Below are 165,901 nucleotides of genomic sequence, written 5' to 3' on the forward strand. Positions count from 1 at the left end.
GGGTCCAGCGTGTAGCGCTTGTTGGCAAGCAGGCACTTGATGACGCGGTGAACCAGCAGGTCCGGGTAGCGGCGGATCGGGCTCGTGAAGTGGGTGTAGGCCGGATAGGCCAGGCCGAAGTGGCCGGAGTTGATGCCGGTGTAAATGGCCTGCTGCATGGAGCGCAACAGCATGGTGTGGATCTGCTGCGCGTCGGGGCGGTCCTTGGTCGCCTGGGCGATCTGCTGGAACTCGCGCGGCGTCGGGTCGTCGGAGATGCCGAAGCCGATGCCCAGCGAGCGCAGGTAGTTCTGCAGCGTCGTGCGCTTCTCGGGCGTGGGGCCTTCATGCACACGGAACAGCGCGTGGTGCTTGGACGACTGGATGAAGTCCGCCGAGCAGGTGTTGGCGGCCAGCATGGCCTCCTCGATCAGCCGGTGCGCGTCATTGCGCGTGCGCGGGATGATCTTCTCGATGCGGCCGTTGTCGTCGCAGACGATCTGCGTCTCGGTGGTCTCGAAGTCGATGGCGCCGCGGCGGCCGCGCTCGGCCAGCAAGGCGCGATAGACCTCGTGCAGATGCAGCAGATGGGGAACAAGCTCGCGGCGCTTGGCGGCCTCGGGGCCGTGGGTGTTGGCCAGGATGGCCGCGACCTCGGTGTAGGTGAAGCGCGCGTGCGAGCTGATGACGGCCGGGTAGAACTGGTAAGCGCTGACGGTGCCGTCGCTGGACACGAGCATGTCGCAGACCATGCTGAGCCGGTCTTCATACGGGTTCAGCGAGCACAGGCCGTTGGAGAGCTTCTCCGGCAGCATCGGGATGACGCGGCGCGGGAAGTAGACCGAGGTGGCGCGCTCGTAGGCGTCACCGTCCAGCGCCTCGCCGGGCTTGACGTAGTGCGACACATCGGCGATGGCCACCAGCAGGCGCCAGCCCTCGACGGCCTTCTTGCCACGGCCCTGCTTGAAGGGCTCGCAGTAGACGGCATCGTCGAAGTCGCGCGCGTCCTCGCCGTCGATGGTGACCAGGGGCACGTCGCGCAGGTCGATGCGGCCCTTCAGGTCGGCGGCGCGCATCTTCTCCGGCAGCTTGGCGGACTGCGCCAGCGTCTCCGGGCTGAAGCGGTGCGGCACGTCGTACTTGCGCACGGCGATCTCGATCTCCATGCCGGGGTCGTCGATCTCGCCCAGCACCTCGACGACGCGGCCGACCGGCTTGGAGTACAGCGACGGCGGCTCGGTCAGCTCGACGGCGACGACCTGGCCGGCGGTTGCGTTAGCGATGCCGTTCTTGGGGATGAGGATGTCCTGGCCCATGCGCCGGTCCTCGGGCGCGACCAGCCAGATGCCCGATTCCAGCAGCAGGCGGCCAATGAGAGGCCGCTTCTTGCGCTCAAGGATCTCCAGCACCTTGCCCTCGGGGCGGCCACGCTTGTCGAAGCGAATCACCTTCACGCGCAGGCGGTCACCGTGCATGACGGTGTGGGTCTCCTGAGACGACAGATAGACGTCGGCCGAGCCGTCGTCGGGGATCAGGAAGCCATGGCCGTCACGATGGCCTTGCAGCGTGCCTTCGACCTCGGCAAGCAAGCCGGCGCCATCGCCCGTAGGCGAAGGGTTAGAGTTCTTCAAGTATTTGATGATATGATCCTTGCTTTCCTGAAACGGCCCAGGTCTTCGACAAGAAGTCTTGAGCACCTTGCCCAGGTGGCGGAATTGGTAGACGCACTAGTTTCAGGTACTAGCGGGTAACTCCGTGGAGGTTCGAGTCCTCTCCTGGGCACCAAATCAAAGAAAAAGGCCAGCACGCAAGTGCTGGCCTTTTTCTTTGGTGCCCAGGAGAGGACTCGACCACTTTGGAGCGCGCTCCAAAGTGGGACGCGGAACGCGGCAAAGGCGTGTGGCTGCCGGGGTCGCCGGAGGTGACCGAGTCCCCGCCGATGGCCCCTCGACGGGGCCTTCGGCGAGTGGCGGCACAAACCGAGCTTTTTCGCATCGTGCCACTCAACGGAACCCTCAAACGACGAACTTCTTCGCCAGCTGCTCCGGACCCATGCCGTCGTATTCCTCAAACGGCTGGTGGATCCACGGCGAGGTTTCAAGCATCTCGACGAAGTAATCCGGCGTGTAGGCCGAGACCTTCTTCGTCCAGATGACGGCCGAGCGCAGTTCGGTGATGGCGGGCATGCCGCGCAGGCGCTCGACCACGGCCTGCAGGGTGACCCCCGAATCGGCCAGATCGTCCACCAGCAGCACACGACCGGCGACCTCGCCCTTGGGCATGGTGATGTACTTGGCGACGTCCAGCCGGCCCTGGATGGTGCCGGCTTCGGCGCGGTAGGAGCTGGTGGACATGATGCCCAGCGGCTTGTCGAAGACGCGCGACAGCACGTCGCCCGGGCGCATGCCGCCGCGCGCCAGGCACAGGATCTGGTCGAACTGCCAGCCCGAGGCGTGCACCCTGAGGGCGAGGCGCTCGGTCAGCAGGTGGTACTCGTCCCAGGACACGTAGAGATGTTTACCGTCGTCGGTCAGCATGGTGATCGCTTCTCCGTGGTGTGAAGGGGTTCAGGCGGAATAAGGATGGCGCAGCACGATGGTGTGCTCGCGGTCGGGACCCGTGGACACCATGTGGATGGGTGTGCCGATGACTTCTTCGACGCGCTTCAGATAGCTGCGCGCATTGGCCGGCAGCGCGTCCCAGGATGTGGCGCCGAAGGTGATCTCGGTCCAGCCGGGGAAGGTCTCGAACACCGGCGTGCAAGCATCAATCTCGTCCGCATCCAGCGGCAGGATGTCGAGCTGACGGCCGTTGAGCTCATAGCCCACGCACATCTTGATCTCGCTCAGGCCGTCCAGCACGTCGAGCTTGGTCAGGCACAGGCCGCTGATGCCGTTGATGATCATCGAGCGCTTCAGCGCGGCGGCGTCCAGCCAGCCGCAGCGACGGGCACGGCCGGTGACGGTGCCACGCTCCTGGCCGACGGTGGACAGGTGGTAGCCGACGGTGCCCGGCACTTCCCAGTCCAGCTCGGTCGGGAAGGGGCCGGAACCGACGCGGGTCGTGTAGGCCTTGGTGATGCCCAGCATGTACTGCAGCAGCTGCGGGCCGACACCGGCACCGGCAGCGGCATTGCCGGCCACGCAGTTGCTGGACGTGACGTAGGGGTAGGTGCCGTGGTCGATGTCTAGCAGCGTGCCCTGGGCGCCTTCGAAGAGGATGTTGGCGCCGGCCTGGTGGGCCTTGTGGATCAGGTAGCCGACGTCGGCCAGCATGGGCTTGATCTGCTCGGCCATCTTCATGGCCTGCTCGAAGATGGGCTCGAAGGCCAGCGCCTCCGCCTTCAGGTAGCCGGTGAGCGCGAAGTTGTGCAGCTCAAGCAGCTCGCGCAGCTTCTTGGCGAAGCGCTCGGGATGCTTCAGGTCCTGGGCGCGCAGTGCGCGGCGGGCGACCTTGTCTTCATAGGCCGGGCCGATGCCCTTGCCGGTGGTGCCGATCTTGCCGCTGCCGCTGCTCTCGCGCAGCAGCTCGCGCGCCTTGTCCACGGCGACGTGGAAGGGCAGGATCAGCGGGCAGGACTCGCTGATGAAGAGGCGCGAACGCACCTCGACGCCGGCAGCTTCCAGGCGCTCGATCTCGCTCAGCAGGTGGGTGGGGTCGACCACGACGCCGTTGCCGATGTAGCAGGCCACGCCGTCGCGCATGATGCCGCTGGGGATGAGCTGCAGCGCCGTCTTCACACCCTTGATGACGAGCGTGTGGCCCGCGTTGTGGCCGCCCTGGAAGCGCACCACACCCTGGGCGTGATCCGTCATCCAGTCCACGACCTTGCCCTTGCCCTCGTCACCCCACTGGGTGCCGACGACGACCACATTGCGTCCACGCGCGGTTTGGCTTTGCATCTTCTTTGCCTGCTGAAACTTAGGATTGGTTTGGGCCGCCGCGCTCAGAGCGCCCGGACGACCCAGTCGGCGTGCTCGCGAACCAGTTCGCGGTCACAGTCGAATTCATCGGCCTCGTGCTCATGCCCGGGCAGCACGCAGACCACGGTCTCGCCCTGCTCGCGCAGCGTGCGCACGGCCTGGCGCAGCGAGGCGTCCTCGCCCCAGGGCGCGCGCACAGCGGCACGCAGCGGTGTGGCGGGCGCCAGCGTCACCAGCGTCTTCAGGTCCAGGCTGAAGCCCACGGCCGGGCGACGGCGGCCGAAGGCGGCGCCGACTTCGTCGTAGCGGCCGCCGCGCAGCACGGCATCTGAGCACCCCGACGCATAGGCCGCGAAGCGGATGCCGGTGTAGTAGGCATAGCCTTGCAGGTCCGCCAGGTCGAAGCCCAGGCCGACCTCTGGATGAACGACGGCGAGATGACCAGCCAGCCAGTCCAGATCGGCCAGCGCCGCCTTGACGAGCGGATGGTCGGGCAGGCGGCGCGCTGCCTGGTCCAGAACCTCGCGGCCACCAAAGAGACTGGGCAGGGCCAGCAGCGCGTCGCGCGTGATGGCGGGCATGTCAGCGCTTAGCGCGGACAGCGCGGAAAGATCCTTGGCAGCCAATGCAGCGGTCAGCGCCTCCAGCACTTCCGGAGCCAGCTTGACGCCGTCGAGCACGCCTTGCAGCAGCCGAGCGTCGCCCAGGTCCAGCATCACGTCGCGTAGGCCGGCGCGGCGCAGCGCGTCCAGGGCCAGCTCATGCACTTCGAGGTCGGCTTCCAGGCCGGCGTGGCCGTAGATCTCGACACCGAACTGCAGCGGCTCGCGGCTGGTGTTGAGGCCGTCGGGCCGCGTGTGCGCCACCGGGCCGCAATAGCAAAGGCGGGTCACGCCCTGGCGGTTCAGCAGATGGGCATCGATGCGGGCGACTTGCGGCGTCGTGTCGGCGCGCACGCCGAGCGAGCGGCCAGAGAGCTGGTCGACCAGCTTGAAGAGCTTGATGTCGGAGCCGCTTCCGGTGCCGGACAGCAGGGAGTCGAGGTGCTCCAGCAACGGCGGGATGACCAGCTCGCAGCCGTAGCTGCGGGCCATGTCGAGCAGCTCTCTACGCAGCTCTTCGATGCGGCGCGCCTGCGAAGGCAGGACATCGGCGATGTGCTCGGGCAGCAGCCAAGCAGAGGACATGGGCGAAGGCAGGCGGTTAAAAACGGCATTCTACCGGTGCCTCCCGGGACCCAGCCTTCAGATCAGCGCAACCAGAGCAGTCCCAACAGACCGAGCAGGATGCTGGCCAGGCCGATGAAGCGGATCTGGCCGTCGCTCATCGCCAGCACGCGGCTGAAGACCTCACGCCAGCGCGTCGGGCTGATCAGGGGCGTCAGCCCCTCGATGACCAGCACCAGCGCCAGCGCGGCCAGCAGTTCGGTCACTTGCGCGCTGGGGCGGCGGCAGGTGCGGCGCCGGAGCCCCGCATGGCTTTGAAGAAATCGCTGCCCGGGTCGACAACCATCACGTCGCTCTTCTTCGCGAAGCTGGCACGGTAGGCCTCCAGCGAGCGATAGAACTGCGCGAACTGCGGGTCGCGGCCGAAGGCTTCGGCGTACAGGGCCGAGGCCTTGGCATCGCCTTCACCCTTGATCTTCTGCGCGTCCCGATAAGCCTCGGCAACAATGATTTCGCGCTGGCGATCGGCATCGGCCTTGATCTTCTCGCCATCGGCCGTGCCCGTGGAGCGGGCCTCGGCGGCCACACGCTGGCGTTCGGACTGCATGCGGCGATAGACCGAGTCGGTGATGCCGGAGGCGAAGTCCACACGCTTGATGCGCACGTCGACGATCTCGATGCCGAACTGCTTGGCCTCGTCGGCCAGGCGCTTGCGCACATCGTTCATGACCTTCTCGCGCTCGGTGGCCAGCACGGCGATGACCGTGCGCTTGGTCACCTCTTCATTGAACGCTGCCTGCACGACAGGCGAGAGGCGGTTCTCGATGTTGCGGATATCAGCGCCGTTGTTGCGGATGAACTGGCGCGGCTCGGTGATGCGCCACTTGATGAGCCAGTCGATGACCAGGCTCTTCTTCTCGGCCGTGAAGATGGGGCGCGATTCGGCGCTGTCCAGTGTCTGCACGCGGCGGTCCAGCAGCACGACGTTCTGGAACGGCGGCGGCAGCTTGAACTTCAGGCCCGGCTCGGTGATGACTTCCTTGATCTCACCCAGCGCATAGACCGCGGCGAACTGACGCTGGTCGACGATGAAGAGCATGGACGACAGCAGCATCAGCACGACGAGGGCGCCGGCGACGATGGCGGCAATTCGGTTCATGGAAGGCATCCTCGATCAGCGGCCGTCACGGCTGCGCTGGTTGTCACGGCTGCGCAGGTCGTTGGCACTGGGCACGGTCTGCGGGTCGGGTAGCGTGGTGGGCTGGGGAGCGGACACCGTCACGCTGCCACTGCTGCCCTGCTGCAAGAGCTTGTCCAGCGGCAGGTAAAGCATGTTGGAGCCGCTCTTGCTGTCCACCATGACCTTGCTGACGTTGCTGTAGACCTGCTGCATCGCGTCGATGTAGAGGCGGTCGCGCGTCACCTGCGGCGCCTTCTGGTATTCGGTCAACACGCTCTTGAAGCGCTGCGCATCGCCCTCGGCCGTGGCAATGACACGGGCCTTGTAGCCCTCGGACTGCTCGCGCAGCTTGGCCGACTCACCCTGGGCGCGCGGGATGACTTCGTTGGCGTAGGCCTGCGCCTCGTTCTTGGTCTGTTCCTTGTTCTGCCCGGCCTTGAAGGCGTCTTCAAAGGCAGCCTGCACCTGCTCGGGCGGTTGCACGCTCAGCACGTTGACGTTCTTGACCTGGATGCCGGCCTTCAGACGGTCCAGTTGAAGCTGGACGGATTTGGCCAGATCGGTCGCGATGGCGTCGCGCTGCTCGTACAGCACCGAGTCCATCGTGCTCTTGCCGACGATCTCGCGCACCGCCGACTCGGCAGCGAGCGTGACCGCCTCGCGAGGCTCGCGGTTCTCGTAAAGGAACTCTTGTGCGTTCTTGATCGTGAACTGCACCGTGAAGCGGATGTCGACGATGTTCTCGTCCTGGGTCAGCATGGACGAGTCGCGCAGGCCGGTCGCGGCCACGACCGTGTTGCGGCCCACCTCGACCTGCTGCAGCTGCGTGACCGACACAATCTCGTGCTGCTGCAACGGGTAGGGCAGCCGCCACTGGAAGCCGGCCTCGACCGTCTTGCTGTACTTGCCGAACCACGTCACAACGCCCTGCTGGCCCTCTTGCACGATGAAGAAGCCGCTGGACAGCCAGCCCAGCACGACGACGACGGCAATCAGGCCCGCGCCTATGCCGGCACCCTTCATGTCGGGCGTGCCCCCCGAACCGCCAGGACTGGCAGGCCCGCCGGACTTGCCGCCGAACATGCCGGAGAGCTTGCGGTTGAAGTCGCGCCAGAGCTCGTCGAGGTCGGGCGGGCCGTCGTTGCGGCCGTTGTTCAGCAGCCGGCCCGCGGCTCTGGCGATGGGCGTCATCAGACGCTGCGCCCAAGGGCTGCGGGGCGGTGTGTGGGAGGTGCTGCTCATGCCTGCGAAGAGTCTGAGGAAGAGGGCTCGGGGTCGTCCGACGGATCAGAGTCGAAACGTGGGTCCCGCTCGTCGGGAATCAAGGGCTGGGCCTGCATGGCCGTTGCAATCAGCTGGCGTAGTTCGGACAGCCCGCTGCCGTCCAGCGAACTGACAAAGACGCGCGGCGTGGGCCGGGTGCCCCCTGCGGCGCGCAGCACGGCGTCAACGACCTCGCGCGGGCGTTGGTCGTCGGCCAGCAGGTCCTGCTTGTTGTAGACCAGGATCTGCGGCACATCGGCCGCGCCGATCTCGGCCAGCACGCGCTCGACCTCGGTGATCTGCTCGTCCAGCGCGGGGCTGGAAGCATCGACGACATGCAGCAGCAGGTCGGCATCAGCCGCCTCCTGCAGCGTCGCGCGGAAGGCCTCGACGAGCTTGTGCGGCAGGTCACGGATGAAGCCGACCGTATCCGACAGCGAGACGCTGGCGCCGGCCTGCTCCAGGTAGAGCGAGCGCGTCGTCGTGTCCAGCGTCGCGAACAGCTGGTTGGCGGCATAGGCGCGCGCCTTGGTCAGCGCGTTGAACAGCGTGCTCTTGCCCGCGTTCGTGTAGCCAACCAGCGAGACCTTGAAGACGCCATTGCGCGCACGCGCTTTGCGCTGCGTGCTGCGCTGGCGCTGCACCTGCTTCAGGCGTTCCTTGGTCTTCTTGATGCGGTCCTCGATCATGCGCCGGTCCAGCTCGATCTGGGCCTCGCCGGGGCCGCCGCGCATGCCGATGCCGCCGCTCTGGCGCTCCAGGTGGCTCCAACGGCGCACAAGGCGCGTGGACAGGTATTGCAGCCGTGCGAGCTCGACCTGCAGCTTGCCCTCGTGGCTTTGCGCGCGGGCGGCAAAGATTTCGAGGATCAGCGCCGTGCGGTCGGCGACGGGCACGCCGAGCACCTTCTCGAGGTTGCGCTGCTGGGCGGGCGAGATGGCCTGGTCGAATAGCACCGTGTGGGCCTGGTGCGCCTGCACGAGCAGCTTGATCTCGTCGGCCTTGCCGGAGCCGACGAACAGCGCCGCGTCGGGCGCCTGGCGGCGGGCGATGACCTTGGCGACAGGGGTGTCGCCGGCGGACTCGGCCAGCAGGGCCAGCTCGTCAAGGCTTTCATCGAAGCCCTGCTTCGCGGACTGCCGACCGAAATCGACACCCACAAGAATGGCGCGCGCTGCCTCAGGGTTTGAGAGTGAATCTGACATGTCCGAGCGGGGCGTCAAAACGGTCCCAATCTAGGCGCAAAGCACAGCCGCAGCAGGTGCTGCGGCGCGCATTTGCAACGACGAGTGGGGGCGTTTTGGCGTCACGAGCGGGCTTGGCAGATTTGCTTTCAAGCCCTCACGGGCGGCGTCGCGGCGTTGTCGAAGGTCGAGGACAAGGGCGGTGGGATCAGGCGTCTGCGGGAGCGTCGCCAGCGTGGAAGTTGACTGCACGGCCCGGCACGACGGTGGAGATCGCGTGCTTGTAGACCATCTGGGTCACGGTGTTGCGCAGCAGCACGACGTATTGGTCAAACGATTCGATGTGGCCTTGCAGCTTGATGCCGTTGACCAGATAGATCGAGACCGGCACATGCTCTTTGCGCAGCAGGTTCAAAAAAGGGTCCTGCAAAAGTTGGCCTTTGTTGCTCATCGGTATGCTCCGAGTTTTCGGGGGGAAGAAGGGGGAATCGGGGAATGCGGGTTGGACCTTAACACAGGGTTTTGCCGCATCCGGCCGTCACCCTAGGTCTTTTCGTCGAAGGGATTCTTCGAAGAACGTAGCTCTATCTTCAGCGGCGTTCCGACCAATTTGTAGTGCGCGCGGATGCGGCCTTCCAGGTAGCGCTTGTAGACCTCGGTCACACCATCCAGTGCGTTGCCGTGGATGACGACGATGGGCGGGTTCTGGCCGCCCTGGTGGGCGTAGCGCATCTTGGGGCGGGACACGCCTGAGCGCTTGGGCTGCTGGTGCTCCACGGCCTCGTGGATGAGGCGGGTCAGCACCGGCGTCGTCATCTTGCGGTAGGCCGAGGCATAGGCGTCGGCCAGCGAGTTCCAGACCGCCGACAAACCCTGGCGCTTCAACGCCGAGATGTTGTGCATGGGCGCGAACTTCAGGAAGGTCAGGCGCTGCTCGATCTGGCGCTGCAAGGTCTCGCGCTGGTAGCTGTCGACGGCGTCCCACTTGTTGAGGGCCAGCACCACCGCGCGGCCGCTGTCGAGGATGTAGCCGGCGATGTGGGCGTCCTGGTCGGTCACGCCCTGCGTGGCGTCCAGCAGCAGCAGCACGACGTGCGCGTCGGCAATGGCTTGCAGCGTCTTGACGACCGAGAACTTCTCGATGGCCTCGAAGACCTTGCCCTTGCGGCGCAGGCCGGCCGTGTCGATGAGCTTGAACTTCTGGCCGTTGCGCTCGAAGTCGACCGAGATCGCGTCGCGCGTGGTGCCCGGCATGTCGAAGGCGACGAGGCGCTCCTCGCCGAGCCAGGTGTTGATCAGCGTGCTCTTGCCGACGTTGGGGCGGCCCGCCACGGCCAGGCGGATGACACCGTCTTCCTGCGGGCCGGCGCCGAACTCCTCGGTCGCATCTTCAAACGGCTCCAGCACCGCATCCAGCAGGCTGCGGATGCCCTGGCCGTGGGCCGACGAAATCGGGTGCGGCTCGCCCATGCCGAGTTCATGGAACTCGTTCATCAGCGGCGACTCGCTCATGCCCTCGGCCTTGTTGACGGCCAGGTGCACGCGCTTGTTGACGCTGCGCAGATAGCGGGCGATGTCGCTGTCATGCGCCGAAAGCCCTAAGCGGATGTCGACGACGAAGATGACAGCGTCGGCCTCGGCGACGGCCTGCTTGGTCTGCTTGGCCATCTCCTTGACGATGCCGGTGCTGCTGTCGGGCTCGAAGCCGCCGGTGTCAATGCAGATGAACTCGCGGTCGCCCATGCGGCCGTCACCGTAGTGGCGGTCGCGTGTCAGGCCGGCGAAGTCGGCCACGATGGCGTCGCGCGACTTCGTCAGGCGGTTGAACAGCGTCGACTTGCCCACATTGGGGCGACCGACGAGGGCGATGACTGGTTTCATTCGGCCTTCACGGCGAACAGGCCGCCGTTCTTGGTCACGACCAGGGCCGTGTCACCCAGCAGGGTGATGGTGGCGATGGGCGAGCCGTCGGTGGCGATGCGCGAGCGGGTCTTGCCGGTGTCGCGGTCCAGCAGGTGGAGCTGGCCTTCGGAGTCGCCCACCAGCACCTGCTTGTTCAGCAGCACGGGCGCGGAGAGCTTGCGCAGCTGGAACTGGTCGGCCGACCAGGCCAGGTCGCCGTTGGCCAGCTTCCAGGCCGACAGGCGGTCCGAGGCGTCAGCGGCGACGACGACCTGGTCGTCCGCGCCGATGCCGTTGGTGCCGCCGACGACGCGGTTCCACAGCGCGCTGCCGCGCTCGGCGTTGACGCAGCCCACCGAGGACTGGAAGGCGCGTGCGCAGATCACTTCGCCCTGGCGCACGGCCGGGCCGACGAGGTCAGCCAGGCGCTCGACCTCGTTGGTGCCGCGCGGCGTGGCCACGCTGGCCTCCCAGCGCAGCTGGCCCTTGAGTGGGTCGACGCCGGCCAGGCGTGCGCCCTGGCCGACGATGAGCGTGTCCTTGTAGGCCAGCAGCACGCCGGCCTTGGCCAGCGTCAGCGGCTCGCCGGGGCGGCGCAGCTCCCAGATCTTGCGGCCGTCGAGGGCGTCGAAGGCCAGCACCTGGCGGTCCAGCGTCAGCGCGAAGACGCGCTCGCCGGCCACCAACGGCGCGGCGATGACGGGCGTGGGCAAGGCCTTCTTCCAGACCACGCGGCCGGCGTCCAGCACGACGAGTTCGTTGTCGCGGTTGACCACCGCCGCAAAGCGGCCGTCGCTACCGACGCCTGCAGCCAGCTTGGCGCCGGCCGTGCCGCGCCACAGCTCGCGGCCGTCGACGGCGGCCAGTGCGCGCACCGTGCCATCGGTGCTGGCGACGACGAAGCTGTCGCCGGGCGTTGCGATGCTGAGCGGGAAGGTGACGTCATCGCCCTTGCTGCTCCACAGCACGCGGCCCGTGGCCGGGCCGGAGAGCGTCTCCAGCACGGCGGGCTTGGTCTTGGCGTCACCGAACCAGTTGTTCCACGTCGACGAGATCGTCGAGCAGGCCGACAGCGAAGCCGCCGCCAGCGAAATCAGCGTGATCTGAACGAGGCGCTTCATTGCGCGGCTCCGGTGGTTTCGACGGCAGTGGGCACGCCCAGCGTGGCCAGCTTGGCCTCGACGATGCGGCGGTAGTCCTGCGTCTTCTCCAGGCCGGCCAGGGCCTTCTGGTACTCGGCCTTGGCAGCATCGCGCTTGTCCTGCAGCAGCAGGGCGTCGCCGCGGCGGTCGGCCACGAGGGCGGCAAATTCAGGGGACTTGATCGCGTCCAGCGTCTTGGTCGCTTCGTCGAACGCCTTGGCGTCGAGCTGCAGGCCGGCCAGGCGCAGGCGGGCGAGGTCGCGGTAGGCGACTTCGGAGCCATGCTCTGCCACCCAAGCAAGGCTTTGCTTGGCCTCGTCGGCCTTGCCCTTGTCGAGCTGCAGCTTGGCGACCTGCAGGCCGGCCTGAGCCGCATAGCCGGTGCTGGCATAGCGCGTCTTCAGGTCGCCAGCGGCTGCGGCGGCCTTGTCGGCGTCCTGGGCCGTGAGGGCGCGGTCGAACTCCTCGTACATCGCTGCGGCCTTGGCGGCCTGCTCGCGCTGGTACCAGTTCCAGCCCTGCCAGGCGGCAAAGGCAGCGAGCGCGGCGGTCAGCACCCAGGTGATGAGATTGCCCCAGCGCTTCCAGAAGGCCTTGAGCTGGTCGAGTTGTTCTTGTTCTTCGAGGTCGAGATGCGATGCCATGAGAGGAATACAGCGTGGTGCGGGCAGGGCCCGGGATTATGCGGTGCGCAACTCGGCCGCCCAGGCGGCCACGTCGGCGAGGGGCCGGGCGACTTGTTCGGCGCCGTCGCGAAGGGGTTTCACGGCCACCTCGCCGCGCGCCAGCTCGTCGCCGCCGAAGACCAGCGCGAAGCGCGCGCCCGAGGCGTCGGCCTTCTTGAACTGCGACTTGAACGAGCCGCCGCCGGCATGCATCTGCACCTTGACGCCGGCCGCGCGCAGCGCCTCCAGCGCGGGCAGGATGCGCGGCAGCTCGGCCGGGTCGGGCACGACGGCGTAGACATCCGGCGCAGGCGCAGGCGACTGCAGGCCCAGCGTCTCGAGCAGCAGCAGCAGGCGCTCCAGGCCCAGGCCGAAGCCGACCGCCGGCGTGGGCTTGCCGCCGAGCTGCTCGACGAGGCCGTCGTAGCGGCCACCGGCGCAGACCGTGCCCTGGGCGCCGAGCTTGTCGGTCACCCATTCGAAGACGGTGAGGTTGTAGTAGTCCAGCCCGCGCACCAGGCGGGGGTTGATGCGGTAGGCCAGGCCAACCGAGGCCAGCAGCGCTTTCACGCCGTTGAAGTGGGCCTGGGATTCGCCGCCGAGGTAGTCCAGCAGCTGCGGCGCGCCCTCGGCCATGGCCTGCATGGCGGGGTTCTTGGTGTCCAGCACGCGCAGCGGGTTGGCGTACATGCGGCGCTTGGCTTCCTCGTCCAGCACGTCCTGGTGCTGCTCGAGATAGGCGATGAGGGCCTCGCGGTGCGCGCGGCGCTCCTCGGGCTGACCCAGGCAGTTGATCTCCAGCGTGACGTCCACGCCCTCCTTCAACCCCAGCTCGCGCCACAGCGTCCGCGCCAGCAGGATGACCTCGGCGTCCACGTCCGGCCCGGCAAAGCCCAGCGCCTCGATACCCATCTGGTGGAACTGGCGGTAGCGGCCCTTCTGCGGCTTCTCGCGGCGGAACATGGGGCCGACGTAGTACAGCCGGCGCGGGCTGTCGCGCAGGTAGCTGTGCTCGATCATGGCGCGCACGACGCCAGCCGTGCCCTCGGGGCGCAGCGCCAGGTGCTCGGCCTGGCCGTGCTTGTCGGCGCGGTCCTCGAAGGCGTACATCTCCTTCTCGACGATGTCGGTCACCTCGCCGATGCCGCGCACGAACAGCGCCGTGGGCTCGACGATGGGCACGCGCACGTTGCTGTAGCCGTAGCGCTGCAACACGCTGCGCATCGTGGCTTCAAGCTGCTCCCAGCGCGCCGATTCCGGCGGCAGGATGTCGTTCATGCCCTTCACCGCTTGCAGCGGCGGGACCTTCTTGCTTTCACTCATGCGGTAGCGGTCGCGCCGAAGCGCTTCTCGATGTAGTTCTCGACCAGCGCGTGGAACTCGTTGGCGATGTTGTCGCCACGCAGCGTCAACGCCTTCACGCCGTCGATGAAGACGGGCGCGGCCGGGGCCTCGCCGGTGCCGGGCAGGCTGATGCCGATGTCGGCATGCTTGCTCTCGCCGGGGCCGTTGACGATGCAGCCCATGACGGCCACCTTCATCTCCTCGACGCCCGGGTATTTGTTGCGCCAGACCGGCATCTGCAGGCGCAGGAAGTCGTCGATCTGCTTGGCCAGTTCCTGGAAGGTCGTGCTGGTGGTGCGGCCGCAGCCGGGGCAGGCGGTGACGCTGGGGTTGAAGTGGCGCAGGCCCAGCGCCTGCAGGATCTCCAGCGCGACGACCACTTCCTGCGTGCGCGACTCGCCCGGCTGGGGCGTGAGACTGACGCGGATGGTGTCGCCTATGCCCTCTTGCGCCAGGATGCCCAGCGCGACCGAGGAGGCCACCGTGCCCTTGGTGCCCATGCCGGCCTCGGTCAGACCCAGGTGCAGCGCGTAGTCGCAGCGGCGGGCCAGTTCGCGGTAGACCGAGATCAGGTCCTGCACGCCGCTGACCTTGCAGCTGATGATGATGTTGTCGCGGTTCAGGCCCAGCTCGGCGGCGTAGTCGGCCGAGGTCAGCGCGGACTCGATGAGCGCCTGGTACATGACCGGCTTGGCGTCCCAGGGCTCGGCGCGGCGGGCGTTCTCGTCCATGAACTGCGCAAGCAGCTCCTGGTCCAGGCTGCCCCAGTTGACGCCGATGCGCACGACCTTGTCGTACTTGGCGGCGGCCTCGACCATCATCGCGAACTGGCGGTCCTTCTTGTCGCCCTTGCCGACGTTGCCGGGGTTGATGCGGTACTTGGACAGCGCCTGCGCCATCGCCGGGTACTCGGTCAGCAGACGGTGGCCGTTGTAGTGGAAGTCGCCCACCAGCGGCACGTCGATGCCCATGCGGTCGAGCTGCTCGCGGATGTAGGGAACCTGCTCGGCGGCCTCGGGCGTGTTGACGGTGATGCGCACCATCTCCGAGCCGGCAATCGCCAGCTCCTTGACCTGGATGGCCGTGCCGATGGCATCCACCGTGTCGGTGTTGGTCATGGACTGCACGCGCACCGGCGCGTCGCCGCCGACGGTGACGACACGATTACCCCAGACCACGCGGGCCTGGCGGCTCTTGCGCGGCGCTGGCGCCGCCTCCGGAATGATGTATTCGCTCATCAGTTCAACTCCACTCGAGCGACGTTGTTGCTGGCGCGCGCTTTCAGGTCGTAGGCGCTGCCGCGCCATTCGATCTTCGTGCCATTGACGTTGCCGACGCGCACCTTGTAGGGTGCTGCGCCGCTGAAATCCTGTTGCTCGCCCTGGAGCAGCACACGCGACAACAGCGTCTGGCCCTTGGCGTCGACGACCTCGATCCAGCTGTCGGCGGTGGCCGTCACGCGCAGTGCCGGACCGGCTTGACTGGTTGGGCTGGTCGAGCTGGCCAGAGGCGCCGGCGCGGAGGCGACCACGGCGGGTGCCGAGGCGGCCACAACCGGCGGCGGCATCGACAGCACCGGCTCCGAGGCCGCCACCGGCTCGGGCGCGGGAATGAACTCGACGACGGGCGCACTGGCCGCGCCCGTCACGACACCGGAGGCCGGCAGCGAAGCGGGCGGGAAGGCGGGCGTCGGCTCGCGCTCAGGCAGCCAGCCGGCCGGCACCCAGTAGATGGCCGCAGCGACGATCAGCAGCAGCCCGAAGCCCCAGACGACGGGCCGCTTCAACAGGGACAGCACGCCGCCGTCGATGGGGCCGGCGCCGCGCTCGCGAAATGGCTGGTTCAGCCCCGGGCGCACGTCGAAACCCAGCTCGCTGGTGCGCGGCAGCAGGGCTAGCACAGGCGCCGCGTCCACCTTGAGCACGCGGCACACGGCCGTGGCCAGCGCACGCGCAAAGGTCGCGTCGGGCAGTTCGGTGAAGCGGTCGCCCTCCAGCGCCTCCAGCTTGGCCTGAGGCACCTTGAGCATGACGGCCAGGGCCGCGATGTGCAGGCCGCGCTGCTGGCGGGCGGCCCTGAGCCAGGCGCCGGCGGTGGTCGGCTCTTGGGCTCGTCCCTCGGAAATGGGTTCCATCGTCTTGTTCTTCTTAGTCTTCGTAACGGCCGGCGTCCAGCGCCTGCGTCTCGGGGGCCTGCGGGAACCTGCGGCGCAGCATCTGAGCCAAGTCGTCAACGACGTTGGTATGGCTCAGCTTGCGCTCGATACGCAGTTGCAGCCACAGGCTCTGCGCATTGAGCTGCTCGGGCTGGTCGTTGACGCGCTTCACATAGAAGCGCGCCCGCTCCAGCTCACGGTTGCGGAACAGCACCTCGGACAGATTGACGGCAATGACCGGGCTGCTCGGGTCCAGCTCGAAGGCGCGCGACAGCGTCTTTTCGGCCACCAGCAGGCGGCCGGCACGGGCCTCGCAGACGCCCTTGGCCAGCAGCGTGCGGGCCGGCGCGCGGTAGGTGGACTGGGCCAGTGCCTGGTCGAACAGCGAGTCGGCCGTGGGCCAGCGCTGTTGCTGGCACATGAACCAGCCGTAGTTGTGCAGGGTGTCGGGGTCGTTGGGGTAGACGGTCAGCGCGCGGCGAAAGGTTTCCTCGGCCAGCGGGAAATCGCCCATGGAGGCGTAGATGAGGCCACGCAGGTTGACGGCCTCGCGCATGTCGGGCTTGGCCTGCAGCGCCAGCTTGAGCTCGTCCAACGCCGTGTTGAACTGCCCGCGCGAGAAATAGCCCTGGGCCAGCTCCAGGCGAATGCCTGCTCGACGGTCGGCGTCGGTCTGGTCCGAATCGGTCTTGATCTCGCGCTCGGCGGTAGGGGCGGTGCCGGTGGTCGCACAGGCGGCGAGCAGGGTGGCGGTCAGGACGGTCAGCAGTCGCTTCATCAAATCCTCTGGGTTGGACACCGATCGTGTCACGGCGCGGATTTGGCCACCGTCACAGGCGCCCTGACCATGCGGATATGCGCGCGGGTGCGGTCCTGCACCTCGCCCGCCAACTGGCCGCAGGCCGCGTCGATGTCGTCGCCGCGCGTCTTGCGCACCGTCGTCACGATACCGGCCTGGATCAGCACCTCGGCAAAGGCTTTCACGCGCGCATCCGTGCTGCGCGTGAGACCCGAGGCCGGGAAGGGGTTGAACGGGATCAGGTTGATCTTGCAGTTGACCTTGTGCTTCACCAGCTTGACCAGCTCGCGGGCCTGTTCGGGCGAATCGTTCACCTCCTGCAACATGCAGTACTCGAAGGTGATGAAGTCGCGCGGCGCCTTGTCCAGGTAGCGGTTGCAGGCGTCCAGCAGCTCGGCGATGGGGTACTTCTTGTTCAGCGGCACGAGTTGGTCGCGCAGCGGGTCGGTCGGCGCATGCAGGCTGACGGCCATGGCCACGGGGCAGTCCTCGCGCAGCCGGTCGATCATGGGCACGACGCCGGAGGTCGACACCGTGACGCGACGGCGGCTCATGCCGTAGCCGTGGTCGTCCAGCATGGTCTTGAGCGACGGCACGAGCTGGTCGTAGTTCTGCAGCGGCTCGCCCATGCCCATCATGACGACGTTGGAGATCACCCGTTCGTCGGTGTTCAGGCGCTTGCGCAGGTTGTGCTCGGCGAACCAGAGCTGGGCCGTGATCTCGGCCGTCGTCAGGTTGCGGCTGAAGCCCTGGTGCCCGGTCGAGCAGAAGCGGCAGCCCACGGCGCAACCGGCCTGGCTGGAGATGCACAACGTGCCGCGATCGTCTTCAGGGATGAACACGGCTTCAACCGCATCGCCATTGCCGACATCGAACAGCCACTTGATCGTGCCGTCCGTCGAGACATGCTCGGAGATGACCGGCAAGGCGCTGATGTGGGCGCGCCCCTTGAGCTTGTCGCGCAGAGACTTGGCGAGGTCGGACATCTGCTCGAAGTCCGACGCGCCTTTCTGGTGGACCCAGCGGAACAGCTGGGTCGCACGGAACTTCTTTTCGCCCAGTTGCTCGCAGTAGGCGGCCAGCCCTTGCAGATCGAATCCGAGCAGGTTGACCGCATCCATTGCGAGCTCCCGGGCCGGGGTCACCGACCCCGTTGGGGGTTTACTTGGCAGCGTAGACGTTCATGCCCGGGAAGAAGAACGCCACTTCGACGGCGGCCGTTTCGGCAGCGTCGGAGCCGTGCACGGCATTGGCGTCGATGCTGTCGGCGAAATCGGCACGGATGGTGCCCTTCTCGGCCTTCTTGGGATCGGTCGCGCCCATCAAGTCACGGTTCTTCAGGATGGCGCCTTCGCCTTGCAGCGCCTGGATCATCACCGGGCCGGAGATCATGAAGCTGACCAGGTCGTTGAAGAACGGGCGGGCCTTGTGCACGGCGTAGAAAGCCTCGGCATCGGCACGCGACAGCTGGACCAGCTTGGCCGCGACGACCTTCAGGCCGGCGCCTTCGAAACGGGCATAGATCTGGCCGATGACGTTCTTCGCCACGGCATCGGGCTTGATGATGGACAGGGTGGTTTCGATCGCCATGGAGTTCTCCTGAAGGGCTGTATTGGACAAAGCCTGCGATTGTAGCGGGCAGGGATGACCCTAGTAAGGGTCACCCGCGCCAGCCATCAGCGGCGCCCGCCGTAGCCGCCGCCGGAGCGGCCACCGCCGCCCCCACCGCCACCGCCCTTGCCACCACGGCCGCCGCCACCGCCGCCGCCACGGCGCAGGAAGGCGTCGCCGCCGATGTAGCCCACCGCCGTCTGCAGGGGATCGGGTTCACGCGGGCCGTTGGCTTTGTTGCCACCACCCTTGCCGCCCCGGTCGGTCTGCTGGCTGCCGCCAGCGCCAAAGCCCTGGGGAATGCCGCGCTTGCCGCTCGTCGCGTGACGGCGGTCAAAGGTCTGCTCCAACGGGTTGATGTGATGCGGAATGAAGCCGTCATCCTCGTCGTCATCCCGGCGCGGGGCGCGCTCCTCGCGCGGCGGGCGCACCTGCTGCGGCTGGGGCGCCTCGGGCGGGCGGCTCGGGCGCGGGCCGCCGCTGCCACTGTGCCGCTCGTCGTTGCGGCGCTTGTTGCGGTCGTTCTTGTTGCCCTGCTGCTGCGGCTGCGGCTGCTGGGGCCTCCCTTGCTGGCCACCTTGGCCGGGGTTGAATCCCTGCCCCTGCTGGCCCTGACCTTGGCCAGCGTTGGACGTGTGACCCGCCAGGCGGCGGATGACGCGCACGTCGTCGTCGCCCAGTTCGACCCAGACGCCACGCTTCAGGCCGCGCGGCAGCACGACGGTGCCGTAGCGGATGCGGATCAGGCGGCTGACGACCATGCCGACGGCCTCGAAGAGCTTGCGCACCTCGCGGTTGCGGCCTTCGGTGATGACGACGCGGTACCAGCGGTTGGCGCCTTCGCCGCCGCCGTCCTCGATGCTCTTGAAAGCAGCCGTCTGGCCTTCGACGTTGACGCCCTCCAGCAGTTTGGCGCGTTGCTCGTCGCTCAGCGCACCCAGCACGCGGGCCGCGTACTCACGCTCGACGCCGAAGCGCGGGTGCATCAACTGGTTGGCCAGCTCACCCGAGTTGGTGAACAGGAGCAGGCCTTCGGTGTTGATGTCCAGGCGGCCGACGGACTGCCACTTCTGGCCCTGCACGCGCGGCAGCGAGCGGAACACGGTCGGGCGGCCTTCGGGGTCGTTGAAGGTCGAGACCTCGCCGGTGGGCTTGTGATAGGCCAGGATGCGCGGGTTGGGCGGCGAGATGCGCACACGCACATCCTTGCCGTTGACGCGCACGCGGTCGCCGAAGGAGATGCGCTGGCCGACATGGGCGACCTGGCCATTCACGTCGATCTTGCCCTCGGCGATCCACTCCTCGATGTCGCGGCGCGAGCCGATGCCGGACTGGGCCAGCACCTTCTGCAGCTTGGGCGCGTCGGCATCGGGCGCCAGCACGCGCTTGGCCTCACCCTCGACGGCACCTTCCACCTCGTCACCCGACGACTCGGGCCGCAGCTGAGGCGGCTCCCCGACCGGACCTTCGGATTCGACGTCCAGATTGCCCGACAGCACATCGGCAAAGCGCGCCCCCGCGGCCTCGACGAGTTCCTGCGACAGAGCCGGCCCCGGCAAATCACCGGTGCTGCCGCTGCCCGCGCTACCCGCAGTACCGGCCACCTCGGTATCTGCCGGCCGTTCGGCGCGCTCCTTGCGGTTGCGGCGGCGGTTGCGGCCACGGCCACCACGCTCACCGTCTTCACCGTCGGTGTCGTCCTCCGAACCCTCTTCGTCCGCATCGCCACCCACTGGCGCCGCCACGGCCGGCGCCTCGTCGGCCAGCGTGAAGATCGGCACCTGCACAGGTACCGGCGCTGCGACGACAGCGGCAGGCGCCGCCTCATCCACCGTGGCGACCGCCGTCTTGCGGGGCGCGCGCTTGCGTGCTGGCGCCGGCGCGTCCTCTGCGGGCGCGGCCTCAGGCACCGGCGCCGCTTCTTCCGCGACCGCTTCGGCCTTGCGGCGCGTGCGCTTCACGGGCACGGGGGCCTCGGCTTCGACGACCTCGGCAACCACAGGCGCAGCGTCGGCCGCAGCCTTGGCCGTCGTGCGGCGGCGCTTGGGCGTGGCGGGCGCTTCGGCGTCAGCGGCGGGAGGCAGGGACTTGTCTTGATCGGCAGCGTCGTTCATGCGGGTCAGTGCTGGGGTTGCGGGGGCGTGGGGGTGGGGTCGGAGGGGTCGGAGGGATCGGGATCAGGCAATGCGGGCGTGCCGTCGTCGCCAAAGAGGCTGCGCGACAACGCGGGCGCCTCTGGCGTTTCAACAGGCGCTGCTTCAAGCGCTTCAGGCACTTCAGGCACTTCAGGCACTTCAGGCGCTTCTTCAGGCATCACTGCCGGCGCGTCATCGGCATCGCTCAGCAACTGGCCTTGCAGCGCCTCGAAGGCCGGCGGCTCGCCACCGGCTTCCAGGGTCGGCAGTTGCTCCAGGCTGGCCAGGCCCAGGTCGTCGAGAAAGGACTTGGTCGTTGCGTACAGCGCCGGGCGACCGGGCGTTTCGCGGTGACCGATGGCCTCGATCCAGCCGCGGTCTTCGAGCTGCTTGACGATCTGGGTCGCGACGACGACACCGCGGATGTCCTCGATGTCGCCGCGCGTGACCGGCTGGCGGTAGGCAATGATGGCCAGCGTCTCCAGCACGGCACGCGAGTAGCGCGGCGGCTTCTCAGGGTGCAGCCGGTCCAGGTATTCGCGCAGCTCGGGGCGGCTCTGGAAGCGCCAGCCCGAGGCCAGCGCCACCAGTTCGACGCCCTTGCCTTCCCAGTCACGGGAAAGATCGTCGAGCAAGCTGCGCACGCTGTCGGCACCCAGCTCGTCGGCGAACAGACTGCGCATCTCGCGCACCGTCAGCGGTTGCGAGGCGCAGATCAGCGCGGTTTCGAGGACGCGCTTGGCATCCTGTGTATTCATGAACTCAACTTCGCACCCTCAATGGGTAGAGCTCTGTCGGTGGGCCCCGGGGTCTGGACGCTTTAAATCAAGCGTTCGTCAGGCGGCTGGGGCGGTCTTGCTTGCATCGGGCGCTGCCCTGGCCTTCAAGGGCCGGGAGCGCCAGCGAGGTGGTTGGCGGCTTCGGGTGGACTGCGATCCCGCTACGGGCTGCATCCAAATCGGGCAGCGCTCAGGCACGACAACCGGAGTGCATTGTAGCCACGTCATGGCGCCCGGCCGCCCGAAGCCGATGACGCCCCCCTCGGGGGGGGCAGCGAGCAGCGCGAGCGTGGGGGCACTTCACTCGTCGGGCAGGCCGGCGGCGCCGATTTCGGCCCACGCGGCGGCCAGGTCGGCAGGGGGCAGCGCGCTCAGCACCAGCGTCTCGCCGGTGGCCGGATGCGTGAACGACAGCCGCGCCGCATGCAGGGCCTGGCGCGCGAGGCCCAGCGCCGCCAAGCCGCCGTACAGCGTGTCCGCCACCAACGGGTGGCCACTGTGCATGAGATGGACGCGGATCTGGTGCGTGCGCCCCGAGTGCAGCACGCAGTGCACGGCGCTGACCGGCCGGCTCTGCACGCCGACCTCGACCTCACCCACGCCCAGCGGGTAGACGTCGGTGCGCGCCGGCTTGCCCATGTTCGGCGGCGCCACGGCCATCTTCACGCGCGAAATCGGGTCGCGGCGCAGCGGCTTGTCGACGACGAAGGCCTCATCGGCACGGCCCCAGGCCAGGGCCAGGTACTCGCGGTGCACCTCGCGGGCGGCGATCTGCCGGCTCAGTGCCGTGACGGCCTCCAGCGTCTTGCCGACGATCATCAGGCCACTGGTGTCCTTGTCCAGCCGGTGCACGATGCCGGCGCGCGGCAGCGTGGCAGCGGCCGGGTGGTGGGCCAGCAGGCCGTTCATCAGCGTGCCCGACCAGTTGCCCGCCGCCGGGTGCACGACCAGGCCCGCGGGCTTGTTGACGACCAGCAGGTGCTCGTCCTCGAAGACGAAGTCCAGCGCCATCGCCTCGGCGCGGAAGGCGCGGCTCTCGTCGGTGGGCTGCAGCTCGATCTCGACGCGCTGACCGGCGCGCAGCTTGTGGGCCGGCTTAGTGATCGGCTTGCCGTCCGCCGTGACGCAGCCGCGCTCGATGAGGACCTGCAGGTGGTTGCGCGAGAACTCCGGCGCCTGTGTCGTCAGCCAGCGGTCCAGGCGCTCGCCATGGCCGGCGGCGTCAACGTCGGCCACGCGCCTTTCCGCGTCGCCGACTTCCTCTGCGTCCTGCTCGAAATCGTCTTGACCCCCCACCCTATACTCCGCGTCCATTGTTCAGTGTGACCGGCCGGCAGCTAAGCCCCGACTTCAGACATGTTTGTTGAGAAATTCAAGGCCGGCCGCATCGTCGCCGGCGCCGTCCTGATGGCGCTCGCGCTCGGCATGAGCGGCTGCGGCTCCATGGGCAAGGACGACCCGAACTCCCAGGCCGCCCTCGACAAATTGTATTCAGACGCGAAAGACGATCTGAATGCCGGCAGTTACGACCGGGCGATCAAGACGCTGGAGAAGATCGAAGGCCGCGCCGCGGGCACGCCCATGGGCCAGCAGGCCACGCTCGATCTGGCCTGGGCATACTACAAGACCGCCGAGCGCGCCCAGGCCGTGACGACGCTGGACCGCTTCATCAAGCTCAACCCGTCCAGCCCGGCGATGGACTACGCCCTCTACATGAAGGGCCTGGTCAACTTCAACGAAGACCTGGGCCTGTTTGGCCGCCTGGCCGGCCAGGACGTCTCCGAGCGCGACCAGCAGGCCTCGCGCGAGGCGCTGCTGGCCTTCCGCCAGCTTGCCGAGCAATACCCCGAGTCGCGCTACACACCCGACGCGACGGCGCGCGCCAATTTCATCTCCAACACGCTGGCGGCCTACGAAGTGCACGTCGCCCGCTACTACTTCAACCGCAAGGCCTATGTCGCTGCGGCCAACCGCGCCCAGACGGCCGTGGCCGAGTTCCAGTACGCGCCCGGCATCGAGGAAGCCCTGTTCATCATGGGCGAGAGCTACGACAAGCTCGGCCTGACCCAGCTGCGCGACGACGCCCGCCGCGTGCTGGACAAGAACTTCCCCGACAGCGCCTACGCCACTGGCGGCGCCAAGAACAAGAAGCCCTGGTGGAAGATCTGGTGAGCAGCGCGAAGCGCCGCTGAACTGAATTGAACGGGCCGTCAGGCCCGTTCTGCATTGAGGAGCTGCAACCAGGCCAGCGCCTCGGCCTCATTGGCCACTGCGGTCATCGGCGGCAGCGCAGCGCGCAGGCGACGGCCGTAGTTCATGCCCGCCATGCGCGGGTCGCACACCACCAGCAGGCCGCGGTCGGTCTCGGTACGGATCAGGCGCCCGGCGCCCTGCTTCAATGCAATCGCTGCCTCGGCGACGAAATACTCCGAGAAGGCATTGCGCCCCTGCGCCTCCAGGCGCTGCACGCGCGCTTCCACGAGCGGGTCGTTGGGTGGCGGGAAGGGTAGCTTGTCGATGACGACGCATTGCAGCGCGTCGCCCGGCACGTCGATGCCTTCCCAGAAGCTGGCCGAGCCCACCAGCACGGACGCCGGGTTGTCGATGAAGCGCTGCAGCAGCACGCGCTTCGGGAGGGCGCCCTGCTGCAGCACGGCGATGGCGGCACCCGCCTCTTCGAAGCGCTCGCGCAACGCATCGGCCACGGTTTGCAGGTTGCGCAGCGTCGTCGTCAGCACGAAGGTGCGCCCACCCAGGGCCTGGGCCAGGCGCGAGGCCAGCAGCGCGACGCTGGCGGGGTGCGTGGGTTCGCTGGGTTTCGGGAAGCCACGCGGCACGTAGAGGCGCGCGTTGGCCGGGTAGTCGAAGGGACTACCCACACGCAGCACCTCCGCGCCCGTCAGGCCGGCAGGCTCGGTGAACCAGGTCAGGCCGTCGTCATCGCCCAGCGTGGCCGACGTGAACACCCACGCCTTGGGCTGGCCTTCCAGCTGCGCCTGCATCGCCTCGCGGATGTCCAGCGGCGACTCGACGAGCCGGGCCGCATGCGGGCTGACGTCGATCCAGCGCACATCGCCGGGATCGGGGTCGGCGGCGAAGCGCTTGGCGAGGTCGCGCAACTCCTGGGCGCGCTCGCACAGGCGGGCGAAATCGGGGGCGGCTTCGCGCACGGCCGTCAGCGCTTCCAGCACCTGGGCGCAGGCCGTCTCGACGCCAACCAGGGCCGCGCCGAAGGCCGGCTGGCTGGCGCGCTCCTTCCAGCCCAGCTTGAGCGTGCCACGCAGCTCGCGGCCGGCCGTGGCCAGCGGCCCGGCGGCGGCCAGGCGCAGCTCGCGCGCCGCCTTCTCGACGGCGGCATGCAAGGCCTGCCAGTCGTGCACGCCGCGCGCATGGGCCAGGCCCTGGGCCAGCGTGTCGCGAGCAAAGTCGATCAGCGCGGCCGTGCCCAGCAGCGTGCCGAGGAACTGCACGCCGGCCTCGGCGAGCTGATGGGCCTCGTCGAAGACGGCGATCTCGACGCTGGGCAGCAGCTCGGCCACGCCGGTGTCGCGCAGCGTCATGTCGGCAAAGAACAGGTGGTGATTGACGACGACGACGTCCGCGTCCATCGCTTCGCGCCGCGCCTTGACGACATAGCAGGCCTTCCAGTCGGGGCATTCCTGGCCCAGGCAGTTCTCGCGGCTGCTGCTGACGATGGGGATGATGGGCGAGCGTTCGTCCAGGCCGTCGATCTCGGCGAAGTCGCCGCTCGTCGTGCCCAGCGCCCAGCGTTCGATGCGAGCCAGCGACAGCGCCGTGCGGCGGTCCGGGAACTCGCCGGACACGCGCGCCTCCTTCATGCGGTGCAGGCACAGGTAACTGCTGCGCCCTTTCAGCAGGGCCAGGCGCACGGGCATATTCAGCGCCTTGGTCAGCCGTGGCAGGTCACGCAGGAAGAGCTGGTCCTGCAGACTCTTGGTGGCGGTGCTGATGAGGGCGCGGCTGCCGGCCAGCAGCGTGGGCACGAGGTAGGCAAAGGTCTTGCCGACGCCGGTGCCGGCCTCGACGACCAGCGCATGGCGGCGCGCCAGCGCGCGGGCGACGGCCCGGCTCATCTGCAGCTGCTGTTCGCGCGGCTTGTAGCCTTTGTCCAGCCGCGCCAGCGGGCCGTCCATGTCGAAGGCGGCCAGCACGGCCTGTTCGAGTTCGTCGGCGGCGGGTGGGGCGGCAGGGGTGGCCTGATCGAGGGCGTCGAGCCAGTCGTCGAGGTCAGGCGAGGTCATCAGGCTCCGTTGCGGCCTCCAGCCGGGCAATCATGTCGCGCAGCGCCAGGCGGCGCTTCTTCAGCCGCTGCAGGGCCAATTCATCCAGCGGCGGCTGTTCGACCAGTCGGTCGATCATCGCGTTGAGGTCGGCATGCTCCATACGCAATTCGATCAACCGCCGCGTCAACGAGTGAAGTTGTTCATCCATTCCGGGGGTATGCAAGGGAAGGTCGCGACGGGCCAAAGCGAACGGGCCAGTATAGTTTTCGGCATGGCCTCCTCCTCCGCCGTCGGATTCCGACTCAACGCCGCCACCGGCACCCATCGCGGGGATCGCGCCTATCAGCAGGACCAGGTAGCCGTCGTTGCCCACCCTCGCATCGAGGGCTGCGTGATGGGCATCGTGGCTGACGGCATGGGTGGCAAGAGCGGCGGCCGCAAGGCGGCCGACCAGGTCATCCTGACCGCGCGCCAGCTGTTCGAGCGCTACTCGCCCGACGACGAATCGCCTGCCGAGTTGCTGGGCCAGATCACGTCCGAGGCGCATCTGATGATCAAGCTGACGGCCATCTCCGCCGAGGAGGAGCCGCACAGCACCATCGCCGGTTTCGTCGTCAGCAGCGACCGCTGCGTGCACTGGATCCACTCCGGCGACTCGCGCATCTACTGGTTCCGCGGCGCCCGCCTGGTGAAGCGCTCCATGGACCATTCCTACGTGCAGCGCCTCGTGGACGAAGGCCAGCTGACGGAGGCCGAGGCCAGCTCGCATCCGCAGAGCAATCTGCTGACGGCCTGTCTGGGCACGGTGCAGGACCCGACCTCGACGTCGGAGCGCTTCGAAGGCCTGGAAGTGGGCGACACGCTGATGTGCTGCAGCGACGGCCTGTGGCACTACTTCACCGCCCAGGAGCTGGGCAGCGTGCTTTACAGCCTGCCGCCGCGCGAGGCGGCGGAGTTGCTGGTCAGCAAGGCGCGCCAACGCGCCCGGGGCGGCGGCGACAACCTGTCGGTCGCCATCGTCAAGCTCGAGAACCTCGACTGATCACTTGGGCGCGGACGCGCCCGATGCAGGCAGGGGCAGAGGCGCGGCCGGCTTCCCACGCGACTTCTGCTTCGCCTCGTTGTCGGCGATGCGTTGCTGCATGCGAAGCTCCCGTTGCTGCGCCCGTTCACGGCGTTGGGCCGCCTCGGCTTCGGCCTTGCTGACGGCCTGGCGTTGCTCGCGTTCGGCCACCTCGGGACTGCGGCCCCTGGCCGGGTGGGAGGCGCGCATTGCCGGCGGCGATGGCGGTGGTGCAGCCACCAGCCGCTCGCGGCGCTGACCCTCGTCCTGTGCAGCCGCCAGCTCGCGCTCCTTCACGCGCTGCGTCTGGGCGGCGGCGCGGGCGCGGCGCTCTTCGGCAGCGAGCTGCTGCTCATGGCGGACCAGCGGCGCCAACGCGTCCTGGCGGCGCTTGCGCAGGTCCTCCAGGCAGGGGCTGACGGCAAAGCGCTGCTCGCACTCGAGCTTCTCGCGCGCAAAGCGCTGCTCGACGGCCACGCGCTGGGCAGCGACCTCGGCACGCGTGGCTGGCTGGGGGGCCGAGGCGGCAGCGGCGGCGGCAGCAGCGGCAATAACGATCAGCAGGGGGCTCATCAGGTCAGGGAGGTGTCGACTTCGCGGCGGGCCAGCGCAAGGTACTCCGCCGAGCGCATTTCCTGCAAGCGCGACACGGTGCGCGGGAACTCGTGGGCCAGCGGCCCTTCGGTGTAGAGCTGGTCGGCCGGCACCGCCGCCGAGATGATGAGCTTGACGCGGCGGTCGTAGAGCACGTCGACCAGCCAGGTGAAGCGGCGCGCCTCGCTGGCCAGGCGCACCGGCATCTCGGGCACGTCGGACAGGATGACGGTGTGGAACTGGCTGGCCAGCTCCAGGTAGTCGTTTTGCGAGCGCGGGCCGCCGCACAGGGTCTGGAAGTCGAACCACACCACGCCGCCGGCTCGCCGCCGTGCGTAGAGGGCGCGGTGCTCGATCATCAGCTTGTTGTCTTCGTCCTGCGCCTCAGCGAGGGACTCGAAGGCCTGGGTCAGCGCCGCCTCGTTCACGTCGTTGATCGGCGTCAGGTAGAGGTTCATGTCCTCCAGCGTGCGGCGGCGGTAGTCGGTGCCGGCGTCGACGTTGATGACCTCGAGGTTGGCCTTCAGCAGCGCGATGGCCGGCAGGATGCGGTCGCGGTGCAGGCCGTTGGGATAGAGCTCGTCCGGGTGGAAATTGGACGTCGTGATGATGGACACGCGGTTGCGGAACAGCGCGTCCAGCAGCCGGTGCAGGATCATCGCGTCGGTCACGTCGGAGACGTGGAACTCGTCGAAGCAGATCAGGCGAAAGCGCCGCGCGATGCGCTTGCCCAGCTCGTCCAGCGGGTCGGCGATGCCCTTGAGCTCCTGCAGCTCGCGGTGCACCTCGCGCATGAACTCGTGGAAGTGCAGGCGCGTCTTGCGCTGCAGCGGCACGGCCTGGAAGAAGCAGTCCATCAGGAAGCTCTTGCCCCGCCCCACGCCACCGTACATGTAGACGCCCCGCGGGATGGGCGGGCGCACCAGCAGCTTGGTTACCGCGTTGGCGCGGCGGGCCTTGTAGCTGGCCCATTCGTCCTGGCAGCGCTGCAGGGCTTCGACGGCGCGCAGCTGCGCCGCGTCGGCGCTGTAGCCACGCTCGGCGAGGGTCTGCTGGTAGAGATCAGTGACTGAGGTCATCGCAAAAAAAAGGGGCGACTGTCTGGCCGCCCCTTTCGATTCGCTGCTTGCGATCAGAAGTTCAGCGTGCGCTTGTCGATGGCCAGCGCCGCTTCCTTGGTCGCCTCGCTCAGCGACGGATGCGCGTGGCAGATGCGCGCGATGTCTTCGGCCGAGGCCTTGAACTCCATCGCGACCACCGCCTCGGAGATCAGCTCCGACGCGAACGGGCCAATGATGTGCACGCCCAGGATCTCGTCGGTCTTGGCATCGGCCAGGAACTTGACGAAGCCGGTCGTGTCGCCCAGCGCGCGGGCGCGGCCGTTGGCCAGGAAGGGGAACTGGCCGGCCTTGTAGGCCACGCCGTCTGCCTTCAGCTGCTGCTCGGTCTTGCCGACCCAGGCGATCTCGGGGCTGGTGTAGATGACCCAGGGCACGGTGTTGAAGTTGACGTGCCCATGCTGGCCGGCGATGCGCTCGGCCACGGCCACGCCCTCTTCCTCGGCCTTGTGCGCCAGCATGGGGCCGCGCACGACGTCGCCGATGGCCCAGACGCCGGCCAAGTTGGTCTTGCAGTCGTCGTCGACGACGATGGCACCACGCTCGTCGAGCTTCAGGCCGACGGCGTCGGCGCCCAGGCCGACGGTGTTGGGCACACGGCCGATGGAGACGATGAGCTTGTCGACCTCAAGCGTCTTGGCTTCGCCCTTGGCGTCGGTGTAGGCCACGCTGACACCCTTCTTGCCCGTCTTGACCTCGCCGACCTTCACGCCGAGCTGGATGTCCAGGCCCTGCTTCTTGAAGACCTTGGCGGCCTCCTTGGCGACGCTCTCGTCTACCGCGCCGAGGAAAGCCGGCAGGCCTTCCAGCACGGTCACTTCGGCGCCCAGGCGGCGCCAGACCGAGCCCATCTCCAGGCCGATGACGCCGGCGCCGATCAGGCCCAGCTTCTTGGGCGTGGCGCCGACGCGCAGTGCGCCGTCGTTGGACAGGATGTTCTCTTCGTCGAACGGCACGCCGGGCAGCGCGCGGGCGTTGGAGCCGGTGGCGATGATGACCTGCTTGGCGGCGATGGTTTCCTCGCCGGCCTTGAGTTCATAACCGCCATCCTTGGCGGCCACGAAGGAGCCACGGCCGTGGAAGAACGTGACCTTGTTCTTCTTGAACAAATAGACGATGCCGTCGTTGTTCTGCTTCACGACCTGGTCCTTGCGGGCCAGCATCTTGGCGACATCCATCTTGACGTTGTCGGCCGTGATGCCGTGGTCGGCGAAGTGGTGGTTCAGCTGCTCGTAGTGCTCGCTGGACTGCAGCAGCGCCTTGGACGGAATGCAGCCGACATTGGTGCAGGTGCCGCCAAGAGCGGGGCCGCCCTTGTCGTTCTTCCACTCGTCGATGCAGGCCACGTTCATGCCCAGCTGGGCCGCGCGGATGGCGGCGATGTAGCCGCCGGGGCCGCCGCCGATGACGACGACGTCGAATTGCTTGGTGCTCATGAGGATCGTTCCTTGTTCTTCTTAGATGTCGAACAGGAGTCGTGCCGGGTCTTCCAGCGCTTCCTTCATCGTCACCAGGCCCAGCACTGCTTCGCGGCCGTCGATGATGCGGTGGTCATACGACATGGCGAGGTAGTTGATCGGCCGCACGACGACCTGGCCGTTCTCCACCACCGCGCGGTCCTTGGTGGCATGCACGCCCAGGATGGCTGACTGCGGCGGGTTGATGATGGGCGTGGACAGCATGGAGCCGAAGGTGCCGCCGTTCGAGATGGAGAAGGTGCCGCCGGTCAGGTCGTCGATGGACAGCTTGCCGTCCTTGGCCTTCTGGCCGAACTCGGCGATCTTCTTCTCGATGTCGGCAAAGCTCATCTGGTCGTCGTTGCGGAGCACCGGCACGACGAGGCCGCGCGGCGAGCCCACCGCAATGCCGATGTCGAAGTAGCCGTGGTAGACGATGTCGTTGCCATCGACCGACGCGTTGATGATGGGGTACTTCTTCAGCGCCGCGACGGCCGCCTTGACGAAGAAGCTCATGAAGCCGAGCTTGACGCCATGTTCCTTCTCGAACTTCTCCTGGAACTTCTTGCGCATCTCCATGACCGGGGCCATGTTGACTTCGTTGAAGGTGGTCAGGATGGCGTTGGTGGACTGCGACTGCACCAGGCGCTCGGCGATGCGGGCGCGCAGGCGGGTCATGGGCACGCGCTGCTCGGGGCGGTCGCCGAGGTTCTGCTGAGCGGGCGCGGCCACGGCCGGCAGCGGCTTGGCCACGGCGGGCGAGGCGGGCACGACCAGCGGCGCAGCCACGGCGGCGGGCTTGGCGGAGGCGCCGAGGGCGTCGCCCTTGGTCACTCGGCCGTCCTTGCCGGAGCCAGGCACGTCGGTAGCGGCCAGGCCCTTCTCGGCCAGGATCTTGGCAGCGGCGGGCATGGCCACGTCGCCCTTGTTGGCAGCGGCCGGTGCAGCGGCAGGCGCAGCAGCAGCCGGAGCGGCGGCGGCAGGTGCGGGTGCAGCGGCGCCAGACTTGCCTTCGGTGTCGATCTTGGCGAGCAGTTGCTGGCTGACGACGGTGCTGCCGTCAGCCACCAGAACTTCGCCCAGCACGCCCGAGGCGGGTGCAGGCACTTCGAGCACGACCTTGTCGGTCTCGATCTCGACGAGGGTTTCGTCGATGGTGACGGCTTCGCCGGGCTTCTTCTTCCAGGTCAGCAGCGTGCCCTCCGAAACGGATTCGGAAAACTGGGGGACTTGGACGTCAACGATGGCCATGATGGGAGGCTCCGTGTCTTCTATTGGGTGTGATGCGCGCAGGCGCGAACGAGCGCAGCGCCAGGAAACCTGCGCCGCGCTGAACAGTCTTATTTGGTGAGGATGAAGCCCTTGAGCTTGGCGAAGGCCTGATCGAGCAGCGCCTTCTGCTGCTCCTGGTGCAGGTGGGCGTAGCCGCAGGCGGGGCTGGCGCTGGCCGGGCGGCCGGCGTAGCCCAGCCTCTGGCCTTCGCTCATGTTCTCGTGCACATAGTGCTGCACGAAGAACCAGGCGCCCTGGTTCTGCGGTTCGTCCTGGCACCAGACCATGTCGGTCGCGTTCGGGTACTTCTTGAGCTCGGCGGCGAAGGCCTTGTGCGGGAAGGGGTAGAGCTGCTCGACGCGCACGATGGCCACGTCGGCAGACTTCTTCTCGGCACGCGCACGCACCAGGTCGTAATAGACCTTGCCCGAGCAGACGATGACGCGCTTGACCTTCTCGGCGTTCACGGTCGCGTCCTGCTCGCCAATGATGGTCTTGAACTCGCCCTTGGTGAATTCGACCAGCGGCGAGGTTGCGTCCTTGGCACGCAGCAGGCTCTTGGGCGTCATGATGACCAGCGGCTTGCGGAACATGCGCAGCATCTGGCGGCGCAGCACATGGAAGATCTGCGCGGCATTGGTGGGCTGCACGATCTGCATGTTGTTGTCGGCGGCCAGTTGCATGAAGCGCTCCAGGCGTGCCGAGCTGTGCTCGGGGCCCTGGCCTTCGTAACCGTGCGGCAGCAGCATGGTCAGGCCGTTGGAGCGGCCCCACTTCACTTCGCCGGAGGCGATGAACTGGTCGATGACGACCTGGGCGCCGTTGACGAAGTCGCCGAACTGCGCTTCCCAGATGGTCAGCGTGTTGGGTTCAGCAGCGGCATAGCCGTACTCGAAGCCCAGCACCGCTTCTTCGGAGAGGATGGAGTCGATGACGTTGAACGGGGCCTGGCCGTCGGCCACGTTCTGCAGCGGGATGTAGGTGCCGTCGTCCCAGTTCGCGCGGTTCTGGTCGTGCATGACCGCGTGGCGGTGGGTGAAGGTGCCGCGGCCGCTGTCCTCGCCGGACAGGCGCACCGGATAGCCGCTGGCCACCAGCGAGGCGTAGGCCATGCTCTCGCCCATGCCCCAGTCGATGTTGGTCTCGCCCCGGCCCATCGCGGCGCGGTCGCCGTAGAGCTTCTGCACCAGGTTGTGGGCGGCGAAATCCTTGGGGATGGTCGTCAGCTTCTCGGCCAGGCGCTTCCACTCGGCCACGGGGATGGCGGTGTCGCAGTTGTCCGTCCACTTCTTGCCGAGGAAGGGCGACCAGTCGGTGGCGAACTTGCTCTTGAAGTTGGTCAGCACGGGGTCGACCGTGTGGCGGCCCTCGTCCATCGCGGCGCGGTAGGCCTTGACCATGTCGTCCGGGCCTTCGGCCGGCAGCACGTTCTGGGCGACCAGCTTGTCGCCATAGACCTTGCGCGTGCCGGGGTGGGCAGCGATCTTCTTGTACATCATCGGCTGGGTCAGAGCCGGCGTGTCCTGCTCGTTGTGGCCCAGCTTGCGGAAGCAGACGATGTCCAGGACGACGTCCTTCTTGAAGTCGGCGCGGTAGTCCATGCACAGCTGCGTGGCCCAGACGACGGCTTCGGGGTCGTCTCCGTTCACGTGCAGCACGGGGGCTTCGATCATCTTGACGACGTCGGAGCAGTACCAGGTCGAGCGCAGGTCGCGCGGGTCGCTGGTGGTGAAGCCGATCTGGTTGTTGATGACGATGTGCACCGTGCCGCCCGTGCGGTAGCCACGGGTCTGGGCCATCGCCAGCGTTTCCTGCACAACACCCTGGCCACCGAAGGCCGCGTCACCGTGCACCAGCACCGGCAGCACCTGGGCGCCGACCGTGTCGCCACGGCGGTCCTGGCGGGCGCGCACGCTGCCTTCGACGACCGGGTTGACGATCTCCAAATGGGACGGGTTGAACGCGAGGGACAAGTGCACCGGGCCGCCAGGCGTGGACACGTCGGAGCTGAAGCCCTGGTGGTATTTCACGTCCCCTGCCGGCAGGTCCTCAGCAGCCTTGTGCTCGAACTCGGCAAACAGGTCCGCAGGCATCTTGCCCAGCGTGTTGACCAGCACGTTCAGGCGGCCGCGGTGGGCCATGCCGATGACGATTTCCTGCACGCCGCGCTCGCCGCCGCGCTGGATCACCTCGTCCATCGCGGCGATGAAGCTCTCGCCGCCTTCCAGCGAGAAGCGCTTCTGGCCGACGTACTTGGTGTGGAGGAAGCGCTCCAGGCCTTCGGCCGCGGTGAGGCGGTCGAGGATGTGCTTCTTCTCGTCGGCGCTGAAGCTGGGCTTGCCGCGCGCCTTCTCCAGGCGCTCCTGCCACCAGCGCTTCTCGGCCGGGTCGGAGCCGTGCATGAACTCGGAGCCGATGGAGCCGCAGTAGGTCTCGCGCAGGGCCTGCACGATCTGGCGCAGCGTCATCGTCTCGCCGCCGAAGTAGCTGTTCACGGCGCTGAACGAGATGTCCATGTCGGACTCGGTCAGGTCGTAGAACGCGGGGTCGAGTTCGGGAATCTTGGGGCGCTCGGCGCGCTTGAGGGGGTCCAGCTCGGCCCAGCGGTTGCCGAGGAAGCGGTAGGCCGCGATCAGCGACTGGACGTGGACCTGCTTGCGGGCGACGGCCAGGTCGGCACTGCTGGCCTTGTTGGCGAAGGCATTGGCCTTGGCACGCTGGGCAAAGGATTCGACCACCGGGGCATGGGCCACATCGCGGGCCTCGCTGCCATCGACCGCCGGGACATGCTGCAACGCGTCGAAATAGGCGCGCCAGTTGTCGGGGACGGAACCGGGGTTGTCGAGGTAGGCCTCGTACATCTCCTCGACGTACGGGGCATTGCCGCCGAACAGATAGGAGTTCGACTGGTATTGCTGCATCATCTTTCGCTCACCTCATGCCCCGGCTTCCAGGGAGTTGGCTGGTTGAAGAACCTTCCGCGACACGGCTCGACCGGTTGGCGGATTGCGACCCACCTTCGCTGCTGCCAGCAAAAGGGACGGGAAGGAATAAAACTTTCAGGGGACGGACTCTAGCACCGCGGGTTTGCCCGAGCCGTTGTTGGGGGTGCGACAAAGTTCACGCGGCGGGACGCGGAAAAGTTGACTGGCTCGTAAACTTGCGCCCGCTCCGGCCCCAAGATTGAATGGTCGAGCCCAGGGACATTCAGGAGATCCCACATGCAAGTCCAGGTCGTCGATTACCGCGCGCCCGACGCGGCCGAGAAGTTCACCCGCTCCCTGCACGAAACCGGCTTCGGCGTGCTGACCAACCACCCGATCCGCCAGGCGCTGGTCGAGAAGATCTACGCCGACTGGCTGGCCTTCTTCAACAGCGACGCCAAGGACGGCTTCGCTTTCTCGAAGGAGACGCAGGACGGCTACTTCTCGACCGCGATCTCGGAAACCGCCAAGGGTTCCAAGCAGAAGGACATCAAGGAGTATTTCCACGTCTACCCCTGGGGCCGCATCCCGGAGCCGTTGAAGGAAGACGCCCTCACCTATTACCGGGAAGCCAACGCGCTGGCGGAGGAACTGCTGGGCTGGGTGGAGCGCTACACACCGCCGGAGATCGCCGCGCGTTACCGCGAACCGCTGTCGAACATGATCAAGGGCAGCAGCAAGACGCTGCTGCGCGTGCTGCGCTATCCGCCGCTGACGGGTGACGAGCCGGTGGGTTCCATCCGCGCCGCGGCACATGGCGACATCAACCTGCTGACCATCCTGCCCGCCGCCAACGAGCCGGGCCTGCAGGTGCTGGGCACCGACAACGCCTGGCACGACGTGCCCTGCGACTTCGGCACGCTGACCATCAACATCGGCGACATGCTGCAGGAAGCCTCCGAGGGCTACTACCCGTCCACGCAGCACCGCGTCGTCAACCCGACCGGTGAGGGCGCGAAGAAGAGCCGCGTGTCGCTGCCGCTGTTCCTGCATCCGCGCGATGACGTGGTGCTGAGCGACCGCTACACGGCAGAGAGCTATCTCAACGAGCGCCTGCGCGAGCTGGGCGTGAAGACCTGACCCAGCGGGTCATCGCAATCCACCCCGACGCGCCGCTCAAGCCGGCGCTCGGGGCCACCTGCAACGGCTGCGGCGTCTGCTGCCTGGCCGAGCCCTGCCCTCTGGGCGTGCTGCTGAGCCGGCGCCTCAAAGGTGCGTGCGTCGCCCTGCGTTGGGACGATGCACGCTATGTGTGCGGCGCGCTGACGGCGCAACCGAGCGGGCTGCGTGGCTGGCTGGTGAAGCGCTGGATCGCGTCTGGAAAAGGTTGCGATTGCTCCCTAGAAGTAGCGGGCAAGCCCTAGCCGAACAGCCCTCGGTCGCGGCTAGTATTTTTGGCTTCTGACTCCCACAAGGAAGCCGCATGAAATCCGCTCTCAGATTCCTGCCCCTGGCGCTCGCCCTTACCCTGGGCTCCGCCACCGCAGCGCCGTTGCGCTGGGCTGCGCAGAACGACATCCTGACGCTGGACCCGCACTCGCAGGACCACAACACCTCGAACGCCATCGGCACCCACATCTACGAGGGCCTGACGCGGCTGAGCAAGGAGTACCGACCCGAGCCCTCGCTGGCGACCAAGTGGACCTATCTGACCCAGACCCAGGTGCGCTTCGACCTGCGCAAGGGCGTCAAGTTCCACGACGGCTCACCCTTCACGGCCGACGACGTGGTCTTCAGCTTCGGCCGCATCACGCAGCCGCAGGGCACCAAGCAGACCTATGTGTCGGGCATCAAGGAAATCAAGAAGATCGACGACCACACCGTCGACCTGCTGCTGGAGGCGCCCACGCCGATGCTGCTGCAGAACATCATCAGCTTCCCCATCATGAGCAAGGCCTGGTCGACCAAGAACAACACGACCAACACGCAGGACTACAAGGCCAAGGAAGAGAACTACGCCTCGCGCAACGCCAATGGCACCGGGCCCTACAAGCTGGTGATCTGGCAGCCCGACCAGGCCGTCAAGATGGTGGCCAACAAGGACTGGTGGGACAAGAACCCGGGCAATGTGACGGAGCTGAGCTATCTGCCGATCAAGTCGCCGCCCACGCGCGTGGCGGCGCTGCTGTCGGGCGACGTGGACATCGTCACCGACGTGCCGCCGCAGGACTTCTTCAAGCTCAAGGAAGACGGCAAGGTCAAGCTGCTGGAGGGCGCCGAGATCCGCACCATCTTCTTCGTCATGGACGAGGGCAGTGACGAGTTGCGCGACTCGAACGTGAAAGGCAAGAACCCGTTCAAGGATAGAAAAGTTCGCGAGGCCATGAACCTGGCGCTGGACCGCGAGGCGATCAAGCGCAGCATCATGCGTGGCCTGTCGGTGCCGGGCGCGCTGATGGTGCCGCCGGGTGTCAACGGCTATGACGCGGCGCTGGATACGCCCGTCAAGCCCGACCTCGACAAGGCCCGCAAGCTGCTGGCCGAGGCCGGCTACCCGCAAGGCTTCGAAGTGCCGCTGCACTGCCCCAACAACCGCTACGTCAACGACGAGCAGGTCTGCCAGGCGGCCGTGTCGATGTGGGCCAAGATCGGCGTCAAGACCCGCCTCGTCGCGGCACCGTTTGCCACGCACAGCCAGACCTTCCAGCGCGGCGAGTCGCCCTTCTACATGCTGGGCTGGGGTGTCTCCACCTACGACGCCCTCTACGCCATGCAGGCCTGGGGCCACACGCGCACCCAGGGCGCGGATGGCAATTTCAACTTCGGCAAGGTCAGCGACGCGACGCTCGACGGTCTGATCCAGAAGATCAAGTTCGAACCCGACGTGCCCAAGCGCAATGCGCTCATCAAGGAGGCGCTGCTGCGCATCCGCGACGAGGCCCTCTTCATTCCCATCCATCACCAGATCCGGCCCTGGGCGATGAAGCCGGGCGTGGACACCATCCACCGCTCCAACGACTACTTTGAAGCTCGCTACACGACCGTCAAGTGAACAGTGAAGTCCAGGTTTGAAACCGCCCGTCGTCAACTTCTCGACGATCCAGTCCGTCGTCGAGATCACCGCCACCCTCGCCTTCGCGCTGTCCGGCCTGCTGGCCGGTGCGCGCAAGCAGCTCGATGCCGTCGGGCTATGCATCATTGCGGGGCTGTCCGCTTTCGGTGGCGGCACGCTGCGGGATGTGCTGCTGGACCGCCGGCCCTTCTTCTGGGTCGAACATGCCGACTGGCTGTGGGCGCTGATGGGCCTGTCCTTTGCCGCCATGCTCTTCCTGCGCCGTCGCCATCTGGCGCTGACGGAGAAGGCCATCCAGTGGCCCGACGCGCTGGGCCTGGGCCTGTTCACGGCCAACGGCACGCTGATCGCGCTGGACCTGGGCCAGCCAGCCATCGTCGCCGTGCTGATGGGTGTCGTCACGGCCACCTTTGGCGGCGTGCTGCGCGACATCGTCTGCAACGAGATCCCGGCGGCCTTCCACGACCACCGGCCCTACGCGCTGTGCAGCTTTGTCGGCGCCTGGGTGCTGGTGGCGGCGGTGCAGGTGGACGCGCCGCAATGGGCTGCCATCACCGCTGCCGCGGCAACGGCCGTGCTGTTGCGCGCGCTGGCGCTCTGGACCGGCTGGACGCTGCCGGCCTGGCGCATCCACAAACACTGAGATCGGCAGGCATGACAAACAGCCAGCTTCACCCGCAGGGGTGGATATCACTGCTTGTGGGCCCCGAACATGAGGAGCGGGCGAGACAGCTCCGGGCCGAGCGCGACCGCCAATACGGGAACATCTACGCCGAGGCCGAGACCGACGAGCGATGGGTGGGCGATCTGGGTGAGAAGGTCTTCAATTCATGGCTGAAGCATGAAGGTATCCACGGCTTCACCTGGGTCCTCGACGACGCTGCCGGTGAACCGGATTTCGTGACTGCAGGGGGCGTCCGGATCGGGGTCAAGACCGTCAAGCGCAAAGTGCCGCCGCGCATCGACTACACAGCCCAGATCACGGCCCGCCACGCGGCGGAGCCCATTGATCACTACTTCTTCATGACCTACGAAATCGCCGAGCGGCGGATGTGGCTGCTGGGCGGCATCGAACGTGAGCGCTTCCTGCACGGGGCGCGCTACTACGCTGGCGGTGAATGGGTGCACGCGAACTACCAAGTCCGCCCCGGCCATGAGATCTACAACATCGAGCTTGGCAAATTGACACCGCCTATGGACTGGCTTCCCGCCGTGGCCCAAGGCGGTTGATCAGTTCAGCGCCAGACGTTCCCGCGCCGCCCGGTATTCGCGCCCGAGCCGCGCCACCAATTGCGCCGTCGGCAGCACCTCGCGCACCGCGCCAATGCCCTGGCCGCTGCCCCAGATCTCCTTCCAGGCCTTGGCCGCGCTGCCGCCAAAGTTCATCGCGCTCGGGTCGCTCTCGGGCAGCTTGTCCGGGTCCATGCCCGCTGCGACGATGGAGCCGCGCAAGTAGTTGCCGTGCACGCCGGTGAAGAGGTTGCTGTAGACGATGTCGTCGCTGTTGCTGGCAACGATCATCTGCTTGTAGGCGTCGCTGGCGCGCGCCTCATCGGTGGCGATGAAGGCGGAGCCGATGTAGGCCAGGTCGGCACCCATGGCCTGCGCGGCCAGCACCGCGTCGCCGCTGGCGATGGCGCCCGACAGCGCCACCGGGCCGTCGAACCACTCGCGGATCTCCTGGATCAACGCGAACGGGCTCTTCACGCCCGCGTGGCCTCCAGCCCCCGCCGCCACGGCGATGAGGCCGTCAGCGCCCTTCTCGATGGCCTTGCGGGCGAACTTGTTGTTGATGATGTCGTGCAGCACGATGCCGCCCCATGCGTGGACGGCTGCGTTCACATCCTCGCGCGCACCCAGGCTCGTGATGACGATGGGCACCTTGTACTTGGCGCAGACCTGCATGTCGTGCTCCAGGCGCTCATTGCTCTTGTGCACGATCTGGTTGATGGCAAAAGGCGCGGCCGGCTTGTCCGGGTTGGCGCGGTTGTAGGCGGCCAGCTCGGTCGTGATCTCGTTGAGCCATTCGTCCAGCAGTTCGGCCGGGCGGGCGTTCAGCGCCGGCATGGAGCCGACGATGCCGGCCTTGCACTGCTCGATGACGAGCTTGGGGTTGCTGATGATGAAGAGGGGCGAGCCGATGATGGGCAGCGGCAGGTTCTTGAGGATGGAAGGCAAGGTCATCAGAAGGCTTCGAGATTGAGAGCGGTGACGCTGTCGGCGCCGTCGACGATGGCCGAGCGCAGCGACGCAGTGCGCGGCAGGATGTGCTCGGCGTAGAAGCGCGCGGTCACGATCTTTGCGGTCATGAAGGCCGCGTCGGTCGCCAACGCGTCTTCAGCAGCCAGCAGCGCGCGGGCGAGCTGCCAGCCGGCCACGAGGTTGCCCGCCAGCATCAGATAGGGCACCGAGCCGGCATAGGCCGCGTTCGGGTTGGCCTTGGCCGAGCCGGCAATGAAGTCGACGACGGCGAGGTAGTCCTCGCGTGATGCACGCAGTGCTTTCAGCACGGCACGCGCGGCGACGCTGTCGCGCTTGGCCAGCGCTGCTTCGGTCACTTCGATCTGGCCGGCTAAGGCACGCGCAAGTTGGCCGCCGTCGCGCGCCGTCTTGCGGCCGACCAGGTCATTGGCCTGGATGGCCGTCGTGCCTTCGTAGATGGTCAGGATCTTGGCGTCGCGGTAGTACTGCGCCGCGCCGGTCTCCTCGATGAAGCCCATGCCGCCATGCACCTGCACGCCCAGGCTCGTGACCTCCAGGCTCATCTCAGTGCTGTAGCCCTTCACCAGCGGCACCATGAACTCGTAGAAGGCCTGGTTCTGCTTGCGCGCGTCGGCGTCGGGGTGGTGGTGGGCCGCGTCGAACGCCGCAGCCGCCGTGCTCGCCATCGCGCGGCAGCCCTCGGTCAGCGAGCGCATCGTCATCAGCATGCGGCGCACGTCGGGGTGATGAATGATGGCAGCGCTGCCGGCCACCGAGCCATCCACGGGGCGGGATTGCACGCGGTCCTTCGCGTAGCCCACGGCCTTTTGATAGGCACGGTCGGCAATCGCGATGCCCTGCAGGCCCACACCGTAGCGGGCCGCGTTCATCATGATGAACATGTACTCCAGGCCGCGGTTCTCCTGGCCGATCAGCGTGCCCACGGCGCCGCCGTGATCGCCGAACTGCAGCGCGGCCGTCGGGCTGGCCTTGATGCCCATCTTGTGTTCGATGGACACGCAATGTGCGTCGTTGCGTTCGCCTAACGTCCCATCCGCGTTGACCAGGAACTTGGGCACCAGGAACAGGCTGATGCCCTTGACGCCCTCGGGCGCGCCGACGACCCGGGCCAGCACGAGATGGGCGATGTTCTCGGCCATGTCGTGCTCACCATAGGTGATGAAGATCTTGGTGCCGAAGACCTTGTAGGTGCCGTCGCCCTGCGGCTCGGCGCGCGTGCGCACCAGCGCCAGGTCGGAGCCGGCCTGCGGCTCGGTGAGGCACATGGTGCCGGTCCACGAGCCATCCAGCAGCTTGGGGATGTAGACGGCGCGCTGCTCGTCGGTACCGGCCGTCAGCAGCGCCTCGACGGCGCCGTCGGTCAGCAGCGGGCAGAGCGCGAAGCTCATGTTGGCCGCCTGCAGCATCTCGTTGCAGGCCGCCGCAATCGTCTTGGGCGCGCCCTGGCCGCCGAACTCGGGCGGGTGCACCAGGCCCTGCCAGCCGCCCTCGGCGTAAGCGCGGAAGGCCTGCTTGAAGCCGGGCGTCGTCGTGACCACGCCGTCCTTCCAGCTCGACGGGTTCTTGTCACCCTCGAAGTTCAGCGGCGCGATGACGTCCTGCGTCAGCTTGGCGCATTCCTCCAGCACGGCGGCGGCGGTGTCCAGACCGAAATCGGCGAAGGTGGGGACTTGTTCCGCTAGCGTCTCCAGACCGGCGAGGTGCTGGATGTTGAAGAGCATGTCCTTGACGGGAGCTTGGTAACTCATTTGTTCCTCCTGGCGGAAACAAAAAGGGCGCCGCGACGACGGTCGGGGCGCCCGGCAGTGATTAGCGTGGGTTTACAGCGCGGCGACGAGTTCAGGCACGGCCACGAACAGGTCGGCTTCGAGGCCGTAGTCGGCCACCGAGAAGATCGGCGCTTCCGGGTCCTTGTTGATCGCGACGATGACCTTGGAGTCCTTCATGCCGGCCAGATGCTGGATGGCACCCGAGATGCCGGCGGCGATGTAGAGCTGGGGCGCGACGATCTTGCCGGTCTGGCCGACCTGCCAGTCGTTGGGCGCATAGCCCGCATCGACGGCGGCGCGCGAAGCACCCAGCGCCGCGCCCAGCTTGTCGGCCAGCGGCGTCAGCACTTCCATGAACTTCTCGTTGGAGCCCAGCGCGCGGCCACCCGACACGATGATCTTGGCGGCAGTCAGCTCGGGGCGATCGCTCTTCGTCACCTCACGGCCAACGAAGCTGCTCTTGCCGCTGTCGGCAGAGGCGGCCACGGTCTCGACGGCGGCCGAGCCACCGGTGGCAGCCGCCGGGTCGAAGCCCGTCGTGCGCACGGTCAGCACCTTGGTCGCATCGCTGCTCTGCACCGTTGCAATCGCGTTGCCGGCGTAGATGGGACGCTCGAAGGTGTCGGCGCTGATGACCTTGGTCACATCGCTCAACTGGGCCACGTCCAGCAGCGCAGCGACGCGCGGCGCGACGTTCTTGCCTGAGGCGGTCGAAGGGAACAGCAGATGGCTGTAGCCCGAGGCCAAGGCGATCACCTGGGCGGCGACGTTCTCGGCCAGACCTTCTGCCAAAGCGGGCGAGTCGGCGTGCAGCACCTTGGTGACGCCAGCGATCTGAGCAGCCGCAGCGGCAGCCGCAGCAGCGTTGTGGCCAGCGACCAGCACATGCACTTCGCCACCGGCAGCCACGGCAGCCGTGACGGTGTTCAGAGTCGCGCCCTTGATCGAGGCGTTGTCGTGTTCGGCAATTACCAGGGCAGTCATCAGATCACCTTCGCTTCGTTCTTCAGTTTGTTCACCAGGGCGGCCACGTCGGCCACCTTCACGCCAGCGCCGCGCTTGGGCGGCTCGCTGACCTTCAGCGTCTTGATGCGCGGCGTCACGTCCACGCCCAGGTCGGCGGGCTTGAGGACCTCCAGCGGCTTCTTCTTCGCCTTCATGATGTTGGGCAGCGTCACATAGCGCGGCTCGTTCAGGCGCAGGTCGGTCGTGATGACGGCCGGCAGGCTCAGCGACACCGTCTCCAGGCCACCGTCGACCTCACGGGTCACGTTGACCTTGTCGCCGCTCACTTCAACCTTGCTCGCAAACGTGCCCTGGGGCATGCCGGTCAGCGCGGCCAGCATCTGGCCGGTCTGGTTGCAATCGTCATCGATGGCCTGCTTGCCGAGGATGACCAGGCTCGGGCCCTCCTTGTCCACCAGCGCCTTCAGCAGCTTGGCCACGGCCAGCGGTTGCAGCTCTTCCGTCGTCTCGACGAGGATGGCCCGGTCGGCGCCGATGGCCATGGCCGTGCGCAGCGTTTCCTGGCACTGCGTGACGCCGCAGGACACGGCGATCACCTCGGTGACGACGCCCTTCTCCTTCAGCCGCACGGCCTCTTCGACGGCGATCTCGTCGAAGGGGTTCATCGACATCTTCACATTGGCGATGTCGACACCGGTGCCATCGCTCTTCACGCGCACCTTGACGTTGTAGTCGACGACGCGCTTTACCGGGACCAAGACTTTCATCGAAAACTCCAGCTCGAATTGACGTAAACGTTAAGTGGATTCTACGAGGCACTCCGTGTGGAGCTGCGCGCAAAAAAGCACGATCGTTCTATTCTAGCCAGAGGTCTGCCAACGCCGGGGAAAGTCTTTTTGGGGAGCCCTCTCGAATCGAGAAGCTAGACTGCTTTCGCCCATGCAGAAAGCCTCCTTAACGAGCCGCAAGATCGGCGCAAACATCGGCGTCTTTGACTCCGGCGTCGGTGGCTTCACCGTGCTGCGCGAACTGCGCGCGCTGCTGCCCACCGCCCGCCTGCGCTACCTTGCCGACACGGCCTACGCGCCCTACGGCAACCGCAGCCCCGAGGACATCCGCGCGCGCAGCCTTGCCATCAGCGAGCATTTGATCGCGCAGGGCGCGGAGCTGATCGTGGTCGCTTGCAACACAGCCACGGCGCATGCCATCGAGGCGCTGCGCGCCCGCTGGCCTGAGCTGCCCTTCGTCGGCACCGAGCCGGGCATCAAGCCGGCCGTCAGCGCGACTCGCAACGGCCGCATCGGCCTGCTGGCCACGCCCGCGACCGCTGCGAGTGCGCGGCTGCGCGCGCTGATCGAGCGACATGCGGGAGGCCACGAGGTGGTGGTGCAGGGTTGCGCTGGCGTGGTCGATCGCATCGAAGCGGGCGATCTCGCGAGCGCCGATTTGCATGCGCTGGTCGAACGCTATTGCGAGCCGCTGCGTGCCCGTGGTGTCGATACGGCCCTGCTGGGCTGCACACACTACCCACTGATCGAGGCGCTGTGGCAGGCGGCGCTTGGGCCGGACGTGAAGTTGCTGCGCATCGAGACCGCCGTGGCGCGGCGCGCGGTCGACCTCTGGACGCCAGCGCCAGACGATCAACCCGCCCTCGACATCGAAACCAGCGGCAACCCTGTCGCACTGCGCGGCTGGATCGCGCAGGTGCTCGGCTGGCACGACATGAGTGTCTACGCCTGGCAACCCGAAAACAGGAACGGCCAGCAGGCGCTGGCCGTTTGAGAGCTGTCGACAGTTGGTGCGCGGGACGGGACTTGAACCCGTACGCCTGTTGAGGGCGGCGGATTTTAAGTCCGCTGCGTTTACCGATTTCGCCACCCGCGCGGCAGCCGGATTATCCAGCTCGCACAAATGAAAACGGGAGATCCGAACATCGAATCTCCCGTAAGGAGTGGAGCGGGATAAGAGACTCGAACTCTCGACCTATACCTTGGCAAGGTATCGCTCTACCAACTGAGCTAATCCCGCATCGCCGACCTGCCTTGCGGCACATCGTGGCGTCAAACACTGGAGCGGGATAAGAGACTCGAACTCTCGACCTATACCTTGGCAAGGTATCGCTCTACCAACTGAGCTAATCCCGCAGTGTCTTGTTCTGGAGGCGCGATCCGGAGTCGAACCGGACTAACCGGATTTGCAATCCGGGGCATAACCGCTTTGCTATCGCGCCGCCGTAAACCCAATCAAGGCCGTTTGGCGCGGCCCTGACAAAAAAGGGAAGCCTGGGCTTCCCTTTCGGAAAATCTTGGAGCGGGATAAGAGACTCGAACTCTCGACCTATACCTTGGCAAGGTATCGCTCTACCAACTGAGCTAATCCCGCATTTGTTGAACAGTTGCCTGTTCAGCGAAGCCGGCATTGTAACCCGATTTTTAGTCGGATGACAAGCCAGCGACGCTCAGTGAGGCACGACCGTGCTCTTGGCCGCAGCCTCTTCCGGCTTGGCCGCCGCGACGGCGACTTCCTCGTCCGGCAGCGGCTGCGGCATGGTTTCCAGAGCGACCTCAAGGACGCGCTCAATCCAGCGGACCGGAACGATCTCGAGATGGTTCTTCACGTTCTCAGGAATGTCCTGCAAGTCCTTGACGTTGTCTTCCGGAATCATCACGGTCTTGATGCCGCCACGATGGGCCGCAAGCAGCTTCTCCTTCAGGCCACCAATCGCAGTGACTTCGCCGCGCAGCGTGATCTCGCCGGTCATGGCGACGTCCGCGCGCACCGGGATGCCGGTCAGTGCAGACACGAAGGCAGTGGTCATCGCCGCACCCGCGCTCGGGCCGTCCTTGGGCGTCGCACCATCGGGCACGTGGACGTGCACGTCGCGCTTCTCGAACACCTCGTCCTTGATGCCTAGGCGGCGCGCGCGTGAACGCACCACCGTGCGCGCGGCCTCGACGGACTCCTTCATCACGTCGCCCAGCGAGCCGGTGCGGATGATGTTGCCCTTGCCCGGCATCGCGGTGGCTTCGATGGTCAGCAGATCGCCGCCCACCTCGGTCCACGCGAGGCCGACGACCTGGCCGACCTGGTTCTTCTTCTCGGCGCGGCCGAAGTCGTACTTGCGCACGCCGAGGAAGTCGTTGAGGTTGTCCTCGGTGACGGTGACCTTGCCTTCGTAGGTCTTGAGCTGAATGCCCTTGACCACCTTGCGGCAGACCTTGGACATCTCGCGCTCGAGCGAACGCACGCCGGCTTCACGGGTGTAGTAGCGGATGACGCCACGTATCGCGGATTCCGTGACCTCCAGCTCTTCGTCCAGTACGCCGTTGTTCTTCCGTTGCTTGGGCAGCAGATAGGTCTGCGCGATGTTGACCTTCTCGTCCTCGGTGTAGCCCGACAGGCGGATCACTTCCATGCGGTCCAGCAGGGCCGGCGGGATGTTCATCGAGTTGGATGTGGCCACGAACATCACGTCGGACAGGTCGAAGTCGACCTCGACGTAGTGGTCGCCGAAGGTGTGGTTCTGCTCGGGGTCGAGCACTTCCAGCAACGCCGAAGACGGGTCGCCGCGGAAGTCCATGCCGAGCTTGTCGATCTCGTCTAGCAGGAACAGCGGGTTGCGCGTGCCGACCTTGGACAGGCTCTGCAGCACCTTGCCCGGCATGGAGCCGATGTAGGTGCGGCGGTGGCCGCGGATCTCGGCCTCGTCGCGCACGCCTCCCAAGGCCATGCGGACGAACTTGCGGCCGGTGGCGCGCGCCACACTCTGGCCCAGGGACGTCTTGCCGACGCCCGGGGGGCCCACGAGGCACAGGATGGGTGCCTTGAGCTTGTCGACGCGTTGCTGCACCGCCAGATATTCAAGGATGCGGTCCTTGACCTTCTCGAGGCCGTAATGGTCTTCGTTCAGCACGTCCTCGGCGTTCTTGAGGTCGTGCTTGATCTTGGTCTTCTTGCTCCAGGGCAGGTTGACCAGGGTGTCGATGTAGTTGCGCACCACCGTCGCTTCGGCGGACATGGGCGACATGAGCTTGAGCTTCTTCAGTTCGGCGTCGGCCTTCTTGCGTGCCTCCTTAGGCATCTTGGCAGCGACGATCTTCTTCTCGAGTTCCTCCATGTCGGCGCCTTCTTCGCCGTCACCGAGTTCCTTCTGGATGGCCTTGACCTGCTCGTTCAGGTAGTACTCGCGCTGGCTCTTCTCCATCTGGCGCTTGACGCGGCCACGGATGCGCTTTTCGACCTGAAGGATGTCGACCTCGTGCTCAAGCAGGTCGAGCAGCTTTTCCAGGCGCTTGGCGACTTCGGCCAGGTCCAGCACAGCCTGCTTGGCGTCGAGCTTGAGCGGCAGGTGGGCGGCGATGGTGTCGGCCAGGCGGCCTGGGTCGTCGATGCCGCCGATGGACGTGAGGATCTCGGGCGGGATCTTCTTGTTGAGCTTGACGTACTGGTCGAACTGCTGCGTGACGGCGCGGCGCAGCGCTTCGACTTCGGGCGCGTGCTCGGTCTCGGGCGGGATGGGCGTGACTTCGGCAACGAAGTGCTCCCCCGGCTCGGTGATGGACAGCGTCGTGGCGCGCTGCAGGCCTTCGACCAGCACCTTCACGGTGCCGTCGGGCAGCTTCAGCATCTGCAGGATGCTGGAGACGCAGCCGACCTCGAACATGTCTTCGGGCTTGGGCTCGTCCTTGCCGGCAGCCTTCTGGGCCACCAGCATGATCTGGCGGCCGGCTTCCATCGCGGCTTCCAAGGCCTTGATGGATTTGGGGCGCCCGACGAACAGCGGGATGACCATGTGCGGGAAGACAACGACGTCGCGCAGCGGCAGCAGCGGCAGCGTGATCGGGTCGGCGGGGAGGATGGGATGTCCGGACATGAAGACCTCTCTTTCTCAAGCCGATGTGCGGCCTGAGGGGGCGATTGCAAGTTGAGGGCTTAGTGGGGGCTCAGGCGCTGGCCTTTTGCTCGCGATAGACGAGCAAGGGGCGTGCCGAGGTGTCCTCGATGTTGTGCTCGTCCAGCACGACCTTCTCCACGCCATCGAGCGCGGGCAGGTCGAACATGGTGTCGATCAGCGACTGCTCCATGATGGAGCGCAGGCCACGGGCGCCGGTCTTGCGCGCCAGTGCCTTGCGGGCGATGGCCACGAGCGCCGGCTTGCGGATTTCAAGCTCGACGCCGTCCATCTCGAACAGCTGCTGGTATTGCTTGAGCAGCGCATTCTTGGGCTCGGTCAGGATCTGCACCAGCGCGTCTTCGGTCAACTCGCCAAGTGTGGCGACGACGGGCAGGCGACCGACCAGTTCGGGGATGAGGCCGAACTTGATGATGTCCTCGGGCTCGCACTCGCGGAAGACCTCGCCGACGCGCTTGTCGGACTTGCTCTTCACGGTCGCGCCGAAGCCGATGCCGGATTTCTCGCTGCGGTTCTGGATGACCTTTTCCAGGCCGTCGAAAGCGCCGCCGCAGATGAACAGGATGTTGGTCGTGTCGATCTGCAGGAAGTCCTGGTTGGGGTGCTTGCGGCCGCCCTGCGGGGGCACCGAAGCCATCGTGCCTTCGACGAGCTTGAGCAGCGCCTGCTGCACGCCTTCGCCGGACACGTCCCGCGTGATGGAGGGGTTATCGGCCTTGCGCGAAATCTTGTCGATCTCGTCGATGTAGACGATGCCGCGCTGGGCACGCTCGACGTCGTAATTGCAGTTCTGCAGCAGCTTCTGGATGATGTTCTCGACATCCTCGCCGACGTAGCCGGCTTCGGTCAGCGTCGTCGCATCGGCGATCACGAAGGGCACGTTCAGCAGGCGCGCCAGCGTCTGCGCCAACAGCGTCTTGCCGGAGCCGGTCGGGCCGATCAGCAGGATGTTGCTCTTGGACAGCTCGACCGAGTCCTTGCTCGTCGCCATGTGGCGCAGGCGCTTGTAGTGGTTGTAGACCGCCACTGCAAGGGTGCGCTTGGCGACGTCCTGACCGATGACGTATTGGTCAAGGCTGGACTTGATCTCGCTGGGCACGGGCAGGTCGGACTTGCCGGCACGCGCGGCGGGCGCGGGCGCAGGGATCTCATCGCGGACGATGTCGTTGCAGAGCTCGATGCACTCGTCACAGATGAAGACGGACGGGCCGGCGATCAGCTTCTTGACCTCGTGCTGGCTCTTGCCGCAGAACGAGCAGTACAGAACTTTTTCGCTGGAGGTGCCTTTTTTGTCGGCCATGGGTCTGCTCGGGGATGCCAGTGATCAGGCGGGTGCCTGAATGATGATAGTCCAAACGATCTCGGGGCCCTTGTGGGGATAAGGGCCCCGATTTCGCTGCGAATCCGGGGGCCGGTTACAGCCCCTCACGACTCGATGTCGCGTCAGGGGCGGTGTTCCAGCACCTGGTCGATCAGGCCGTAGCCCTGGGCCTCCGCCGCAGACATGAAATAGTCGCGCTCGGTGTCCGCCTGGATTTTCTCCAGGGTCTGGCCGGTGCGCTCGGCCAGGATGCGATTAAGGGCGTCGCGAGTCTTCAGGATTTCACGCGCATGGATCTCGATGTCAGTAGCCTGGCCCTGGGCGCCGCCCAGCGGCTGGTGGATCATGACCTTGGCGTTGGGCAGCGAGAAGCGCTTGCCCTTGGCGCCAGCCGCCAGCAGGAAGGCGCCCATGCTGGCCGCCATGCCCATGCACAGCGTCGAGACCTCGGGCTTGATGAAGTTCATCGTGTCGAAGATGGACATGCCGGCCGACACGCTGCCGCCGGGGCTGTTGATGTAGAGCGAGATCTCCTTGTCGGGGTTCTCGCTCTCCAGGAACAGCAGCTGGGCGACGACGAGGTTGGCTACGCCATCGTTGACCGGGCCGACCAGGAAGATGATGCGTTCGCGCAGCAGGCGCGAGTAGATGTCATAGGCACGCTCGCCACGGCCGGACTGTTCAATGACCATGGGCACAAGGCCCAGGTTGCTGGTGTCGAGAGCGCTCATTCAGATCCTTGAAAACAAAGCAGTAGCAGCTGTTATGGGGGCGGATTATGGCCACGCAAGTAAAAAGGCGCCGGGCCTTGCGGCGCGGCGCCTTTGTCAGGCCAAGGGCTCTCAGTTGCCGGTGGCCATCAGCTCGTCGAAAGGCAGGGCCTTGTCGCTGACCTTGGCATTCGAGAGCACGAATTCCGTGACATTGTTCTCGACGACGACGGCCTCGACCTCGGCCATGCGCTCGCGGTCGCTCAGGTACCAGCGCATGACTTCGGCGGGCTTCTCGTAGCTCTGCGACAGCTCTTCGATGTGAGCCTGCAGCTGGGCCGGCTTGGCCTGCAGGTTGTTGGAGCGGACCAGTTCGGCAACGACCAGGCCCAGGCGCACGCGGCGCTCGGCTTGCGGCTTGAAGATGTCGGCGGGGATCTCGGCCTTGTCGGCATCCTTGACGCCGCGCTTCTTCAGGTCCTCGCGGGCCTGGCCGACCATGCGCTCGGCTTCACCCTGCACCAGGGCGTTAGGCACGTCCAGCTCGGAGGCGGCCACCAGCGCGTCCATGACGGCGCCCTTGTTGCGGGCCAGCACGCGGAACTTCACTTCGCGCTCGAGGTTCTTCTTGATGTCGGCGCGCAAGGCTTCGACGGAAGCATCTTTGATGCCCAGGGCCTTGGCGAACGCCTCGTTCACTTCGGGCAGGTGCTGGGCTTCGATCTTCTTGACCGTAACGAGGAAGTCGGCTTCCTTGCCAGCCACGTCCTTGCCGTGATAGTCCTCGGGGAACTGCAGCGGGAAGGTCTTGGACTCGCCAGCCTTCATGCCACGCACGGCGGCGTCGAAAGCTTCCAGCATCTGGCCTTCGCCGATCAGGAACTGGAAGGCCTCGGCCTTGCCACCCTGGAAGGGCTCGCCATCGATCTTGCCTTCGAAGTCGATGGTGACGCGGTCACCGGCTTCGGCGACGTCGGCAGCGGGGCGCTGCGCGAAGCTGCGGCGCTGCTTGCGCAGGATCTCGACGGTCTTGTCGATGGCTTCCTCGGTCACGTCGCTGGTGACGCGCTCGACGTCGGCCGCAGCCAGGTCGCCGATCTTGACTTCGGGGTAAATCTCGAAGGTGGCGTCGAAGGCCATCTGGCCCTCAGGGGCCTGGTCCTTCTGCTCGATGCGCGGCGCACCTGCAACGCGGAGTTGCGCTTCGTTGGCGGCGGTGTTGAAGGCGGCGCCGAGCTTGTCATTGACGACCTCGTATTGCACCGAGTAGCCATAGCGCTGGGCGACAACGCTCATCGGCACCTTGCCGGGGCGGAAGCCGTCGGCCTTGACGGTGCGCGCCAGCTTCTTCAGGCGAGCTTCGACTTCGCTGTTGATGTCAGTGGCCGCCACGTGCAGGGTGATGCGGCGTTCCAGCTTTTCGAGGGTTTCGACGGTGACGGCCATGATGGACTCGGGAACAGTTGAAGGACAGTGGTGGTGCGCGGGGCCGGACTCGAACCGGCACGCCCGTGAAGGCGTCAGGACCTAAACCTGGTGCGTCTACCAATTTCGCCACCCGCGCGATTCTTGGGTTGGGCTGCCCCTGCACCGTTAGATGACCTGGCAACCCCGTAGGCGATTCGGCAAACCGGCGATTGTAGCGATGCTGCGCCGGCTGCCCGCCGCCCCGGTCCACGGGGCGGCAAAACCCTGACGGTCGCTAGAAGGCCTCGCCGGGCTCGGTGGGCAACTGGCTGTGCATGCGGCTGTGCTCTTCCTCCTGCGGCCGCACGACCCGGAACCAGGCCGCGTACATGGCCGGCAGGGCCAGCAGCGTCAGTACCGTGGCGACGATGAGGCCGCCCATGATGGCCACGGCCATCGGCCCCCAGAACACGCTGCGCGACAGCGGAATCATGGCCAGCACTGCCGCCGCCGCCGTCAACACGATGGGGCGGAAGCGCCGCACGGCAGACTCAACGATGGCCGACCAGTCCGGCACGCCGCGGGCGCGGTCCTGCTCGATCTGGTCGATGAGGATGACCGAGTTGCGCATGATCATGCCCATCAACGCGATGACGCCGAGCAGCGCGACGAAGCCGAACGGCCGGTTCAGCAGCAGCAGCGCGGCCGCGACACCGGCGATGCCCAGTGGCCCGGTCAGGAAGACCAGCATCGCCCGGCTGAAGCTGTGCAGCTGCAGCATCAACAGCGTGAAGGTGATGAACAGCATGATGGGCACGCCGGCCGCAATCGAGCCCTGGCCCTTGCTGCTCTCCTCCACAGCGCCAGCGATCTGGATGCTGTAGCCGGTGGGCATCTGCTTCTGCAGTTCGTCGAGCTTGGGCCAGACCTCCTTGGTCACCGTCGCGCCCTGCAGGCCTTCGGCGACGTCGCCCTGCACCGTGACGGCATAGAGCCGCCCCTCACGCCACATCACACCGGGCTCCCAGGCGAACTCGATCTGGGCGATCTGGGCCAACGGGATCGCACGACCGGTGGTCGTCGGCACGTAGGCGTTGGCGATGTCGGTGATGACGGCACGCTCCTCGATCGGCTGGCGCAGCACGATATCGATGAGCTTGTCGGCCTCGCGGTACTGGCCGATGACGCTGCCAGACAGCAGCGTGCGCGCTGACTGCGCCAGGCTCTGGCTGGTGACGCCCAGGGCCCGCGCCTTGTCCTGGTCGATGTTGAGCTTCAGCGTCTTGACGTTCTCGTTCCAGTTGTCATTGACGCCGCGCATGTTGGCGTTGCCGCGCAGGATTTCCTTGGCCTTGTCGGCCCAGTCACGCACGACCTTGGGGTCGGCGCCGGTGACGCGGAACTGCACCGGGTAGGGCACGGGCGGGCCGTTGGGCAGCAGCTTCACGCGGCTGCGGGCCTCGGGGAACTCCTCGGCCAGCAGGGCGGGCAGGCGCTTGCGCAGCTCTTCGCGCTCGGTGAGGCCCTTCGGAACGAGGATGGACTGCGTGACGTTGGCCTGCGGAAATATCTGGTCCAGCGGCAGGTAGAAGCGCGGCACGCCGGAGCCAATCCAACTGGTCACTGTCGAGATCGACGGTTCCTTCAGCATGCGGGCCTCGAAGCGCTTCGCAAGGGCCTCGGTCTCCTGGATGGTCGAACCCTCGGGCAGCCACAGGTCGACGAGCACCTCGGGGCGACTGGAGTCCGGGAAGAACTGCTGCTGCACCCGGCCCATGCCGACGATGCCGAGCGCGAACACGAGCAGCGTGATGCCAATGGTCTTCCAGCGGTTCTCGACGCACCAACGCACCACACCACGGAAGCGGTTGTAGAACGGCGTGTCGAACAGCTCGTGGACCTCGCCGTCGGCCGCCGGCTTGGACTTGAGCAGCAGCGCGCCGAGGTAGGGCACGAAGTAGACCGACACCCCCCAGGAGATGACCAGCGACGCGGCCGTCACGGCAAAGATGGCAAAGGTGTATTCGCCCACCGTCGACTTGGCCAGGCCTATGGGCAGGAAGCCCACCGCCGTGATCAGCGTGCCGGTCAGCATGGGCATGGCCGTCACGTCGTAGGCATAGGTGGCGGCGTGCATCTTGTCGTAGCCCTCTTCGAGCTTGCGCACCATCATCTCGACGGCAATGATGGCGTCGTCCACCAGCAGGCCTAACGCAATGATCAGCGACCCCAGCGAGATCTTGTGCAGGCCAACGCCCCAATAGAACATCGCCGTGAAGGTGATGGCCAGCACCAGCGGGATGGTGATGCCCACGACCAGGCCAGGCCAGATGTCCAGGCGCAGTGGTCGCGTGTGCAGGCCCAGCGCAATGAAGCTGACGGCCAGCACGATGACGACCGCCTCGATGAGCACATGCACGAACTCGCCGACCGAAGTAGTGACCGCCTTGGGCTGATCCTGAATCTGCTCCAGCAGCACGCCGGCCGGCAGGTCGCGCTCGATGGTCTTGAGCGCCGCGTTCAGCGCCTTGCCCATCGCGATGATGTCGCCGCCCTTGGCCATCGAGATGCCCACCGCCAGCACTTCCTTGCCCTGGTGGCGCACCTTGGCGGCCGGCGGGTCGACATAGGCGCGCTTGATCTCGGCGATGTCGCCCAGGCGCATCTGGCTGGCCACGCCAGTCTGCGGGTTGACCGCGCGGATGGGCACCTCAGCCAGCGCCTGCGCCGACGTGAACTGACCCTGCACCCGCACCTGGAAGTTGGCGCTGCCGGCATTCAGCACGCCCGCGCCTTCGACGGCGTTTTGCGCGCCGATCTGGTTGATGACCTGGGTGAAGTCCAGGCCCAGTTGCGCCAGGCGCTTCTGCGAGACCTCGATGAAGAGCTTCTCGGGCTGCACGCCGAAGATCTCGACCTTGGCCACATCCTTGACCTGCAGCAGCGTGTGGCGCACGCGGTCGGCGTGCTCACGCAGTTCCTCGCGACTGAAGCCGTCGGCGGACAACGCGTAGATGGAGCCGTAGACGTCACCGAACTCGTCGTTGAGCAGCGGCCCGAGCACACCTTGCGGGAGCGTCGCGCGCATGTCGCCGATCTTCTTGCGCACTTGATAGAAGACGTCGGGCACGTCCTTGGGCGGCGCGTTGTCCTTCAGCTGGAACAGGGTCAGCGACTCGCCGGGCTTGGTGTACGAGCGGATCTTGTCCGCGTGGTTCACCTCCTGCAGCGTCTTCTCGATCTTGTCGGTGACCTGGTCCGCCATCTGCTGCGCCGTTGCGCCAGGCCAGAAGGCCTGGACGACCATGATGCGGAAGGTGAACGGCGGGTCTTCGTCCTGGCCAAGTTGAAAATAGGCAACGAAGCCCATCAGCATCAGCACCACCATCAGGTAGCGCGTCAGCGCGGGGTGTTCCAGCGCCCAGCGCGAGACGTTGAAGCCTTCGCCCAGCGCGGCCTTGTTCGGGGGAATGTTCATGCGCGGCCTCGGCTCAGCGTGAGGCCGCAGGGGCCGCCGGTGCGGCGGCGGTCGGGGCCGTCGCTCGAGGCGGCACGTAGCGCTTGACCTTCTGCCCCGGCGCCAGCACATGCACACCGGCAACCACCACCTCCTGGCCGGCGCTCAGCCCACCGGCGATGACGACGTCGTTGCCCTCGGCGCCGCCCACCTGCACGGGCAACGGCTTGACGGTCATGGACGTGCCGTCCAGCACCCAGACCGAGGTCTTGCCTGCCTGCTGAAGCACGGCCGACAGCGGCAGCTTGATGACGCCGGCCGTCTGCGGCAGATCCAGCACGACGGTGGCAGACTGGCCGAGCTTCACGTCCAGCTTGCCGGAGTCGGCCTTGATGAGGAAGGTGCGCGTGACCGGGTCGGCGGCGGCAGACACCTCGCGCAGCGTCAGCGGATAGGTCTTGTCGGTGCCCCACAGGCGCACCTTCAGCGCGCCGGCACGGCCGGCTGCGGCCTTGACGCGACCGATCTGGTCTTCGGGCACCGAGAAGACGATGTCACGTGGGCCGTCCATCGCCAGGCGCACGACCGGCGTGCCGGCGGCCAGCACCTGGCCAGGTTCCGCATCAACGCCGGTGACGACACCGCCGCCATCGGCCACCAGCTGCGCGTAGCCGGATTGATTGCCCTGCACGTCGGCCTGGGCCTTGGCTTGGTCGAGCTGCGCCTGCGCGGCCTTGAAAGCCGAGTCGCGTCGCTCCAGTTCGGCCGTGCTGATGAAGCCCTGACGCTGCAGGTCGACAAAGCGCTTGTAGTCGGCACCCATCTGGTCGCGGTTGGTGCGTGCAGCCGCCACGCCGGCCGTGGCGGCCGCCTCGGCCAGCTTCAGGTCCTGCCCGTCGATGCGGGCCAGCACCTGGCCGGCCTTGACCGTGTCGCCCAGGTTCACTGACCGGCTCAGCAGCTTGCCGTTGACGCGGAAGGACAGGCGCGACTCGGTGCGCGGCTTCACCTCGCCCGCATACTCATGGCTGGTGTTCGCGTTGCCAGCGCTGACGAGCTGGGTGCGCACGGCGCGCTCCGGCTCGGGGGCGGCGGCCTGCTTGCTGCATCCCGTCATCAGGGCCGTGAGCAGTGCCAGCCCCAACAGGGGCGGCGCGAGACGCGACAGACGCGGCAGATGGGACATGCAGACCTCGGCAGAATGGAACCGCCGGCACAAAACTTTAATGACCGGCGGGTCAGTAATGTATGCAGGCCCGGTGGCAGCTGTCAAACCTCGCGGAATTTCGCTTGAATATCGCGGCTTTGCAAGCGGAACTTGAGAAATAGCTTGAGCGTCGATCACTACGAAAACTTTCCCGTCGCCTCGCTGCTGTGCCCCCCCGCGCTGCGGCCGGCCGTGGTGGCCATCTATCACTTCGCACGGACGGCGGACGACCTGGCCGACGAAGGCAATGCGACCACCGCCGAACGCGCGCAGGCGCTGCGCGACTACCGCGCCGACCTGGCCGCCGTCGTCGCCGGCCAGGCGCCCTCTTCCCGCTGGCTGCGCGTCTACACGCCACTGGCGCGCGAGATGCATCGCCTGCAGCCCGCCCTGCTGCACGACCTGCTCGACGCCTTCGAGCAGGACCTGACCCCGCCGCGCTACCCCGACCGCGCCCACCTGCTGGACTACTGCCGGCGCTCCGCCAACCCGGTCGGGCGGCTGCTGCTGGGCCTGTATGGCGTGAATGACGCGACCTCGCTGCGCCGCTCGGACGCCATCTGTTCGGCGCTGCAGCTGATCAACTTCTGGCAGGACTTCACCCGCGACGGCCCCAACGCCCGGCTCTACGTGCCGCAGGCCGACCTGGATCACCACGGCGTGTCCGCCGAGGAGGTGCTGGCCTGCCAAGACAGCCCGGCCGCACGCGCGCTGATCCGCGATCTCTGCGGCTGGGCGCGCGCGCTGATGCTGGAGGGTGCGCCGCTGGCCGTGACGCTACGCGGTCGGGCGGGATGGGAGCTGCGCCTGGTCGTGCAGGGCGGCCTGCTCATCCTCGACAAGATTGCCGCTGGCGGCTACGACAGCCTGCTGCGCCGCCCTGCGGTCACGGCATGGGATGTGCCGCGACTGGCCTGGCGTGCGCTGACAATGCGCGCCACATCATGAGTCCAGAGCCGTGACGCCCGAACAGTACGTCCAGGAAAAAGCCGCCGCCAGCGGCTCCAGCTTCTACTACGCCTTCCTCTTCCTGCCGCCGCCCCGGCGCGCCGCCATCACGGCTTTCTATGCCTTCTGCCGCGAGGTGGATGACGTCGTCGATGAGACGCAGGACGCGGGCGTCGCCGCGACCAAGCTGGCCTGGTGGCGCAAGGAAGCCGCCAGCGCCTTTGCCGGCCAGCCCAGCCACCCGGCCATGAAGGCGTTGATGCCGCATGTGCAGGCCTACGACATCCGGCTGGAGCACCTGCTCGCCGTCATCGAAGGCTGCGAGATGGACCTGCAGCAGACGCGCTACCTCGACTTCCCCGGCCTGCAGCGCTATTGCCACCTGGTGGCCGGCGTCGTCGGTGAAGTGGCCAGCGGGATCTTCGGCCGCACCCAGCCGCAGACTGTGCAGTACGCCCACAAGCTGGGCCTGGCCATGCAGCTGACCAACATCATCCGCGACGTCGGCGACGACGCGCGGCGCGGGCGCATCTACCTGCCAGTGAACGAGTTGCAGCAGTTCAGCGTCAAGGCGAGCGACATCCTGCTGCGCAGCAAGCCCTGGGGCTATTCGGAGCACTTCACGGCACTGATGAAGTTCCAGGCCGAGCGCGCGCACCGCCTTTACGACGAGGCCGCAGCGCTGCTGCCCGACGTGGACCGCGCTGCGCAGAAACCCGGGCTGATGATGGCCAACATCTATCGCGCGCTGCTCGTCGAGATCGAGCGCGAGGACTTCCAGGTGCTGCATCAGCGGATCGCGTTGACGCCGCTGCGCAAGCTCTGGATCGCGATGAAGACGAACTGGCGCGGCAGGTGAAGGTCGCCGTCATTGGCGCCGGCTGGGCCGGCATCGCGGCAGCGGTGTCGCTCGCTGATGCAGGCCATGACATCGCCGTCTTCGAGATGGCGCCGCAGCTGGGCGGCCGGGCGCGCAGCGTTGCCGGTGAGCCCCCCTACGACAACGGCCAGCACATCCTCATCGGCGCCTACCGCGACAGCCTCGCGCTGATGCGCCGCCTGGGCGTCGACCCCGAGGTCGTGCTCAAGCGCCTGCCGCTCGCCCTGCCCTACCCCGGCGAGCCCGGACTGCGCCTGCCGCCCGGGCCGCCGCTGGTCGCCTTCATGCGCGGCGTGCTGGCCAACAGCGGCTGGCCGTTGAGCGCGCGGCTGGGGCTGCTGATGGCAGCTGGCGGCTGGCTCGTGCGCGGCTTTGGTTGCAACGCGCGCTTGAGCGTCGCCGAGCTGTGCGCCGGCCTGCCTGCGGTCGTGAAGCGCGACCTCGTCGAGCCGCTGTGCGTCGCCGCGCTGAACACGCCCGCCCCGCAGGCCAGCGCCCGCGTCTTTCTGCGCGTGCTGAAGGATGCCCTCTTCAGCGGTGCCGGCAGCGCCGACCTGCTGCTGCCGCGCCGGCCGCTGTCGGAGCTGCTGGCCGGGCCTGCGACCGCGTGGTTAGGAGATCGCCTTCGCCTGGGCCGCCGCGTGCAGACCATCGAACCCGGCTGGCGCGTCGACGGCGAGGCCTTCGACGCCGTCGTGCTCGCCTGCACCAGCGTCGAGGCTGCGCGGCTGACAGCCGACCTCGCCACCGGCTGGTCGGCGACCGCGCAGGGCCTGGGCTTCGAGCCCATCATCACCGTCTACCTGCACAGTCCCGGCAGCGCCCTGCCCTCGCCCATGCTGGCGCTGCGCGAAGGGCCGGACGCGCCGGCCCAGTTCGTCTTCGACCACGGCCAACTCGGCGGTGCGCCGGGCCGCTTTGCCTTCGTCGTCAGCGGCGCTGCGGCGTGGGTCGAGCGCGGCGGCTGTGCCGAGGCCGTGCTGGCGCAGGCGACCCGCGAACTGCGCTGGGCCACGCCGCCCGTCATCGCCAAGGTGCTGACCGAGAAGCGCGCCACCTTCGCCTGCACGCCCGGCCTCGCCCGCCCGCCGTCCTTCGTCGCGCCGGGCCTGTGGGCGGCCGGTGACTACATCGACGGCCCCTACCCTGCCACGCTGGAAGGCGCCGTGCGCTCGGGCCTGGCCGCCTCTCAGGGTGTCGTCGGCAGCGGCGCAAAGGGCGCCGCCAAGGGCTCGCCCACAAAAACGCCCTGACCCGGCCAGGCCACGCTGTGCCAATAGGCCTCCAGCGCGCTGACGCCCTGGGCATAGGCCTGGATCAGCACCTGCGGGTGCGGAAATTTCTGCACATGGTTGCAGGGCTCGCTGACCGTGCCGTAGCTGGCCGTCGCGCCGGCGTCTATCCAGTCAAGAATGTTCATCTGCCCGTCGCCGACGGGCCTGTCGAGCTGGCCGCCGAATGACGTCAGGTGATCGGCCAGCGCGCCGGGCAGCCATTCGCTGCCCAAGGGCGCAGGCACCCGGGCCAGGCCGGTTTCATAGATCAGCGTGCGGCGCATGGCCGGCAAGGCGTCACTGCGCACGCGCGCCACCTCCAAGCCGGCCACACCAGGCACCGGCCCGGCCGGCGGGAACAGCCGCTCGCGCACATTGCGATTCGCATCGGGCGTCGCAGTCAAGTAGGCGATGGCCGGCTCGGGCGCACCGGCAGCCAGCGTGTGGTCGGACGCGATGCCGCGCTCGATCATGGCCAGCGCCGCCGGCACCGAGCGCGCCGCCAGTTGCATCGCCGGGCGCAGGCCGAGCACGATCCAGGGCTTGGCGCCGAAATAACTCGCGTAAGGGCTGACGCGCGTTGCCGCGCAGCTGTTGGCGCAGACATCGGGCTGCAGGCCCATGCCCAGCGCGCTGGTCAGCGAGTTGCAGTCCACCGCATAGGGCTGTACCCAGGCCAGCGCCAGGCCGTTGACGTGCTCGGGCATCTGGCTGCGGATGGCTTGGTCCAGCGCGCTGAACTCCTCACGCGTCAGGCTGGCGCGATGGGGCAGCTGCACGCGCAGGATCTGCGCCTCCGGGATGCCCCGGCGCCGGGCGTAGTGCTCGCCGACGGTGACGGAATAGGGGTCGGCCGTGTTGATGACCAGGCCGAGCTCGTTGGCCGTGATGCGGCCGTAGAGCTTGGGCATGCGACTCCAGCGCGCCGCCGTCGGCGGTTCCGCCGCCTGGGCAGCCACGGCGCCAAGGCACAGCAATATTCCTAGAGCTTGCCACCTGCTGAACACCGCTCTCGCCATACAAAACACAGGCAATTTCCCCCACAATGAAGCCATGAAATCCAAAGAGGCGCAGCAGACCCCGGCCATCCAGGTGCTGGAGCGCATGTTCTCGCTGCTGGACGTGCTCGCCAGCCACCAGGACCCGGTCTCGCTGAAGGCCTTGTCCGAAGCCACTGGCCTGCACCCCTCCACGGCCCACCGCATTCTCAATGACCTGACGCTGGGCCGTTACGTGGACCGGCCCGAAGCAGGCAGCTACCGCCTGGGCATGCGCATGCTGGAGATGGGCAACCTCGTCAAGGCGCGACTGGACGTGCGCGACGCCGCCCTGCCCGCCATGCGCGAACTGCACAAGTTCACCCACCAGCCGGTCAACCTCTCCGTGCGCCAGGGCGACGAGATCGTCTACATCGAGCGCACCTACTCCGAGCGCTCGGGCATGCAGGTCGTACGCGCCGTTGGCGGTCGCGCGCCACTGCACCTGACGTCGGTCGGCAAGCTCTTCCTGGCCAGCGACGACAGCCCCCGCGTGCGGGCCTACGCGGCGCGCACCGGACTGGCCGGCCACACGCGCAACAGCCTCACCGAGGTGGGCGCCCTGGAGCGCGAACTGGCCACCGTGCGCCAGCGCGGCATTGCGCGCGACGACGAGGAGCTGGAACTGGGCGTGCGCTGCATGGCCGCCGGCATCTACGACGACCAGGCCAAGCTGGTGGCCGGCCTGTCCATCTCGGCCCCCGCCGACCGGCTGGAGGAGAGCTGGGTGGTGCGGCTGAAGGAGACGGCGGCGCAGATCTCGTCGTCGCTGGGCCATCGGGCCTAGCCACCAAGCAAACGCGGCGCCAAGGCGCCGCGTTTTCATTCGGGTCCCGCGCGCGTCAGAGCTTGGTCGACACCGCAGCAGTTTCGCCGGGCTGCGTCGCCAGCCACTTGCGCATGCGCTCGGCGTCGGCAATCCGCGAGGCCTTGCCGCTGGAGTCCAGGAACACCATGATGAGCTTGCGGCCGGCCATGCTGGCCTGCATCACCAGGCATTTGCCGGCCTCGTTGATGAAACCGGTCTTCTGCAAGCCGATGTCCCACAGCGGGTTGGACAGCAGGCCGTTGGTGGAGCGGAACTGCACCAGGCGCTTGCCCAGAGCGACGCGGGCTTCGCGGGACGTGGACAGGTCGCGCAGCAGCGGCACCTGGCTGGTCACGTTGACGAGCTTGGCCAGGTCGGCGGCACTGCTCTGGTTGCGGCTGGACAGGCCGGTGGGCTCGACGTAATGCGTGTCGGCCATGCCCAGGCTCATGGCCTTGGCGTTCATGGCCGTGACGAAGGCGTCCAGGCCACCCGGATAGTTGCGGCCCAGCGCATGGGCGGCGCGGTTCTCGCTGGACATCAGGGCCAGGTGCAGCATCTCGCCGCGCGTCAGCGTCGTGCCGAAGGCCAGGCGCGAGCCGGTGCCCTTCTCGGTGTCCTTGTCTTCGTCGGTCACCGTCAGCTTCTCGTCCATCGACAGACCGGACTCGACAACGACTAGCGCCGTCATCAGCTTGGTGATGGAAGCGATGGGCAACACTGCTTGCGGGTTCTTGGAGAACAGCACCTCGTTGGTGTCCTGGTCCAGCACATAGGCGACGCTGGACCGCAAGGCCAGCGGGTCTTCCGCCGAGTGCAGGCCGGCGGCCATGCCGAAGGTGGCGACGGCCGGCACGAAGGCGACGGGCTTGCGCAGCACGACGGACCTGGTCTTGCGGACCTGGGTCACGGCGGGCTTGGCCTTGCTGGCCTTGGTGGGTTTGCTGACGGCGGCAGCCTCGGCAGTGCCCATGAAGGACAACAGGCTGAGGCTCAGGAGTGCGATGGTGAATGAAGTCTTCAACGGGTTCCCCAACGGCAGGACGGCAGTGTACGTGACGTCAAAATCACTGACAAGATAAGAACTTAGGCTTGATACCTCAAGTGAGGTCTCGCCTCCGCTCCGTTTTGTTGCAGCCGCTCCAACGCATGCAAGTAGGCCTGGGCTGACAAGCTAGGGGTATTGGGATCTGCCCCAGAACCACTTGCCGGCCGGTTCCGCACGCTGCCTGCGGTGACCTTGGGCTTGATTCTGAGGGTGGCGGGGGCCGTCTGAACCCAGAGCACCGGGGCGTTTCCGCGCCAGATTCCACGCGGCGTGGTAACGATTGCGCCCGGCGTGACACGGGTCACGCCGGTTACACAGCCTAAAACCCTGTCAGCCCTGAGCGGCGACCCGCTCGACCTTGCTCTGCAGCTTGTTCAGTGCGGAGAGATACGCCTTGGCCGAGGCGACGACGATGTCGGGGTCGGCGCCGACGCCGTTGACGATACGGCCGGCATGTTGCAGCCGCACTGTCACCTCGCCCTGCGACTCCGTGCTGCCGCTGGTGATGGCGTTCACCGAGTACAGCAGCATCTCCGCGCCCGACTCGACGATGGACTCGATGGCGCGCAGCGTCGCGTCCACCGGGCCGTTGCCGTCGCTCTCGGCGCGGTGCTCCTGGCCGCCGACCGAGAAGACGATGGACGCGTGCGGGCGCTCGCCGGTCTCGCTGCGCTGGGACAGCGACAGCAGCCGGTAGTGCTCCTGATCGGCGATGACGGACTCGTCCATGACGAGGGCCAGGATATCCTCGTCGAAGATCTCGTTCTTGCGGTCGGCTAGGTCCTTGAAGCGCACGAAGGCCGCGTTGACCTCGGTCTCGCTCTCCAGCTGGATGCCCAGCTCCTGCAGGCGCGCCTTGAAGGCGTTGCGGCCCGACAGCTTGCCCAGCACGATCTTGTTGGCGGCCCAGCCCACGTCCTCGGCACGCATGATTTCGTAGGTGTCGCGCGCCTTGAGCACGCCGTCCTGGTGGATGCCGCTGGCGTGAGCAAACGCATTCGCGCCGACGACGGCCTTGTTGGGCTGCACGACGAAGCCTGTCGTCTGCGACACCAGCCTGGAGGCCGGCACGATCTGCGTCGCGTCTATGCCCACGTCCAGGCCGAAATAGTCGCGCCGCGTCTTGACGGCCATGACGACTTCCTCAAGCGAACAGTTGCCGGCCCGCTCGCCCAGACCGTTGATCGTGCACTCGATCTGGCGCGCGCCGCCGATCTTCACGCCGGCCAGCGAGTTGGCGACCGCCATGCCCAGGTCGTTGTGGCAGTGCACGCTCCAGATCACCTGGTCGGAGTTGGGCACCTTCTCGCGCAGGCGGCGGATGAAGTCGCCGTAGAGCTCGGGGATGCCGTAGCCGACCGTGTCCGGGATGTTGATGGTGCCGGCGCCTTCCTTGATGACGGACTCGCAGACACGTGCCAGGAAATCGATGTCCGAGCGGTAGCCGTCCTCGGGCGAGAACTCGATGTCACCGCAGAGGTTGCGGGCAAAGCGCACGGCCAGCGTGGCCTGGTCCAGCACCTGCTCGCGCGTCATGCGCAGCTTCTTCTCCATGTGGAGTTCGCTGGTGGCGATGAAGGTGTGGATGCGTGCGCGGTTGGCGCCGGCCAGCGCCTCGGCAGCGCGCGAGATGTCGCGGTCGTTGGCACGCGCCAGCGAACAGATGGTGCTGTCCCTGACCGCTGAGGCGATGGCCTTCACCGCCTCGAAGTCACCATTGCTCGACGCTGCAAAGCCGGCCTCGATGATGTCGACCTTCATGCGCTCCAACTGGCGGGCGATGCGAAGTTTTTCCTCGCGCGTCATCGACGCGCCCGGCGATTGCTCGCCGTCACGCAGCGTGGTGTCGAAGATGATGAGCTTGTCGGTCATCGCACGTTCTCCCCTTGGTTTTGCGGCACGGTCAGCTGAGCGCGCGACAGGCCGGACAGGATGGCCTGCATGGACGCACGCACGATGCTGCCATCAATGCCCACGCCATGGCGGGTCACGTTGCCGACGCGCAGCTCCAGGTAGGCCACGGCGCGGGCGTCGGCGCCGCTGCCGATGGAATGCTCGTGGTAGTCCAGCACCCGCACCTCCTGGCCCAGGCGCGTGGACAGCGCGTTGACGAAGGCGTCGATGGGGCCGTTGCCCTCGCCCTGCACATGGCCCATCCAGCCGCCCAGCACCACCTCGGCCGACAGGCGCACGGCACCGCCCGCCACCTCGGTCATCTGCGGCTGCACGACGGCAGCCACGGCGTCGCCGATGCCGTACTCGCGCTCGAAGATGGCGTGCAGGTCAGCGGCGGTCAGCTCCTTGCCGGCGTCGTCCATGACGCGCTGCACGACCTGGCTGAACTCGATCTGCAGGCGTCGCGGCAGTTCCAGGCCGTACTCGGCTTCGAGCAGGTAGGCAATGCCGCCCTTGCCTGATTGGCTGTTCACGCGGATCACGGCGTCGTAGCTGCGGCCCAGGTCCTTGGGGTCGATGGGCAGATAGGGCATGTCCCAGATGTCGCCGGCCTTGCGCGCCGAGAAGGCCTTCTTGATCGCGTCCTGGTGGGAGCCGGAGAAGGACGTGTAGACCAGATCGCCGACATACGGGTGGCGGGGGTGCACGGGGATCTGCGTGCAGTGCTCGACGCAGCGACGCACCTCGTCGATGTCGGAGAAATCCAGCTGCGGGTCGACGCCCTGCGTGTACAGGTTCAACGCGATGTTGACAAGGTCGACGTTGCCGGTGCGTTCGCCGTTGCCGAACAGGCAGCCCTCGACGCGGTCAGCGCCGGCCATCAGCGCGAACTCGCCGGCTGCCGTGCCGGTGCCGCGGTCGTTGTGCGGGTGGACGGACAGCACGATCGAATCACGCCGTTCGAGATGACGGTGCATCCACTCGATCATGTCCGCGAAGATGTTGGGCGTGCTGTGCTCGACGGTGGCCGGCAGGTTGATGATGCACTTGCGCTCCGGCGTCGGTACCCACACGGCGGTGACCGCATCGACGACGCGCTTGCTGAAGGCCAACTCGGTGCCGGAGAACATCTCGGGCGAGTACTCGAAGCGCCAGTCCACGCCGGGCCGTGCAGCGGCCAGCTCCTTGATCTGGCGGGCATGCGAACTGGCCAGTTCGACGATGCCGTCTTCATCCTGCCCCAGCACAACGCGGCGCATGACGGGCGCGACGGCGTTGTAGACGTGGACGATGACGCGCTGGGCGCCATCCAGCGACTCGAAGGTGCGCTCGATCAGGTGCGAGCGCGCCTGCGTCAGCACCTGGATGGTCACGTCATCCGGGATGTGGCCGCCGTCGATGAGCAGGCGGATGAAGTCGAACTCGGTCTGCGATGCCGACGGGAAGCCGACCTCGATCTCCTTGAAGCCGATCTTCACGAGCTGCTGGAACATGCGCAGCTTGCGCGGGATGTCCATGGGCTCGATGAGCGCCTGGTTGCCGTCGCGCAGGTCGGTGCTCAGCCAGATCGGTGCGCGGGTCAGCACGGCGTCGGGCCAGGTGCGGTTCGGCAGAGTAACGGGGGCGAAAGAGCGGTACTTGAGCTGCGGTTGCTTCAACATGGTTTCCATCCGTGGGTGGGGTGGGGCAACCGGCAGCCTTTGAAAACACGAACGGCCCGCTGCGGTTGCATACGGGCCGTTGGGGTCAGAAGTGCGAAGGCGTGACTGACTAGCGAACCCGTGGTTCCTCTAGGGCTAGTAGCAGCAGGCCGATCGCGAAATTCATAGGGCCGGAATCTAGCATGAAAGTCTATTGATGCAAGCCGCGTTCATCGGGCTCGTCGGTGCTCGTGGAGATCACGCTGACCTGTTTGCCCTTGGCCTTGCGCCAGCCGTAGATGACGTAGCCGGACAGCCCGTACACGCAGAAGATCACGAACAACACCGTGGGCGGGTCCAGCGCGATGAGGCCGATTGCCAGCATGATGGCCACCAGCACGATGAAGGGCACGCTGCGCCGGCGGTCGAAGACTTTGAAGCTGTAGAAGGGCGCATTCGTGACCATCGAAAGCCCGGCGAACAAGGTCACGCCAAAAGCCGTCCAGCGCAGCCAGGCCATGTTGCCCACGCCGTTGTACCAAGGCGCGTCCACTGCGCACCAGATCAGCCCCATGACGATGGCCGCCGCTGCCGGGCTGGGCAGGCCCTGGAAGTAGCGCTTGTCGACGACGCCGATGTTGACGTTGAAGCGTGCCAGGCGCAGGGCAGCGCCGGCGATGTAGACGAAGGCCGGGATCCAGCCCGGCTTGCCCATGTCCTTGAGCGCCCACATATAGACGATGAGGGCCGGCGCGGCGCCGAAGGCGACCATGTCGGACAGGCTATCCATCTGCTCGCCGAAGGCCGACTGCGTGTTGGTCATGCGCGCGACGCGACCGTCCAGGCTGTCGAGGATGGCGGCGGCGAAGATGGCGACGCAGGCGACCTCGAAACGGCCGTTCATGGCCATGATGATGGCGTAGAACGCGCTGAACAGCGCCGCCAGCGTGATGGCGTTGGGCAGGGCATAGATGCCCTTGCGGCGGGGTCGGACGGCGACGCTGGGTTCGTCGTCCTCGGTGGGGTCAGGGGTCATGACCGGCAGGATAGCGCAGGGGGCTCTACTGACAAGTCCGGACTGCGGCCAAAACTAGCATGCGGCGACCCAACGAAAGGCTCCCATGCTGCAAGACCTCGACCCCAAGGCGCCCGCCGACTTCGACTTCATCATCGGCGACTGGCGCGTGCTGCACGAGCGGCTGAATTCGCGCCTCAACGGCTGCACGGAATTGACGCGCTTCGAGGGCCTCACGTCGACGCGCAAGCTGCTCGGCGGCTGGGGCAATATCGAGGACAACCTGATGCACCTGCCCGGCGGCGCCTATCGAGCGGCGGCGATGCGTTCCTTTGACCGCGCGACCGGCCTCTGGGCCATCTGGTGGCTGGACGGCCGCTCACCCCATGCGCTGGACGTGCCGGTGCGCGGTGCCTTCGAGAACGGCGTGGGCCAGTTCTACGCGGACGACCAGCTCGACGGCCGGCCCATCCGCGTGCGCTTCACCTGGTCCATCCAGGCAAACGGCCATCCGCGCTGGGAGCAGGCCTTCTCGCCCGACGCTGGCGCGACCTGGGAGACCAACTGGCGCATGGAGTTCATCCGCACCGGCGCCTGAAAGCAAAAAAGGCCGGCGCCTCGCGGCACCGGCCTTTCAGATCACGCTGAAAGCGCAGATCAGTTCTTGGCTTTGTCGACCAGCTTGTTGGCCTTGATCCAGGGCATCATTTCGCGCAGCTTTTCGCCAACGATCTCGATGGGGTGCTCGGCGTTCAGGCGACGACGGCTCAGCAGCGTCGGCGCGCCGGCCTTGTTTTCCAGGATGAAGCTCTTCGCGTAGTCGCCGGTCTGGATGTCCTTCAGGCACTGGCGCATCGCTTCCTTGGTGGCAGAGGTGACGACCTTGGGGCCGGTCACGTACTCACCGTACTCGGCGTTGTTCGAGATCGAGTAGTTCATGTTGGCGATGCCGCCTTCATAGATCAGGTCGACGATGAGCTTGAGCTCATGCAGGCACTCGAAGTAGGCCATCTCGGGCGCGTAACCGGCTTCGGTCAGCGTCTCGAAACCTGCCTTGATCAGCTCGACAGCGCCGCCGCACAGAACCGCTTGCTCGCCGAACAGGTCGGTCTCGGTTTCTTCACGGAAGTTGGTCTCGATGATGCCGGCCTTGCCGCCGCCGTTGGCAGCAGCGTAGCTCAGGGCCAGGTCGCGGGCCTTGCCGGACTTGTCGGCGTAGACGGCGATCAGGTGGGGCACGCCGCCACCTTGGCGGTAGGTGCCGCGCACGGTGTGGCCGGGGGCCTTGGGGGCAACCATCCAGACGTCCAGGTCGGCACGCGGCGTGACCTGGCCGTAGTGCACATTGAAGCCGTGCGCGAAGGCCAGCGACGCGCCTTCCTTGATGTTGGGCTCGACTTCGTTCTTGTAGACCTTGGCGATCTGCTCGTCGGGCAGCAGGATCATGACGACGTCAGCCGACTTCACGGCGTCGGCGATCTCGGCGACCTTCAGGCCAGCGCCTTCGGCCTTGGCCCAGGACGCGCCGCTCTTGCGCAGTGCGACGGTGACCTTGCAGCCGCTGTCATTCAGGTTCTGCGCGTGGGCATGGCCTTGTGAGCCGTAGCCGATGATGGTGACGTTCTTGCCCTTGATGAGGCTGAGATCGGCGTCCTTGTCGTAGTAGACGTTCATGATGAGTCGCTCCAGGAAAAAATTGTTAGGGGTTGAGGCTGATCAGACGCGCAGGATGCGCTCGCCGCGGCCGATGCCGGAGGCACCCGTGCGGACGGTTTCGAGAATGGCGGCGCGGTCGATCGCGTCGATGAAGGCGTCGAGCTTGCCGGCATCGCCGGTCAGCTCGATGGTGTAGGTCTTCTCGGTCACGTCGATGATGCGGCCGCGGAAGATGTCGGCGGTTCGCTTCATCTCCTCGCGCTCCTTGCCGACGGCGCGCACCTTGATGAGCATCAGCTCACGCTCGGTGTAGTTGCCCTCGGTGAGGTCGACGACCTTGACGACCTCGATGAGGCGGTTCAGGTGCTTGGTGATCTGCTCGATGACTTCGTCGCTGCCCGTCGTCACGATAGTCATGCGCGACAGGGATGCGTCCTCGGTCGGCGCGACGGTCAGGCTCTCGATGTTGTAGCCACGGGCTGAGAACAGGCCGACGACGCGCGACAGCGCACCGGGCTCGTTCTCGATGAGCAAGGCAATGATGTGTTTCATGGGATCTCGTCCTTGCTGCTCTTCAGCGCCGCTGGCGGTAACCAGCGAGCCTTGGCAGCGGGTTCGAATCGTTGAGGGAGGTTGCGTTGGTCGGCTGTTCTCGCCATTCGCCAGTGAGCTTCAGCGAGGGCGGTAACCCTCGCCAAAGCCCGCGGCTTCAGGCGCTCACAGGTCTTCCGACCCCAGCAGCATTTCCGAAATGCCCTTGCCCGCCTTGACCATGGGCCAGACGTTCTCGGTCGGATCGGTGCGGATGTCGAGGAACACGGTGCGGTCGGTCAGGCGCATCGCTTCCTTCAGCGCGGGCTCCACGTCGCTCGGCTTCTCGACCAGGATGCCGACGTGGCCATAGGCCTCGGCGAGCTTCACGAAGTCGGGCAGCGCGTCCATGTAGCTGTGCGAGTAGCGGCCGCCGTAGTCGAGCTGCTGCCACTGGCGCACCATGCCCAGGTAGCGGTTGTTCAGCGAGACGATCTTGACCGGCGTCTTGTATTGGAAGCAGGTCGACAGCTCCTGGATGCACATCTGGATGCTGCCTTCGCCGGTGATGCAGAACACGTCCGCGTCCGGCTTGGCCAGCTTGATGCCCATCGCATAGGGCAGGCCCACGCCCATCGTGCCCAGGCCGCCGGAATTGATCCAGCGGCGGGGCTCGTCGAACTTGTAGTACTGCGCGGCCCACATCTGGTGCTGGCCGACGTCCGACGTGATGTAGGTGTCGCGGTCGCGAGTCAGCTTCCACAGCGTGTCGACCACCATCTGCGGCTTGATGACTTCGTCCGAGTCCTTGAAGACCAGGCAGTCCTTGCTGCGCCATTCGTTGATCTGGTTCCACCAGGCATTGATGGCGCTGGCATCCGGCTTGGCCTGCGCTTCCTTCAGCTGGGCGATCAGTTCCTGCAGCACGTCCTTCACATCGCCGACGATGGGGATGTCGACGCGCACGCGCTTGGAGATCGACGAGGGGTCGATGTCCACGTGGATGATCTTGCGCTCGACCGAGCCGAAATGCTTGGGGTTGCCGATGACGCGGTCATCGAAGCGCGCGCCCACGGCCAGCAGCACGTCGCAGTGCTGCATGGTCATGTTGGCCTCATACGTGCCGTGCATGCCCAGCATGCCCAGGAAGCGCGGGTCGGTGCCAGGCATGGCGCCCAGGCCCATCAGCGTATTCGTGCACGGGAAGCCGAGCATGTCGACCAGTTGGCGCAGCTCGGCGCTCGCCTCGCCGAGGATGACGCCGCCGCCCGTGTAGATATACGGCCGCTTGGCCTGCAGCAGCAGCTGCACGGCCTTGCGAATCTGGCCGCTGTGGCCCTTCTTGGCAGGGTTGTAGGAGCGCATCTCGATGCGGTCCGGATAGCTGAAAGTGGTTCTGGCCAGCGACACATCCTTGGGGATGTCCACGACCACCGGGCCGGGCCGGCCGGTGCGGGCGATGTGGAAGGCCTTCTTCAGCGTCAGCGCCAGGTCGCGCACGTCCTTGACCAGGAAGTTGTGCTTGACGATGGGGCGCGTGATGCCGACCGTGTCGCACTCCTGGAAGGCGTCCAGGCCAATCGCCGGCGTGGGAACCTGACCCGTGATGATGACCATCGGGATCGAGTCCATATAGGCCGTCGCGATGCCGGTCACGGCATTCGTCACGCCAGGGCCCGAAGTGACCAGTGCGACACCGACTTCGCCAGATGCCCGGGCAAAGCCGTCAGCGGCGTGGACGGCGGCCTGCTCGTGGCGCACCAGCACGTGCTGGATGCTGTCCTGCTTATAGAGCGCGTCGTAGATGTAGAGCACCGCGCCGCCGGGGTAACCCCAGAGATGGCGCACTCCTTCGGCCTGCAGGCAGCGAACGAGGATCTCGGAGCCGTTGAGCTCCGTCGGTGTTTGGGAGGGGGAGTTTTGCGGCTGCGCCAGGGAGGCGCGCTTGATTTCCGCGGCAGACATGTCCATTTTTAGAACCTTTGTGAATTTCTCTAACGAAAAACCATTGGTGCTCCTCTTCACACCCTCATGAGGCGGATTCGGAACCTGCGCGATCAACAGATGGGGCCCGAGTTGGGCAGCCACCAAGAGACCAGATGACGCTATTGCGAAACCGCATTATGCCGGGCAAAAACGCTTGAGCCTTCGTATCAGGCGAATGCCATAATCTGCCGCTGCCTGGACCCTTCGCCCACGCCTTGGCCACCGACAAAGAACTCAACGACTTCCTGCGTACCGTGGATCGCCGCGCCTTCAAGCGCACGGCCTACCTCGTGCGCGACGACGATTCCGCACTGGACATCGTGCAGGAGGCCATGATCAAGCTGGCCGAGAAGTATTTCGACCGCCCTGCGGCCGAACTGCCGTTACTGTTCCAGCGCATCCTGTCGAACGCGACGATGGACCACTTTCGTCGCCAGAAGGTGCGCAGGGCGGTCATGACCAATATGTCCGACTTCGAGGGTGCCTCCTCGGACGAAGACTTCGACATCCTGGAAGTCCTCGAATCCCAGGAGGGCGCCCTGGGCGCTTTGAGCGCCGCCGACGAAGTCAGCCGGGCGCAGATCTTGCAACGCATTGAGGCCGAAGTGGAACAACTGCCGGCGCGTCAACGAGAAGCCTTCCTGTTGCGTTACTGGGAGGAACTGGATGTAGCCGAGACCGCCTCCGTGATGGGATGCTCCGAGGGCAGTGTCAAAACACACTGCTCGCGAGCGGTTCACTCATTGGCGAAGTCGCTCAAGGCCAAGGGGATCACGCTATGAAGTCGCCAAATTTTTCCGCCCCGTCCGCCGAACTGGACGCCCGCCTGGACGCAAGCGTGACGCGCTTCGGCCTGCGTGTGGCTGCCGGCCTGACCGAGCGCAGCGCCGCGTTGCCGCATGACGTGTCGGAGCGCCTGCGTTTCGCTCGCGAGCAAGCCCTCGCACGCGCCGTCCAGGCCCGCTCCGCAAGCCTGGCAACCCGCCCGGCCAGCGCCACCGTGGTGCAGGGTGGCGCCACGCTGGCCCTGGCTGGCGGCCCGCGCGGCGCCGACAACGGCCTTTGGGCCAAGCTGGCCGCCGCCCTGCCGCTGATCCTGCTGCTGGCCGGGCTGCTGCTGATGCAGCAGGGCCAGATCAACGAACAGATCGCCGCGGCCGCCGAGGTCGACACCGCCCTGCTCAGCGACAACCTGCCGCCGTCCGCCTTCAGCGACCCTGGCTTCGCGGAATTCCTCAGAGACGGAGATGAGTGACCGGATGCGCCTGACCCGCTCCCACCTGCTGATGACCCTGCTGCTTGGCGCAGCGGGGTTTTCTGCTTTTGCGCAGGCCCCTGAGCCCGCTGCCAGCGGTGTCGCGCCTTTGCCGGTCAGCAAGCCCCAGCCGCTTGCCAAACCCGCCGTGCCGGCGCTCACCGCACCCCCTGCGACCTGGGGCGGCCTGACGCCTCAGCAGCGCAGCCTGCTGGCACCGCTGGCGAACGACTGGGCCGAGATTGCCGTGTCGCAACGCAGCAAGTGGCTGAGCGCCACGCCCACGCTGGCCACGCTGCCGCCGGCCGAGTTGGCGCGGGTGCAGGAGCGCATGCGCGACTGGGCCCGCCTCTCGCCCACCGAGCGCGTGAATGCGCGCATCGGCTTCCAGGTCGCCAAGCAGGTGGACTCAGAGCAGCGCCAGGCCAAGTGGGACGCCTACCAGAACCTGCCGCCCGAGAAGCGCCAGGCGCTGAACGACAAGGCCGTCGCGCGCCGGCAGGCCGTCGCCCCGGGCTCGGTGGCCAAGGCGCTGGCTGCAGCGCCCAAGCCGAAATCCAACATCGTGCCGGCCGCGCCTAAGCTCGTGCCGGCGGTCCCCGTGACCGGCAGCCTGGTCCAGGCCAAGCCTGGCGCGACGACGGTGCTGATGACACGCGGGCCGACCCGGCCCAGCCACAACTCCGCGGGCGAGACCAAGGTCGTCGCCGACCCCGCCCTGGTCGACCCCAAGACGCTGCTGCCCCGATCGTTGAAGGCGCAGCAGCCCGCGTCCGCCCCGCGCTCATGACGGCTACGGCCGACCTGAACGCCACGCCGCCCGGCCTGGCGAGACGATTCGCGGCCTTCATCTACGAGGGCGTGCTGCTGTTCGGCGTGCTGTTCTTCGCCTGCTTCGTCTACGTCGTGCTGACCCGGCAACAGGATGCGCTGTTCGGGCTACCCGGCTACGTGTTCGCCTTCGCGGTGCCGGCGCTGTACTTCGTGACGTTCTGGACCCGCTCGGGCCAAACCCTGGCGCTGAAGACCTGGCACCTGCGCGTGGTGGACGCGCACGGCCAGCCGCTGACGGTCGGCCGGGCTTTTGCTCGTTACGTTCTCAGCTGGCTGTGGGTCTTGCCCGGCTTGAGCCTGTGGACCTTCGGCGTGCGGGGCTGGCTGCTGGCCGCGGCGGTGGTGGCGTGGATGGTCGCCTACACGCTGCTGGCGCGCCTGCACCCGCAGCGACAATTGCTGCACGACGCCCTCTGCGGCTCGCGCGTCATTACCCAACTTCCCGTGCGTTCATGAGCGCCGCGCCGGGCCGTCCCAAGCAAACTCACTCCCGCTCGGCGGGACAGCGCGTAGCGCGAAGGGTGCTCCAATGACCAACCCGCACAAGGGCCGAACCGGCCTGGACCGCATCGTCCACGCCGCCGGCTATTCCTGGGCCGGTCTCAAGGCCGCCTACACCGGCGAAAGCGCGTTCCGCCAGGAGACCTGGCTTTGCATCGTCGCCGCGCCCTTGTCGTTCTGGCTGGCCAGGACCTGGGAGCAGGCCGCGTTGCTGCTGGGCTCGCTGCTGCTGCTGCTCATCGTCGAACTGCTGAATTCGGCCATCGAGGCCGTCGTCGACCGCGTGTCCTTTGAGCGGCATGACCTGTCCAAGCGCGCCAAGGACATCGCCAGCGCCGCCGTGCTGATGGCCCTGGTGCTGGCGGCGGGCATCTGGGGCGCGGCCGTCTGGCAGCACCTTCGCTGAACTGCGACAGTCGGGCCCATGAAGGGTCGAGGTTTCAAGCTGATTCCCAGCCACGTCGACGGCGTCGAGGTGGTCGTGGCCGACTCGGCGCTGGCCTTCGGCCGCCACACGCATGACGAGTTCGGCATCGGCCTCATCGAGCGCGGTGCGCAGAAATCGGCCAGCGGGCGCGGTGTCGTCGAGGCCGGTGCGGGCGACCTGATCACGGTCAACCCGGGCGAGGTGCACGACGGCAAGCCCTTCGACGCGAGCGGGCGGCGCTGGCGCATGCTTTACGTCAACCCGGCCCGGCTGCTTGACGCGGCGGGGGACATCGCACCGGGCGCGTCCTTCGAGTTCACGGCACCGGTCATCCGCGATGCGGTGCTGGTGGCCCGTTTTCGCACGCTGTTCGACGCGGTGACGGAAAGCGAATCGCTGCGGTCCGAGACCGCGCTGCTGGCGCTGACGGCCCGGCTGCTGCGGCCCTCTCCCACCGAACGCGCCGCCGTGGGTGCCGGCGTCACCGCGGCGCGCGAGCGCATCGACGACGACCCTGCGGCTGGGCAGACGCTGGCCGATCTGGCCGCCAATGCAGACCTGAGCCGCTACCAGTTCCTTCGTGCCTTCACACGCCTGACCGGCCTGCCGCCCCACGCCTACCTGCTGCAACGCCGCGTGCAGCGCGCCCGCCAACTCGTGCGCGGTGGCCTGCCGCTGGCCGAGGCAGCAGCGGCCAGCGGCTTTTCGGATCAGAGCCACATGACGCGCTGCTTCGCGCGCAGCTTCGGCCTGACACCCGGCGCATTCATCCGTCGCTGAAATTTCGTTCAAGACGCACGGCAGCCGCCGCAGCAGCATGGCGCTCCCCTCAAGGAGCACCCGCATGAACCTCGAATTCCTGACCGTCTCGCTGCTCGTCGTTGCCTCGCCCGGCACGGGTGCGGCCGTGACCATCGCCGCCGGCCTGTCGCGCGGCACACGCACGGCGGCCGTCGCGGCCCTGGGCTGCACGCTGGGCATCGTGCCGCACATGCTGGCCGCGGTGACGGGCCTGGCAGCGCTGCTGCACGCCAGCAGCGTGGCGTTCGAGGTGGTGAAGTTCGCCGGCGTCGCCTACCTGCTCTACCTCGCCTGGATGACGTGGCGCGAGAAAGGCGTGCTGACCATCGAGCCCGATGGCGCCGAGCGCTCAGACTGGCAGGTCATCCGGCACGCCGTGCTCGTGAACCTGCTCAACCCCAAGCTGTCGATGTTCTTCCTGGCCTTCCTGCCGCAATTCATCGCACCCGATGAAGCGGCGCCGACCGTCGCGATGCTGCAGCTGTCGGCCATCTTCATGGCCATGACCTTTGCGGTCTTCGCGCTTTACGGCGCCTTCGCGGCGCGCATGCGCGAGCAGGTGCTCGGCAGCCCGAAGGCGATGGCCTGGCTGCGGCGCAGCTTTGCGCTCACCTTCGTCGGCTTAAGCGCAAAGCTGGCACTAACGTCGCGCTAGACGGCGGCTTCGTCCGTCTCGCCCGTGCGGATGCGCACGACCTGCTCGACCGACACCACGAAGATCTTGCCGTCGCCGATCTTGCCGGTCTTGGCGGCCTTCAGGATGGCGTCGATGCAGCGGTCGACCTCGTCGTCCTTGACGACCACCTCGACCTTGACCTTGGGCAGGAAGTCGACGACGTATTCAGCGCCGCGATACAGCTCGGTGTGGCCCTTCTGGCGGCCGAAGCCCTTGACCTCGGTGACCGTCAGGCCCGAGGCGCCCACCTCGGCCAGCGCCTCGCGGACCTCGTCCAGCTTGAACGGCTTGATGATGGCGGTGATCTGCTTCATGACGGACTCCTATTCAGATTGACTTGAGTTTACGCACGGAACTTGGACGTGATGGGGTAACGCCAATCCCTGCCGAAGCCCCGGTGGGTGATGCGTATGCCCACCGGCGCCTGGCGGCGCTTGTATTCGTTGATCTTGATGAGGCGCGTGACGCGCTCGACGTCCTCCGGCTTGAAGCCGGCGGCGACGATCTCAGCGATGGATTGGTCCTGCTCCATGTAGAGGGCCAGGATGGCGTCCAGCACCGGGTACGGCGGCAGGCTGTCTTCGTCCTTCTGGTCGGGGCGCAGCTCGGCCGAGGGCGGGCGCGTGATGATGCGATCCGGGATGATCTCAGCGCCTTGCGCATTGCGCCAGCGGGCGAGGCGGAAGACCAGCGTCTTGGCCACGTCCTTGATGACCGCGAAGCCGCCGGCCATATCGCCGTAGAGCGTGCAGTAGCCCGTCGCCATCTCGCTCTTGTTGCCGGTCGTCAGCACGATGCTGCCGAACTTGTTGGACAGGGCCATCAGCAGCGTGCCGCGGATGCGCGCCTGGATGTTCTCCTCGGTCGCGTCCAGAGGCAGGCCCTTGAACTCGTCGGCCAGCGTGGCGAGGAAGGCGTCGAACTCCGGCACGATGGACTTCTCGTCATAGCGCACGCCCAGGCGCTCGGCCATGTCGCGTGCATCAATCCAGGAGATGTCGGCCGTGTAGGGCGACGGCATCATGACCGTGCGCACCTTGTCGGCGCCCAGTGCGTCGACGGCGATGGCCAGCACCAGGGCGGAGTCGATGCCGCCCGACAGGCCGATGAGGGCGCCGGGGAAGCCGTTCTTGCCCAGGTAGTCGCGCACGCCGGTGACGAGCGCCTGCCAGACCTGGGCCTCGAACTCGGGTTCGGGGGTGATGGCGCCGCTGAGGCGCTTGGTCGCCAGGTCAACCTCGACGATGGCGAGAGCCTCCTCAAACATCGGCGCGCGTGCGGCCAGCGTGCCGTCGGCCTGCACGGCGAAAGACGCGCCATCGAAGACGACCTCGTCCTGCCCACCGACGAGGTGGGCATAGAACAGCGGCAGGCCCGAAGCGCGCGCGCGTTCGGCCATGCGCTCCTCGCGTTCGGCGACCTTGCCGATGTGGAAGGGCGAGGCGTTGATGACGCAGAGCGCTTCGGCGCCCGCGACCTGGGCAGCTGCGGCAGGTTCGTCGAACCAGGCGTCCTCGCAGATCAGCAGGCCGACCTTGAGGCCGCGCACGTCGAAGACCACGGGGCCCAGGCCGGCATCGCGGCCCGAGTAGAAGTAGCGGCGCTCGTCGAACACCTGGTAGTTGGGCAGCTCGCGCTTGGCGTAGGTCTGCGTGACGCGGCCGCCGGTCAGCACCGAGGCGGCGTTCAGGCAGGGCGGCAGCGACCAGCTGCGCTCGCGGGCAACGCCGTCCTCGCGCGCCTGCGGGTGACCCACAACCACGTGCAGACCGGCCAAGTCGGCCAGCTCGCTGGCGATACGCTGCAACTGCACACCGCAGGCGGCCAGAAAGGCCGGGCGCAGCAGCAAGTCCTCGGGCGGGTAGCCGCACAGCGCCAGCTCGGGCGTGACCACCAGATCAACCCCGGCCGCGTGCGCCTGGCGCGCTTGGGCAATGATGCGGTCCGCATTGCCCGCAAGGTCGCCCACGGTGACATTGATCTGGGCGAGGGCGACTTTGACGGACGGCGAGGGCATGGGACTCATTTCAAACGGGACGGCGGCAGCAAAAAATTATGTCATCCGGGTCGATGCCGACCCGGCGGCATTGCCTCTTGCCGCCTGGGATGCGCTACTGGCGCAACAGGCGCGGCCGACACCCTTCATGCGCATGGCCTATCTGCGCGCCATGCACGCCTCCGGCAGCGCCACGGCCGAGACCGGCTGGCAGCCGCAGTTCGTGTCGATCTGGGCGGGTGACGAGCTGGTGGCGGCCTGCCCTGCTTACCTGAAGACGCACAGCTACGGCGAATACGTCTTCGACTGGGCCTGGGCCGATGCCTACCGCCGCCATGGCTTGAACTACTACCCCAAGCTGCTGGTCGCCGTGCCCTTCACGCCGGTGCCGGGCAGCCGGCTGCTTGCGGTGGACGACGAGACGCGGGCCTTGCTGGCGCAGGCGCTGCGGGCGCTGGCGCAGGAGACCGAGGTCTCGTCGCTGCATGTGCTGTTCGGCGACGTGGCCGACCAGGTGGCCTTGGCTGACGCCGGCTGCACGGCGCGCGCCGGCGTGCAGTTCCACTGGACGGCCGAGGGTGACGCGGACTTCACCGCCTTCCTCGCCCGCCTGCAACGCGACAAGCGCAAGAAGATCCAGCAGGAACAGCGCCGCGTGCGTGAGGCGGGTGTCGTGTTCGAGGCCCGCAACCGCGCTGACATCAGGCCGGAGGACTGGGACTATTTCTACCGTTGCTACCAGCAGACCTACCGCGAGCACCACAGCACGCCCTACCTCAGCCGCGACTTCTTCGCCCGCATGGCCAGCGACATGCCGGAGCACTGGCTGATGTTCACGGCGTTGCGCGAGGGCGAGCGCGTCGCCACGTCGCTGATCGCGCTGGACCCCGACCGCCGCGCTGCCTTCGGCCGCTACTGGGGCGCCACCGAGCACATCCCCAACCTGCATTTCGACGCCTGCTACTACCAGCCTCTGGCCTGGTGCATCGCCCACGGCTACCAGCGCTTCGAGGGCGGCGCCCAGGGCGAGCACAAGATGGCGCGCGGCCTGATGCCCACGCCGACCGCGTCCAGCCACTGGCTGGCGCATCCCGCGTTTGCGGATGCGGTGGGTGACTTCCTGGCCCGCGAGGGTCAGGCCATGCAGGGCTATGTCAGCGAGTTGGCGGAGCACCGGCCGTTCAAATCGCCCGCTTGACCCGCCCCCCGGTTCACGGGGTTCTGGGCTCTTTCTCGCGAGTCCCTGCGAACCAGCACAAGTTTTCTGCAGTTGAGCAAAGGTGGCCGCGCCGCAAACCCGGAGCATCGGGCAGCCCCAACTTCCTGCCGGACTGCCCCCATGAGCCCTCGTACCCGCAGCCAGGCCCGCCTGAAGCCTCTCGCACTCGCCGCTGCGCTCGCGGTTTGTGCCATGCCGGCCCAGCCGACCACGTTCACCTTCAGCTCAAACGTTCCCAACGCGACCTGGGATCTCGCCGGCAACTGGTCGCCTCGCTTCCTGCCCGGCGTGAGCGACATTGCCAAACTCGGCGCCCATGACGTCACCGTGCGAAGCGCGGTTGATCTGTCGATCTCCAGCTTCACGGGCACCGGCACGCTCGGCGTGACGGGCAGCAGCTTGAGCTTCGCGGCTGCTTCCACCATCGGCACGCTGAACGTGAGCGGCGGAACCCTGACCGGCGCCGGCACGCTTGCCGTGGCCAACGCCTCCAGTTGGACAGGTGGAACGATGAGCGGCACGGGCAGCACCACCTTCAGCGGCGAGCTGGCAATCGGCGCTCTGACTGGCAGCACGACCCAGACATTGGTGCAACGCAGCCTGATCCTGGACGGCGGCAGCAAATGGGCCGAAAGAAGCACCATCACCTTGAGCAACGGGGCGACGTTGACCAACAACGCCGGCCATACTTTCGACGACCAAGGCTACGCCACCAAGAGCATCACCAGCAGCGGTGCAGGCAACAGCTTCGTCAACGCAGGCACCTACAAAAAGAGCGGCGCCGGTTTCACCACCATCAACACCGCGTTCACCAACAGCGGCACACTGGCTCTTGAAAACGGCTTCCTGACCCTGGCCGGCACCACCAACTGGACCGGCAACAGCAGCATCGTGAATCTTGACCGGCTGACCGTGGCCGGAAACAGCACCTGGAGCGGAAACGGCAGCGTTGCCTTGAGTGGCTTCGGAGGCCTGACCAACGGCAGCCTGAAGACGTTCGACGACCAGAATGACGGCCTGGCCAGCCTGACCGGCAGCTCACGCAACAGCTTCAACAACTACGGCACCTTCTCCAAGAGCGGCGGTGGCACCACCACCATCAGCATCGCGTTCAGCAACAGTGGCACGCTGGCGGTGAACAAGGGCACGCTGAACATGAGCGGTGGCTACAGCGGCAACGGCAGCGTCAACGTGACGGGCACCGGCACGCTGAGCATTGACACCGCCGCCACCATCAGCGGCAGCCTGAACCTGGCTGCGGGCACTCTCACCGGGGCCGGCACCCTGAACGTGAGTAAAGCCTCCACATGGATGGGTGGGACGATCAGCGGCAACACAACCAACCCCATCACGTTCAACGGCGGGCTGACGATCAGTGGCAGTGCGGTGAAGACCTTGGACCAACGCAACCTGACCCTGGCCAGCGACAGCAGCTGGAGCGGAAACGGCACCATCACGTTGAACCAAGCCACAACGCTGACCAACAGCGCCAACAAGACGTTCGACGACAAGAACGTCGGCGCTGCCAGTCTGACTGGCGCTGGCACTTTCAAGAACGCCGGCACCTATACCAAGAGCGACGCCGGCACGACCACGATCAAAACGGTGTTCGACAGCGCCGGGGGTACGGTGACTGTAAACAAGGGCACGCTGGCCTTTGACACCAGCTCTCGCATCAATGGCGGCACCTTTAACGTCGAAAGTGACGCCGTACTGCTTCTTTCGGCTGCTCAATCCGGCGACATGGATTACCTGAACGTGAACGGAGGCACATTGAGCGGCCAGCTGAGCAGTCTGCGCGGCACCGGCAACTGGACGGGCGGGATGATGAAAGACGGGCTCATCAAAAGCTTTGGTGGCACTTGGGCGATCTCCGGTCCAGCCACCAAGACCCTGAGCAACTTCCATCTCACCACGTCGGAATTCCCCGCCTTCTGGGTGGATGGCGGCTCCATCGCCTTCACCGGTAACTCCGTGATCACTGCTTGGCGCTTCTACGACGGGCATACCGAATCCGTCAGCATGACCAGCAGCGGCGCAGGAAACAGATTCGAGAACCTCTACGACTATTACAAGGGCGGCGTGAACACGAGCACCATCGAGCCAGCCTTTGTGAATGACCGCAGGGCCAAATTGACAGTGGGCGGTGGCAAGCTGGTCTTGAGCAGCGGCGTTAGCGATCAGGATGCAAGCGAACGCGGCAGCATCAGTGTGGCGAGCGGCGCCACACTGATGCTGGGGGCCGACAGCACCACGGGCAGCTTTGCCCATGCGGGCACGCTGGAACTGGGCGCGAGCCACCTCTCGGTGGCGCTGGACTACAGCAACACGGGCTTCGGCGTCGGCAATGCCTTCAACCGCCGCGCCGGTGTTACCGGCACAGGCCAGATCCTGGCGCTGGGCAATGTGCAGCAGACGCTGTCGGGCAGCTTCGTCCAGCTCGGCAACACGGCCAGCGCCGTGCTGGCGCTGCCGAGCACACGCGTGGGTGACGGGCCTGTGTCGACCAGCTTCAAGATCAACAACATCGGCAACGGGGCCAGCCTGCGCGGCGCCATCCAGGACGGCGGAATCACCTCGGCGGCGCTGAGCGGCAGCGGCGTCACGGCGCAGAACTGGGGGGCCTTGGCGGCCGGCGGGTCAAGTGGCAGCTACACCGTCACCTACCCCCCCACGGGCGCCAGTGCCGGGCTGACAGGCCAGTCGCTGGCCATCGTCAACAACTTCGACAACGTGGCCGGCCAGACGCTGAACATCACCGGCGGCAAGGTCTACGCGCCGGCCGTGGCGCAGTTGGGCATCAGTACGCTGGACCTGGGCATCGTCCACGTCGGCGACATGGCGGCTGGCAGCATCACGGTGCGCAACGCCGCGTCCGTGGCGGCGCTCAACGACGGGCTGTGGGCCAGCGCCAGCGCAGGCGGCGCCTTCGTCGCCCAGGCCGGCATCGCCGACCTCGCAGCCGGTCAGCAGGACAGCCTCCTGGTCAAGCTGGACGCCTCGCAAGCAGGTGTGTTCAACGGCACCGCCACGCTCGACTTGTTCAGCCGCAACGCCGACATGAGCGACCTCACCCTGGCCAGCCAGCAAGTGACGCTCAAGGCCCAGGTCAACCACTACGCCGAACTGGGCCTGTCCAAGCTCAGCGGTGCCGGCAGCTTTGCCGGCGGCGGCAAGCTCTATACGCTGAACTTCGGCACGCTGACCGAAGGCAGCGGCAACCTGAGCGCCGAGCTGGCCGTCGGCAATCTGGCTGAAGGCCTGGCCGACATGCTGGGCCTCAAGTTCGAGCTGGGCACGGCCAGCCTGCATTTCAGCCTCAACGGCTTCGGCCCTGTCAGCGGCCTGGCCGCAGGCGACAGCCAGGGCGGCCTGCAAGTCGGCTTCAGCGGCCTGCTGACTGGCCGCTTCGACGAAGTCGTCACACTGCACGCCATCGGCAGCAATGCCAGCGGCTACGCGGGTGCGCTGGGCGACGTGCAGTTGCGCCTGGTGGGCGAAGTGGCCGCCGTGCCGGAGCCGGCCAGCTGGGCGCAGTTGGCGCTGGGCCTGGCGGGCCTGCTGGGCTTCATGGCGCGGCGCCGCATGGGCGGGCATGGAGACCTCCATGCGCGAGGCTGAGCCGCAGCTGACAAGCGTAAACACCGCCTGCGCCGCGCCGGCATTGGGCACAACAATGCGCGCCGATGCGCGACGCCCCTCCAGCACCCAACGACGAGCCGACGCAGCCGCCCGGCGCGGCGCGGCTGCTGCTGATCGACGACGCGCCGGAGCAGCTGCGCCAGCTCTCCGAACTGCTGGCGCGCCACTACCGGCTGCTGCATGCCACGGACGGCGTCTCGGGCTTTCACCGCGCGCAGGCGCAGCTGCCCGACCTCATCCTGCTGGACCTGCTCATGCCCGGCATGGACGGCCACGCCGTCTGCCGGCTGCTCAAGGCCGATGCGGCCACCTGTGAGATCCCGGTGATCTTTCTCTCGGCCCACGCGAATGCCCAGCAACGGCTGGACGGCCTGCGCCTGGGCGCGGTGGACTACATCGGCAAGCCCTTTCTGGCCGAAGAGGTGCTGGCCCGCGTCCACGTGCACCTGCCGCGCGCCGCCGCGGCACCGGGGCCGCTGGCCGCTGCGTGCGACCCGGAACTGGCTTTCGTGCATGCGGCTACGCGGCTCATCAGCGAACAGCTGGCGACACTGCCCTCAGTGAGCCAGATGGCCGACCAGCTGGGCCTGAGCGAGCGGCGCCTGTCCACGCTGTTCCGCAAGCACCTGGGGCTGACGGTGTCGGGCTTCGCCAGCGAGGAGCGCATCCGCCTGGGCTGCCAGATGCTGGCGACCACGCCCATGAGCGTGCAGGACATCGCCCTCGACGTGGGCTTTGCCAATGCGGCCAACTTCTCCACCGCCTTCCGCGAGCGCCTGGGGTTGACGCCGCAGGCCTGGCGCCAGCAGCAGCGCAACGGCGCCAGCGCTTGATGCGGCCCTGGCGGTGCTTGGTCTTCTGCCTGATCTGGCTGGTCGTCGCTGCTGCGGCGCAGGCACAGCCCCGACCGGCCTGGCTGCTGCTTGAGGACCCCGGCGGCAACCTGACGCTGGCCGACGTGCAGACGCGCAGCGGCGAATTCAAACCCCACCAGCCCACCAGCCGCCTGCGCACGCCAGGCTACACGCGCACGGCCCTGTGGGCGCAGCTTGAACTGCCCGCCAACGCGCGGCCCGAGACGCTGTGGCTGGTGATGACGCTGACGCGCATGGAGCATGCGCAGCTGTGGGTCGAGGCGCCCGACGGGCAATGGCGGCATGCGCAGGCCGGCCTGCTGGTGCCGCACGGGCAATGGCCGCTGGACACCAGCGACGTGAGCTTCGAGCTGCGCCCCGAACCAGGCCGGCCGCTGCGCCTGATGCTGCGCGAGTCGGGTCGCACGGTCGGCTCCTTCGACGCCCTGCTGTGCCGGCCCAGCGACTGCCTAGGCGAAAACCGCAACACCGCTCTGGCCATCGCCGTGCTGGCCGGCAACCAGATGCTGGCCGCCGCCGGCTACCTGCTGCTGTTCTTCTTCTGGCGCCGGGCGGCCTTCGCGCTGATGGCGGGCTCGGTCGCCGCCTACGGGCTCTACGAGCTGAGCCTGCACGGCCTGAGCTTCCAGTACCTCTGGCCCAACGCCACCGGCTGGGCAGCGCGCAGCCTGGTGGTGCTGATGGGCGCGGCGCAGCTGCTGAATTCGCTGGCCGTGGCCGCCATCCTGCCCATGCGCCTGGCTGCGGCGACGCTGCGCTGGGCGTTGGCTGCGGCCTGGCTCGCCATAGCCGCCGCGCTGCTCACGGCCCTGTGGGGCGACTACCGGGCCGTGGCGCCGCTCGTCAACGCGCTGACGGGCCTGTGCGGCCTGCTAACGCTGGTGCTGGCCGGCTGGGGCTGGTGGCGGCGCCTGCCGCTGGCCGGCTGGGCCGCGGTGGTGATGGCGTCCGCGGTGGTGGGCGCGCTGCCGCGCTACGCCTATGTGCTGGGTTGGCTGGAGATGGGGCCGGTGATGTGGCTGACCACGCCCATCGTGCTGCTGCTGTCCCACCTGCTCCTGCTGGTGGCGCTGGTGCAGCAGGTGGTGCAGCAGCGCCGCGCCGAGCTCGCTGCGCAGGCGCAACTGCTGCAGGAACGGGCCGCTCGCAGCGACGAGCTGGAACGACAGGTGACTCAACGCACCGCAGAGCTGCGCGACGCGCTCGCGGAGGCACACAGCCAGCACCAGCAGCGCAGCCGGCTGCTGGCCTTCATCGGCCACGACCTGCGCGCGCCGCTGGCCGCCACGGTGAGCTATCTGCGTCTGCTGGGCGGCAGCGGCCGGCGCGACCAGCAGCTGCGCGCCAGCGTCGAGCAGGGCGTGGGCTATCAGCTGGCGCTGATCGACGAGTTGGTGGAGTTCTCGCGCGGCGAGCTGCAGGAGCTGGAGCTGGTGCCCGCGCCGCTCTACATCCACGGCCTGCTGCACGAGCTGGCCGAGCAGGGCGAGCTGCTGGCGCGCCAGCGCGACAACGTCTTCCAGGCCCGCATCCACCCCGAGCTGCCCGCCGTCGTGCTGGCCGACGCCAAGCGCCTGCGCCAGGTGTTGCTCAACCTGCTGTCCAACGCCGCCAAGTTCACGGCCGAGGGGCGCATCGAATTGAGTGTCACGCCCTGCCCCACGTCTGCCGGCTGCTGGCGCTTCGAGGTGGCCGACACCGGCAGCGGCATCGCGCCTGAAGACCAGGCCCGGCTGTTCGAACCCTTCTGGCGCGCGCCGCCGCCAGAGGGCCAGCCGCAGGCGGCCGGCTCCGGCCTGGGCCTCGCCGTGGCCAGGCACATCGTCGAGGCCATGGGCGCCCGCATAGCGCTGCACAGCGCGCCGGGCCAGGGCAGCCGCTTTATCTTCAGCCTGCCGCTGGCGCCCGGCCGCGCCGAGGAAGTCCTGATGCCAGCCGATGGCGCCAGCACGCCCGCCGACGCCTCGGAGCCGAGCCGGCTGGCCTTGCTCATCGACGCGCCGCAAGGCCATGCCGACCGCGTCGCCGAGCTGCTGTTCACCGCCAACATCGAGGTCGAGCGCCCCGCCGCCGCCGCCGCGCTGCCGCCCGCCGACCTGCTGCTCTGCGACCCGCAGCTGATGAATGAAGCCGGCCTCGCGCAGCTGCGGCACTGGCGCGCCGCAGACCCCTCGCGCCGCTGCATCGCCCTCATCGACCGCCCGCTGGCGCAGGAGCTGGCGGCTCTGTTCGACGCCTCGCTGTACAAGCCCGTCAACGCCGCCTTGCTGGCCGAGTGCCTGGCCTAATGAAAAGAGCGCCCTCAGGCGCTCCTTTGCACATCGGCCGGCTGCTTACTTCGCCAGCGACTTGGCGTAGTTGTCCATGCCTTCGACGATCTCGGACTTGGCCTTGTCCGGGCCTTCCCAGCCCTTGACCTTGACCCACTTGTTGGGCTCCAGGTCCTTGTAGTGCTCGAAGAAATGCTGGATGGCCTTCAGGCGCATCTGGTTCACGTCTTCGACGCTTTTCCAGTGGCTGTACATCGGCAGGATCTTGTCGGTGGGCACGGCCAGCAGCTTGGCGTCACCGCCGGCTTCGTCGTCCATCATCAGCACGCCCAGCGGGCGGCAGGTGACGACGACGCCGGGCGTCAACGCGAACGGGGTGATGACGAGCACGTCGACCGGGTCGCCGTCATCGGCCAGCGTCCTGGGGATGTACCCGTAGTTGCACGGGTAGTACATCGGCGTGGTCAGGAAGCGATCCACGAACAGCGCGCCGCTCTCCTTGTCCACCTCGTACTTGATCGGGTCGGCATTCATCGGGATCTCGATGATCACGTTGAACTCGTCGGGCACCTTGGCGCCGGGGGTCACGTTGTGCAGGCTCATGGTCTCGTTCTTGGGGGCTGGAAAACCCGCATTCTAGATTTCCCCAACATCGCTGGTAAACGCGCAACTGCGGCGTCAAGCCCGGCCCGTAAGCTCGATCCGCTGTACTCAGGCGTAACCCGCCCGGGGTCATGAATCACACGCTGAACAGGAGACTCATACATGTCGACGGAAATGGCGCTGTACTTTGCGCTGGCTTGCGGCCTCGCAGCCGTTCTTTATGGCTTCATACAACGAAGCTGGATCCTGAGCCAAGACGCGGGCAATGCCCGCATGCAGGAGATCGCCACGGCGATCCAGCAGGGTGCCGCCGCCTACCTCGGCCGGCAGTACCGCACCATCGGCATCGTCGGCGTCGTGCTGGCCATTGCCATCGCCGTCGTGCCCGGCCTGGGTCTGACGACGGCCGTCGGCTTCGTCATCGGCGCGGTGCTGTCGGGCATCTGCGGTTTCATCGGCATGAACATCTCGGTGCGCGCCAATGTGCGCACCGCGCAGGCCGCCTCCAAGGGCATCGGCCCGGCGCTGGACGTGGCCTTCAAGGGCGGCGCCATCACCGGCATGCTGGTCGTGGGCCTGGGCCTGCTGGGCGTGGGCGGCTTCTATCTCGCCATCGGTGGCGGGCATGACAGCACGGCGCTCAAGCCCATGCTGGGCCTGGCCTTCGGCTCGTCGCTGATCTCCATCTTTGCGCGCCTGGGTGGCGGCATCTTCACCAAGGGCGCGGACGTCGGCGCCGACCTGGTGGGCAAGGTCGAGGCCGGCATCCCGGAAGACGACCCGCGCAACCCGGCCGTGATTGCCGACAACGTGGGCGACAACGTCGGCGACTGCGCCGGCATGGCGGCCGACCTGTTCGAAACCTACGCGGTGACGCTGATCGCCGCGATGGCACTCGGCGCGCTGATGATCACCGGCACAAGCGCCTTGGCCGGCGTCGTCTACCCGCTGGCACTCGGCGGCGTGTCCATCCTCGCGTCCATCGTCGGCTGCTACTTCGTCAAGGCCAGCCCGGGCATGAAGAACGTGATGCCGGCGCTGTACAAGGGCCTGATCGTGGCCGGCGTGCTGAGCCTGATCGCCTTCTTCTTCGTCACCAAGGCGATGTTCCCCGGCCCCATCGAGCTGACCGCTGGCGGCACGACCAGCGCGATGGCGCTGTTCGGCGCCTGCGTCGTTGGCCTGGTGCTGACGGCGGCCATGGTCTGGATCACCGAGTACTACACCGGCACGCAGTACCACCCGGTGCAGCACGTCGCCCAGGCCTCCACCACCGGTCACGGCACCAACGTCATCGCCGGCCTGGGCGTGTCGATGAAGTCCACCGCCTGGCCCGTGCTCTTCGTCTGCGCGGCCATCTACTCGGCCTTTGCGCTGGCGGGCCTGTACGGCATTGCCGTCGCGGCCACGTCCATGCTCAGCATGGCCGGCATCGTCGTCGCGCTGGACGCCTACGGCCCCATCACCGACAACGCCGGCGGCATTGCCGAGATGGCCGAACTGCCGGCTTCCGTGCGGGACGTCACCGACCCGCTGGACGCCGTCGGTAACACCACCAAGGCCGTCACCAAGGGCTATGCCATCGGCTCCGCCGGCCTGGCCGCGCTGGTGCTGTTTGCCGACTACACGCACGCGCTGGAAGCGCGCGGCATGCACGAGGTGTTCTCGCTGTCCGACCACAAGGTCATCCTGGGCCTCTTCCTCGGCGGCCTGATCCCCTTCCTGTTCGCCGCGATGGCGATGGAAGCCGTGGGCCGTGCTGCGGGTGCCGTCGTCGTCGAGGTGCGCAAGCAGTTCGCCGACGGCGCCATCATGGCCGGCCTGCGCAAGCCGGACTACAGCGCGGCGGTCGACATGCTGACCACGGCGGCCATCAAGGAAATGATCGTGCCGTCGCTGCTGCCCGTGGCGGCCCCCATCCTGGTGGGCATGATCCTCGGCCCGGCGGCGCTGGGCGGCCTGCTGATGGGCACCATCGTCACCGGCCTGTTCGTAGGCATCTCCATGTGCACCGGCGGCGGCGCCTGGGACAACGCCAAGAAGCTGATCGAGGAAGGCTTCACCGACAGCAATGGCGTGCTGCACAAGAAGGGCTCGGAGGCGCACAAGGCCGCCGTCACCGGCGACACCGTGGGCGACCCCTACAAGGACACCGCCGGCCCGGCCGTGAACCCGCTGATCAAGATCATCAACATCGTCGCCCTGCTGATCGTGCCGCTGCTGCCCATGCCAGTGGGCAGCCACGCGCCGGAGCCTGCTCCTGCAGTGGCGACAGCCCCGGCCGCACCCGCAGCCAGCATGGCAGAACTGCCTGCTGAACTGCCAGCTGAACTGCCAGCTTCGGCTGCCTCGCAGTAAAGCGACGTAAAACCCGCTCAAACGGCCTGCTTGCAGGCCGTTTTCACGTCTGGGCCACGGCAAAATCGGGCCATGGCGAGCACAGCGATCACAAGACACGAACTGACGCGGCGACGCGAACAGTTGCAGGACTTGCAGCGCTACCTCGCCGTGCTGGAGGCCGACCACGACGGCTCCCGTGCCAAGCTGCTGGGCTTCCGGCTGCGCTATCTGGACGCGTTAGGGCCGCTGATGCGCGACCTCGACGAACTGGAGGCCCAGCTGCTGCAGGCCACCTCGCTGCTGTCCGAGGCGCTGAAGCGCCAGGGCGTCGAAGCCCCCCTGCCCGCCTCGCCGCGCGCCAAGGCTTGGCCCGATGTGGCCGCCCTGCCCGCCGCCACGCCGCTGCCGCCCGAACCCACCGGCCCGCTGACGGACCTGCCGCCGCCGACGCTGAAGACGCTGTATCGCCGCGCGGCCAGGCGCTTTCACCCCGACATGGCGCCGCAAGGCCCTGAGCGCGAGGTCTGCGAGCAACGCATGATGGTCGTCAACGACGCCTACGAGCGCGGTGACCGCTACAAGCTCGAAACCCTGCTGCTGGCAGCGGGCGAGCTGCCCGAGAAGGTCATTGGCGGCCCGGCCGATGCGGTGCGCGCCTGGCTGGGCCTGTGCGAGCACATGGTGCAGGGCCGCATCCGCGTCGTGCAGGCGCAGACGCTGGTGCTGCAAGGCCTGCAGATGCACCAGCTGCGCGTCGCCATCGAGCGCGCTGAGGCCGGCGGCATGAAGCCGCTGGACATCATGGCTGCCCGGCTGCGCGCGCAGATCGCCGAGCGCCGCCAGGAGCTCTACATCGGCGAGCGCGTCGGCGGCGATGCTCGCCTGGCGGCCGACTTCCTGCGCAAGCGCTACCAGCGGCTGACGGGGCTGGGCCTAGGCTGAGGGCCAGGCTCAGGCCTCGGCCGCCGCGATCAACATGCGCGTGTAGTCGTGCTGGGCCTCGCCCTGGCAGAGGGCGTCCCGGCTCAGCGTCTCGACGATGCGGCCCTGCTGCATGACGGCCAGGCGGTCGCACAGATGGGCCACGACGCCCAGGTCGTGGCTGACCAGCAGATAGGTCAGGCCATGTCGGGCGCGCAGGTCGGCCAGCAGGTTCAGCACCTCGGCCTGCACCGACACATCGAGCGCCGAGGTCGGCTCGTCCAGCAGCAGCAGCGGCGGCCTCAGGATCAGCGCGCGGGCGATGGCGACGCGCTGGCGCTGGCCGCCCGAGATCTGGTGCGGGTAGCGAAAGCGAAACGCCAGCGGCAGGCCCACCTGCTGCAAGACCTCGTCGATGCGCTCGTCGATGCGGTCCAGGCCCTGCACCTGCAATGGCTCGGCCAGGGCCGTGCGCACCGTGTGGCGGGGGTGCAGGGAGCCGTAGGGGTCCTGGAACACCATCTGCGCGCGGCGGGCATGGGCCGGACTGCGCTCGCCGCGGTAGGCCTCGCCGGCCAGGGCCACGTCGCCGCGCCAGTGGCGGTACTGCCCGGCCAGGCAGCGCAGCACGCTGGTCTTGCCCGAGCCCGACTCGCCGACCAGGCCGAAAGCCTGCCCGCGCGCCACCTCGAAGCTGACGCCATGCAGCACGGCGCGTGCTTCCTTGCCCTCGCCGAAGGACAGGTGCAGGCCCTGCACCGACAACATCGCCGTCATGCCACGCTCCAGGCCGCGTCGCGTTGCAGGACCGGCAGCACGGCGCGACGCTGCTGCAGGCTGGGCAGGGCTGCCATCAACCCCTGCGTGTAGGGATGAGCCGCGTGGGCCAGGTCGGCCGCCGCCAGCGTCTCGACAACGCGGCCGGCATACATGACCAGCACGCGGTCGCAGAAGCGCCGCACCAGGTTGAGGTCGTGGCTGATGAAGAGCAGCGCCAGTCCTTGCTCGGCCACCAGCTCGTCCAGCAGGCCCAGCACCTCCTGGCGCACCGACACGTCCAGCGCCGAGGTCGGCTCGTCGGCGATCAGCAGCTGCGGGCGCTGGGCCAGCATCATCGCGATCATGATGCGCTGGCCCATGCCGCCCGAGACCTCGTGCGGGTACTGCGCCGCCACGCGCCGGGGCTCGCGGATGCGCACCCGCGCCAGCAGCGCCTCGACCTGCTCGTCGCACTCGGCGCGCGAGAGCTTGCTGCCGCGCTGCACCGCCTCGCCGATCTGCCGGCCGATGCTCATGACCGGGTTCAGCGAGTATTTCGGGTCCTGCATGATCATGGACAGGCGCCGGCCGCGCAGGGCGGCCATGTCGCGCTCGCCGGCCTGCAGCAGGTCGATGCCGTCGAACTGCAGGCGCTCGGCGCTGATGCGGGCCTGGCGCGGCAGCAGCTTGAGCAGCGCGCGGCCGACGGTGGTCTTGCCGGAGCCGGACTCGCCGACGACGGCCAGCTTCTCGCGGCCGAGGCTGAAGGACACGCCGCGCACCACGGGCACGGGCGCGGCTGGCGTGCCGTAGGCCACTTGCAGGCCTTCGACTTGGAGCAAGGGAGAAATGGTCATGAACTTTGGCGCGGGTCGAGCGCGTCGTTGAGGCCGTCGCCCAGCAGATTGAAGGCCATGCTGACGGCCAGGATGGCGGCGCCCGGCGCGGCCACGGTCCACCAGCTGTCCAGCATGTAGCGGCGGCCCTCGGAGATCATCGAGCCCCACTCGGGCAGCGGCGGCTGGGCGCCCAGGCCCAGGAAACCCAGGCCGGCGGCCGTCAGCACGACCGAGGCCATGTTCATCGTCAGCCGCACCAGCACCGAGGGCAAGCACAGCGGCGCCAGATGGCGGCATAGCACGCGCAGATGCGAGGCGCCCTGCAACTGCGCGGCAACGATGAAGTCGGCGTTGCGCAGCGTCATGGCCTCGGCGCGGGCCAGGCGGGCGATGGGCGGCCAGGCGGTCAGCGCGATGGCCAGCACCGCGTGGTCCAGGCCGGGGCCCAGCGCCGCGACGAAGGCCAGCGCCAGCACCAGGCTGGGGAAGGACAGGAAGACATCGGCCACGCGCATGCAGACCATGTCGACGCGCCCGCCGAAGTAGCCGGACACCACGCCTATGCCCATGCCCAGCGGGCCGACGACGACGGTCACCAGCACGACGATGAACAGCGTGATGCGGGTGCCGTGCACGAGGCGGCTGAAGACGTCGCGGCCGAACTCGTCGGTGCCGAACCAGTGCGCCGGGCTGGGTGGCAGCAGCGCCGCGGCGAGGTCCTGGCGCAGCGGGTCGTGGCTGGCGATCCAGGGCGCGAACAAGGCCACGGCCACCAGCAGCGCGATGACGGCCACGCCGACGGCGGTCAGGGGGTTGGCCAGCAGCTTGCGCGCCGTGGCGGTGGTCTCGAGGCGCCAGGCCTGCCAGGCCCCCATGGGGACGGCGGAAGCGGAAGCGGTCATGAACGGGCTCTCGGGTCAAACACGCGGTAGAGCGCGTCGGCGGTCAGGTTCAGCGCGACAAAGAGCAGGCCGATGACGAGCACCGAGCCCATCACCGCGTTCATGTCGCCCAGCAGCAGGCTGCCGGTCAGGTAGCTGCCGAAGCCGGGCCAGCCGAACACGGTCTCGACGAGCACCGCGCCCTCCAGCAGGCCGCCGTAGGCCAGGGCCAGGATGGTCAGCAGCTGCACGCGGATGTTCAGGAAGGCATGGCCCCAGACCACCTGGCGCTGGCTCAGGCCCTTGACCCGCGCGGTGGTGATGTATTCCTGGCTGAGCTGGGCCAGCATGAAGCTGCGCGTCATGCGGCTGAGGTAGGCCATGGAGTGCAGGCCCAGCACGCAGGCCGGCAGCAGCAGGTGGCGCAGCGCGCTGCGAAAGGCCGCGCCGTCGCCGGCCAGCAGCGTGTCGACGAGCATCAGGCCGGTCACGCGCGGGATTTCGCCTTCAAACGACAGGGCGATGCGGCCGATGCCGCCGGCCCAGCCCAGCCAGGCGTAGAAGACCAGCAGGCCCATCATGCCGAACCAGAACACCGGCGTGGAATGGCCCAGCAGGCCCAGCACGCGGGCGACATGGTCGGGCCATCGCTTGTGATGGGTAGCCGCCCAGACGCCCAGCGGCACGCCCAGCAGCGCGCCGAGCAGGATGGCCAGTGTGGCCAGCTCCAGCGTGGCCGGCAGCACACGGGCCAGGTCTTGCGTGACGGGCAGGCCGGTCAGCAGCGAGCGGCCCAGGTCGCCCTGGCCCAGGTCGGCGAGGTAGCGGCCGAACTGCGTCCACAGCGGCCGGTCCAGGCCGAGCTGGCGATAGACCTGCTCGTAGGTGGCGCGGTCGGCGTCGGGGCCGACGATGGCCAGCACCGGGTCCAGCGGCATCACGCGGCCGATCATGAAGGTCAGCAGCAGCAGGCCGAGCAGGGCCAGCGCCGCGCTCGTGCCGCTACGAATCAAGCGCTTCGTCATGCCCCGCTCTCCTTGTAGACCTCGCGCAGCCGCGTCGCGCCGCTGGGGTGGCCGTGATAGCCGTGCACCGCGCGGCGCAGCACCTGGGTGTCTAGCATCTGGGCGATGGGCTGGATGGCCCCGACCTGCGCATCGAAACGCTGCTGGGCCTGACGGTAGAGGGCGATCTGCGCAGCGGCGTCCGGTGTCAGCAAGGCCTGCTCGATGAGGCGGTTCAGCTCGGCGTCGGCATAGCCCGTGCGCCAGCCCTGGAAGTTGCTGAGCCGCGCGCTGTCGCGGTTGTCGGGGTTGTAGACCAGCGCGCGCAGGCTGGAGTGCGGGTGGGCCTCGCCGCCGCCGCCGCCGCGGCCGACGACGATCTCGAAGCTGCGCTCGCGCATGGAGCCATAGACTTGGTTGCCGGTGCCCGGCAGGATGCTGGCGCGGATGCCGGCCTGGGCCAGCGTGGCCTGCAGGCTGGTGGCGATGCCGGTGAAGGGCGCCTCGGCGATGACACGGATGGTCGTGTCGAAGCCGTCGGCCAGGCCGGCCTGAGCCAGCAGGCGGCGCGCGGCAACCGGGTCGAAGCCATAAGCGGGCTGCGGCAGCGACGCAGGCAGGCCGGGCGGCACGGGGCGCATCTGCAGCTCGCCGTAGAAGGGCAGCACGCCGCCGGCGACGCCCCGGAAGTCGATCAGATGACGCAGCACGGCGCGGCGCACGCGCTCGTCGGCAAAGCGCGGCTGGCGGGCGTTGACGGCGACGTAATACATGGTGGCGCGGCGCACTTCCTCGACGACCAGCTCGGGCCGCTTGGCCAGCGCACGCACGTCGGGCGCCGACATGCCACCGGCGATGTCGAGGTCACCGCGCATCAGCATCAGCCGCAGCGTCTGCGACTCGGTCATGTGGCGGAAGACGACGCGGCGCAGCCGGGCGGCCGGTTGCCAGTAGTTGGCCGAGCGGCGCATCGTCAGCAGCTCCTTGGGTCGCCATTCCTCCAGCTCGAAGGCGCCCGAGCCGGCGGCGTGTGTGGTCAGCCAGGCATGGCCGAGGTCGCCGCGCTGCTCGTGGGCCAGCACGGCCTCGCGGTCGATCACATAGCCGCTCATGGACGTGGCCAGCGTCATCAGCACCAGCGTCGGGTCGGTGGCCTGCGGCAGGTCCAGAACCAGGGTCTGCGCGTCTTCGGCGCGGATGTTGGCGGCGGCGTTGGCCGCCGTGTAGCCATAGCTCTTCCAGACTGAGGCCAGGGCCAGGTTGAGCGTCAGCACGCGCTGCAGCGACCAGGCCGCGTGCGCTGCCGTCAGCGGCCGGCCGCTGGCAAAGCGCAGGCCGGCGCGCAGCTTCAGCGTGATGCGCCGGCCGCCCTCGCCCACCAGCCAGCTCTCGGCCAGGCTGGGGCGCAGGCGGGTGGGGTCAGCGGCGTCGACTTCAAGCAGGCTGTCGTAGAGGTTGCAGGCCACGGTGGCCGCGTCCAGGCCGGTGGCGGCGGCGGGGTCCAGCGAGAGCAGGTTGTTCATGCTCATGCCGATCAGCAATTGGTCGTCGGGCGAGCCGGCTTGCGCCGCGCCCCAGGCCCCGGCGAGCAGCACAGGGAGATGGCGGCGGCGCAGAGGCCACGAGGATGCCGGGAACATGGCGGCGCTCAGTAGGTGGCGACGGTGTGCTTCGAGATGTAGTCGAAGTTGATGTCCTCGCCCAGGCCAGGCCCCTGCGGCAGGGCCACGAAGCCGTCGGCATCCATGGGGTCGATGAGGGCGTTGAGATAGGCCGGCACTTCGTCGTAGTCGAGGAAGGGGTGCAGCAGGCCGCGCTCGTACCAGCGGCAGTTGCGGATGGCCCCGCACACCGCCAGGTTGGGCGCGCCGTTGCCATGCACCTCACAGTTCATGCCGAAGGACTCGGCGAGGTGGGCCACCTTCATGGTCGGGCCGATGCCGCCGCAGCCGGTGACGCCGGCACGCAGGATGTCGCTGGCGCCGGCCCTGACCCAGTCGGCCCGGGCGTAGTGCTTGCCCGACAGGCTCTCGGGGCCGAGGATGGGCACGTCCAGCTGGCCGGCCAGCCAGGCGTACGACGCCGTGCTCTGCTCGTTCATCATTTCCTCGAACCACGAGAAGTTCAGCTCCTCAAGCGCGCGGCCGATGCGCAGCGCGTCGGTGCGGCTGTACTCGTGATAGCCATCCAGCATCAGCTCGATGTCCGGCCCCACGGCCTCGCGTACGGCGGTGCAGGCCTTGATGTCCATCGCGACGCTGGGCGCGAAGGAGACGGGCGGCATCCAGGTGTGCAGCTTGATGGCCTTGTAGCCACGCGCCACCAGCTTCTGCGCGAAGTCGCCGTATTCCTCGGGCGTGGACAGGCCGCCCGCCAGTTCGTCGCCGCACATGGTGCTGCCGTAGGCCGGCACCTTGTCGCGGTAGCCGCCCAGCAGTTGATGGACCGGCACACCCAGCGTGCGGCCGATCAGGTCGTATAGCGCGCTGTCCACCGCGCCCAGCGCGCGGTCGGTCAGTTGGCCGGCGCTGCCGCGCTGCCAGTGCTCCAGCTCGCACCACAGCTTCTCGCGCTGCAGCGCGTCGCCGCCCACCAGCACGCGGCGCACGAACTGGTTCAGCACATGGGGCCGCACGACCTGGGGCGGCGCAAAGCAGTGGCCTTCGACGCCATCGGTGCTGCGGATGGTCAGCAGCGCCAGATGGCCCGTGCCCAGGGGGCCCGGGTGGGAGTGGCCGGCTGCATCGACCGAGCGCCGCGTCGGGTGGGTGAACTCGACGGCACTCACGCTTTCAATCTTGATCATGGTCTTCAATCTCATCAGTCGTCTGATGACTTGGAGTGTAGGGCCAACGATGATGCCTGCCCATATTGCTGGGGAAAACCACGAGAAATTCGATGAAACAGGCCAAGCGGAGGTCTGATGACTTGCCTATACTGACATCAGTCGTCCGATGACTTGACGTCAACACACCACCCTACCCATCGTGAACAACAACCTCCCTGCATCGCCGTCCAGCCGCACGCCCAGCCTGTCGCAGCGCGTTGTCGACGGCATTTCCGAGCGCATCGCCAGCGGCGCGCTCAAGCCCGGCGAGCGCGTGCCCACCGAGCCGGTGCTGATGCAGGAATTCGGCGTCAGCCGCAGCGTCGTGCGCGAAGCGGTCTCGCGGCTGCAGGCCGGCGGCCTGTTGCGCACGCAGCAAGGTGTGGGCAGCTTCGTGCTGGCGCCCAAGGTCGACATGCCGCCGCTGCAGCAGATGCCGGGCGCGGAGCTGAAGCTGCAGCAGAAGCTGTCGATGCTGGAGCTGCGCCTGAGCCTGGAGCCCGAGTCCGCAGCACTGGCCGCCCAGCGGCGCACGCCGGAGCAGCTCGCCGCCATGGAGCAGGCGCTGGACGATTTCGACACCCAGCACAGCACCGGCGAGGCCACCGCCGAGGCCGACTACCGCTTTCACGAGCTGATGGCCCAGGCCACCGGCAACGAGTATTTCTCGCACGTGCTGCGCGCACTGAGCAGCGCCACCATCCCGCGCCAGGCGACTGCCCGGCGTAACAACAGCAGCAACAGCAGCGGCGCCAAGGCGGCCCGCTTCGGCGAGCCGTCGCCCGAGTTGCGCTCGGGCAAGGAGATCACGGCCCAGGAGCACTGGGCCGTGCTGGACGCCATCCGCCGCGGCGATGCCGCCGGCGCACGCGCCGCCATGTTCATGCACCTGAACAACAGCCGCGAACGAATGAAGAACGCCAGCCGCTGAAGCCTGGCTGGCGGTACAGGGCCCATCAGAGGCCCGAGCCGCCCCTGGCCGAACGACACCGAACCGAACCGACACCACCACTGGAGACAAGCATGCAACACCCCCGTCGCCCGTCCGGCGTCCGCCCTACCGCGATCAACACCGCAATCGCCCTGCTGGCCCTCGCCGGCAGCCACCCGCTGGCCCTGGCGCAGGAGAACCAGGTCATCGAGCGGGTCGAGATCACCGGCTCCATCATCCGGCGCTCCATCAGCGACGAGGCCGCGCTGCCGGTGACGTCGATCAAGGCGACCGAGCTGAGCGCCCGCGTCAACACCGAGCTCAAGGACATGATGCTGGAGCTGCCACAGGCGAACTCGCTGGGCAGCAACGCCGGCACGGCCGGGCCGATGACCAGCCTGCGCGGCTTCGGCCCCATGCGCACGCTGACGCTGCTGAACGGCCGCCGCCTGGCCAAGGAGCCGCTGACCAACCAGTACGTCAGCGTCAACGTGATGCCGCGCATGGCACTGAGCCATGTCGACATCCTGCGCGACGGCGCCTCGTCCAGCTACGGCTCCGACGCGATGGGCGGTGTGCAGGCCTTCTACACGCTGCCGGCCTACAAGGGCGTGGGCATCAAGGTGGAGGCGATGCAGCCCGAGCGCTCCGGCGGCGGCGCCACGCGGGCGCTGGGCCTGATCGCCGGTGTCGGCGACCTGGGCCAGGACCGCTGGAACCTCTACGCCGCCTTCGACATCCAGAAGCGCGAGGAACTGCCCCGCTCGGCCCGCCCCGAGCTGACCGACGGCTCGGCGCTGACCGCTTTGGGCATCAGCACCGCGCCGGGCCTGGGCGCCAATGCCGCGCCGGGCAACTTCACCGACCCCACCAACCCGACCACGGCGCTGCGCACGGTTCGCTACAACCCGATGTACGCGACCGGCTGCCTGCCGCCCTACTCCGTGCCCAGCACTTCGGGCGGCCGCCAGACCTGCTTCCTGGACGCGAACACGCAGTACACGACGTTCAACAACAAGAACGGCATCCTGAACTTCTACGCCCAGGGCAAGCTGCAGCTGCCGGGCGACCACCAGATCACGGCCGAGTTCAACCACAGCCAGTTCGAGGTCGACCAGTACAACAACCCGGCCGCGCCCACCGTGCGGCTGACGAGCACCCACCCCTACTACCCGGGCAACGGCAAGGTGCCCGCCGTGCCGGGCCTGAACCTGGCCGGCCGGCCCATCGACGTGCTGTGGTCGGTGGCCGACGCCGGCGCGCGCATCCGCAACGACGTGCACAGCAACGACCGCCTGGTGCTGACCGCCGAAGGCGCCCTGGGCAGCTGGGACTACCGCACCGGCCTCAGCTACGGCCGCTCCAAACGCGACACCAAGGCCGGCTCGGGCTGGCTGAAGGTGACCGGCATCGCGACGGTGCAGGGCACCACGTCGCGCACGCTGTTCCTGGACCCCAAGCTCAACCCCTTTGGCCTGCAGGACGCCGCCGGCCAGGCGCTGCTGGACGGTGCGTCTCTGGACGGCCAGACGCTGCGCCTGCACAAGGCCGAGAACGCCAGCGTGGACGCCACCTTCTCGCGCAGCGTCATGAAGCTGTCCGGCGGCGACATGATGCTGGCCGTCGGCGGCGAACTGCGCCGCGACAGCTGGCAGCCCATAGGCCAGCCCGCCAACGATCTGTCGACCGCGCTGAACGGCCAGATCGACCTGCTGGGCGGCGACAACATCGCCACCGGCGCGAACTCAAGCACCAGCACCAAGATCGGCCGCACCATCACCTCGCTGTACGCCGAGCTGGATGCGCCGCTGCGCCGCGACGTGACGCTGAACGTCTCGGTCCGCGGCGACAAGTACGGCGACCTGGGTGAGTCCACGGTCAACCCCAAGCTCAGCGCGCGCTGGACGCCGATGAGCAACCTCGTGCTGCGCGCCTCGGCCAACACCGGCTACCGCGCGCCCGCTCTGCCCGAGATCTACACCAAGGAGACCGAGCGCACGCTGATCCCGGTCTTCAACGACCCGCTGAACTGCCCGTCCGTGAACGGCGTGGCGACGGCCAAGCCCGGTTTCGCGCCCGAGCTGGTCTGCGGCCTGACCGGCTACAACCAGATCACCAAGGTGCCCAACAACGCTGGCGTCAAGCCCGAGACCTCGCGCAGCCTGACCTTCGGCGCCGGCTTCGAGCCGATGAAGAACCTGACGCTGACGCTGGACTACTGGCGCACGCAGATCGACGAGGTCATCGGCAACCGTGCCATCGATTACCTCCTGGCCAACCCGGCCGCCTATCCGCAGCTCTTCCTGCGCAACGCCGACGGCACGCTGGGCGTGCTGTCCGCCTCGGGCTCACGCGACGCCGTCATCAACACGCCGTCCAACGTCGGCTCGCTGCGCGGCGCCGGCATCGACGCCAGCCTGAAGTACGTCGCCCCCAAGCAGAGCTGGGGCACGCTGTCGGGCGGCATCGACATCGCCTACCTGACACGCTGGGACGCGCGCTCCGAAGGCGTCAACAACGGCGACTGGGTTTCGGCACTCGGCTACTACAACGACGTGGTGCCGGTGAACCCCAACGCCGGCCTGTCCAACGCGACGCGCGGCCTGAACAACCGCTGGCGCCACACGGCGCAGGTGGCCTGGCAGAACCCGGAGTGGATGGTGCAGCTGTCGCAGCGCTACCAGAGCAAGATCGCTGACCAGAACCTGCCCGCCACGACCGGCGCCGGCACGACCGGGCCGCGCAACGTCGAGTCCTACTCGCAATACAACCTGATGGTGAAGTACAGCGGCTTCAAGAACATCAAGCTGTCGCTGGGCGTCAGCAACCTGCTCGACAAGGAGCCGCCGCTGACCAACCACAACGCCTACCGCGGCTACCTGACCAGCGTGGCCGACGTGCTGGGCCGCGCCTATGTGCTGACGGGCGAATACCGGTTCTGACGCAACGCCGCCGCAGTTTTTGAAATCGCCGCCAGGCGCTCACATCGGCCTATGCGGGCAACGATGTGAACCTGGCGGCGGTCTTTTTTTTGCGGCAGCGGGATCAGCGAGCGAGGAGCTTCAGCACCCGCTCAGTCACCCAGGTCTTCATTGTTCTTGGTCTGCGGATCCGCGCTTGGGAAGAAGTTGACCATGTCGCCGGAGTTGGTCACCTGCGCGAACAACAGCACCAGCCCCCGGGTGGTGTACTGGTTGGGCGCCCAGGGCACCAGCACGCCGTCCACCCAGTCGCCTTCGCTGCCCTCCGTCCGCTCGGCCGGCAGGTAGTTGTAGGGGTTCATGGTGGGGTCGTTGCCCACGGTCTTGACCGCCGCACCCACCAGGCGCAGGTTCAGGCCGTCGACCATCGTCTCGGTGAAATTGATGAGCAAGGATCCGCTCTGGTTGGCCGGCGTGGATGTCGTCAGCAGCGCCTCCGCCGGCAGCTGCTGGTCGTTGCCGTCGACATAGCTGCATTGCGCGAGGCCTCCGGTGGTGTCGGTGACGGTCACGGTGTAGGGCGGAACGAATGTCGTCACAAGAATCTCCTCGATGCTGAGCGAAAAAGGAAAGTAAGGCGAAACAAGAATACGCCAGCCCTGAGAGGCTGACTCAACGGTCGCGCTGACCCTGAAGCCAGGCTTGCAGCGCTTTCCAGTCGGCACGGGCCGGCGCCGAGGGGTCCCGGCACTGCTCGATCTGAAGCCAGCGCTGGGTGAGTTCAGCATGCACCTGCAGCCAGCCCTCACGCGCCTGCAGCAGGGATCGGGCCCGCCCGCAGGCGGCCAGCCTCTCGGTCTGACCGGCACCAGGCTGCTCGGCCCGGAGCAATTGCAGCTGCACGGCGGCGCTGAGCAGCGGCAAGTCCTCGGGGCGTTTCACCACGGCCTTGCTGAGGCGTTGCTCGGTCCGGTCCATCGCTTCGCTGATGACCGCACAGGTTTCGGCAGGGCACGGCAGGCCAGACGTCAAAGCCAGCAGCCTGACGAAGCGGGGCAGCCAGTTGTCCAGTGGCGGCTTGCCGGCGCGCAGGCCTTCCAGCCGGCCCAGCAGGGCCAGGGCCAGCCGGCGTCGTTCCGGCGATGCGGGTTGCCGTGCCAGCCCGTCCGCCTCAACCTCGATGGCCATGAATGCCCAGGCCAGATTGCTGGGGTCGCTCTGCGCGAGCCGCGACGCTGCGGCATGCGCGAGGGACCACAAGGAAGACGCATCGACCTCACCCAGCGCCGCGCGCGCCCGCCCCAGGTTGGCGAGCACGCTGGCCTCGCTCTCCAGCCAGGCCAGGTCTTCGCTATGGCTTTGGCGCAAGGTGCGAACCCGGGCAAGCGCACGCTCGAACTCGTTCGCCGCGCTGCGGTAGCGCCCCTGCCGCAGCAAGGCGGTGCCCAGCCAGCTCGCCGTGTCACACCAGTCGGCCTGCAGGCTCGCGTCGCCCGGCCGCTTCAGCAGCAAGTCGTCCTTGAGCGTCAGCGACCGCCTGAAGGCCTGCTCCGCCTGCACCAGCTGCCCACGGTTCAGCGCCAGCGAACCCAGGTTGCTCTCGGCATAGGACAGCTCCAGCTGCGCATCCGCATCCTTGGGTTTTGCCTGCAGCCAGGCCTCGCTGATGCGCCGGTACTGCGTCCAATGGGTTTGGGCCACGCTCAGCTGGCGCTGGCGGAACGCCACCTCGCCCTGCCAGAAGGCCACGGCGCCCTGCGCCTTGCGCCAGGCCGCCATCAGGTCCGGCAGCGGCGGGTCGCCCTGCAGCAAGGCGTTGGCGGCCGTCAGCGGCTCGATGGCCGCATCCAGTTCGCGCTTGGACACCCTCACCTCGGCAATGACCGTCAGCGCCTTGGCGCGCTGCAGGCGCGCCACCGGGCCGGCCTGCGAGTCCTCGGCCAGAAAGCTCAGCGACTTGGCTCCCACGCTGTCCAGCAGCTCCAGCCGGCCGATGGGGCGCAGCTTGTCGGCGAACTCGCCCAGCATGTAGCTGAGCAGGTCCTCGGCCTGCTGGCGGCGGGCCTGCGCCTGCTGCTCGGCGGCTTCGGCGCGGCGAGCCTGCAGCAGGCTGGTCGTCGTCAGGCCCAGCAGCACACACACGGCCAGGCCGGTGGCGGCCGCCGCCATGCGGTGGCGGCGAACGAAGCGGTTGAGCACGTAGAGCCGACTGTCGGGCCGCGCGCTGATGGGCTCGTGGGCCAGCCAGCGCTGCAGGTCGTCGGCCAGGGCCTGGGCGTTGGGGTAGCGCTCGGCGGGCGACTTCTTCAGCGCCTTGGCGACGATGGTGTCGAGGTCGCCGCGCAGTTCACGGGACTGGCGGGCGACGACCTCGTCGGGCTGGTGGGCTGCGGCATCGGAAAGCCGGCGCGGGACGTGTTCGACGACGGCCTTCAGGCGGTCGAGCTGGGTCTGGGTGTCGTCGGCCGTGGGGTGGCTGCCGCCCAGCAGCAGGTAGAGCAGCACGCCCAGCGAGTACACGTCGGTGGCGGTCGTCACGTCGGCCTGCTGCACCTGCTCGGGCGCGGCGAACTGCGGCGTGAAGGCGCTGCCGGCGCGCTGGGTCAGCTCGGTGGCGGCGGCGCCATGCTCGGCCTGGCTGGCGTCGTCCAGCAGCTTGGCGATGCCGAAGTCCAGCAGCTTCACGTCGCCCTGGTCGGTGACGAGGATGTTGCTGGGCTTGAGGTCGCGGTGCAGGATGAGCCGCGCGTGCGCATGGGCCACGGCGGCCAGCACGTCCAGGAAGAGGCGCACGCGGGCCTCGATGTCGAGATGGCGCAGGCGACAGTAGGCGTCGATGGGCCGGCCGTCGACGTACTCCAGCACCAGGTAGGGCTGGCTGCCCTGGTAGACACCAGCGTCCAGCAGGCGAGCGATGTGAGGGTGGGACAGGCGCGCCAGGATCTCGCCCTCGCGCGCGAAACGACCCGCGTCGTCGCGCCCGAGCAGGCCGGCCGTCAGGAACTTGACGGCCACCTGGCCTTCGAAGCGCCCGTCCGCCCGGCGCGCCAGCCAGACGGTGCCCATGCCGCCCTGGCCAAGCTGGCTTTCCAGCACATAGGGGCCGAGGGACTGGCCGGCGAAGTCGGGCGGCGGTTCATCGTCGGGCACGGAGGCCAGCGCGTCCTGCCACTGGACGACCACCGGCTCGCTCAGATAGCCCTGCTCCTCCAGGCCCTCGGCGCGCGCCAGCAGCCGCTTCAGCTGCTCGGCCGTGTCGGGGTCCTGCGCCTGCAACTGGGCCAGGCGCGCGTCCCGGGCGGGCGGGTCCAGGTCCAGCAGTTCGTCGAGCAAGGGGCTCAGGGCGAGCCAGCGTTGCTTGTCGAGGGCGTCCATGCGGCGTCAGCCCCCCAGCGAAATGGACAGGAAGAGGCGCGCCTTCTGCCAGTCCCGCTGCACGGTGCGCTCGTTCACGCCCAGCGCCTCGGCGATCTCCTGTTCACGCAGGCCGCCGAAATAGCGCATCTCGACGACCTGGGCCAGCCGCGGCTCCACCTGCGCCAGCTCGTCCAACGCCTCGTGCACGCGCAGGATGTCGGCGTCCGCCTCGGGCACCTGATCGGCGACGGCGGTGTCCAGCGTCACATGCGCCAGGCCGCCGCCGCGGCGCTCGGCCTGGCGGGCGCGCACCAGGTCGATGACGACGGAGCGCATGGCCTGGGCGGCATAGGCGAGGAAATGGCGCCGGTCGGGGAAGTTGGCGCCCTGGGCACCGGGCAGGCGCAGCCAGGCCTCATGCACCAGGGCCGTCGTGTCCAGCAGCGTGAGGTGGCCCGCCTGGCGGACTTGCCGGCGCGCCAGGCGTTGCAAATCCGCGTAGAGCTGCGCCACCACCTGGCTGGCGGCGGCCTGGTCGCCCTGCTGGGCGGCGTGCAGCAGTTGGGTGATGTCTTGCACCGGCCGCACTCTACCGGCTGGCCGTGCCGCAGCGAGAGCCTTGCGTGGGGGAAGCCAGGGTCGTGAAAGATTTTTTCGGTCGCGATGTCGGGTTCCGGACGCGGGTTGCGTTCTGAAAGATGAGGGCCGTGCGAAAGCGGGATCAGGGAGGCAGGTAATAGCCGCGCCGCCAAGCACGCCCCTCACCCCCGTCAACCCACCCCTGATGCCATGTCGCAACTCCAGATGATCGCCAACGACCCGCCCGCCGCCACGCGTGGCTGCTTCAGCGCGCCGCTGCCGCGGATGGATTCGCTCGCCGCCCTGGGCATGCGCCTGTCGCGCCAGTTCGCTCAATGCCGCCGCGAGGGCGGGCAACTGGCCTTGCTGTGGGTGGAGATGGACGTGCTGGAACAGCCCGGCAGCGCCTTGAGCGACGACGCGCGCGACGACCTCATGCAGGCCGTGAGCCAGCGCCTGCGCAACCGCGTGCGCGGGGCCGATGAAGTGCTGCGCATGGGCGAGCAGTGTTTTGCGGTGCTGCTGATGGCCGCCGGCACGGGAGAGGCGGACATCGTCGAGCGGCGACTGCTGCAGACCGTGCGCGGCAACTACGGCGTGGACGACCGGCTGATGCAGGTGGGCGTGCGCATCGGCGCGGCGGCTTTTCCGGAGGACGGACGCAATGGCATGGAGCTGGCCGAAGCGGCGCGCGCGAACCTGCGCCCCTGATCTCTCAGCCTCTCAGACCTCCAGCCACTCCTTGCGGATGTAGGTGTTGCCGCGCAGTTCGGCCGGCGTGCCCTCGAAGACGATGCGGCCGTGGCCCATCACGTAGCAGCGCTCGGAGATCTCCAGCGCGATGGCCAGCTTCTGCTCCACCAGCAGCACGGCGATGCCGCGGTTCTTCAGCTCCTTGAGGTACTCGGCCACCAACTCGACGATCTTGGGCGCCAGGCCCTCGGTGGGCTCGTCGATCATGATGAGATCGGGGTCGCCCATCAGAGTGCGGCACAGCGTTAGCATCTGCTGCTCGCCGCCCGAGAGCACGCCGGCCTCGGTGTGCTGGCGCTCCTTGAGGCGCGGGAACATCTTGTACATGTCGTCGAAGCTCCAGCGCACGTTCTTGGCGCCGGCCTTCTTCTCGCCCAGCATCAGGTTCTGGTGCACCGTCAGCTTGGGGAAGATGTCGCGGTTCTCGGGCACGTAGCCCACGCCCATGTGGGCGATCTCGTAGGCCTTGCGACCCACCAGTTCCACGTCGCCGAATTTGACGGAGCCCTTGGCGTCGACCTGGCCCATGATGGTCTTGACCATCGTCGAGCGACCGGCGCCGTTGCGGCCCAGCAGGCTGACGATCTCGCCCGGGTTGACCTGCAGGCTGACGCCATGCAGCACATGGCTCTTGCCGTAGAAAGCATGGACGTTGTCCAGCGTCAATGTCCTGCCGCTCATGCATGCACCTCCGCGAGCACCGAGCCCAGGTAGGCCTCCTGCACTTTTGCGTTGGCGCGCACCGCCTCCGGCGTGTCGAAGGCGATGACCTCGCCGTAAACCAGCACGGCGATCTTGTCGGCCAGGCCGAAGACGACGCCCATGTCGTGCTCCACGGTCAGCAGTGTCTTGCCCACCGTCACGTCGCGGATGAGCTGGATGAAGCGCTTGGTTTCGCTCTTGCTCATGCCGGCGGTAGGTTCGTCCAGCAGGATGACGCTGGAGCCGCCGGCGATGGTGATGCCTATCTCCAGCGCGCGCGCCTCCGCATACGTCAGGTTCATGGCCAGCACGTCGCGTTTCTTGTCGAGCTTGATCATCTCCAGGATCTGCTCGGCACGGTCATTGGCGTCGTCCAGGTCGGCCAGGAACTTCCAGAAGGCATAGCGGTGGCCCAGGCTCCACAGCACGGCGCAGCGGATGTTCTCGAACACGCTCAAACGCGTGAAGAGGTTGGAGACCTGGAAGCTGCGCGACAGGCCCAGTCGGTTGATCTCGTAGGGCTTCTTGCCGTGGATGCGCTGGCCGTGCAGATGGATCTCGCCGGAGGTCGGTGCAAAGCGCCCGCTGATGAGGTTGAACAGCGTGCTCTTGCCCGCGCCGTTGGGACCGATGATGGCCACGCGCTCGCCGGCCTGCACGGCCAGATTGGCGCCGCGGATGATCTCGCTCTTGCCGAAGCTCTTGCGCACGTCGCACAGCTCCAGGGCGCAGGTCGTCGTCATAGCGCTTCCCTCCGCTTGATTTCTTTCTCGATGTCTTCCTGGATCTCGCCCCACTGGTGGGCGTAATGCCGCCGCGCCACCTCGAAGAGGCCGATGCCGACCACCATCAGCCAGCCGGCGCCGAACCAGGCGTCCACGCCCGAGCTGTCCAGCGTCGCGCCCATGAACTTCAGCTCGGGGCCTAACGCTTCGTTCAGCTGGCGGTGGTAGACCATCTCGATCATGGCCGCCGCACCGACGAGCGCCGCCAGCGCCGCGCCACCGAGGGCCAGATAGGACGTCCAGATGCGCCCCAGCTTGCCGAAGGCCGCCACGCGCAGGTTCATCAGGATGAGGCTGGCCACGCCGCCGGGCGCGTACATGACCATGAACAGGAAGACCAGGCCGAGATAGAGCAGCCAGGCGCTCGTCAGCTCGGACAGCAGCACCAGCGCGATGACCATCAGCACCGCGCCGATGATGGGGCCGAAGAAGAAGGTCGCGCCGCCCAGGAAGGTGAACAGCAGGTAAGCGCCCGAGCGCGAGGCATGCAGCACCTCGCCGTTGACGATCTCGGTGTTGATGGCGCCCAGCCCCCCGGCAATGCCGGCGAAGAAGCCGGAGATGGCGAAGGCCATGAAGCGCACCCAGTGCGTGTCATAGCCGATGAACTCGACGCGCTCGGGGTTGTCGCGCACCGCGTTCAGCATGCGGCCCAGCGGCGTGCGCGTCAGCGCGAACATCGCCGCCGTGCAGACGAAGCAGTAGGCGGCCGCGAGGTAGTACACCTGGATCTGCGGGCCGAACGTGATGCCCATGACCGGCTGGCCGATGACGCGGTTGCTGGACACACCGCCCTCGCCGCCCGAGAACTCCGGCAGCATCAGCGCCAACGCGTAGACCAGCTCGCCGATGCCTAGCGTGATCATCGCGAAGGGCGTGCCGGCCTTCTTGGTCGACACATAGCCCAGCAACGACGCCGTCACCAGGCCCGCCAGGCCGCCCACCAGCGGTACCAGGCCGACCGGAATGCCCAGCGTGCCGGCGCCCACCTTGTTGAGCGCATGGATGGCCAGGAAGGCGCCCATGCCGCTGTAGACGGCGTGGCCGAAGCTGAGCATGCCGCCCTGGCCGAGCAGGATGTTGTAGGCCAGGCAGGCGATGACGCCGATGCCCATCTGGGTGAGCATGGTCTGCGCCAGGCCGCTGGTCCAGATGCGCGGCGCGACGAGCAGGATCAGGGCGAAGAAGCCCCAGACGATCCAGCGCCCGACGTTGTGCGGCTTGAAATGAAACTCTGTGCTCTTCGCCATCAGTCTTCTCGCGTCCCGAGCAGGCCCTTGGGGCGGAAGATCAGGATCAGCACCATCAAAAGATAGGGCAGGATCTGGGCGACGTCCTTCAGCGCCAGGCGCAGCACCGGGTAGCCGGGCGTGTCGGGCGTGACGGTGAAGCCCATCGCGGTCAAAGCGGAGCCCAGCGACGCGTCCACCGTCAGCGGCAGCGTCTGCAGCAGGCCGATGACGATGGAGCCGACGAAGGCGCCCGCCAGCGAACCGATGCCGCCCACCACGACCACCACGAAGATGATGGAGCCGACGATGGCCGCCATGTTGGGCTCGGTCACGAAGGTGATGCCGCCGATGACGCCGGCCAGCGCGGCCAGCGCGCAGCCACTGCCGAACACCAGCATCAGCACGCGGGGCACGTTGTGGCCCAGCGCTTCGACCATCTCGGGATGGCTCAGCGAGGCCTGGATGACGAGGCCGACGCGGGTGCGTGTCAGCAGCAGCCACAGGGCCAGCAGCATCAGCAGCGCAACGAACATCATGAAGGCGCGCGTGATCGGGAAGGTCGAGCACATGGCCGCCGCACAGAGCTCAGGCGCCGCCTTGCCCAGCGCAAACGACATGCCCTGCCCCGCCGACGAGATGATGGTGAAGGCCGAGCCCTGCAGCTCGGGCGGCGGCGTGAACGCCACCGCCGTGCGGCCCCAGATGAGCTGCACCAGTTCCAGCACCACATAGGACAGGCCGAAGGTGATGAGCAGCTCGGGCACATGGCCGAACTTGTGCACGCGCCGCAGCGCAAAGCGCTCGAAGCCCGCGCCCATCCCGCCTACCAGCAGCGGCGCGAGCAGCAGCGCCGGCCAGAAGCCCAACACGCCCACCAGCGAGTAGGCCACGTAGGCGCCCACCATGTAGAAGCTGGCATGCGCAAAGTTCAGCACGCCCATCATGCTGAAGATCAGCGTGAGGCCTGAGCTGAGCATGAACAGCAGCAGGCCGGACGACAGGCCGTTCAGCAGGTTGATGAAGACTTGATCCAAAGCGGCGGCCGGCAAAGTCAGAAGAACGCGCCGCCACTGTGGGCGGCGCGGCGGGTCAGGCGCTCAGGCGATCAGCCAGGCCTTTTCATCTGGCAGGAAGTGGGCGTGGACGACACATACGAGTCGTACTGCACCACCGGCACCAGCGTCATGCCCGTCTTCTCAGGGCTGTAGGGGTACTTGGCGTCGGCCTTCTGCCAGACCGAGATGAACAGCGGCTGCTGGATCTGGTGGTCGGTCTTGCGCATCGTCACTTCGCCGTTGAAGCTCTTGACCGTCAGCCCCTCCAGCGCCGCAGCCACCTTCACCGGATCGGTGGACTTGGCCTTGGCCATCGCGGTGGTGAGCATCGTGTAGATGTGCTGGATGCTCAGCGTGTACATGTCGTCGTTGAACTTCTTGTTGTACTCGTCGGCGTTCTTCTGCGCCTCGCCACCCATGTTGTAGTGGCTGTAGGCCACCTGGAACACGCGGCCCGCGCCGCCGGTGCCCAGGGCGGTGGGCGTGCCGGTCACGCCGGTGTAGTAGGTGAAGAACTTGCCGTTGTAGCCGGCCTCGTTGGCGGCCTTGATGAGCAGGGCCAGGTCGGAGCCCCAGTTGCCCGTGATGACGGTGTCAGCACCGCTGGCCTTGATCTTGGCGACGTAGGGCGCGAAGTCGCGCACCTGGGCCAGCGGGTGCAGGTCCTCGCCGACGATCTGCACGTCGGGTCGCTTGCGGCCCAGCATTTCCTTGGCGTACTTGGCGACCTGGTGGCCGTGGGCGTAGTTCTGGTTCAGCAGGAAGACCTTCTTGACGTCCGGCTGGTCCTTCATGAAGGTGGTCAGCGCCTCCATCTTCATGGAGGTGTCGGCGTCGAAGCGGAAGTGCCAGTAGCTGCACTTGCTGTTGGTCAGGTCGGGGTCCACCGCCGAGTAGTTCAGGTAGAGGATTTCCTTGCCCGGGTTGCGCTCGTTGTGCTTGGCGACCGCGTCGGTCAGCGCCAGCGCGACGCTGGAGCCGTTACCCTGCATGATGTAGCGGATGCCTTGGTCGGCCGCGGCCTTCAGCAGGTTCAGCGACTCGGCGGGGCTGAGCTTGTTGTCGAAGGTGACGACCTCGAACTTCACGCCGGCCGGGTTGCTCTTGTTGAACTTCTCGCCGAGGAACTGGAAGGTCTTGACCTGGTTCTGCCCCACCGGGCCCATCAGGCCGGAGAGTGCGTCGATGTAGGCCAGCTTGACCGTCTCGCCCTTCTGGGCGTGGGCGGCGCCGGCGGCCAGCGCGAGGGCTGCGGCGGCGGTCAGCGTGCGCACGGCAAATCGGGTCGAAGTGATGTCGAACATGCTTGTCTCCTGGTGGTTGTGGCTCTAATGGACGAACTGAAGGCTCACGCGGTGGGCAGCTTGTGGCTCACGAACTGCTCGCGCAGCTTGAGCTTCTGCACCTTGCCGGTGGCCGTGTGCGGGATCTCGGTGACGAAGGCAACGTCGTCCGGGATCTGCCACTTGGCGATGCGGCCTTCGTAGAAGGCCAGCAGTTCCTCGCGCGTGAGCGTCGAGTCGGGTTTCTTGACGACGATGAGCAGCGGGCGCTCGTCCCACTTGGCATGCTTGGCCGCGATGACGGCCGCCTCATGGACGGCCGGGTGCGACATGGCGATGTTCTCGAGGTCGATGGAGCTGATCCACTCGCCACCGGACTTGATGACGTCCTTGCTGCGGTCGGTGATCTGCATGAAGCCGTCGGCGTCGATGGTGGCCACGTCGCCGGTCGGGAACCAGCCCGGCTCGCCATCCACGCTGACCAGCGGCGACTCGTCATGATTGAAGTACTGGCTGATGACCCAGTGACCGCGTACGACGAGGTTGCCGGAGTTCGCGCCGTCCCAGGGCAGCGAGCGGCCTTCGTCGTCGATGATGGCCATGTCCACGCCGTAAATGACGCGGCCCTGCTTCTCCAACAGGCGCTGTTGCGCCTCGGCCGGCAGGCCAAGCTGGCGCGTCGTCAGCTTGGACAGCGTGCCCAGCGGCGACATCTCCGTCATGCCCCAGGCATGGATGACCTCGATGCCGAAGTCCTGCTGCAGCGACTTCATCATGGCCGGCGGGCAGGCTGCGCCGCCGATGACGGTGCGCTTGAAGCTGGAGAACTTCAGGTCGTTGGCCTTCACATAGTTCAGCAGGCCCAACCACACCGTGGGCACGCCCGCACTGAACGTGACCTTCTCGCCCTCGAACAGCTCGAAGAGGCTCTTGCCGTCCAGGTGGGGGCCCGGAAACACCATCTTGAAGCCCACCAGCGCCCCGCTGTACGGCAGGCCCCAGGCGTTGACGTGGAACATCGGTACGACGGGCAGGATGACGTCGCGGCTGGAGCAGTCCATCGCGTCCGGCAGCGCGGCGGCGTAAGCGTGCAGCACCGTCGAGCGGTGGCTGTAGACGGCGCCCTTGGGGTGGCCCGTGGTGCCCGACGTGTAGCAGATGCTGGAGGCGGTGTTCTCGTCGAACGTGGGCCAGGTGTAGTCGCCGGTCTCGGCGTCCAGCAGATCGTCGAAGCACAGCAGGTTGGGGATGCCCGTGCTGGCCGGCATGTGAGCGCGCGAGGTCATCAGCACGAAGTGCTTCACCGTCTTCAGCAGCGGCGCGATCTTGTCGACCAGGGGCAGGAAGGTCGCGTCGAAGCAAAGCACGCGGTCCTCGGCGTCATTCGCGATCCAGACAATCTGCTCGGGGAAAAGGCGCGGGTTGACCGTGTGGCAGATCAGGCCCGAGCCCGAGGTGCCGTAGTAGATCTCCAAGTGGCGATGGCCGTTCCAGGCCAGCGTGCCGATGCGGTCACCGGGCTGCGCGCCCAGGCGTGCGAAGGCCTGCGCGGCCTGGCGCGAACGACGTGCGACTTCGCGCCAATTGCTGCGGTGCAGGTCGCCCTCGACCCGCTTGCTGACGATCTCGGTGTCGCCCGAATGCCGCTCGGCGTGCTTCAGCAACGACGAGATCAACAACGGTTCCGACATCATCCGGCCCATCACTGTCATGGCTGTCTCCTGCCGGTCTTATCGAGCCAGTCTAGCCCGCGCTTTCAAGCCTAGAACGTCACAACCGCGACCCTCGGACCCCGGGGAAACACCCAGGCCAGCACGGTGAAATGAGCCTCACTAAACTGGCGTGATGAATCCGCTCGCTGGTCTCGCCTGGACCAACCGCTTCGCCGCCCTGGGCCCCGAGTTCTACACCGAGTTGTCCGCCCAGGGCCTGCCCGATCCGCATTGGGTGGCGCAGAGCCCCGCGTGCGCCGAGTTGCTCGGCTGGCCGGCCGACTGGGCCTCGCGTCCCGAGTCGCTCGCCGCCTGCTCCGGCAACGCCGCCCTGCCCGGCATGCGGCCGCTCGCCAGCGTCTACAGCGGCCACCAGTTCGGCGTCTGGGCCGGTCAGCTGGGCGACGGCCGCGCGCTGTGGCTGGGCGAGGTCGACAGCCCGGCCGGCCCGCAGGAGCTGCAACTCAAGGGCGGCGGCCAGACGCCCTACTCCCGCCGCGCCGATGGCCGCGCCGTGCTGCGCTCGTCCGTGCGCGAGTTCCTTTGCTCCGAAGCGATGGCCGCGCTCGGCGTGCCAACGACACGGGCGCTGTGCATCACCGGCTCGCCCCTGCCCGTCAGGCGCGAGTCCATCGAGACGGCGGCCATCGTCACGCGTGTGGCACCGAGCTTCATCCGCTTCGGCCACTTCGAGCACTTCGCCCACCATGACAAGCTCGAAGCGCTGCGCCGCCTGGCCGACTTCTTCATCGCGACCTACGCCCCCGAATGCGCCGACACACCCGAACCGGCCGTCGCGCTGCTGAAGAAGGTGTCGCTGCGGACGGCCGACCTCGTCGCCCACTGGCAGGCCATCGGCTTCTGTCACGGCGTCATGAACACCGACAACATGTCCATGCTCGGCCTGACGCTGGACTACGGGCCCTTCGGCTTCATGGACGGCTTCGACCCCGGCCACATCTGCAACCACAGCGACGACCGCGGCCGCTACGCCTACGCCCGCCAGCCGGGCGTCGCGTTCTGGAACCTGCATGCGCTGGCCCAGGCCCTGCTGCCGCTGCTGGAAGGCGAGCAGGAAGCGGCCGGCGAGCGCCTGCTGGAGGCCGTGGAGGCCTTCCGCGACCGCTTCGCAAGCCAGATGCTGGGCCGCATGCGCGCCAAGCTCGGCCTCGATGGCGAAGACGCGGGCGACCAGGCCCTGGCCGACGACTTCCTGAAGCTGATGGCCGCCTCGCGCGCCGACTTCACGATCAGCTTCCGACGCCTGTCCCGCGCGCTGACCGCACCCGAGCCGCTGCGCGACCTCTTCGTCGACCGTGACGCGCTGGACGCCTGGCTGGCCCGCTGGCGTGAACGCGTGGCACCCGACGGCGAGGCGCGCATGCTGGCCGTCAATCCCGCCGTCGTGCTGCGCAACCACCTCGCCGAGGGCGCCATCCGTGCATCCGAGCGGGGCGATTTCACGGAGACAGCTCGCCTGCTGAAAGTTCTGAGCCGCCCGTTCGACGAACCCGATCTCCCCAGCGACGCGGCCCTGCCGCCCGACTGGGCCCAAACCCTCGAAGTCTCGTGCTCCTCATGACCGACAAGACCTACCCCATCCAGAAGACCGATGCCGAGTGGCGCGAGCAGCTCGACGCCACGCAATACCAGGTCGCCCGCCACGCCGGCACGGAACGCGCCTTCAGCGGCAAGTACTGGGACCACTTCAAGGACGGTCACTACAACTGCGTCGGCTGCGGCACGCCGCTGTTCGAGGCGGACACCAAGTTCGACGCCGGCTGCGGCTGGCCCAGCTACTGGGCGCCGGTCAACAGCGAGGTCATCGAGCGCATCGTCGACCGCAGCCACGGCATGGTGCGCGTGGAGGTGCGCTGCAACAAATGCGGCACGCACCTCGGGCACGTCTTCCCGGACGGCCCCGAGCCGACCGGTGAGCGTTACTGCATCAATTCCGCCTCCATCGATTTCGTCGAGGAAAATCCCGGCGCATGAAGATCCTGCTCGACTTTCTCCCGCTGATCCTTTTCTTCATCGTCTTCAAGGGCGCCGAAGGCCATGCCGACGCGGCGGCCGCGTTTGCGACCCAGCATTTCGGCTTCCTCGTGCAGGGCGGTGTCGTCGGCCCGCAGGAGGCACCGGTGCTGCTGGCCACGCTGGTTGTCATGTTCGCCACGCTGGCCCAGGTGGCCTTCCTGAAGCTGCGCGGCAAGAAGGTCGACCTGATGCTGTGGATCAGCCTCGTGCTGGTCGTCACGCTTGGTGCTGCGACCGTCTGGTTCCACAACGAGACCTTCATCAAATGGAAGCCCACCGGCCTGTACTGGGCCATGGCGCTGACTTTCTGGATCTCTCAGGCATGGTTCGGCAAGAACCTCATCAAGTCCATGATGGGCGCCGAGATGACGCTGCCCGACGCGATCTGGCTCAAGCTCAGCCGCGCCTCGGTGCTGTTCTTCGCCGCGATGGGCGTCGCCAACCTGTACGTGGCCTACAACTTCTCGACGTCGGCCTGGGCCAACTTCAAGGTCTTCGGCGTGACGGCGCTGATGTTCGCTTTCATCCTGGGGCTGGGCTTCTACGCCAGCAAATACCTGCCGCCCGAAGAGGACAACAAGTCGTGAGCTTGGCCGCTGAGATCGAGACCCGACTGCGCGCCGAGCTGGCGCCGCTGGAGCTGGCCGTGCGCGACGACAGCGCCCAGCACGCCGGCCACGCCGGGGCCCGCGAGGGCGGCCACTTTCATGTGGCTGTCGTGTCGGATCGCTTTACCGGCCTGCAAAGATTGGCCCGGCACCGCCTCGTTTATCATTCTTTGTCCGACCTGATGCAGCGCGGAATCCACGCGCTGGCCATTGATGCCCGCGCTCCGGGCGAATCCTGAAGGTCGAACTTGATAGCGCCGCGCGCCCCGTTCCGGGCGCGATTTTTTAGCCTGACACCTCCCCCACGCCCATGAAGAAGTTTGCGCTCGCCGCCGTCGTCGCGGCCACCATTTCGGCCCTGCTGCCGGCTGCAGCCGTTGCGCAGAACGTCACCACCGTCAACGGCAAGCCCGTGGCCAAGGCGCGCGTCGAACAGCTGATCCAGCAGGTCACCAAGAGCGGCCAGCAGCAGCGCTCGCCCGAGCTTGAAGCCCAGGTCAAGGACGAAGTCGTCCGCCGCGAGATCTTCATCCAGGCTGCCGAAGCCCGCGGCATCCCGCAGACGGCCGACTACAAGACCCAGATGGACCTGGCCCGCCAGATGCTGCTGATCCGCGGCCTGATGGATGACTACCGCACCAAGAACCCCGTCAGCGACGCCGATGCACAGGCCGAGTACGACAAGTTCAAGGCCGCCAACAGCGGCAATGAGTACCGTGCCCGCCACATCCTGGTCGAGAAGGAAGAAGACGCCAAGGCCCTGATCGCCCAGATCAAGGCCGGCGGCAGCTTCGAGGAACTGGCCAAGAAGAACTCCAAGGACACCGGCACTGCGGAAAAGGGCGGCGACCTGGACTTTGCCAACCCCAACAACTTCGTACCCGAGTTCAGCAAGGCCATGACGGCGCTGCAAAAGGGCGAGATGACGCAAGAGCCGGTGAAGAGCCAGTTCGGCTATCACATCATCAAGCTCGAAGACATCCGCGCCGCCACCTTCCCCGCCTTCGAAGACGTCAAGGCGCAGATCAAGCAGCGCATCGAGCAGCAGAAGGCCGCCGAGTTCCAGGCGAGCCTGATCGACAAGGCCAAGACGGACTACAAGTTCAGCAAGTAACTTCTTGCTGCTGAAACTAAAAACCCGCCGCTAGGCGGGTTTTTTCATGCCACCAGGCGGCCGGCCTCGATGCGCAGCTGCCGCTCGCAGCGCGTCGCGATCTCGCGGTCGTGGGTGACCAGCACCAGCGTCGTGCCGGCCTCGCGGTTCAACTCGAACATCAGCGCCATCACCTGCGCGCCGGTGGCGAAGTCCAGGCTGCCGGTGGGCTCGTCGGCCAGCAGCAGGGCCGGGCGCAGCACGAAGGCCCGCGCCAGCGCCACGCGCTGCTGCTCGCCGCCCGACAGCACGCGCGGGTAGTGGCCCAGGCGCTCGGCCAGGCCCACGCGAGCCAGCATGGCAGCGGCCTGCTCGCGCGCATCGCGGTCGCCGCGCAGTTCCAGCGGCAGCATGACGTTCTCCAGCGCCGTCAGATTGGGCAGCAGCTGGAAGCTCTGGAACACAAAGCCCAGCTCGCGTGCACGCACCGCCGCGCGTTCGTCCTCGTTCAGCGTGAACAGGTCCTGACCGCGCAACTTGACGGTGCCATCGCTGGGCACGTCCAGGCCCGCAAGGATGGCCAGCAGCGTGCTCTTGCCGGACCCCGAGGCGCCGACGATGGCGACAGATTCCCTCGCGGTCAGCTCGAAGCTGATGTCATGCAGAATCGTCAGCTCCCCGGTCGCGTCGCGCACGCGCTTGGTGATCTGATCAACTTGGACAAGGGCTTCTGGCATGTCGGGACTGCGGCGGCGGGCGGTGGTGGCGCACTTTAGCCTGGGGGTGGTGGCCAGCTGGTCGTCAGGGGTTGCAGCGGCCGCCGAGGCCCCGGTCATCCTGGTCGTCGGCGACAGCCTGTCGGCCGAGTACGGCCTGAAGGCCGGCGCCGGCTGGGTGGCGCTGCTGCAGGCGCGCCTGGCCGAGCAGAAGAAGCCACACCGCGTCGTCAACGCCAGCATCAGCGGCGACACCACGTCGGGCGGGCGCACCCGGCTGCCGGCCGCGCTGCGCACGCACAAGCCGGCCATCGTCATCATCGAGCTGGGTGGCAACGACGCGTTGCGCGGCCTGCCGCTGGCCAGCACACGGGACAACCTGCTGGTGATGTCCAAGGCCGCCCAGGCTGCGGGCGCCAAGGTTGTCGTGGTGGGCATGCAGGTGCCGCCCAACTACGGCGCCGCCTACGGGCGCGAGTTCGAGGGGCTGTTCACCGACGTGGCCAAGCAGGCGCGCGCCGGCCTCGTGCCCTTCCTGCTCAAGGGCGTGGCGGACCGGGCGGACGCGCTGGACTGGTTCCAGCCCGACCGCATCCACCCGCTGGCCAAGGCGCATCCGCAGATGCTGGACAACGTCTGGCCGACACTGCGGCCGCTGCTCTAGAAGCCTGAGGGGCTTCTAGCGCTCCTGCTGGCCCTGCTGGCGCGGATCGCGCGAGGGCTGCTTCTCGCGCACCGGCACGCCGTCCTGGCGGCCGCGCTGCGGGCCTTCGTTGCTGCGCTGCGGCGCCTGAACCTGGGGCTGAGCTTGCGGCTGGGGCTGGGGCTGCGGCACCTGAACGCGCGGCTCCTCGCGGCGCATCGGCATCTCGCGCTGCTGCTGCTGTTGCTGATGGGAGGCTTCGCGACGCTGCTCCTGCTCACGGCGCTGCTGCTGCACGTCCCGCTGTTGAGCTTCCCGTTGCTGCATCTCGCGCTGCTGCATGTCCCGTTGTTGCGCTTCGCGCTGCTGCTGCTGTTGCTGCTGCATCTCGCGTTGCTGGCCATCGCGCTGCTGCTGGGCACGCTGCGCTTGTTCGCGCTGCTGCATCTCCTCGCGGCGCTGCTGCTGCTCGCGTTGCGGCTGCGGGCCCCAGGGCACGTTCTCCGGGCCGCCGCGCTGCGGCTCGACGGCCGGTCGCGTGGGCTGCTGCTGCGCTTGCTGCACCTGGGGCGCGGCCGCCGGCATGCCGGGCTGCACCCCATCAGGACCGCGATGCGGCGAGTCGCGGCGCACGGGCACCTGGCCGTCGCTGCGCCAACCCATGCCGGGCTCGTTGCCACGCGACGGGCGCGGCGCGTCGGGCGAGCGCACCGGCGCGGCAGGCAGCACGGCGGCCAGGTCACCGCGGCCCGGGGCGGTCGGCAGCGGGCGGACCCAGCCGGGCTCGCCCTTGCGGTCGGGGCCGCGCACCGGCATCGGCTGGATGGCCGCGCCTGGCGCCGGCAGCATGCTGACGGCGGTGGGTACGTCGCGGTAGCGGTGCGGGCGCTGCACGGTGACGGGGTCGCGCAGGTCGCGCGGGTCGTTGACGCGGTGCTCGTAGCGCGGCGTGTGGCGGTAGGCCGGGCGATAGATCTCGCGCGGGGCCAGCGGATACCAGCCGTAGCGCGGCGGCGCCGGGCGGCCACCGCCTATGCTGATGCCCACGCTCACGGAGCCACCACCCACCCAGCCCACCAGGGCCGGCGCGTAGACCGGGCGATGCACATAGGCGCCCGGTGCCCAGCACCAGCGGCCACCCCAGCTGACCCAGCGGCCGTAATGGAAGGGCGCGAAGCCCCAGGGTGCGTCGTCCACCCAGGTCCAGCCCCACAGCCGCGACCAGGCCCAGCGGCCCTGGCGGTAGGGCGCCCAGTCGGCGCCAACAACGGTGGTCGGGATCCAGACGGTGCCGTACTCGGGGGCGGTTTCCCAGCGACCATAACGGTCCAGGTCCTCGGCGCCGGTCATCTCGGCGGAGACGTAACGGGCCACGGGCCGGTCGCCCTCCTCGCGGCTCTCGGCCAGCACCCAGTCGCCAAAGCCGTCGCTGTACAGCGGCGAGCGCTCGGCACGCGGGCCGTCGGGCCACCACAGCTCGACCTGCTCGCCGGTGCCCAGCACCACCGGTGTGGCGCCACGCGCCCACTCGAAGCGCATGCGCCCCTGGAACGCATAGACCTTGCTGCCGCGGTCGAGCTGCTCGACGCGGTAAAGGCCCTCACGCTCCGGCTGGGCCGTGCCCTCGCGGGTGCGCAGCCGTGTCTCGGCGGCGTTCTCGGGGCTGCGCAGGCGAATGGCGACGTCGCCACGGTCGATTTGCAGCAGGGTCTGGCCGTCGTCGAGCTGGCTCAGCTCCACGTCGCTGCGCTCGTCGACCCAGACGGTCGTGGAGCCGACACGCAGAGATACGCGGCCGCGGTCGTCGGTGCGCACGCGGTCGCCCTCGCCCACGGTCTGGTTGCGCGTCAGGCGCGTCCATTCGCGGCTGTCGTTGTCGAACAGCCAGGCGTCGCCGACGACGTTGACGACACGCGCCGCGCGCGACGGCGGGTCGCGATCGGCGTCCTGGGCCTTGGCGCCGGGCGCCACGGCAACCAGCAGGGCCAGCGCCAGCATGCGCCAGCTGCGGCGCGAGATGACAAGCTTGGATTCGGGGGACGTGGTCATGAGCCAATGCTCCTTTGCGCCTGCGCAACGCGGCCGGGGCCGAAGTGGTGCACTGCGCTTACAAGTGTTTCAGTCATCAGCATCGGGATCGAGCTCGGGGAAGAGCACGGAGGTGAAGCCGAAGCGCGTGAAGTCGGTGACGCGCATCGGGTAAAGCACGCCGTCCAGATGGTCGCACTCATGCTGCACGACGCGAGCGTGGAAGCCGTCGGCGATGCGGTCTATGGGTTGGCCATCGGCGTCGACGCCGGTGTAGCGGATGCGCTCATCGCGCTCGACGACACCGCGCAGGCCGGGCACGGACAGGCAGCCCTCCCAGCCTTCGGTGCGGCCGCCGCCCAGCACTTCGATGACCGGGTTGATCAGCACGGTGGGCGGCACCGGCGGCGCGTCCGGGTAACGCACATTCGTCGTGTAGCCGAAGATGACCAGGCGCAGGTCGACACCGATCTGCGGCGCGGCCAGGCCGGCGCCGTTGGCGGCGGCCATGGTCTCGAACATGTCGGCGATCAGCGCCTTCAACTCGGGCGTGCCGAACTCGGTCACCGGCTGGGCCACGCGCAGCAGGCGCGGGTCGCCCATCTTCAGAATCTCGTGAACCGCCACTGCGGCCTCCTTCGGCTATCGTGATCGGTGATTCTCTCTCCCGCCCCCATGCTTGATTTCATCGACGACCTCGGCCACGGCATCTACGCCATCGACACCGGTTTCCAGCGCCCGCGCTTCGACGCCGCCTATCTGATGGTCGAGAACGGCCGCGCCGCCTTCATCGACACCGGCACCAACCATGCGGTGCCTCGCCTGCTGGCGGCGCTGACGGCTCTTGGGCTGACGACGGAGGCGGTGGACTGGGTCATCCCGACGCACGTGCATCTCGACCATGCCGGCGGCGTCGGCCTGCTGATGGACGCCCTGCCCCGCGCCCGCGCCCTCGTCCACCCGCGCGGCCTGCGCCACATGGTGGACCCCAAGGCGCTGTTCTTAAGCGCGCTGACCGTCTACGGCGAGGCCGAGATGCAGCGCAGCTACGGCAAGCTGGTGCCGGTGCCGGCCGAGCGCGCCGAGGCCTCGCATGACGAGCAGGTCATCCACCTCGCCGGCCGGCCGCTGCGCCTCATCGACACGCCCGGCCACGCCAAACATCACCACGCCATCTGGGACGAGCGCAGCCGCAGCTGGTTCACCGGCGACACCTTCGGCCTGTCCTACCGCGCCTTCGACGTGGACGGCCGCGCCTGGATATTGCCGACCAGCACGCCGGTGCAGTTCGAGCCCGAAGCGTTGAAGTCGACCGTCGCTCGCCTGCTGGCCGCCGAGCCGCTGGCCATGCTGGTGACGCACTACGGCCGCATCGGCGGCACCGTGGACGAGGTGATGCGCCTGGCCGCGGTGATGCTGGAGCAGGTGGACGAGATGGTCGTGCTGGCCGAGTCGCTTCGGTCGGCGCCCGATCGCCACGAGCAGCTCAAGGCTGCCCTGCTGGGTGGCTATCTGGCCCGTTTGCGTGCACACGGGCACCCAGCGGGTGCCGAGGCGGCGGACTGGTTGGCGCTGGATGCCGAGCTCAATGCCCAGGGTTTGGAAGTCATGCTGGACCGCCCGGCCCGCTGACGGGGCAAATCGCCCCTTGGCGGTGCGTTTCATCGCACCGCACCAGTGCCAGGCCCCGGGATGGGGCCGGTCAATCCCCTGAATGACGATTTGCGCATGCGGGCATGCGTCTTGCGATGACTCTGACGTGAGAGGTCGGCAAACGCCGGCCCCTTCGAATTCTTCGCCAATGTTGGCGACTCATTGACTGGCCCCGTTCTAAGCAGCCCGCTGCTTGCGGGGCCTTTCTTTTTGGTGCCTCCCGATCGGGCCGTTCGCGGCCCTGCCCCAGATGCCCACTTCGCAAGAACAGACCATGCACATCGTCCTCATCGGCCACGGAATGGTCGGCCAGAAATTCCTCGAATCCCTCGCGGAGAGCCACACCGGCAGCGACGTGCAGGTGACGGTGCTGTGCGAGGAACCGCGCCCGGCCTATGACCGCGTCCACCTGTCCGAGTTCTTTTCTGGCAAGTCGGCCGAGGACTTGTCGCTGGTCCCCGCAGGCTTCTTCGAGAAGACCGGCTTCAAGCTGCGCCTGGCCGCCAAGGCCGTCGCCATCGAGCGCCGCGACCACACCATCACGCTGGCCGACGGCGAGGTCGTGCACTACGACAAGCTGGTGCTGGCCACGGGCTCCTACCCCTTCGTGCCGTCGGTGCCGGGCCGCGACCGCCCGCACTGCCATGTCTACCGCACCATCGAAGACCTGGAAGCCATGCAGGCCAGCGGCAAGGTCTCCAAGACCGGCGTCGTCATCGGCGGCGGCCTGCTGGGCCTGGAATGCGCCAAGGCGCTGCGCGACATGGGCCTGCAGACCCACGTCGTCGAGTTCGCACCGCGCCTGATGGCCGTGCAGATCGACGAGGGCGGCGGCCGCGTGCTGCGCAAGAAGATCGAAGACCTCGGCGTGCAAGTCCACACCGGGCGCAACACGCTGGAAATCACCGACGGCGCGATGGCCCGCCACCGCATGGTGTTCGCCGACGGCACCTGGCTGGAGACCGACATGATCGTGTTCTCCGCCGGCATCCGCCCGCGTGACGAACTGCCCCGCCAGTGCGTGCTGGCCATCGGCCCGCGCGGCGGTGTCGTCATCGACGACCACTGCCGCACCAGCGACCGCAACGTCTACGCCATCGGCGAGGTGGCGGCCTGGAACGAGATGACCTATGGCCTGGTCGCCCCCGGCTACGAGATGGCCCGCGTCGCCGCCCGCCACATCGCCGGTGATGCCGAAGCCGCCTTCCCCGGCGCTGACCTGTCCACCAAGCTCAAGCTGATGGGCGTGGACGTGGCCAGCGTCGGCGACGCCCACGGCAAGACGCCCAACTGCCGCAGCTACCAGTTCGTCGACGAGCGCAAGCAGGTCTACAAGAAGATCGTCGTCAGCGAGGACGGCCAGTTCCTGCTGGGCGCCGTGCTGGTGGGCGATGCCGCCGAATACGGCACGCTGCAGCAGATGCAGCTCAACGGCATCAAGCTGCCGGCCGACCCCGAGTTTCTGATCCTGCCCAGCAGCGACGGCAAGGCCAAGGTCGGCCTCGGCCCCGACGCGCTGCCCGACAGCGCCCAGCTGTGCTCGTGCAACAACGTCACCAAGGGCCAGATCTGCGCGGCCGTCGGCGAGGGCTGCACGACCATGGGTGAGATCAAGGCCTGCACCAAGGCCGGCGCCACCTGCGGCGGCTGCGTGCCGCTGGTCACCCAGGTGATGAAGTTCCAGATGGCCAAGCTCGGCATGGCCGTCAACAACCATATCTGCGAGCACTTCCCGCATTCGCGCCAGGAGCTGTATCACCTGGTGCGCGTGGGCGGCCTCAGGACCTTCAGCGACCTGCTGGCCAAGCATGGCAAGGGCCTGGGCTGCGACATCTGCAAGCCCGCGGCCGCGAGCATCCTCGCGTCCTGCTGGAACGAGTTCGTGCTGGAGCCCAAGCTGGCCGCGCTGCAGGACAGCAACGACTACTACCTCGGCAACATCCAGAAGGATGGCAGCTACTCCGTCGTGCCGCGCATGCCGGGTGGCGAGGTCACGCCCGATGGCCTGATCGCCGTCGGCCAGGTGGCCAAGAAGTACGGCCTGTACACCAAGATCACCGGCGGCGCCCGCGTCGACATGTTCGGCGCCCGCGTGGAGCAGCTGCCCTTCATCTGGGAGGAGCTGATCGCCGCCGGCTTCGAGAGCGGCCACGCCTACGGCAAGTCGCTGCGCACGGTGAAGAGCTGCGTGGGCAGCACCTGGTGCCGTTATGGCGTGGACGACTCGGTCGGCCTGGCCGTCGAGATCGAGAACCGCTACAAGGGCCTGCGCGCGCCGCACAAGATCAAGTTCGGCGTCTCCGGCTGCACGCGGGAATGCGCCGAAGCCCAGGGCAAGGACGTCGGCATCATCGCCACCGAGAAGGGCTGGAACCTCTACGTCGCCGGCAACGGCGGCATGAAGCCGCGCCATGCCGAGCTGATCGCCAGCGACCTCTCCAAGGCCGACCTGATCAAGTACATCGACCGCTTCCTGATGTTCTACGTGCGCACGGCCGACCGCCTGCAGCGCACCAGCACCTGGCGCGACAACCTCGAGGGCGGGCTGGACTACCTGAAGGACGTCGTCATCAACGACAGCCTGGGCCTCGGTGCCGAGCTGGAAGCGCAGATGCAGGCCGTGGTGGACACCTACCAGTGCGAATGGAAGACGGCCGTCAACACGCCCGAAGTGCGCCAGCGCTTCCGCTCCTTCGTCAACAGCGACAAGGCGGACGAGCACATCATCTTCGTGGAAGAGCGCGGCCAGATCCGACCTGCACGTGCCGACGAACGCGCTGAAGAGCGCACGGATGAACGCGAAGAAGAAGCCACCGCCTGATTGAGCAGTACCAAGGAACCGACATGAACTTCACCCCCATCTGCAGCGTCGACCAGATCCTGCCCAACACCGGCGTCGCAGCGCTGGTGGACGGCCGCCACGTCGCCGTCTTCCGCGTCGGCAGTGACAGCTTCCACGCCATCGACAACATCGACCCGCGCTCCGGCGCCAGCGTGCTGTCGCGCGGCCTGGTGGGCAACCTGGGCGAGCGCGTCGTCGTCGCCTCGCCGCTCTACAAGAACCATTTCGACCTCAACACCGGCGAATGCCTGGAGGCGCCCGAGCAATCGGTGCGTGCCCATGCCGTCCAGGTGCAGGACGGCCGCGTGCTCGTTGCACTGAGCTGATCCGCCCATAACCACTGAAGAGAGACAAACCTCATGGCCTACGTCGTCCCGACCGAATTCGTCACCAAGATGGTGGATTCGGGTGAATCCAAGCTGCTGATGTCCACCCGCGACACGCTGATCCGCTCCTACATGGCCGGCGCCATCCTGGCGCTGGCAGCCGCCTTCGCCGTGACCGTCAGCGTCAACACCGGCAACCCGCTGCTGGGCGCCGTGCTGTTCCCGGTCGGCTTCATCCTGCTCTACCTGATGGGCTTCGACCTGCTGACCGGCGTGTTCACGCTGGTGCCGCTGGCCGTGCTGGACAAGCGCCCAGGCGCCACCTGGGGTGGTGTGTTCCGCAACTGGACGCTGGTGTTCTTCGGCAACTTTGCCGGCGCACTGACGGTGGCCGTCTTCATGGCCATCATCTTCACCTTCGGCTTCAGCGAGGCACCCAACATCGTCGGCCAGAAGATCGGCACCATCGGCGAGAGCCGCACGGTGGGCTACTCGGCCCACGGCGCGGCCGGCATGCTGACCCTCTTCATCCGCGGCGTGCTGTGCAACTGGATGGTATCCACCGGCGTCGTTGCGGCGATGATGTCCACCTCCGTGTCGGGCAAGGCCATCGGCATGTGGATGCCGGTCATGGTGTTCTTCTACATGGGCTTCGAGCACAGCATCGTCAACATGTTCCTGTTCCCCTCGGGCCTGATGCTGGGCGGCCACTTCACGATCATGGACTACCTGATCTGGAACGAGATTCCCACCGTTGTGGGCAACCTCGTCGGCGGCCTGACCTTCGTCGGCCTGTCGCTGTATTCCACCCACTACAAGACCGCTCCCAAGCGAGTTCTGAGCTGAGGTCAATTACCCCTCGCCCAACCTCGCTTCGCTGCACGCGAGCGAGTCTGGTCGGTCCCCCGAGGGGACGGCGATGCTTGCGGCATTGGGCCGCAAGCACATCGCCAAGACGGGCCGGCTTGGGAGCGGCCCGGCGCTCGGCCCGAAACGCGACGAAGCAACCAAATGACTCTTCGCCTTTCCGTCGGCCAGCACTCCGAGGCCGGCCTCAAGCCGCTGAACCAGGACTTCCACGGCGTCGCCCAGCCGACTGACGCGCAGCGCCGCTCACGCGGCATCGCGCTGGCGATTGCCGACGGCATCAGCAGCAGCCCGGTCAGCCAGGTCGCCAGCGCCGCCGCCGTGCGCGGCTTCCTGGAGGACTACTACGGCACCTCCGAGGCCTGGACAGTGCGCCGCGCCGCCCAGTGCGTGCTGGCCGCCACCAACGCCTGGCTGCATGCCGAGAGCCAGCGCGGCGAAGGCCGCTTCGACAAGGACCGCGGCCATGTCTGCACCTTCAGCGCCCTCGTCTTCAAGGGCCGCGAGGTGCACCTGCTGCACGTCGGCGACACACGCGTCTACCGCGTGCATGCCGGCGCGCTGGAGCAGCTGAGCCAGGACCACCGCGTGCGCCTGTACGGCGGCCAGACCTACCTCGGCCGCGCGCTGGGCATCACCTCGCACCTCGATATCGACCACGCCTGCTGGGCCACCGAGATCGGCGAGACCTTCCTGCTGGCCACCGACGGCGCCTACGAATTCCTGGATGCCACGGTCGTGCAGCAGACGCTCACCGCGCATGGTGCCGACATGCAGGCCGCTGCCGAGGCGCTGGTGGCCGCAGCGCTGGCGCGCGGCAGCCAGGACAACGTCACCGTCATGCTGGCGCGCGTCGAATCCCTGCCCACGCAGATCGCCGCGCCCGTCAGCCGCGACGGCCTGCGCCTGCCGCCGCACCTCGCGCCGCGCCAGGAGTTCGAGGGCTACCGCGTCGTGCGCGAGCTGCAGCAGACGGCGCGCAGCCAGGTCGTGCTGGCCGTCGACGCGGACGGGCGCGAGTGGGCGCTCAAGCTGCCCACGGCCGACCTGGCCGGCAACGCCCGCGAGCTGGACCGTTTCGCTACCGAGGAATGGGTGGCCCGGCGCGTCGACAGCCCGCACGTCATCAAGGCCGCACCACCCGAACGCAAGCGCGAGCACCTCTTCACTGCGGTCGAATTCATCCACGGCCAGACGCTGGCGCAGTGGATGACCGACCACCCGCGCCCGGGGCTGGACGAGGTGCGCGGCATCGCCGACCAGATCGCCCGCGGCCTGCAGGCCTTGCATCGCAAGGAGATGCTGCACCAGGACCTGCGGCCCGAGAACCTGATGATCGACCGCCAGGGCACGGTGGTGCTCATCGACCTCGCCTCGGCCCATGTGGCCGGCTTGAGCGAAGGCCTGGGAGACGCCCGCGCGCTGGAACTGGCCGGCACGCTGCAGTACACGGCGCCCGAGTACTTCACCGGCGAAGGCGGCTCACCCGTGGCCGAGCTGTTCTCGCTGGCCGTGCTGATCTACCAGATGCTGACCGGCGCCCTGCCCTACGGCCTGCAGGTGCCCCAGGTGCGCGGCGCGCGAGACCTGCACAAGCTGCAATACGTGCCGCTGCGCACCCGCCGCCCCGACCTGCCCGAGTGGCTGGACCGCGTGCTGCGCAAGGCCTTGCAGCCACAGGCGGCGCGGCGGCAGCAGGCCTTGTCGGAGTTCCTGCACGACCTGCATGCGCCGGGGCCGGAGTTCATGAAACGCGACCGCACGCCATTGCAGCAGCGGCATCCGCTGCTGTTCTGGCGGGGGTTGACGTTGGTGTTTGGGTTGGCGACGGTGGTGCTGATCGGGCTTCGCGTCAGCGGAAATTAGGCCTACCGCGCTGCGCGCCGGCGCCAGCTCGTCACCACGCCCAGCAGGCCCGCCGACCACAGCGCCCAGGTGCCGGGCTCCGGGATGGGGGAAAGCGAAACGCCCACATCGCCATCGTGAACAGCCCAGGCGTAGGCCAGATAGGTATCCAGGGCGGAGTACTGCTGTCCCCTGAAGAACTCGAACGCCCACAAGACGTTGTCGTTGAAGTCCGCGTCCGGCGTCGACGACCAGTAGTTGTTCTGGGCAAGGTTGACAAAGGGCCCGGTGTTGCTCAAGCCCCAGCCGGGCGGTGAGACGTCCGCACCTGTCGCCGGGTCGTACATGCTCAGATTGCCCAGCGTCGTGAAGTACATCGACGCCATTTCCCCGCGCAGGTCCGTCTTGGAACAGTTGTAGTAAGGGTCGGGGCCGCAGTTCACAGGAACCGTCGTTGGCAGACGCCAGCCCGTGATGCCGCTGCCATACGCATCCAGCCCCGCCGCCCAGGACAACGCCGTGTCCCCGTTCAGGTAGCCACCCGTGTCGTAAAAGCCGCCGGTGTAGGCGTAGAGGGTGTCCCTCAGCCAGGTGATGTTGAGCGTCGTGTCGTAGTAAGCCTCGGCTGTGCCGAGATTTCCGTCGAGATCGCGTGCTTGCAGCGTGGTTTCCCAGGTGCCTTGCCCACTGACAGCGACCGCGTGGGCCGTGCCGCTGAGGGCAAGAAGCGCGGCGCACACGACGCCGACGAGGGGACTCTTGATCGGACAAGCGAGGGTGATGGACATGGGATCTCCAGCAGCGCCGCACGCAACCATTGCGCACGTGCCTCGCAGTGTCTTCAGAGGCCGTTGCGGCGCCGTTGCGGCGACCGGGAGCATCAGAGCCGGTCCGAAAGCCGGGCCTTGCCGTGGCGCACCGAGAACCGCTCGAACCCCAGCCCACCAGCAGGTGGGATCAACCTCAGACGTCCAACCCCAACTCCTGAATCTTCCGCGTGATCGTGTTGCGCCCGATGCCGAGCTTCTGCGCGGCTTCGATGCGGCGGCTGCGGGTGATGTCCAGCGCAGTCAGGACGAGCTGGGCTGAGCGTTGTTCAACGCGTGCCAGTGGCCTCGACATCAACACGGCGGTCTGGCTGGAGGCAGGCGATGAGTGCTTTGGTCGGCTTGTTGCCCTTGCAATCTCCCGGCTTCGTGACCGGTGCCGTTTCGCCCATGCCCACCGCCGAGACCTTGCCCGCCGGGATGCGGCCCGAGGTGACGAGATAGTCGCGTACCGCTTCGGCACGGCGCGTCGACAGCTTCTGGTTGTATGCAGCCGAGCCGAGTCGGTCGGTGTGGCCTTCAACACGGATCATGTCGAACTCGGTGGCGCCCACATCGCGTGCAAAGGTGTCCAGCTCGGCCTTGCCTTCGGGGCGCACCGTCGACTGGTCGAAGCCGAACAGGGAGTCGGCCGAGAAGCTGACTCGCTGGCGCACCGGCGGGGTCGCCACGATGGGTGCGACTGGCGCGGCAGCGACGACGGGCGCCGGTGCTGGAGCAGGCGCCGGCATGGGTGCCACGTAGGCCGGCGCCGCCATCGCCACGCGCCGCGTGGACTCCGGTGCGCGGCCGAACGGCAGCACCAGGCTGAGCGAGACGACATTGACGCCGCCATGGTTGCCCACCGCGTCGTTGATGCGGTAGCGCTCGGCTTCTCCACGCACGAACAGGGCACGGCTGAACTCGTATTGCAGGCCGACACCGAACTTGTGGTTGGCCTCGCGCTTGCTCGGGTTGGGGTTGAGCAGGCTCACCGCACCCGTGCTGCTGAACCTGTCACGCGCCAGCGCGCTCTGCACCCCCAGGCGGGCGATGGCCGAGAAGCGTTCGGTGATCGGCAGCGTGCCGACCAGGTCGAGGTTCCAGCCCTGCAGCTTGACCTGGCCGCTGAGCGTGCCCGCCGGCACGGTGGTGGAGTTGAAGCCGAACTTGCCGAGACTGAAGTAGCCGCTCTCGACGGCGAAGTAGCGATTGAACTGGTAGCCGCCAAAGAGCCGGTAGGCGTCGGACTTCTCGTCACGCGTCATCGATGTTGAGGTGAAGCCCGCGCCGAGCAGGCCTGCGCTGATGCGCTCTTCGTCGATCCTGGCGCGCGATTGACCCACCGAAAGTCCGCCATAGGCATAACCACTTTCCTGAGCGAAGGATGACGCCGCGATGAGCGAGCTGAGCCCGGCCAGACCGATCAGGCGCAATGTGTTGAAGTTTTTCATCTGATGCTTTCGGTTCTGCTGATCGCTCAAGGCGCGACGATGGTGGTGTTGACCAGCGTCACCGAAGCCGTCAGGCCAAGGGCGCGCCCGATCAGGGTGGTTTGAATCGTCTGGCCGGCGGTCGAGACCGTCACGCCGGCCGGCGCGATGATGGTGCCCACCATCGTGCTGCCGGCTTCGATGCGTGCTGCGCTGCCGACCTGCCAGAACACATTCCTGGCCTGGGCGCCGTTGATCAGCGTCACGCGGCGCGGTGTGGCGGGCAGACCCACGGTCAGGGCCGCCGCGCTCTGGAACACCCACACCGCGTTGGCATCGCCCTGGGCATCGAGCACCAGGTCGCCGGTGGTGATGGCGAAGGTGCCCCCCGCAGCGGTGTAGACCGCCGGCAGCAGCGTCAGGCCGCCGAGCTGGCCAGCGCCCGGGTCGCTGCCTGCGGGCTTGGCGGCCAGTTCGTTGTAGGCGGTTTGCGCGTCGGCCAGGGCTTGGGTCGCGACAGCCATGCTGGACGCCGTCCCGGGTGCGGGCGGCGCGCAGAAGACGCTGCCATTGACGGCACCGATGTTCAGCGGCGTCTCGGTGTAGACGTTGGCGCCGTCATGGAAGCCGGTGATCAGCGTGCAGGCTGCGGTGGTTCCCATATTGCCGTTGACGACGGTATTGATGCCCTGGTTGGTGACACCGGCGGCACCGCCGAAGCTGCCGAACGATGCGGCGCTGCGCAGATTCACGCCGGCTGTGCAGGCCTGTGTGCCGGTCACGAAGCCCCACGTCCTGTCGGCAGCGAGTGGGTTGCCGGCCAGGTCCTTCACGCCAGTGGCGCCCGACTTCACCGTGACGACGAAGGACTTGCTCGCCGCGAAGCCGGCTGCATTGGTCGGCACGAAGGTGGCGACGCGAGTGGCGGCGTCGTAGCTGACATTGCCCGCGACGGCGACGCCGTTGTCGGTCACGACGAAGCTGCTGGCGGTGATGGTGGCCGCGTCCATGGCCTCGCTGAAGGTCGCGCCGACGCTCTTGGTGAGACAGTCTGTGCTGGCGTCCAGCGGGCTGATCGTGGTGACCGTCGGTGCGGTGCTGTCACCGGCCGCCGACGTGGTGAAGGTCCACACATGGTTGCCCGCGTTGGGCAGCACGGCGGTGTTGCCGGCCAGGCCGTTGCCGGTCACGTCGGTCGCGGCCGAGGTGACGGTCGCGGTGAAGAGGCTGTTGTTCGCCAGCGTACCGGCGGTCGGCGTGAAGGTCGCCGTGCGCGCTGCTGCCGAATAGGTCACCGTCCCCGCCACTGCGGCACCGAGGGTGGTGTTCGTCACGCTGAAGCTGGTGCCCGAGATCGTCGCCGGGTTCATGTCTTCACTGAACGCGGCGGTGACCTTGGTGTTGTTGGCCACGTTGACGGCACCGAGAGCCGGTACGGTCAGCAAGACCGTCGGCCGGGTCGTCTCGGGCGGGCTGCCGGTGGTGAACGACCACACAAAGTTGGCGGCCAGCGCGACGCCCGTCGCGTCCTGCGCGGCGGTGCTGACGGTGGCCACGCACAGCGTGCGCGCCGGGAGGACTGCCGCCGGCGTGAGCGTGGCGGTACGGGTCGCTGCGTCGTATGAGACCGCTGCGCTGACCGGCGTGCCTGCGGGGCAGGCGAGCGTGAAGGCGCCGGTGAGCGAGGCACTCGTCATCGGCTCGCTGAAGGTAGCGGTCACCCGGGTGTTGGTCGCCACGCTGGTCACCGACGGTGTGGCGGCTGCTGGCAATGTGGCCGAGACGCTGGGCACCATGCCGGCGCTGGGGGTGCCGAGGATGGGATCGACCCCGCCACCGCAGCCGGCGACAAACGCGGCCAACAGCAGGGGCATCAGACCCATGCGAGATTTCAGGAAGCTGTAAAGCGTGTGCATGGCGTCTTGCCTGCGGATTGCCGCGTCGAACGAAATTGGTCGAAGCTGGCCTGTGCAGGTCCCTGTTTAAGCCTAGGGGTCCAGCCCTTCCCTGCGGGTCGGACAGGGCGCCTGCCCCGCAGCGACAACCGCATCAGGCCGCGTAGTCAAACGCGCCGTCGGCACCGGCGCACGGCCAGGTTGTCGGTTGCAGGCGAGTCTGTCAGCGGGCCTGGGGCACGCTGCTCCCAGGGTCGCGTATCAACAAGGATTGCTTGATGAACCCCAACGCTTCCCAGCGGGGCGCACCTTGCCGTTTGACGTGATGCGCCGCTCGATGTTTGAGCAAGTGTGCTTGCCCCAAGGCTCTGCGCATTGATTCGCGACACCTCCGCAAGGCCTCGATGCCATGTGCGAATAGCGGGCTAAGCCGGGACACGGGTACGCGCACTTGCTCCGTGTCCCCCGGGCCGCTGCGCGGCCCTCCTCCTTTACCTACGCAAGTGCGCGCACCCGCATCCCGGCATCTCCACCGAAGGTCGCCCGCGACGAAGAAGCCCAATACAACGCGAAGCAGGAGAGCGGCCTAGGCCAAGTCACAAGTCAAACATCCAGCCCCAGCTCTTGAATCTTCCGCGTGATCGTGTTGCGCCCGATGCCGAGCTTCTGCGCGGCCTCGATACGGCGGCCGCGGGTGATGTCGAGGGCGGTCAGGATGAGCTGGGCCTCGAAGCGCTTGGTCAGCGCGTCCCACACGTCGGGCTCGCCGGCCAGCAGGCGGGTGCGGGCGTCGGCGGCCATGTCGGCCAGCCAGCCTTCGCCGCTGCTGGTGCTGGCCGGTGCGGCGGCGACCGGCGCGGCGGCGGTGGCCACGGTGGGCAGCGCGTGGGTCACCTGGCCGGGCGACGGCGCGGCGACATAGCCGGGCTGAATCTCGTCGGGCAGGTCCTTCGGCTCGACGGTCTGGCTGGGCGCCATGACGCTGAGCCAGTGGCAGATGTTCTCCAGCTGGCGCACGTTGCCGGGGAACTCGAAGTTGGTCAGCACGACCAGTGCCGCATCTGACAGGCGCTTGGGCTCGACGCCCAGCTCGGTCGCGCTGCGTTGCAGGAAGTGCCGGGCCAGCGAGGCGATGTCCTCCTTGCGCTCGCGCAGCGGCGGCAGGCGCAGCCGGATGACGTTGAGGCGGTGGAACAAGTCCTCGCGGAACACGCCCTGGCGCACGCGCTCTTCCAGGTTCTGGTGGGTGGCGGCGATGACGCGCACATTGCTGCGCATCGGGCTGTGGCCACCGACGCGGTAGAACTGGCCGTCGGACAGCACGCGCAGCAGCCGCGTCTGCAGCTCGAAGGGCATGTCGCCGATTTCATCCAGGAAGAGCGTGCCGCCGTCGGCCTGCTCGAAGCGGCCTCGCCGCGAGGCCTGCGCGCCGGTGAAGGCGCCGCGCTCGTGGCCGAAGAGTTCGCTCTCCAGCAGGTCCTTCGGAATCGCCGCCGTGTTGATCGCCACGAACGGGCCTTCGCCGCGCGGGCTGTGCTTGTGCAGCGCGCGCGCCACCAGCTCCTTGCCCGAGCCGCTCTCGCCCGTGATCATCACGGTGACGTTGCTCTGTGATAACCGGCCAATCGCGCGGAACACGTCCTGCATGGCCGGCGCCTGGCCCAGCATCTCGGGCACTTGCGCGGAGGCTTCCTGCTCGCCAGCCTCACGCTGGCTTTCTTCCTGGGCGCGGCGGATCAGCTCGACGGCACGGGGCAGGTCGAAGGGCTTGGGCAGGTACTCAAACGCCCCGCCCTGGAAGGCCGACACGGCGCTGTCCAGGTCGGAGTAGGCGGTCATGATGATGACCGGCAGCGCCGGCAGGCGCGCCTTGACCTTGGCCAGCAGCTCCAGGCCCGAGCCGCCGGGCATGCGGATGTCGGACACCAGCACCTGCGGTGAATCGTCCTCCAGCGCGGCGAGCATGTCGCGCGCATTGCTGAAGCTGCGCACCGGCAGCCCCTCGCGGGCCAGGGCCTTCTCGAGCACGAAGCGGATCGAGTGGTCGTCGTCAACAACCCAGATGGATTTCATGAGGTTCCTCGGCCGCGCCACTCACCTTGTGAGTTAGGGCAACGGCAGCGTGATTCGGAAATTCGTCAGGCCCGGCTCGCTTTCACAATCGATCATGCCCTGGTGTTGCTGCGCAATCGTCTGTGCAAGCGTGAGTCCGAGGCCCGAGCCGCCGTCCCGCCCCGAGACCAGGGGGAAGAAGATGCGATCCCGGATCTCGGCGGGGACGCCGGGACCGTTGTCCTCAATATGCAATTCCAGTGCCAAGCGCCAGCGCTGCTTGCCAACGGTTACTTGCCGGGCGACCCGCGTGCGCAGCACGATCTGCGCGTCGCCCGCAGCAATGCGCGCGCCGAGCACCTGGGCGGCGTTCTGCACGATGTTCAGCGTCATCTGGATCAGCTGCTCGCGGTCACCGCGGAAGTCGGGCAGCGAGGTGTCGTAGTCGCGCGCGACGTCCAGGCCCTTGGGATGTTCGATGAGCACCAGCGCCCGGACCCGCTCGCAGATTTCGTGGATGTTGACGTCGCCGACGACCTGCGCCTTGCGATGCGGTGCGAGCAGGCGGTCCACCAGGCTTTGCAGCCGGTCCACCTCGTGGACGATGACCTGCGTGTATTCGGTCAGCTCAGGGTCACCCTCCTGCAGCTCCAGCGCCAGCAACTGGGCCGCGCCGCGGATGCCACCGAGCGGGTTCTTGATCTCGTGGGCGAGGTTGCGGGTCAGCTCCTTGGTGGCCTGCACCTGGTCGAGGTTGCGCTCGTCGCGGTCCTGGCGGGCCAGCTGGGCGATCTCGATGAGCTCGACGAGCACACGCGGCCCGCCGTCGTCGGCCGGGTCCATCTGGGACACGATGACATGCACGGGCAGGCCGTCTTCGTGGGCCCAGGCGCCCCGGCGCAGCACGGCGTCGAAGCGGCTGCTGGAGTAGTGGTTGGCGGCCACGCCGCCCAGCGTCTCGACCAGGCGCTGGGAGTCGTCGAACCAGTCGGGCAACTGCGATTTCTGCACGGCGCGGCGCGACAGCCGCATGGCGTTCTCGAAGGCGGCGTTGGCAAACAGGCATTCGCCGTCGGCACTGACGACAACGACCATGGTCGCAAGCAGGTCCAGGCCGGAGAACTCGGCCGGCAACAGGGAGGTATCAGTCATGGCGCTTGGGAACTCCCGCAGCGCCGTGCGCCTCAGGAGGGAAGTTTGGCGATCTCTCGCTTGAGGGCCTGGACGTCGGCCTCGTGGCGGCCGATGTTGTCCTTGAGCTCGGCCATGCGGTCGAGGTACTTCTGGTAGTTGCGCTCGTCACCGCGGCGCTCCTGGCCGGCAGCGAACTCGCGCTGCGCGTTGCCCAGGCGTTCCTCGGCCTGGCGCAACTCGTTCTGCAGCACGCGGCGGCGCTCGTCGTCGCGCACCCGCTGCTGGCCGGCCTCGACGCGGCTCTCAGCACCACGCGACTCCGCAGACGCCGACGCCGCCGCGCCCGTGCGCGGCCTGGGCGACTGCACGACGGTGATGGGCGTGCCCTCGATGGTCCGGCAACCCTTCTCGTGCGCTTCCTTGGCGGACAGCGCGTCGGTGTAGAGCACCGGCGGTCCGGGGCAGCGGTAGACCGTGCCCTGCGCCTGCGCGCCCAGGCTGGCCAGGACGAACAACGGTGCCAGCAGTCGATTCAGCATGGCCGGATTGTGAATCAGACACGGCCATGAAAAAGGGGCCGCAGCAGCGGCCCCCTTTGCTGGGGATGACCAAGGCAGCGTTGAGGCTGCCCATGGCAATCACAGCGCGTAGTACATGTCGAACTCGACCGGGTGAGTGGCCATGCGGAAGCGCGTCACTTCCTGCATCTTCAGGTCGATGTAGGCGTCGATGTAGCTGTCGGTGAACACGCCACCCTTGGTCAGGAAGGCACGGTCCTTGTCCAGATAGTCCAGGGCCTGGTCCAGGCTGTGGCAGACGGTCGGGATCTTCGCGTCTTCTTCCGGCGGCAGGTGGTACAGGTCCTTCGTGGCGGCTTCGCCCGGATGGATCTTGTTTTCCACGCCGTCCAGACCCGCCATCAGCAGTGCGGCGAAGCACAGATAGGGGTTGGCGGAAGGATCCGGGAAGCGCGCTTCGACGCGGCGGCCCTTGGGGTTGGCCACGTAGGGGATGCGGATCGAGGCCGAGCGGTTCTTGGCCGAGTAGGCCAGCTTGACCGGGGCTTCGAAACCAGGCACCAGACGCTTGTACGAGTTCGTACCCGGGTTGGTGATGGCGTTCAGCGCGCGGGCGTGCTTGATGATGCCGCCGATGTAGTACAGCGCGAAGTCGCTCAGGCCGGCATAGCCGTCGCCGGCGAACAGGTTCTTGCCGTCCTTCCAGACCGACTGGTGAACGTGCATGCCGGAGCCGTTGTCGCCAACCAGGGGCTTGGGCATGAAGGTCGCGGTCTTGCCGTAGGCATGGGCGACGTTGGCGACGATGTACTTCTGCAGCTGCGTCCAGTCAGCGCGCTCGACCAGCGAGCTGAAGCGCGTGCCGATTTCCATCTGGCCGGCGTTCGCCACTTCGTGGTGGTGAACTTCGACGGGGATGCCGCACTGCTCGAGGATCAGGCACATCTCCGAGCGCATGTCCTGGCCGCTGTCGACCGGGGGAACGGGGAAGTAGCCACCCTTGACGGTGGGGCGGTAGCCGCTGTTGCCGTGCTCGTATTCCTTGGAGGAATTCCAGGCGCCTTCTTCCGATTCGATCTTGAAGAACGAGCCGGCCATGTCGTTGCCCCAGCGCACGCTGTCGAACACGAAGAATTCGGGTTCCGGGCCGAAGTAGGCGGTGTCGCCCAGGCCGCTGCTCTTGAGGTAGGCCTCGGCGCGCTTGGCCAGCGAACGCGGGTCGCGCTCATAGGCCTTGCCATCGGTCGGGTCGATGACGTCGCAGGTCAGGATCAGCGTCGGCTCTTCGAAGAAGGGGTCGATGTTGGCGGTGTTGGGATCGGGGATGAGAAGCATGTCCGATGCTTCGATGCCCTTCCAGCCGGCGATCGAGGAGCCGTCGAAGGCATGGCCCGACGTGAACTTGTCTTCATCGAAATGGGACACCGGCACGGTGACGTGCTGTTCCTTGCCACGGGTATCAGTGAAGCGGAAGTCGACGAACTTGACTTCGTTTTCCTTCACAAGGGTCATCACATCGGCGACGGTCTTGGCCATCAATTGCTCCTACGGGATCGAGGGGGTTGGTTTGCCGCTGCGAACACACATGCACTCGCAGCCACGGGGGAAAGCAAAGCAGTTTGCATGCCACTGCACCGACATGGGTTGCGGCTTGGCTGCTCTCAACATTATCGTTGGGGGTTGGTTACCGCTGGAGTTCTATCGCACCAGCTCTGTGCTTATTGACGCACCAAATTGGACAACGCCCCGTTTGAGTGCATCGTAGGCCGGGTCGAGCTGGTCGGCCTCGCCTTTGACGCCCAGCTCGATGCAACGCCCCCATTGCGGGTGGTCGACGCTCGGCAGGCTGAACACCTTGATGCCGGCGAACTCAGCCTCGACGGCTTCCATCAGCGGCGTGAGGCTGGCCTCCATCGCGCCCTGCACGATCAGCGAGCGTTCGATGACGCCGAGCTTGCGGTGCAGCTGCGGGAAGCGGTCCAGCACCCAGGCCATCATCGGATGGGCCATCACCGGGAAGCCCGGCACGAAGTGCACGTTGCCGACGAAGAAGCCCGGGATCTTGTTGAAGGGGTTGGGGATGATGCCCGCGCCTTCGGGGAAGACGCCCATCTCGAAGCGGCGCAGGCTGTCGGGCTCATCGGGTGTGATCGCCTTGCCTTGCTCGGCCGCCATTTGCTGGATGCGCTGCCAGATCAGCTCGCGCGCCTCGGGGTGCAGCGCGAGCGGCCGGCCCAAGGCGGCGGCGGCGGACTGGCGGGTGTGGTCATCCGGCGTGGCACCAATACCGCCGCAGCTGACGATCAGGTCGCCACTGGCAAAAGCTTCGCTCAGCTTGGCCGTCAACAGCTCGCGGTCGTCACCCAGGTACTGGGCCCAGGCGAGCTGCATGCCGCGCTCGGACAGCAGTTCGATGAACCTGGCCAGATGCGAGTCACGGCGCTTGCCGGACAGGATCTCGTCGCCAATGATGATCAGGCCGACTTGCATGGTTTCAGGCGTCCAGCAGAACTTCGGAGATGACGGCCGGCTCGTTGGCCCGCCGCGCCTGCAGGGCCGCGAGCGCGTAGTGCGTGAACCAGGCCGTCGAGAAGGCAAACACCAGCGTGTAGAGCCAGATGGCCAGCAGCACGAGGAAGGGCGCCAAGATGACCGCCATCGCGCTGAAGGCCCAGATCAACGAGGGCGCCGCGCCGAGGTAGCCGCAGATGACACCCATGGCCAGCATGGGCGTACGGTGCTCCTTCAGCAGCGCGCGGCGCTCCTCGGCGGAGGCATGTTCGGCCAGCACGTCGAAGCCGAAGACGCGGTAGGTCAGCCAGCCCCAGATCAGCGGCGGCAGCACCATCACCAGCGGCGGGATCAGCCACAGCGGTATCGACAACAGGATGAGTACCAGGGCCAGTAGCGTGGCGCCCAGCGAGGCCGCAACGCTCTGCGCCAGCGTGCCGCCGCGCTTCTTCTCCAGCAGCGGAAAGCGCCGCTCGGCGACAAGACGCACGATGGCGGGCGTCATGCACAGCGCCACCAGCAGAAAGCTCAGCAGGATGACGACGGGCAGCACGCCAGCCAGCACGACGATGGCCGCCAGCGCACTGCGGAAGGCCTGCAGGCCGTAGGAGTCCAGCCAGTGCAGCAGGCTCTCGATGAGCTTCCAGCTCTCCAGCGTGGCGCGCACGCTGGCGATGGACCCTTCCCAGAAGAAGAACATGAAGCTGAATACCAGCACGCCGCAGATGAGCAGCGGCAGCAGCGACAGGCCGATCACGCGCGGGTGCAGGCAGTAGGCGGCGGCGCGCCAGAAGGAGTCGGCGAGACCTTGCATCAGTTGGCCTTTCGGTAGGACGTGGCGAGGCGCACCAACCCCAGCCACTGCTGGCGCCAGAAGCCCTCGCCGTAGTCGCGGCCGCCCTCGTCGGGCAGTTGGTCGCGCACGCCGGTGGGGTCGAAGCGGTTGTCGAAGCAATGGGTGCGGAACAGCAGGTCCCAGACCGGCAGCAGCACGCCGAAGTTGTGGCCGCCCAGCGTGCCGCGGCCGCCGGATTCATGGCCGATGCCGATGCTGTGGTGCAGGCGGTGAAAGCGCGGGCTGACCAGCAGCCGCTCGCCGATCAGGCCGAAGCTGATGCGCGCATTCGCATGCTGCAGGCTCTCGTGCAGCTGCGTGATGACGGTGATGGCGACGAACTGCCCCGGCTCCACGCCGATGAAGCGAGCCAGCAGCGCGAAGGCAGTGCCCATGATCACGTCGTCCAGCAGATGGCTGCGGTTGTCGCTCCACATCGTCATCTGGCGCTGGCTGTGGTGCAGGCTGTGCAAGGCCCACCACCAGTTGAACTGGTGCTGGGCGCGGTGCAGCCAGTAGCCGACAAAGTCGAAGACAACCAGATAGAGCAGCAGGCTGACCCAGCCGATATCGGTCACGCCAGGCCACAGGCCATCGAGCTGCCAGGTCGACAGGCCGGCCAGGCGCAGCCCGCTGGACATGCTGTCCCACAGCGGGTCGATGGCGAAGAACATCGCCAGGCGCACCAGGCCCAGGCGGTGGATCAGCGTGTAGACGACGTCGGTGCGCACGGCCGCGTGGTCGGTCACCGGCTCGACGGGCCAACGATGCTCCAGCACACGGATGCCAAGCAGGATGAAAGCGATCTGCATCAGGCCCAGCAGCAGCCAGCCGGTCGCATCGAATGCGTCTTCCAGCAGGTTGCCAAAGCCCAACCCGAACACCAGCGGCTGCACAACGCTCTCGTACAGCGCGAGCTGCACGCTGTCGAAGGTGTTGGAGATCCAGTCGATCACGGCTTCTTGAACAAGGATGCGTAGCGCGGATGATCGCGCAGCGGCGCAAAGCACAGGCCGCGCTGCTCCAGGCCGGTCATCAGCGGCTCTAGAACGGCTGGCGCCCAGGGCTCCTGGCGCTCCCAGATGCCAAGGTGGGCGATGAGGATGTCGCCGGCCTTCACGTCGCGCAGCGCCTTCTCCAGCAGCTGTGCGTTCGGGTGGGGGCCGCTGGGCAGCTCATCGCCCAGAAAGCCCGCGCGGGCCCAGCCCACATGGCTGAAGCCGCAGGCCTTGGCCGTGCTCAGCAGAGCGGCCGACGTGCGGCCCGCCGGCGCGCGGAAGAGGGGCGCCAGCGGCTTGCCCGTCATCGCCGTGAAGCGGTCACCTACCTTCTTCAGGCTGGCGCAGTACTGCTCGGCCGACAGCTCGCGCACGACGGGCGGATTCACACCGGCCTGGGTGCGGACCTTGAAGCGCGTGACCTTGCCGTCGGCATCGAGGATGTCTTCGAGGAAGACGTCGTGGTCCCAGGTATGGGAGCCGAAGTCATGCCCCTCGGCCGCGCGCTCGCGCCACCACGGTGCCCAGGTCTCGTCTAGCGTCGTGCCGCCGGTCTGCGTGGGCTCGCTGGCGAGGAAGAAGGTCACCTTGGCGTTGTGCTTCTTCAGCGTCTGCGCAATGAGCGGCGCGACGCCCATGTGGCCGGTGTCGAAGGTGAGGTAGACCGGCCTGTCGCAAGCCGGCTGGGCTGCCGCCGCACTCGCGGCCAGCAGCAGGACAAGCGCTTTCATAACCGCGGCTGGTGATCCAGCGTCCAGATCCCGTGCGGCGACTTGCCCACCTTGACCTGGCGCACGACCTTGCGTGTCGTCGTGTCGATCTGCGTGACCTTGCCGGCCCAGCGCGACGTGACGAGCAGCGTCTTGCCGTCGGTCAGCAGCTCCATGTCGTCCGGCCCGGCCGGAGCGGGGTATTGGTCGACGACGGTCAGCGTGGCCAGGTCGATCTTGCTGATGGTGTTGGCGGCGCGGTTGGACACCAGCACGTGGCGCTTGTCGCCCCAGGCGCGGAACGAATGCGCGCCCGCGCCGGTCTGGATGCGCCGCGCCAGCTTCGGGCTTGCGCCGCTGACGTCCCAGACCTCGACGAACTTGTCGCCCGTCAGGCCGATGAGCACGAAGCGATCGTCGGGCGTCAGGTAGATGTCGGCCGGCATCTTGCCGACCGGCGTTTTCCACTTGACAGCCTGTGTGGCCAGGTCGATGGCCAGCAGCTCGTCGCTGTCCTGCAGGCTGACATAGAGCGTCGTGCTCTTGCTGTCGATGTTCAGGTGGCTAGGCGTCTTGGGCGCCGGGATGCGCTTGACGAGCTGCAACGGCTCGGTCGCCACGCTGCCCTGCCAGCGGTAGAGGTCGACGCGGTCCAGCCGGTTGGACGCGGTGACGAGCCACTTCATGTCCGGCGAGAAGCGCAGGTGGTAGGGGTCGGAAATGCCGCGCACCACGCGCTGCACTTCTGCCGTGTGTGGGTCGACGAAGGTCAGCGAATCGCCCAGCGCGTTGGCGACGATCAGTGACTTCTCGTCCGGCGACAGGTAGAGGTGGTGCGGCTCCTTGCCCGTCGGGATGCGCTTGACGACGGTGAAGCTGACGGGGTCGACGACGGCGATGTCGGCGTCCAGCGAATTGAGCACGAAGACCGGCGGGCGCGCCGGCTGGGCACTGGCCAGACCGGCCGACATCAACAGGGCCATGAAGCCGCAACGAAACATTCCGAGTCCTCAAAAAGCAGAAAGGGCGGCAGCTGCCGCCCTCACCGTGCCAGTTTACCGGGGGTGCTCAGTCGTCGCTGCCGCCCAGGATGCCGCCCAGCAGCCCGGCGCCGGCAAAACCACCCAGAACCGAGCCCTCTTCACGGCCACCGCCGCCGGTCTGCGGCGCCGCCGCGAAGATGCGCGATGCCAGGCGCGAGAACGGCAGGCTCTGAAGCCAGATCTCCCCCGGGCCGGTCAGCTTGGCCAGGAACAGGCCCTCACCGCCGAACAGCGCCGTCTTGATCTTGCCGACGTACTGGATCTCGAAGTTCACGTTGGGCGTGTAGGCCACCACACAGCCGGTGTCCACCAGCAGCGTCTGCCCAGGCTGCAGCGTGCGGCGCACGACGGTGCCGCCGGCGTGCACGAAGGCCAGGCCGTCGCCTTCGAGCTTCTGCATGATGAAGCCCTCGCCGCCGAAGAAGCCGGTGGACAGCTTCTGCTGGATGGCGATGCCCAGCGACACGCCACGCGCGGCGCACAGGAAGGCGTCCTTCTGGCAGATCAGCGTGCCGCCCAGCTGGCGCAGATCCATCGGCAGGATCTTGCCCGGATAGGGCGCGGCAAAGGCCACGCGCAGCTTGCCCGCGCCGTTGTTCGTGTAGACCGTCGTGAACAGCGATTCACCCGTGACGAGGCGCTTGCCCGCGCCCAGCAGCTTGCCGAAGAAGCCACCGCCCTGGTTGGCCGAGCCATCGCCGAACACGGTGTCCATGGCGATGCCGGCGTCCATGAACATCATCGAGCCGGCCTCGCCGATGGCCGCCTCGCCGGGGTCCAGTTCGACCTCGACGAACTGCATCTCGGCACCCTTGATCTCGAAATCGACTACATCCATGGCCATGTGGCTCTCCCGGCTAAGAAAAAACGGGGCGGATCATAGCCATGGCCGGCATGACAGATCTTTATTTCTCTATTGACAGAAATTTCAGACGGCGTACGCTGCAAGCCATGGAACTCACCGACATCAGCCGCAGATTCATCGTCCACTGGGGCGAGATGGGCAGCAATTGGGGCGTCAACCGCAGCGTCGCGCAGATCCACGCGCTGCTCTATGTGCACGGCCAGCCGCTGCACGCCGAAGACCTGGCCGACACGCTGGTGCTGGCCCGCTCCAACGTCAGCAACAGCCTGAAGGAGTTGCTGAACTGGCGGCTCATCCGCGTCACCCACCTTCTGGGCGACCGGCGCGATTACTACGAGACCTCGGGTGACGTGTGGGAGCTGTTCCGCACCATCGTGCGCGAGCGCAAGGAGCGCGAGTTCGACCCCACCGTGGCGCTGCTGCGCGAGCTGTCGCGGGACCCGGCGCTGGAGAAGGAATCGCCCGCCATGCAGGACCGACTGCGCAGCACGCTGGACTTCATGCAGACGCTGGGCAGTTGGAGCGACGAGATGCTGCGGCTGTCGCCCGCCACGCTGGAGAAGATCCTCAAGCTGGGCGCCCAGGTGCAGCGCTTCGTGCGCCCGGCCGACGCCGCAGAGGCCCCCAGCGTCTTCCCCGTCACCCCACCGATGCCGCCCATGGGATGACGAGGCAACGCGAGGCTCCTTCGGGCCTCTTTTTTTGCCCATTTATTTCTCTTTATACAGAAACAACAGCCATGACAATCAACAACACCGTCCACACCGTCTATTACGACGGCGCCTGCCCGCTGTGCAGCGGCGAGATGGCGCTGCTGATGGCGCGCAACGCCGCCGGCCGCCTGGCCTTCGTCGACATTGCCGCGCCCGGCTTCGATGCGGCACCGCTGGGTGCCAGCCTGAGCGCGATGCTGACCCTCATGCACGTGCGCCGCCCGGACGGCAGCTGGCTCATCGGCATCCCGGCCTTCGTCGTCATCTACGAGGCCACGGGCTTCGACGGCGTCGCCCGCTGGCTGCGCCGGCCCTGGTTCGCGCGCCTGGCCGCGCAGGCCTACCCCTGGCTCGTGCGCCACCGCTACCAACTGCCGCACACGCTGATCCGCACGGCCTTCAGGGTGCAGGAGCGCGCCTGCCCGGCCGACGGCACCTGCCAAACCCGTTGATTCAACCAAGGAGAGAACCATGTCCGAACTGAACTTCGCCCTCACCCTGTTCATCGCCATCGCCGGCCCCATCCTCGCGATCAGCTATCTGCGGCGCATCCTCGTGCCGGTGCTGAACGCGCTGTGCGTCGAGCCCATGCCGGGCGCCGTCGGCGCGCACTTCTGGGTGCGCAGCGCCTATGTGTTGGCCGTGGCCGGCACGCTGGTGCTGGCGCTGCTGTTCGGTGACTTCAAGGGCGAGCCGTTGGCCGCCGTGCACCGCGCGCTGTTGCTGGCTGCGGGTGGCTGCTTCGTCAGCATCGCCGTTATCACGCGCCGCGTTTGGGCGCCCGTGCAGCAGCGGCTGGCCAAGCCTGTGGTGGCGGCGCCCCGCGGTCCCGTCGCTGCAACCGCAGCCGCTGACAGGTGGGTCTGAGCCATGAAGATCCTCGTCATCGGCGCCGGCGGCTTCATCGGCAGCCACCTGTGCCGGGCGCTGGCCGATGCCGGCCATGAGACGGTGCGCGCCGGGCTGCGGCCCGTCACCGACTGGGAGCGGCCCGAGGCCTGGCGGCCACTGCTAGCGGGTGTGCAAGGTGTCGTCTATGCCGCCGGCTGCCTGCGCGACCAAGCGGGCGGCGTGGCCGACCTGCTCGACCTGCTGCACCACCGCGCACCGGTCGCACTGGCCGCGGCTTGCGAGGCGGCGGGCGTCGGCCGCTTCGTCCACGTGTCGGCGCTGTGCGGCGGCGTCAGCGCCTATGCGCGCAGCAAGCATGCTGGAGAGGTCGCACTGGTCGGCCGCGCCTGCATCGTGCGGCCCAGCCTCGTCGTCGGGGTGGGCGGCGTCAGCAGCCGCATGCTGGACCTGCTCGCCCGCCTGCCCTGGCTGCCGCTACCCGCCGAGGTGGCGCGCTGCCGCGTGCAGCCCATCCGCGTCGAAGACTTGGCGGCCGGCATCGTTGCGGCGCTGGCCTCGCCGCAACTGCACGCCTCGTGGACGGCGGTAGGTCCCGAGGCCGCCACGGTGGCCGAGTGGATCGCCCGCCGCCGCACGGCACGCGGCAACGGCCCGGCCCGCCACATCGAGCTGCCACGGGCGCTGACACGCGCGTCGGCACGGCTCGGTGATCTGGTCCCGCAGGGCCCCTGGTGCAGCACGGCGCTGGAGCTTCTCGCCCACGACAGCGCCGAGCCGCAAGCCCAGTCACCTCTGGGCCGGCCGCTGCGCGATGCGATGGAAGGCGCCTGGGCATGAAGAGGATGACCCTGGCCCGCGCGTCCCTTGTGCTGCTGTGGTGGGGCACGGTGGCGGCCAGCCTGCACGACGGCGGCGCGGCCGGCATCGCGCTGTTGCAGCAGGCCACCGGCATCGCGCCTGGCGCCGCGTTGGCCCTGGTGCTGCTCGGCTGCGCGTGGGACGTCGCCATCGGCCTGCTCCTGCTGCTTCGCCCAGGCGCCCTCGCCTACCGCCTCACTGCGGCCGGCGTCATCGGCATGACGCTGCTCGCCACCGCCCTCGTGCCCTCGCTGTGGCTGGACCCCTTCGGCGCGCTGCTGAAGAACCTGCCCGTGCTGGCGCTGCTCGCGCTCATGGCAGAGAAGGAGGCTCAAGCATGAACAGCTACCTGTTCGTCAAATGGCTGCACATCGTCTCCAGCGTGCTGCTGGCCGGCACCGGCTTCGGTTCGGCCTTCTACCTGTTCTTCGCCAACCGTAGCGCCAGCCTGCAAGCCCGCGCCGTCGTCGCCCGCCTCGCCGTGCGCGCCGACCTGTGGTTCACGACGCCGGCCGTGATCGTGCAACCCGCCACCGGTATCTGGCTCGCGCACACCGCCGGCTGGCCGCTGACAACGCCGTGGCTGCTCGCGTCGCTGCTGCTCTATGCGCTGGCCGGCGCCTGCTGGCTGCCGGTGCTGTGGCTGCAATTGAAGATGGCGCGCGAGGTCGAGGCCGCGCTGGCCGAGCGTCGGCCGCTGTCAGTGCAATACCGGCGTTGGCAACGCGCCTGGGAATGGCTGGGTTGCCCGGCCTTCGCGGCGATGCTTGCGGTGTTCTTTTTGATGGTGAACAAGCCGGCGCTGTGGGTTGGGCCATAGCGGCAGCGACCAGCCCACACAGCTACTTGGGACAGAGCATGAACGGCACGGTCTTGGCGCAGCGGCCACAAGAGGGAATGATTTGGCCCTCGTTCGGTCCGCCGCCGTAGATCTCGGTCATCGCAACCGGATAGTCCCCACAGCGGATGGCGTGCTGCACGAGGCGCGGCGCGGCACATTGGTAGTCGAAGTTCTGCACGCTGTCGTTCGGCACCGGTTCGCCACGCCGATTCAGGATCGGCAATGCCAGAGGCGGGCAGTAGACGAAACCAAGACCGTCACACAGGCTCTTGAAGAAGGTGTCGAGCTTCTTGCTCGAATGACTCGCGTACACGGTGTTCTTGTCTGCCACCTGCAGCACCCCGATCATTGCTTCCTTGGTGGCCTGGTACAGATAGGAGCCGCTGTTCTTGGTGCTTGCACGGAGAACGTTGCGAATGCCCTGCAGCAGGTCCTGCGCCTTTTTCTCGGTGTTGCTGTTGCCGCTGTTCGTCGAAGGCATGACGTGCAACGCCGAGACCTCGTCGCAGAGGTCGCAGCGCCTGGCCCACGGGCCCACCACCAGCGCGCCCTCGGCCTGCCCGTCTTGACGGTAGATGTCCACCATGCCGTACTTTGTCCCCTTCAAGCGTGACTCGACCAGTTTCACGTCGGGCTCTGGGATCGCATGGTTGAACTCGGTGGTGTGAAGAAAGCCCTCGGCTCCCTTGTGCCGGCCCGATTCCACCAGCACCTGGTACCAGTAGTTGGGATCCAGCCCGTCCGCCAGTGGCAGGCCTTCACGCCTGGGGTCCACCATGCCGAGGATGGACACCTGGGCCGGCGCGTGAAGTTCGATCTTGGGAACGAAGTCCACGCCACCCTTGTCGCGCAGGCGGACCGGATGATCAATCAGATATCGGCTCATGACGTCTCCTTTGGGCGCAGTCATCTTGCCCGCCGACCGACGACTTGACGACCCCCAGAAGAACCGATGACCCCCTCGCTATCGGCTGCCGCTCGACCCGCGAAGTGCGATGCCACCCAAAGCGCAAACAGGCTGGGAATTCACGCCTGTGCCGTGCGAAACCTCGCCGCCGCATCCCGCAACTGGCCGGCCCGATCCTCCAGCAGCGACGCCGACGCCGCCGTCTCCTCGACCAGTGCCGCGTTCTGCTGCGTCGTCGAGTCCACCTCGCGGATGGCCGCGGCCAGTTGGCGGATCTGGTCAGCCTGCGATGACGACTGGCTGGTGATGTCGCCGACGATGGCCGCCACCCGATGGATGGCCTGCACGATCTCGCCCATGGAGCCGCCGGCCTGGGTCACGTAGGTCTCGCCTTGGTGGACGGTCTCAATGGACGTGTTGATCAGCGTCTTGATCTCTTTCGCTGCTTCGGCCGAGCGCTGGGCCAGCGAGCGCACCTCGCTGGCAACGACGGCGAAGCCGCGGCCCTGCTCACCCGCGCGCGCGGCCTCGACGGCGGCGTTGAGCGCCAGGATGTTGGTCTGAAAGGCGATGGAGTCGATGACCTGGATGATGTCGCCGATCTTCCGCGAGCTGGCGGTGATCTCGCCCATGGACTGCACCGCGCGATTGACGATCTCGCCGCCGCGGCCTGCCAGCCCGGCGGCGCCCTGCACCAGGTCATGGGCCTCGCGGGCGCTGCTCATGTTGTGGTCGACGGTCTGCTCCAGCATGCCGGTGCTGGCGCTGGTCTGCTCGACGACGGAGGCCATGGCATTGCCGCGCGATGACAGGTCGCGGTTGGCGCCCGAGATCTGCGTGGCCGACGTGGAGATGTGCTCGGCCCCTGCACGCACCTCGTGCACCAGGCCGCTGAGGCGATGCACGGCGTCGCGCAGCGCGTTGGTGGCGAGGACGACCTCGTCGCGGCCGTCCAGCGCCTCGGTGTCGCCGAGGTCGCCTGCACCCAGGGCCTCGATGCGCCGACCCAGGGCCACGCAGGTGCTCAGCGCCGCCATGTAGTAGCTGATCAACGCATAGGCGGCGATGGTGACGAAGGCGATGGCCAGCGTCATGGCCGTCCACAAGCCACGGGTCAGGCGCTCGACGCGCACCGTGACCAGTTCGGCCAGACGTGCCTCGGCTGCGCGCTGCAGCTTGTCGGCCGCGGCGATCTGTTCGGTGCCCAGCGCAAACCAGGCGGCCGGCTCGACCTTGGGCGCCTCACCCAGCACGAAGCTCTGGCCGAACTTCTCGCGGAAGTCCTTGCGGATGCGGTCGGCAAGCTGCAGGTCTAAGCCTTTGACCGCGTCCGGGTTGGCGGCGGCCACGCGGGTCAATGCGCCGGTCAGGCGGGTCAGGTATTCCTCGGTCAGCGTGTCGGCTTGATGCAGACGCTGCTGCACGCCATAGGGCGGCGTGCCCATCTGCGCGGCGGCCGAACCCAGCGCGCGCATGCGGCCGATGGCGTCCTGCAGGCGCGGCAGCGCGTCGGTGACGGTGAGCATCAGATAGTAGGTGTCGGCGTCAGGGTCCAGCGCGAGGTTGGACTCGGAGGACGCCTGCTCGATGAGCGCCTGGGCCGCGTCGGTCAGCGCATAGCCGGCGTTGATGACGGCCTCGGGCTCGCCCGCGCCCACAGCCACCAGCGCCTTGGCCTTGTCGCGCGTGGCGGCCAGGCCGGGGGCCAGCTTCAGCGGGTCCTGCGCTGCGGCAATGAGCTGCTCCACCGCCTGAGCCTGGGTGTTGAAATTGGTCAGCGCAGCGTCCCGCTTGGCCTCCGCGCCGGGCGACTTGGCGCTCAGGCCGATGGACGTGCCGCGCAGCACCATGGCCGCATTCAGCACGCTGCTGACCTGGCGAACCTGGACGATGCCGACCAGTTCCTTGGCCGAGAAGTCGCGCGCGTCGGAGCGGTCCCCCGCCAGCGACACCAGCAGGTAGACCAGCGGGATCGCAAAGCACAGGCAGACGATGAAGAACTTGTGCGCCATCGGCAGGCGGCGCATCAGGCTGACGGCGGGCAGAAAGACGAGGTTCATCCGACTCATTCCCAACCGCTGGTAGCGGCATCAGCGTCGAAATGTAGTTAGCTCAGGTCGCCGATTGCATGGGGCATTCGCGAGGTGCGGCGTCGTTTCACGCCCAAGCGTGTTTTATTGCCAGTCGCCACGGGTCACGCAGAAAAAAGCCGGCTGCCGGAGCAGCCGGCTTGGCCTTGGCTTCACCCAGTGGGTGAGTTAGCCCATGTGCATGCCGCCGTTGCAGGAGAAATCGGCGCCGGTCGAGAAGCCCGAATCCTCGCTGGCCAGCCACACGACGATGGAGCCGATCTCCTCGGGCTTGCCCAGGCGCTTGACGGGGATGGTTGCGACGATCTTCTCCAGGATCTCGGGCTTGATGGCCTTGACCATGTCGGTGCCGATGTAGCCCGGGCTGACGGTGTTGACCGTCACGCCCTTGGATGCCAGCTCCTGCGCCAGCGCCATCGTGAAACCGTGCATGCCGGCCTTGGCGGCCGAATAGTTGGTCTGGCCGGCCTGGCCCTTCTCGCCGTTGACGGAAGAGATCTGGATGATGCGGCCCCAGCCCTTTTCGACCATGCCCGGCACGACCTGCTTGGTCACGTTGAACATGGAGTTCAGGTTGGTGTCGATGACGGCCTTCCAGTCCTCGGGGCTCATCTTCAGGAACATGCGGTCGCGCGTGATACCGGCGTTGTTTACCAGCACGTCGATGGCGCCGTGCTCGGCGATGGACTTCTGGAAGGCCTCGACCGTGGAGTCCCAATCGGCCACGTTGCCGACCGAGGCGTGGAAGCTGAAGCCGAGGGCCTGCTGCTCGTCCAGCCACTTCTTGGCGTCGCGGCTGGGACCGCAACCGGCGATGACCTTGAAGCCGGCCTTGGCGAGCTTCTGGCAGATGGCGGTACCGATGCCACCCATGCCGCCCGTAACGTAGGCAACTTTTTGGCTCATGGTTTTGTCTCCTTCAGTGGTGATTTGAAAACTCGTTCAGCGCTCAACGGTCAGGGCCACGCCCATGCCGCCGCCGATGCACAGCGACGCGATGCCCTTCTTGGCATCGCGCTTGACCATCTCGTGCAGCAGCGTGACGAGCACGCGGCAGCCGCTGGCGCCGATGGGGTGGCCCAGCGCGATGGCGCCGCCGTTGACGTTGACCTTGCTCATGTCCCAGCCCATCTCGTTGTGCACGGCGCAGGCCTGGGCCGCGAAGGCCTCGTTGATCTCCAGCAGGTCCAGGTCGGCCGGCTTCCAGCCGGCACGCTCCAGCGCCCGCTTGGCGGCGGGTACGGGGCCCATGCCCATGTAGGCGGGGTCCAGGCCAGCGGAGGCGTAGGAGGCGATGCGCGCCAGCGGCGTGAGGCCCAGCGACGCGGCCTTGGCGGCCGTCATGACGACCACGCCGGCCGCGCCGTCGTTCAGGCCCGAGGCGTTGCCGGCGGTGACGCTGCCGGCCTTGTCAAAGGCGGGGCGCAGGCCGGCGAGTGCCTCGGCGGTGGACTTGCGGTTGATGAACTCATCGTTGGCGAAGACGATGGGGTCGCCCTTCTTCTGCGCGATGCTGAAGGGGACGATCTCGTCCTTGAAGCGGCCGGCGTCCTGCGCGGCGGCGGCCTTTTGCTGCGAGCCGAAGGCCAGTGCGTCCTGCTGCTCGCGGGTGATGCCGTACTTCTTGGCGATGTTCTCGGCGGTGATGCCCATGTGGTACTGGTTGTACACGTCCCACAGGCCGTCAACGATCATCGTGTCGACCAGTTTCCAGTCGCCCATGCGTTGGCCGTCGCGCGAGCCCGGCAGCACGTGGGCGCTCAGGCTCATGCTCTCCTGGCCGCCGGCGATGACGATGTCGCTGTCGCCGTCACGGATGGCCTGTGCCGCCAGCATCACGGCCTTCAAGCCCGAGCCGCAGACCTTGTTGATGGTCATGGCCGGCACCACGTTCGGCAGGCCGGACTTGATGACCGACTGGCGGGCCGGGTTCTGGCCCACGCCGGCCGTCAGCACCTGGCCGAGGATGACCTCGTTGATCTGGTCGTCCGCCAGGCCGCTGCGGCGCAGCAGGTCCTGGATGACGGCGGCGCCCAGCTCGGTGGCGGGCGTCTTGGCGAGCGTGCCGCCGAACTTGCCGATGGCGGTGCGCGCGGCGGCGACGATGACGATGTCTTGTTGGCTCATGGTGTGTCTCCTTCGATATAAAAGATCAGGCTTTGACCTTGACGTAGCGGCCGGGGGCCGACTCGATGGGCTTGAACTTGCGGTTGCCCGGCGTCTTGGGCGCGGGCTTGGCCTCGCCGGCGTGGGAGGCCAGCCAGGCTGACCAATCCGGCCACCAACTGCCCGGGTGCTCCGCGGCGCCCTGGAACCAATCGTCGGCCTCAACCGGCAAGGTAGCACCCTTGGCGATCCAGTGGCTGCGTTTCGGTGGCTTGCCCGGCTTGGGCGGCGGGTTGATGACGCCCGCGATATGACCCGAGGCGCCCAGCACGAAGCGCTTCTTGCCCTTCAGCACCTGCGTGCTGGCATAGGCGCTGGTCCAGGGCACGATGTGGTCGTCGCGGGAGCCGTAGATGTAGACCGGCGCGTCGATGGCGCCCAGGTCCAGCTTCTCGCCGCAGACGGTCAGCTTGCCCGGCTGCTTCAACTCGTTCTGCAGATAGGTGTGGCGCAGATACCAGCAGTACATGGGGCCGGGCAGGTTGGTCGAATCGCCGTTCCAGTAGAGCAAGTCGAAGGGCGGCGGCGCCTCGCCCTTGAGGTAGTTGCCGACGACGTAGTTCCACACCAGGTCGTTGGGGCGCAGGAAGCTGAAGGTGGTGGCCAGCTCCTGGCCGTGCAGCAGCTGCGGGCCCTTGGGCGACTGGGCGCTCAGCGTGGTCTCGCGCAGCCGCACCGAGGCCTCGTCGACAAAGATGTCCAGGATGCCGTTGTCGGCAAAGTCCAGCAGCGTGGTCAGCAGCGTGACGCTGGCGGCCGGCTGCTCACCACGCGCGGCCAGCACGGCCAGTGCGGTGGCGAGGATGGTGCCGCCGACGCAGAAACCCAAGGTGTTGATCTGCTTCTGGCCGGAGATCTCCTGCGCCACGCGGATGGCTTCGATGGCGCCGGTTTCGATGTAGTCGTCCCAGCCCAAGTGCTTGATGGACTCGTCCGGGTTGCGCCAGCTGACGACGAAGACGCGGTTGCCCTCGGCCACGGCATAGCGGATCAGCGAGTTGTCGGGCTGCAGGTCGAGGATGTAGAACTTGTTGATGCAGGGCGGCACCATCAGCAGCGGCCGGGCGGCCACTGAGGCCGTCAGCGGTACGTATTCGATGAGCTGGAAGAGCTCGTTCTCGAACACGACGTTGCCGGCGGTGGTCGCCACGTTCTTGCCGACCTCGAAGGCGCTCTCATCCGTCTGCGACACATGGCCGCGCTGCACATCGCCCCACAGCTGCTGCATGCCGCGGGCCAGCGTTTCACCCTTGCTGTCCAGGGCCAGCTTCTGCGCCTCGGGGTTGAGCGCCAGGAAGTTGCTGGGCGAGGCGGCGTCGACGAACTGCTGCACCGCGAAACGGATGCGCGCCTTGGTCTTGTCGTCGCCCTCGATGGCCGCAGCCATCTGCTGCATGGTGCGGCCGTTGAGCAGGTAAAGCTGGGTCACGAAACTTGCGACCGGGCTGGCCCGCCATTCGGGCGCCGCGAAGCGGCGGTCGCTGATGGCCGGAGCCTCGCCCTGGCCCAGCGACGCATTCCACAAGGCTGAGGCCTGCTTCAGGTAGTCGGCCTGCAGGTCGGCCAACGCGTTGGGGGAAATCTGCGGCAGGTGGGTCATCTGCTGCATCAGGTCTGCGAACGGTTGCTGCGCCTCCGTGGCGGAGGGTGCTTCGTTCTTCTTGCGGGTGGCCATGGATCTCCTAGGAACTCTGACGCCTCTGCGGTGCTGCGCCGGTCCGTTGCAATAAGCTTGCCACATCCCGACTACACGGGGCCAACTTGTAAACCCGGGCGCTGACGCGCCCATGACACATGTATCTCGTTGCCATTGCCTGGGCCTATGTTGCGCTGATGATGGCCGCAGCGGAAGCCATCAGCCCTCAGGGCACCCTCTTCGGCGCCCTGGTCACGCTCATCCTCTATGGCGTGCTGCCGCTGGGCCTGCTGCTCTACATCCTCGGCACGCCGGGCCGCAAACGCAGGCGGCGTGCAGCAGAACTAGCGAACGAGGCTGATGCAGGCGGCCATGCGCCCGCGGGGCCGGCCCAGGGACTCACCCCGGAACGAGAAGAAGCGTGAATCATCGGTCAGCGTGCACCAGCCGCCGCCGCTGATTTGGGTGACATTGACCGCCATCAACCTTTCGCGAGCCAGCAAGGGCAGGTCGGCTCGCCAACGAGGCTCGGGGTTGGGCCGGTAGAGAAAAGCAGGCTGGTCGCGCGCTATGGGCTCACGGCCGAAGGCGGTCACGACCTCGGGGCCGACCTCGAAGGCCTCGGGCCCGATGCTGGCGCCCAGCCAGGCCTTCACGTCGCGCGGCTCGCAGCCGGCGGCGGCGCAGAGTTCGGCCACCGTGTTCTCCAGCACGCCCGCCGCCAGGCCGCGCCAGCCCGCATGCGCACCGGCCACGCCGCCGGGTGCGGAGAAGAGCACGGGCAGGCAGTCGGCCACCAGGATGGCGACGGCCAGCTCGGGGTCGGTGGACACGGCGGCATCCGCCGTGGGCGCGTTGTCGTCATGCCAGTCGGCGCGCAGGCGCACGACATGGGCGCCGTGGACTTGGTCGAGAAACACGGGCCGCGCGCCGAGCAGTTCCGCGAGGCCGGCGCGATTGACCCTGACCTCGTCCGGGTCACCCGCCTTGCGGCCGAAATTGAGGCCAAGCGTTGTCATGAAGGCCGTCACGCCGGGCCAGTCGGGCCGCAGCCAGTTCGGATCAAGCAGCATCAGGGCAGGCGTCCGGGTGGGTGCTGGCAAAGGCGGGCAGCGTCAGGCAGGCGGCATTGACGCGCAGCACCGTGGGGAAGTCCTCCAGCGGACATTCAAAGCGCTGGGCGTTGTAGACCTGGGGCACGAGCAGGCAGTCCGCCAGCCCCGGCGTGTCGCCAAAGCTGAACTGCCCTGCCGTCTTGGCCAGCCGCTGCTCGACGATGGCCAGGCCCGTAGCGATCCAGTGGCGGTACCAGGCGTCCACCTCCTCCTGTGACTGACCCAGGCCGTGCTTCAGGTGGCGCAGCACGCGCAGGTTGTTGATGGGGTGGATGTCGCAGCCGATGTCCTGGGCCAGCGCCCTCACCTGCGCGCGGCCGACGGCATCGCGCGGCAGCAGCGGCGGCTCGGGATGGGTCTCGTCCAGGTACTCGAGGATGGCCATGGACTGGCTCAGCCAGGTGCCGTCGTCCAGCACCAGGGCCGGCACGAGATGCGACACCTGCTGCGCCGCGAAGGCGCCGGCGAACTGCTCGTTCTTCGCCAGGTGGATGGACTCGTAGCCGTAGTCCAGCCCCTTCAGCGCCAGGCCGATGCGCACACGCCAGGAGGCCGAGGAACGGAAGTAGTTGTAGAGCTTCATGCCCGTCATTTTGCGACCTCTAAACTCGATGTCATGCCCTTCCCCAGCCGCTTCAAGCACTGCCCGAACTGCGGCACCGCCGTGGACTACCGCATCCCGCCGGACGACAACCGCGAGCGTGCCGTCTGCCCGGGCTGCGCGGCCATTCACTACCAGAACCCGCTGAACGTCGTCGGCACGCTGCCGGTCTGGGAGGAAGACGGCCGCGTGCTGCTGTGCCGCCGCGCCATCGAGCCGCGCCACGGCCTGTGGACGCTGCCGGGCGGTTTCATGGAACTGGGCGAGACGACCGCCGAAGGCGCGCTGCGCGAGACGCACGAGGAAGCCGGCGCCGACGTGGAGATGGGGCCGCTCTACACGATGCTCAACGTCGTGCGGGTGGGCCAGATCCACCTCTTCTACTACGCGCGGCTGCGCTCGCCGGAGTTCAACCCCGGCCCCGAGTCGCTGGAGGCACGGCTGTTTGCCGAAGCCGAGATTCCCTGGGACGAGATCGCCTTCAAGACCTCGCGCGAGACGCTGCGCTGCTTCTTCGATGACCGCCGCGCGGGCCGTGAGCTGAGCCTGCATTCCATCGACATTCCCTGAGCCGCGGCGCATCATCCTCGCCATGCAGACGCGCCGCATCTGGTTGGGTTGCATGGGCGCGCTGGCCATGGCTGGGCCGGCACGCGCCGCGCCGCTGCGCGCCGTGGGCTCGCAGTTCGCGCGCATCTTCGAAGGCGCCGAAGGCCAGGCGCCCAAGGGTCTGGCGGTGGACCTGCTGGGCCAGCTCTTCGGTGACGGCCTACGCTGCGAATGGCTGCCCTGGGCGCGCGCCCAGCTGATGCTGGAACAGGGCGAGGCCGACGTCCTCATCGGCCCCTACCGCACGCCGGAGCGCGAAGCGCGCATGCTGTTCAGCGTGCGCTCCTTCTACTCGGACGCCATGGTCTGGTATGCACGCCGCGGCGAGGAGGCGCGCTGGACGGGCGAGTTCGGCGAGCTGGCGCAGCTGCCCGTGGCCGCAGTGCGCGGCTGGGCCTATGGCAGCCGCTTCGAGCGCATGAAGACCTCGATGAATCAGCTGACCTTTGTGCAGAATGTCGACGCCGGCCTGCAGATGCTGACCAAGAAGCGCGTCGAGCTGTTCGCGGCGAATGACCGCAACTGCCAGCCGGTGCTGCAACGCCTGAACCTGACGGACGCCGTCGTGCGCTGCTCGCCGCCGCTGGACGTGCTGCACGGCCACATGGCCTTCGGCCGCAGTGCCAGTGGCGAGGCGCTGGCCCAGCGCTACGACCAGGCCTTCGAGCGCTGGCTGCGCGGCGCGGACGCGGCGGAGCTTTATCGCCGCTGGGGCGTCGAAAAGCCCGTCACCGCCACCTAGCGCCCGCCGCCCAGCACGCGCGCCGGCAGCATGACGACGGCGCGCAGCAGCGCGAACACGCCGTCGACGGCGATGCCCAGCAGCCGGAAGGGCAGCGTGATCAGCCAGACCAGCGGCCACAGCAGCAGGGCCAGGATGGCCAGCGGCCAGCAGACGATGAACAGGATGCACCAGAGCAGAAAGCCGAGCATCTCGAAACTCCATTTATGCGGACAGGCTGCACCTTAGCCGGCGCCGACTCGCAATGCAGCCAGCTTGCGACGAAACGGTGCTTGGCCGAGATGGGCCGTCAGACGCGCTGACGGCCGGCCACGTAGCAGGCGGCCAGGTTGCGCTCGTCCGCCAGCGTCATCCACGCGAAGACGCGCTCGTGCAGCTCGCGGGCCACGGCGTCGCGCGCCTCAGCAACCGGGCCCTTGGCCCAGTCCCACACGCAGATATCCGCCGTCTGGCCGACCGACAGCCCGCCGATCTCGCCGCCCAGCTGCAAGGCCTCGGCCGCGCCGCGCGTGCTGGCGTGGAGCGCCGTCCAGGCGGTCAACCGTTCGCCGCGCAACGCCTGGATCTTGTAGGCGTCCAGCATGTTGCGCGGCAGGCTCAGTGAGGTGCCGCCACCCACATCGGAGGCCAGGCTGACGTTGAACGGCACGCCCGTCCAGTCGAACAGCCCGCTGCCCAGGAAGAGATTGCTCGACGGGCAATGCGCCACCTGGGCACCGCGCTCGGCGATCAGGCGTTTGTCAGCGTCGTCCAGCCAGATGCCGTGGGCCAGCACCGCGCGCTCGTGCACCAGGCCCACGCGCTCGTAGACGTCCAGGTAGCTGCGCGCCTCAGGGAAGAGCTGGGCCACCCAGGCGACCTCGGCGCGGTTCTCGGCCACATGGGTCTGCATGTAGAGGCTGGCGTCGGCCCGGCACAACGCACCGGCCATGGCGAGCTGCTCGGGCGTGCTGGTCGGCGCAAAACGCACGGTGACGGCATAGGCAAGGCGGTCGCGACCGTGGAAGCGCTGGATCAGGTCGGTGCATTCCCGCTCGGCCTGCACCACATCGTCGCGCAGGCCGTCGGGCGCGTGGCGGTCCATCAACACCTTGCCGGTGATGAGGCGCATGCCGCGCGCGGCGGCGCTTTCGAACAAGGCCTCGGCCGAGACCTTGTGCACGGTGGCGAAGACGACGGCCGAGGTCGTGCCGCTGGCCAGCAGCGCGTCCAGGAAGACCTCGGCACCGGCATGGCTACGGGCAGGGTCGGCAAAGGCACATTCGCTGGGGAAGGTGTAGCGCTCCAGCCAGTCCAGCAGCTCGGTGCCGTAGGAGCCGATGACCTCCAGTTGCGGGCAGTGGACATGGGTGTCGATGAAGCCCGGCAGCACCAGCTGGCCGGCATGGTCCTTGCGCGCCCAGCTGCCGTCGGGCTCGGCGGCCTGGCGCCCGACGATGCGGCCGTCCTCGATCAGCAGCCAGTGATCGCGGTCGAAACGCACCACGGGGGTGTCCGTCTCGCCCCAGGCGGGTGCGGCCGTGAAGTCGAGCAGATCGCCCCGCAGCGCCCATCGCCGGGGGCTGTCAGCGAATTTTTCCTGGTTAGTAAAACTCATATGGCAATTCTGGGGCAAGGTTCGACAATCGAGGCCAGCATGAATACTCGACCCATCCGCTTTTTCCACCGCGGCGAGGTCGTCGAGGTGGCCGACCTGGCCCCGACGACGACCGTGCTGCAGTACCTGCGCGAGCACGCCCACTGCACCGGCACCAAGGAAGGCTGCGCCGAGGGCGACTGCGGCGCCTGCACCGTCATCCAGGGTGAACTGGACGCCGCGGGCCAGCTGCAGCTACGCAATGTCAATGCCTGCACGCAGTTCCTGCCCACGCTGGACGGTCGCGCGCTGCTGACCGTTGAAGACCTGGGCGGGCCCGAGGTGCTCAACCCCGCCCAGCAGGCCTTGGTGGACTGCCATGGCTCGCAATGCGGCTTCTGCACGCCCGGCTTTGTCATGACGATGACGACCTGCTACGAGGCCCACCAGGCCGCCGGCACGCGCCCCGACCGCCAGGAGCTGGCCGACGCGCTGGCCGGCAATCTGTGCCGCTGCACGGGCTACCGACCCATCCTGGACGCCGGCGAGCGCATGTTCGACGCGCCCGCCCGCCTGCTGGACCGGGAGCCCATCGCCGCCGCGCTGCGCGAGCTGGTCAACGGCGAGCCGCTGGACTACCAACACGCCGGCGAGCGCTTCCACGCGCCGCAGACCATTGCCGACCTGGCCCTGCTGCGCGAGACCTACCCGCAGGCCACGCTGCTGGCCGGATCGACCGACATCGGCCTGTGGGTCAACAAGCAGTTCCGCGAGCTGCCGGCGCTGATCTACACCGGCCGCGTCGAGGCGCTGCGCGAGATCCGCGCGGAAGACTTCGACGCCCAGCCGGGCCTGTGGATAGGTGCGGCGGCTTCGCTCGAAGATGCCTGGGCCGCGCTGACCGAACTGGCGCCGTCTCTCGCCGAGCTGTGGCGGCGCTTTGCCTCGCCGCCGGTGCGCCATGCGGGGACTCTCGGCGGCAACATCGCCAACGGCTCGCCCATCGGCGACGGCGCGCCGGCCCTCATCGCGCTGGGCGCCGACGTCATCCTGCGCCGCGGCACCCAGCAGCGCCGCCTGCCGCTGCAGGACTTCTATCTCGACTACATGAAGAAGGACCTGCAGCCCGGCGAGTTCGTCGAGGCGCTGCATGTGCCGCGGCCGGACACGAGCTGGGCGATCTCCGCGCACAAGGTCTCCAAGCGGCATGACAGCGACATCTCCGCCGTCTGCGCCGTGCTGGCGCTGCAGCTGCGCAACGGCAGCGTGCAGCAGGCCCGCTTCGTCTTCGGCGGCATGGCGGCCATCGTCAAGCGCGCGACTGCGGCCGAGACCGCTGTCGTGGGGCAGCCCTGGGTCGAGGCGACCGCCGAGGCCGCCGCCGCCGCGCTGGTGAAGGACTTCAAGCCCATGACCGACGTGCGCGCGTCCGACCGCTACCGGATGAAGGTCGCGCAGAACCTGCTGCGCAAGCTCTGGCTGGAAAGCCTGGATCGGCGTACGGTGACGGTCTGGCGGATCGCGAGGTTGGCCGCATGAACAAGCCCGAAATCCTGGTCGTGAACGAGCCCGTCGTCGGCCGGTCGCTGCCGCACGAGTCGGCCCACCTGCACGTCAGCGGCGCCGCGCCCTACACCGACGACCTGCCCGAGCCCGCCGGCACGCTGCATGCGGCGCTGGGCCTGTCGCCGATCGCCCACGGCAAGCTGCTGGGCGTGGACCTCGAACGCATCCGCAAGATGCCCGGCGTCGTCGCGGTGCTCACGGCGGCCGATATCGCCGGAGAGAACAACTGCGGCCCGCTGCTGCATGACGATCCCATCCTGGCCGACGGCGAGCTGCGCCACGTCGGCCAGCCGGTGTTTGCCGTTATCGCGACCGACCGCGAGCTGGCACGGCGCGCGGCCGGGTTGGCGAAGCAAGTCATCCAGGCCGAGCCGCTGCCGCCGGTGCTGACGGCGCTGGCCGCCCATGCGCTTGGTCAGTACGTGCTGCCGCCCATGCACCTGACGCGCGGCGAGCCGTCGGAGCAGCTCGCCGCCGCGCCGCACCGCCTGCAGGGCACGTGGAGCCTGGGCGGCCAGGAGCAGTTCTACCTGGAAGGCCAGATCAGCCTGGCCGTGCCGCAGGAAGGCGGCGACGGCATCCTCGTGCACTGCTCGACCCAGCACCCGAGCGAGATGCAGCAGCTCGTCTCCCATGCGCTGGGCTGGCCGGCCCACCGCGTCGTCGTGCAATGCCGGCGCATGGGTGGCGGCTTTGGCGGCAAGGAATCGCAGTCGGCCGTGTTCGCCTGCGTGGCCGCCATCGCCGCGCTGAAGCTGAAGCGGCCCGTCAAGCTGCGCGTGGACCGCGACGACGACTTCCTCATCACCGGCCGTCGCCACGGCTTCGACTACCGCTGGGACGTGGGCTTCGACGCTGAAGGCCGTATCCTCGCGGCGGACGTTGACCTGATCTCCAACGCCGGCCACAGCGCCGACCTGTCCGCGCCCGTCATGGCCCGTGCGCTCTGCCATTTCGACAACGCCTACTGGCTGCCGCATATCGCCATGCACGGCTACTGCGCCAAGACCAACACGCAGAGCAACACCGCCTTCCGCGGCTTCGGCGGGCCGCAGGGCGCCATCGCCGTCGAGATGATCCTGGACGGCATCGCCCGCCGGCTCGGCGTGGATGCAGCCGAGGTGCGGCAGCGCAACTTCTACGCGCCGGGCCGCGACGTGACGCCCTACGGCCAGCAGGTCGCGGAACTGCACGCGCAGCCGCTGACGGCCCAACTGCTGGCCAGCAGCCGCTACGCCGAGCGCCGCGCGGAGATCGCTGCCTTCAACGCGAGCAGCCGCGTGCTGAAGAAGGGCCTGGCCTTCACGCCGGTCAAGTTCGGCATCTCCTTCAACGTCGTCCACCTGAACCAGGCCGGCGCGCTGGTCCACGTCTACACCGACGGCTCGGTGCTGGTGAACCACGGCGGCACGGAGATGGGCCAGGGGCTGAACACCAAGGTCGCCCAGGTCGTGGCGCATGAGCTGGGGCTGCCTTTGAGCAGCGTGCGCTGCTCGGCGACGGACACAAGCAAGGTCGCCAACACGTCGGCCACGGCAGCGTCCACCGGCAGCGACCTGAACGGCAAGGCCGCGCAGGACGCCGCGCGCAAGATCAAGGCGCGGCTCACGACCTTCGCGGCCGAGCGCTTCGGCTGCGCGCCGGAACTCATCGCCTTCGAGGGCGGCCAGGTCAGCGGCGGTGGGCAGAGCCTGTCGTTCGCAGAACTCGTCGCTGCGGCCTACCTGAAGCGCGTGCAGCTCTGGAGCGACGGCTTCTACACGACGCCCGGCCTGCACTGGGACCGCGCCAAGCTGCAGGGCCACCCGTTCTACTATTTCGCCTGGGGCGGTGCCGTCTGCGAAGCTGTCGTCGACACGCTGACCGGCGAGAGCCGCATCACGCGCGCCGATCTGCTGCACGACGTCGGCACCAGCCTGAACCCCGCGCTGGACATCGGCCAGATCGAAGGCGGCTTCGTCCAGGGCATGGGCTGGCTGACGATGGAGGAGCTGGTGTGGCACCCCGTCACCGGCCTGCTGACGACGCACGCGCCCAGCACCTACAAGATCCCGACCGCCAACGACTGCCCGCCCGAGCTGAACGTCGAGCTGTTTGGCGTGGCCAACGCCAGCGAAACCATCCACCGCAGCAAGGCCGTCGGCGAGCCGCCGCTGCTGCTGGGATTTGCGGCGCTGCTGGCGATCAAGGATGCCTGCGCGGCCTGCGGGCCGGAGCGCTGTGACCCGCCGCTGCGTGCGCCGGCCACGGCCGAGGCGGTGCTGGACGCGATCGACGCCGTTCGGGTCTAACGCGCCTTTTGCGTTGCCGCGACAACGGCCTGGGTGCGGGAGCTGACACCCAGCGCCTTCAGCACCGCTGCGACATGGTCCTTCACCGTGTCGACGCTGACACCGAGTTCGCGGGCGATCAGCTTGTTGGGCAGGCCCTCGACCAGCAGATTCAGCACGGTCTTCTGGCGCGGCGTCAGCGGCAGATGGGCCCAGTCCTGCGGCGGCTGTGCGGCCTGCGGTGCAGGTTTGCCGGGCAAACGCGTCAGCGTCGGCACATAGGTGCCACCGGCCAGCACGAGGTGCAGCGCCTGCACCAGCGTGCTCAGGTCGCTGCGCTCGGGCACATAGCCCATCGCGCCGGCGCCCAGGGCGTGCAGGGCGTCATCGGTGCTGTCGGTGCCTGAAATGACCACCACGGGCAGCGACGCATGTTCGTGATGGATGTGCTGCAGCAACTCGGCGCCGCCGTCCACGCGCAGGTCCAGCAGCATCAGGCCCGGCAGTGACTGCTCCAGCACGGCGCGTGCCGCAGCGCCGCTGTCGACGCCCTGCACCTGGGAACCGGCGAAATGCTGCTCGATCAGCCCGGTGAGCGCGGCACGCACCATCGGGAACGCGTCGACCAGCAAGACCCTCATCTTTTCCTCCCCCAAGTGAAGACGATGATAGTCAACGCAAGGCGGCGGCCAGCAGGGGTTTGGCCCAGGCGGGCACGCTGCGCAGCGGCGCATGCGAAACCGTGCGGCCCGCCTGCATCTGCAGCAGCAACACCGGCTGAGGCCGCTTGCCGGCGCGCGGGTCGGCCTCGAAGCTGTTGTCGTAGATGCGCAGGCTGGCCAGGTGCGGCATCAGCTTGACGAGGTTGCTGCGGCTGGCGTCGAAGCGCTCACGCACTTTCGTCTCCGGGATGTCATGCCCGCCGGCCGCCACGCGCGCGGCGATGCGGCGCAGATGCAGCTCGGGCGTCGCCAGGCCGGCGAACCAGACATGCACCTGGGCGCCGTTGCGGGCGCCATCCAGCAACAGCTTGACGATGCTCTTGCCGCCCAGCGTCGTCTCGAAGGCATAGGCACCACCCTCTGCCAACGCCTGCTCCAGCCTGCGGCGGCCGACCCTCCAGGCCAGGCCATTGGCTTGCTCTGCGCTCAAGCCGGGTTGCTGCTCGCGTATCTGCGCAGCGGCGGCGTCGGGGTTGAAGAACTCGGCGCCACTGCCCTGGAGGGCGGCGCCGCCTAGCGAACTTTTGCCAGCGCCGTTGACACCGGCCAGCACGAAGATCGCCGCCGGCACTCAGGTCGCCTTGCGACGCGGCTTGGCGGCTTTCACGGCAGCGGCACCAATGGCTTCGGGCGTCATCGCGAAGGCTTGGGTCAACGCCTCGCGCTGTCCTTGCATACGAGCGAACATCGCGTCGAACTCGCCGCCCAGGGCGCCCAGGTCGGGCTCGGCGGCGCGCTGCATCTCGCGATAGCGCTCCACCGACATCAGCACAAAAGCGGGTTGATCGTGCTTGGTGATGAGCACGGCGCCGTGGGTGGCCACTTGGCGGCCGACCTGCTGGATGCCGGCCACGAGCTGGGTGGCCGAGACGCTGGGCAATTGATCGGCGAGGGCTTGTTCGAGGACGGCGGACATGGGCTGCTCCTGGTCAGATTCGCCTATTTTCCCTATTTTGGGAAAAATAGGAAATCACCGGGCTTTCAATGCGCCTCTTCCCAGTTCGAGCCCACGCCGACCTCGGCCAGCAGCGGCACCTTCAGCGCCGCCACGCCGGCCATCAGGCGCGGCACCTCGGTGCGCATCCAGTCCAGCTCGGCCTCGGGCACCTCGAACACCAGTTCGTCGTGCACCTGCATGACGATCTTGGCCTGTTTGCCGGCGCGTTCCAGCTCGGCCTGCACGGCCAGCATGGCCAGCTTGATGAGGTCGGCCGCCGTGCCCTGCATGGGCGCGTTGATGGCCTGGCGCTCGGCACCCGCGCGGCGCTGGCCGTTGCCGCCACGGATCTCGGGCAGGTAGATGCGCCGGCCGAACAGCGTCGACACATAGCCCAGCTCGGCCGCGCTCGCCTTGGTCTCGTCCATGTAGGTCTTCACGCCGGCAAAGCGGGTGAAGTAGCGGTCGATGTAGTCCTTAGCGGCCTTCTGCTCGATGCCCAGAGCCGAGGCCAGGCCGAAGGCGCCCATGCCGTAGATGAGGCCGAAGTTGATGGTCTTGGCGTAGCGGCGCTGCTCGTTGGACACCTCGGCCAGCGCCACGCCGAACACTTCCGACGCCGTCGCCCGGTGCACGTCCTGGCCTTCCTGGAAGGCCTTGAGCAGGCCCGGGTCCTCGCTGATGTGGGCCATGATGCGCAGCTCGATCTGCGAGTAGTCGGCGCTGACGATGCGGCAGCCCTCGGGCGCGATGAAGGCCTCGCGCACGCGCCGGCCCTCGGCCGTGCGGATGGGGATGTTCTGCAGGTTGGGCTCGTTGCTGGACAGCCGCCCCGTGATGGCCACCGCCTGTGCGTAGTTGGTGTGCACGCGGCCGGTGTGGGCGTTGATCTGCAGCGGCAGCTTGTCGGTGTAGGTGCTCTTGAGCTTGGACAGGCCGCGGTACTCCAGGATCTTGGCCGGCAGCGGGAAGTCGGCGGCAAGCTCGGTCAGCACTTCTTCGTCGGTGGACGGCGCGCCGGTGGCCGTCTTCTTCACGACCGGCAGGCCCAGCTTGGTGAAGAGGATGTCGCCGATCTGCTTCGGGCTGCCGATGTTGAAGGGTTGGCCGGCGATGTCGTAGCACTGCGATTCCAGCAGGACCAGGCGCTGGCCGATCTCGTGGCTTTGCGCCTGCAGCCGCCCGGCGTCGATCAGCACGCCCTGGCGTTCGACACGCGCGAGCAGGTCGGCCGTGGGCATCTCGATGTCGCGGTAGATGTACGTCAGGCCCGCATCGGCCTCGATCTGCGGCCACAGCACGCCGTGCAGGTGCAGGCACATCTCGGAGTCCTCGCCCGAGTACGTCGTGGCCTTGTCGACGCTGACCTGCGCGAACGGGATCTGGTGCGCGCCCTTGCCGCACAGGTCCTCGTAGCTCAGGCCCTTGCGGCCCAGGTGGCGCTCGGCCAGCGCTTCGAGGTTGTGGGTCTTGTGGGCTTCGAGCACATAGCTCTGCAGCAGCGTGTCGTGCTGCACGCCGGCCAGCGCGATGCCGGCGTTGGTCAGCACATGGCGGTCGTACTTGAGGTTCTGGCCTATCTTCTTGGCGGACTCGTCCTCCAGCCAGGGCTTGAGGCGGGCCAGCACCTCGTCCATGGGCAGTTGCTCGGGCGCGTCCGGGCCGCTGTGGTGCAGCGGGATGTAGGCCGCCTCGCCCGGCTTGTCCGCAAAGGAGATGCCGACGATGCGCGCGGCCATCGGGTCCAGCGAATCGGTCTCGGTGTCCAGCGCGCACAGGGGTGCGGCGCGCAGGCGGGCGATCCAGGCGTCGAGCTGGTCGAAGCTGAGGATGGTCTCGTACTGGCGCGCCAAGTCGCTTGCGCCGGCCGGCGGCTCGGGTTCGTCGAACAGGCCGGGGTTGGCCGCGGGCGCCGCCTTGGCCTTCGGCGCAGGCGCCGCGCCGGTCAGCTCCTCCAGCCAGGCCTTGAAGCCGTTGCGCGTGTAGAACTCGCCCAGCGCCTTCTTGTCCGGTTCGCGGAAAGCCAGCTCCTCCAGCGCGGGCCAGCCGGCCACATGCTCGGCCAGCTCGCAGTCCACCTTCACGGTGACCAGCTTGCGGCCCATGGGCAGCCAGTCGAGCGCCGCGCGCAGGTTCTCGCCGGCCTTGCCCTTGATCGCGGCTGCGGCGGCAATGACGCCGTCCAGCGAGCCGTACTCGGCGATCCACTTCGCAGCAGTCTTCGGGCCTACGCCGGGCACGCCCGGCACGTTGTCCACCGTGTCGCCCATCAGCGTCAGGTAATCAATGATGCGGTTGGGCGGCACGCCGAACTTGTCGAACACGCCGGCCTCGTCCAGCCGCTCGTTGCTCATCGTGTTGATGAGTTCCACGTCGGGGTTCACCAACTGGGACAGGTCCTTGTCGCCCGTCGACACGATGACGCGGTGGCCCTGGCCGGCGGCGATGCAGCACAGCGTGCCGATGACGTCGTCCGCCTCCACGCCCGGCACCGTCAGCGTGGGCCAACCCAGCAGCTTGACGACCTCGTGGATGGGCTCGATCTGCGCGCGCAGCTCCGGCGGCATGGGCGAGCGCTGCGCCTTGTACTCGGGGTACCACTCGTCGCGGAAGGTCGGGCCGGACGCGTCGAACACGCAGACGGCGTGTTCGGCGCCGACATCGCTCTGCAGTTTCTTCAGCATGGCCACCATGCCGCGCACCGCCCCGGTGGGTTGGCCTTCCGGCCCGCGCAGGTCGGGCATGGCATGGAAGGCGCGGTAGAGATAGCTGGAACCGTCGACCAGCAGCAGGATGGGTTTACTCATAGCCAGGCATTCTCGGCGAGCGCGCCACCTAGAATCGGCAGCATGCGTCTCCTTGCCGTACCCCTGCTGATCGCTGCCTTCGCCGGCAGCGCCTTCGCCGACCCGCCGCCCGAGCCCAAGGTCGAGAAGACCGTGTCCGAGGACGATCAGGTGCGCATCGAGGAGTTGAAGGTGCGCGGCGAGGCCAAGAAGGTCACGGTCAAGAACAAGCTGACCAAGGCGCCGGACTACGAAATCGTCGTCAACGACGCGGGCCGCGAGTCGGCCGGCGGCACCGGCACGGGCATGCCCAAGAGCGGCTCGGGCTCGCGGGTCTGGAACGTTCTCAAATTCTGATTGCGCGCGGCCCCCGGGTCGCCAATTTCCCAGACCCATGGCCGTTTTCACCGAAGTCAGCGCCGAGCAGGCCCAAGCCCTGCTGGACCACCTCCAACTCGGGAGCCTGAGCTCGCTGCGCGGCATTGGCGCCGGCATCGAGAACACCAACTATTTTGTCGACTGCACGCGCGACGGCCATCTGCACCGCTATGTGCTGACGCTGTTCGAGCGCCTGACGGCCGAACAGCTGCCCTTCTACCTGCGGCTGATGCAGCACCTGGCGCAGCGCGGCGTGCCGGTACCCGAGCCGCATGCCGACACGACCGGCGAGATCCTCTTCGAAGTAGCCGGCAAGCCCGCGGCCATCGTCGACCGCCTGCACGGCGGCCACCAGATGGCGCCCGACGCCTTCCACTGCGCCCAGGTCGGTGCGACGCTGGCGCGCATGCACCTGGAAGGCAAGAGCTACCCGCTTAACCAGCCCAACCTGCGCGGCCTGGCCTGGTGGCGCGAGGTGGTGCCGCAGTTGCTGCCCTTCCTGGCCGCCGAACAGGCCGAGTTGCTGAAGAACGAGCTGGCCTACCAGGAGCAGTTGGCTGCGTCCGCCCGCTATGGCGACCTGCCGACCGGGCCCATCCACGCCGACCTGTTCCGCGACAACGTCATGTTCGAGCCCGGCGAGGGCGCGGGCCGTGAGCGGCTGACCGGCTTCTTCGACTTCTATTTCGCGGGTGTCGACACCTGGCTGTTCGACATCGCCGTCTGCCTGAACGACTGGTGCATAGACCTTAGCGACGGCCGCCTGATTGAGGACCGCGCCGCCGTCTTCGTCGACGCCTACGAGCGCGTGCGGCCGCTGTCCGGCGCCGAGCACCGCCTGCTGCCGGCCCTGCTGCGCGCGGCGGCGCTGCGCTTCTGGGTGTCGCGCCTGTTCGACCTGCACCTGCCGCGCGAGGCGTCGCTGCTCAAGGCGCATGACCCCAGCCACTTCGAGCGCGTGCTGCGCGAGCGCATCGCCAAGCCCTGGCATGCGCTGCATGGCGAGGCCGCCGAATGACGATGCAACTGCATCTGCAGGACGTCCCGGCGCGCAACGGCCGGCTGTGGATACGCCATGGCTTCAAGGTCTTCCAGCGCCAGCCGCTGGCCTTGTCCAGCCTGTTCGGCCTCTTCCTGTTCGTCGGCTTCGTCGCCTTGCTGCTGCCTGGCGTCGGGCCGCTGCTGACCTTTGCCTCGCTGCCGCTGCTGTCGCTGGGCTTCATGCTGGCCACCCACCTGGTGCTGCAAAAGAAGACGCCGACGGCCAGCGTCTTCGCCGCGCCGCTGAAGCTGACGCCCGAGCGCCGGCGCAGCCAGCTCATCCTGTGCTTCAGCTATGCCGTCGCCGTCGTGCTGATCGGCCTGTTGGCCGACTGGGTGGACGGCGGCAGCACACGCGACCTGCAAAAGCTCATCGCCGAGAACGCCGACAACGAGGTCATCGCCCAGGCCGCGCTGGACCCGCGCCTGTTCTGGGGCGTGGCCACGCGGCTGGGCCTGGTGACGCTGCTGTCCGTGCCCTACTGGCATGCACCGGCCCTCGTGCACTGGGGCGGCCAGGGCGTGGCGCAGGCGCTGTTTTCCAGCACGCTGGCGCTGTGGCGCAACAAGGGGGCTTTTGCGCTGAACGCCCTGCTCTGGGCCGCTGTGCTGATGGCCGTGGCCGGTGTCATCAGCCTGGTGTTCGGGCTGCTGGGCCTGGCGCAGTTCGCGCCCATGGCGCTGATGGCCACCGGGCTGCTGCTGTCGACGGTGTTCTACGCCTCGCTGTACTTCAGCTTCGTCGACTGCTTCATGTTCGGCGCGCCGCCGGGGCTGCTCGACGATCAGACCTGACGGGGAATGGCGTAGGTGCCGGTGGCATGCGCGACCGGCTCGTCTTCACCCTCTGAATAGATCCACACCTCGCCCACCGCGAGCGTTTTTCCCAGCTTCATCAGCCGGCAGCGCGCCACCACGCGCCGGTCCGCGCGCGGCTTGCGCAGGAAGTTGATGGAAAGGTTCGTCGTCACCGCCAGCGGCACGATGCCGATGCGCGCCAGGATGGCGATGTAGAGGGCCACATCGGCCAGCGTCATCATGACCGGGCCCGACACGGTGCCGCCGGGCCGCAGCTCCGTCTCGCCCACCGGATGGGCCACGACGACGCTGCCGTCCTCGTCCACCTCCTCCAGCATGCAACGGTTCTGCGGGAACTCGGCCTGCAGGAAGGCGGACAGCTCCGCGTGTGAGGGACGGTGTTCGGTCATGGCGAATTGCAAGGAATTGCGAAGACAGCGCCGGCGAGCCTAGCACCGGCTCAGAATCGGCCCATGAACCTCGCCGACCGTGGCTTCACCGGCTCCATCCCGCAGCTCTACGAGCGCTACATGGTGCCGCTGATCTTCGAACCCTTTGCGGTCGATCTGGCGGCACGCGCCGCCGCGCTGCAGCCGGCCCAGGTGCTGGAGATCGCCGCCGGCACCGGCGTGCTCACGCGCCGCCTGGTGGCCGAGCTGCCGAAGAGCACGAGCATCGTCGCTAGCGACCTGAACGCCACCATGCTGGACATGGCCGCCACGCTGGGCACGGAGCGCCCCGTCGAATGGCGGCTGGCCGACGCCATGGACCTGCCCTTCGCCGACGGCAGCTTCGACCTCGTCGCCTGCCAGTTCGGCGCCATGTTCTTCCCCGACCGGGCGCACGCCTATGCCGAGATCCGCCGCGTGCTGAAGCCGGGTGGCTTCTTCCTGTTCAACGTCTGGGACCACATCGACAGCAACGAGCTGGCCCAGACCGTCACCGACGCCCTGGCGCAGGCGTTCCCGGACGACCCGCCGCGCTTCATGGCGCGCACGCCGCATGGCTATCACGACGTCGACGTGCTGCGGGCCGACCTGGCCCAGGGCGGCTTCGAGCGCGAGGCCGACATCGTCACGCTGCCGCTGCGGGCATGCGCCGAATCGTCGGCTGGCCCCGCGCTGGGCTACTGCCAGGGCACACCGCTGCGCAACGAGATCGAATCACGCGCGCCGGGCCGCCTGCCTGAGCTGACGGCCCATGTCGCCCAGGCCATAGCCTCACGCTTCGGCGTGGGCGCCATCGACACGCTGATCCAGGCCCACGTGGTCATCGTGGGCCGCTGAGGGTCTTGCGGGCCGAGCGCCGGGCCGCTCCCAAGCCGGCCCGCTTAGGCGATGTGCGAGCGGCTCAATGCCGCGAGCATCGCCGTCCCCTTGTATCTTTCCAATCAAGCATTTGGCGGCACGCGCTGAATGCCTTCCGTGTCGCGGTAGCTGCGCCAAACCTGTTGTCCCCCGGAGCTTGAAGTTCGTCCCCGAGCCTATGGTCAACGCAGCCACCCGTCTTGTCCAACCGTGTAGCCCGAACAGTTGCCAATCATGAGCATGCATCCGCAAGGTGGGGTAGCGAACCCGGTTCGTCGCATCAACGTCG

General features: G+C 67.6%; 148 protein-coding genes, 7 tRNA genes and 1 pseudogene (1 of these 156 cut by a window edge). 55 read left to right on the forward strand and 101 right to left on the reverse strand.

All coding sequences use genetic code 11. The annotated features are described in order from the left end of the window. On the reverse strand, positions 1–1,610 hold the 5' portion of the coding sequence (rnr, locus tag ACXRVZ_RS00525) for a ribonuclease R (RefSeq protein WP_457421507.1). Its footprint begins 715 nt before the window's first position; only the first 1,610 of its 2,325 coding nucleotides appear in the window; it begins with the start codon at positions 1,608–1,610; its stop codon lies beyond the left edge, outside the window. 69 nt (positions 1,611–1,679) lie between these two features. On the opposite strand from rnr, the gene ACXRVZ_RS00530 reads away from it, so the two are divergent. Beyond that, positions 1,680–1,764 (forward strand) — tRNA-Leu (locus ACXRVZ_RS00530). Positions 1,765–1,994: 230 nt separating this feature from the next. Here ACXRVZ_RS00530 and ACXRVZ_RS00535 read toward each other — a convergent pair. The 20 genes from ACXRVZ_RS00535 to ACXRVZ_RS00630 all read right to left on the reverse strand — a co-directional run bounded on the left by ACXRVZ_RS00535 (position 1,995) and on the right by ACXRVZ_RS00630 (position 22,463). Next, entirely contained in the window at positions 1,995–2,516 is a 522-nt protein-coding gene (locus tag ACXRVZ_RS00535; protein ID WP_457421505.1) for a phosphoribosyltransferase, read from the reverse strand. A 30-nt stretch (positions 2,517–2,546) separates the two neighbouring features. Continuing rightward, on the reverse strand, positions 2,547–3,881 hold the full coding sequence (locus ACXRVZ_RS00540) for an adenylosuccinate synthase (RefSeq protein ID WP_457421503.1): 1,335 nt from the start codon (positions 3,879–3,881) through the stop codon (positions 2,547–2,549). 44 nt (positions 3,882–3,925) lie between these two features. Beyond that, the gene (locus ACXRVZ_RS00545) at positions 3,926–5,089 is read right to left on the reverse strand and encodes an ATP phosphoribosyltransferase regulatory subunit (protein ID WP_457421501.1); all 1,164 of its coding nucleotides are present in this window, start codon (positions 5,087–5,089) and stop codon (positions 3,926–3,928) included. Positions 5,090–5,151: 62 nt separating this feature from the next. Continuing rightward, a complete protein-coding gene (locus tag ACXRVZ_RS00550; protein WP_457421499.1) occupies positions 5,152–5,334 on the reverse strand; it encodes a DUF2065 domain-containing protein in 183 nt (60 codons plus the stop codon). Beyond that, positions 5,331–6,227 carry a protease modulator HflC gene (hflC, locus tag ACXRVZ_RS00555; protein WP_457421497.1) on the reverse strand — a complete coding sequence of 299 codons (897 nt, stop codon included), beginning with the start codon at positions 6,225–6,227 and terminating at the stop codon, positions 5,331–5,333. The genes ACXRVZ_RS00550 and hflC overlap by 4 nt, the downstream gene beginning before the upstream one ends. A gap of 15 nt (positions 6,228–6,242) precedes the next feature. Then, on the reverse strand, positions 6,243–7,439 hold the full coding sequence (gene hflK, locus ACXRVZ_RS00560) for an FtsH protease activity modulator HflK (protein WP_457421495.1): 1,197 nt from the start codon (positions 7,437–7,439) through the stop codon (positions 6,243–6,245). Between the two features lie 47 nt (positions 7,440–7,486). Beyond that, positions 7,487–8,716 carry a GTPase HflX gene (hflX, locus tag ACXRVZ_RS00565; RefSeq protein ID WP_457421493.1) on the reverse strand — a complete coding sequence of 410 codons (1,230 nt, stop codon included), beginning with the start codon at positions 8,714–8,716 and terminating at the stop codon, positions 7,487–7,489. Between the two features lie 187 nt (positions 8,717–8,903). Continuing rightward, positions 8,904–9,146 carry an RNA chaperone Hfq gene (gene hfq, locus ACXRVZ_RS00570; protein ID WP_056198163.1) on the reverse strand — a complete coding sequence of 81 codons (243 nt, stop codon included), beginning with the start codon at positions 9,144–9,146 and terminating at the stop codon, positions 8,904–8,906. Positions 9,147–9,238: 92 nt separating this feature from the next. Continuing rightward, on the reverse strand, positions 9,239–10,576 hold the full coding sequence (der, locus tag ACXRVZ_RS00575; RefSeq protein WP_457421491.1) for a ribosome biogenesis GTPase Der: 1,338 nt from the start codon (positions 10,574–10,576) through the stop codon (positions 9,239–9,241). Continuing rightward, on the reverse strand, positions 10,573–11,718 hold the full coding sequence (gene bamB / locus ACXRVZ_RS00580) for an outer membrane protein assembly factor BamB (RefSeq protein WP_457421489.1): 1,146 nt from the start codon (positions 11,716–11,718) through the stop codon (positions 10,573–10,575). Before bamB ends, der begins: the two co-directional genes overlap by 4 nt. After that, on the reverse strand, positions 11,715–12,383 hold the full coding sequence (locus ACXRVZ_RS00585) for a YfgM family protein (RefSeq protein WP_457421487.1): 669 nt from the start codon (positions 12,381–12,383) through the stop codon (positions 11,715–11,717). Before ACXRVZ_RS00585 ends, bamB begins: the two co-directional genes overlap by 4 nt. Before the next feature lie 36 nt (positions 12,384–12,419). Further along, positions 12,420–13,727: a histidine--tRNA ligase gene (gene hisS, locus ACXRVZ_RS00590; protein ID WP_457421485.1), complete on the reverse strand. Its 1,308-nt coding sequence runs from the start codon at positions 13,725–13,727 to the stop codon at positions 12,420–12,422. Then, complete coding sequence (ispG, locus tag ACXRVZ_RS00595; protein ID WP_457421483.1) at positions 13,724–14,986, reverse strand: flavodoxin-dependent (E)-4-hydroxy-3-methylbut-2-enyl-diphosphate synthase; 1,263 nt, start codon at positions 14,984–14,986, stop codon at positions 13,724–13,726. The genes hisS and ispG overlap by 4 nt, the downstream gene beginning before the upstream one ends. Then, positions 14,986–15,882 (reverse strand): helix-turn-helix domain-containing protein, encoded by an 897-nt coding sequence (locus ACXRVZ_RS00600; RefSeq protein WP_457421481.1) that lies wholly within the window; start codon positions 15,880–15,882, stop codon positions 14,986–14,988. Before ACXRVZ_RS00600 ends, ispG begins: the two co-directional genes overlap by 1 nt. 13 nt (positions 15,883–15,895) lie before the next feature. Next, a complete protein-coding gene (gene pilW / locus ACXRVZ_RS00605; RefSeq protein WP_457421479.1) occupies positions 15,896–16,681 on the reverse strand; it encodes a type IV pilus biogenesis/stability protein PilW in 786 nt (261 codons plus the stop codon). 29 nt (positions 16,682–16,710) lie between these two features. Further along, a complete protein-coding gene (gene rlmN, locus ACXRVZ_RS00610; RefSeq protein ID WP_457421477.1) occupies positions 16,711–17,823 on the reverse strand; it encodes a 23S rRNA (adenine(2503)-C(2))-methyltransferase RlmN in 1,113 nt (370 codons plus the stop codon). Between the two features lie 40 nt (positions 17,824–17,863). Continuing rightward, entirely contained in the window at positions 17,864–18,292 is a 429-nt protein-coding gene (ndk, locus tag ACXRVZ_RS00615; protein ID WP_457421475.1) for a nucleoside-diphosphate kinase, read from the reverse strand. Positions 18,293–18,378: 86 nt separating this feature from the next. Further along, positions 18,379–20,427: a 23S rRNA pseudouridine(2605) synthase RluB gene (gene rluB, locus ACXRVZ_RS00620; RefSeq protein WP_457421473.1), complete on the reverse strand. Its 2,049-nt coding sequence runs from the start codon at positions 20,425–20,427 to the stop codon at positions 18,379–18,381. Positions 20,428–20,432: 5 nt separating this feature from the next. Continuing rightward, a complete protein-coding gene (gene scpB / locus ACXRVZ_RS00625; RefSeq protein ID WP_457421471.1) occupies positions 20,433–21,206 on the reverse strand; it encodes an SMC-Scp complex subunit ScpB in 774 nt (257 codons plus the stop codon). A gap of 321 nt (positions 21,207–21,527) precedes the next feature. Continuing rightward, the gene (locus tag ACXRVZ_RS00630) at positions 21,528–22,463 is read right to left on the reverse strand and encodes an RluA family pseudouridine synthase (protein ID WP_457421469.1); all 936 of its coding nucleotides are present in this window, start codon (positions 22,461–22,463) and stop codon (positions 21,528–21,530) included. A gap of 120 nt (positions 22,464–22,583) precedes the next feature. On the opposite strand from ACXRVZ_RS00630, the gene ACXRVZ_RS00635 reads away from it, so the two are divergent. Next, the gene (locus ACXRVZ_RS00635; RefSeq protein WP_457421467.1) at positions 22,584–23,399 is read left to right on the forward strand and encodes an outer membrane protein assembly factor BamD; all 816 of its coding nucleotides are present in this window, start codon (positions 22,584–22,586) and stop codon (positions 23,397–23,399) included. A gap of 38 nt (positions 23,400–23,437) precedes the next feature. Here ACXRVZ_RS00635 and ACXRVZ_RS00640 read toward each other — a convergent pair whose 3' ends face one another. Both ACXRVZ_RS00640 and ACXRVZ_RS00645 read right to left on the reverse strand, forming a co-directional pair. After that, positions 23,438–25,381, reverse strand: coding sequence for an ATP-dependent DNA helicase (locus ACXRVZ_RS00640; RefSeq protein ID WP_458232148.1), 1,944 nt, complete (start codon positions 25,379–25,381; stop codon positions 23,438–23,440). Between the two features lie 94 nt (positions 25,382–25,475). Beyond that, a complete protein-coding gene (locus ACXRVZ_RS00645; protein ID WP_457422898.1) occupies positions 25,476–25,679 on the reverse strand; it encodes a YdcH family protein in 204 nt (67 codons plus the stop codon). Positions 25,680–25,742: 63 nt separating this feature from the next. On the opposite strand from ACXRVZ_RS00645, the gene ACXRVZ_RS00650 reads away from it, so the two are divergent. Beyond that, positions 25,743–26,513 (forward strand): PP2C family protein-serine/threonine phosphatase, encoded by a 771-nt coding sequence (locus ACXRVZ_RS00650; RefSeq protein WP_457422900.1) that lies wholly within the window; start codon positions 25,743–25,745, stop codon positions 26,511–26,513. Here the strand turns inward: ACXRVZ_RS00650 and ACXRVZ_RS00655 are convergent, their stop codons facing one another. The 5 genes from ACXRVZ_RS00655 to ACXRVZ_RS00675 form a co-directional block, all read right to left on the reverse strand. Then, positions 26,514–27,107 carry a hypothetical protein gene (locus tag ACXRVZ_RS00655; RefSeq protein ID WP_457422902.1) on the reverse strand — a complete coding sequence of 198 codons (594 nt, stop codon included), beginning with the start codon at positions 27,105–27,107 and terminating at the stop codon, positions 26,514–26,516. Continuing rightward, positions 27,107–28,207: a cell division protein ZapE gene (zapE, locus tag ACXRVZ_RS00660; RefSeq protein ID WP_457422904.1), complete on the reverse strand. Its 1,101-nt coding sequence runs from the start codon at positions 28,205–28,207 to the stop codon at positions 27,107–27,109. The genes ACXRVZ_RS00655 and zapE overlap by 1 nt, the downstream gene beginning before the upstream one ends. 53 nt (positions 28,208–28,260) lie before the next feature. Further along, the gene (gene lpdA / locus ACXRVZ_RS00665; RefSeq protein ID WP_457422906.1) at positions 28,261–29,682 is read right to left on the reverse strand and encodes a dihydrolipoyl dehydrogenase; all 1,422 of its coding nucleotides are present in this window, start codon (positions 29,680–29,682) and stop codon (positions 28,261–28,263) included. 21 nt (positions 29,683–29,703) lie between these two features. After that, positions 29,704–30,954: a 2-oxoglutarate dehydrogenase complex dihydrolipoyllysine-residue succinyltransferase gene (gene odhB / locus ACXRVZ_RS00670; protein WP_458232143.1), complete on the reverse strand. Its 1,251-nt coding sequence runs from the start codon at positions 30,952–30,954 to the stop codon at positions 29,704–29,706. A gap of 89 nt (positions 30,955–31,043) precedes the next feature. Further along, the gene (locus tag ACXRVZ_RS00675) at positions 31,044–33,899 is read right to left on the reverse strand and encodes a 2-oxoglutarate dehydrogenase E1 component (protein ID WP_457422911.1); all 2,856 of its coding nucleotides are present in this window, start codon (positions 33,897–33,899) and stop codon (positions 31,044–31,046) included. 297 nt (positions 33,900–34,196) lie between these two features. On the opposite strand from ACXRVZ_RS00675, the gene ACXRVZ_RS00680 reads away from it, so the two are divergent. The 4 genes from ACXRVZ_RS00680 to ACXRVZ_RS00695 all read left to right on the forward strand — a co-directional run bounded on the left by ACXRVZ_RS00680 (position 34,197) and on the right by ACXRVZ_RS00695 (position 38,202). After that, positions 34,197–35,039, forward strand: a complete 843-nt coding sequence (locus tag ACXRVZ_RS00680; protein ID WP_457422913.1) for a 2OG-Fe(II) oxygenase family protein — start codon at positions 34,197–34,199, stop codon at positions 35,037–35,039. A 343-nt stretch (positions 35,040–35,382) separates the two neighbouring features. Continuing rightward, complete coding sequence (locus ACXRVZ_RS00685) at positions 35,383–36,951, forward strand: ABC transporter substrate-binding protein (protein WP_457422915.1); 1,569 nt, start codon at positions 35,383–35,385, stop codon at positions 36,949–36,951. Between the two features lie 16 nt (positions 36,952–36,967). After that, positions 36,968–37,615, forward strand: a complete 648-nt coding sequence (locus ACXRVZ_RS00690; RefSeq protein WP_457422917.1) for a trimeric intracellular cation channel family protein — start codon at positions 36,968–36,970, stop codon at positions 37,613–37,615. 11 nt (positions 37,616–37,626) lie between these two features. After that, a complete protein-coding gene (locus ACXRVZ_RS00695) occupies positions 37,627–38,202 on the forward strand; it encodes a hypothetical protein (protein ID WP_457422919.1) in 576 nt (191 codons plus the stop codon). Here the strand turns inward: ACXRVZ_RS00695 and ACXRVZ_RS00700 are convergent, their stop codons facing one another. The 4 genes from ACXRVZ_RS00700 to ACXRVZ_RS00715 form a co-directional block, all read right to left on the reverse strand. Next, positions 38,203–39,156 carry an NAD(P)H-dependent flavin oxidoreductase gene (locus tag ACXRVZ_RS00700; RefSeq protein ID WP_457422921.1) on the reverse strand — a complete coding sequence of 318 codons (954 nt, stop codon included), beginning with the start codon at positions 39,154–39,156 and terminating at the stop codon, positions 38,203–38,205. It abuts the gene before it with no gap. After that, entirely contained in the window at positions 39,156–40,943 is a 1,788-nt protein-coding gene (locus ACXRVZ_RS00705; protein WP_457422923.1) for an acyl-CoA dehydrogenase, read from the reverse strand. Before ACXRVZ_RS00705 ends, ACXRVZ_RS00700 begins: the two co-directional genes overlap by 1 nt. A 72-nt stretch (positions 40,944–41,015) precedes the next feature. Then, a complete protein-coding gene (locus ACXRVZ_RS00710; RefSeq protein WP_457422925.1) occupies positions 41,016–41,948 on the reverse strand; it encodes an electron transfer flavoprotein subunit alpha/FixB family protein in 933 nt (310 codons plus the stop codon). After that, positions 41,948–42,697: an electron transfer flavoprotein subunit beta/FixA family protein gene (locus ACXRVZ_RS00715; RefSeq protein ID WP_457422927.1), complete on the reverse strand. Its 750-nt coding sequence runs from the start codon at positions 42,695–42,697 to the stop codon at positions 41,948–41,950. The genes ACXRVZ_RS00710 and ACXRVZ_RS00715 overlap by 1 nt, the downstream gene beginning before the upstream one ends. A gap of 172 nt (positions 42,698–42,869) precedes the next feature. On the opposite strand from ACXRVZ_RS00715, the gene murI reads away from it, so the two are divergent. Then, a complete protein-coding gene (gene murI, locus ACXRVZ_RS00720; RefSeq protein WP_457422929.1) occupies positions 42,870–43,712 on the forward strand; it encodes a glutamate racemase in 843 nt (280 codons plus the stop codon). Between the two features lie 14 nt (positions 43,713–43,726). Here murI and ACXRVZ_RS00725 read toward each other — a convergent pair. From ACXRVZ_RS00725 to ACXRVZ_RS00780, 12 genes are all read right to left on the reverse strand, one after another. Then, a tRNA-Leu gene (locus ACXRVZ_RS00725) sits at positions 43,727–43,814 on the reverse strand. A gap of 68 nt (positions 43,815–43,882) precedes the next feature. After that, positions 43,883–43,958, reverse strand: a tRNA-Gly gene (locus ACXRVZ_RS00730). A 40-nt stretch (positions 43,959–43,998) separates the two neighbouring features. Beyond that, positions 43,999–44,074: transfer RNA gene (locus ACXRVZ_RS00735), tRNA-Gly, on the reverse strand. Between the two features lie 12 nt (positions 44,075–44,086). After that, positions 44,087–44,160: transfer RNA gene (locus ACXRVZ_RS00740), tRNA-Cys, on the reverse strand. 76 nt (positions 44,161–44,236) lie between these two features. Then, positions 44,237–44,312, reverse strand: a tRNA-Gly gene (locus ACXRVZ_RS00745). Between the two features lie 76 nt (positions 44,313–44,388). Beyond that, positions 44,389–46,803, reverse strand: coding sequence for an endopeptidase La (lon, locus tag ACXRVZ_RS00750; RefSeq protein ID WP_457422931.1), 2,415 nt, complete (start codon positions 46,801–46,803; stop codon positions 44,389–44,391). A 70-nt stretch (positions 46,804–46,873) separates the two neighbouring features. Beyond that, positions 46,874–48,142 carry an ATP-dependent Clp protease ATP-binding subunit ClpX gene (clpX, locus tag ACXRVZ_RS00755; RefSeq protein WP_457422933.1) on the reverse strand — a complete coding sequence of 423 codons (1,269 nt, stop codon included), beginning with the start codon at positions 48,140–48,142 and terminating at the stop codon, positions 46,874–46,876. Positions 48,143–48,285: 143 nt separating this feature from the next. Beyond that, positions 48,286–48,894, reverse strand: coding sequence for an ATP-dependent Clp endopeptidase proteolytic subunit ClpP (gene clpP / locus ACXRVZ_RS00760; protein WP_457422935.1), 609 nt, complete (start codon positions 48,892–48,894; stop codon positions 48,286–48,288). A gap of 111 nt (positions 48,895–49,005) precedes the next feature. Beyond that, a complete protein-coding gene (gene tig / locus ACXRVZ_RS00765; RefSeq protein ID WP_457422937.1) occupies positions 49,006–50,319 on the reverse strand; it encodes a trigger factor in 1,314 nt (437 codons plus the stop codon). A gap of 31 nt (positions 50,320–50,350) precedes the next feature. Next, positions 50,351–50,437 (reverse strand) — tRNA-Leu (locus ACXRVZ_RS00770). Positions 50,438–50,575: 138 nt separating this feature from the next. After that, entirely contained in the window at positions 50,576–53,758 is a 3,183-nt protein-coding gene (locus ACXRVZ_RS00775) for an efflux RND transporter permease subunit (protein WP_457422939.1), read from the reverse strand. A gap of 13 nt (positions 53,759–53,771) precedes the next feature. Beyond that, complete coding sequence (locus ACXRVZ_RS00780; protein ID WP_457422941.1) at positions 53,772–54,923, reverse strand: efflux RND transporter periplasmic adaptor subunit; 1,152 nt, start codon at positions 54,921–54,923, stop codon at positions 53,772–53,774. A gap of 144 nt (positions 54,924–55,067) precedes the next feature. Between ACXRVZ_RS00780 and hpnC the strand changes: the two genes are divergently transcribed. Genes hpnC through hpnE form a run of 3 tightly spaced genes read left to right on the forward strand, consistent with a single transcriptional unit; the run spans position 55,068 to position 58,025 of the window. After that, the gene (gene hpnC, locus ACXRVZ_RS00785) at positions 55,068–55,892 is read left to right on the forward strand and encodes a squalene synthase HpnC (RefSeq protein ID WP_457422943.1); all 825 of its coding nucleotides are present in this window, start codon (positions 55,068–55,070) and stop codon (positions 55,890–55,892) included. A gap of 10 nt (positions 55,893–55,902) precedes the next feature. Beyond that, positions 55,903–56,751 carry a presqualene diphosphate synthase HpnD gene (gene hpnD / locus ACXRVZ_RS00790; RefSeq protein WP_457422945.1) on the forward strand — a complete coding sequence of 283 codons (849 nt, stop codon included), beginning with the start codon at positions 55,903–55,905 and terminating at the stop codon, positions 56,749–56,751. After that, positions 56,748–58,025 (forward strand): hydroxysqualene dehydroxylase HpnE, encoded by a 1,278-nt coding sequence (gene hpnE, locus ACXRVZ_RS00795; protein WP_457422947.1) that lies wholly within the window; start codon positions 56,748–56,750, stop codon positions 58,023–58,025. The genes hpnD and hpnE overlap by 4 nt, the downstream gene beginning before the upstream one ends. Here the strand turns inward: hpnE and ACXRVZ_RS00800 are convergent. Further along, the gene (locus tag ACXRVZ_RS00800) at positions 57,962–58,957 is read right to left on the reverse strand and encodes a TIGR03790 family protein (protein ID WP_458232144.1); all 996 of its coding nucleotides are present in this window, start codon (positions 58,955–58,957) and stop codon (positions 57,962–57,964) included. The two genes, hpnE and ACXRVZ_RS00800, sit on opposite strands and share 64 nt — an antisense overlap. Positions 58,958–59,099: 142 nt before the next feature. Here ACXRVZ_RS00800 and ACXRVZ_RS00805 point away from each other — a divergent pair, with 142 nt between their 5' ends. Further along, positions 59,100–59,870 (forward strand): IclR family transcriptional regulator, encoded by a 771-nt coding sequence (locus ACXRVZ_RS00805; protein ID WP_457422951.1) that lies wholly within the window; start codon positions 59,100–59,102, stop codon positions 59,868–59,870. Positions 59,871–59,925: 55 nt separating this feature from the next. Here the strand turns inward: ACXRVZ_RS00805 and pbpG are convergent, their stop codons facing one another. The 4 genes from pbpG to pssA form a co-directional block, all read right to left on the reverse strand. Next, positions 59,926–60,864 carry a D-alanyl-D-alanine endopeptidase gene (pbpG, locus tag ACXRVZ_RS00810; protein ID WP_457423050.1) on the reverse strand — a complete coding sequence of 313 codons (939 nt, stop codon included), beginning with the start codon at positions 60,862–60,864 and terminating at the stop codon, positions 59,926–59,928. A gap of 405 nt (positions 60,865–61,269) precedes the next feature. After that, positions 61,270–62,811, reverse strand: a complete 1,542-nt coding sequence (locus ACXRVZ_RS00815) for a 2-isopropylmalate synthase (RefSeq protein ID WP_457422953.1) — start codon at positions 62,809–62,811, stop codon at positions 61,270–61,272. Next, positions 62,808–64,496, reverse strand: coding sequence for a 2-isopropylmalate synthase (gene leuA / locus ACXRVZ_RS00820; RefSeq protein WP_457422955.1), 1,689 nt, complete (start codon positions 64,494–64,496; stop codon positions 62,808–62,810). Before leuA ends, ACXRVZ_RS00815 begins: the two co-directional genes overlap by 4 nt. Before the next feature lie 190 nt (positions 64,497–64,686). After that, positions 64,687–65,511 carry a CDP-diacylglycerol--serine O-phosphatidyltransferase gene (gene pssA / locus ACXRVZ_RS00825; RefSeq protein WP_457422957.1) on the reverse strand — a complete coding sequence of 275 codons (825 nt, stop codon included), beginning with the start codon at positions 65,509–65,511 and terminating at the stop codon, positions 64,687–64,689. Positions 65,512–65,596: 85 nt separating this feature from the next. Between pssA and ACXRVZ_RS00830 the strand changes: the two genes are divergently transcribed. After that, entirely contained in the window at positions 65,597–66,088 is a 492-nt protein-coding gene (locus ACXRVZ_RS00830) for a DUF1579 domain-containing protein (RefSeq protein ID WP_457422959.1), read from the forward strand. 59 nt (positions 66,089–66,147) lie between these two features. Here the strand turns inward: ACXRVZ_RS00830 and ilvC are convergent, their stop codons facing one another. The 3 genes from ilvC to ACXRVZ_RS00845 all read right to left on the reverse strand — a co-directional run bounded on the left by ilvC (position 66,148) and on the right by ACXRVZ_RS00845 (position 69,648). After that, positions 66,148–67,164, reverse strand: coding sequence for a ketol-acid reductoisomerase (gene ilvC / locus ACXRVZ_RS00835; RefSeq protein ID WP_457422961.1), 1,017 nt, complete (start codon positions 67,162–67,164; stop codon positions 66,148–66,150). A 42-nt stretch (positions 67,165–67,206) separates the two neighbouring features. Next, positions 67,207–67,698 carry an acetolactate synthase small subunit gene (gene ilvN, locus ACXRVZ_RS00840; RefSeq protein WP_348012043.1) on the reverse strand — a complete coding sequence of 164 codons (492 nt, stop codon included), beginning with the start codon at positions 67,696–67,698 and terminating at the stop codon, positions 67,207–67,209. Between the two features lie 165 nt (positions 67,699–67,863). After that, on the reverse strand, positions 67,864–69,648 hold the full coding sequence (locus ACXRVZ_RS00845; protein WP_457422963.1) for an acetolactate synthase 3 catalytic subunit: 1,785 nt from the start codon (positions 69,646–69,648) through the stop codon (positions 67,864–67,866). 230 nt (positions 69,649–69,878) lie between these two features. Here ACXRVZ_RS00845 and ACXRVZ_RS00850 point away from each other — a divergent pair, with 230 nt between their 5' ends. The 7 genes from ACXRVZ_RS00850 (at position 69,879) to ACXRVZ_RS00880 (ending at position 74,136) form a co-directional block, all read left to right on the forward strand. Next, the gene (locus ACXRVZ_RS00850) at positions 69,879–70,445 is read left to right on the forward strand and encodes an RNA polymerase sigma factor (protein WP_457422965.1); all 567 of its coding nucleotides are present in this window, start codon (positions 69,879–69,881) and stop codon (positions 70,443–70,445) included. Then, positions 70,442–70,918, forward strand: coding sequence for a DUF3619 family protein (locus ACXRVZ_RS00855; protein ID WP_457422967.1), 477 nt, complete (start codon positions 70,442–70,444; stop codon positions 70,916–70,918). The genes ACXRVZ_RS00850 and ACXRVZ_RS00855 overlap by 4 nt, the downstream gene beginning before the upstream one ends. 4 nt (positions 70,919–70,922) lie before the next feature. Beyond that, the gene (locus tag ACXRVZ_RS00860; RefSeq protein ID WP_457422969.1) at positions 70,923–71,708 is read left to right on the forward strand and encodes a DUF3106 domain-containing protein; all 786 of its coding nucleotides are present in this window, start codon (positions 70,923–70,925) and stop codon (positions 71,706–71,708) included. Then, positions 71,705–72,208 carry an RDD family protein gene (locus ACXRVZ_RS00865; RefSeq protein ID WP_457422971.1) on the forward strand — a complete coding sequence of 168 codons (504 nt, stop codon included), beginning with the start codon at positions 71,705–71,707 and terminating at the stop codon, positions 72,206–72,208. Before ACXRVZ_RS00860 ends, ACXRVZ_RS00865 begins: the two co-directional genes overlap by 4 nt. Before the next feature lie 73 nt (positions 72,209–72,281). Beyond that, the gene (locus ACXRVZ_RS00870; RefSeq protein WP_457422973.1) at positions 72,282–72,659 is read left to right on the forward strand and encodes a diacylglycerol kinase; all 378 of its coding nucleotides are present in this window, start codon (positions 72,282–72,284) and stop codon (positions 72,657–72,659) included. Between the two features lie 18 nt (positions 72,660–72,677). Further along, positions 72,678–73,460, forward strand: coding sequence for an AraC family transcriptional regulator (locus ACXRVZ_RS00875; protein ID WP_457422975.1), 783 nt, complete (start codon positions 72,678–72,680; stop codon positions 73,458–73,460). 64 nt (positions 73,461–73,524) lie between these two features. Then, entirely contained in the window at positions 73,525–74,136 is a 612-nt protein-coding gene (locus tag ACXRVZ_RS00880) for a LysE family translocator (RefSeq protein WP_457422977.1), read from the forward strand. On the opposite strand, the gene ACXRVZ_RS00885 is transcribed toward ACXRVZ_RS00880, so the two are convergent. After that, the gene (locus tag ACXRVZ_RS00885; protein WP_457422981.1) at positions 74,133–74,471 is read right to left on the reverse strand and encodes a P-II family nitrogen regulator; all 339 of its coding nucleotides are present in this window, start codon (positions 74,469–74,471) and stop codon (positions 74,133–74,135) included. The genes ACXRVZ_RS00880 and ACXRVZ_RS00885 overlap by 4 nt on opposite strands. Positions 74,472–74,500: 29 nt before the next feature. After that, positions 74,501–76,174 (reverse strand): NAD+ synthase, encoded by a 1,674-nt coding sequence (locus tag ACXRVZ_RS00890; RefSeq protein WP_457422983.1) that lies wholly within the window; start codon positions 76,172–76,174, stop codon positions 74,501–74,503. Here ACXRVZ_RS00890 and ACXRVZ_RS00895 point away from each other — a divergent pair. From ACXRVZ_RS00895 to ACXRVZ_RS00910, 4 genes are all read left to right on the forward strand, one after another. Next, entirely contained in the window at positions 76,173–77,351 is a 1,179-nt protein-coding gene (locus ACXRVZ_RS00895) for a GNAT family N-acetyltransferase (RefSeq protein ID WP_457422985.1), read from the forward strand. The two genes, ACXRVZ_RS00890 and ACXRVZ_RS00895, sit on opposite strands and share 2 nt — an antisense overlap. Before the next feature lie 141 nt (positions 77,352–77,492). Further along, positions 77,493–80,993 (forward strand): beta strand repeat-containing protein, encoded by a 3,501-nt coding sequence (locus ACXRVZ_RS00900; protein ID WP_457422988.1) that lies wholly within the window; start codon positions 77,493–77,495, stop codon positions 80,991–80,993. Positions 80,994–81,058: 65 nt separating this feature from the next. Further along, the gene (locus tag ACXRVZ_RS00905; RefSeq protein WP_457422990.1) at positions 81,059–81,847 is read left to right on the forward strand and encodes a response regulator; all 789 of its coding nucleotides are present in this window, start codon (positions 81,059–81,061) and stop codon (positions 81,845–81,847) included. A gap of 17 nt (positions 81,848–81,864) precedes the next feature. Beyond that, positions 81,865–84,177, forward strand: a complete 2,313-nt coding sequence (locus ACXRVZ_RS00910) for an ATP-binding protein (RefSeq protein ID WP_457422992.1) — start codon at positions 81,865–81,867, stop codon at positions 84,175–84,177. A 45-nt stretch (positions 84,178–84,222) separates the two neighbouring features. On the opposite strand, the gene ppa is transcribed toward ACXRVZ_RS00910, so the two are convergent. Next, positions 84,223–84,762 carry an inorganic diphosphatase gene (gene ppa / locus ACXRVZ_RS00915; RefSeq protein ID WP_457422994.1) on the reverse strand — a complete coding sequence of 180 codons (540 nt, stop codon included), beginning with the start codon at positions 84,760–84,762 and terminating at the stop codon, positions 84,223–84,225. Between the two features lie 162 nt (positions 84,763–84,924). Between ppa and ACXRVZ_RS00920 the strand changes: the two genes are divergently transcribed. Beyond that, positions 84,925–87,120 (forward strand): sodium-translocating pyrophosphatase, encoded by a 2,196-nt coding sequence (locus ACXRVZ_RS00920; RefSeq protein ID WP_457422996.1) that lies wholly within the window; start codon positions 84,925–84,927, stop codon positions 87,118–87,120. A gap of 72 nt (positions 87,121–87,192) precedes the next feature. After that, complete coding sequence (locus ACXRVZ_RS00925) at positions 87,193–88,044, forward strand: J domain-containing protein (RefSeq protein ID WP_457422998.1); 852 nt, start codon at positions 87,193–87,195, stop codon at positions 88,042–88,044. A 9-nt stretch (positions 88,045–88,053) separates the two neighbouring features. Here ACXRVZ_RS00925 and ACXRVZ_RS00930 read toward each other — a convergent pair whose 3' ends face one another. From ACXRVZ_RS00930 to ACXRVZ_RS00955, 6 genes are read right to left on the reverse strand one after another with little or no spacing between them, the layout of a single operon-like run. After that, positions 88,054–88,791 carry an ABC transporter ATP-binding protein gene (locus ACXRVZ_RS00930; protein ID WP_457423052.1) on the reverse strand — a complete coding sequence of 246 codons (738 nt, stop codon included), beginning with the start codon at positions 88,789–88,791 and terminating at the stop codon, positions 88,054–88,056. Positions 88,792–88,796: 5 nt separating this feature from the next. Further along, complete coding sequence (locus ACXRVZ_RS00935; RefSeq protein ID WP_457423000.1) at positions 88,797–89,639, reverse strand: ABC transporter ATP-binding protein; 843 nt, start codon at positions 89,637–89,639, stop codon at positions 88,797–88,799. Further along, complete coding sequence (locus tag ACXRVZ_RS00940; RefSeq protein ID WP_457423054.1) at positions 89,636–90,496, reverse strand: ABC transporter permease; 861 nt, start codon at positions 90,494–90,496, stop codon at positions 89,636–89,638. The genes ACXRVZ_RS00935 and ACXRVZ_RS00940 overlap by 4 nt, the downstream gene beginning before the upstream one ends. A 23-nt stretch (positions 90,497–90,519) precedes the next feature. Beyond that, complete coding sequence (locus tag ACXRVZ_RS00945; RefSeq protein WP_457423002.1) at positions 90,520–91,527, reverse strand: ABC transporter permease; 1,008 nt, start codon at positions 91,525–91,527, stop codon at positions 90,520–90,522. Then, complete coding sequence (locus ACXRVZ_RS00950; protein WP_457423004.1) at positions 91,524–93,146, reverse strand: ABC transporter substrate-binding protein; 1,623 nt, start codon at positions 93,144–93,146, stop codon at positions 91,524–91,526. Before ACXRVZ_RS00950 ends, ACXRVZ_RS00945 begins: the two co-directional genes overlap by 4 nt. 8 nt (positions 93,147–93,154) lie before the next feature. Next, complete coding sequence (locus tag ACXRVZ_RS00955) at positions 93,155–94,312, reverse strand: mandelate racemase family protein (protein ID WP_457423006.1); 1,158 nt, start codon at positions 94,310–94,312, stop codon at positions 93,155–93,157. Positions 94,313–94,493: 181 nt separating this feature from the next. Between ACXRVZ_RS00955 and ACXRVZ_RS00960 the strand changes: the two genes are divergently transcribed. Together ACXRVZ_RS00960 and ACXRVZ_RS00965 are read left to right on the forward strand one after the other, a co-directional pair. Continuing rightward, positions 94,494–95,264: a FadR/GntR family transcriptional regulator gene (locus tag ACXRVZ_RS00960; RefSeq protein ID WP_457423008.1), complete on the forward strand. Its 771-nt coding sequence runs from the start codon at positions 94,494–94,496 to the stop codon at positions 95,262–95,264. 92 nt (positions 95,265–95,356) lie between these two features. Then, positions 95,357–98,206: a TonB-dependent receptor domain-containing protein gene (locus ACXRVZ_RS00965; RefSeq protein WP_457423010.1), complete on the forward strand. Its 2,850-nt coding sequence runs from the start codon at positions 95,357–95,359 to the stop codon at positions 98,204–98,206. Between the two features lie 131 nt (positions 98,207–98,337). Here ACXRVZ_RS00965 and ACXRVZ_RS00970 read toward each other — a convergent pair whose 3' ends face one another. The 3 genes from ACXRVZ_RS00970 to ACXRVZ_RS00980 form a co-directional block, all read right to left on the reverse strand. Continuing rightward, positions 98,338–98,784: a hypothetical protein gene (locus tag ACXRVZ_RS00970; protein ID WP_457423012.1), complete on the reverse strand. Its 447-nt coding sequence runs from the start codon at positions 98,782–98,784 to the stop codon at positions 98,338–98,340. Between the two features lie 73 nt (positions 98,785–98,857). Further along, positions 98,858–101,560, reverse strand: coding sequence for a protein kinase domain-containing protein (locus ACXRVZ_RS00975; RefSeq protein ID WP_457423014.1), 2,703 nt, complete (start codon positions 101,558–101,560; stop codon positions 98,858–98,860). 6 nt (positions 101,561–101,566) lie between these two features. Beyond that, positions 101,567–102,121 carry an ECF-type sigma factor gene (locus ACXRVZ_RS00980; RefSeq protein ID WP_457423016.1) on the reverse strand — a complete coding sequence of 185 codons (555 nt, stop codon included), beginning with the start codon at positions 102,119–102,121 and terminating at the stop codon, positions 101,567–101,569. 210 nt (positions 102,122–102,331) lie between these two features. On the opposite strand from ACXRVZ_RS00980, the gene ACXRVZ_RS00985 reads away from it, so the two are divergent. Beyond that, positions 102,332–102,832: a diguanylate cyclase domain-containing protein gene (locus ACXRVZ_RS00985; protein WP_457423018.1), complete on the forward strand. Its 501-nt coding sequence runs from the start codon at positions 102,332–102,334 to the stop codon at positions 102,830–102,832. Between the two features lie 12 nt (positions 102,833–102,844). Here ACXRVZ_RS00985 and ACXRVZ_RS00990 read toward each other — a convergent pair whose 3' ends face one another. The 6 genes from ACXRVZ_RS00990 to ACXRVZ_RS01015 all read right to left on the reverse strand — a co-directional run bounded on the left by ACXRVZ_RS00990 (position 102,845) and on the right by ACXRVZ_RS01015 (position 109,643). Continuing rightward, complete coding sequence (locus ACXRVZ_RS00990; protein WP_457423020.1) at positions 102,845–103,555, reverse strand: ABC transporter ATP-binding protein; 711 nt, start codon at positions 103,553–103,555, stop codon at positions 102,845–102,847. Further along, the gene (locus tag ACXRVZ_RS00995; protein WP_457423022.1) at positions 103,552–104,319 is read right to left on the reverse strand and encodes an ABC transporter ATP-binding protein; all 768 of its coding nucleotides are present in this window, start codon (positions 104,317–104,319) and stop codon (positions 103,552–103,554) included. Before ACXRVZ_RS00995 ends, ACXRVZ_RS00990 begins: the two co-directional genes overlap by 4 nt. Beyond that, positions 104,316–105,611, reverse strand: a complete 1,296-nt coding sequence (locus ACXRVZ_RS01000) for a branched-chain amino acid ABC transporter permease (protein WP_457423024.1) — start codon at positions 105,609–105,611, stop codon at positions 104,316–104,318. The genes ACXRVZ_RS00995 and ACXRVZ_RS01000 overlap by 4 nt, the downstream gene beginning before the upstream one ends. Continuing rightward, positions 105,611–106,570: a branched-chain amino acid ABC transporter permease gene (locus tag ACXRVZ_RS01005; RefSeq protein WP_457423056.1), complete on the reverse strand. Its 960-nt coding sequence runs from the start codon at positions 106,568–106,570 to the stop codon at positions 105,611–105,613. The genes ACXRVZ_RS01000 and ACXRVZ_RS01005 overlap by 1 nt, the downstream gene beginning before the upstream one ends. A gap of 128 nt (positions 106,571–106,698) precedes the next feature. Further along, on the reverse strand, positions 106,699–107,952 hold the full coding sequence (locus ACXRVZ_RS01010) for a branched-chain amino acid ABC transporter substrate-binding protein (protein WP_457423026.1): 1,254 nt from the start codon (positions 107,950–107,952) through the stop codon (positions 106,699–106,701). Positions 107,953–107,996: 44 nt separating this feature from the next. Beyond that, positions 107,997–109,643, reverse strand: a complete 1,647-nt coding sequence (locus tag ACXRVZ_RS01015) for a 3-(methylthio)propionyl-CoA ligase (RefSeq protein ID WP_457423028.1) — start codon at positions 109,641–109,643, stop codon at positions 107,997–107,999. Positions 109,644–109,776: 133 nt separating this feature from the next. Here ACXRVZ_RS01015 and ACXRVZ_RS01020 point away from each other — a divergent pair, with 133 nt between their 5' ends. The 5 genes from ACXRVZ_RS01020 (at position 109,777) to ACXRVZ_RS01040 (ending at position 113,402) form a co-directional block, all read left to right on the forward strand. After that, a complete protein-coding gene (locus ACXRVZ_RS01020) occupies positions 109,777–111,225 on the forward strand; it encodes a protein adenylyltransferase SelO (protein WP_457423030.1) in 1,449 nt (482 codons plus the stop codon). Continuing rightward, positions 111,222–111,638, forward strand: coding sequence for a peptide-methionine (R)-S-oxide reductase MsrB (msrB, locus tag ACXRVZ_RS01025; protein ID WP_457423032.1), 417 nt, complete (start codon positions 111,222–111,224; stop codon positions 111,636–111,638). Before ACXRVZ_RS01020 ends, msrB begins: the two co-directional genes overlap by 4 nt. Further along, positions 111,635–112,267, forward strand: coding sequence for a septation protein A (locus ACXRVZ_RS01030; RefSeq protein WP_457423034.1), 633 nt, complete (start codon positions 111,635–111,637; stop codon positions 112,265–112,267). Before msrB ends, ACXRVZ_RS01030 begins: the two co-directional genes overlap by 4 nt. Beyond that, complete coding sequence (locus tag ACXRVZ_RS01035) at positions 112,264–112,527, forward strand: BolA family protein (protein WP_457423036.1); 264 nt, start codon at positions 112,264–112,266, stop codon at positions 112,525–112,527. Before ACXRVZ_RS01030 ends, ACXRVZ_RS01035 begins: the two co-directional genes overlap by 4 nt. 71 nt (positions 112,528–112,598) lie before the next feature. Continuing rightward, complete coding sequence (locus tag ACXRVZ_RS01040; protein ID WP_457423038.1) at positions 112,599–113,402, forward strand: peptidylprolyl isomerase; 804 nt, start codon at positions 112,599–112,601, stop codon at positions 113,400–113,402. Positions 113,403–113,446: 44 nt separating this feature from the next. On the opposite strand, the gene ACXRVZ_RS01045 is transcribed toward ACXRVZ_RS01040, so the two are convergent. After that, positions 113,447–114,118: an ABC transporter ATP-binding protein gene (locus tag ACXRVZ_RS01045; protein WP_457423040.1), complete on the reverse strand. Its 672-nt coding sequence runs from the start codon at positions 114,116–114,118 to the stop codon at positions 113,447–113,449. Here ACXRVZ_RS01045 and ACXRVZ_RS01050 point away from each other — a divergent pair. After that, positions 114,117–114,761 carry an arylesterase gene (locus ACXRVZ_RS01050; RefSeq protein WP_457423042.1) on the forward strand — a complete coding sequence of 215 codons (645 nt, stop codon included), beginning with the start codon at positions 114,117–114,119 and terminating at the stop codon, positions 114,759–114,761. The genes ACXRVZ_RS01045 and ACXRVZ_RS01050 overlap by 2 nt on opposite strands. A gap of 15 nt (positions 114,762–114,776) precedes the next feature. On the opposite strand, the gene ACXRVZ_RS01055 is transcribed toward ACXRVZ_RS01050, so the two are convergent. Beyond that, complete coding sequence (locus ACXRVZ_RS01055) at positions 114,777–116,789, reverse strand: DUF6600 domain-containing protein (protein ID WP_458232145.1); 2,013 nt, start codon at positions 116,787–116,789, stop codon at positions 114,777–114,779. 69 nt (positions 116,790–116,858) lie between these two features. Beyond that, positions 116,859–117,395, reverse strand: a complete 537-nt coding sequence (gene def / locus ACXRVZ_RS01060; RefSeq protein ID WP_457425389.1) for a peptide deformylase — start codon at positions 117,393–117,395, stop codon at positions 116,859–116,861. 48 nt (positions 117,396–117,443) lie between these two features. On the opposite strand from def, the gene ACXRVZ_RS01065 reads away from it, so the two are divergent. From ACXRVZ_RS01065 to ACXRVZ_RS01085, 5 genes are all read left to right on the forward strand, one after another. Next, the gene (locus tag ACXRVZ_RS01065) at positions 117,444–118,400 is read left to right on the forward strand and encodes an MBL fold metallo-hydrolase (RefSeq protein WP_457425387.1); all 957 of its coding nucleotides are present in this window, start codon (positions 117,444–117,446) and stop codon (positions 118,398–118,400) included. A 295-nt stretch (positions 118,401–118,695) separates the two neighbouring features. After that, positions 118,696–121,242 (forward strand): nitrite reductase large subunit NirB, encoded by a 2,547-nt coding sequence (nirB, locus tag ACXRVZ_RS01070; protein ID WP_457425385.1) that lies wholly within the window; start codon positions 118,696–118,698, stop codon positions 121,240–121,242. A 23-nt stretch (positions 121,243–121,265) separates the two neighbouring features. Further along, positions 121,266–121,589 (forward strand): nitrite reductase small subunit NirD, encoded by a 324-nt coding sequence (nirD, locus tag ACXRVZ_RS01075; protein ID WP_457425383.1) that lies wholly within the window; start codon positions 121,266–121,268, stop codon positions 121,587–121,589. Between the two features lie 33 nt (positions 121,590–121,622). Next, positions 121,623–122,435 carry a formate/nitrite transporter family protein gene (locus ACXRVZ_RS01080; RefSeq protein WP_457425381.1) on the forward strand — a complete coding sequence of 271 codons (813 nt, stop codon included), beginning with the start codon at positions 121,623–121,625 and terminating at the stop codon, positions 122,433–122,435. A 165-nt stretch (positions 122,436–122,600) separates the two neighbouring features. Further along, positions 122,601–124,322, forward strand: a complete 1,722-nt coding sequence (locus ACXRVZ_RS01085; protein WP_457425379.1) for a protein kinase domain-containing protein — start codon at positions 122,601–122,603, stop codon at positions 124,320–124,322. Between the two features lie 2 nt (positions 124,323–124,324). On the opposite strand, the gene ACXRVZ_RS01090 is transcribed toward ACXRVZ_RS01085, so the two are convergent. From ACXRVZ_RS01090 to ACXRVZ_RS01155, 14 genes and pseudogenes are all read right to left on the reverse strand, one after another. Continuing rightward, entirely contained in the window at positions 124,325–125,089 is a 765-nt protein-coding gene (locus tag ACXRVZ_RS01090) for a PEP-CTERM sorting domain-containing protein (protein WP_457425377.1), read from the reverse strand. A 175-nt stretch (positions 125,090–125,264) separates the two neighbouring features. Then, a pseudogene (locus ACXRVZ_RS01095) lies at positions 125,265–125,387 on the reverse strand (helix-turn-helix domain-containing protein); the annotation flags it as partial. A gap of 10 nt (positions 125,388–125,397) precedes the next feature. Next, positions 125,398–126,561 (reverse strand): OmpA family protein, encoded by a 1,164-nt coding sequence (locus ACXRVZ_RS01100; RefSeq protein WP_457425375.1) that lies wholly within the window; start codon positions 126,559–126,561, stop codon positions 125,398–125,400. 26 nt (positions 126,562–126,587) lie between these two features. Further along, complete coding sequence (locus tag ACXRVZ_RS01105) at positions 126,588–128,456, reverse strand: ice-binding family protein (protein WP_457425373.1); 1,869 nt, start codon at positions 128,454–128,456, stop codon at positions 126,588–126,590. 582 nt (positions 128,457–129,038) lie between these two features. Beyond that, positions 129,039–130,508 (reverse strand): nitrogen regulation protein NR(I), encoded by a 1,470-nt coding sequence (gene ntrC, locus ACXRVZ_RS01110; RefSeq protein WP_457425371.1) that lies wholly within the window; start codon positions 130,506–130,508, stop codon positions 129,039–129,041. Positions 130,509–130,541: 33 nt separating this feature from the next. After that, positions 130,542–131,639: a nitrogen regulation protein NR(II) gene (gene glnL / locus ACXRVZ_RS01115; RefSeq protein ID WP_457425369.1), complete on the reverse strand. Its 1,098-nt coding sequence runs from the start codon at positions 131,637–131,639 to the stop codon at positions 130,542–130,544. Positions 131,640–131,671: 32 nt separating this feature from the next. Continuing rightward, positions 131,672–132,160, reverse strand: coding sequence for a hypothetical protein (locus tag ACXRVZ_RS01120; protein ID WP_457425367.1), 489 nt, complete (start codon positions 132,158–132,160; stop codon positions 131,672–131,674). A gap of 99 nt (positions 132,161–132,259) precedes the next feature. After that, positions 132,260–133,675 (reverse strand): type I glutamate--ammonia ligase, encoded by a 1,416-nt coding sequence (gene glnA, locus ACXRVZ_RS01125; protein ID WP_458232146.1) that lies wholly within the window; start codon positions 133,673–133,675, stop codon positions 132,260–132,262. A gap of 162 nt (positions 133,676–133,837) precedes the next feature. Beyond that, positions 133,838–134,629: a competence/damage-inducible protein A gene (locus ACXRVZ_RS01130; protein ID WP_457425363.1), complete on the reverse strand. Its 792-nt coding sequence runs from the start codon at positions 134,627–134,629 to the stop codon at positions 133,838–133,840. 4 nt (positions 134,630–134,633) lie between these two features. Beyond that, on the reverse strand, positions 134,634–135,464 hold the full coding sequence (locus ACXRVZ_RS01135; RefSeq protein WP_457425361.1) for an EI24 domain-containing protein: 831 nt from the start codon (positions 135,462–135,464) through the stop codon (positions 134,634–134,636). Further along, positions 135,464–136,438: a sterol desaturase family protein gene (locus ACXRVZ_RS01140; RefSeq protein WP_457425394.1), complete on the reverse strand. Its 975-nt coding sequence runs from the start codon at positions 136,436–136,438 to the stop codon at positions 135,464–135,466. The genes ACXRVZ_RS01135 and ACXRVZ_RS01140 overlap by 1 nt, the downstream gene beginning before the upstream one ends. Then, complete coding sequence (locus ACXRVZ_RS01145) at positions 136,438–137,214, reverse strand: polysaccharide deacetylase family protein (RefSeq protein ID WP_457425359.1); 777 nt, start codon at positions 137,212–137,214, stop codon at positions 136,438–136,440. Before ACXRVZ_RS01145 ends, ACXRVZ_RS01140 begins: the two co-directional genes overlap by 1 nt. Then, a complete protein-coding gene (locus ACXRVZ_RS01150; RefSeq protein ID WP_457425357.1) occupies positions 137,211–138,176 on the reverse strand; it encodes a YVTN family beta-propeller repeat protein in 966 nt (321 codons plus the stop codon). Before ACXRVZ_RS01150 ends, ACXRVZ_RS01145 begins: the two co-directional genes overlap by 4 nt. Positions 138,177–138,261: 85 nt before the next feature. Beyond that, a complete protein-coding gene (locus ACXRVZ_RS01155; RefSeq protein ID WP_458232147.1) occupies positions 138,262–139,080 on the reverse strand; it encodes a TIGR00266 family protein in 819 nt (272 codons plus the stop codon). Positions 139,081–139,187: 107 nt separating this feature from the next. Between ACXRVZ_RS01155 and ACXRVZ_RS01160 the strand changes: the two genes are divergently transcribed. The 6 genes from ACXRVZ_RS01160 (at position 139,188) to ACXRVZ_RS01185 (ending at position 142,344) form a co-directional block, all read left to right on the forward strand. Further along, a complete protein-coding gene (locus ACXRVZ_RS01160; protein ID WP_457425353.1) occupies positions 139,188–139,769 on the forward strand; it encodes a GbsR/MarR family transcriptional regulator in 582 nt (193 codons plus the stop codon). A 71-nt stretch (positions 139,770–139,840) separates the two neighbouring features. After that, entirely contained in the window at positions 139,841–140,266 is a 426-nt protein-coding gene (locus ACXRVZ_RS01165) for a thiol-disulfide oxidoreductase DCC family protein (protein WP_457425351.1), read from the forward strand. Positions 140,267–140,285: 19 nt separating this feature from the next. Next, complete coding sequence (locus ACXRVZ_RS01170) at positions 140,286–140,681, forward strand: hypothetical protein (protein ID WP_457425350.1); 396 nt, start codon at positions 140,286–140,288, stop codon at positions 140,679–140,681. A 3-nt stretch (positions 140,682–140,684) separates the two neighbouring features. Then, on the forward strand, positions 140,685–141,503 hold the full coding sequence (locus tag ACXRVZ_RS01175; RefSeq protein WP_457425348.1) for an NAD-dependent epimerase/dehydratase family protein: 819 nt from the start codon (positions 140,685–140,687) through the stop codon (positions 141,501–141,503). After that, positions 141,500–141,865, forward strand: a complete 366-nt coding sequence (locus ACXRVZ_RS01180) for a DoxX-like family protein (protein WP_457425346.1) — start codon at positions 141,500–141,502, stop codon at positions 141,863–141,865. Before ACXRVZ_RS01175 ends, ACXRVZ_RS01180 begins: the two co-directional genes overlap by 4 nt. Further along, on the forward strand, positions 141,862–142,344 hold the full coding sequence (locus ACXRVZ_RS01185; protein WP_457425344.1) for a DUF2269 family protein: 483 nt from the start codon (positions 141,862–141,864) through the stop codon (positions 142,342–142,344). The genes ACXRVZ_RS01180 and ACXRVZ_RS01185 overlap by 4 nt, the downstream gene beginning before the upstream one ends. Positions 142,345–142,366: 22 nt before the next feature. Here the strand turns inward: ACXRVZ_RS01185 and ACXRVZ_RS01190 are convergent, their stop codons facing one another. From ACXRVZ_RS01190 to phaC, 5 genes are all read right to left on the reverse strand, one after another. Continuing rightward, positions 142,367–143,251, reverse strand: a complete 885-nt coding sequence (locus ACXRVZ_RS01190) for a hypothetical protein (protein WP_457425342.1) — start codon at positions 143,249–143,251, stop codon at positions 142,367–142,369. A gap of 140 nt (positions 143,252–143,391) precedes the next feature. Continuing rightward, a complete protein-coding gene (locus tag ACXRVZ_RS01195; protein ID WP_457425340.1) occupies positions 143,392–145,332 on the reverse strand; it encodes a methyl-accepting chemotaxis protein in 1,941 nt (646 codons plus the stop codon). Positions 145,333–145,530: 198 nt separating this feature from the next. Continuing rightward, positions 145,531–146,268, reverse strand: a complete 738-nt coding sequence (phbB, locus tag ACXRVZ_RS01200; RefSeq protein ID WP_457425338.1) for an acetoacetyl-CoA reductase — start codon at positions 146,266–146,268, stop codon at positions 145,531–145,533. Between the two features lie 36 nt (positions 146,269–146,304). After that, positions 146,305–147,489 (reverse strand): acetyl-CoA C-acetyltransferase, encoded by a 1,185-nt coding sequence (locus ACXRVZ_RS01205; protein WP_457425336.1) that lies wholly within the window; start codon positions 147,487–147,489, stop codon positions 146,305–146,307. Between the two features lie 25 nt (positions 147,490–147,514). Next, positions 147,515–149,137 (reverse strand): class I poly(R)-hydroxyalkanoic acid synthase, encoded by a 1,623-nt coding sequence (gene phaC / locus ACXRVZ_RS01210; protein ID WP_457425392.1) that lies wholly within the window; start codon positions 149,135–149,137, stop codon positions 147,515–147,517. Between the two features lie 185 nt (positions 149,138–149,322). Between phaC and ACXRVZ_RS01215 the strand changes: the two genes are divergently transcribed. Then, positions 149,323–149,589: a hypothetical protein gene (locus ACXRVZ_RS01215; RefSeq protein ID WP_457425334.1), complete on the forward strand. Its 267-nt coding sequence runs from the start codon at positions 149,323–149,325 to the stop codon at positions 149,587–149,589. Here ACXRVZ_RS01215 and pgeF read toward each other — a convergent pair. Both pgeF and maiA read right to left on the reverse strand, forming a co-directional pair. Further along, positions 149,509–150,237, reverse strand: a complete 729-nt coding sequence (pgeF, locus tag ACXRVZ_RS01220; protein ID WP_457425332.1) for a peptidoglycan editing factor PgeF — start codon at positions 150,235–150,237, stop codon at positions 149,509–149,511. The two genes, ACXRVZ_RS01215 and pgeF, sit on opposite strands and share 81 nt — an antisense overlap. Continuing rightward, positions 150,227–150,862, reverse strand: coding sequence for a maleylacetoacetate isomerase (gene maiA / locus ACXRVZ_RS01225; RefSeq protein WP_457425330.1), 636 nt, complete (start codon positions 150,860–150,862; stop codon positions 150,227–150,229). The genes pgeF and maiA overlap by 11 nt, the downstream gene beginning before the upstream one ends. Before the next feature lie 33 nt (positions 150,863–150,895). Here maiA and ACXRVZ_RS01230 point away from each other — a divergent pair, with 33 nt between their 5' ends. Together ACXRVZ_RS01230 and ACXRVZ_RS01235 are read left to right on the forward strand one after the other, a co-directional pair. Continuing rightward, positions 150,896–151,450, forward strand: coding sequence for an NUDIX hydrolase (locus tag ACXRVZ_RS01230; protein ID WP_457425328.1), 555 nt, complete (start codon positions 150,896–150,898; stop codon positions 151,448–151,450). Positions 151,451–151,472: 22 nt separating this feature from the next. Beyond that, positions 151,473–152,231 carry a substrate-binding periplasmic protein gene (locus ACXRVZ_RS01235; protein ID WP_457425326.1) on the forward strand — a complete coding sequence of 253 codons (759 nt, stop codon included), beginning with the start codon at positions 151,473–151,475 and terminating at the stop codon, positions 152,229–152,231. On the opposite strand, the gene ACXRVZ_RS01240 is transcribed toward ACXRVZ_RS01235, so the two are convergent. Together ACXRVZ_RS01240 and guaD are read right to left on the reverse strand one after the other, a co-directional pair. Continuing rightward, complete coding sequence (locus ACXRVZ_RS01240) at positions 152,228–152,422, reverse strand: hypothetical protein (protein WP_457425324.1); 195 nt, start codon at positions 152,420–152,422, stop codon at positions 152,228–152,230. The two genes, ACXRVZ_RS01235 and ACXRVZ_RS01240, sit on opposite strands and share 4 nt — an antisense overlap. A gap of 98 nt (positions 152,423–152,520) precedes the next feature. Then, complete coding sequence (guaD, locus tag ACXRVZ_RS01245) at positions 152,521–153,828, reverse strand: guanine deaminase (RefSeq protein ID WP_457425322.1); 1,308 nt, start codon at positions 153,826–153,828, stop codon at positions 152,521–152,523. 39 nt (positions 153,829–153,867) lie between these two features. Between guaD and xdhA the strand changes: the two genes are divergently transcribed. Next, positions 153,868–155,346 carry a xanthine dehydrogenase small subunit gene (xdhA, locus tag ACXRVZ_RS01250; RefSeq protein WP_457425320.1) on the forward strand — a complete coding sequence of 493 codons (1,479 nt, stop codon included), beginning with the start codon at positions 153,868–153,870 and terminating at the stop codon, positions 155,344–155,346. After that, on the forward strand, positions 155,343–157,664 hold the full coding sequence (xdhB, locus tag ACXRVZ_RS01255; RefSeq protein ID WP_457425318.1) for a xanthine dehydrogenase molybdopterin binding subunit: 2,322 nt from the start codon (positions 155,343–155,345) through the stop codon (positions 157,662–157,664). Before xdhA ends, xdhB begins: the two co-directional genes overlap by 4 nt. Here xdhB and ACXRVZ_RS01260 read toward each other — a convergent pair. The 4 genes from ACXRVZ_RS01260 to polA form a co-directional block, all read right to left on the reverse strand. Further along, positions 157,661–158,284, reverse strand: a complete 624-nt coding sequence (locus ACXRVZ_RS01260; protein WP_457425316.1) for a response regulator transcription factor — start codon at positions 158,282–158,284, stop codon at positions 157,661–157,663. The genes xdhB and ACXRVZ_RS01260 overlap by 4 nt on opposite strands. A gap of 31 nt (positions 158,285–158,315) precedes the next feature. Continuing rightward, positions 158,316–158,936: an AAA family ATPase gene (locus tag ACXRVZ_RS01265; protein ID WP_457425314.1), complete on the reverse strand. Its 621-nt coding sequence runs from the start codon at positions 158,934–158,936 to the stop codon at positions 158,316–158,318. Then, entirely contained in the window at positions 158,937–159,281 is a 345-nt protein-coding gene (locus ACXRVZ_RS01270; RefSeq protein ID WP_457425312.1) for a type II toxin-antitoxin system prevent-host-death family antitoxin, read from the reverse strand. It lies immediately after the preceding gene. A gap of 65 nt (positions 159,282–159,346) precedes the next feature. After that, complete coding sequence (gene polA / locus ACXRVZ_RS01275; RefSeq protein ID WP_457425310.1) at positions 159,347–162,109, reverse strand: DNA polymerase I; 2,763 nt, start codon at positions 162,107–162,109, stop codon at positions 159,347–159,349. A gap of 42 nt (positions 162,110–162,151) precedes the next feature. On the opposite strand from polA, the gene ACXRVZ_RS01280 reads away from it, so the two are divergent. Genes ACXRVZ_RS01280 through ACXRVZ_RS01290 form a run of 3 tightly spaced genes read left to right on the forward strand, consistent with a single transcriptional unit; the run spans position 162,152 to position 164,302 of the window. After that, positions 162,152–162,445 (forward strand): hypothetical protein, encoded by a 294-nt coding sequence (locus ACXRVZ_RS01280; protein WP_457425308.1) that lies wholly within the window; start codon positions 162,152–162,154, stop codon positions 162,443–162,445. Between the two features lie 37 nt (positions 162,446–162,482). Further along, positions 162,483–163,484, forward strand: coding sequence for a homoserine kinase (locus ACXRVZ_RS01285; protein ID WP_457425306.1), 1,002 nt, complete (start codon positions 162,483–162,485; stop codon positions 163,482–163,484). Continuing rightward, positions 163,481–164,302: a BPSS1780 family membrane protein gene (locus ACXRVZ_RS01290; protein ID WP_457425304.1), complete on the forward strand. Its 822-nt coding sequence runs from the start codon at positions 163,481–163,483 to the stop codon at positions 164,300–164,302. The genes ACXRVZ_RS01285 and ACXRVZ_RS01290 overlap by 4 nt, the downstream gene beginning before the upstream one ends. Here ACXRVZ_RS01290 and ACXRVZ_RS01295 read toward each other — a convergent pair. Beyond that, the gene (locus ACXRVZ_RS01295) at positions 164,293–164,715 is read right to left on the reverse strand and encodes a PaaI family thioesterase (RefSeq protein WP_457425302.1); all 423 of its coding nucleotides are present in this window, start codon (positions 164,713–164,715) and stop codon (positions 164,293–164,295) included. The genes ACXRVZ_RS01290 and ACXRVZ_RS01295 overlap by 10 nt on opposite strands. Positions 164,716–164,778: 63 nt before the next feature. On the opposite strand from ACXRVZ_RS01295, the gene ACXRVZ_RS01300 reads away from it, so the two are divergent. Further along, positions 164,779–165,591, forward strand: a complete 813-nt coding sequence (locus ACXRVZ_RS01300) for a class I SAM-dependent methyltransferase (protein ID WP_457425300.1) — start codon at positions 164,779–164,781, stop codon at positions 165,589–165,591. Positions 165,592–165,901: the final 310 nt, after the last annotated feature.

The organism is Roseateles sp. P5_E8 (assembly GCF_054177665.1).

Excerpts from the sequence above, each read along its gene's own strand:
- ACXRVZ_RS01120 (WP_457425367.1), bottom strand. The coding sequence starts at position 132,160 with ATGCTGAATCGACTGCTGGCACCGTTGTTCGTCCTGGCCAGCCTGGGC.
- ACXRVZ_RS01235 (WP_457425326.1), top strand. The coding sequence starts at position 151,473 with ATGCAGACGCGCCGCATCTGGTTGGGTTGCATGGGCGCGCTGGCCATG.
- pssA (WP_457422957.1), bottom strand. The coding sequence starts at position 65,511 with ATGACCCCTGACCCCACCGAGGACGACGAACCCAGCGTCGCCGTCCGA.
- ACXRVZ_RS00545 (WP_457421501.1), bottom strand. The coding sequence starts at position 5,089 with ATGTCCTCTGCTTGGCTGCTGCCCGAGCACATCGCCGATGTCCTGCCT.
- ppa (WP_457422994.1), bottom strand. The coding sequence starts at position 84,762 with ATGAGCCTGCACAACGTGACCCCCGGCGCCAAGGTGCCCGACGAGTTC.
- lon (WP_457422931.1), bottom strand. The coding sequence starts at position 46,803 with ATGTCCGGACATCCCATCCTCCCCGCCGACCCGATCACGCTGCCGCTG.
- ACXRVZ_RS00900 (WP_457422988.1), top strand. The coding sequence starts at position 77,493 with ATGAGCCCTCGTACCCGCAGCCAGGCCCGCCTGAAGCCTCTCGCACTC.
- ntrC (WP_457425371.1), bottom strand. The coding sequence starts at position 130,508 with ATGAAATCCATCTGGGTTGTTGACGACGACCACTCGATCCGCTTCGTG.
- ACXRVZ_RS01050 (WP_457423042.1), top strand. The coding sequence starts at position 114,117 with ATGTCGGGACTGCGGCGGCGGGCGGTGGTGGCGCACTTTAGCCTGGGG.
- odhB (WP_458232143.1), bottom strand. The coding sequence starts at position 30,954 with ATGGCCATCGTTGACGTCCAAGTCCCCCAGTTTTCCGAATCCGTTTCG.
- ACXRVZ_RS00945 (WP_457423002.1), bottom strand. The coding sequence starts at position 91,527 with ATGACGAAGCGCTTGATTCGTAGCGGCACGAGCGCGGCGCTGGCCCTG.
- ACXRVZ_RS00995 (WP_457423022.1), bottom strand. The coding sequence starts at position 104,319 with ATGACGACGACCTGCGCCCTGGAGCTGTGCGACGTGCGCAAGAGCTTC.
- ACXRVZ_RS00990 (WP_457423020.1), bottom strand. The coding sequence starts at position 103,555 with ATGAGCGGCAGGACATTGACGCTGGACAACGTCCATGCTTTCTACGGC.
- ACXRVZ_RS00865 (WP_457422971.1), top strand. The coding sequence starts at position 71,705 with ATGACGGCTACGGCCGACCTGAACGCCACGCCGCCCGGCCTGGCGAGA.
- nirD (WP_457425383.1), top strand. The coding sequence starts at position 121,266 with ATGAACTTCACCCCCATCTGCAGCGTCGACCAGATCCTGCCCAACACC.
- pilW (WP_457421479.1), bottom strand. The coding sequence starts at position 16,681 with ATGAAGCGACTGCTGACCGTCCTGACCGCCACCCTGCTCGCCGCCTGT.
- hfq (WP_056198163.1), bottom strand. The coding sequence starts at position 9,146 with ATGAGCAACAAAGGCCAACTTTTGCAGGACCCTTTTTTGAACCTGCTG.
- ACXRVZ_RS00655 (WP_457422902.1), bottom strand. The coding sequence starts at position 27,107 with ATGAGCCCCCTGCTGATCGTTATTGCCGCTGCTGCCGCCGCCGCTGCC.
- ACXRVZ_RS01100 (WP_457425375.1), bottom strand. The coding sequence starts at position 126,561 with ATGAAAAACTTCAACACATTGCGCCTGATCGGTCTGGCCGGGCTCAGC.
- ACXRVZ_RS01205 (WP_457425336.1), bottom strand. The coding sequence starts at position 147,489 with ATGAGCCAACAAGACATCGTCATCGTCGCCGCCGCGCGCACCGCCATC.
- ACXRVZ_RS01015 (WP_457423028.1), bottom strand. The coding sequence starts at position 109,643 with ATGACAGTGATGGGCCGGATGATGTCGGAACCGTTGTTGATCTCGTCG.
- ACXRVZ_RS01090 (WP_457425377.1), bottom strand. The coding sequence starts at position 125,089 with ATGTCCATCACCCTCGCTTGTCCGATCAAGAGTCCCCTCGTCGGCGTC.
- ACXRVZ_RS01280 (WP_457425308.1), top strand. The coding sequence starts at position 162,152 with ATGCGTCTCCTTGCCGTACCCCTGCTGATCGCTGCCTTCGCCGGCAGC.
- ACXRVZ_RS00685 (WP_457422915.1), top strand. The coding sequence starts at position 35,383 with ATGAAATCCGCTCTCAGATTCCTGCCCCTGGCGCTCGCCCTTACCCTG.
- ACXRVZ_RS01215 (WP_457425334.1), top strand. The coding sequence starts at position 149,323 with ATGTATCTCGTTGCCATTGCCTGGGCCTATGTTGCGCTGATGATGGCC.
- ndk (WP_457421475.1), bottom strand. The coding sequence starts at position 18,292 with ATGGCGATCGAAACCACCCTGTCCATCATCAAGCCCGATGCCGTGGCG.
- phaC (WP_457425392.1), bottom strand. The coding sequence starts at position 149,137 with ATGCAGCAGATGACCCACCTGCCGCAGATTTCCCCCAACGCGTTGGCC.
- ACXRVZ_RS00920 (WP_457422996.1), top strand. The coding sequence starts at position 84,925 with ATGTCGACGGAAATGGCGCTGTACTTTGCGCTGGCTTGCGGCCTCGCA.
- ACXRVZ_RS01105 (WP_457425373.1), bottom strand. The coding sequence starts at position 128,456 with ATGCACACGCTTTACAGCTTCCTGAAATCTCGCATGGGTCTGATGCCC.
- glnA (WP_458232146.1), bottom strand. The coding sequence starts at position 133,675 with ATGGCCAAGACCGTCGCCGATGTGATGACCCTTGTGAAGGAAAACGAA.
- ACXRVZ_RS01195 (WP_457425340.1), bottom strand. The coding sequence starts at position 145,332 with ATGAACCTCGTCTTTCTGCCCGCCGTCAGCCTGATGCGCCGCCTGCCG.
- ACXRVZ_RS01285 (WP_457425306.1), top strand. The coding sequence starts at position 162,483 with ATGGCCGTTTTCACCGAAGTCAGCGCCGAGCAGGCCCAAGCCCTGCTG.
- ACXRVZ_RS00705 (WP_457422923.1), bottom strand. The coding sequence starts at position 40,943 with ATGAGTTACCAAGCTCCCGTCAAGGACATGCTCTTCAACATCCAGCAC.
- ACXRVZ_RS00780 (WP_457422941.1), bottom strand. The coding sequence starts at position 54,923 with ATGTCCCATCTGCCGCGTCTGTCGCGTCTCGCGCCGCCCCTGTTGGGG.
- ACXRVZ_RS00930 (WP_457423052.1), bottom strand. The coding sequence starts at position 88,791 with ATGTTGTCGGTGCAGGGCCTGCACCTGTCCTTCGGCGAGGGCAAGGAA.
- ACXRVZ_RS00880 (WP_457422977.1), top strand. The coding sequence starts at position 73,525 with ATGAACCTCGAATTCCTGACCGTCTCGCTGCTCGTCGTTGCCTCGCCC.
- ACXRVZ_RS01230 (WP_457425328.1), top strand. The coding sequence starts at position 150,896 with ATGCCCTTCCCCAGCCGCTTCAAGCACTGCCCGAACTGCGGCACCGCC.
- ACXRVZ_RS01240 (WP_457425324.1), bottom strand. The coding sequence starts at position 152,422 with ATGCTCGGCTTTCTGCTCTGGTGCATCCTGTTCATCGTCTGCTGGCCG.
- ACXRVZ_RS00645 (WP_457422898.1), bottom strand. The coding sequence starts at position 25,679 with ATGGATGAACAACTTCACTCGTTGACGCGGCGGTTGATCGAATTGCGT.
- rlmN (WP_457421477.1), bottom strand. The coding sequence starts at position 17,823 with ATGGATGCGGTCAACCTGCTCGGATTCGATCTGCAAGGGCTGGCCGCC.
- ACXRVZ_RS00715 (WP_457422927.1), bottom strand. The coding sequence starts at position 42,697 with ATGAAAGTCTTGGTCCCGGTAAAGCGCGTCGTCGACTACAACGTCAAG.
- ACXRVZ_RS01135 (WP_457425361.1), bottom strand. The coding sequence starts at position 135,464 with ATGCAAGGTCTCGCCGACTCCTTCTGGCGCGCCGCCGCCTACTGCCTG.
- ACXRVZ_RS01040 (WP_457423038.1), top strand. The coding sequence starts at position 112,599 with ATGAAGAAGTTTGCGCTCGCCGCCGTCGTCGCGGCCACCATTTCGGCC.
- polA (WP_457425310.1), bottom strand. The coding sequence starts at position 162,109 with ATGAGTAAACCCATCCTGCTGCTGGTCGACGGTTCCAGCTATCTCTAC.
- hflX (WP_457421493.1), bottom strand. The coding sequence starts at position 8,716 with ATGTCAGATTCACTCTCAAACCCTGAGGCAGCGCGCGCCATTCTTGTG.
- ACXRVZ_RS01185 (WP_457425344.1), top strand. The coding sequence starts at position 141,862 with ATGAACAGCTACCTGTTCGTCAAATGGCTGCACATCGTCTCCAGCGTG.
- clpP (WP_457422935.1), bottom strand. The coding sequence starts at position 48,894 with ATGAGCGCTCTCGACACCAGCAACCTGGGCCTTGTGCCCATGGTCATT.
- ACXRVZ_RS01145 (WP_457425359.1), bottom strand. The coding sequence starts at position 137,214 with ATGAAAGCGCTTGTCCTGCTGCTGGCCGCGAGTGCGGCGGCAGCCCAG.
- ACXRVZ_RS00600 (WP_457421481.1), bottom strand. The coding sequence starts at position 15,882 with ATGGAACCCATTTCCGAGGGACGAGCCCAAGAGCCGACCACCGCCGGC.
- ACXRVZ_RS00650 (WP_457422900.1), top strand. The coding sequence starts at position 25,743 with ATGGCCTCCTCCTCCGCCGTCGGATTCCGACTCAACGCCGCCACCGGC.
- ACXRVZ_RS00710 (WP_457422925.1), bottom strand. The coding sequence starts at position 41,948 with ATGACTGCCCTGGTAATTGCCGAACACGACAACGCCTCGATCAAGGGC.
- ACXRVZ_RS00585 (WP_457421487.1), bottom strand. The coding sequence starts at position 12,383 with ATGGCATCGCATCTCGACCTCGAAGAACAAGAACAACTCGACCAGCTC.
- ACXRVZ_RS00640 (WP_458232148.1), bottom strand. The coding sequence starts at position 25,381 with ATGGACGGCCCGCTGGCGCGGCTGGACAAAGGCTACAAGCCGCGCGAA.
- ACXRVZ_RS01300 (WP_457425300.1), top strand. The coding sequence starts at position 164,779 with ATGAACCTCGCCGACCGTGGCTTCACCGGCTCCATCCCGCAGCTCTAC.
- ACXRVZ_RS01180 (WP_457425346.1), top strand. The coding sequence starts at position 141,500 with ATGAAGAGGATGACCCTGGCCCGCGCGTCCCTTGTGCTGCTGTGGTGG.
- ACXRVZ_RS01175 (WP_457425348.1), top strand. The coding sequence starts at position 140,685 with ATGAAGATCCTCGTCATCGGCGCCGGCGGCTTCATCGGCAGCCACCTG.
- pbpG (WP_457423050.1), bottom strand. The coding sequence starts at position 60,864 with ATGGGCACTGCCGAGGCTGCCGCCGTCAGCAAACCCACCAAGGCCAGC.
- ACXRVZ_RS01295 (WP_457425302.1), bottom strand. The coding sequence starts at position 164,715 with ATGACCGAACACCGTCCCTCACACGCGGAGCTGTCCGCCTTCCTGCAG.
- hflC (WP_457421497.1), bottom strand. The coding sequence starts at position 6,227 with ATGAACCGAATTGCCGCCATCGTCGCCGGCGCCCTCGTCGTGCTGATG.
- ACXRVZ_RS00805 (WP_457422951.1), top strand. The coding sequence starts at position 59,100 with ATGAAATCCAAAGAGGCGCAGCAGACCCCGGCCATCCAGGTGCTGGAG.
- ACXRVZ_RS01045 (WP_457423040.1), bottom strand. The coding sequence starts at position 114,118 with ATGCCAGAAGCCCTTGTCCAAGTTGATCAGATCACCAAGCGCGTGCGC.
- bamB (WP_457421489.1), bottom strand. The coding sequence starts at position 11,718 with ATGAAGCGCCTCGTTCAGATCACGCTGATTTCGCTGGCGGCGGCTTCG.
- ACXRVZ_RS00700 (WP_457422921.1), bottom strand. The coding sequence starts at position 39,156 with ATGACCTTGCCTTCCATCCTCAAGAACCTGCCGCTGCCCATCATCGGC.
- ACXRVZ_RS00800 (WP_458232144.1), bottom strand. The coding sequence starts at position 58,957 with ATGCCCAAGCTCTACGGCCGCATCACGGCCAACGAGCTCGGCCTGGTC.
- ACXRVZ_RS00830 (WP_457422959.1), top strand. The coding sequence starts at position 65,597 with ATGCTGCAAGACCTCGACCCCAAGGCGCCCGCCGACTTCGACTTCATC.
- ACXRVZ_RS01150 (WP_457425357.1), bottom strand. The coding sequence starts at position 138,176 with ATGGCCCTGTTGATGTCGGCCGGTCTGGCCAGTGCCCAGCCGGCGCGC.
- ACXRVZ_RS00905 (WP_457422990.1), top strand. The coding sequence starts at position 81,059 with ATGCGCGACGCCCCTCCAGCACCCAACGACGAGCCGACGCAGCCGCCC.
- ACXRVZ_RS00870 (WP_457422973.1), top strand. The coding sequence starts at position 72,282 with ATGACCAACCCGCACAAGGGCCGAACCGGCCTGGACCGCATCGTCCAC.
- rluB (WP_457421473.1), bottom strand. The coding sequence starts at position 20,427 with ATGAACGACGCTGCCGATCAAGACAAGTCCCTGCCTCCCGCCGCTGAC.
- ACXRVZ_RS01170 (WP_457425350.1), top strand. The coding sequence starts at position 140,286 with ATGTCCGAACTGAACTTCGCCCTCACCCTGTTCATCGCCATCGCCGGC.
- ispG (WP_457421483.1), bottom strand. The coding sequence starts at position 14,986 with ATGAGCGAATACATCATTCCGGAGGCGGCGCCAGCGCCGCGCAAGAGC.
- ACXRVZ_RS00890 (WP_457422983.1), bottom strand. The coding sequence starts at position 76,174 with ATGCCCTCGCCGTCCGTCAAAGTCGCCCTCGCCCAGATCAATGTCACC.
- ACXRVZ_RS00895 (WP_457422985.1), top strand. The coding sequence starts at position 76,173 with ATGGGACTCATTTCAAACGGGACGGCGGCAGCAAAAAATTATGTCATC.
- ACXRVZ_RS00935 (WP_457423000.1), bottom strand. The coding sequence starts at position 89,639 with ATGACCATTTCTCCCTTGCTCCAAGTCGAAGGCCTGCAAGTGGCCTAC.
- hflK (WP_457421495.1), bottom strand. The coding sequence starts at position 7,439 with ATGACGCCCATCGCCAGAGCCGCGGGCCGGCTGCTGAACAACGGCCGC.
- ACXRVZ_RS00695 (WP_457422919.1), top strand. The coding sequence starts at position 37,627 with ATGACAAACAGCCAGCTTCACCCGCAGGGGTGGATATCACTGCTTGTG.
- zapE (WP_457422904.1), bottom strand. The coding sequence starts at position 28,207 with ATGACCTCAGTCACTGATCTCTACCAGCAGACCCTCGCCGAGCGTGGC.
- ACXRVZ_RS01080 (WP_457425381.1), top strand. The coding sequence starts at position 121,623 with ATGGCCTACGTCGTCCCGACCGAATTCGTCACCAAGATGGTGGATTCG.
- murI (WP_457422929.1), top strand. The coding sequence starts at position 42,870 with ATGCAGAAAGCCTCCTTAACGAGCCGCAAGATCGGCGCAAACATCGGC.
- ACXRVZ_RS00540 (WP_457421503.1), bottom strand. The coding sequence starts at position 3,881 with ATGCAAAGCCAAACCGCGCGTGGACGCAATGTGGTCGTCGTCGGCACC.
- ilvN (WP_348012043.1), bottom strand. The coding sequence starts at position 67,698 with ATGAAACACATCATTGCCTTGCTCATCGAGAACGAGCCCGGTGCGCTG.
- msrB (WP_457423032.1), top strand. The coding sequence starts at position 111,222 with ATGACCGACAAGACCTACCCCATCCAGAAGACCGATGCCGAGTGGCGC.
- ACXRVZ_RS00855 (WP_457422967.1), top strand. The coding sequence starts at position 70,442 with ATGAAGTCGCCAAATTTTTCCGCCCCGTCCGCCGAACTGGACGCCCGC.
- maiA (WP_457425330.1), bottom strand. The coding sequence starts at position 150,862 with ATGAAGCTCTACAACTACTTCCGTTCCTCGGCCTCCTGGCGTGTGCGC.
- phbB (WP_457425338.1), bottom strand. The coding sequence starts at position 146,268 with ATGAGCCAAAAAGTTGCCTACGTTACGGGCGGCATGGGTGGCATCGGT.
- ACXRVZ_RS01270 (WP_457425312.1), bottom strand. The coding sequence starts at position 159,281 with ATGTCCGCCGTCCTCGAACAAGCCCTCGCCGATCAATTGCCCAGCGTC.
- ACXRVZ_RS00535 (WP_457421505.1), bottom strand. The coding sequence starts at position 2,516 with ATGCTGACCGACGACGGTAAACATCTCTACGTGTCCTGGGACGAGTAC.
- ACXRVZ_RS00775 (WP_457422939.1), bottom strand. The coding sequence starts at position 53,758 with ATGAACATTCCCCCGAACAAGGCCGCGCTGGGCGAAGGCTTCAACGTC.
- scpB (WP_457421471.1), bottom strand. The coding sequence starts at position 21,206 with ATGAATACACAGGATGCCAAGCGCGTCCTCGAAACCGCGCTGATCTGC.
- ACXRVZ_RS00965 (WP_457423010.1), top strand. The coding sequence starts at position 95,357 with ATGCAACACCCCCGTCGCCCGTCCGGCGTCCGCCCTACCGCGATCAAC.
- ACXRVZ_RS00860 (WP_457422969.1), top strand. The coding sequence starts at position 70,923 with ATGCGCCTGACCCGCTCCCACCTGCTGATGACCCTGCTGCTTGGCGCA.
- xdhA (WP_457425320.1), top strand. The coding sequence starts at position 153,868 with ATGAATACTCGACCCATCCGCTTTTTCCACCGCGGCGAGGTCGTCGAG.
- ACXRVZ_RS01030 (WP_457423034.1), top strand. The coding sequence starts at position 111,635 with ATGAAGATCCTGCTCGACTTTCTCCCGCTGATCCTTTTCTTCATCGTC.
- ACXRVZ_RS00680 (WP_457422913.1), top strand. The coding sequence starts at position 34,197 with ATGCAAGTCCAGGTCGTCGATTACCGCGCGCCCGACGCGGCCGAGAAG.
- ACXRVZ_RS01160 (WP_457425353.1), top strand. The coding sequence starts at position 139,188 with ATGGAACTCACCGACATCAGCCGCAGATTCATCGTCCACTGGGGCGAG.
- ACXRVZ_RS00975 (WP_457423014.1), bottom strand. The coding sequence starts at position 101,560 with ATGGACGCCCTCGACAAGCAACGCTGGCTCGCCCTGAGCCCCTTGCTC.
- ACXRVZ_RS01020 (WP_457423030.1), top strand. The coding sequence starts at position 109,777 with ATGAATCCGCTCGCTGGTCTCGCCTGGACCAACCGCTTCGCCGCCCTG.
- ACXRVZ_RS01010 (WP_457423026.1), bottom strand. The coding sequence starts at position 107,952 with ATGTTCGACATCACTTCGACCCGATTTGCCGTGCGCACGCTGACCGCC.
- ACXRVZ_RS00815 (WP_457422953.1), bottom strand. The coding sequence starts at position 62,811 with ATGACCGACAAGCTCATCATCTTCGACACCACGCTGCGTGACGGCGAG.
- ACXRVZ_RS00985 (WP_457423018.1), top strand. The coding sequence starts at position 102,332 with ATGTCGCAACTCCAGATGATCGCCAACGACCCGCCCGCCGCCACGCGT.
- ACXRVZ_RS01055 (WP_458232145.1), bottom strand. The coding sequence starts at position 116,789 with ATGACCACGTCCCCCGAATCCAAGCTTGTCATCTCGCGCCGCAGCTGG.
- ACXRVZ_RS00925 (WP_457422998.1), top strand. The coding sequence starts at position 87,193 with ATGGCGAGCACAGCGATCACAAGACACGAACTGACGCGGCGACGCGAA.
- ACXRVZ_RS01130 (WP_457425363.1), bottom strand. The coding sequence starts at position 134,629 with ATGCAAGTCGGCCTGATCATCATTGGCGACGAGATCCTGTCCGGCAAG.
- ACXRVZ_RS00845 (WP_457422963.1), bottom strand. The coding sequence starts at position 69,648 with ATGGACATGTCTGCCGCGGAAATCAAGCGCGCCTCCCTGGCGCAGCCG.
- clpX (WP_457422933.1), bottom strand. The coding sequence starts at position 48,142 with ATGGCCGACAAAAAAGGCACCTCCAGCGAAAAAGTTCTGTACTGCTCG.
- tig (WP_457422937.1), bottom strand. The coding sequence starts at position 50,319 with ATGGCCGTCACCGTCGAAACCCTCGAAAAGCTGGAACGCCGCATCACC.
- ACXRVZ_RS01085 (WP_457425379.1), top strand. The coding sequence starts at position 122,601 with ATGACTCTTCGCCTTTCCGTCGGCCAGCACTCCGAGGCCGGCCTCAAG.
- ACXRVZ_RS01165 (WP_457425351.1), top strand. The coding sequence starts at position 139,841 with ATGACAATCAACAACACCGTCCACACCGTCTATTACGACGGCGCCTGC.
- ACXRVZ_RS01260 (WP_457425316.1), bottom strand. The coding sequence starts at position 158,284 with ATGAGGGTCTTGCTGGTCGACGCGTTCCCGATGGTGCGTGCCGCGCTC.
- ACXRVZ_RS00950 (WP_457423004.1), bottom strand. The coding sequence starts at position 93,146 with ATGTTCCCGGCATCCTCGTGGCCTCTGCGCCGCCGCCATCTCCCTGTG.
- pgeF (WP_457425332.1), bottom strand. The coding sequence starts at position 150,237 with ATGCTGCTTGATCCGAACTGGCTGCGGCCCGACTGGCCCGGCGTGACG.
- leuA (WP_457422955.1), bottom strand. The coding sequence starts at position 64,496 with ATGTTGAAGCAACCGCAGCTCAAGTACCGCTCTTTCGCCCCCGTTACT.
- ACXRVZ_RS00675 (WP_457422911.1), bottom strand. The coding sequence starts at position 33,899 with ATGATGCAGCAATACCAGTCGAACTCCTATCTGTTCGGCGGCAATGCC.
- ACXRVZ_RS00955 (WP_457423006.1), bottom strand. The coding sequence starts at position 94,312 with ATGATCAAGATTGAAAGCGTGAGTGCCGTCGAGTTCACCCACCCGACG.
- ACXRVZ_RS01155 (WP_458232147.1), bottom strand. The coding sequence starts at position 139,080 with ATGGCCATGGATGTAGTCGATTTCGAGATCAAGGGTGCCGAGATGCAG.
- ACXRVZ_RS00875 (WP_457422975.1), top strand. The coding sequence starts at position 72,678 with ATGAAGGGTCGAGGTTTCAAGCTGATTCCCAGCCACGTCGACGGCGTC.
- ACXRVZ_RS00940 (WP_457423054.1), bottom strand. The coding sequence starts at position 90,496 with ATGGGGGCCTGGCAGGCCTGGCGCCTCGAGACCACCGCCACGGCGCGC.
- ACXRVZ_RS00635 (WP_457421467.1), top strand. The coding sequence starts at position 22,584 with ATGTTTGTTGAGAAATTCAAGGCCGGCCGCATCGTCGCCGGCGCCGTC.
- glnL (WP_457425369.1), bottom strand. The coding sequence starts at position 131,639 with ATGACTGATACCTCCCTGTTGCCGGCCGAGTTCTCCGGCCTGGACCTG.
- ilvC (WP_457422961.1), bottom strand. The coding sequence starts at position 67,164 with ATGAACGTCTACTACGACAAGGACGCCGATCTCAGCCTCATCAAGGGC.
- ACXRVZ_RS00885 (WP_457422981.1), bottom strand. The coding sequence starts at position 74,471 with ATGAAGCAGATCACCGCCATCATCAAGCCGTTCAAGCTGGACGAGGTC.
- ACXRVZ_RS01290 (WP_457425304.1), top strand. The coding sequence starts at position 163,481 with ATGACGATGCAACTGCATCTGCAGGACGTCCCGGCGCGCAACGGCCGG.
- hisS (WP_457421485.1), bottom strand. The coding sequence starts at position 13,727 with ATGAGTGAAAGCAAGAAGGTCCCGCCGCTGCAAGCGGTGAAGGGCATG.
- xdhB (WP_457425318.1), top strand. The coding sequence starts at position 155,343 with ATGAACAAGCCCGAAATCCTGGTCGTGAACGAGCCCGTCGTCGGCCGG.
- ACXRVZ_RS01190 (WP_457425342.1), bottom strand. The coding sequence starts at position 143,251 with ATGAGCCGATATCTGATTGATCATCCGGTCCGCCTGCGCGACAAGGGT.
- nirB (WP_457425385.1), top strand. The coding sequence starts at position 118,696 with ATGCACATCGTCCTCATCGGCCACGGAATGGTCGGCCAGAAATTCCTC.
- ACXRVZ_RS01065 (WP_457425387.1), top strand. The coding sequence starts at position 117,444 with ATGCTTGATTTCATCGACGACCTCGGCCACGGCATCTACGCCATCGAC.
- lpdA (WP_457422906.1), bottom strand. The coding sequence starts at position 29,682 with ATGAGCACCAAGCAATTCGACGTCGTCGTCATCGGCGGCGGCCCCGGC.
- der (WP_457421491.1), bottom strand. The coding sequence starts at position 10,576 with ATGAAACCAGTCATCGCCCTCGTCGGTCGCCCCAATGTGGGCAAGTCG.
- ACXRVZ_RS01000 (WP_457423024.1), bottom strand. The coding sequence starts at position 105,611 with ATGGCGAAGAGCACAGAGTTTCATTTCAAGCCGCACAACGTCGGGCGC.
- ACXRVZ_RS01005 (WP_457423056.1), bottom strand. The coding sequence starts at position 106,570 with ATGCTCAGCTCAGGCCTCACGCTGATCTTCAGCATGATGGGCGTGCTG.
- guaD (WP_457425322.1), bottom strand. The coding sequence starts at position 153,828 with ATGAGTTTTACTAACCAGGAAAAATTCGCTGACAGCCCCCGGCGATGG.